Origin of the sequence: Nocardia alba NBRC 108234 (assembly GCF_001612665.1) — a bacterium.
Taxonomy (GTDB): domain Bacteria; phylum Actinomycetota; class Actinomycetes; order Mycobacteriales; family Mycobacteriaceae; genus Nocardia; species Nocardia alba.
Window position 1 is genome coordinate 1 of sequence record NZ_BDAX01000002.1, and the last position, 230,686, is coordinate 230,686.

213 protein-coding genes and 1 pseudogene (1 of these 214 cut by a window edge) are annotated in these 230,686 nt (G+C 67.3%); 118 read left to right on the forward strand and 96 right to left on the reverse strand.

All coding sequences use genetic code 11. The features are described from left to right. The first annotated feature begins 261 nt into the window (after positions 1 to 261). The 5 genes from NA12_RS01740 (at position 262) to NA12_RS01760 (ending at position 4,730) form a co-directional block, all read left to right on the forward strand. Positions 262 to 1,632 (forward strand): MFS transporter, encoded by a 1,371-nt coding sequence (locus NA12_RS01740; RefSeq protein ID WP_067445267.1) that lies wholly within the window; start codon positions 262 to 264, stop codon positions 1,630 to 1,632. A gap of 347 nt (positions 1,633 to 1,979) precedes the next feature. Continuing rightward, complete coding sequence (locus tag NA12_RS01745; RefSeq protein WP_243654868.1) at positions 1,980 to 2,396, forward strand: hypothetical protein; 417 nt, start codon at positions 1,980 to 1,982, stop codon at positions 2,394 to 2,396. Positions 2,397 to 2,737: 341 nt separating this feature from the next. Beyond that, positions 2,738 to 3,658, forward strand: coding sequence for a D-alanyl-D-alanine carboxypeptidase family protein (locus tag NA12_RS01750; protein WP_243654869.1), 921 nt, complete (start codon positions 2,738 to 2,740; stop codon positions 3,656 to 3,658). A 40-nt stretch (positions 3,659 to 3,698) separates the two neighbouring features. Further along, a complete protein-coding gene (locus NA12_RS01755) occupies positions 3,699 to 4,352 on the forward strand; it encodes a hypothetical protein (RefSeq protein ID WP_067445273.1) in 654 nt (217 codons plus the stop codon). Positions 4,353 to 4,355: 3 nt separating this feature from the next. After that, positions 4,356 to 4,730, forward strand: coding sequence for a hypothetical protein (locus NA12_RS01760; protein WP_067445275.1), 375 nt, complete (start codon positions 4,356 to 4,358; stop codon positions 4,728 to 4,730). Here the strand turns inward: NA12_RS01760 and NA12_RS01765 are convergent. Together NA12_RS01765 and NA12_RS01770 are read right to left on the reverse strand one after the other, a co-directional pair. Further along, positions 4,644 to 5,744, reverse strand: coding sequence for a hypothetical protein (locus tag NA12_RS01765; protein ID WP_067445277.1), 1,101 nt, complete (start codon positions 5,742 to 5,744; stop codon positions 4,644 to 4,646). The two genes, NA12_RS01760 and NA12_RS01765, sit on opposite strands and share 87 nt — an antisense overlap. Positions 5,745 to 5,837: 93 nt before the next feature. Next, on the reverse strand, positions 5,838 to 6,848 hold the full coding sequence (locus NA12_RS01770) for a glutathione S-transferase family protein (protein WP_067445279.1): 1,011 nt from the start codon (positions 6,846 to 6,848) through the stop codon (positions 5,838 to 5,840). A gap of 339 nt (positions 6,849 to 7,187) precedes the next feature. Between NA12_RS01770 and NA12_RS01775 the strand changes: the two genes are divergently transcribed. Beyond that, on the forward strand, positions 7,188 to 8,732 hold the full coding sequence (locus tag NA12_RS01775) for an MFS transporter (RefSeq protein ID WP_067445281.1): 1,545 nt from the start codon (positions 7,188 to 7,190) through the stop codon (positions 8,730 to 8,732). Positions 8,733 to 8,792: 60 nt separating this feature from the next. Here NA12_RS01775 and NA12_RS01780 read toward each other — a convergent pair whose 3' ends face one another. After that, on the reverse strand, positions 8,793 to 9,143 hold the full coding sequence (locus NA12_RS01780; RefSeq protein WP_067445283.1) for a BP74-related protein: 351 nt from the start codon (positions 9,141 to 9,143) through the stop codon (positions 8,793 to 8,795). Between the two features lie 173 nt (positions 9,144 to 9,316). Then, positions 9,317 to 10,348: a TlpA family protein disulfide reductase gene (locus NA12_RS01785; RefSeq protein ID WP_067445285.1), complete on the reverse strand. Its 1,032-nt coding sequence runs from the start codon at positions 10,346 to 10,348 to the stop codon at positions 9,317 to 9,319. A 260-nt stretch (positions 10,349 to 10,608) separates the two neighbouring features. On the opposite strand from NA12_RS01785, the gene NA12_RS01790 reads away from it, so the two are divergent. From NA12_RS01790 to NA12_RS01805, 4 genes are all read left to right on the forward strand, one after another. After that, positions 10,609 to 11,934: a lipase family protein gene (locus NA12_RS01790; protein WP_084472291.1), complete on the forward strand. Its 1,326-nt coding sequence runs from the start codon at positions 10,609 to 10,611 to the stop codon at positions 11,932 to 11,934. Positions 11,935 to 11,947: 13 nt separating this feature from the next. Then, complete coding sequence (locus tag NA12_RS01795; protein WP_132369831.1) at positions 11,948 to 13,543, forward strand: GMC oxidoreductase; 1,596 nt, start codon at positions 11,948 to 11,950, stop codon at positions 13,541 to 13,543. A gap of 49 nt (positions 13,544 to 13,592) precedes the next feature. Continuing rightward, positions 13,593 to 14,261, forward strand: coding sequence for a TetR/AcrR family transcriptional regulator (locus NA12_RS01800; RefSeq protein ID WP_084472426.1), 669 nt, complete (start codon positions 13,593 to 13,595; stop codon positions 14,259 to 14,261). A 114-nt stretch (positions 14,262 to 14,375) separates the two neighbouring features. Then, positions 14,376 to 15,581, forward strand: coding sequence for a glycoside hydrolase family 76 protein (locus tag NA12_RS01805; RefSeq protein WP_084472292.1), 1,206 nt, complete (start codon positions 14,376 to 14,378; stop codon positions 15,579 to 15,581). Between the two features lie 16 nt (positions 15,582 to 15,597). On the opposite strand, the gene NA12_RS01810 is transcribed toward NA12_RS01805, so the two are convergent. Then, a complete protein-coding gene (locus NA12_RS01810; RefSeq protein ID WP_067445287.1) occupies positions 15,598 to 16,071 on the reverse strand; it encodes a hypothetical protein in 474 nt (157 codons plus the stop codon). Positions 16,072 to 16,246: 175 nt separating this feature from the next. Between NA12_RS01810 and legP the strand changes: the two genes are divergently transcribed. Then, entirely contained in the window at positions 16,247 to 17,029 is a 783-nt protein-coding gene (legP, locus tag NA12_RS01815; RefSeq protein ID WP_067445289.1) for a Dot/Icm T4SS effector Zinc-dependent metalloprotease LegP, read from the forward strand. Positions 17,030 to 17,137: 108 nt separating this feature from the next. After that, a complete protein-coding gene (locus tag NA12_RS01820) occupies positions 17,138 to 19,114 on the forward strand; it encodes a S1 family peptidase (RefSeq protein ID WP_067445291.1) in 1,977 nt (658 codons plus the stop codon). Between the two features lie 165 nt (positions 19,115 to 19,279). On the opposite strand, the gene NA12_RS01825 is transcribed toward NA12_RS01820, so the two are convergent. Next, on the reverse strand, positions 19,280 to 20,137 hold the full coding sequence (locus NA12_RS01825; RefSeq protein ID WP_067445293.1) for a caspase family protein: 858 nt from the start codon (positions 20,135 to 20,137) through the stop codon (positions 19,280 to 19,282). Positions 20,138 to 20,228: 91 nt separating this feature from the next. On the opposite strand from NA12_RS01825, the gene NA12_RS01830 reads away from it, so the two are divergent. Further along, positions 20,229 to 20,762 carry a hypothetical protein gene (locus NA12_RS01830; protein WP_132369832.1) on the forward strand — a complete coding sequence of 178 codons (534 nt, stop codon included), beginning with the start codon at positions 20,229 to 20,231 and terminating at the stop codon, positions 20,760 to 20,762. Positions 20,763 to 20,915: 153 nt separating this feature from the next. Here NA12_RS01830 and NA12_RS01835 read toward each other — a convergent pair whose 3' ends face one another. Continuing rightward, positions 20,916 to 21,668 (reverse strand): hypothetical protein, encoded by a 753-nt coding sequence (locus NA12_RS01835; protein ID WP_067445297.1) that lies wholly within the window; start codon positions 21,666 to 21,668, stop codon positions 20,916 to 20,918. A 274-nt stretch (positions 21,669 to 21,942) separates the two neighbouring features. Between NA12_RS01835 and NA12_RS01840 the strand changes: the two genes are divergently transcribed. From NA12_RS01840 to NA12_RS01850, 3 genes are all read left to right on the forward strand, one after another. Continuing rightward, positions 21,943 to 23,730, forward strand: coding sequence for a peroxidase family protein (locus NA12_RS01840; RefSeq protein WP_067445299.1), 1,788 nt, complete (start codon positions 21,943 to 21,945; stop codon positions 23,728 to 23,730). Beyond that, positions 23,727 to 24,821, forward strand: coding sequence for a catalase family protein (locus NA12_RS01845; RefSeq protein WP_067447284.1), 1,095 nt, complete (start codon positions 23,727 to 23,729; stop codon positions 24,819 to 24,821). The genes NA12_RS01840 and NA12_RS01845 overlap by 4 nt, the downstream gene beginning before the upstream one ends. Before the next feature lie 119 nt (positions 24,822 to 24,940). Next, positions 24,941 to 27,523, forward strand: coding sequence for a LuxR C-terminal-related transcriptional regulator (locus tag NA12_RS01850; RefSeq protein WP_067445301.1), 2,583 nt, complete (start codon positions 24,941 to 24,943; stop codon positions 27,521 to 27,523). A 26-nt stretch (positions 27,524 to 27,549) separates the two neighbouring features. Here the strand turns inward: NA12_RS01850 and NA12_RS01855 are convergent, their stop codons facing one another. From NA12_RS01855 to NA12_RS01875, 6 genes are all read right to left on the reverse strand, one after another. Then, positions 27,550 to 27,789, reverse strand: coding sequence for a hypothetical protein (locus NA12_RS01855; protein ID WP_371855969.1), 240 nt, complete (start codon positions 27,787 to 27,789; stop codon positions 27,550 to 27,552). A 233-nt stretch (positions 27,790 to 28,022) separates the two neighbouring features. Next, on the reverse strand, positions 28,023 to 28,820 hold the full coding sequence (locus NA12_RS01860; protein WP_067445303.1) for a SigB/SigF/SigG family RNA polymerase sigma factor: 798 nt from the start codon (positions 28,818 to 28,820) through the stop codon (positions 28,023 to 28,025). 50 nt (positions 28,821 to 28,870) lie between these two features. Continuing rightward, the gene (locus NA12_RS33465; protein WP_132369833.1) at positions 28,871 to 29,071 is read right to left on the reverse strand and encodes a hypothetical protein; all 201 of its coding nucleotides are present in this window, start codon (positions 29,069 to 29,071) and stop codon (positions 28,871 to 28,873) included. Between the two features lie 85 nt (positions 29,072 to 29,156). Beyond that, entirely contained in the window at positions 29,157 to 31,649 is a 2,493-nt protein-coding gene (gene pepN, locus NA12_RS01865; protein ID WP_067445305.1) for an aminopeptidase N, read from the reverse strand. Positions 31,650 to 31,692: 43 nt separating this feature from the next. Next, on the reverse strand, positions 31,693 to 33,525 hold the full coding sequence (glmS, locus tag NA12_RS01870) for a glutamine--fructose-6-phosphate transaminase (isomerizing) (RefSeq protein WP_067445307.1): 1,833 nt from the start codon (positions 33,523 to 33,525) through the stop codon (positions 31,693 to 31,695). A gap of 15 nt (positions 33,526 to 33,540) precedes the next feature. Further along, positions 33,541 to 33,810, reverse strand: a complete 270-nt coding sequence (locus NA12_RS01875; protein ID WP_243654871.1) for a hypothetical protein — start codon at positions 33,808 to 33,810, stop codon at positions 33,541 to 33,543. 231 nt (positions 33,811 to 34,041) lie between these two features. Between NA12_RS01875 and NA12_RS01880 the strand changes: the two genes are divergently transcribed. After that, on the forward strand, positions 34,042 to 35,559 hold the full coding sequence (locus tag NA12_RS01880; RefSeq protein ID WP_132369834.1) for a hypothetical protein: 1,518 nt from the start codon (positions 34,042 to 34,044) through the stop codon (positions 35,557 to 35,559). An 11-nt stretch (positions 35,560 to 35,570) separates the two neighbouring features. On the opposite strand, the gene NA12_RS01885 is transcribed toward NA12_RS01880, so the two are convergent. Further along, positions 35,571 to 36,095 (reverse strand): TerD family protein, encoded by a 525-nt coding sequence (locus NA12_RS01885; RefSeq protein WP_067445313.1) that lies wholly within the window; start codon positions 36,093 to 36,095, stop codon positions 35,571 to 35,573. 255 nt (positions 36,096 to 36,350) lie between these two features. Between NA12_RS01885 and NA12_RS01890 the strand changes: the two genes are divergently transcribed. The 6 genes from NA12_RS01890 (at position 36,351) to NA12_RS01915 (ending at position 41,749) form a co-directional block, all read left to right on the forward strand. Continuing rightward, a complete protein-coding gene (locus tag NA12_RS01890) occupies positions 36,351 to 36,947 on the forward strand; it encodes a hypothetical protein (RefSeq protein WP_067445315.1) in 597 nt (198 codons plus the stop codon). Positions 36,948 to 37,068: 121 nt separating this feature from the next. Further along, entirely contained in the window at positions 37,069 to 38,001 is a 933-nt protein-coding gene (locus NA12_RS01895) for a TauD/TfdA dioxygenase family protein (RefSeq protein WP_067445317.1), read from the forward strand. 124 nt (positions 38,002 to 38,125) lie between these two features. Then, positions 38,126 to 38,767 (forward strand): ABC transporter permease, encoded by a 642-nt coding sequence (locus NA12_RS01900; RefSeq protein WP_067445319.1) that lies wholly within the window; start codon positions 38,126 to 38,128, stop codon positions 38,765 to 38,767. Beyond that, positions 38,767 to 40,047 (forward strand): ATP-binding cassette domain-containing protein, encoded by a 1,281-nt coding sequence (locus NA12_RS01905; protein ID WP_067445321.1) that lies wholly within the window; start codon positions 38,767 to 38,769, stop codon positions 40,045 to 40,047. The genes NA12_RS01900 and NA12_RS01905 overlap by 1 nt, the downstream gene beginning before the upstream one ends. Further along, positions 40,044 to 40,781, forward strand: coding sequence for an ABC transporter permease (locus NA12_RS01910; protein ID WP_067445323.1), 738 nt, complete (start codon positions 40,044 to 40,046; stop codon positions 40,779 to 40,781). The genes NA12_RS01905 and NA12_RS01910 overlap by 4 nt, the downstream gene beginning before the upstream one ends. Next, positions 40,778 to 41,749, forward strand: coding sequence for a glycine betaine ABC transporter substrate-binding protein (locus NA12_RS01915; protein WP_067445325.1), 972 nt, complete (start codon positions 40,778 to 40,780; stop codon positions 41,747 to 41,749). Before NA12_RS01910 ends, NA12_RS01915 begins: the two co-directional genes overlap by 4 nt. 326 nt (positions 41,750 to 42,075) lie before the next feature. On the opposite strand, the gene NA12_RS01920 is transcribed toward NA12_RS01915, so the two are convergent. Beyond that, positions 42,076 to 42,564, reverse strand: coding sequence for a class IV adenylate cyclase (locus NA12_RS01920; RefSeq protein WP_067445327.1), 489 nt, complete (start codon positions 42,562 to 42,564; stop codon positions 42,076 to 42,078). A 298-nt stretch (positions 42,565 to 42,862) separates the two neighbouring features. Between NA12_RS01920 and NA12_RS01925 the strand changes: the two genes are divergently transcribed. Together NA12_RS01925 and NA12_RS32920 are read left to right on the forward strand one after the other, a co-directional pair. After that, positions 42,863 to 43,117, forward strand: a complete 255-nt coding sequence (locus tag NA12_RS01925) for an IPT/TIG domain-containing protein (protein ID WP_084472294.1) — start codon at positions 42,863 to 42,865, stop codon at positions 43,115 to 43,117. A gap of 523 nt (positions 43,118 to 43,640) precedes the next feature. Next, positions 43,641 to 43,898 (forward strand): alkyl sulfatase C-terminal domain-containing protein, encoded by a 258-nt coding sequence (locus NA12_RS32920; protein ID WP_165914797.1) that lies wholly within the window; start codon positions 43,641 to 43,643, stop codon positions 43,896 to 43,898. Between the two features lie 140 nt (positions 43,899 to 44,038). On the opposite strand, the gene NA12_RS01930 is transcribed toward NA12_RS32920, so the two are convergent. The 6 genes from NA12_RS01930 to NA12_RS01955 form a co-directional block, all read right to left on the reverse strand. After that, positions 44,039 to 44,992, reverse strand: coding sequence for an enoyl-CoA hydratase/isomerase family protein (locus tag NA12_RS01930; protein WP_067445331.1), 954 nt, complete (start codon positions 44,990 to 44,992; stop codon positions 44,039 to 44,041). A gap of 45 nt (positions 44,993 to 45,037) precedes the next feature. Beyond that, positions 45,038 to 46,450 (reverse strand): WS/DGAT/MGAT family O-acyltransferase, encoded by a 1,413-nt coding sequence (locus NA12_RS01935; RefSeq protein WP_067445333.1) that lies wholly within the window; start codon positions 46,448 to 46,450, stop codon positions 45,038 to 45,040. Between the two features lie 61 nt (positions 46,451 to 46,511). Next, positions 46,512 to 48,224, reverse strand: coding sequence for a phytoene desaturase family protein (locus NA12_RS01940; protein ID WP_067445335.1), 1,713 nt, complete (start codon positions 48,222 to 48,224; stop codon positions 46,512 to 46,514). A 37-nt stretch (positions 48,225 to 48,261) separates the two neighbouring features. After that, on the reverse strand, positions 48,262 to 49,341 hold the full coding sequence (locus NA12_RS01945) for a PDR/VanB family oxidoreductase (RefSeq protein ID WP_084472296.1): 1,080 nt from the start codon (positions 49,339 to 49,341) through the stop codon (positions 48,262 to 48,264). A 30-nt stretch (positions 49,342 to 49,371) separates the two neighbouring features. Next, a complete protein-coding gene (locus NA12_RS01950) occupies positions 49,372 to 50,244 on the reverse strand; it encodes a metal-dependent hydrolase (protein ID WP_067445339.1) in 873 nt (290 codons plus the stop codon). Further along, the gene (locus NA12_RS01955; protein WP_243654872.1) at positions 50,241 to 51,239 is read right to left on the reverse strand and encodes an alpha/beta fold hydrolase; all 999 of its coding nucleotides are present in this window, start codon (positions 51,237 to 51,239) and stop codon (positions 50,241 to 50,243) included. Before NA12_RS01955 ends, NA12_RS01950 begins: the two co-directional genes overlap by 4 nt. Before the next feature lie 172 nt (positions 51,240 to 51,411). Here NA12_RS01955 and NA12_RS01960 point away from each other — a divergent pair, with 172 nt between their 5' ends. Further along, positions 51,412 to 51,990: a TetR/AcrR family transcriptional regulator gene (locus tag NA12_RS01960; RefSeq protein WP_067445341.1), complete on the forward strand. Its 579-nt coding sequence runs from the start codon at positions 51,412 to 51,414 to the stop codon at positions 51,988 to 51,990. Between the two features lie 86 nt (positions 51,991 to 52,076). Here the strand turns inward: NA12_RS01960 and cydB are convergent, their stop codons facing one another. The 3 genes from cydB to NA12_RS01975 form a co-directional block, all read right to left on the reverse strand. Continuing rightward, positions 52,077 to 53,099, reverse strand: coding sequence for a cytochrome d ubiquinol oxidase subunit II (gene cydB, locus NA12_RS01965; protein WP_067445343.1), 1,023 nt, complete (start codon positions 53,097 to 53,099; stop codon positions 52,077 to 52,079). A 9-nt stretch (positions 53,100 to 53,108) separates the two neighbouring features. Then, entirely contained in the window at positions 53,109 to 54,602 is a 1,494-nt protein-coding gene (locus NA12_RS01970; RefSeq protein WP_067445345.1) for a cytochrome ubiquinol oxidase subunit I, read from the reverse strand. Positions 54,603 to 54,853: 251 nt separating this feature from the next. After that, positions 54,854 to 55,597, reverse strand: a complete 744-nt coding sequence (locus NA12_RS01975) for a uracil-DNA glycosylase (RefSeq protein WP_067447290.1) — start codon at positions 55,595 to 55,597, stop codon at positions 54,854 to 54,856. Between the two features lie 87 nt (positions 55,598 to 55,684). Between NA12_RS01975 and NA12_RS01980 the strand changes: the two genes are divergently transcribed. Together NA12_RS01980 and car are read left to right on the forward strand one after the other, a co-directional pair. Beyond that, a complete protein-coding gene (locus NA12_RS01980; RefSeq protein WP_067445347.1) occupies positions 55,685 to 57,184 on the forward strand; it encodes a carboxylesterase/lipase family protein in 1,500 nt (499 codons plus the stop codon). After that, a complete protein-coding gene (car, locus tag NA12_RS01985; protein ID WP_067445349.1) occupies positions 57,181 to 60,621 on the forward strand; it encodes a carboxylic acid reductase in 3,441 nt (1,146 codons plus the stop codon). Before NA12_RS01980 ends, car begins: the two co-directional genes overlap by 4 nt. A gap of 3 nt (positions 60,622 to 60,624) precedes the next feature. Here car and NA12_RS01990 read toward each other — a convergent pair whose 3' ends face one another. Together NA12_RS01990 and NA12_RS01995 are read right to left on the reverse strand one after the other, a co-directional pair. Next, on the reverse strand, positions 60,625 to 61,233 hold the full coding sequence (locus tag NA12_RS01990) for a GDSL-type esterase/lipase family protein (RefSeq protein ID WP_067445351.1): 609 nt from the start codon (positions 61,231 to 61,233) through the stop codon (positions 60,625 to 60,627). A 298-nt stretch (positions 61,234 to 61,531) separates the two neighbouring features. Beyond that, positions 61,532 to 62,086: a TetR family transcriptional regulator gene (locus NA12_RS01995; RefSeq protein WP_067445353.1), complete on the reverse strand. Its 555-nt coding sequence runs from the start codon at positions 62,084 to 62,086 to the stop codon at positions 61,532 to 61,534. Between the two features lie 94 nt (positions 62,087 to 62,180). Between NA12_RS01995 and NA12_RS02000 the strand changes: the two genes are divergently transcribed. The 3 genes from NA12_RS02000 to NA12_RS02010 are packed head-to-tail and all read left to right on the forward strand — an operon-like array spanning position 62,181 to position 64,394. Next, a complete protein-coding gene (locus tag NA12_RS02000; protein ID WP_067445355.1) occupies positions 62,181 to 62,651 on the forward strand; it encodes a DUF4334 domain-containing protein in 471 nt (156 codons plus the stop codon). Continuing rightward, the gene (locus NA12_RS02005; protein ID WP_067445357.1) at positions 62,651 to 63,739 is read left to right on the forward strand and encodes an NAD(P)-dependent alcohol dehydrogenase; all 1,089 of its coding nucleotides are present in this window, start codon (positions 62,651 to 62,653) and stop codon (positions 63,737 to 63,739) included. Before NA12_RS02000 ends, NA12_RS02005 begins: the two co-directional genes overlap by 1 nt. 25 nt (positions 63,740 to 63,764) lie before the next feature. Next, positions 63,765 to 64,394 (forward strand): TetR/AcrR family transcriptional regulator, encoded by a 630-nt coding sequence (locus NA12_RS02010; protein WP_067445359.1) that lies wholly within the window; start codon positions 63,765 to 63,767, stop codon positions 64,392 to 64,394. Between the two features lie 33 nt (positions 64,395 to 64,427). On the opposite strand, the gene NA12_RS02015 is transcribed toward NA12_RS02010, so the two are convergent. Beyond that, positions 64,428 to 65,087, reverse strand: a complete 660-nt coding sequence (locus tag NA12_RS02015) for a TetR/AcrR family transcriptional regulator (RefSeq protein WP_067445361.1) — start codon at positions 65,085 to 65,087, stop codon at positions 64,428 to 64,430. Positions 65,088 to 65,227: 140 nt separating this feature from the next. Between NA12_RS02015 and NA12_RS02020 the strand changes: the two genes are divergently transcribed. From NA12_RS02020 to NA12_RS02050, 7 genes are all read left to right on the forward strand, one after another. After that, positions 65,228 to 66,022, forward strand: a complete 795-nt coding sequence (locus tag NA12_RS02020) for an alpha/beta fold hydrolase (protein ID WP_067445363.1) — start codon at positions 65,228 to 65,230, stop codon at positions 66,020 to 66,022. Further along, positions 66,019 to 67,467 (forward strand): flavin-containing monooxygenase, encoded by a 1,449-nt coding sequence (locus tag NA12_RS02025; protein ID WP_067445365.1) that lies wholly within the window; start codon positions 66,019 to 66,021, stop codon positions 67,465 to 67,467. The genes NA12_RS02020 and NA12_RS02025 overlap by 4 nt, the downstream gene beginning before the upstream one ends. Continuing rightward, positions 67,464 to 69,128: a GMC family oxidoreductase gene (locus NA12_RS02030; protein WP_067445367.1), complete on the forward strand. Its 1,665-nt coding sequence runs from the start codon at positions 67,464 to 67,466 to the stop codon at positions 69,126 to 69,128. The genes NA12_RS02025 and NA12_RS02030 overlap by 4 nt, the downstream gene beginning before the upstream one ends. Positions 69,129 to 69,144: 16 nt before the next feature. Further along, positions 69,145 to 69,705: a DUF4334 domain-containing protein gene (locus NA12_RS02035; protein ID WP_067445369.1), complete on the forward strand. Its 561-nt coding sequence runs from the start codon at positions 69,145 to 69,147 to the stop codon at positions 69,703 to 69,705. Between the two features lie 52 nt (positions 69,706 to 69,757). After that, positions 69,758 to 70,060: an MFS transporter gene (locus NA12_RS02040; protein WP_067445371.1), complete on the forward strand. Its 303-nt coding sequence runs from the start codon at positions 69,758 to 69,760 to the stop codon at positions 70,058 to 70,060. Between the two features lie 155 nt (positions 70,061 to 70,215). Continuing rightward, complete coding sequence (locus NA12_RS02045; RefSeq protein WP_084472428.1) at positions 70,216 to 71,538, forward strand: MFS transporter; 1,323 nt, start codon at positions 70,216 to 70,218, stop codon at positions 71,536 to 71,538. A gap of 7 nt (positions 71,539 to 71,545) precedes the next feature. Continuing rightward, a complete protein-coding gene (locus NA12_RS02050; protein ID WP_132369835.1) occupies positions 71,546 to 71,767 on the forward strand; it encodes a hypothetical protein in 222 nt (73 codons plus the stop codon). Here the strand turns inward: NA12_RS02050 and NA12_RS02055 are convergent. Then, positions 71,747 to 72,130: a hypothetical protein gene (locus tag NA12_RS02055; protein ID WP_243654873.1), complete on the reverse strand. Its 384-nt coding sequence runs from the start codon at positions 72,128 to 72,130 to the stop codon at positions 71,747 to 71,749. The two genes, NA12_RS02050 and NA12_RS02055, sit on opposite strands and share 21 nt — an antisense overlap. 210 nt (positions 72,131 to 72,340) lie before the next feature. Between NA12_RS02055 and NA12_RS02060 the strand changes: the two genes are divergently transcribed. Next, on the forward strand, positions 72,341 to 73,036 hold the full coding sequence (locus NA12_RS02060; RefSeq protein ID WP_067445375.1) for a GNAT family N-acetyltransferase: 696 nt from the start codon (positions 72,341 to 72,343) through the stop codon (positions 73,034 to 73,036). Between the two features lie 169 nt (positions 73,037 to 73,205). Here NA12_RS02060 and NA12_RS02065 read toward each other — a convergent pair whose 3' ends face one another. After that, positions 73,206 to 73,991 (reverse strand): SDR family oxidoreductase, encoded by a 786-nt coding sequence (locus tag NA12_RS02065; RefSeq protein WP_067445377.1) that lies wholly within the window; start codon positions 73,989 to 73,991, stop codon positions 73,206 to 73,208. 63 nt (positions 73,992 to 74,054) lie between these two features. Here NA12_RS02065 and NA12_RS02070 point away from each other — a divergent pair, with 63 nt between their 5' ends. Together NA12_RS02070 and NA12_RS02075 are read left to right on the forward strand one after the other, a co-directional pair. Further along, positions 74,055 to 75,077 (forward strand): helix-turn-helix transcriptional regulator, encoded by a 1,023-nt coding sequence (locus NA12_RS02070; protein ID WP_084472429.1) that lies wholly within the window; start codon positions 74,055 to 74,057, stop codon positions 75,075 to 75,077. Between the two features lie 492 nt (positions 75,078 to 75,569). Beyond that, the gene (locus NA12_RS02075) at positions 75,570 to 77,162 is read left to right on the forward strand and encodes an MFS transporter (RefSeq protein ID WP_165914798.1); all 1,593 of its coding nucleotides are present in this window, start codon (positions 75,570 to 75,572) and stop codon (positions 77,160 to 77,162) included. Positions 77,163 to 77,277: 115 nt separating this feature from the next. On the opposite strand, the gene NA12_RS02080 is transcribed toward NA12_RS02075, so the two are convergent. Genes NA12_RS02080 through NA12_RS02090 form a run of 3 tightly spaced genes read right to left on the reverse strand, consistent with a single transcriptional unit; the run spans position 77,278 to position 79,902 of the window. Further along, positions 77,278 to 78,426 (reverse strand): glycosyltransferase, encoded by a 1,149-nt coding sequence (locus tag NA12_RS02080; RefSeq protein WP_084472297.1) that lies wholly within the window; start codon positions 78,424 to 78,426, stop codon positions 77,278 to 77,280. A gap of 57 nt (positions 78,427 to 78,483) precedes the next feature. Beyond that, positions 78,484 to 79,149, reverse strand: a complete 666-nt coding sequence (locus NA12_RS02085; RefSeq protein WP_067445381.1) for a CPBP family intramembrane glutamic endopeptidase — start codon at positions 79,147 to 79,149, stop codon at positions 78,484 to 78,486. 9 nt (positions 79,150 to 79,158) lie between these two features. Further along, positions 79,159 to 79,902 (reverse strand): SIR2 family NAD-dependent protein deacylase, encoded by a 744-nt coding sequence (locus NA12_RS02090; RefSeq protein ID WP_067445383.1) that lies wholly within the window; start codon positions 79,900 to 79,902, stop codon positions 79,159 to 79,161. 108 nt (positions 79,903 to 80,010) lie between these two features. On the opposite strand from NA12_RS02090, the gene NA12_RS02095 reads away from it, so the two are divergent. Continuing rightward, positions 80,011 to 80,748, forward strand: a complete 738-nt coding sequence (locus tag NA12_RS02095) for an SCO6745 family protein (RefSeq protein ID WP_067445386.1) — start codon at positions 80,011 to 80,013, stop codon at positions 80,746 to 80,748. Between the two features lie 5 nt (positions 80,749 to 80,753). Here the strand turns inward: NA12_RS02095 and ppk2 are convergent, their stop codons facing one another. Further along, positions 80,754 to 81,689 (reverse strand): polyphosphate kinase 2, encoded by a 936-nt coding sequence (gene ppk2, locus NA12_RS02100; protein ID WP_067445388.1) that lies wholly within the window; start codon positions 81,687 to 81,689, stop codon positions 80,754 to 80,756. Between the two features lie 214 nt (positions 81,690 to 81,903). Here ppk2 and NA12_RS02105 point away from each other — a divergent pair, with 214 nt between their 5' ends. The 3 genes from NA12_RS02105 to NA12_RS34300 all read left to right on the forward strand — a co-directional run bounded on the left by NA12_RS02105 (position 81,904) and on the right by NA12_RS34300 (position 85,641). Continuing rightward, positions 81,904 to 83,382: a sugar porter family MFS transporter gene (locus tag NA12_RS02105; RefSeq protein WP_067447299.1), complete on the forward strand. Its 1,479-nt coding sequence runs from the start codon at positions 81,904 to 81,906 to the stop codon at positions 83,380 to 83,382. Between the two features lie 223 nt (positions 83,383 to 83,605). Then, positions 83,606 to 85,114, forward strand: a complete 1,509-nt coding sequence (locus NA12_RS02110) for a TY-Chap domain-containing protein (RefSeq protein ID WP_067445390.1) — start codon at positions 83,606 to 83,608, stop codon at positions 85,112 to 85,114. Positions 85,115 to 85,347: 233 nt separating this feature from the next. Next, positions 85,348 to 85,641: a hypothetical protein gene (locus NA12_RS34300; RefSeq protein ID WP_174551040.1), complete on the forward strand. Its 294-nt coding sequence runs from the start codon at positions 85,348 to 85,350 to the stop codon at positions 85,639 to 85,641. A gap of 139 nt (positions 85,642 to 85,780) precedes the next feature. Here the strand turns inward: NA12_RS34300 and NA12_RS02120 are convergent, their stop codons facing one another. Continuing rightward, the gene (locus tag NA12_RS02120; RefSeq protein WP_084472298.1) at positions 85,781 to 88,390 is read right to left on the reverse strand and encodes a (Fe-S)-binding protein; all 2,610 of its coding nucleotides are present in this window, start codon (positions 88,388 to 88,390) and stop codon (positions 85,781 to 85,783) included. Between the two features lie 116 nt (positions 88,391 to 88,506). Here NA12_RS02120 and NA12_RS33470 point away from each other — a divergent pair, with 116 nt between their 5' ends. The 4 genes from NA12_RS33470 (at position 88,507) to NA12_RS02130 (ending at position 91,771) form a co-directional block, all read left to right on the forward strand. Then, positions 88,507 to 88,674 (forward strand): hypothetical protein, encoded by a 168-nt coding sequence (locus tag NA12_RS33470; protein WP_157106371.1) that lies wholly within the window; start codon positions 88,507 to 88,509, stop codon positions 88,672 to 88,674. A gap of 204 nt (positions 88,675 to 88,878) precedes the next feature. Then, complete coding sequence (locus NA12_RS33475) at positions 88,879 to 89,055, forward strand: hypothetical protein (protein ID WP_157106372.1); 177 nt, start codon at positions 88,879 to 88,881, stop codon at positions 89,053 to 89,055. A 281-nt stretch (positions 89,056 to 89,336) separates the two neighbouring features. Then, the gene (locus NA12_RS02125; RefSeq protein WP_243654874.1) at positions 89,337 to 90,563 is read left to right on the forward strand and encodes a hypothetical protein; all 1,227 of its coding nucleotides are present in this window, start codon (positions 89,337 to 89,339) and stop codon (positions 90,561 to 90,563) included. A gap of 131 nt (positions 90,564 to 90,694) precedes the next feature. Then, the gene (locus NA12_RS02130) at positions 90,695 to 91,771 is read left to right on the forward strand and encodes a metallophosphoesterase (RefSeq protein ID WP_067447303.1); all 1,077 of its coding nucleotides are present in this window, start codon (positions 90,695 to 90,697) and stop codon (positions 91,769 to 91,771) included. Positions 91,772 to 91,802: 31 nt separating this feature from the next. Here NA12_RS02130 and NA12_RS02135 read toward each other — a convergent pair whose 3' ends face one another. After that, complete coding sequence (locus NA12_RS02135; protein ID WP_067447305.1) at positions 91,803 to 92,693, reverse strand: NmrA/HSCARG family protein; 891 nt, start codon at positions 92,691 to 92,693, stop codon at positions 91,803 to 91,805. Positions 92,694 to 92,828: 135 nt separating this feature from the next. On the opposite strand from NA12_RS02135, the gene NA12_RS02140 reads away from it, so the two are divergent. Then, a complete protein-coding gene (locus tag NA12_RS02140) occupies positions 92,829 to 93,674 on the forward strand; it encodes a helix-turn-helix transcriptional regulator (RefSeq protein ID WP_067445396.1) in 846 nt (281 codons plus the stop codon). Positions 93,675 to 93,760: 86 nt separating this feature from the next. Next, positions 93,761 to 94,135, forward strand: a complete 375-nt coding sequence (locus tag NA12_RS02145; RefSeq protein ID WP_371855976.1) for a nitroreductase/quinone reductase family protein — start codon at positions 93,761 to 93,763, stop codon at positions 94,133 to 94,135. A 52-nt stretch (positions 94,136 to 94,187) separates the two neighbouring features. On the opposite strand, the gene NA12_RS02150 is transcribed toward NA12_RS02145, so the two are convergent. Further along, the gene (locus NA12_RS02150; RefSeq protein ID WP_067445398.1) at positions 94,188 to 95,060 is read right to left on the reverse strand and encodes an aldo/keto reductase family oxidoreductase; all 873 of its coding nucleotides are present in this window, start codon (positions 95,058 to 95,060) and stop codon (positions 94,188 to 94,190) included. Between the two features lie 131 nt (positions 95,061 to 95,191). Between NA12_RS02150 and NA12_RS02155 the strand changes: the two genes are divergently transcribed. Beyond that, on the forward strand, positions 95,192 to 95,596 hold the full coding sequence (locus NA12_RS02155) for a winged helix-turn-helix transcriptional regulator (protein WP_067445399.1): 405 nt from the start codon (positions 95,192 to 95,194) through the stop codon (positions 95,594 to 95,596). 121 nt (positions 95,597 to 95,717) lie between these two features. Next, positions 95,718 to 96,080, forward strand: a complete 363-nt coding sequence (locus NA12_RS02160) for a VOC family protein (RefSeq protein WP_174551041.1) — start codon at positions 95,718 to 95,720, stop codon at positions 96,078 to 96,080. A gap of 9 nt (positions 96,081 to 96,089) precedes the next feature. On the opposite strand, the gene NA12_RS32930 is transcribed toward NA12_RS02160, so the two are convergent. Further along, positions 96,090 to 96,950: a nuclear transport factor 2 family protein gene (locus NA12_RS32930; RefSeq protein WP_084472299.1), complete on the reverse strand. Its 861-nt coding sequence runs from the start codon at positions 96,948 to 96,950 to the stop codon at positions 96,090 to 96,092. A 132-nt stretch (positions 96,951 to 97,082) separates the two neighbouring features. Here NA12_RS32930 and NA12_RS02170 point away from each other — a divergent pair, with 132 nt between their 5' ends. The 4 genes from NA12_RS02170 (at position 97,083) to NA12_RS02180 (ending at position 99,580) form a co-directional block, all read left to right on the forward strand. Continuing rightward, positions 97,083 to 97,763: a winged helix-turn-helix transcriptional regulator gene (locus NA12_RS02170; RefSeq protein WP_067445401.1), complete on the forward strand. Its 681-nt coding sequence runs from the start codon at positions 97,083 to 97,085 to the stop codon at positions 97,761 to 97,763. A gap of 26 nt (positions 97,764 to 97,789) precedes the next feature. Further along, positions 97,790 to 98,164, forward strand: a complete 375-nt coding sequence (locus tag NA12_RS32935; protein ID WP_243654875.1) for a GFA family protein — start codon at positions 97,790 to 97,792, stop codon at positions 98,162 to 98,164. Next, on the forward strand, positions 98,161 to 98,601 hold the full coding sequence (locus NA12_RS02175) for a hypothetical protein (protein ID WP_132369837.1): 441 nt from the start codon (positions 98,161 to 98,163) through the stop codon (positions 98,599 to 98,601). Before NA12_RS32935 ends, NA12_RS02175 begins: the two co-directional genes overlap by 4 nt. Positions 98,602 to 98,962: 361 nt before the next feature. Continuing rightward, entirely contained in the window at positions 98,963 to 99,580 is a 618-nt protein-coding gene (locus NA12_RS02180; RefSeq protein ID WP_067445405.1) for a class I SAM-dependent methyltransferase, read from the forward strand. Positions 99,581 to 99,589: 9 nt separating this feature from the next. Here NA12_RS02180 and NA12_RS02185 read toward each other — a convergent pair whose 3' ends face one another. The 3 genes from NA12_RS02185 to NA12_RS02195 all read right to left on the reverse strand — a co-directional run bounded on the left by NA12_RS02185 (position 99,590) and on the right by NA12_RS02195 (position 102,750). After that, on the reverse strand, positions 99,590 to 100,528 hold the full coding sequence (locus NA12_RS02185) for a sigma-70 family RNA polymerase sigma factor (RefSeq protein ID WP_067445407.1): 939 nt from the start codon (positions 100,526 to 100,528) through the stop codon (positions 99,590 to 99,592). A gap of 10 nt (positions 100,529 to 100,538) precedes the next feature. Continuing rightward, positions 100,539 to 101,714, reverse strand: a complete 1,176-nt coding sequence (locus NA12_RS02190; protein ID WP_067445409.1) for an NAD(P)/FAD-dependent oxidoreductase — start codon at positions 101,712 to 101,714, stop codon at positions 100,539 to 100,541. A 214-nt stretch (positions 101,715 to 101,928) separates the two neighbouring features. Then, positions 101,929 to 102,750 (reverse strand): alpha/beta fold hydrolase, encoded by an 822-nt coding sequence (locus NA12_RS02195; protein ID WP_067445411.1) that lies wholly within the window; start codon positions 102,748 to 102,750, stop codon positions 101,929 to 101,931. Positions 102,751 to 103,004: 254 nt separating this feature from the next. On the opposite strand from NA12_RS02195, the gene NA12_RS02200 reads away from it, so the two are divergent. Beyond that, positions 103,005 to 103,730, forward strand: a complete 726-nt coding sequence (locus NA12_RS02200; RefSeq protein ID WP_067445413.1) for a GbsR/MarR family transcriptional regulator — start codon at positions 103,005 to 103,007, stop codon at positions 103,728 to 103,730. A gap of 92 nt (positions 103,731 to 103,822) precedes the next feature. On the opposite strand, the gene NA12_RS02205 is transcribed toward NA12_RS02200, so the two are convergent. Further along, positions 103,823 to 104,779, reverse strand: a complete 957-nt coding sequence (locus NA12_RS02205; protein ID WP_067447313.1) for an endonuclease/exonuclease/phosphatase family protein — start codon at positions 104,777 to 104,779, stop codon at positions 103,823 to 103,825. Between the two features lie 179 nt (positions 104,780 to 104,958). On the opposite strand from NA12_RS02205, the gene NA12_RS02210 reads away from it, so the two are divergent. Together NA12_RS02210 and NA12_RS02215 are read left to right on the forward strand one after the other, a co-directional pair. Beyond that, entirely contained in the window at positions 104,959 to 106,320 is a 1,362-nt protein-coding gene (locus NA12_RS02210) for a M20/M25/M40 family metallo-hydrolase (RefSeq protein WP_084472300.1), read from the forward strand. 21 nt (positions 106,321 to 106,341) lie between these two features. Further along, the gene (locus NA12_RS02215) at positions 106,342 to 106,869 is read left to right on the forward strand and encodes a YbhB/YbcL family Raf kinase inhibitor-like protein (protein ID WP_067445415.1); all 528 of its coding nucleotides are present in this window, start codon (positions 106,342 to 106,344) and stop codon (positions 106,867 to 106,869) included. A 55-nt stretch (positions 106,870 to 106,924) separates the two neighbouring features. On the opposite strand, the gene NA12_RS02220 is transcribed toward NA12_RS02215, so the two are convergent. The 3 genes from NA12_RS02220 to NA12_RS02230 form a co-directional block, all read right to left on the reverse strand. Beyond that, positions 106,925 to 108,748, reverse strand: coding sequence for an AMP-dependent synthetase/ligase (locus NA12_RS02220; RefSeq protein WP_067445417.1), 1,824 nt, complete (start codon positions 108,746 to 108,748; stop codon positions 106,925 to 106,927). A 132-nt stretch (positions 108,749 to 108,880) separates the two neighbouring features. Then, the gene (ribA, locus tag NA12_RS02225) at positions 108,881 to 109,567 is read right to left on the reverse strand and encodes a GTP cyclohydrolase II RibA (RefSeq protein ID WP_067447317.1); all 687 of its coding nucleotides are present in this window, start codon (positions 109,565 to 109,567) and stop codon (positions 108,881 to 108,883) included. Positions 109,568 to 109,637: 70 nt separating this feature from the next. Then, on the reverse strand, positions 109,638 to 111,113 hold the full coding sequence (locus NA12_RS02230) for a PfkB family carbohydrate kinase (protein WP_084472432.1): 1,476 nt from the start codon (positions 111,111 to 111,113) through the stop codon (positions 109,638 to 109,640). 227 nt (positions 111,114 to 111,340) lie between these two features. Here NA12_RS02230 and NA12_RS02235 point away from each other — a divergent pair, with 227 nt between their 5' ends. Continuing rightward, positions 111,341 to 111,736 carry a hypothetical protein gene (locus NA12_RS02235; protein WP_067445420.1) on the forward strand — a complete coding sequence of 132 codons (396 nt, stop codon included), beginning with the start codon at positions 111,341 to 111,343 and terminating at the stop codon, positions 111,734 to 111,736. A gap of 4 nt (positions 111,737 to 111,740) precedes the next feature. On the opposite strand, the gene NA12_RS02240 is transcribed toward NA12_RS02235, so the two are convergent. The 3 genes from NA12_RS02240 to NA12_RS02250 are packed head-to-tail and all read right to left on the reverse strand — an operon-like array spanning position 111,741 to position 114,083. Continuing rightward, entirely contained in the window at positions 111,741 to 112,820 is a 1,080-nt protein-coding gene (locus NA12_RS02240; protein ID WP_067445422.1) for a quinone-dependent dihydroorotate dehydrogenase, read from the reverse strand. Positions 112,821 to 112,827: 7 nt separating this feature from the next. After that, the gene (locus NA12_RS02245) at positions 112,828 to 113,079 is read right to left on the reverse strand and encodes a DUF5703 family protein (protein WP_067445424.1); all 252 of its coding nucleotides are present in this window, start codon (positions 113,077 to 113,079) and stop codon (positions 112,828 to 112,830) included. Next, on the reverse strand, positions 113,079 to 114,083 hold the full coding sequence (locus NA12_RS02250) for a YncE family protein (protein WP_067445426.1): 1,005 nt from the start codon (positions 114,081 to 114,083) through the stop codon (positions 113,079 to 113,081). Before NA12_RS02250 ends, NA12_RS02245 begins: the two co-directional genes overlap by 1 nt. 158 nt (positions 114,084 to 114,241) lie before the next feature. Here NA12_RS02250 and NA12_RS02255 point away from each other — a divergent pair, with 158 nt between their 5' ends. From NA12_RS02255 to NA12_RS02265, 3 genes are read left to right on the forward strand one after another with little or no spacing between them, the layout of a single operon-like run. Continuing rightward, entirely contained in the window at positions 114,242 to 114,598 is a 357-nt protein-coding gene (locus NA12_RS02255) for a hypothetical protein (RefSeq protein WP_067445428.1), read from the forward strand. A 6-nt stretch (positions 114,599 to 114,604) separates the two neighbouring features. Then, positions 114,605 to 115,138: a WKL family lipoprotein gene (locus NA12_RS02260; RefSeq protein WP_243654876.1), complete on the forward strand. Its 534-nt coding sequence runs from the start codon at positions 114,605 to 114,607 to the stop codon at positions 115,136 to 115,138. A gap of 19 nt (positions 115,139 to 115,157) precedes the next feature. Continuing rightward, the gene (locus tag NA12_RS02265) at positions 115,158 to 117,236 is read left to right on the forward strand and encodes an MMPL family transporter (RefSeq protein ID WP_243654877.1); all 2,079 of its coding nucleotides are present in this window, start codon (positions 115,158 to 115,160) and stop codon (positions 117,234 to 117,236) included. 39 nt (positions 117,237 to 117,275) lie between these two features. On the opposite strand, the gene NA12_RS02270 is transcribed toward NA12_RS02265, so the two are convergent. The 7 genes from NA12_RS02270 to NA12_RS02300 form a co-directional block, all read right to left on the reverse strand. After that, the gene (locus NA12_RS02270) at positions 117,276 to 118,064 is read right to left on the reverse strand and encodes an oxidoreductase (RefSeq protein WP_067445434.1); all 789 of its coding nucleotides are present in this window, start codon (positions 118,062 to 118,064) and stop codon (positions 117,276 to 117,278) included. A 69-nt stretch (positions 118,065 to 118,133) separates the two neighbouring features. Further along, positions 118,134 to 118,709, reverse strand: coding sequence for a TetR/AcrR family transcriptional regulator (locus tag NA12_RS02275; RefSeq protein WP_067445436.1), 576 nt, complete (start codon positions 118,707 to 118,709; stop codon positions 118,134 to 118,136). A gap of 82 nt (positions 118,710 to 118,791) precedes the next feature. Next, the gene (locus NA12_RS02280) at positions 118,792 to 119,124 is read right to left on the reverse strand and encodes a VOC family protein (protein ID WP_067445438.1); all 333 of its coding nucleotides are present in this window, start codon (positions 119,122 to 119,124) and stop codon (positions 118,792 to 118,794) included. A gap of 189 nt (positions 119,125 to 119,313) precedes the next feature. Then, positions 119,314 to 120,183, reverse strand: coding sequence for a heme ABC transporter ATP-binding protein (locus NA12_RS02285; protein ID WP_067445440.1), 870 nt, complete (start codon positions 120,181 to 120,183; stop codon positions 119,314 to 119,316). Positions 120,184 to 120,280: 97 nt separating this feature from the next. Then, on the reverse strand, positions 120,281 to 121,402 hold the full coding sequence (locus NA12_RS02290; protein ID WP_243654878.1) for a FecCD family ABC transporter permease: 1,122 nt from the start codon (positions 121,400 to 121,402) through the stop codon (positions 120,281 to 120,283). Positions 121,403 to 121,433: 31 nt separating this feature from the next. After that, positions 121,434 to 122,447, reverse strand: a complete 1,014-nt coding sequence (locus NA12_RS02295) for a heme/hemin ABC transporter substrate-binding protein (protein WP_132369838.1) — start codon at positions 122,445 to 122,447, stop codon at positions 121,434 to 121,436. A 17-nt stretch (positions 122,448 to 122,464) separates the two neighbouring features. Beyond that, positions 122,465 to 123,442, reverse strand: a complete 978-nt coding sequence (locus tag NA12_RS02300; RefSeq protein WP_067445444.1) for an aldo/keto reductase — start codon at positions 123,440 to 123,442, stop codon at positions 122,465 to 122,467. A gap of 228 nt (positions 123,443 to 123,670) precedes the next feature. On the opposite strand from NA12_RS02300, the gene NA12_RS02305 reads away from it, so the two are divergent. The 7 genes from NA12_RS02305 (at position 123,671) to NA12_RS02335 (ending at position 129,253) form a co-directional block, all read left to right on the forward strand. Then, on the forward strand, positions 123,671 to 124,612 hold the full coding sequence (locus tag NA12_RS02305; RefSeq protein ID WP_174551042.1) for an undecaprenyl-diphosphate phosphatase: 942 nt from the start codon (positions 123,671 to 123,673) through the stop codon (positions 124,610 to 124,612). Positions 124,613 to 124,644: 32 nt separating this feature from the next. Beyond that, entirely contained in the window at positions 124,645 to 125,361 is a 717-nt protein-coding gene (locus NA12_RS02310; protein ID WP_067445446.1) for a histidine phosphatase family protein, read from the forward strand. A gap of 49 nt (positions 125,362 to 125,410) precedes the next feature. Beyond that, positions 125,411 to 125,998: a DUF3090 domain-containing protein gene (locus NA12_RS02315; protein WP_067447326.1), complete on the forward strand. Its 588-nt coding sequence runs from the start codon at positions 125,411 to 125,413 to the stop codon at positions 125,996 to 125,998. A 7-nt stretch (positions 125,999 to 126,005) separates the two neighbouring features. Next, entirely contained in the window at positions 126,006 to 126,803 is a 798-nt protein-coding gene (locus NA12_RS02320) for an SCO1664 family protein (RefSeq protein ID WP_132369839.1), read from the forward strand. Between the two features lie 235 nt (positions 126,804 to 127,038). Then, the gene (locus tag NA12_RS02325; RefSeq protein WP_084472301.1) at positions 127,039 to 128,232 is read left to right on the forward strand and encodes an alanine--tRNA ligase-related protein; all 1,194 of its coding nucleotides are present in this window, start codon (positions 127,039 to 127,041) and stop codon (positions 128,230 to 128,232) included. Between the two features lie 89 nt (positions 128,233 to 128,321). Further along, entirely contained in the window at positions 128,322 to 128,873 is a 552-nt protein-coding gene (locus NA12_RS02330; RefSeq protein WP_067445448.1) for a dihydrofolate reductase family protein, read from the forward strand. 122 nt (positions 128,874 to 128,995) lie between these two features. Then, on the forward strand, positions 128,996 to 129,253 hold the full coding sequence (locus NA12_RS02335; RefSeq protein WP_067445451.1) for a hypothetical protein: 258 nt from the start codon (positions 128,996 to 128,998) through the stop codon (positions 129,251 to 129,253). Between the two features lie 50 nt (positions 129,254 to 129,303). Here the strand turns inward: NA12_RS02335 and NA12_RS02340 are convergent, their stop codons facing one another. Then, positions 129,304 to 130,146 (reverse strand): alpha/beta fold hydrolase, encoded by an 843-nt coding sequence (locus NA12_RS02340; protein ID WP_067445454.1) that lies wholly within the window; start codon positions 130,144 to 130,146, stop codon positions 129,304 to 129,306. Beyond that, positions 130,143 to 130,565 (reverse strand): helix-turn-helix domain-containing protein, encoded by a 423-nt coding sequence (locus NA12_RS02345; RefSeq protein WP_067445456.1) that lies wholly within the window; start codon positions 130,563 to 130,565, stop codon positions 130,143 to 130,145. Before NA12_RS02345 ends, NA12_RS02340 begins: the two co-directional genes overlap by 4 nt. 295 nt (positions 130,566 to 130,860) lie before the next feature. Between NA12_RS02345 and mshC the strand changes: the two genes are divergently transcribed. The 4 genes from mshC (at position 130,861) to NA12_RS02365 (ending at position 135,523) form a co-directional block, all read left to right on the forward strand. After that, positions 130,861 to 132,099: a cysteine--1-D-myo-inosityl 2-amino-2-deoxy-alpha-D-glucopyranoside ligase gene (mshC, locus tag NA12_RS02350; RefSeq protein WP_067445459.1), complete on the forward strand. Its 1,239-nt coding sequence runs from the start codon at positions 130,861 to 130,863 to the stop codon at positions 132,097 to 132,099. A 243-nt stretch (positions 132,100 to 132,342) separates the two neighbouring features. Beyond that, a complete protein-coding gene (locus NA12_RS02355; RefSeq protein WP_067445461.1) occupies positions 132,343 to 133,128 on the forward strand; it encodes a universal stress protein in 786 nt (261 codons plus the stop codon). A gap of 145 nt (positions 133,129 to 133,273) precedes the next feature. Next, positions 133,274 to 134,692: a DUF445 domain-containing protein gene (locus NA12_RS02360; protein ID WP_067445463.1), complete on the forward strand. Its 1,419-nt coding sequence runs from the start codon at positions 133,274 to 133,276 to the stop codon at positions 134,690 to 134,692. A 3-nt stretch (positions 134,693 to 134,695) separates the two neighbouring features. Then, positions 134,696 to 135,523, forward strand: a complete 828-nt coding sequence (locus NA12_RS02365) for an Abi-alpha family protein (protein ID WP_067445465.1) — start codon at positions 134,696 to 134,698, stop codon at positions 135,521 to 135,523. On the opposite strand, the gene NA12_RS02370 is transcribed toward NA12_RS02365, so the two are convergent. Then, a complete protein-coding gene (locus NA12_RS02370) occupies positions 135,524 to 136,180 on the reverse strand; it encodes an enoyl-CoA hydratase-related protein (protein ID WP_067445467.1) in 657 nt (218 codons plus the stop codon). A gap of 12 nt (positions 136,181 to 136,192) precedes the next feature. Continuing rightward, complete coding sequence (locus NA12_RS02375) at positions 136,193 to 136,801, reverse strand: TetR family transcriptional regulator (RefSeq protein WP_067447332.1); 609 nt, start codon at positions 136,799 to 136,801, stop codon at positions 136,193 to 136,195. A 213-nt stretch (positions 136,802 to 137,014) separates the two neighbouring features. Between NA12_RS02375 and NA12_RS02380 the strand changes: the two genes are divergently transcribed. After that, a complete protein-coding gene (locus NA12_RS02380; RefSeq protein ID WP_067445469.1) occupies positions 137,015 to 137,560 on the forward strand; it encodes a TetR/AcrR family transcriptional regulator in 546 nt (181 codons plus the stop codon). A 22-nt stretch (positions 137,561 to 137,582) separates the two neighbouring features. Here the strand turns inward: NA12_RS02380 and NA12_RS02385 are convergent, their stop codons facing one another. The 3 genes from NA12_RS02385 to NA12_RS02395 all read right to left on the reverse strand — a co-directional run bounded on the left by NA12_RS02385 (position 137,583) and on the right by NA12_RS02395 (position 142,604). Then, positions 137,583 to 139,868 (reverse strand): hypothetical protein, encoded by a 2,286-nt coding sequence (locus tag NA12_RS02385; RefSeq protein WP_067445471.1) that lies wholly within the window; start codon positions 139,866 to 139,868, stop codon positions 137,583 to 137,585. Between the two features lie 75 nt (positions 139,869 to 139,943). Further along, positions 139,944 to 141,803 carry a Na+/H+ antiporter gene (locus tag NA12_RS02390; RefSeq protein ID WP_067445473.1) on the reverse strand — a complete coding sequence of 620 codons (1,860 nt, stop codon included), beginning with the start codon at positions 141,801 to 141,803 and terminating at the stop codon, positions 139,944 to 139,946. 78 nt (positions 141,804 to 141,881) lie between these two features. Then, positions 141,882 to 142,604, reverse strand: a complete 723-nt coding sequence (locus tag NA12_RS02395) for a histidine phosphatase family protein (RefSeq protein ID WP_243654879.1) — start codon at positions 142,602 to 142,604, stop codon at positions 141,882 to 141,884. A gap of 183 nt (positions 142,605 to 142,787) precedes the next feature. Between NA12_RS02395 and NA12_RS02400 the strand changes: the two genes are divergently transcribed. After that, positions 142,788 to 143,519: a DsbA family oxidoreductase gene (locus tag NA12_RS02400; RefSeq protein WP_067445475.1), complete on the forward strand. Its 732-nt coding sequence runs from the start codon at positions 142,788 to 142,790 to the stop codon at positions 143,517 to 143,519. 25 nt (positions 143,520 to 143,544) lie between these two features. Here the strand turns inward: NA12_RS02400 and NA12_RS02405 are convergent, their stop codons facing one another. Continuing rightward, positions 143,545 to 144,594 (reverse strand): glucose 1-dehydrogenase, encoded by a 1,050-nt coding sequence (locus NA12_RS02405; protein WP_067447336.1) that lies wholly within the window; start codon positions 144,592 to 144,594, stop codon positions 143,545 to 143,547. Positions 144,595 to 144,874: 280 nt separating this feature from the next. On the opposite strand from NA12_RS02405, the gene NA12_RS02410 reads away from it, so the two are divergent. From NA12_RS02410 to NA12_RS02440, 7 genes are all read left to right on the forward strand, one after another. Next, positions 144,875 to 145,642 carry a DUF1460 domain-containing protein gene (locus tag NA12_RS02410; RefSeq protein ID WP_067447338.1) on the forward strand — a complete coding sequence of 256 codons (768 nt, stop codon included), beginning with the start codon at positions 144,875 to 144,877 and terminating at the stop codon, positions 145,640 to 145,642. A 19-nt stretch (positions 145,643 to 145,661) separates the two neighbouring features. Next, positions 145,662 to 146,219, forward strand: coding sequence for an isochorismatase family protein (locus tag NA12_RS02415; protein WP_067445477.1), 558 nt, complete (start codon positions 145,662 to 145,664; stop codon positions 146,217 to 146,219). A 119-nt stretch (positions 146,220 to 146,338) separates the two neighbouring features. After that, the gene (locus NA12_RS02420) at positions 146,339 to 146,782 is read left to right on the forward strand and encodes a helix-turn-helix transcriptional regulator (protein ID WP_067445480.1); all 444 of its coding nucleotides are present in this window, start codon (positions 146,339 to 146,341) and stop codon (positions 146,780 to 146,782) included. Between the two features lie 10 nt (positions 146,783 to 146,792). After that, on the forward strand, positions 146,793 to 147,203 hold the full coding sequence (locus NA12_RS02425; RefSeq protein ID WP_067447340.1) for a VOC family protein: 411 nt from the start codon (positions 146,793 to 146,795) through the stop codon (positions 147,201 to 147,203). A gap of 55 nt (positions 147,204 to 147,258) precedes the next feature. Then, positions 147,259 to 149,640 (forward strand): ATP-binding cassette domain-containing protein, encoded by a 2,382-nt coding sequence (locus NA12_RS02430; protein WP_067445483.1) that lies wholly within the window; start codon positions 147,259 to 147,261, stop codon positions 149,638 to 149,640. Between the two features lie 247 nt (positions 149,641 to 149,887). Next, positions 149,888 to 150,691 carry a carbonic anhydrase gene (locus tag NA12_RS02435; protein ID WP_243654881.1) on the forward strand — a complete coding sequence of 268 codons (804 nt, stop codon included), beginning with the start codon at positions 149,888 to 149,890 and terminating at the stop codon, positions 150,689 to 150,691. Positions 150,692 to 150,754: 63 nt separating this feature from the next. Then, positions 150,755 to 151,531 (forward strand): amidohydrolase family protein, encoded by a 777-nt coding sequence (locus NA12_RS02440; protein ID WP_067445488.1) that lies wholly within the window; start codon positions 150,755 to 150,757, stop codon positions 151,529 to 151,531. On the opposite strand, the gene NA12_RS02445 is transcribed toward NA12_RS02440, so the two are convergent. Next, positions 151,528 to 152,283 (reverse strand): thioesterase family protein, encoded by a 756-nt coding sequence (locus tag NA12_RS02445; protein WP_243654882.1) that lies wholly within the window; start codon positions 152,281 to 152,283, stop codon positions 151,528 to 151,530. The genes NA12_RS02440 and NA12_RS02445 overlap by 4 nt on opposite strands. Here NA12_RS02445 and NA12_RS02450 point away from each other — a divergent pair. Further along, on the forward strand, positions 152,269 to 152,853 hold the full coding sequence (locus tag NA12_RS02450; protein WP_243654883.1) for a TetR/AcrR family transcriptional regulator: 585 nt from the start codon (positions 152,269 to 152,271) through the stop codon (positions 152,851 to 152,853). The genes NA12_RS02445 and NA12_RS02450 overlap by 15 nt on opposite strands. A 283-nt stretch (positions 152,854 to 153,136) precedes the next feature. Then, a complete protein-coding gene (locus NA12_RS02455) occupies positions 153,137 to 154,294 on the forward strand; it encodes a fatty acid desaturase family protein (protein WP_067445492.1) in 1,158 nt (385 codons plus the stop codon). 423 nt (positions 154,295 to 154,717) lie between these two features. Here NA12_RS02455 and NA12_RS02460 read toward each other — a convergent pair whose 3' ends face one another. Beyond that, positions 154,718 to 155,899: an epoxide hydrolase family protein gene (locus NA12_RS02460; RefSeq protein WP_067445495.1), complete on the reverse strand. Its 1,182-nt coding sequence runs from the start codon at positions 155,897 to 155,899 to the stop codon at positions 154,718 to 154,720. A gap of 82 nt (positions 155,900 to 155,981) precedes the next feature. Between NA12_RS02460 and NA12_RS02465 the strand changes: the two genes are divergently transcribed. Beyond that, entirely contained in the window at positions 155,982 to 156,551 is a 570-nt protein-coding gene (locus tag NA12_RS02465; RefSeq protein WP_067445498.1) for a CGNR zinc finger domain-containing protein, read from the forward strand. A gap of 33 nt (positions 156,552 to 156,584) precedes the next feature. Here NA12_RS02465 and NA12_RS02470 read toward each other — a convergent pair whose 3' ends face one another. The 5 genes from NA12_RS02470 to NA12_RS02490 form a co-directional block, all read right to left on the reverse strand. Beyond that, complete coding sequence (locus tag NA12_RS02470; protein WP_067445500.1) at positions 156,585 to 157,181, reverse strand: hypothetical protein; 597 nt, start codon at positions 157,179 to 157,181, stop codon at positions 156,585 to 156,587. A gap of 97 nt (positions 157,182 to 157,278) precedes the next feature. Beyond that, positions 157,279 to 158,052 (reverse strand): SDR family NAD(P)-dependent oxidoreductase, encoded by a 774-nt coding sequence (locus NA12_RS02475; RefSeq protein ID WP_132369840.1) that lies wholly within the window; start codon positions 158,050 to 158,052, stop codon positions 157,279 to 157,281. Between the two features lie 96 nt (positions 158,053 to 158,148). Next, on the reverse strand, positions 158,149 to 158,655 hold the full coding sequence (locus NA12_RS02480; RefSeq protein ID WP_084472305.1) for a nuclear transport factor 2 family protein: 507 nt from the start codon (positions 158,653 to 158,655) through the stop codon (positions 158,149 to 158,151). Positions 158,656 to 158,823: 168 nt separating this feature from the next. Then, a complete protein-coding gene (locus tag NA12_RS02485; RefSeq protein WP_067445502.1) occupies positions 158,824 to 159,210 on the reverse strand; it encodes a beta-sandwich lipoprotein in 387 nt (128 codons plus the stop codon). 170 nt (positions 159,211 to 159,380) lie between these two features. Next, positions 159,381 to 160,619, reverse strand: a complete 1,239-nt coding sequence (locus NA12_RS02490) for a PucR family transcriptional regulator (protein WP_067445504.1) — start codon at positions 160,617 to 160,619, stop codon at positions 159,381 to 159,383. Positions 160,620 to 160,870: 251 nt separating this feature from the next. Between NA12_RS02490 and NA12_RS02495 the strand changes: the two genes are divergently transcribed. The 3 genes from NA12_RS02495 (at position 160,871) to NA12_RS02505 (ending at position 179,394) form a co-directional block, all read left to right on the forward strand. Beyond that, positions 160,871 to 177,295 carry a non-ribosomal peptide synthetase gene (locus NA12_RS02495; protein WP_067445507.1) on the forward strand — a complete coding sequence of 5,475 codons (16,425 nt, stop codon included), beginning with the start codon at positions 160,871 to 160,873 and terminating at the stop codon, positions 177,293 to 177,295. A 110-nt stretch (positions 177,296 to 177,405) separates the two neighbouring features. Then, entirely contained in the window at positions 177,406 to 178,497 is a 1,092-nt protein-coding gene (locus NA12_RS02500; protein WP_067445510.1) for a serine hydrolase domain-containing protein, read from the forward strand. A gap of 111 nt (positions 178,498 to 178,608) precedes the next feature. Further along, positions 178,609 to 179,394, forward strand: coding sequence for a MerR family transcriptional regulator (locus tag NA12_RS02505; protein WP_067445513.1), 786 nt, complete (start codon positions 178,609 to 178,611; stop codon positions 179,392 to 179,394). Between the two features lie 8 nt (positions 179,395 to 179,402). Here the strand turns inward: NA12_RS02505 and NA12_RS02510 are convergent, their stop codons facing one another. The 6 genes from NA12_RS02510 to NA12_RS02535 form a co-directional block, all read right to left on the reverse strand. Further along, complete coding sequence (locus NA12_RS02510; protein ID WP_243654885.1) at positions 179,403 to 179,885, reverse strand: hypothetical protein; 483 nt, start codon at positions 179,883 to 179,885, stop codon at positions 179,403 to 179,405. 5 nt (positions 179,886 to 179,890) lie between these two features. Further along, positions 179,891 to 180,304 carry an NUDIX hydrolase gene (locus NA12_RS02515; protein ID WP_067447349.1) on the reverse strand — a complete coding sequence of 138 codons (414 nt, stop codon included), beginning with the start codon at positions 180,302 to 180,304 and terminating at the stop codon, positions 179,891 to 179,893. A 95-nt stretch (positions 180,305 to 180,399) separates the two neighbouring features. Next, positions 180,400 to 180,879 carry a carboxymuconolactone decarboxylase family protein gene (locus NA12_RS02520; protein WP_067445519.1) on the reverse strand — a complete coding sequence of 160 codons (480 nt, stop codon included), beginning with the start codon at positions 180,877 to 180,879 and terminating at the stop codon, positions 180,400 to 180,402. Next, positions 180,876 to 181,955 carry an NAD(P)H-dependent amine dehydrogenase family protein gene (locus NA12_RS02525; protein WP_067445522.1) on the reverse strand — a complete coding sequence of 360 codons (1,080 nt, stop codon included), beginning with the start codon at positions 181,953 to 181,955 and terminating at the stop codon, positions 180,876 to 180,878. The genes NA12_RS02520 and NA12_RS02525 overlap by 4 nt, the downstream gene beginning before the upstream one ends. Before the next feature lie 49 nt (positions 181,956 to 182,004). Beyond that, complete coding sequence (locus NA12_RS02530) at positions 182,005 to 183,117, reverse strand: winged helix DNA-binding domain-containing protein (RefSeq protein ID WP_067445524.1); 1,113 nt, start codon at positions 183,115 to 183,117, stop codon at positions 182,005 to 182,007. A gap of 66 nt (positions 183,118 to 183,183) precedes the next feature. After that, positions 183,184 to 183,561, reverse strand: a complete 378-nt coding sequence (locus NA12_RS02535) for a BlaI/MecI/CopY family transcriptional regulator (protein ID WP_255284061.1) — start codon at positions 183,559 to 183,561, stop codon at positions 183,184 to 183,186. Positions 183,562 to 183,776: 215 nt separating this feature from the next. Here NA12_RS02535 and rox point away from each other — a divergent pair, with 215 nt between their 5' ends. The 4 genes from rox (at position 183,777) to dinB (ending at position 188,045) form a co-directional block, all read left to right on the forward strand. Beyond that, entirely contained in the window at positions 183,777 to 185,216 is a 1,440-nt protein-coding gene (gene rox, locus NA12_RS02540; protein WP_067445527.1) for a rifampin monooxygenase, read from the forward strand. Positions 185,217 to 185,318: 102 nt separating this feature from the next. Next, on the forward strand, positions 185,319 to 186,209 hold the full coding sequence (locus NA12_RS02545; protein ID WP_067445529.1) for an RNA polymerase sigma-70 factor: 891 nt from the start codon (positions 185,319 to 185,321) through the stop codon (positions 186,207 to 186,209). Between the two features lie 93 nt (positions 186,210 to 186,302). Then, entirely contained in the window at positions 186,303 to 186,776 is a 474-nt protein-coding gene (locus NA12_RS02550) for a flavodoxin family protein (protein ID WP_067445532.1), read from the forward strand. Between the two features lie 33 nt (positions 186,777 to 186,809). Next, entirely contained in the window at positions 186,810 to 188,045 is a 1,236-nt protein-coding gene (dinB, locus tag NA12_RS02555; protein WP_067445535.1) for a DNA polymerase IV, read from the forward strand. Positions 188,046 to 188,074: 29 nt separating this feature from the next. Here the strand turns inward: dinB and NA12_RS02560 are convergent, their stop codons facing one another. Next, positions 188,075 to 189,010 carry a helix-turn-helix domain-containing protein gene (locus NA12_RS02560; RefSeq protein ID WP_067445538.1) on the reverse strand — a complete coding sequence of 312 codons (936 nt, stop codon included), beginning with the start codon at positions 189,008 to 189,010 and terminating at the stop codon, positions 188,075 to 188,077. 122 nt (positions 189,011 to 189,132) lie between these two features. On the opposite strand from NA12_RS02560, the gene NA12_RS02565 reads away from it, so the two are divergent. Next, positions 189,133 to 189,486 (forward strand): PLD nuclease N-terminal domain-containing protein, encoded by a 354-nt coding sequence (locus tag NA12_RS02565; protein ID WP_067445540.1) that lies wholly within the window; start codon positions 189,133 to 189,135, stop codon positions 189,484 to 189,486. Between the two features lie 31 nt (positions 189,487 to 189,517). Here NA12_RS02565 and NA12_RS02570 read toward each other — a convergent pair whose 3' ends face one another. Then, on the reverse strand, positions 189,518 to 190,597 hold the full coding sequence (locus NA12_RS02570) for a class 1 fructose-bisphosphatase (protein WP_067445542.1): 1,080 nt from the start codon (positions 190,595 to 190,597) through the stop codon (positions 189,518 to 189,520). Between the two features lie 120 nt (positions 190,598 to 190,717). On the opposite strand from NA12_RS02570, the gene NA12_RS02575 reads away from it, so the two are divergent. The 18 genes from NA12_RS02575 (at position 190,718) to NA12_RS02660 (ending at position 210,121) form a co-directional block, all read left to right on the forward strand. Then, positions 190,718 to 191,674: a redoxin family protein gene (locus NA12_RS02575; RefSeq protein ID WP_067445544.1), complete on the forward strand. Its 957-nt coding sequence runs from the start codon at positions 190,718 to 190,720 to the stop codon at positions 191,672 to 191,674. Then, positions 191,671 to 192,018, forward strand: coding sequence for a thioredoxin family protein (locus NA12_RS02580; protein WP_174551043.1), 348 nt, complete (start codon positions 191,671 to 191,673; stop codon positions 192,016 to 192,018). Before NA12_RS02575 ends, NA12_RS02580 begins: the two co-directional genes overlap by 4 nt. Positions 192,019 to 192,113: 95 nt before the next feature. Then, positions 192,114 to 192,515, forward strand: a complete 402-nt coding sequence (locus NA12_RS02585; protein WP_067447355.1) for an Rv3143 family two-component system response regulator — start codon at positions 192,114 to 192,116, stop codon at positions 192,513 to 192,515. Positions 192,516 to 192,887: 372 nt separating this feature from the next. Continuing rightward, on the forward strand, positions 192,888 to 193,268 hold the full coding sequence (locus NA12_RS02590; RefSeq protein WP_056819816.1) for an NADH-quinone oxidoreductase subunit A: 381 nt from the start codon (positions 192,888 to 192,890) through the stop codon (positions 193,266 to 193,268). 10 nt (positions 193,269 to 193,278) lie between these two features. After that, the gene (locus tag NA12_RS02595) at positions 193,279 to 193,833 is read left to right on the forward strand and encodes a NuoB/complex I 20 kDa subunit family protein (protein ID WP_019047013.1); all 555 of its coding nucleotides are present in this window, start codon (positions 193,279 to 193,281) and stop codon (positions 193,831 to 193,833) included. Continuing rightward, positions 193,830 to 194,579, forward strand: coding sequence for an NADH-quinone oxidoreductase subunit C (locus NA12_RS02600; protein WP_067445546.1), 750 nt, complete (start codon positions 193,830 to 193,832; stop codon positions 194,577 to 194,579). Before NA12_RS02595 ends, NA12_RS02600 begins: the two co-directional genes overlap by 4 nt. After that, positions 194,579 to 195,892 (forward strand): NADH dehydrogenase (quinone) subunit D, encoded by a 1,314-nt coding sequence (gene nuoD, locus NA12_RS02605; RefSeq protein WP_067445549.1) that lies wholly within the window; start codon positions 194,579 to 194,581, stop codon positions 195,890 to 195,892. The genes NA12_RS02600 and nuoD overlap by 1 nt, the downstream gene beginning before the upstream one ends. Positions 195,893 to 195,941: 49 nt before the next feature. Continuing rightward, the gene (nuoE, locus tag NA12_RS02610) at positions 195,942 to 196,658 is read left to right on the forward strand and encodes an NADH-quinone oxidoreductase subunit NuoE (protein WP_067445552.1); all 717 of its coding nucleotides are present in this window, start codon (positions 195,942 to 195,944) and stop codon (positions 196,656 to 196,658) included. Then, positions 196,658 to 197,977, forward strand: a complete 1,320-nt coding sequence (gene nuoF, locus NA12_RS02615; RefSeq protein WP_067447357.1) for an NADH-quinone oxidoreductase subunit NuoF — start codon at positions 196,658 to 196,660, stop codon at positions 197,975 to 197,977. The genes nuoE and nuoF overlap by 1 nt, the downstream gene beginning before the upstream one ends. Then, positions 197,974 to 200,433, forward strand: coding sequence for an NADH-quinone oxidoreductase subunit G (locus tag NA12_RS02620; RefSeq protein ID WP_084472306.1), 2,460 nt, complete (start codon positions 197,974 to 197,976; stop codon positions 200,431 to 200,433). Before nuoF ends, NA12_RS02620 begins: the two co-directional genes overlap by 4 nt. Continuing rightward, positions 200,426 to 202,213: an NADH-quinone oxidoreductase subunit NuoH gene (nuoH, locus tag NA12_RS02625; RefSeq protein WP_067445554.1), complete on the forward strand. Its 1,788-nt coding sequence runs from the start codon at positions 200,426 to 200,428 to the stop codon at positions 202,211 to 202,213. Before NA12_RS02620 ends, nuoH begins: the two co-directional genes overlap by 8 nt. Further along, positions 202,210 to 203,031 (forward strand): NADH-quinone oxidoreductase subunit J, encoded by an 822-nt coding sequence (locus tag NA12_RS02630; RefSeq protein ID WP_067445557.1) that lies wholly within the window; start codon positions 202,210 to 202,212, stop codon positions 203,029 to 203,031. Before nuoH ends, NA12_RS02630 begins: the two co-directional genes overlap by 4 nt. Continuing rightward, positions 203,028 to 203,327, forward strand: coding sequence for an NADH-quinone oxidoreductase subunit NuoK (gene nuoK / locus NA12_RS02635; protein WP_067445560.1), 300 nt, complete (start codon positions 203,028 to 203,030; stop codon positions 203,325 to 203,327). The genes NA12_RS02630 and nuoK overlap by 4 nt, the downstream gene beginning before the upstream one ends. 1 nt (position 203,328) lies before the next feature. After that, positions 203,329 to 205,215 (forward strand): NADH-quinone oxidoreductase subunit L, encoded by a 1,887-nt coding sequence (gene nuoL, locus NA12_RS02640; RefSeq protein ID WP_067445562.1) that lies wholly within the window; start codon positions 203,329 to 203,331, stop codon positions 205,213 to 205,215. After that, positions 205,212 to 206,834, forward strand: coding sequence for an NADH-quinone oxidoreductase subunit M (locus NA12_RS02645; RefSeq protein ID WP_067445564.1), 1,623 nt, complete (start codon positions 205,212 to 205,214; stop codon positions 206,832 to 206,834). The genes nuoL and NA12_RS02645 overlap by 4 nt, the downstream gene beginning before the upstream one ends. Further along, positions 206,831 to 208,453, forward strand: a complete 1,623-nt coding sequence (nuoN, locus tag NA12_RS02650) for an NADH-quinone oxidoreductase subunit NuoN (protein ID WP_067445567.1) — start codon at positions 206,831 to 206,833, stop codon at positions 208,451 to 208,453. The genes NA12_RS02645 and nuoN overlap by 4 nt, the downstream gene beginning before the upstream one ends. Continuing rightward, positions 208,453 to 209,091, forward strand: coding sequence for a class I SAM-dependent methyltransferase (locus tag NA12_RS02655; RefSeq protein ID WP_067445570.1), 639 nt, complete (start codon positions 208,453 to 208,455; stop codon positions 209,089 to 209,091). Before nuoN ends, NA12_RS02655 begins: the two co-directional genes overlap by 1 nt. A 142-nt stretch (positions 209,092 to 209,233) precedes the next feature. Further along, positions 209,234 to 210,121, forward strand: a complete 888-nt coding sequence (locus tag NA12_RS02660) for a class I SAM-dependent methyltransferase (protein WP_067445572.1) — start codon at positions 209,234 to 209,236, stop codon at positions 210,119 to 210,121. 49 nt (positions 210,122 to 210,170) lie between these two features. On the opposite strand, the gene NA12_RS02665 is transcribed toward NA12_RS02660, so the two are convergent. Then, positions 210,171 to 210,716: a GNAT family N-acetyltransferase gene (locus tag NA12_RS02665; RefSeq protein WP_243654886.1), complete on the reverse strand. Its 546-nt coding sequence runs from the start codon at positions 210,714 to 210,716 to the stop codon at positions 210,171 to 210,173. A 108-nt stretch (positions 210,717 to 210,824) separates the two neighbouring features. Next, positions 210,825 to 211,415 carry a TetR/AcrR family transcriptional regulator gene (locus tag NA12_RS02670; protein ID WP_067445575.1) on the reverse strand — a complete coding sequence of 197 codons (591 nt, stop codon included), beginning with the start codon at positions 211,413 to 211,415 and terminating at the stop codon, positions 210,825 to 210,827. Positions 211,416 to 211,494: 79 nt separating this feature from the next. Between NA12_RS02670 and NA12_RS02675 the strand changes: the two genes are divergently transcribed. Then, positions 211,495 to 212,490, forward strand: a complete 996-nt coding sequence (locus NA12_RS02675; RefSeq protein WP_067445578.1) for a saccharopine dehydrogenase family protein — start codon at positions 211,495 to 211,497, stop codon at positions 212,488 to 212,490. A 40-nt stretch (positions 212,491 to 212,530) separates the two neighbouring features. Here NA12_RS02675 and NA12_RS02680 read toward each other — a convergent pair whose 3' ends face one another. The 11 genes from NA12_RS02680 to NA12_RS02730 form a co-directional block, all read right to left on the reverse strand. After that, on the reverse strand, positions 212,531 to 213,637 hold the full coding sequence (locus NA12_RS02680) for a serine hydrolase domain-containing protein (protein ID WP_067447363.1): 1,107 nt from the start codon (positions 213,635 to 213,637) through the stop codon (positions 212,531 to 212,533). A gap of 108 nt (positions 213,638 to 213,745) precedes the next feature. Next, positions 213,746 to 214,174 (reverse strand): nitroreductase family deazaflavin-dependent oxidoreductase, encoded by a 429-nt coding sequence (locus tag NA12_RS02685; RefSeq protein WP_067445582.1) that lies wholly within the window; start codon positions 214,172 to 214,174, stop codon positions 213,746 to 213,748. A gap of 46 nt (positions 214,175 to 214,220) precedes the next feature. Then, a complete protein-coding gene (locus NA12_RS02690; protein WP_067445586.1) occupies positions 214,221 to 215,048 on the reverse strand; it encodes an alpha/beta fold hydrolase in 828 nt (275 codons plus the stop codon). 225 nt (positions 215,049 to 215,273) lie between these two features. Next, a complete protein-coding gene (locus tag NA12_RS02695) occupies positions 215,274 to 215,609 on the reverse strand; it encodes a hypothetical protein (protein WP_132369841.1) in 336 nt (111 codons plus the stop codon). 49 nt (positions 215,610 to 215,658) lie between these two features. Then, positions 215,659 to 215,859: a hypothetical protein gene (locus tag NA12_RS02700; RefSeq protein ID WP_067445591.1), complete on the reverse strand. Its 201-nt coding sequence runs from the start codon at positions 215,857 to 215,859 to the stop codon at positions 215,659 to 215,661. Positions 215,860 to 216,051: 192 nt separating this feature from the next. Next, the gene (locus NA12_RS02705; RefSeq protein WP_243654887.1) at positions 216,052 to 217,476 is read right to left on the reverse strand and encodes a three-helix bundle dimerization domain-containing protein; all 1,425 of its coding nucleotides are present in this window, start codon (positions 217,474 to 217,476) and stop codon (positions 216,052 to 216,054) included. Between the two features lie 220 nt (positions 217,477 to 217,696). After that, entirely contained in the window at positions 217,697 to 218,284 is a 588-nt protein-coding gene (locus NA12_RS02710) for a DUF308 domain-containing protein (RefSeq protein WP_067445594.1), read from the reverse strand. Continuing rightward, complete coding sequence (locus tag NA12_RS34920) at positions 218,281 to 218,724, reverse strand: P-loop NTPase family protein (RefSeq protein ID WP_067445597.1); 444 nt, start codon at positions 218,722 to 218,724, stop codon at positions 218,281 to 218,283. Before NA12_RS34920 ends, NA12_RS02710 begins: the two co-directional genes overlap by 4 nt. 61 nt (positions 218,725 to 218,785) lie before the next feature. Further along, positions 218,786 to 219,991 carry a GNAT family N-acetyltransferase gene (locus NA12_RS02720; protein ID WP_067447368.1) on the reverse strand — a complete coding sequence of 402 codons (1,206 nt, stop codon included), beginning with the start codon at positions 219,989 to 219,991 and terminating at the stop codon, positions 218,786 to 218,788. A 70-nt stretch (positions 219,992 to 220,061) separates the two neighbouring features. Beyond that, positions 220,062 to 220,679, reverse strand: coding sequence for a maltokinase N-terminal cap-like domain-containing protein (locus tag NA12_RS02725; protein WP_067445600.1), 618 nt, complete (start codon positions 220,677 to 220,679; stop codon positions 220,062 to 220,064). Positions 220,680 to 220,686: 7 nt separating this feature from the next. Beyond that, complete coding sequence (locus NA12_RS02730) at positions 220,687 to 222,135, reverse strand: S8 family serine peptidase (RefSeq protein WP_084472434.1); 1,449 nt, start codon at positions 222,133 to 222,135, stop codon at positions 220,687 to 220,689. Positions 222,136 to 222,438: 303 nt separating this feature from the next. Here NA12_RS02730 and NA12_RS34990 point away from each other — a divergent pair. Together NA12_RS34990 and NA12_RS34995 are read left to right on the forward strand one after the other, a co-directional pair. After that, positions 222,439 to 223,092: pseudogene (locus NA12_RS34990) on the forward strand (DUF1906 domain-containing protein); the annotation flags it as partial. Positions 223,093 to 223,584: 492 nt separating this feature from the next. Then, the gene (locus NA12_RS34995) at positions 223,585 to 224,151 is read left to right on the forward strand and encodes an LGFP repeat-containing protein (RefSeq protein ID WP_255284067.1); all 567 of its coding nucleotides are present in this window, start codon (positions 223,585 to 223,587) and stop codon (positions 224,149 to 224,151) included. Between the two features lie 4 nt (positions 224,152 to 224,155). Here NA12_RS34995 and NA12_RS02740 read toward each other — a convergent pair whose 3' ends face one another. Beyond that, complete coding sequence (locus NA12_RS02740) at positions 224,156 to 224,341, reverse strand: hypothetical protein (RefSeq protein WP_067445608.1); 186 nt, start codon at positions 224,339 to 224,341, stop codon at positions 224,156 to 224,158. Positions 224,342 to 224,351: 10 nt separating this feature from the next. Then, positions 224,352 to 225,323 carry a coiled-coil domain-containing protein gene (locus tag NA12_RS02745; RefSeq protein WP_084472308.1) on the reverse strand — a complete coding sequence of 324 codons (972 nt, stop codon included), beginning with the start codon at positions 225,321 to 225,323 and terminating at the stop codon, positions 224,352 to 224,354. Positions 225,324 to 225,945: 622 nt separating this feature from the next. Here NA12_RS02745 and NA12_RS02750 point away from each other — a divergent pair. Beyond that, positions 225,946 to 226,737: a ferritin-like domain-containing protein gene (locus tag NA12_RS02750; RefSeq protein WP_243654888.1), complete on the forward strand. Its 792-nt coding sequence runs from the start codon at positions 225,946 to 225,948 to the stop codon at positions 226,735 to 226,737. 135 nt (positions 226,738 to 226,872) lie between these two features. Here NA12_RS02750 and NA12_RS02755 read toward each other — a convergent pair whose 3' ends face one another. The 4 genes from NA12_RS02755 to NA12_RS02775 all read right to left on the reverse strand — a co-directional run bounded on the left by NA12_RS02755 (position 226,873) and on the right by NA12_RS02775 (position 230,283). Next, a complete protein-coding gene (locus tag NA12_RS02755) occupies positions 226,873 to 227,496 on the reverse strand; it encodes a CatB-related O-acetyltransferase (protein WP_067447372.1) in 624 nt (207 codons plus the stop codon). Between the two features lie 356 nt (positions 227,497 to 227,852). After that, positions 227,853 to 228,584, reverse strand: coding sequence for a DUF4097 family beta strand repeat-containing protein (locus tag NA12_RS02765; RefSeq protein ID WP_481354836.1), 732 nt, complete (start codon positions 228,582 to 228,584; stop codon positions 227,853 to 227,855). Positions 228,585 to 228,610: 26 nt separating this feature from the next. Further along, positions 228,611 to 229,129 carry a pyridoxamine 5'-phosphate oxidase family protein gene (locus tag NA12_RS02770; protein WP_067445621.1) on the reverse strand — a complete coding sequence of 173 codons (519 nt, stop codon included), beginning with the start codon at positions 229,127 to 229,129 and terminating at the stop codon, positions 228,611 to 228,613. Between the two features lie 71 nt (positions 229,130 to 229,200). Beyond that, complete coding sequence (locus tag NA12_RS02775) at positions 229,201 to 230,283, reverse strand: epoxide hydrolase family protein (RefSeq protein ID WP_067445623.1); 1,083 nt, start codon at positions 230,281 to 230,283, stop codon at positions 229,201 to 229,203. A 102-nt stretch (positions 230,284 to 230,385) separates the two neighbouring features. Here NA12_RS02775 and NA12_RS02780 point away from each other — a divergent pair, with 102 nt between their 5' ends. Then, positions 230,386 to 230,686, forward strand: the 5' portion of a protein-coding gene (locus NA12_RS02780; RefSeq protein ID WP_067445625.1) for a MarR family winged helix-turn-helix transcriptional regulator. Its footprint extends 179 nt past the window's final position; the window shows 301 of its 480 coding nt (coding positions 1-301); it begins with the start codon at positions 230,386 to 230,388; its stop codon lies off the right edge, out of view.

Genomic DNA, 230,686 nt, shown 5'->3' on the forward strand with positions numbered 1-230,686 from the left:
CCCACACCGCCGAACGCCTGGTGCCGCTCACGTGAGCGGCACCAGGCGTTCGGCGGTGTCTCTCGCTGTGTGAACCGCAAGCGAACTCCCCGAAATCGGCTCTCCGACAGGGCAATCCGACTCGGCCCACTCGCATCGGCATGCCCGGACCGCATCGTTCCGCACGATGGCACACAACCTTGGAAAGCGGACAAAACGGTCTTAGATTCGTGACTCGTCTCACACAGTATGCGAATTCGCGCGACCCTCGAAGGACCCCGCATGAGTACCGAACTCACACCGCCGCAACCGGATACCGGCGCCGCGACACAGAAGGACTCGCGACGAGCGCTGATCTCCAGCTTCCTCGGCTCAACTGTCGAGTACTACGACTTCCTGTTGTACGGGGCCGCGGCGGGTTTGGTGTTCCCGGCGCTGTTCTTCCCGAAATCGATGGATGCCTCGCTGGGCGCGACTCTGTCCTTCGTGATTCTGCTCGCCGGCTACCTCGCACGTCCGGTAGGTGGAATTCTGTTCGGCCACTTCGGCGACCGGGTCGGGCGCAAGAACATGCTCGTGATCACCCTGGTGATGATGGGCGCGGTGTCGGTGTGCATCGGGCTGATGCCCACTTACGAAACCATCGGTGTCGCGGCACCGATCATTCTGGTCGGCTTGCGGATCATTCAGGGATTGGCTGTCGGCGGCGAATGGGCGGGAGCGACCCTCATGGCCGCCGAGCACGTCGGACATCGCCGCCGCGGAATCGCCGCCTCGATCGCTGTCACCGGCGGCCCGACCGGCTCGGTCCTCGCCACGCTGATCCTCGCCCTGTTCGCAGGCCTTCCGGATGAACAATTCCTGAGCTGGGGCTGGCGTATCCCGTTCCTGCTGTCTGCCGCGCTGGTCGTAGTCGGCCTGTACTTGCGCTACAGCGTCACAGAATCCCCTGACTTCGCCGCTGCCCGGACAGCCGACGACGTCCACACCGGCGTGCCGATCCTGCGCGTGATCCGCCAGTACCCGCTGTCGAGCCTCTACGGCATGCTCGCGGTCGCGGGCCCGCTGTTCATGCAGGCACTGCTGGCGGTATGGGTCGTGCCCTACGTCGCCGCCGGGGGAGCGGTCGCTCGCCAGGACGCTCTCTACATGCTGACGTTCTCCAGCGTCCTGCACATCTTCGCCATCCCGTTCTTCGCCTGGCTGTCCGACCGATACGGCCGCCGCCCGGTCATGCTCACCGGGGCCGCGGTCGCCGTGGTGCTCGTCTTCCCGATGTTCGCCCTGTTCAACTCGAACAACCCATGGCTGATCGCGCTCGGATTCATTGTCGGCAACCCGATCATCCAAGCCTCGATGTACGGCCCCATCGGCGCGTTCCTCGCCGAGAAATTCGCCACCCGCGACCGCTACACCGGCGTCTCACTCACCTTCCAACTCGGTTCGGTGCTCGGTGCGGGCACGGCCCCACTGATGGCGAATTGGCTGTTCGAACTCGACAACAAAAGCAGCACAACCTATATCGCGTGCTACTTCATCGCACTGACTCTCGTTTCCGCACTCGCGGTGTACCTGTCGAAGGAAACACTGCGACGACACGCGCAAGTTGCTTCACCGGTCACAGCAACACCGGTAAGCGTGACCGCCGACTGAGCTCGAGCGGGTGTAATACGCCGACGCTCCGCCCTTCTCAACCATGACTGGCGGGCGGAGCGAGGTCGGGTTGTCGGATCCGCATACAGATCACGACCTGGCCTTCGGTGGTGGGGCCCAACCGGAATCAATCGACTTGGCCAACTCACGCAGGACAACCGGCTACTGCCGCGACTAAGTGCCGCAGGTCGATCGATCTGGGGTGTGGCCGCGTCCGCGCCGATGTTAACCGTGAGCTGCGGAGCTGCGGGACCTGCTGTACCCGCTGGTGCTGTCCCCGGCATGATGGCGACATGCGGATCAGTGTCACCGGACACATGAACATCACTCCCACGACAGTTGGACTAGTGCGGGAAGCAGTCATCGACCTGCTCGACGGAACACCTGGTCTCGTCGGGATATCGTGCATCGCACGCGGTGCCGACAGCGTCTTCGCCGAAGCTGTCCTCGACGTCGGTGGCCAACTGGAGGTTGTGCTGCCCTCGCGCGACTATCGTGAAGCGAAGGTGAAGCCCGACCACGCTGCCCAGTTCGATGCGCTGATCGCTCGTGCCGCCGAGGTGCGGGTCATGGACTTCGACAGCGCGGGCCGCGAAGCCTACGAGGCCGCGAACGTGGCGCTCGTTCAAGGGGTAGATCGGATGATCGCGGTCTGGGACAGTCAGGACGGGCAGCGGGCGGGCACCGGCACCGTGGTCGAGTTGGCGCGAAAGCACGGCATCCCGGTCGACATCGTGTGGCCAGAAGGCGCAGCCAGAGCATAGCGATGCCGACGGTCGGTACACCTCAGTGCCTTCGTGCGCCTGTCCTCACATCAACGAATCCAAGCCAGTGTTGAGTACCGGCAATCGGGTGCCTAAGGGTTCCTGCCCGTCACTCACGTATGACCTCCCGCAGCTGGTCGGAGCGCGGGGGACCCGGGCCGGTCGACTGGCCGGGAGATGCCGAAATTCACGAAAACCGATTCGAGCGGTGCTGAATTTCGCGACCAGGGCGGTGTTGTGATTCGCGATCAGGGCCGGGTTCTGTCGGGAAAGGCAAGGAGTTGTCTGACTCGAGGGGGTAAATCCCGCAGGCCGGCGTAGTTGTGAGCCAGAATGTCGCCATGCGGACATTTGCCACGATGTTGCACGCCTTCACCGTCGGGGTTCTGATCGTCATGGCTGGTCACGGCGCTGCGGGTGCCGCACCCTCCGGGAGTGCTGACGGGCTGCTGCCGTGGCCGGCCGCTGGGCCAGGCGGTGTGCAGGCCTCGGGTGCGGCGTTGGCCGAAGGGCTCACCGGGACGGTGGTGTGGTCGCGTGAGGCCAACACTCCCGTTCCGATCGCCAGCATCGCGAAGGTGATGACGGCGGTGGTCGTGATCATGAGCGGTGATCTCGAACGGCCGGTGACGGTGCCGCAGGAGGCGGGCGCCTACTGCGCCAGGGAAAACGGCAGTACCGCCGGACTCGTCGCCGGTGAGGTCCTCACCGCGCGCCAACTGCTCTACGCGCTGTTGCTGCCGTCGGGCTGCGACGCCGCCTACACCATCGCCGAGTCGTTCGGCCCCGGCCAAGGCGGATTTCTGGCCAGAATGAACGACACCGCGCGGGTAATGGGCTTGGCCGGAACACATTTCAGTGACCCGGCAGGCATGCCGTACCCCACCGACTACTCCACTTATTCCACTCCGGCGAACCTCGTGGCGCTGGGTGTGCGCGCGATGAACCTGCCGCTGTTCCGCGAGATCGTCGGTGCGAGGTACTTCCATGTTCCCGACGGACCCGCCAACCACGAGCACCACTGGGAAACGACGAACCGCATGCTCGACGAATACCCCGGAACCATCGGCATCAAGACCGGCAACACCGATGCCGCCGGACACTGCCTGATGTTCGAGACGGTGCGCGCCGGTATCCCGCTGATCGGTGTCGTGCTGCACAGCTCGGACCACAGCAGTGCTGTCGCGCGACAGGACGCCGAGCGCATGCTGAACTGGGCCTACGACCCGATTCTGCGCGTGCTGCAACCTCTCGGCGGCTGAGGAGCGGCGCGATCCTCGCGCACCGCCTAGCATTCGGGATGTGCGCGATGGCAGCTGGTTTCGGGTCCTCGTCTGCCTGGTCGTGCTGGGTACCAGCGGCTGCGTCGGCGCGGTGGACCGGGCGGATTTCGAGGATCAAGTGCGAGAGCGCGGCGGCGGATTGGTGAGTTCGTTGCCGCGCGACGCCATCGCGGCGCTGGCCCAGCGCACCGGCGCCACCGACCTCGAAGCGAACGTCATCATCCTCACTCCGCCGAACTCGACCCGGTTCCGTCTGACTCTGAACGACCAACCCGCCCAGGTAACCCGCTATCTGGCCGGCGAGGAGGTGCTGGCCGCTCGGGCACCTACCGTCCGGCTGCGCGTGCGACCACCTGATCGATCCCGGCAGCTCGACGACTACTTCTTCACCCTCGGCGATCTCAGCGCGCCACGCCCGGTGCGGGTTTCGGCCGCCGACGACCTCGACGGCGAGGATTTCACCGTCAGCGAGGTACCCGGTCTGTCGCGGATCGAAGACATCGTCGACACCGCCCTCGCCCGAAGCACGCTGCCCGACGGGCAGGTGACCGTCATCGTGGTGAGCCGTTTCGGCCGCGAGATCCGCATAGTCGCCAACGTCTTGTCGCCGCGTTCGGAAATGGTCGCCGAGTTCGACCGGACCGGCACCTTCCTTCGAGTCCAGCAGGTGTAGCGCGTGCGACGGGTCCTGATTTCCGCGGTATCGCTTGCCGGTGCCGCCGCTGTTCTCACCATCATCATCGCTGTCGCCCTGTGGCCGGGCGAAGCGAAACTCACCGCACCCCTGTTCTGCGCGCCTGTGGTGAGCGAACCCGTGGTCGTCTCCGACACCTTCCACGATTCCGAAGGCACGTCGACCAACTACACCCTGTATTGCGTCGGCGACCGCGGCATTCTCAGCGACGAGGGCTTTATCCTCCCCGTGCTGGCGCTCTTCGTCGCCCACTTCGTGATCCTGACCGCCCTATTCGTCCTCGCCGCCCTGATCGGCCGCCTCGGCCGGCGCACTGTGCACTCCGAGGGGCCGTTCGAACGACTCCAGGACAGCTGACGGCGCAAGACTGCCCTCGCCTGCCAGATCGACCTGCAAGTCCACCGAGAAGTGGTCGAGCGGTAGTGGGTTGCCCGACTCGGTCATCGTCAGATTCTCGGAACCGAGCCCCACGCGGTGCAGAAAGACCACGGTGACGGTGGCGGCCGCCCGTGGCTGGTCGGTCGGCCACATCCGGGTGGCGCTGCCGTCACCGCAGTCGACGAAGCCGAGCCGGTCCAGATGGGGCCGCGTGGTCGCGGTCGTAAAGGCGCGCAGGCGGATCTCGGTCGGCGACAGCTCGAGTTGGGCGTAGCGGTCCGGTGTCTTGTCACGGTCGAAGAAGTGCAGGACGAGCGGCTCGGGGCCTGGTCCCAGCGCGCGTATGGCGAGATGGACGCCGGCCAGCAGATCGGTCAGCAGGCCGCGCAGGTGGCCGAGGGTGTACACGCTCCAGATCTCGCTGCCGCGCCTGGTCGAACCTGCCGACCAGGTGTAGCCGACTGCGTACTCGTCGGCGCTGGTGTCCGCGATATCGTGCTCATCGGTCGGGACCCGGTCGTCCTCGTCGACGAGAGCGGGGTAACGATACTGGGTCGTCCAGTTCCGCCACCTGCGGTGGGCATCCGCGTCGAGGGACTCGATCCGCAGCGACACCCGGCCCCGGCCGGAGAGCGCGAGGGTGCGCAGGGCGTCGCCGTCGACCCAGCCGACGTCGAGATCCGACAGTCCGCACAACCACGTCGGTGCACCCCAGGTCGCCACCGTCGACTCCAGGTATCGGCGGAACTGTTCGGGTTCGATGGTCGCGATGACGATGGACAGATGCGCACACCGCTCGCCCCCGGAAATCGGATCGTCGGCGATCTGGCCACCGGATGGCGTTCCCGGGATGCTCACCCGGCCGCCGCCCTCGAGCGTCCATCCCACCGTGGCGCACGCCTGTTCGACATCGAGTCGGGTGAAGGTGCGAAAGTCGCTCGCGCGCAGCCGTGTCAGCAATTCGGCGAACCAGGCATCGGGCACGGTGTCCATACGTGCACACGCTAGCGATGGGCACCGACACGAAACCGTAGCGACGAACCGCCGAAACTGTTGTCGCGCTTGACTATCGGAACCGTCGAGGCGTCAGTCGACTGCGGGCACCTGCTCGGTGGGGGCGGGCGGCGGTGGTGGGGTGCCGTCGCCGAAGGGGCGTCCACCCAGTTCCTCGCGGTGGTGCGGAGTCAGCCAGTTCGACAGCTCGGGGCCCGCCGGGATGATGCCGGTGGGATTGATATCGCGGTGCACCGCGTAGTAGTGCTCTTTGATCTGCCCGAAGTCGATGGTGTCGCCGAAGCCGGGCGTCTGGAACAGGTCGCGCGCGTAGGCCCACAGCACCGGCATCTCGCTGAGCTTGGTGCGGTTGCACTTGAAATGGCCGTGATAGACGGGGTCGAACCGGGCGAGCGTGGTGAACAGCCGCACGTCCGCCTCGGTGATCGTGTCGCCGACCAGATACCGCTGGGTGCTCAGCCGTTCGGTGATGCGGTCGAGTGCGGCGAACAGCCGCGCGTAGGCGGCGTCGTAGGCGTCCTGATCGCCGGCGAACCCGCACCGGTAGACGCCGTTGTTGATGTCGCGGAACACGTCGCGGTTGATCGCGTCGATCTGCTCGCGCAGCGGTTCGGGATACAGCTGCGGTGCGCCCGGCCGGAGATAGGCGGTCCATTCGGTCGAGAAGTCGAGGGTCATCTGCGCGTAGTCGTTGGTGACGACCTGTCCGGTGGCGATCTCGACTACCGCGGGCACGGTGATGCCGCGCGGATAGTCCGGGAACCGGGCCAGATAGGCATCGCGCAGACGGTGGATGCCCAGCACCGGATCGACCTCACCCGGATCCAGATCGAAGGTCCAGCTGAGCTTGTCGTGGGTGGGCCCACACAGGCCGAGCGACAGTACCGGCTCGAGCCCGAGCAGTCTGCGCACGATCAGCGTGCGGTTGGCCCACGGACACGCCCTGGCCGCGACGAGCCGATATCGCCCCGGTTCCACGGGGTAGCCGTCACGCCCGTCGGCGGTGATCCGCGTGGTGATGTAGTTGGTATCGCGGCGGAACTCGCCCGCCTCGACATAGGTGCCCGCGTCGGCCTCACTCACCGACCCAGTCTCGCACACCGAGCGCTGGGCGAGCCGACCGTCGGTGCGCTCCCGAGAGCCGGCGTTCGACCGTCGGCCGGCTTTCTCGGCTTGTCGTGATCGCTGCGCGGAGCGGGAAATCGACGTGTGAATCTTCGATGAAATCGCGGTGCCCGCTTCGCCCGGCCGGATCGCGATGTCCGGAGAACAACGTGCGTCGAAGTGGGGATTTCAGGAGGTGAGGCAGGGAATTGCGGTGGCGGCCCGGTACTTCCGCCGGTGCGCGACGGTCCGATATCGTCGGCGGGTCACTGTCTGGCGTCCTGACTAACCCGCCAGTAACCTGGGTCCGTGAGACCGATGGGCAAAGCGCCGGGCGGGACGGCGCGACCGCGTGTCGCTCTGACCGCAGTCGCCGTAGTGGTATTTGTGACCTTTCTCGACACCACCGTCGTCAGCGTGGCGCTGGGGGATATCCGGAGTGATCTGAGCGCCGACGTGACGGCGCTGCAATGGGTGGTCAACGCCTACACCGTGGTGTTCGCCGGGCTGATGCTGGCCGGCGGGTCGCTCGGTGACCGCTGGGGACGCAAGCGGGTGATGATCGTCGGTCTGGTGATCTTCTGCGCGGGGTCGGTGGTGTCGGCGCTCGCGAGCAGTGTCGCGGTGCTCATCGCCGGTCGCGCGATCATGGGACTCGGCGCGGCGGCGTCGGAGCCGGGAACGCTGTCGGTGCTGCGGCACATCTTCCCGGACGACCGCGCTCGCGCCAAGGCGATCGGGGTGTGGGCGGCGGTGTCGGGCCTCGCGCTCGCCGCCGGACCGGTGCTGGGTGGTGTTCTGGTCCACGCGTACGGGTGGCGCTCGATCTTCTGGTTCAACCTGGTGATCGCCGCGGTGGCGCTGGTCGCGGCGCTGTGGTCGGTGCCGGAGAGCGCGGACCCGCGCCCCGAGCCGATCGACTGGGCCGGTGCGCTGCTGAGCGCGATCGCGTTCGGGTCGGTGATCTACGCCGCGACCGTCGGTCAGGATCTGGGCTACACCGCGCCGTCGGTGCTCGCGCTGTTCGCGGTCGGCGCTGTGGCGTTCGCCGGATTCGTCGTGGTCGAGTTGCGGGCCCGCGCGCCGATGCTCGATTTCCGCTATCTGCGCTTACCCGCTGTGCGCAGCGCGCTGGTGGTGGCCTTCGCCGTCTACTTCGGCATCTTCTCGATCTTCTTCTTCACCGCACTGTATCTGCAAGTGATGCAGTCGTATTCGGCCGCGCGCACCGCCACGGTCTTCGTGCCGATGGCTGTCGCGATCGTGATCGGGTCACTGGTCGCGGGCTGGTGGGTGGCCAGGCGAGGCGCTCGCACGCCGATGATCCTGGGTTGCGTCGTCGGTGCGAGCGGCATCCTGCTGACCCGGTACATGCTGTCGGGCGTCATTCACGATCCTGCCCTGTCGGCGGCGATGGCGGTGGCGGGCTTCGGTTTCGGGATCGCGGTGGTGCCGTTGACATCGGCGGTGATGTCGGGCGTCCCGTCCGAACATTCGGGCATGGCCGCCGCGGTCACCAATACGATGCGCCAGGTCGGCTCGGCGTTCGGCGTGGCCGTACTCGGTGCGCTCGTGAGTGGGTTCCTGTCCGCTGATCTGAAGGCGCGCATGAACGAGTTGGGTCTGCCTGCCTCGCTGCAGCCCGATGCCATTCATGCCGTGGAGCTCGGGAAGATTCCCGAGGGCGTCGATATCGGCCCGTATCTGAAATACCTGTCGAAGGTTACCGAGGTACTCAACACGGGCAAGGTGGCATTCCATCACGGACTCGATGTGGCGCTGCTCGTTTCGGCGTTGATGATTTTCGCCGCGGCGGCGTTCACCGCCGTCGACGCGGCCCGGCACCGCGCGGACGTCACCTAGTTCCACGGCTGGCGACGCGAGGGATTCCGGCCGACGCGCACCGCGTCGGCCGGATCGGCATCAGGCGTTGACCGAGGCCGTCACCTCACGTGTCAGCCGCGACGACCACGGACACCAGAAGCAGCCGGGCAGGAACGCGCCACACGCTTCATCGAGGTTTTCCTCGGTGTAGACGATGCTCGAGTCGCAGACCTCGATGGCCATGGTGAAGAACGTGATGGTGTCGGGATCGAGGTGGAAGCTCCACCCGGGGTTGTAGCTCTGCGCGGTCTTGCGGATCCTGCCCATGACATGGATGGACATCGTCTCGTCGCCGGACAGGATTCTTCGCGCCTCCGCGATCCTCTGTTCGTTGTTCAGCTGGAAAATGAATTCTTTTCCGCTGTAGTCGGTGAATGCAAAGAGCGCCATGACATTTCCCCTTGGTCGATGTGTTCGGCTAGCGGGAGTCGAGCGTGTTGCGAGGTCGAGTGTATCGGTCGATTCGTGGCGAGGTGAATACATTGCGAATGAAAGCTGTTGGGAAACAACAGCTTAGGGAATTGGTCGGTTTCGGTCTGTGAAACGGGGTGGTGACGGGGCGCCTATCGGCGCGTCCCTGTGGCGAGCTCGTCTCGACGGGGCGATTGCCGCCCCGCCGCTGCCTTCGCCGCGGTGATCAGCTCGCGCACCGCGATAGCGCCCCGGGCGACCGCACCCGCGACCCGTCCGTCCGCGCCGATCAGGACCGCTGACGGGGTTCCGCGAACCCGATAGCGAAGAGCGGCCTCATTGCCCTGTTGTACGAGGACCGGGATATCGCCCACCTCCTGCGCGCGGCCCCAGGCGAGGTGTTCGTCCAGATCGCCGTTGCCCACCAGCGCGATCGTCAGCGATTCGCGCACGCGCGACTGCCAGCGGGGCAGCTCGCGCGCCAAGGCTGCGCACAGGTCGCACCCCGGATGGACGAACACGAGCAGGACTGCCTTTCCCGGTGCGAGCAGCGACGCCAGGTCGATCCGCGCACGCTCGCCTGCCAGCAGCTCGAACTCCGGCGCCACCGCGCCGACCGGCAGTCCTTCGGCGCCGAGGGTCGACAGGGCCTGTTCGTCGACCCGGCGACGGAGTGCGTGCACCTGCCCGAGCGTCCAGATCAGCACGACCGCCATGGCCACGATCAGCGCGAGTCCGACGCCTACCTCTAGTGGCAAGCCGAGGGGAATCTGCGGGTAGCGCAGGGCGCCGAGGACGACCAGGGCGGCCAGGGCGAGCAGGAGCCCGTTACGCACCAGCGTCGCGGGCCCGATGGGCGCCGAACTCGCCGCGCCGAAGCAGGAGCAGTTCGGGTGCTCACCGCGCGCCAGCAATCGCACGATCGCCGCGGTGAATGCCGCCAGCAGCAGCGCCGCGCCCGCGCCCGCGACTCCCGCCGTCCACGGCAGCAGCAATCCCGCGGCCACCGCCCCTTCGATCGCCGGTAATCCGATCGCCACCGCGGGAACCCACCTGATGCCTATCCCGAAATCGACCAGTGCCTTTCGTGTCGCGGGCCCGTCCGACAACTTCCCCCATGTCGACAGTCCGAAAGCCCCGGCCAGTACCAATCGCGAACCCCACACTCCGTATTCGATCAGCATGCTGGCACCATCCCACAGCCCGAGTGGTCTGAAAGATGAATTACGTGAACAGCTTTCACCACGCGCGTTCCCCGGTTGACACGGCGAGTCGCTCGGTCGGTCGTACGGCGAGTCGCTGGGCCCGCCGCCAGTTCGTACTGAGCAGTAACCGTGTTACCCTCGGGTCGGCGCTGGTGTGACAGGCATCATGATCTGTCCCTCCGGCGATGTGGGTCACTGCGGCGACGAGGCTGCCGGTGACGACTACTGAGAGGTTCTCGATGAAGCGACAGGATCTTGGACGAGTGTGGCCGCGCGTCGGCCGCGTCGCCGCGATCATGGCTATGGCCGGTGTGATGGCGGCGACCGGCGTGGTGGTCCAGACGGGGACGGCCTCGGCCGATCCCGTCGGCGCGTTCTACACACCGCCGGACCGGATTCCGCAGGAGCCGGGCGCGATCGTCAAGACCGAGCCGATGAACTTGTTCATGACCCCGCCCACCCCGCAGGGCTGGCCGGGCAAGGCGCAGCGCGTGATGTACACGTCTCGACTGCAGGACGGGTCTCCGGTCGCGGTGAGCGGGACCTACCTCGAGCCGACCGGTCCGTGGCAGGGCGCCGGCCCGCGTCCGACCGTGGTCATCGGTCCCGGCACGTCGGGTCAGGCCGACCGTTGCGCGATGTCGATCGCGTTCTCGACCGGGCTGACGGTGTTCACCGAGCAGTTGGGCCTGTCGGCGAACCAGGAACTGCCGTCGTCGGTGGTGTGGAGCAGCCTGGGTGCGCGGGTGCTGGTGACCGACTACATCGGTCTCGGTACCCCCGGCATCCACACCTACGCCAACCGGATCGAGAGCGGGCACGCGATTCTCGACGGTGTCCGCGCGGCCAACAATCTGGGCGGGGTCGGACCGGAGACGCCGGTCGTGCTCTGGGGTTACTCCCAGGGCGGTGGCGCTACCGCGGCCGCCGCGGAGATGCAGTCGAATTACGCGCCGGAACTGAACATCAAGGGCACCTGGGCCGGGGGACCGGTGGCCGACCTCGCCGCGATCCTGGAGAAGATCGACGGTGCGTTGATCGGTGGTGCGATCGGGTTCGCCGTCAACGGCATGCTCGCCCGGTACCCCGAACTGCAGCGTGCGGTCGACCGGGTCACCAGCCCGGCCGGGCGCGCCATGCTGGACACGCTGAGCGACTCCTGCATCGCTGACGTGATCTTGCACCACCCCTTCCTGAAAACCGAGACGCTGACCAACGACGGCCGACCGCTGTCGGCCCATCTCGCCGAATTGCCCGAAGCGCTTCCCGTCCTGGCGGAACTGCGCATCGGCAACTCGAAGCCGACCTCGCCGGTCCTGATCACCAGTGGCCGCAACGACGACACCGTCCCTTACGGACAGGCTCGCCGACTCGCCGAGGACTGGTGCGGCCAGGGCGCCACGGTCACCTTCCGCACGAACGAGCTCCCGCCGATCCTGCCCGGAACCACCATCCCGGGTCACTTCGGTCCGGAGATCATCGACGGCTTCGGACCTGACAACGCGTTCACCTATCTACTCGATCGCCTCGCTGACAAGCCGGTCTCCGGCTGCAGTATCGACTGAACAAGGATCTTGCGTGAAAGACATTTCGCGCCGCTCGATGCTGGTTGCCGCGGCAACAGCGAGCGGACTACTTCTCGGTGCCCGCCCGACGGGCACGCCCACGCCGATCGCCTTGCGATCCAACACTGTGCCGCTGACCTACGAGGACCATCGGGTGGTGGTGATCGGGTCGGGATTCGGTGGCGGTGTCAGTGCGCTGCGATTGGCGCAGGCCGGTGTCGACGTGACCGTGCTGGAGCGGGGTCAGCGCTGGCCCAGCGGGCCGAACGCCGAGACCTTCCCGCGCGCGTCCGCCCCGGACAAGCGATTGCTGTGGTATCGGTCGAGTCCGAACCTGTTCGGACGACCGCTCGTCTTCGACCCGTACGCCGGGTTGGTCGAAGCGGTGCCCGGGGTGAACATGACCGCGCTGTGCGCCGCCGGTCTCGGCGGCGGATCGCTGGTCTACCAAGGGATGTCGCTGCAACCCGCCGAGGCGGTGTTCAACGCGCACTTCCCCGAAGAGCTGGACTGGGCGAAGATGGATCGCGTGCACTATCCGCGCGTGGCGCGGATGCTCGGTCTGGCCGAAGCCCCCGACGAACTGATCGCCGCCGACAACTACCGGGCGGCACGGGTTTTCGCGGAGCGGGTGCGTAAAGCCGGGATGCCGCTGTCGAAGATCCCGATGCCCATCGACTGGGATTTCGCGCTCGCCGAACTGCGTGGGGAGATGAAGGCCTCCTACACCAACGGTGACGGTGCGATGGGAGTCAACAACGGCGGCAAGCACTCCGTCGACGTCACCTACATCGCCGCGGCCGAAGCGACCGGCCGGTGCCAGGTGCAGACCCTGCACGAGGTGACCGATCTCGAACGCGCTCGCGACGGTCGCTGGACCGTGCACGTCCAACGCCTCGACACCACCGGAGCCGTGGTCGAGAACAAGGTGCTCACCGCGAACTCGGTGATCCTGGCCGCGGGCAGTCTCAACACCACCCGCCTGCTCGTGCGCGCCGGTGCCAAGGGCCTGATCCCCGACCTGCCCGACGGGCTCGGACAGAACTGGGGCACCAACGCCGACCGCATCTACGTGTGGACGGACCCGACCGCGGAATTCGGTGCGCCGCAGGGCGGTCCAGTGGTCTACGGGAGCAAGAACTGGGACGATCCGCGAGCCGCGCACACCGTGATCCAGGCGTCGATCCCGCCGCTGGCGGTGGATCCGGCCAGCACGATGCTCGTCGGCTACGGCGTCAGCGACAGTCGTGGATCGTTCGTCTACGACGCCGCCCGCGACGACGCGATTCTGCACTGGCCACAGGACGGCGACCAGACCATCCAGAACAACCACATCGACCCCTCGGTACGCCGCATCGTGGGATCTGGCGGGATGCTGCTCGATACCAACTCGCTGTTTCCCTCGACCTGGCATCCGCTGGGTGGGGCGAGCATGGGCGCGGTGTGCGACCTGGACGGGCGCGTCCACGACCAGCCGGGTCTCTACGTACTCGACGGTGCGCTGTTGCCGGGCAATGCCGCCGCGTGCAATCCGTCGATGACCATCGCGGCGGTCGCGGAACGGGCCTTGGACAATCTCGTCGCCGCGGACGTGGGAACCCGCATCTGAGATCGAGTCGGCTCGGTGGCGCGCCGAGCCGATGGACTAGTGTGGCGTGGTGGCTAGAAAGGGCGAAGGTGATCCCGCGCGCAAGATCACCGAAACCACCCTGTCGTTGCTCGAATCCGAAGGGTACGACGCGGTTCAGCTGCGCCGGGTGGCTCGTATCGCCCAGGTGTCGCTGACCACCGTCTACAAGCTCTACCCCACTCGCGACGAACTCGTCATCGCCGCCGTCGCGCAGTGGATGGCCACCAACACCTACACCACACTCGACCCGCCGCGAGCCGGTGAGTCGCTCGCCGAGGTGCTCACGCGGGTGACCCGCTACGTGTTCGAGCCGTGGGAGCGCCATCCTCGGATGTTGGCCGCCTACTCCCACGCCCGGTCCGGCCCGGGCGGGCAGCGGCTCGACGCACAGGGTTTCAACGCGGTGCTGCCCGCGGTGAGCACGATGTTCGCCAGTCTCGACGACCAGTACGTCACCGATCTCGCACTCGTGCTGACCAATATGGTCTATGCCCTGGTCGGACGTTTCGCGCACGGCGACCTCGCGATCACCGAGATCCTGCCCGTGCTCGAACGCACCATCGTCCGACTCACCCAGAACAACGTTCCCTTCGCCGCGGCCGCCGAGCGGACCGCCGAGACCGGGTCGACGCCGTTCGAATGGGATCGGGGCTTCAGCTCGCCCTACTCCCCGGGTACCGAGAGCGACCAGCAGTAACCGGTGGGAAACGTTTTCGCGGCGCACCGGAGTAGTTCAGGCTTTGGCAATCGCCACGCGGGACTCTGAGGACTCGGCATCAACGCCGATGTCCAGCACGAGGAGCCCCAGCGGATGGATCGCCGCAACCACGAGGTCAGCCGACGCACTGTGCTGTGCGCCGCCGGAGCGGCGATCGCGCTGACCGTGGTCGCTCAGCCGACGCAGGCGGGCACGATCACCAGGAAGTGCTCGGCCGACATCGGTCCGGGGCAGCGCGCTGACCTGGCGGAACAGGCGATCGTAGCGCGGCATGTGCATTCGCTTCTCGGTCTGTCCGACTATCAATTGGGGGTACTCGAGTGGCCGGCGGATCTGACTGAGAGGTCCCTACTCGGGCGCTGGTGCTACTGGTGGCAGGCGCACCTGCTCGACTGTGCGATCGACGCCGCGCATCGAAGCCGCACTCCCGACCGCATCGATCGGATTTTCGCCCTCGCACGCGGCATCCGGGCCCGCAATATCACCGGTTGGACCAACCGGTACTACGACGACATGGGGTGGTTGGCCATCGCGCTCGAGCGTGCCGCGCGCCTGCTCGACGTCCGGTTCGACGACGCGATGGGCGATCTTCGGGGTGCCCTGATCGAGGGGTGGAACCCGGAAGTGGGTGCGGTGCCGTGGCGTAACGGCGACGACTTCTACAACACCCCCGCGATCGGCCCGACCGGCATCGCGTTGGCCCGTCTCGGCGAGGTCTCCCGTGCCACCCAGCTGGCCGAATTCCTGCACACACGATTGCGTGACCCCGCCAGTGGCCTGATCCACGACGGTGTCCACGAGCCCGGCGGTCGGGTGGATCGCACCGTCCACACCTACTGCCAGGGTGTGACCATCGGTCTGGAGACCGAATTGGCTTCGCGCACAGGCGAACCGGCGCACCGCGACCGCGCGGCGACGCTGGTCACCGCGGTGCAGCGGCGGCTCACCACCGCGGGGGTGATCGCCGCCGCCGCAGGCAACGATTCCGGGCTCTTCATGGGAATCCTCGCGCGCTACCTCGCCGAAACCGCACTGTCGCTGGGTGATACGACCGCGGCGGCGATCGTGCACGCCTCCGCGCGGGCGGCCTGGGCGAACCGTGCCGAGGTGAACGGGCTACCACTGTTCGGTGCGGACTGGACCCGACCGGTCACGGTGCCCGAACATCCGGGAACCTTCCTCCAGCTCGCCGACACGTCCGCCGCATCGTCGGCGAACCTGAGCCGGGATCTCTCGGTGCAGCTGAGCGGATGGATGCTACTCGAAGCGGACTACCGGCTCACTGTCGCCGGCCACTGAACTGATCCGCGGCGGCTCACGGCATTTCGACGGTTTCGGCCCTGGCGATCTCGTTGATCGCGCGCCGCACGGCCTCACCCGGTGGTGTCCGGGAGAGTTCGGCCAGGTAGTCGATCAGGAGGACCGCCGAGGGTCGGGGATCGGTTCGCTCGTGCTCGGATTCGGTCGATTCATCGATCCCGAGCGCCCCGGCCAGCGCGCTGAACACCGCGGCGGCGTCGAGTCGCGGCAGCCACGTCGCCGATCGGCGCACCACCGATTCCAGCACGGCGCGCACATCATCACCGGTGAGGCCATCCGGGTGCGCGGTCTCGAGCAGTTCCCGAATGATCGCCGCCAGCACCGAGGTGACCTGGTCGGCCGGGAGTTCGGACAGATCCGCGGTGGCCGCGACGAACCCGGATTCGTCAGCCGACTGCGCCGCGCCGACGGCGGCCTCGATGGCGGTCGCGATCGCGCGCGCAGACGGGGGCCAGTCGGATGGCCACATGGAAAGTCTCCTCTGTTCACGGACTGGTGTCAGCGTAGTCAGTGCTGATCCTGATGCCGCGCGCGAGCGTCGGGTAGCGCACTACTCACGCGAGTCGGAAGTCATCGGAGCACGCTTTCCCGAAGAGGCGACGGATCCCGCCGACATCGACTCCCACACAGGAAGCGCGACCGCCATGATCATCGACGACACCGTCTCGCAGGTTATCGACACCGACGACGGCGAATTCCACTCCGGTCCGGAAGCGGGCTCAGCACTGATCGGCAGCGTGGCACACGGTGTGCGCGCACTGCGCTACGCCGCGGTCGACGATCTCGCGATCTTCGAAGGTGACATCGTGCTCGGCACCGTCGAGGAGATCGAAGCCCGCCGTCGGCAGGAAGGCGTGGTGATCTCCGGTGCGGTATTCCGGTGGCCCGATGCCGTTGTCCCCTTCGAAGTCGACCCGGCCCTGCCCGCGCCACAACGGGTTCTCGACGCGGTCGCGCACTGGAACTCCCGCACCAGGATCCGGTTCGTCCCGCGTACCGGCGCCCACGGCGACTTCGTGCGGTTCGTGCCGAGCACGGCGAGCCGTTCACCGGTAGGGCGGCGAGGCGGACGCCAGACGATCGAACTCACGGCCGCCGCACCCGTGGGCACCGTGGTCCACGAAATGGGGCACGCACTCGGGCTCTGGCACGAACAGAGCAGGGAGGACCGCAGCAACTTCATCGCGGTGCGGTTGGACCGGGTCGATCCGGCCCATCGACACAACTTCGACCAGCACATCACCGACGGTGACGACGTCGGCGGCTACGACTTCGGCTCGATCATGCATTACCCCGCCACCGCGTTCAGCACCACCGGGCAGGCGACGATCATCGCGCGCGTACCCGTGCCGCCCGGTGTGACGATGGGTCAGCGCTCCGCGCTGTCGGCCGGCGATGTGAACGCCGCCCACACGATCTATCCGTGACATCGCGCGGCGCCGCGGTGAAGTCGAGTGGTCGACTACTCGTGCTCGGCACCGCGCTCGCGCCCAGGCTGAATACCCCAGCACACAAATCTCCGGGCGAGGTGACCCATGGACAGCGAGAGTGAAGCGCGCACCGCCGCGTGGCACGAACAGATGGCCGCCGCATCGCGGCGATTCGACGACACCGAGGCACAACGCGACGAGGTGACCCGCTTGCGGGCGGTGGCCGAGTCCGATGTCGTCGACACCGAGGAACAGATTCTCGCCCGTGCCGACCGGTTGCTCGTCACCGGCGAAGTCCCGGCGCAGGCAGTGATCGCACTCGGCAGGCAGGACCCGGTCGACAGCATCCGCTCCCTCGAGCGGGTCATCGGCTTCGCCAACGAGTTGCAGGCCGCGAACTTCCTTCCCCGCGGTGCTCGCGCCGCCGCGACGGTGGCGCGAATCTCGCTGGCCGACAACGGCCGTGAGGTGCCGATGGGAACCGGTTCGATGGTGTCCCCACAGTTGCTGCTCACCAACAACCATGTGCTGCCGTCGGCCGGGGCGGCGGAGTCGGTGGTGATCGATTTCCGGGCCGAGGTCGGCATCGACAACGCCGTGAACCCCACTGTGCGCTACCGCCTCGCACCTGAGGACTTCTTCGTGACCGACAAACACCTCGACTACACCGTGGTGCGGGTGGCGCCGGGTTCCGACGGCGTGGCGCCCGGCACGACCTTCGGCTGGAACCCACTGATCGCCAAGCCGGGCAAGATCGTGATCGGCGAGGCGATGAATGTCGTGGGGCACCCTTCGGGACGGCTCAAGGAGATCTCGATCCGGCACAACCGCCTCGACCTGCAACTCGACGACTTCCTGCACTACGCCTCCGATACCGAGCCCGGCAACTCCGGCTCGCCCGTCTTCAACGACCAGTGGGAAATCGTGGCGCTGCACCACGCGGGCGTCCCGAAGAAGGACGAGCACGGACGGGTCCTGCGCAAAGACGGCACACCGTGGCAGTCAGGGGATGGGGACGACGCGATCGACTGGATCGCCAACGAGGGCGTTCGGGTGAGCGTGCTGCTGCGCGACCTCGGATCGCGGCAGTTCGATCCGGCGCAGCGCGTCCTGCTCGACGAACTGGGGCTCGCGGCGATCCCACCGCGAGAGTCGGCGATGACACGGCCGGTGCCGGCCGCGGTATCGGCCCCCGAAAGCCTGGTGGGCGGCCTGCGTGGCCGGTCGACGGCGTTCGGTGGCCGCCGCACTGTGCTGTTCCTGCACGGGCGCGGGCAGCAGGGCCGCGACCCGGTCGAGCTGCGCCGCAACTGGACAGCGGGTTTGAACAAGGGACTCACTCTCGCGGGCCTGAGCCCCATCGACCCCGCCGATGTGTACTTCCCCTTCTACGGTGACCGACTGCTGGAAAGCATGGACACCCGCGAGGCCGTCGACTCCGGTCCGGCCTCGTACGAGAGTCTGGTCGCCGAGGCGGCGCACCGGGCCGGGATGCCGGACGAGGGCGATCTGCCCGCCGACCCGGAAGCACGCGAGATCTTCGGCGGGTTCGGGGCGGTGGTGCTGGGGCGCCTGCACGACCAGCTCAGCTGGATCGCCGCGCGCAGCGGCCTGGACTCCGCGCTGATCGGCGCCATCTTCAAAGACGTCGCCGCCTATCTCGACAGCGAACGGGTCCGCAAGAGTGTGCTGGACGCCGTGCTCACCGACGTGCCTACCAGCGGCGAACTGATCCTGGTCAGCCACAGCCTCGGCACCGTGGTCGCGATGGATCTGCTCACCCAGCTGCCCCGCGAAGTGGACGTGCGACTGCTGGTGACCGCGGGCAGCCCGCTCGGGATGGATGGGGTGTACCGCAAGTTGCTGGCCGGGGGACCGAACAGGCCCGAGCGGGTCGGTGCCTGGCTCAACACCTGGTACGCCGGTGATCCGATCGCCATCGGCTGCCCGCTGAGTCAGGACTGGGGGTCGGATCTGCGCGACCTCCCGGTCGAGAACCCCAAGGAGCGGGCGCACGACATCGCCGAGTACCTGGCCCACGCGGCGATAGCGGCCACGATCGGGCACACGCTGTCCGCCTGAGCGGCCATACCGACTGCGGCGGCCACGGCAAGGAGATCTTCGACCGGGTGATCGGTGCCGACGACATCGTCTGTGGCAGAACGTATACGCGCACGACGGCGTCGCGTGGCTGTACAACCCGAGGCCGACCGTGACGGTGCGGGGTGGACCCCGCACCTTCGGCGGCTACGGGGTGAACGGGCGCTGATCGAGGAAATCGGCGTCGGCGTTGATCGTGAACAGGTTCGGCACCTGGTCGGGCGGCATGATGTTCATGATCTGCCGGTGGAACTGCGAATACCCTGCGGTGAAGCTGCCGTTGCCCCAGACCTCGAGCAACGACCCCGTGAACTGCCCGTTGACCGGTCCGTCGTAGGACAGCTGGGAATCCTGGCAGCCGGCGAGCAGGAGCACGCCCGCCGTGATGTCTGCCCGCGCCTGCGGTCCGCTCAGGCGCTGGACGAACGAATACAGCTGTCTACGCCGTTTGTTGTCCTCGTTCTGGACCTCGCGCGGCATCGCCTTGGCTCTGCCCGAGACCACCGTGAGCCCGGCCGGATCGGCGGCGCGTTCGGCCACGTCGACGATCGCCGCCCGCGCGTCGCGGGTGAACACGTCGCGGACCACCGATCCGCTGTGGCAGCTGTCGGAGCACACGACCACGCGCACGCCCGCCGCGAACTGCCGCCACATCTGATACAGCTCGTCGTCGACGATCTGGCGATCGAAGGCCACCCAGGTCTCGTCCTGGCTGTCGTCCTCTTCGCCGTCGACATCCCAGGTCTGGCCGCCGTGGCCCGAATAGGTGATGAGGACGAGATCGCCGGGTCGGGCATTGTGCGCCAGCTGACCGATTTCGCCGATGATCGCGAAAGAGGTCGCCGCATTGTCGAGTAATTTCGTCGAGGTGGCGAATCCTTGCGCGGCGGCCAGCGCCGCCATGGAATTCGCGTCGTTCACGCAGCCTGCGAGCGCGCCGTCCCAGCCACCGTACGCGGCGGGATCGACCCTGTTCAATCCGATATGCACAGAATATCCGGTCACCGTCGTTCCTCCATCCAGAGAGAAATGATTTCCTGTGCCGAGGGTTTTCGGCACCTCTTGATCCTCCTGCGGCCGTGCGGAACTCGATAGCGTGGCCGACTACTCGAATGTGGTAAAGGAACGGCGCCCACTCGCGCGTATTCGGGTAGTGGATTACGCATTCGCACCCGCATACCCACGCGCGACGATATCTGCACACAGTTTTCCACCGAGAAAGGTCACCGACATGTTGGAGATGGATGCGGAGGACGCGGTCGTGGCAGCGAGCGCGGATACCGAAGAAGAGGTTTCAGGGTCGTCGAAAACCGGCTACGGCGCCGACGACGCCGACGTTCGGGCGATCAACCAGACCAATATCACGTCGATCTTCTGGGCACGGAAGATTTTGCGCACCCACGGAACGGGTGCCTGGGTATTCGGCTTCCCCACAGCCGACGTGCGGGCCGACAGTCAGGTCTCGGTCAGCCTGACCGAGATCGACACCAATGACACCCCGTTCCTCGGGCCTGCCACCACCCAGGTCTTGAACGTGGTTCCGCATGCCGACGGCACCATGACGGTGCGATATCACGTCGGGTGGAACAGCAATATCAGGGTGATGTTCAACTTCATCATCGCCAATTGAGCCGCCGCGATGGCAGTGCCGCGGGTCCGCCGGACGCTGACCCGATCGACAGCGTGGTCGATTCGGGATCCTCCGGCATCGCGACAGTCGCACAGGCCGGCCCGCGTCGCCGACGATGTCGATCAGGGCCGGTCAGCGACCACCTGCCGAGCGCTACCCGAGTGGGCGCGTTGTCGTCAGCGCGGTGAGCACCTGCTCGGTTTTGGTGTCTCCCGCCGCGATCATCACGCGGTGCCCGCGCAGGGCGGCCTCGAGTTCGCGCTGGGCTTCGAGCGCGCGCAGGTGCAGGTCGACGGGCGAATCACCCTGTTGTGGTGCGACTTTCAGCGACAACTCGACCAGGTCGAGTCCGGCGGTGTTCCACCGTTCGACGTCGGCGCGCAGATTGCCCACCGGCACCCCCGTCCACCGTGCCGAGGACACCGGTCCTATCGCGCGCAGGTGGTCGACCGCGACGCCGGGCGGTGTGCAACTCACCAGGAACTGGCGTTGCGCCGAGTGCAGCGCGTCGGTGACATCGACGCCGCGGGTCGCGACCGCGCGCAGCGTACCGGGGGGCCGCGAGCTGATCGCCGAGGCCGACAGCATCCGCCGATCGGCCGACCAATCGCTTTCGATGCGATACCGGACTCCCGGCTCGGTGAAGGGCGCGGCCCAGCGGCCCGTCAACTGGGAGCGCACGCACGGTCGCAGTTTGACGGTGAGATCGTCGTGCTCCTCGCCGCTGCGCAACCGGATAACGATGCGACTCGACAGCAGGGTGGGTGCTCCAACCGTCCCCGGGTGCGGCGGCTCGGCGAACCAGATGTCACGGTGAGCCGCGACGGTATCCAGACATCGGAGCCTGCGCAGTGCTGCCGCGACATCTCCGTCGAGGTTCACTTTGATCTCGATCGGCGTGATCACCCCGGTCCCCCTTTCTGTCGCTGTGACGGGTACCGCCCGCGGTGCGCGGGCGCCCTGGATGCCAGATTCGTCCATCGAGCGGCCGCGGCGCGCGCGTAGTGCGCTACCCGATCGGGCAGGCATCCCACTCGCGCGACGACATCGGCGATGTCGCGCTGCCTGCCCCGGGTCCGCGCGTAGTCGACTACTCGTGACAGGGCCGGGCCTGTCGCAGGAGACTGGATTCGATCGGTCCGGTAGGTAGCGAGCCCGCGCCATTCCGTGGAGGTTCTCGATGGTCGACGAACACCGACAAACACTGGTCACCCGAGCATTGGTCACGGCCGCGGAGGCACTGGACCGGCGAGTCGGCTGGTTCCGGTTGCCGACCCCGGTGGGTTTGGCAGTGCTGGTCGGTCTGCGCAGCAGACTGCGGGCACGCAATCTGTTCGACACCGGCCCGCATCCCGCCGGACCGCTGCCCCCGGACGACACCGGCGAATACCGCGCCGCACGCACCGTCGACGGCACCTACAACAGCCCCGACGACCCGCGTGCGGGATCGATCGGCTGCCGATTCGGTCGCAATGTCCCGCTCGATCGCACCTACCCCGAGGATCCCGCGCGGATCATGGAACCCAATCCGCGCACGATCAGCAGGCAGCTGCTCACCCGCGACCGGTTCCAGCCGGCCACCACCCTGAACCTGCTGGCGGCGGCCTGGATCCAGTTCGAGGTGCACGACTGGTTCGTGCACAACCCGGCCGAACACGACCCCTTCATCGTCACCCTGGACGACGACGATCAGTGGCCGCACCCCCCGATGACGATCCCGCGCACGGTGACGGCGCCCGCCCCCGATCCGGCCGCCGCGCCGACCTTTGTCACCGGGGAGACCCACTGGTGGGATGCCTCTCAGATCTACGGCAAGACAGCGCAATCGGCCGCCGCCCTGCGCTCGGGCAAACACGGTCAGCTCGTGATCGACGAACTGGGACTGCCACCGCTGGACGCCGAGCGGCTGGTGGCACTCGACCCCTCGGCCGCCAACGCCTGGGTGGGCCTTGCCCTGCTGCACTCGCTGTTCCTGCGCGAACACAACGCGATCTGCGTTCGCCTGGCCCGCCGCTACCCCGACATGAACGACCAACAGCTCTACGACACCGCCCGACTCGTCAACGCCGCGCTGATCGCCAAGATCCACACAGTCGACTGGACACCGGCGGTGATCGCCCATCCCACCACTGTCGCCGCCATGCGCGCCAACTGGTTCGGTGTGCTGGGGGAGCGGGTATCGCGGCGCTGGGGCCACTTCATCGGCAACGAAGTGCTCTGCGGCATACCGGGTTCGGTGCGAGACGACAGCGGAGTGCCGTACTCGCTCACCGAGGAGTTCGTCTCGGTCTACCGCATGCATCCGCTGATCCCCGACGCGCTGGTCGTGCGCAGCCTCGCCGACGACACCGTGCTGGCCGAGCATCCGCTGCCCGCACTCGGCGTCGCCCACATCCGCGAACGGCTCGCCGAGACCGCGATGGACACGCTGCTCTACTCGTTCGGCCGAGCGAACCCCGGCGCGCTGACGCTGCACAACTATCCCGCCCACCTGCAACAGCTCGAGCGTCCAGGTCAGCCGCTGCTCGACCTCGCGACCGTCGACATCCTGCGGGTGCGTGAGCGAGGGGTGCCGCGCTACAACGAGTTCCGGCGTCACCTACGGCTGCCGCCCGCCGCGTCCTTCGATGAGCTCACCGACGATCCGCGGTGGGCGCGCGAACTCGAACAGATCTACGGCGAGGTGGACGATGTCGACCTGATGATCGGTCTCTACGCCGAACCCAAGCCGCCGGGTTTCGGCTTCAGCGACACCGCCTTTCGCGTGTTCGTGCTGATGGCGTCGCGGCGGCTGTCGGCGGATCGGTTCTTCACCACCGATTTCCGGTCCGAGATCTACACCGAGGCGGGCCTGGCCTGGGTGCGCGACAACACGATGCGCAGCGTGTTGCTGCGCCATTTCCCGACCCTCGCGCCGGCGCTGGACGGCGTCGCCAATCCGTTCGCGCCGTGGCGGAGCCCGCGATGAGCTACCTGAGCTACCGCGACGACCTGGAACAACCGAGGCCCGACGAAGAACAGATCATCGACAAGATCATCGCGGTGCTGCGCGACAACAACGAACGCGCGTACCGCAAATACAAGCGCGGACTGCGCGACGCCCACGCCAAGAGCCACGGCATCCTGCGCGGTGAGCTGACGGTGCCCGCCGGTCTGGCGCCGGAACTCGCGCAGGGCATGTTCGCCACGCCGGCCACCTATCCGGTGATCGCCCGGTTGTCGAGCACGTCCGGGGTAATCCGCAGCGATCAGCTGCGCGGCGTTCGCGGACTCGGGATCAAGGTGCTCGGTGTGCCCGGGACGCGCGCGTTGCCCGACGACGAGGCGAGCACGCAGGACTTCATCATGGTCACCCACCGCGAGTTCCTCTTCGCCGACGCGCACGCCTACCTCACCAAGGGCATGCCGACCGCCTGGGCGCTGGCCCGGCTGCCGGACGCCGCGCTGCGCACGGGCAGCGACCTCGTGGCCGCGCTCAACACCCACGTGCTGCGCCGGATCGGGCGCAGCGTGCCACCGAATCTCGGTGTCTTCGTCGCACCCAACACCCACATTCTCGGCGAGACCTTCTACTCCTCGGCGCCACTGCGCTACGGCGACTATGTGGCCAAGCTGCTCTACACGCCGGTGTCGCCGGAGGTCACCGCGCTGCGCGGCGAAGCGGTCGACGCCGACGCGGGTGTCAACGCGCATCAGAACCTGATCGTCGATTTCTTCGCCGAGCACAGCGCCACCTACGAACTGCGTGCGCAACTGTGCACCGATACCGCCACCATGCCGATCGAGGACGCGACCGTACCGTGGCCCGAGGACGACTCACCGCATCGCACCGTGGCGACCATCCGTTTCGATGTGCAGGATCCCTACACCCCGGCGCGCCGCGCCTACGGCGACGACGTCCTCTCGTTCAACTCCTGGCGCGGCCTGGACGCGCACCGACCGCTCGGCTCGATCAACCGGCTCAAGAAGCGGGTGTACGAGGCCTCGAGCAACTACCGCCACGACGTCAACAACGCGCCGCGGCTCGAGCCGCGTGACGCCACCGAGCTCCCACCATGATCGCCGCGGCACCCGCCCATCCGTCGCGCGCGACCGCCACACCGGTGCGTCCGCGCGGGGGCCGTGTCGCGGGGCCGCTTCGTTGTGACGAGGCCGGACGAGAACTAGACTTTTCGGGTATGGGCAGACCCTGGCAGCTGCTCGATCGCCCCGCCGAATACGACGCCGTCCGTAAGGCTTTGACGAACGGCGACACCGGTGGCGTGATCCTGGTCGGTGCCGCGGGCGTCGGCAAGACCACCCTGGCCCGGATGGTCACCGAAGTTCTTTCCGAGCCGGTGCGCTGGGTGGCCTGCACCGCGTCGTCACAGGCCATTCCGCTCGGTGCGTTCGCGCCCTGGATCGCCGCGTCGGCCTCGCGTGACCCGCTCGCGTCGCTGCACTCCGCCCGGGAGAACGTGCTCGCCCAGCCCGACACGGTGATCGGCGTCGACGACGCGCATCTGCTCGACAACCTCTCCGCCACACTGGTGCACCAGATCGCTGTCGACCACGGGGCGCACATCGTCGCCACCGCCCGCACCGGGGAATCGCTGCCCGACGCGGTCACCTCACTGTGGAAGGACAGCTACGTCGAGCGGATCGAGCTGGCGCCGTTGACCAAGACCGAGTGCGTCGCGCTCGTCGAGGCCGTACTCGGCGGGACCCTGGAGGGGCTCAGCGCCGACGTGATGTGGGAATCCTCTGGCGGCAACCCGCTGTTCCTGCGCAATCTGGTCGAGGGTGGTGTCGAGGCCGGCACGCTGACCGACGTCAACGGGGTCTGGCAGTTGCGTGGGCCCACCGCGGTGCCCTCGGGTCTGGTCGAGTTGCTCGACGAGCGGTTGAGCAGGGTGGGCGCTGCGGTGCTCGAGGTACTGGAGACGCTGGCCGTGCACGATCCGCTCGACATCGACATCCTCAGCGAACTGGTCGGCGCCGCCGCCGTGGACGCCGCCGAGGCCACCGGTCTGGTTCGGATCACGAGCCACAACGGGGTCGTCGACGTCCGGTTCAGCCATCCCCTGCTCGGTGAGGTGGTGCGCTGCCGGGTCGGCACCGCGGCCGCGCGCATCCGGCGCGGACGCCTCGTCGAGACGCTGCAGGACCGGGACGCGAGCACACCGGCGCACCGGATCCGATTGGCGCGGCTGTGCGTCGACAGTGATCGGCCGCTCGACATCGCCTTGCTGATCGATGCGGCCAAGGACGCGGTGTCGTTGGCCAACCTGCCGCTGGGCGAACTGCTCGCCCGCGCCGCGAGCGAGCGCGGCGGCGGTCTGCGCGCGGCCGAACTGCTCTCGCGCGCGCTGCTGTGGCAGGGCAGACCACAGGACGCCGACGAGATCCTGGCCCGGTTCGATCCCGACCGCCTCGATCCGCTGCAGCTGGTGCAGTGGGGCGTGGTGCGGGCCAGTCTGCGGTTCTGGTCGCTCGGCGATGTGGACCATGCCGGCGACCTGGTCGAGATGCTGCGCGCCCGAGTCGACTATCCGGCGCTGCGCCTGACGGTCGATGCCGCCGCGGCCGCGATGGCGGTGCACGAAAACCACCTCGCCGAGGGCATCGAGGCCGCCGAACGGGTGATCGCCGACCCGGACTCGCCGCGCCAGGCCGTCGATTTCGCGGCGTTCGCCCTGGGCTTGGCGCTGCCGGTGGCCGGACGCGGCGCCGATTTCGCGCCGATCGCGGCTCGGAGCCGGGTACAGCAGAAATCCACCGACGGGATCATCCGGCTGATGGTCCGGTACGGCGATGTCCTCGCCCTCACCACTATCGGCGATCTCGATCTCGCCGAACAGCGCGCCACCGAATACCGGGAGTTCTCCTCGGCCGGTCAGTTCGTCGGCTGGGCGATCGCGCGCATCGCCGACGGGGTCGTCGCCACCTATCGCGGGCGGTTCCGCGAAGCGATCACCGCTTTCGAACAGGCGCTGGCGGCGCTCAACGCCGAAAGCTCACTGCCGTGGAAGCTGCCGGCGCGGCTGCTGCTGGCCCGCGCCTACGCGGCGCTGGGCGAGGTCGAGCAGGCCGAGCGGGTCCTCGGTGACGCCGAGGAGCACAGCGGGCCCCACATGGCGCTGCACGAACCGCAGCGGATGATCGCGCGCGCCTGGCTCGCCGGTGCCGAACACAGCGCGCATTCGGCGGTGGAACTGGCCCGCAAAGCCGCCGACCTGGCACACAGCGCGGGGCAATACGCCATGGAGGCCGAGGCGCTGCACCATGCCACCCGGTTCGGCGACCGTACCCTGGCCGCCAGACTCACGACGGTCGCGGGCCGAGTCCAAGGCCCGGTAGCGGCGATCTACGCTCGCCACGCCGCGGCTGTCGCCGCTGCCGATCCCTGCGCGCTCGCCGCGGTCAGCGGTGAGTTCGAGGCCGCGGGTCTGCTGCTGTCTGCCGCCGATGCCCAGGCACAGACGGTGCCCATCTACGACCACGCCGGTCAGCGCAGACCCAGCGCCAAGGCGACCGCCCGCATGATGGCCCTCGTGGCCCGCTGCGACGGCGCGGGCACACCCGCGATCACCGCGGCCGCCCACCCGTTACCGATCACCGAGCGTGAACGTGAGATCGCCGCCCTCATCGGCCGCGGCCTGTCCAACCGCGCGATCGCCGAACGGCTCTGCGTCTCGGTCCGCACCGTCGAAGGCCACATCTACCGGGCCTGCATCAAGCTCGACGCAAGCGACCGCGAGCAGCTCGCCGAACTCATCTGAGCCACCGCGGTCGATCGCGGGTCAGCTCACCGGCTCGGCTCCGGCAGTTGGCACTCGGAGACCTTCGGGTTCATGCCGAGGTAATTGAGCGGCCCCGCGAGCACGGTGAGGCCGATCGTGCCCAGATCCCCGCAGTTGGCCGGGGTGTTCGTGAAATAGTCCCGCTGCACCGCCGCCGCCAGCCCGGCCCCGAACCAGACCAGCATCAGCACCGACAGCAAGAACTTCGCTGTCTGATGGGCCGGACTGGCCCTGATCTCTCGCACCTCGCGAATTTCTCGGTCACGTCGATTTCGTCGACCTCGCATCGTCATCGCAACCCTTCCCGCCGGCGAGCACACACTGTTACTCCATGTGAACAGCGCCGACCCGGTCGACGCCGCCACGACACGCGCGAGATTCCGCACTGTCAACTGTGCAGCCCGGTTGCCGCGGAGTCAATGGAGGGTGTCGGTCGAGGCGGGCAACCGGGTCGTCACGGCTGCGGCAGGGTCGCGGATCAGGCGGCGGGTACCGGTTGGTCGTCGGCGGTCTTGGCCCGCAGATCCCCCAGCAATCGGGTGAGCTTGCGCGACACGCTCATCTGGGAGACGCCGAGGCGCTCGGCGATCTCGCCCTGGGAGAGCGTGTCGTAGAACCGCCAGATCAGCAATTGCCGGTCCTGCGGTGACAGTTGTGCCAGCAGCGGCCCGACCGTGATCGTGTCCTCGGTGAGGCGGAAGCTCGGGTCCTCGTCGCCGAACGTATCGGCGACGGTCATGCCGGGTTCGCCGTCGTTGTCGCGGGCGGGAGTGTCGAGGCTGCGGGTCTGGAACGCGTTGGCGGCCACCAGGGTTCGGCTGATATCGGTCACCGGGACGTCGAGTTCGGCGGCGAGTTCGATGGCAGTGGGGGAGCGCTGGAGCCGACGGCTCAGCTCTTCTGTCGCCACCCGGACCTTGCCCTGGAGTTCCTTCTCGCGGCGGGGAACATGCAGCGGCCAGATGTGGTCGCGGAAGTGTCTGCGCACCTCGCCCATGATGGTGGGCACCGCGAAACCCAGGAACGGCGAACCGGTGGTCACGTCGTAGCGGTCGACCGCCATGACCATGCCGAGTCGCGCGGTCTGGAGTAGATCCTCGAACGCCTCGCCCCGGCCGGCGTACTTGCGCGCGATGTGCTCGGCGAGCGGCAGGCAGATCTCGATGATCTGCGCTCGCACGGCCTCGTGTTCGGGGCTGCGTGGATCGATCAGTGCCCAGTGCGCGAACAGGGGTTCGGCATGTTCATAGGTCCTGAGGTCGGTGGTCTGCGACATGAGGATCAGCTCCTGGCCTTCGAATGCTCTCCGCTTGCGCGGAGGTGAACCTAGAGGGCTTGCGGGCCCAACATCTTGAACGTCATCACCATTCCGGCGCCGAGACCGACGGCGCCGAGGATCGCGGCGGGCAGTGAACCGGTGAGGGTCGCCAAGCCGACTAGAAAGAACACGCAGGTGGCCAACATGATGGTGGTGCTGGTCAGATCCATGCTCGGCGTACTCGTTGTCCGATTACGTGAGTTGGTCATGGATGAAGGGTTGACCGTCGCGGCGGTTACTAAACCGTTATTGGTCGATCGGGGTTGACGGGACGGCCTTTTCGGATTTAGATGTTTAACCCGCCGTCGAATGGGCATCTTGCGGGAGACCCCGCACACGCAACCCCCGAGCGAGGTGGTCGCGCTGTTCGACGACCAAGCGGCACAAGGCGCTCGGTGCGTCCGCGTTGGAGGCGAGCCACCGGTCGACCCCGTCGAGTGAATCAGCGGCGGGGAAGAGTCCGACCACGATACGGCGGGCGATCTCGATGCTGCGCTGATCCCACACCGCGCGCAGCGCCGCGAAGTACGCCTCGTCGTATCGCGCGATCAGGTCACGATGTCGGCCGTCGCGGAAGCCCTGGATGATGGCGTCGAGGTGGTCATTGGTCAGCGTGGTGTCGCCCAGCGCGCACTCCCAGGCCGCGGCTTTGACGTCGGCCTCCGGTCGGGCCGCGAGCGCGCGCCGATGCGCGGTGCGCCCCGACGCCGTGTCGTCTCGTGTCAATTCCGCGTCCAGGTCGGCGATCGTCGCGTCGCCGGTGGCGGCCGAGGCCGTCCACAACGCCCAGCGCAGATCAGGATCCATGGCCAGACCATCCGGTACCCGATCGAGCAGGATCGCCCTGATATCGGCGGCTCGGCGACCGTCGACGCTGGCGGCGCCGGCCACCGCACGCGCCCACGCCAACTGCGCGCCCGACGCCGGCGCCGACGAATGCATGGTGGCCCAGCATGATTCGAGCCACTCCCCACTCCACCGATCCCGCGCCGACGCGGGCAGATAGTGGCCGATGGTGAACGACGCGTTCGCCAGAACGGCCGTGAGCAGAGCCATGTTCGTTTCGGCGGGCGCGAAATCACGCGCCATCGACAGGTAGCGTTCGGCCTCGAGGACGCCGTCGCGGGTGGCGTTCCACAGCGCCGACCAGATCAGTCCGCGGGCCAGTGGATCGGTCACTCGATCCAGCGAACTCTCCACGGTGGCAAGCGACTCCACGTCGAGGCGAACTTTCGCGTACGTCAGATCGCCGTCGTTGAGCAGACGCAGCGCGGCCGGTGCGAGGGACACCGGCGTGCGCTCGTCGACGATGTCGAGTTCCACGCGTTCGCGAAGCACCAACGCGCCGAGGGGATCGAAGTCGTAGAGTCCGATCGCGAGCCGGTGCGGGCGCGGATCGGATTGCACGATCGCGCCGTTGTCGAGAGTGAGCGTGGACACCCCGGTGGTGCGCAACCAGGCTCGCGCCCAGCCCGCCAGATCCCGGCCCGACTCCGCCGACAATTCGGTGAGCAGGTCGTCGAGGGTCGTGTTGGCGAAAGCGTGCGCGCGGAAGTACCGGCGTATACCCGAGAAGAACTCCGCCCGGCCGACGTAGGAGACCAGCTGTTTGAGCACACTGGCGCCCTTGGCGTAGGTGATGCCGTCGAAATTGAGCTTCGCGGCCTCGAGGTCGGTGATGTCGGCGACGATCGGGTGCGTGGTGGGCAGCTGATCCTGCAGATATGCCCAGGCCTTGCGGCGGTTCGCGAACGCCACCCAGGCGTCGGTCCATTCGGTGGCCTCGGCGCTCGCCAGCGCGCCCATGTAGTCGGCGAAGGATTCCTTGAGCCACAGGTCGTCCCACCACACCATCGTGACCAGATCGCCGAACCACATGTGCGCCATCTCGTGCAGGATCGTGCTGGCCCTGCCCTCGTACTGCGCGGCGGTGGCCGCGCCACGGAACACGTAGGCCTCGGTGAACGTGACCAGCCCCGGGTTCTCCATCGCGCCCAGGTTGTATTCGGGCACGAACACCTGGTCGTACTTGCCCCACGGGTACGGGTAGTCGAACTGTTCGGCGAAGAAGTCCAGACCCTGCTTCGTCACCTCGAAGATCGTGTCGGCGTCGAGGTAGCGAGCGAGTGAGGCACGGCAGTGGATTCCGAGCGGAACAGTGAGTTCGCCTCGCGTCCAAGATGATTCGACAGAATGGTATGGGCCTGCCGCGATCGCGGTGATATACGTCGAGATCGGCAAGGTGGGGGAGAACGCGACGTCGCGGATCACGCCGTTGTCCTGGATCGCGGCGTAGGGCCGATTCGACAGCACCTGCCACCCGGACGGTGCGGTGACCGCGAACGTGAACGGCGCCTTCATATCCGGCTGTTCGAAGCAGGCGAAGACGCGGCGGGCATCGGCGGGTTCGTACTGGGTGTAGAGATAGGTCTGGTTGTCGACCGGATCGAGGAACCGATGCAATCCCTCGCCCGAGCGGCTGTAGACACCGGTGCCCCGCACGACAACGGTGTTCGTCTCCGACAGTCCGCCGATCGACAGCCGTGCCCCGTCGTACTCGACGGCGATCTCCGCGCCGTTCAGGGTCACCGATTCCACCGACGAACCGATGAAGTCGAGCCACGTTCGCGAGGTGGTGGCGTCGAACGCGACCGTGGTCGTCGTCGCGAAACCCTCCCGGGTTCGATCCGGGGCCGCCGACAGATCGAGTTCGACGCGGTAGTCGCGGACGGTGATCGCCGCCGATCGCGCGGCGGTCTCGGAGCGGCTCAGGTTCGCGGTAGGCACGCCTCGATCCTGCCAGCCGCCCCGGCGCCGTGGGCCGCGACCGCTATTCCACGGTGACGCTTTTCGCGAGGTTGCGCGGCTTGTCGACGTCGCGGCCGAGGGCGATGGCCGTGTGATAGGCGAGCAACTGCAGGGGGATCGTCAACAGCATGGGGTCCAGTTCCGCGGCGATTCTCGGAACCCGGATCACCTCGTCGGCCGCGGTCGGCGGCAGGTCCGCGTTCGTGACGGCGATGACCGCGCCGCCGCGCGCCTTGATCTGTTCGATGGTGCTCAGGTTCTTGGCCAGCAGTTCGTCGTCGGGGACGATCACCACGCTCGGCATCTCCTGGTCGATCAGCGCGAGCGGGCCGTGTTTGAGCTCGGAGGCCTGGTAGGCCTCGGCGTGCACGTAGGAGACCTCCTTGAGCTTCTGGGCCCCTTCCCGGGCGACCGGCCACGCGCGTACCCGACCGATGAAGAACATGCTGCGGGCCTTGGCGTAGCGGTGCGCGATCTCGGCGATGGCGTCTTCGTCGGTGAGGACCTTGTCGATGGCAGCGGGCAGGGCGCGCAAGCCCTCGACGATGCGCTGACCGTCGGCGGCCGAGAGGTCGCGAACCCGGCCGAGCAGCAGGGCCAGCATCGTGAACGACACGGTCATGTTGGTCAGTGCCTTGGTCGAGGCGACGGAGATCTCGGGGCCCGCGTGCAGGAACACACCCGCCCCACACTGGCGAGCGATCGCGCTGCCCACCGCGTTGACGGCGCCGATCACCCGCCCGCCCTTGCGTTGCAGCTCCTGCACCGCGGCGAGGGTGTCGAGGGTTTCGCCGGACTGACTGATCGCGACATAGAGCGCGTCGGGGTCGACGACCGGATTGCGGTAGCGGAACTCCGAGGCGGGTTCCGCGGTGGCCGGGATGCGGGCCAGTTCCTCGATCAGCTGGGCGCCGAGCTGGCCGGCGTAGTAGGCCGAACCGCAACCGAGGAAGACCACCTTGCTGATGCTGCGCAGTTCGCGGGCGTCCATGTTCAGCCCGCCGAGGTGGGCAGTGGCGAAGCGGTCGTCGAGGCGGCCACGCAGTGCTCGGCGCACCGCTTCACCCTGTTCGGCGATCTCCTTGCGCATGAAGTCGGGGAATCCGCCGAGTGCGTAGTCCTCGGCCACCATGTCGATGGTGGTCGGGGTCTTGTCGGTCTGCTCGGACTCGACTGCCAGTGTGCTGGTGCGGAATTCGCTGTCGCGAACGGTGGCGAGCTCACCGTCGTCGAGGAACACCACGCGCTGGGTGTGGTGGACGAGGGCGGCGACATCGGAGGCCACGAACATCTCCCCGTCGCCGACGCCGAGCACGATCGGGCTGCCGTTGCGGGCCACGACCAGCTCGGTCGGACGGCGCGCGTCGAGCACCAGCAGACCGTAGGTGCCGCGGATCCGGTGCAGCGCGAGGCGCACGGCGTCCTCGAGGGACTCGGATTCCTCGAGTTCGCGCGCGATGAGGTGGGCGATCACCTCGGTGTCGGTGTCGGATACGAGAGCGATGCCGAGCGCGGTCAGCTCGGCCCGCAGCTGTTCGGCGTTCTCGACGATGCCGTTGTGCACCACGGCGATACGGCCGCTGACATCGGTATGCGGGTGGGCGTTGGCATCACTGGGCTCGCCGTGGGTCGCCCACCGGGTGTGCGCGATCCCGACTGTGCCACGCAGGGCAGTGGTGTCGACCTTGTCGCGCAGGTCCTGCACCCGGCCCCTGGTCTTGCAGACGCGCGCCTTCCCGCGATGGGACAGTGCCAATCCGGCCGAGTCGTAGCCGCGATATTCGAGCCGGTGCAGACCTTCCAGCAGGACGGGAACAGCGTGGCGGTGACCGATGTATCCGACGATTCCACACATGGCGTGATGATCCCCTTACCCGTAGACGATGCGACGAAGTTGGCGTTCGGTGAATGTCGGAGCCGCGACCGGGCGCTGGCCGAGTTCGGTCTCGAGGCGTCGCCAGATGTCGGCGTTGCGCATCTCGCGAGCCTGCAACTCGGCGTGCCTACGCCGGACGAACTGCTCGGCCGTCTCGTCGAAGTAGCCGACGATGTCGGCGACGACCCGGGCGGCCACGCGTTCGGGTAGGCCGGTGGATGCCACTACGTAGCGGACCAGCTCGGTGGGTACCCCGTCATTCACTCGCACGATCATGCCTCGCCTACCCGGCTTCGCCAACAACCCTGCCCGAATTCGGGCAGATTGTGTCGCGACAGCAGCTCAGCGTGACGCGTCGGACGCACGATGAGCCCGCCGGATACGCGCGGAGTTCATGCCGTTATCGCCTTGTGAGGTGTGAGCCGCGACTTGCGAACAATTTGCTGGAAGGCTGTGAAGGGGCACGACGTACTGCGCATCCGAGTGGAGGTTGTGGTGAGGCGAGGAATAGGCGACGCGTTCAGTGACCGGCTCTATTTCGCGGGTCCCGCGTCGGCATCGGATGAAGCGGGCGGCAGGCCCGAATATGTCGTCGACGCGACAATCGTGACGATCGCGGAAGAGATCGTGCGGACGGGTTTCGATACCGAGGATATCGTGCACCAGCGGTTGCGCAGATTCTGCGCGCACGCGAAAGCCGAAGGTGCGATGGTGAATTGCCTTCTCGGCGCGGCCACCGCCGTGGAAGACGCCGGGGTGGTGCCCTTTGTCGGCCGGGTCGTGGGCCGGCTCGGCCACGCGGAGCTGTTCTTCGATCTCGCCCTCGGTGAATCGGGTATCGATCCGTTCGACGGCAGGCCGGTGGGGAATTCGATCGGACCGGGAACGATGACGGAGCTGGATTTCGAATTCGTCATCGCTCAGGTGAGTGAACTGGTCGATAGCCTGCTGCTGCCGAATTACCTGGCATTGCTCGAATGGCGTGACCTCACCGGCGCGGCGCCGCGATCTCGTCAGCCGGAGCAGTCGGCCGCGTTGCTGTACGAACTCAACGAACGGCTCGCGCCGGTGCTCGGCGACATGCCGCTGGCCTGGCTGCTGCTGCACTACGCGGAGTTCGGTATCGCGCCGCTGGCCGACTCGATCCATCGCGCGCTGCTGCGCACCAACGCCGCCGACGCGGTGTCCGCGGCGCGCACCGCGGCGGCGGCGCTCACCGCGATGTCGTTCGTGTCCTCCTCGGCCAGGCTGGGTGATCTTCCGGTGGTGTCGCGTCGCCCACGGCATCAGCCGACGCTGGTCACCGGCAACCACGTCATGGCCGATCTGGTCTGCGCGCTCTCGCGCTGCGATACCGCGAACGGCTGGCAGGCCGACGCGACGCTGCTGCGGACCGCCGACGCGCAGACGGTGGGCTGGTTGCTGGTCGAGGATCGCCGCCAGCGACGCGAATTGCGCGGTGGCCGAGGCGATCTCATGGCGTCGGCGATCGGGCTCGAAATCCTGCTCGGCGTCGAGCACACCTCTGGTTCGTCCCCGACGACGGAGCGGGTGCCGACCACCACCGCGATCACCGCCGACCTGCTTCGCGTGCTACGCCTGCCCTGGGATCAGATCCCGGATGCGGCCCGCTACAGCCCTCATCATCTCGACGGTGTGCTGCGTTTGTGCTGTTGCGCGCTGGAGGCGATGGTCCCGGGCATCGAGGCCACGGCCGATATCCTGCGCCGCGCGGCGGACCGAGCGATCCCCGCGCTGAGCGCCCGACCCGAACCGCCGATCTACCTCCAGGGTGCGTTGTCCCTGCTCGAGGCCTGGCATCGGGGCGGCGCGCCGCGCACGCGCGCACTGCTCGAGGCGACCCAGCCCATCGCCCCCGTCGTCTTCACCACGCTCATGCTGATCGGCGCCGCCCTACTGGAAATGCTGGCAGAGGAGTTCGACGCGGACGTCACAAACGTCCTCGACGCGCTGCAGACACGCCTGCGAGCGCGTGACCGCCTGTCGGAGTGACGACGCCGCGCTCAGTGGAGGTACACGCCGAGTTGGGGCACGGCGTTCACCACGTGCTGGGCGTTGATCGGTTGCGCGATCATGGTGAAGGCCCAATCCTGGTGCGGGCGGTGCAATTTGCCGACGACCATGCCGGTGTGGGCGCCGACGCTGTCGAGATCGACGCGGATCAGCTCGATGCCGGTGACATTGTCGGTGACGCGACAGAAGCCGTTGGCGATCCGGTCGAATCGCTGGCCGGTATAGCAGGTCACCAGGAACACGATCGTCGTGACGGCGGGGTCGACCTGGGCCAGGTCGACCACGATCACTTCGTTGTCACCGTCCCCCTCGCCGGTGACGCTGTCCCCGAGGTGGCGCAGCGCGCCGTCGCGCGAGATGAGCTGCTCGTGATAGGCGACATCGACGAAGTTGTCCCCGGCGAACGACAGCGCCGCGGCGTTGAGATCGATATCCCTGCGGCGGGGATGGCGTCCGTTGGCGTGGGCAGGGTCCCAACCGAGACCCATGCTGAGGTGGGTGATTGCGTGCATCATGCGGTACTCCTGGCCGATAGAACCCCACTCGACCGAGCACGAGCGTGGTTGCCGACCAGACTGCCCGGCTCGTCGACCCGTAAACAGGGCGTGGCACCGCCACGGTCGCCGCGCGCACCCGGAGCACAGACTGCGACCAGGCATTGTGTGACTGGGAACAACAATGCGGCGAAGGGTTGCTCTCGGTGTCGATGAGGGTGATCGTCAGTGTGTGGGATTGCTTGTCCCACACACCGAGCCTCCGGCGATCGCGTCATGACGAGCAGGTTCGGGATCGAGCTTTTCGGATTCGACATCGGAGTCAGGATGAACAGCTTGCTCGAAAACCATCGCGGATGGGTAGCCGACATCTTCACGGATGGGTTGTACGGACGCGGTGACGCCCCCGGCCCCCGCGGGGGAGTCGCCGACGATGCCCGGCCGTCGGCATCCGGAGACGGCCGCTCGCGCCGATCCGAGGACGTGATCGGGTGGCGCGCGCTGTGCTCCTGCGCCGGATGGCACGGGCGAACCTGGCTGCGCGCCGACCGCCCCGGCGACCACGCCCCTTCCGCCCGGGTCCTGCACTGCTCCACCGGCCGGCTCGACGCCGGCCTCGCCGACCTGGTTCTCACCGAATGGGATCACCACCAGCTCGAGATGCAAGCCCTGCTCCCGGTGCGGCTGGCATTCGAGGACACGGTCGCGGCTCAGCAGCGGCTCGTCGAGGCTGTCCGCTTCGTGCGCGCGACCGGCGCGTCATGGGAAGCGGTCGCCCGAGTCATCAGCGCGCCATCCGCCGAGGCCGCCGAGGAGCGATTCGGGATCTGGGTGTCGCAGGGGTTCGACGCCGCGCCATCGCATATTCCCTGACACGCGAGGCCGACCGCCGACTCGGCGGTTCCGCTCATCCTGAGTTCAATGATGGTCGCCGCTCGCTCCCGGTGGTTTCGTGTGACCAGATCGTCCAGGTGTTCGAGCGAGAGGCCGCCGTATGTCCGTCCATGACGCAGCTGTACCCGAGAGCGCCGTGCGGGTGGTCCGGCTCGGTGCCCACATCGGCGCTCGGATCGACGGGGTCCGGCTCGGTGGTGACCTGGACACGCGGTCGGTGGCCACCATCCGCGCCGCGCTGAACGAGCACAAGGTGATTTTCTTCCGGGGTCAGCAGCATCTCACCGAAGACGGGCAGTACGAATTCGCGCAGCTGCTCGGCAACCCGACCACCCCGCACCCCACCGTCACCTCGACCGGTGCGAAGAGCCTGGCCATCGACTCGCACCAGACGCGGTCCAATGTCTGGCACACCGATGTCACCTTCGTCGACCGTGTCCCGCAGGCCTCCATTCTGCGAGCCGTCGCCCTGCCCAGCTACGGCGGTTCGACCACCTGGGCGTCGACCGTGGCCGCCTACAACGCGTTGCCGGAGCCGCTCAAGCGACTCGCCGAGAGCCTGCGCGCACGCCATTCCAACCGCTACGACTACGCGGACGAGATCGCGAATCGGTCCGCCGACACCGACCGTGACTACCGTCGCGAGTTCGAGTCCAGCTACTTCGAGACCGAACACCCCGTGGTGGAGGTGCACCCGGTGACCGGCGAACGCGCCCTGCTGCTCGGCTGCTTCGTCAAGCAGATCGTCGGGGTGTCGAGCAGTGAGTCGCAGGCACTGTTTCGGCTCTTCCAGGATCGGGTCACCCGGCTCGAGCACACCACCCGCTGGAATTGGTCGCTGGGCGATGTCGCGATCTGGGACAACCGGGCCACCCAGCACTACGCCATCGACGACTACGACGGCGGCGAGCACCGCAGGCTCACCCGCATCACGCTGGGCGGGCCGGTCCCCGTCGGTGTCGACGGCACCGCGAGCACGGTGATCGCCGGCGATGCCGAGCCGTACTCCGCCCCGCTCGGGCGTGCGGCATAACCGGCCGCGACCGCGCGCGCGTCCCCGGTCGAACTCCCCGCGTGGACTATCCTGCGACGGCACATTCGACCGTTGATCACCCGCGAACAGCTACCCACTGGCCCAGTCCGAGGATGGGAATGCCGTGAATTTGTGGAGCTATGTCCAGGATCGAGGCGAGGTCCTGACCTTCCTCACCTATCAGCACGCGTCGCTGGCCTTCCAGACGGTGCTGGTCGGCACGGTCGTCGCGATCCTCGTGGCCGTGTCGGTGTATCGGTTGCCGCTGGCGTCGGCACTGACGCTGACCTCGAGCCGGGTCGCCCTGACGATTCCCTCGCTGGCGCTGCTGGCGTTGCTGCTGGTTCCGTTCGGCCTCGGTGTGGTGCCGTCGTTCATCATGCTGGCGTTCTTCGCGGCCCTGCCGGTGATCGGTAACGCGATCGTCGGGCTGCGGTCGGTGCCTGCCACGGTCGTCGAATCCGCGCGCGGCATCGGACTCTCGCGGTGGCGGATCCTGCTCACCGTCGAGCTGCCGATCGCGTGGCCGGTGATTCTCACCGGGATCAGGGTGTCGACCCAGATGATCGTGGGTGTCGCCGCGATCGTGGCCTACGTCCTCGGGCCCGGCCTCGGCTCGCTGATCTTCAACGGCCTGTCCCGCCTCGGCGGCGCCAACGCGCTCGAAATGGCGCTCACCGGAACCATTCTCATCGTTGCCATCGCGTTGGTCTTCGACGCGCTCCTCGTCCTGCTCGGACGCCTCACGATTGCCAAGGGACTGTGATGACCGATGTGACCAGCCAGCCCGCACCGTCGGCGCCGCCGCGCAATGTGACCGGTGATTCCATCACCCTGGACGGGGTCGTCAAGCAGTACAAGGGGCAGGACACCCCCGCTGTCGAACGTCTGGACCTCGAGATCGAGGCCGGCGATATCGTCGCGTTCGTGGGGCCGTCGGGCTGCGGTAAGACGACAACGCTCAAGATGATCAACCGGCTGATCGAACCGACCGAGGGCCGGATCTTCATCGGCGGACGCGATGTGACCCGGGAGGATCCCGACAAGTTGCGACAGTCGATCGGCTACGTCATCCAGTCGGGTGGCCTGTTCCCGCACTGGTCGGTCGCCAAGAACATCGGTGCGATCCCTCGGGTGCTCGGCTGGGACAAGAAGCGCATCGCCGAACGCACCGAATACCTGCTGGATCTGGTCGGTCTCGACCCCGCGACGTTCGCCGATCGGCTGCCCAAGGACATGTCCGGCGGCCAGCAGCAGCGCGTCGGCGTCGCCAGGGCGCTGGCGGCCGACCCGCCGGTGCTGCTGATGGACGAGCCGTTCGGCGCGGTCGACCCCATCACCCGGGTTCGCCTGCAGGACAGTCTGATCGCGATCCAGCACGAACTCGGCAAGACGATCGTGATCGTCACCCACGATTTCGAGGAAGCGACCAAACTCGGCGACAAGGTGCTGATCCTGTCCGAGGGCGGGCACGTCGAGCAGTACGCGACGCCGGAGCGGATCCTCACCGATCCGGCGACGCCGTTCGTGGAGGAATTCGTCGGATCGGGCGCGAAACTGGCCTATCTCACGGTGTCTCGGGTCCGCGACGTGGAGGTCGACCCGGTGACCACCGCCCGCATCGGGGAATCCTCGCAGGTCGTGATCGGGCGGGCGAAAGCCGCGGGACACACCTGGGTGGTGGTCGTGGACGAGTCGGGGCGGCCGAGGTCGTGGCCCTCGCTGCCGGAAGTGGCGAGCAAACCGGAGGTCTCGGACTACCTGGATCGTCGGCTGCCCGTCGTCGCGCAGTCCTCGACGCTCAACGACGCGCTCGACGCCATGCTGGCCGCCAGTCAGGGCGCCACCCTGGTCACCGACGGTCGCGGCGCCGTCGTGGGTTCCCTGAGCATCGGTTCGGTGACCGATGTGATCCAGACCAAGCTCGCCGAAGGGCACGCCGCGGTCGAGGACCTGTCCTACGAAACCTATGTCGACGGTTCCGATCCCACCCCCACCCCGATCGTCGCCGCCGCCGACGAACCCGGATCGGCCGGACCGGCATGAACCGAGTGCGCCGGGTCCCGATCGACGTGTGGTTCGAGCCGCTCATCATCGTGGTGATCGGCATCGGGTACGTGCTCTGGTATCAGGGATCGACGTTCACCGCGACCGAACAGGCCTCGCTCGGCTGGGCCAATCTGCAGACCACGATCCTCGCGCACATCCGGCTCACGGTGGTGGCCACGCTGATCGTGGTGGTCGTCGCGATTCCCCTCGGGATCGCACTGACCAGGCCCGCGTTGCAGCGGCTCGAGCCGGTCGCCGTGAACATCGCCAATGTCGGTCAGGCCGCGCCCGCCGTCGGGCTGCTCGTGCTGTTCACCTTCTGGCTCGGCACCGGGTTCCGCACGGCGGTCGTCGGTCTGGTCGTCTACGCGATCCTGCCGATCCTGCAGAACACGATCGTCGGGTTGCGGCAGGTGGATCACCGCACCATCGAGGCCGCGCGCGGCATCGGCTTCTCGGCCGCCCGGACCCTGGTGCAGGTGGAGTTGCCGCTAGCCGTTCCTGTGATCCTCAACGGCGTTCGCACCGCGCTGGTGATCCTGGTCGGTACGGCGACCTTGAGTACCTTCATCGGTGCGACGAGCCTGGGCACCCTGATCACGACCGGTGTCACCCTGTTCCTGCCCAAGCTGCTCATCTCCGGGGCCGTGCTCGTCGGTCTGCTGGCGTTGATCATCGATTGGCTCGGCCGACTCGTCGAACTGGCCGCGACCCCACGAGGTGTCTCATGAGGCGAGTCCCGTTGCTGTCCGCGCTGGTCGCGACGATGTCGTTGCTCGTGGGGTGTGGCCTGGTGAGTTCGTCGGGCACCTTCCACGAGGCGAGCCTGCCCGGCGGCGAACGTCCGCTGGCGGGAGCCGACCTGACCGTCACCTCGAAGAGCTTCACCGAGGGAGTGCTGCTCGGCAAGATCACCGCGACCTATCTGGCCGCGGCGGGCGCCTCGGTCACCGATCTGACCGGTGCGCCGGGGTCGGCGTCGTCGCGGCAGGCCCAGCTCAACGGCGACGCCGATGTGCTGTGGGAATACACCGGCACCGGCTGGGTCAACTACCACAACGAGACCGAGACGATCGTGGACCCGCAGGAGCTCTGGCAGCGGGTGCACGATGTCGAAAAGCGTGACTACGACCTGGAATGGCTGCCCCCGGCCAATTTCAACGACACCTACGCGTTCGGTGCGTCGACACCCACCGCCCAGCGACTCGGTGTGCGGACCCTCTCGGATGTGGCCGCCCTGCCTGTCGCCGAACGGACGTTCTGTGTCGACGACGAATTCTTCAGTCGCTCGGACGGTTTCATTCCGATGCTGCAGAAGTACGGCATTCCCTACAACGATCCCAACGGCGTCCCCGTGGACAACGTCACCCGGATGGACGCCGGCGTCGTCTACACCGCGACCGCCAAAGGCGAGCCCTGCCATTTCGGCATGGTCTACACCACCGACGGCCGCGTCAAGAACCTGAACCTGGTCGTCCTGGACGACGACAAGAAGTTCTTCCTCCCCTACAGCGGCACCGCGGTCGTTCGCGGCCCCGTCCTCGCCGCGCACCCCGAACTACGCGAACTCCTCGGCACGATCTCCGAACTGCTGACCGACGACCTGATGCGAGAACTCAACGGCCGCGTGGACATCGACGGACAAGACCCCGCCGACGTCGCCTACGACTGGCTGAAAAGCGTGAACCTGATCGACTGAACGTCGTGCTCGTCGCGGAGAGGGCTGCGCTACCGAGGTGCTCAATATTGACCTTGCCCAGAGTGGCCCGTATACGAACGGTACGGTCGAGCTGACCGAAGTCCGGGCAGACGAACTGACGCCTTTCGATATCGGCCGGTACTTCAGCAACGGTGCCGAAACCGCCGAGAATTACTCTCCCACTATAAAATTCACGCGGAAGCGGCCCAGTAGGAAGTCTTGCTGGGCCGCTTCGCGTCTCGTAGGCCCCGGACGCTGTCATGAGCGACCGGGCCTTTCGTGGTTGTGCTCTTCGTAGGCTTCGGAGCGGGATGCGGGAGCCGCCCTCAGAAGCGCAGTTCTCGTATCGTGTTGAGGTCGATTCCGTGGCGTGCGTAGATCTTGATCGTGTTCTCGCCGGTGAGATCTGCTTCGGTATAGCCGAGCAGTTCGGCGACACGGACGACATCGGCCTTGGTTGCAGCCTCGATCTCGAGATACGGAGGGATACCGGGCCAGGTATCGAGTTCGAGATCTGCGCCGTCGAGGGTGTAACTGGTCCGCTTGGTTTCCTGGTACGACTTCGCAGAGAATCCCATCATCTCGAGCAGGGAGTTGGTAGCGGCGAAGTCATCGACACTCACCTCCACCTCGTGTGTGCCGTCGATGGCATCGCTGGTGATCTCTTTGACCGCGAGCGTGGTGCGACTTCCATTGTCGCGCAACCTGATCCACTTGCCGTCGACCCCGGGGGCGACGTCGTAGACGTAGCGGCGCATGAACCGCTCGCCGAGCTTGTGGCCGCCTTTGTCCAGGATCTGGCGGTCGATGGTCATCGCGGTAGTGGTCTTTGCTGACACCCGGGCGCGGTTTGCGTCGCCACGGCATTCAGCTGACCGGGCTCAGGGATCAGCTGATTGTGACGGCCTAGTAGGTGTTGGGCCCCCGGCTCGTCGCGGGTGAATCTCCGCAAATACGCCGCGAATCGCCAGTTCGAAACCGTGATGAAACCGTACTCCGGATCGCTTGACGAGGCACTGACGCGGGAGGCCTACTGAATGTGACTGATATCACTACAAGATCGATATCCGTTGCAAGACAACATCTTTCACTTCTTCGACTTGGAGTCGAACCATGGCAGCAGTTCTCACAACCCTCACACCCAATTCCGGCCCAGCGACGACATTCAGCACTGTGGTGATCACCGGATCCGGGTTCGCCGACGTCGGTCCTTTGACGGTCCGGTTCGGTGCGACGGCGACCACGTTCACCATCGACTCCGACACCCAGATCACGGCCATCTCCCCGACGGGGACAGGCACGGTGGATGTCACTGTCACAGTGGAACTGAACGGCACCAGCAACGCATTGCCCTTCACTTACGTCTGACCACGGGTGTGGCGCGATCCGTCGGTGGGGCAACCGCGTGCCGACGGATCGCGCCGTGTTGCGGTCGTAGGTTGAACGGACAGCGGGCATGGGATGTGGCCAACAGTGGTCAGCGGCAGCGTGCGCGTCGTCTAGATCAGGGTCGCGACCATGGACCAGTACACCTTTTGGCGAACTCGACGCGCATGCCCTTGGCCGTCAAAATACGCACTCTCCGGGAGGTGGAACAGCGTTGAGTCGACAATGCCGGGCCGGTCTGCCGCTGTGCCCACCACATTGAAAACCGCCCTTACGAGGTGTGGCGACTGACTGTGAACGGTTCAGTTGGCTACTGTCGATCGGCCGCCAGATGCGGTGTTTGGTGATCGAAACCGTGTCGACACGAGGGGTTACCGATGAGCTCTGTTGCGTTCGACCTGTTGTGGCAGTTGTTCACATCGTTCCTCACTGGCCAGTCCTCGGGCCATCCGCCTTTCCCGTGGCCGTTTAGCTGACTTGATCCGGTGGCGGTCCGATGCGTCGCATGGCCAGTGCATCGGACCGGCCGGAGCACCCGGCCCGTCAGGGGTGTCCTCAACGCGCGCTCCCAGCACACCCGCAATGCCCGCTTGCAGATCGCCGGTCCCAAGCCACTGCTCGCCGGATTACTCCTGCAACGACCCGCGCGGCCGAGTTGATTCAGAGCCCCGGCGTCACGGTCGAGGGTGACCGCGCGGTTTTGGACGAGCTGGTGGAAATCATCGATACCTTCGACCAGAACTTCAACCTGTCCACCCCATGACGATCCACCGGGGCGGCTGTGCCTCTGCAGGCTCGCCGATCTCCAAGCATCTCCACCATTGAAGCAACCTGGACTTCACCGAGGTCGCGGAACAGTGGACGATGCGGATCCGCCGCGGGGGCTGCGGGACGGACGCTTCGCTACTCGGTGAAGTCGACCTTCGTACCGTCGATCCAACCCGGCAGACTGTCCGCGACGAAGTCGGACATGTCGCGGCCCGCGTCGATCGTTGATTCGACGTCGGCGAGGTAGGTCGCCATCGCTCGTTTCGCCGACGGTGTGGACGCCGCGGTGAGGAACTGGGCGCGTTCGATGTGCAGGCCCTTCTCCAAGGATGTCGAACCACCTTGGTAGACAGCATGTTTGATGCCGCGGACCGCGGTGGGGGAGCGCTTGGCCAACCTTGCGGCAGTTGTCTGCGCTTCGGTCAGCAGCTCGTCGGGATCGATCAATCTGTGTACGAGTCCGATCTCGAGTGCCCGGCTCGGGGTGATCGGAGCCCCCTCGAGACACAGTTCCAGTGCTCGACCCGCACCGAGCACCCGAGTCAACATCTGTGTGCCGCCGCCGCCGGGGATGATGCCGACCAGGATTTCAGGTTGCCCGATTTCGAAGGGGCCATCGGCCATCAGACGTAGATCGCAGGCCAGCGACAGCTCGCAACCGCCGCCGAGTGCACGGCCGTTGAGCGCGGCAATGAACACGGTGCTCGACTCCCGCATCAGTCGGCACACCTCGTGATAGCGACGCAGGTTCGCGACACCGCCGGCACCGGCACGGGCCAGGCCCGCCTGCCCGCCGGGGACGTGGTCGGCCAGCGTACTCATCCGCAGCGCGGCGCCTGCTGTCCGTGAGTTCAGGGCTACCGGTGCGGCTTCGACGCCGTCCAAAATCTCCGACACCGAGTAGTGGCTGACGAAGACATCATCGACGGCGCTGGTGAGCACGACAGCGCGGACTTCGTCGTCGCGGTCGATGTCGCGAAGGAGGTCGAGCAATTCGCCCATGACGGCATCGGTGAGGAAGTTGTAGGGCGGGTTGTTCAACCAGATGGTTTGGACCGGACCGTGCCGGTCTGTGCGAAGAAACTGCATGCGAGTGCCTTTCGACTGTGAAGCTGATGGGCGCTGAGGTTGTCGCTACTGCAGATAGGCACGTTCCAGCTCGGCCAGCGCGTCTGCGCAGTACGGTGCGACCCGTTGGACGTGAGGCAGCGAGGTCGCGCAGGCGGTCACGCACAGATTGAGACGGTTCGCGTACGACAGGATCGTAATGTTGAGTGCCTGACCATCGAGCGGGATCGACACCGCGTGCCACTCTTCCAAAGCCATACCGTTGTAATGCAACTGCTCGCTCGGTCCCGGCATGTTGGAGATGATGACGTTGAACATCGGTGTGATCCGACTGCTCACACCGAGAACCAGGCTCGCCCCGAAGGGCGCCATGAGCATCGCCGTATACGCCATGACCGCGGCGCTCGACATCCGGCTCATGTGCGCCTTGGCTTCGACCGTGGACGCGACGATCGCCGAAACCCGTTCTCGCACATCGTCGATGTCGGTGGCGAGGGTGGCCAGCGCCATGGTTGTCGCGTTGCCCTCGGCATCGTCGCTGTCTTTGGGGCGAAACGACATCGGCATGCCCGCGATCAGTGAGTCCTTGGGTAGCTCGCCGATTTCGGCGAGGTAGCGGCGCAATCCGCCCGCGCAGATCGCCACGATGACGTCGTTGATCGTGCCTCCGCAGCGCTGCGCCAGGATACTGATCCGGTTCATGTCGAACGATTGCGTGGCGATCCGGCGTTCGGCGGTGATCGGGCCGTTGAGGATCGACGGCGGTGCGGTGTACGGCTTGATCAGGGCGGCATCGGTTTCGGTCAGTCCGCCGTACATGCGTGAGATCGCCTGCAAACCCGTGAGCTGATCGGTGACCCCGCGAATCGGAGTGTTCAGCAGTCGCAACAGCGACGAGATCGCGGGCAGACTCGCGCCCGGCGCTTCCGGGTCGCGACGCGTGCGGCGCTTCCCGGAATTCTGGTAGGCCCAGATCGCGGGTCTTCCGCGCTCGTCGGGATCGTTCGACATCACCTTGCGCGCGAGCCGCACGGTGGCAACGCCGTCGAGCAGGGCGTGGTGACCCTTGATATACAGCGCTAGGCGACCGTCGTCGAGACCCTCGATGACATGCAGCTGCCACAGTGGGTGCGACCGATCCATCGGTATGCCGTGCAGGCGCGAGACCAAGTCGCCGAGCTCACGCTGACCGCCGGGCGCGGGCAGCACGTGACGTCGGAGGTGGTAGTCGAGATCCGGCGTGTCGATGCTGACCCATCTCGGCAGCGCGCGAGAGATCACGGCGGAGTCGAGGCGGCGGTCGAAAGGGCTGGTCGCGCCCGTGTAGGTGCGCAGATCGTCGACCAGGTCCGAGACGAAATCCGGACCTGCCTCCGGTGGCAGCCGGAAGATGTCCAGGTGCGCGATGTTCATCAGATTGGAGTCGGATTCACCCCACAGAAATGCGACATCGATGGGGTTCAACGTACTCGTGGGCATGGGGTGGTGACCTCCGGCGAGAATTCTGGGGCGAGCGAGGTTCGTTGCGCGGATCTCGCGATCAGCGTGTGGTGCGGGCCTTCTGGCCGCGGGGAATGGTGTCGGTGGCGACGGCGAGTGGATCCCAGTCGCCGCCGTGCTCGGGGATCTGGTCGGCGGAGCCGAAGACGGTGCCCTTGCGAATCGCGGTGAACAGGTCGCGTCGCAGCACCGCGCCCGCGGCACCGACGCCGGAGAGCATGACGCCTTCTACCCCGGGACCCCAGCTCAGGCTCGCGCCGGCGAGATAGAGCCCGGAGATGTCGGTTTTCGGTCCGGGGCGCAGCGGACCGACTTGCCGCAGGTTCATCTCGATGCCGTAGGAGCCACCCGCGGTGGAGTGGGTGTAGCGCTCCTGGGTGATAGGAGTGGCCGCTTCCTGCCACACGATGTGTTCGCGCAGGTTCGGGATGACCTCACCCGCCAGATCGATCAGGGTCTCGGTGATCGCTTCTTTGACAGCGAGATAGTCGGGGTTGGCGCGGTAGTTCTCGCCGTGCACGGGACCGCCTGTGCTCAGGCCCCACAGATCGTGGTCCGGCGGCAGGTAGGTCATGATCTCGACGACGGAATGGCCGACGGGAGCCAGCGCCGTGACCGTGTCCTTGTTGGTGGCGATGTGGATCATCGCGGCGGCATTGTCACCGATGAGGCGCAGCCAGCGCTCGCGGTCCCCGCCCGCGGCTTGCCAGTTGGCTATCTTGCGCATCGGGCCGAAATCGGCGTCAGCGCTGAACTTCCAGATCTGTGCGCTGGTCATCGTCTCGGACAGGTCGATGTCGAGGCCGAGGTAGGTGTTGAACAGCGGCCACGCCATCGTGTAGCTCGACACCAGTTTCCGTTTGACCGGGGACACGACGGCCGGGTCGAGCAGCTCCAGGTAGGTGCGCTTGAGATCGGCGTTGGACACTACGACCGGCGCGGTGATGAATTCGCCGTCGGCGAGCCGGACGCCGCGCACCCGACCGCCCTCGACAACGATCTCGGCCACCCGGGCGTTGAGCCGGAAGTCGCCGCCGTTGGCGCGCACGACCTCGGCCATCGTGGCCGAGAGCACCTGGCCGCCGCCGATCGGGAAGTAGGCGCCGCCCTCGACGTAATTCTTCAGGTAACCGGCTTGCACGATCGCCGGTGCCCGGTCGGCCGGAGCGGCGTAGGCCGGTGTTTGCCCGCACAACACCGGACGCGGGGCGGGCCCGACGCCGCAAAGGTCGAGCAGCCGCGACAGAGGCACCATCGCGAACGGCGCCGCCCATCCGGCCCGCAGAAGGAAAGCTGCCTGACCACGCAAGGATGCGGGAGTTGTGGCGCGGTCGACCGCGTCGGCCAACTTGCGGATGATGCGCAGGTAGCGGCGCAGCGCCGCGGCATCGTCGGGGAAGGTCTCGAGTAGTCGGTCGCGGTAGTTGTCCCAGCCGCGTGGCACCTTGAAGGTCACCGACGGATAGGTCAGTACGTCGAATCCGTCGGGATCGATTTCGCGGAACTCGATGTGCTTGTCGGCGCCGACACCGCGCAGGATGGTGGGGATATTGCCCTCGGGGCGGCCGCAGTCGCCGAGATAGTGCACGCCTACTTCGAATTCGTAGCCCTTGCGGCGGAATACGTGCGTCGATCCGCCGAGCACGTCGCCCTGTTCCAGCACGAGCGTGCGGCGCCCGTTGGCGGTGAGGTACGCGGCCGCGGTCATGCCGCCCATGCCACTACCGACCACGATGACATCCCAGTCCTGCATGCTTTTGCTCCTTGTACTGTCTCTCGCGCCGGGCGAATTACAGGTCGATGGTCAGTTGTGCGGACTTAGCGCGATCGGTGCAGATGAGCATCGTGTCGGGTTCATCCAGGAACGGTGATCGTCCGCGGCGTTCGACATCACCGGAGACGACCCGTACTCGGCAGGTGCCGCAGAACCCCTGTTGGCACGAGTACGCCACGTCGGGCACCGCGCCCCGCACGGCAGCGAGGGCGGATACGTCCGCGGCGACGTGGATCGATGCGGTGGTGCGGGCAAGACGAATGTCGAACGGCTGACCACCGGCAACAGGTTCGGGGCCGAACCTCTCGAAATGAAGGCCGGCTGCCCCCGTTCGGTCGAATTCGGTCCGAATATCAGCGAGGAGTCCGGGCGGTCCGCAGAAGTAGACCGACGTGCGCGGCCCGGCGTGTGCCAGCAGCTCCGCGGCTGTCCGGCGTTGACCGGTGAGGGTCCGGACCCGATCGGGATCGAATTCGCCGATCTCGTCGAGGAATGGCATGGTCGCCGTGTCACGGCCGAGGTAGGTCAAATGCCAATCGACGCCCGATGCCGCGGCCGCGCGCACCATGGGCAGAATCGCCGTGATGCCGATTCCCGCGGCGAGGAACACCACTCGGGAGATGTCGGCCCGTGCCAGGTGCGGGTACGCGAAAGGAAAAGCGTTGCGCGGGCCTGCGGCGGTGACTCGAGCGCCGACGAGGAGTCGATCGTGGATCTCGATCGACCCGCCACCTCCGTCGGGTAGGCGCCGGATCGCGATCCGGTAGTTCCGCCGATCAGTGTGGTCGCCGCAGAGGGAGTACTGGCGAACCTTGCCCGAAGGCAGAGTCAGATCGATGTGTGCGCCCGGATGCCATGGCGGCAGGTCGGACCCGTCCGCGGCCGCTAGACGCAGGCTGCGCACACCGGCGGCTTCGGAACGTGTGTCAGCCACAACCAGACGCAGCACCCGGTCGACCTCGGTGGGTTCGATGATGCGCATCCGGCTGGTTGCCGCGACGTATCCACGCACCGCGAACCGTGCTGCGGTCAGGAGCCGATCCCGCCTACCCGGTCGGTGCAGTGACGGCGGGACCGGCGATCGGGTTTCGGTCATGAGGGGACTCCCCATCGCGCGATTCGCATTTCAGGCACCGGCACGGGCCGCCGGGGAGGCGGCGAGGTAGGCGACCGCTTGGCTGGTCGAGCCGTACTCGGAGGGGTGGTACCCGGGCCGGAAGTACTCGAAGAACATCTTCGTCAGGCTCCAAGGTCCCGGCATCAGGCCCTTGCGCATCACCGTGCGCACACTGCGGAGCTCGATCCGCCGGTTGCCGCCGTCGAGGGCGGGGTCCACCGACATCATGTAACGGATGCCGCGGACCCACAAGACGGTGAGGGCCGGTGCGAGGAGTATCCATGTGCGCACCCGGCGCAGATAGCGGCCGTCGAGATGGGTGAACAGATCGAACGCGACGTGTCGGTGTTCGACCTCTTCGGCCAGGTGCCAGCGGAACAGGTCGAGCACCCTGGGATCGAGCGCGTCGTCCCAGCCGTGGGCGTTGAGTCCCCAGTCACCGAGGTAGGACGTGAAGTGTTCGAGGGCGGCGACGATGGCGACGCGTTCCAGGAGCCAGGAATGGGCTTTGCGGCCGGTCAGGTCGCGGTCGCCGAGCAGAGCCGTGAACAGCCACCGGATCTGTTCGACGAACGGTTCGGTATCGAGTCCCTCGGCATCGAGGTATTCGAGCAGAGACTGATGGGCCGCGGAGTGGGTAGCTTCCTGGCCGATGAACCCGATCACGTCCTCCCGGACAGCGGCATCCTTGATCAGCGGCAACGCTTTTCGGAAGACCTCGACGAAGAACACTTCGCCCTCGGGCAGGAGCATGTTCATGCCGTTGGCCAGGTGCGTAGCGAACGGATTGCCGTCGAAGTAGTGCATCGGCAACCCGGTCCAGTCCCAGGTCATGTCGCGCGCGGCGAGCGCGACCTTATCGATGTCGGTGTGGGCGGTCATCGGATTTCTCCGTTCGTGTCGGTGGTCTTCGCGTCGTGTTCGCTGACGAAGGTTCGAACGAGGTCGGCCACCGCTGTCGGATTGAACAAGGGCGCCCAGTGCCCGCCGTCGATCGCATGGATAGCCGAATCGGCGGCCCATCGACCGATATCGGTCTGGCTGGCCGGGGTGATGAAGATGTCGCGGTGTGGTGTCAGTACCTGAACCGGTCGATCGGTGGTGCGTTGTTCGGGGCGAAGCAGGCGCGGGAGCAGGTTGGCGGTGTAGATCTTCAGCCCGGCACGGTTGTCGCGGGCACGATGCGCGGAAGCATCCGCGGGAGGAGCCCCGACTTCCAGGCGTGAGGCCAGCGCGATGGCGGCATCGACCAGACCGAGTCGGCACACCAGCGGAGCCAGCCAGGGGAGCTGGAAGAATCCCATGTAGAACGGGGACTTCCACATGCCGAGCACGTCTGTCCAGCCGCGGGGTCCGGCAGCGAGGCGGGACTTGATCCAGAACGGCACGTGATCAAGGCACGGCCCGGAGACCGAGGTCAGCGACGCGATGCGGTAGCGCTGTGCCGGATCGGTGCTGGCGTGCCAGGCTTGCACCGAGCCCCAGTCGTGCGCGAGCAGGTGCACCGGGCGCGCCGGTGAGACCGCATCGATGACCCGGCCGATGTCGTCGGCGAGCTGGTCGAGGCGGTAGTCCCTGATTTGTTTCGGCTTTCCGGATCCACCCGAACCCCGCACGTCGTAGGTCACCACGTGCAGTGTCGACTCGAGCTCACTTGCTATGCCGACCCAGACCTGGTGATCGTCGGGAAATCCGTGCACGCACAACACTGTTGGTGCGTCCGGATTTCCCTGCTCGTGCACCGCTAGGCGCACCCCGTCCGAGGCCTCGACGAAGCGTGTCGGCACGCGGCCGGTCATCAACGCCCGGGAGCCTGTCTGATGACCAGGTTCGGTCGTGGGCGCGGCGCGACGCGAAGACAGATTCACTGGTGTCATGCGAGGTCCTTCACAGAGGTGTCATCGAAACAGCCGCCGCGGATGACGATCCCGGGAGATGGCGGGGCCTCGGAACATGTATGTGCAACTATCAGTCACACCTTTCGTGCAACGATAGTAGACTGATCGTGCTACCGCAAGAGGCGGTCGCTCGACGAGAGAATGGAACGCCGTGACACCGAGTCCCCGTGAACGGCTCATCACCGGTGCGATCGCGCTCATACGTGAGCGTGGCGTCGCCGGTACCGGAATTACTGATCTGCTGGCCCGTAGCGATACTGCGCGGCGTTCGATCTATCAGAACTTCCCTGGTGGGAAGGCGGAACTGGTCGAGGAATCCACGCGGGCAGCGGGCGCGATGATGAGCTCGATCATCGGCGGGTTCACCGCGGGCGACAACCCGAACACCAGTCTCGCCGCGTTCATCCAGATGTGGAAAGACACGCTGGCATCCAGCGATTTCACCGCCGGATGCCCCATCGTCGCCGCCGCGCTCGGCGGCACCGAAGCGCCATTGGCGCCAGCCGTTGCTGCCGAGGTGTTCGACGACTGGACGAATCTGCTTGTCGAGCAACTCGTGCGCACGGGCGTGGACGAGTCCGCTGCCAGGTCGCTCGCCATGACTGCAGTGTGCGCGGTCGAGGGCGCGGCCGTCGTTGCCATCTCGTCGCGATCGGTGCGTCCGCTCGACGACATCGGCGTACACCTTGCCGAACTCGTATCCTTCCATCTGAACGGCAGTCACAGGTAGCTAAGAATTCAGTGGCACACCCGGAGTGCGGGATCGCACCCATCCTCCAGGCCGGTGCCCTGAACCCCATGTTGTTGCCGGGAAACCTATTTCGAGAGCGGCAGTCCGGTCGGTTCGGGGATCTGCTCGACGGTGAGTCGCTTGCGGAACACCCAGTAGGTCCAGCCCTGATAGATCAAAACCACTGGGGTGCACAGAATCGCCGCCCAGCTCATCACCTGCAGGGTGTAGCGGCTCGAGGAGGCGTTGTCGATGTTCAGGTCGAACGCGGGGTCGATCGTAGAGGGCATCACGTTCGGGTAGAGGGAGCCGACCAGCAGGATGGTGGCGGCGGCGATCGTGAGGGTGGTGCCGAGGAAGGCCCAGCCGTCACGGGCCGCCGCGGTGGCGCCACCGGCGACCACCAGGCCGAGCACCGCGGCGCCCAGGGCCGCCCAGGTCCAGCCGGAGCCGTAGGCGAGTTGGGTCCACAGCCCGAACCCGCCGACGATCACCACCGTGGGCACGAACAGGATCCGCACGCACGCGCGGGCATCGTCGCGGACTTCGCCACCGGTCTTGAGCGCCAGGAAGATCGCGCCGTGCAGCGCGAACAGGATGGCCGTGGTCGCCCCGCCGAGCAACGCGTAGGGGCTGAGCAGATCCCATACCGATCCGACGACCTGGTGCTTCTCGTTCAGCGGCACACCGCGCACGAGGTTGGCGAACACCCAGCCCCACGCCAGCGCCGGAATCCACGAACCGATCCCGATGCCGATGTCACACCACGCCCGCCACTTCGGTGAGTTGATCTTCGCTCGCCACTCGATCGCGCAGATCCGCAGGATCAACGCGACCAGCAACAGCAGCAGGGCCAGATAGAAACCGGAGAACAAGCTCGCGTACCACTCGGGAAACGCCGCGAACATCGCACCGCCCGCGGTGATCAGCCAGACTTCGTTGCCGTCCCAGACCGGGCCGATGGTGTTGAGCACCACGCGCCTGCGCACATCCGAACCCTTGCCCAGGATCGGCATCAGCATGCCGACGCCGAAGTCGAATCCCTCGAGGATGAAGTAACCGGTGAACAGCACGGCGACCAGCACGAACCAGAATTGCTGCAGACTCATCGTGGTCTCCTAGTATGCGAAGGACAGCGGCTCGACAGGGACGGCGCGGTGCCTGCCGCCACCGCCATCGTCATCGGGACCGAACTCGTCGTCGGATGCCGTGGGCCCTGGTTCGGGCCCGACCACGGTGTAGCGATGCATCAGGTAATACCAGACCACCGCCAGCGCACCGTAGAGCAGTGTGAAGACGACAAGGGAGAAGATCACCGTTCCCGGTGCGTGATCGGAGACCCCTTGCGCCACGGTCATGCGAATGGTCGTGTCGCCGGTCAGATTCGGCACCACCACCCACGGCTGGCGTCCCATCTCGGTGAAGACCCAGCCTGCGCTGTTGGCCAGGAACGGGGTCGGGATGGCGATCAGACACAACCAGGAGAACCAGCGCTTGTCCGGAACTCGGCCACCGCGCGTCATCCACAGACCGGCGAGCAGCAACAGCGCCGGTCCGGCCAGTAGACCGATCATGGCGCGGAAACCCCAGTAGGTGACAAACAGGTTGGGCCGGTAGTTGCCGGGCCCGTAGTCCTCGACGTAGGACTTCTGTAGATCCTCCACGCCCTGCAGGGTGACGCCGGTGAACTTGCCCTCCGCCAGGAACGGCAGCACGTACGGGACTTCCAGCAGGTGTGTGACGCTGTCGCAGTTGTTGTGGGTACCGACGGTGAGGATCGAGAAATCGGGGTCGGTCTCGGTGTGGCACAGCGATTCCGCCGATGCCATCTTCATCGGTTGCTGTTCGAACATGATCTTGCCCTGGATGTCGCCGGTCACACCCACCACGACGATCGACGCGGCCACCACCCACATACCGGCCCGCGCCGCCGGTCGCCACATGATCGCGGCTTCCTCGCGTTTGGTGGCATCACCACTGCGCGCGTTGCGCACCATGAACCAGCCCGCGATACCGACGACGAAGGTGGCTGCCGTCAAGAACGCGCCGGCGACCACGTGGGGAAACGCCGCGAGGGTGGTGTTGTTGGTGAGTAGCGCCCAGATGCTGTCCAACTCGGCGCGTCCGGTCTCGGGATTGTATTTCGCGCCGACCGGGTGCTGCATGAACGAGTTGGCGGCGATGATGAAATACGCCGACGCGTTGACACCGATCGCGACGAGCCAGATCGTGGCGAGGTGAACGAGTTTGGGTAGGCGAGTCCAGCCGAAGATCCACAATCCGAGGAATGTCGACTCCAGGAAGAACGCGACGAGCGCCTCGAATGCCAGTGGCGCACCGAAGACGTCGCCGACGAACCGGGAGTATTCACTCCAGTTCATCCCGAATTGGAACTCCTGCACGATGCCGGTGGCCACACCGATGGCGAAGTTGATCAGGAACAGTTTTCCGAAGAACTTGGTGAGTCGATACCAGTGTTCTTTTCCGGTGATCACCCACGCCGTCTGCATTCCCGCGACGAGCGGTGCCAGCCCGATGGTGAGCGGGACGAAGATGAAGTGGTAGACCGTGGTGATACCGAACTGCCATCGGGAGACATCCAGTGTGCTCATTGCCAGCGAACTCATCGTCGGATCTCCTGCCATCGCAGTGAACTGTCGCCGAACCGCGCGTTCGGTGAATGTCGTACGCGTCTAGCGCAAGCGTTCTGTCTCGAGATGAATCAGATCAATTGCCGGGCGGTGACCGCCGACCGAGATTGCGGCGCCCGGGTAGCGAATTCATTACCTGGCCCGCGCGAAATGGCCGATCATGGACACAGTCAGCACGGCTCGATCCTAGGTGACGAGGTCGCGAATTCCGTTCAGGACTCGGCGATCGTCTTCGCGCGCAGCAGGACTTCTTCCACCATCGTGGGAGTTACCCGACCGGTGGCGGTATTGCGCTGACTCACGTGATAACTGCCGAGCACAGTGACCGATCGACCGTCGGGGTGGGTGAGGACGACTCGCGCGCCGTGGGCGAAACGGGGACGTGGACGCGCCACATTCCAGCCTCCTGTCGACAGCACGGTGAACAGGGCCTGCCAGTCGAAGGCGCCGAGAACGACGATCACTCGAAGCGTCGGGCGGACCAACTCCAATTCCCGGCTGAGAAATGGCGCGCAATGCTCCCGCTCCTCGGGCGTCGGCTTGTTCTCCGGTGGGGCGCAATGCACCGGCGCGGTGAGCCGGGTATCGATCAGTTCGATGCCGTCGTCGCGGCTGACCGGATGCGCGCCGGTAGCCAGCCCGACCGCGTGCAGCGCGCCGAACAGGACCTCCCCGCTCGGGTCGCCGGTGAACATGCGACCGGTCCGGTTGCCGCCGTGGGCGGCGGGAGCGAGGCCGACCACGAGAATGCGCGCGTCGGCGGGCCCGAAGCCGGGTACCGGTCGACCCCAATACTCTTCGTGGCGAAAGGCCGCGCGTTTGACGACAGCGACTTCTTCACGCCAGGCGACGAGTCGCGGGCAGGCGCGACAGGTGCAGACCAGCCGGTCGAGTGCGGCGAGATCGGGAGTGTCTCGCGCCGCCCGCGGGGCTGCTTCCGGATCCGCGCCGGTCATCGCCACAGTCTAGTCGGCGATGTCCGCGAGGCGGTCCACCGACGAAACCATCTGCGCGGTACCATCGGTACCAGGTACATTCGGGGGATGCTGTCCACCGAGATCGTGAGCGCCGACGGAGTCGTGCGCGGTCGCGCGGGTCGTCGAATCGCCCGCTGGCGTGCCCTGCCCTACGCGGCCCCACCCATCGGAGCGTTGCGCTTGCGCGCTCCCCAGCCCGTTCGACCGTGGTCAGGTGTGCGATCCGCGACCGAGTTCGGGTTCGCCGCGGTGCAGAACCCCAACGGTGCCCGTGTGGGCCCGCGAACCTCGCAACCCACCGGGGAGAACTGCCTGACGCTGAATGTGACCGCACCGGTCACGCCCTCGTCGACACCCCGCCCGGTCATGGTCTTCTTCCACGGTGGCGGATATCTGATCGGCACGTCGAGCATGTACTCCGGCGCGCGGTTGGCCGCGCGGGGCGAGGTGATCGTGGTGTCGGTGAACTACCGCCTCGGCGCGCTCGGATATGTCGACTTCAGCGAATTCTCCACGCCGGAGCGACCTTTCGAATCCAACCTCGGACTGCGTGATCAGGTCGCGGCGCTGGAATGGGTGCGCCGCAATATCGTCGCGTTCGGCGGCGACCCGGACAACGTCACCATCTTCGGTGAATCGGCGGGCGCGCACGCGGTGGTCAGTCTGCTGGCGACACCGGCCGCCGCCGGCCTGTTCCATCGGGCGATCGCCCAGAGCGCCCCCGCGGACTGGACGCTGACTCCGGACGAGGCCCGGCGTTTCGCCCGCCGCTGCCTGGATCGGCTCGGCGCCACCCCCGTCGATGCCGCGAACGTCCTGAACACCGTGTCGCCGAATCAGTTGTGCCGCGCGGGCGACCGTGCCCTCGGCCGGGAGCTGCGCGAGGAACCGGGCAGTTTCCCCTATGCCCCGGTCGCGGACGGCGACTTCCTGCCGGAAACACCCTTGGAAGCGATCGGGGCGGGCCGCGCGCACCCGGTGCCGTTGATCATCGGCACCAACCGCGACGAGGCGACGCTGTTCCAGCGCTTCGCCAAGTCGGTGCCGCACACCCCCGCACAGCTGAAAACCATCTTCGAGCGCTACGAGCCGGGTACAGAGCAGGCGGTGACCAGCCGGTATACCGGGTATCCGGCCGCACGGACCGCGGTGCGCATCGGCGGCGACCACCTGTTCCTGCGTCCGACGCTGGCCGTCCTCGAAGGCCACAGCCAATACGCCCCCACCTACGCGTACCGGTACGACTACGCCCCGCGCGCACTGCACCTGGCGGGCTTGGGCGCCACCCACGCGCTCGATCTCGTGCCGGTCTTCGGCTGGGTCGACGGACCGGTCGGCCGCGCGATGACAGCGGCAGGCGGCAGGCGGGCGTTCCTGGCGGTCCAAGATCACATCCAGGACAACTGGCTCAGCTTCGCCCGCACGGGCCGACCTCTCGCGCCCTGGACCGCCTACACCGCCGAACGCCGGACCACCGCCATTATCGACTATCCGCCGCGCGTGCTGGTCGACCCCGAGTCCGCCCGACGCGAAGCGTGGCAGGGCATCCGGAAGTGCGAAGCATGAGGGCGGAGCTCGCCGATCGCATCATGGGGCTCTACGCCGAGGACGAGCAGATCCGTGCGGCCCGTCCCCCCGCGGATGTCCATGCCCTCGTGACAACCCCCGGCCTGACGACGGCCCGCATCGTCGAGACCGTCATGACCGCCTACGCCGACCGTCCCGCGCTCGGCACCCGCCGCACCGAACTGGTCGAGACCGGCGGGAGAACGACTCGAAAGCTGTTGCCGGAGTTCGAGTTACTGACCTACGGGCAGGCATGGGAGCGCACCCGCGCGCTCGCCGCGGCCTGGCATCGTGACGGCGTCGTCGCGGGGGACTTCATTGCGGTGCTCGGGTTCACCAGCGCCGACTACACCGTGCTCGATCTCGCCACGATCCATCTCGGCGGGGTCGCGGTGCCGCTGCAGACGGGCGCGGGCCTCGAACAGTTGCGTTCGATCCTCGACGAGACCGAGCCGACGGTGTTCGCGGTCGACACCGCGCACCTGGGCATCGCCGTCGACGCGATCCTGGCCGGTGCCACGCCACGTTCGCTGATCGTGTTCGACCATCACGCCGACGATGACGATCACCGGGATGCCGTGGACGCGGCCCGCGCCCGTCTGCGGGCCGGGGGATCGTCGCTGGTGCCGAATACCCTCGACCACACCATCGAACGGGGCCGTCTGGCCGACCCGGTGCCGCTGAGCGTGCCCGCCGACGGCGAGGACCCCCTTGCCCTGCTGATCTACACCTCGGGCAGCACCGGAACACCCAAGGGCGCGATGTACACCCAGCGCCTGGTCGCGGTCGGGTGGCAGCCCGCGCGCCCGCTCACCGCGATCGCTGTCAACTTCCTGCCGATGAGTCATATCGCGGCCCGGCTCACCCTCAACAGCGTGCTCGCCCGCGGCGGTACCGCGTACTTCACGGCGGCACCGGACCTGTCCACTTTGTTCACCGATATCACGCTCGTGCGGCCCACCGAGATCTTCCTGGTGCCGCGGGTGTGCGACATGATCATGCAGCGCTTCCGCCACGAGATCGCCGAGCGTGGCGAGGCGGCGACCGACGCGGTGAAAACCGAACTGCGCGAACAGTTCCTGGGTGGCAGGCTGATGTCGGCGCTGTGCGGCAGCGCGCCGATCGCGCCCGAGGTGCGTGCCTTCGTCGAGTCGGTGCTGCAGCTGCGTCTGCACGACGGGTACGGCTCCACCGAGACCGGCGGCGGGGTGATCTTCGATACGAAGGTGATGCGCCCGCCGGTGCTGGACTACAAACTGGTCGACGTGCCCGAACTCGGGTATTTCGGTACCGACAAGCCGTATCCGCGCGGTGAATTGCTGCTCAAGACCACCACGATGATCGCCGGGTACTACCGCCGTCCCGAGGTGACCGCCGAGGTCTTCGACGCCGACGGCTTCTGTCGCACCGGCGATGTGGTGGCCGAGCTGGCGCCGGACCGGTTGGCCTATGTGGACCGTCGCAACAACGTCCTCAAGCTGTCGCAGGGCGAGTTCGTGACAGTGTCGCGGCTGGAAGCGGTGTTCGCGGGCGCCGATCTGGTGCGCCAGATCTATGTGTACGGCAGCAGCGAACGGTCCTATCTGCTGGCGGTGGTGGTACCCACCGAGGCTGCGCTCGCCGAACCTGCCCGCGGGTTGCGCGCCGCGCTGGCTTCGTCGCTGCGCCGCGCCGCCGTGTCGGCCGAGCTGGAGCCGTACGAGATTCCGCGTGACTTCATCATCGAGACCGAGCCGTTCTCGACGGCCGACGCGACACTGTCCGGAGTCGGGAAATTGTTGCGCCCGAAGCTGAAACAGCGCTATGGGCCACGGCTGGAGAAGCTCTACGCCGACCTCGCGCGGGGACAGGACGACGAACTGCGGCGGTTGCGCCATGACGCGCCCGGCCTGCCGGTGTACGAGACGGTCGCCCGCGCCGCCTGTGCAGTGCTCGGCGGTGACCTGGCGGATCTGGGGCCGCAGGCCCGATTCGGCGATCTCGGTGGCGATTCGCTGGCGGCCCTGTCGTATTCGTCGCTGCTGCGGGAATTGCTCGCGGTGGAGGTACCGGTGAATGTGCTGCTCGGACCGGACAGCGATCTGGCCCGCATCGCCGACTACGTGCGGCGTGAACGCGAACCCGGAACGCGCAGAACCGATTCCGATGCGATACACGGCGTCGACGCGACCGAGATCCGCGCCGCGGATCTGACCCTGGAGAAGTTCTTCGATGTCAGTGCCGTGGCGCGGACGCCAGCCTCCGCTCCCGCGCGGACGGTATTGATCACCGGCGCCAACGGCTACCTCGGTCGGTTCCTCCTGCTGACCTGGTTGGAGCGGCTGGCCCCGGGTGGCGGCACGGTGATCTGCGTGGTTCGCGGCGGCGATGCGGTGGCCGCGCGCGAGCGTCTCACCGCGGCGTTCAGCAGTGACAGCGAGCTCGACGCCCACTTCCAGCGTCTCGCCGAGAACACGCTGGAGGTACTGCCCGGTGATATCGGTGAACCGAATCTCGGTCTGCCGCAGCCGACATGGGACCGGTTGGCCGCCGAGGTCGATCTGATCGTGCATTCCGCGGCGCTGGTGAACCACGTGCTTCCTTACGCGCAGCTGTTCGGGCCGAACGTCGTCGGCACCGCCGAGGTGATCCGGTTGGCGCTGACGAGCACACGCAAGCCGGTGAGCTACCTGTCGACGGTGGCCGTCGCGGCACAGGGGGAGTCCTTCGCCGAGGACGGTGACGTGCGAACCATGAGCCCGGTCCGCCGCCTCGACGGTTCCTATGCCAACGGCTACGGCAACAGCAAGTGGGCGGGGGAGGTGCTGTTGCGCGAGGCGGCCGAGCGGTTCGGCCTGCCCGTGGCGGTATTCCGCTCGGACATGATCTTGGCGCACAGCCACTTCCCTGGCCAGCTCAATGTGCCCGACGTCTTCACCCGGCTGTTGCTGAGCGTGCTCGTCACCGGTCTCGCGCCGACGTCGTTCTACCGCACCGATTCCGACGGGCGGCGACAGCGCGCCCACTACGACGGGCTCCCGGCCGACTTCGTCGCCACGGCGATCACCACCCTCGGCGTCACGGCCACGAGCGGCTACCGGACCTACGACGTCCTGAACCCGCACGACGACGGAATCTCCCTCGACGTGTTCGTCGACTGGCTGATCGAGGCGGGCGCCCACATCGACCGGATCGACAGCTACGACGAATGGTTCGCCCGCTTCGAGACGGCCTTGCGGGCCCTTCCCGAACCCCAGCGCAAACACACCCTGCTCCCGCTACTGCACGCCTATCGTCGCCCCGGTCGTCCGCTGCCGGGTTCGGCACTTCCGGCCGACGGATTCCACGCCGCCGTCCGCGCCGCGCGGATCGGTCCCGACCACGATATTCCGCACCTACCGGCAGATCTCATCGCCAAGTACGTCCGCGATCTGACCCGGCTGGGACTCCTCGATTAACCCTCACAGGGTGGGCCGGGCGATCCACGCGTGCCATCGGCTCTCGAGGATCAGCTCGGCCAAACGCTGGTAGCCGCCGCTGCCGGGGTGGGCGCCGTCGCCCGCCGCGGCTTCGCGGGTCCAGACCGGGTCGTCGGCCAATTGCCTTGTGGTGGCGACGAACGGCACCTCGCGTGCGTCGCAGAGGTCTGCCATGTCGTCGGCGAGTTCCGCGGTGCGACGCAGGTGCTCCGCGCCGGCGTCGACAACCGGCGGTGGGCCGATCACCAGGGGATGGATCGCGCGCTCCCGGCTTTCGGTCAGCAGCGTCGCGAGGTTGTCGAGGCATCGGGCCCGGCCCACCCGGACGTCGCCGTTCTCGACAACCGCGTCATTGCTGCCGAACGAGATCACCAGGCGATTGTCGGTGTCGGGCCGGAGGCGCGGCTCGACCTCCGGCCAGCAGCGGCGCAGGACATCGGCGGAGGTATTGCGCCGGATGCCCAGGTTGAACGCGGTGATGCCGGGGCCGGTCGCGGTGAGGACGCGGCCTACCCAACCCCGGTACTCCGGGTCTCCGATGCCCTGGACGAAGGAGTCACCGATGAAGCAGATGCGCAGATCCTCGTTCATTCGGGCCACTGTACGAGGTGGGGGAGCGGGGCTCGATGGGCGGACCGCTCGGTGGTGGGGGAGCACAGGCTAAGGGGCAGAGGATGTTTGAACGTTCCGTTGATCGCGGCGGTGCCGGTAACGACCTGCTGATGATCCTCGACAGGTCGTTCCAGATCGGTAATTTAAATCGCGATATTGCGATATGCGCATCTAAATATATTGCTCACCTACCTGTCGCAGCCGACCAATCAACCGAAGTACTTCAAAAACGCAAAGAGGCAAGGGGCTGCCGCGAGGTGGGGGAGCGAACCGATTGCTACGGGGTGACCATTCGTGCCACGGCCGCTACCACCGCCGCGCGCTGCGCCGCCAGGCGACCGGCGTCGGTAGACCCCGTCCTCGTGTGGGTGGCCGAGGTGCGAGCCAGATCGGTGAGCATGCGAAGCATGATCGGGGCGGGGATCTCGGTGGTCACGAGGCCTTCGTGCTGACCACGGCGCAGCTCGGCGATCTTCGCGTCGATGGTGCGGCGCAGAATCAGCGGAATATCGCCGGCCGGTTCGAGTTCGGACCAGGCTTGGAGCCGGGCGTTGTCGGGGTGGGCGACGAAGTGGTCGAACAGGCGACCCGCGTAGGCGGGTAGGTCGTCGGCGGACAGGGCGGCCTCGCTGCTGGTCTCGGTGGTCCAGCGTTCGGTGACGGCCTCGTAGAGCTCGTTCTTGCCGGGAAAGTAGGCGTAGAGCCGGTCCTTGCTGGCGTGTGCGGCGTCCGCGATGCGGTTGATCCGGGCACCGGCGATGCCGAATTCGGCGAACTCCGCCTTCGCCGCGGTGAGTATTCGCTCCCTGGTTGCCTGACCTGCCGCCCGCATGGGCCGAATACTACCTCTTGCCGAACCATCTGGTTCGGAACTATGGTCCAATGCGGAACCGATCGGTTCTGAACTCTGTGAGACGAGGGCTTTGATGAGCGCGGACAAACCACGGTGGCAGCAGCTCAAGGAGCAGCCGGACGGTGTGACGACCGCCGAGCTGGACCAGCTGTGGACCCGGCTACGTCCGGCGCGCGCGGAGGACATCCTCGGCGAATGGCGTGGTGACGCGTTCCAGACCGGCCACCCGCTGTGCCGCGCACTGCCCGCGAGCCGCTGGTACGGCAAGAACTTCCACGCGCTCGACGACGCGAAGCCACTGATCTGTCGGGCCGAGGACGGCACCCTGTTCTCGAATGTCGAACTGGGACAGGGTGAAGCGACCCTGTGGAACATCGAGTTCCGCGGTGAGGTCACCGCGACCATGGTCTACGACGGTCGCGCGGTGTTCGACCACTTCAAGTGGCTCGACGACACCACCCTGATGGGCATCATGAACGGGCGCCCCGAACTTGTTCTCTCGCGCGGCGAACACTTCTACTTCCTGCTGGAACGGGTCTCCTGATGCGCACGACGGCGGTGCTGTCGCGCGATCCGGGCGCGGAATTCTCGATCGAGTCGATCGAGGTCGACGCGCCGCGCGCGGGTGAGATCCTGGTGCGGATCGTCGCCGCCGGTATCTGTCACACCGACCTGGTGAGTCGTCGCGCCGGCGCCGCGGATCGACCGATCCTGCTCGGGCACGAGGGCGCGGGGATCGTCGAAGCGGTCGGATCCGATGTGCGGACGGTCCGGCCCGGCGATCATGTCGTGCTGACCTTCCGGCACTGCGGTTCCTGCCGCAACTGTGTGGCCGGTCGGCCCGCGTACTGCCGGCGGGCGACCGCGCTCAATCAATTCGGCCGACGCGCGCACGACACACCGCGAGCTCTTGTCGACGGTTCCCCGATTCTCGACGGTTTCTTCGGTCAGTCGAGTTTCGCCGGTTACGCGCTGACCACCGAGGACAACACGGTCGTGGTCGACCCCGCGATCGACCTCGCGGTGGCGGCGCCGTTCGGTTGCGGATTCCAGACCGGCGCGGGCGCGGTGCTCAACGCGCTGCGGCCGGAGGCGGGGTCGTGGGTGGCGGTGTACGGGGCGGGCGCGGTGGGGATGGCGGGCGTACTGGCCGCCCGGACGGTGGCCGACGTGCGCGTAGTCGTCATCGAAACATCGGCTGCGCGAAGAGAATTGGCGATCGATCTGGGCGCTGACGCAGCGCTGGATCCGGCCGACGGACCGACGGCGGCGCGCATTCGTGAACTGACCGATGGCGGCGCGACGCATGCGCTCGACACGACCGGTGTCGCCACGGTGCTCGCCGATGCGGTCGCCGCGCTCGCTGTCGGTGCCACGGTGGTGGCCGTGGGTCTGGGCCGTGGCACGCCGCCGATCGATGTCGGTGATCTCGTGTTGAACGGCAAGGCGATTCGCGGCTGCCTGGAAGGTGACAGCGTGCCACGTACTTTCATTCCCCACCTGCTCGAGCTGTACGCGGCCGGTCATTTCCCGGTGGAGCGTCTCATCGCCCGGTATCCGCACGCAGAGGTGGGCGCCGCGCTGGCCGATCAGCGTGCGGGCACTGTCGTCAAGCCGGTGCTCACATGGTGAACACCGCCGACTCCGCGGACGTGTTATGACGCTGCTCTACAACGACATCCAGCCCGAGGTGGCCGCCGAGTCGGGCGGCCGCGTCCAGCGTCGGCTCACCGTGCTCAATGCTGCGCGTGCGGTGTTCGTCGCGCACGGCTATCACGGTGCGAGCATGGACGACATCGGCATCCGGGCCGGGATGAGCAAACCGGTGCTGTACACGCATTACGCGAGCAAGCTCGATCTCTATCTCGCGGTGCTGCAGGGGTATCTGGACCGGATGGTCGATGGCATTCGCGACGCGCTGGTCGACGCGAACGGTCAAGAGGACAAGGTGCGTCGCGCGGTGCTGGCCTATTTCGACTTCGTCGACGAGGATGCCGGCGGGCATACCTTGGTCTTCGAGTCGCCGGTGCCGAGCGAGCCGTGTGTGCGGTGGCGGGTGCGCAATGCCATGGGTGAATGCGCGGTGCTGGTCAGTGCCGAGTTGCGCGCGGCGGGGATGGATGATGTGCGTGCCTACGGGTGCGCGTTCGGGGTGGTCGGTGCCAGCCACCTCGCGGCGCGGCAGTGGCTGGACACGGGGCGTCCGATTCCGAAGGGTGATGCGGTCGATACCGTGGTCGCGCTGTGTTGGAACGGTTTGTCCGGGGTCGAGACCACGGGCGAATAGGATCTGCGCGCGGTGGGGCGGTGCCGGGAAGGCTCAGTGCAACGCCGCGGGCAGCGGGCTGCCGTCGAGCAGTTCCTCGCTGGGTAGCTGTCCGATGAGTACGGCGAGTGCGCGCTTCCATCGGCGTAGCACCGCCTCGCGCTCGCCGAGTGTTCCGGTGAGCATGGCGGTCATCGAGAGCCCGGTGAGTAGGTCGATGGTGAATTCGACGAGTACTTCGGCTCGGGGATCGGAGGCGTACGGTTCGCCGAGCACCTCCAGGTAGAGCCTGCGCATTTCGGTGAACACGCGACGTTCCTCGATGACGAGTTGGTCGCGGAGCTCGGTGTCGGTGCGGGCGGCGACCCACAGGTCCAGTGCGGTGAAGAAGGCCGGACTGTTGAGGTCGCGCCAGGCGAGGTCGACGACGGATTGCAGGCGGTCGCGGCCGGGCTGGAGAAGTTCGGCTTCGCGACGGAATTTCTCCAGTCGGGTGTCGACGACCTGGGTGGTGGCGGCGATGAGCAGTTCGGCTCTGGTGGGGAAGTGGTGTTGCACGGTGCCGCGGGCGAGCCCGGCGCGTTCTTGGACCGCGCTGACGGTGGTGGCCGCGTAGCCGCGTTCGAGCAAGCATTCGGCGGTGCAGGCCAGGATCCTGGCGCGGGTGGATGCCCGACGTTCGGCCTGGGTGCGGCGTAGAGGTTGCACGGTCACCTGAGAAATCGTACGTGCTGCCGACAAGATTCGGTAGATTGACCGAAAAGTGTCGGCCGTCACTACTTGACGACGGACGATGGAGCTGGTCCAATCAAGAAACCGTACGCGCTAACTGTTTTATTTGACGAAGGGCTGCGATGACGCAGATCTCCCACCTCCGCCGGGGAAGTGGTTCGCCGATTGTGCTCGTGCACGGTCTCGGCAGCCGCTGGCAGGTTTTCGCGCCGATCCTCGATCTGCTCGCCGAGCAGCACGAGGTCATCGCGATCGACCTGCCCGGCTTCGGTGACTCACCCGCGCTGGATTCCGTGCGACCTGGTCCGCGTGGCTATGCGGCCTGGCTCGCGAAGTGGCTGACCGAGCACGACATCCAACGTCCGCACGTGGTCGGAAGTTCGATGGGCGGCGGTATCGCGCTGGAATTGGGTCGCGCCGGGGTGGCTTCCGGGGTCACGGCGTTCTCGCCGGTCGGCTTCTACGGGCCCGTCGGGCGACGGTGGACGCACGGCCTGCTCACCGGCATGCGTGGTGCGGCGCGGGTCGCCGGCCCCGCACTGGACCGGCTGGTCGAGTATCGCGCCGGGCGCGCCGTGCTGCTGTCGTCCATGTTCGGGCATCCGGTTCGCGTCGATCCCGATGCCGCTCGTGCGGATCTGGCCGGGCTGGCGGGCGCGAGGTCTTTCGCCGCCGCGCGCGACGACTTCGCCAACTATGTTCTCGCCCCCGACGAGGACCGCGGCTCGCTGGGCGAGATCGCGGTGACGATCGCGTGGGGCACCCGCGATCTCGTACTCATACACCGGACCCAGAGCGCCCGTGCCCGGGAGGTGCTGCCGTTCGCGCACCACGTCGACCTCCCCGGTTGCGGGCATCTGCCGTTCAGCGACGACCCCGCGACCTGTGCCCGCCTCGTTCTCGAAGGAATCTCATGACTCCGTCCATCGCTGTGATCGGCAGCGGGTTCGGCGGCCTGGCGGCCGTCATCGCATTGAAGAAGCGCGGCTTCGACGACATTGTCGTGTTCGAGAAGGCCGACGATGTCGGTGGTGTGTGGCGCGAGAACACCTACCCCGGTGCCGCCTGCGATGTGCCGTCCCCGTTCTACTCCTATTCCTTCGAACCGAATCCGCGGTGGCCGCACCGATTCTCGCGGCAACCGGTGATTCTCGACTACATCAGGCACGTCGCCGAGAAATACGATGTCCGCCGTCACATCCGCTTCGGCACCGAGGTGCTCGGCGCCGCGTTCGACGACGTGACCGGGAAGTGGACGGTCCGCCTCGGCGGCGGCGACACCGTGGTGGTGGACGTGCTGGTGTCGGCGGTGGGTCAGCTGTCTCGGCCGTCGGTGCCCGAGATCGCGGGGCGCGACAGTTTCGCCGGCACCAGTTTCCACTCCGCCGAGTGGGATCACGATGTGGATCTGACCGGTAAGCGTGTCGCGGTGATCGGTACCGGGGCGAGCGCGATCCAGTTCGTTCCCGAGGTCCAACAGCAGGCAGCGAAGCTGACCCTGTTCCAGCGGACTGCGCCCTACATCATCCCGCGTCCCGATCGTGAGTTCGGGACGTGGCATCACCGGGCGTTCGAGAAGTTCCCGGTGACCGAGCTCGCCGAGCGTGGCACCTGGTACGGCGTGGTGGAGGGGCTCAGCGTCGCCTGGGTGTACTCCAAACCGCTGTCGGCCGCGATCAAGGCGGTCTCGAAGTGGCATATGCGCAGGCAGACCAAGGCCAAGCCCGGTCTCTTCGAGAAGGTGTGGCCGGACTACCCGGTCGGGTGTAAGCGAATCCTGTTCTCCGACAACTATCTTCCGGCGTTGACCGAACCGAATGTGGAGGTGACCACCGAGCGGATCGCCGAGATCACCTCCTCGGGTGTGCGTACCACCGATGGGGTCGATCACGAGGTCGACGTCATCATCTGGGGGACCGGTTTCACCAGCACCGAGTTCTTGGCGCCGATGACGATCACCGGCGCCAAGGGCCTCGAACTGACGCAGGAATGGGACAAGGGCGCGCACGCCTACTACGGCATGACCGTGCCGCGGTTTCCCAACCTGTTCATCATGTACGGCCCCAACACCAATACCGGTGGCGGCTCGATCATCTATTTCCTCGAGGCGCAGGCGAAGTACCTGGGCGACTATGTCGCCCATCTCGCGGCGTCGGGCAGCGCGTTGACCGTCCGTCCCGACGTGGAACAGGCCTATGACGAGCGAATCCAGGCGCAGTTGGGCGGCAGCGTGTGGAGTCGCTGCTCGTCGTGGTATCGCCAGGCCGACGGCCGGATCACGACCAACTGGCCGCTGCTGGGAATCCAATACAAGAAACAGGCGCGGTTCGATCCCGCTGACTATGAGGTGGTGTCGCGATGAGTGACTACGACTACGACGTGATTGTTGTCGGTTCCGGTTTCGGTGGCAGCGTGACCGCGCTGCGGTTGACCGAGAAGGGTTACCGGGTGGGGGTTCTCGAATCCGGTAGGCGCTGGAACGCCGAGGATTATCCGAAGACGAACTGGAATATTCCCAAGGCCATCTGGGCGCCGCGTCTGGGCCTGACCGGAACGCAGCGGATCAGCGCGCTCGGCAAATGCTTGGTCTTCAGCGGTTCGGGTGTGGGCGGCGGTTCGCTGATCTACGGCAATACCCTCTACGAGCCGTTGCCGGAGTTCTATCGCGATCGCGCGTGGGCGCACATCACCGACTGGAAGTCCGAACTCGCGCCGTATTACGACCAGGCCGCGCGGATGCTGGGTGTGGTCGAGAATCCGCGGGTCGGGCCGAAGGACGACGTGTTGTTGCAGATCGCGCGCGATCTGAAGGTCGCCGATACCTTCCATCGCACCCATGTCGGGGTGTTCTTCAACGAGGGTTCCGAAGGCGTCGAGGTCGATGACCCGTACTTCGGTGGTGCGGGTCCGCGTCGGGCGGGCTGCATCCACTGTTCGGAATGCTTCACCGGCTGTAAGCACAATGCGAAGAACACCACCACGCTCAATTACCTGCACCTGGCCGAGAGCAACGGCGCGCAGGTGCACGAGTTGACCACGGTGACGTCGGTGGCGCCCGATGGCGACGGCGGCTATCGCGTGGAGACGGTGCAGTCCAACGGGTGGGTGCGTAGGCAGCGTCGCACGTTCACCGCGCAGCAGGTGGTGTTCGCGGCGGCGGCGCTGGGGACGCAGAAGTTGCTGCACAAGTTGCGTGGCGACGGCACGTTGCCGGAGTTGTCCTCGCGGGTCGGTGAGTTGACCCGCAGTAATTCCGAGGCGATCATCGGGGTCACCAGTAAGTCGCGGCGTGATTTCGCCCAGGGTGTGGCGATCACGTCCTCCATTCACCCGGAACCGCAGACCCATGTCGAGGTGTGTACCTACGGCAAGGGGCAGAACGCGCTGTTCTTGCAGACGGTGCCGATGATCGACGGTGGGGCGTTCCGGTTCCTGCGGTTGTTGCTGACGATGCTGTTGCATCCGGTGCAGTTCCTGCGTTCGCAGAACGCGCACGGTGCGTCGGAGCGGTCGGTGATCCTGCTGGTCATGCAGTCGCTGGACAATTCGCTGACCTCGTATCTGAAGGGCAAGCGGTTGGTGACCAAACAGGGCAGCGGCGAGCCGAACCCGGAGTGGATTCCGATGGCACACGACATCGCCCGCCGGTACGCGGCCGCGTCCGACGGCATCAGCGGCAATATCGCCACCGATATCTTCAATATCCCCGCGACCGCGCACTATATCGGTGGCTGCACTATCGGTGACTCGCGCGAGACCGGGGTGATCGATCCGTATCAGCGGGTGTACGGCCATCCGGGACTGCATGTCGCCGACGGCAGTGCGATCACCGCCAACCTCGGTGTCAACCCGTCGCTGACCATCACCGCGCAGGCCGAGCGTGCGATGGCGTTCTGGCCGAACAAGGGTGAGCCGGATCCGCGTCCGGATCTGGGCGCCGCGTACGAGCGGATCAGTCCGGTCGCGCCGGACCAGCCCGCTGTCCCCGCTTCCGCGCCCGGTGCGCTGCGGCTGCCCGCCTGAGGCGAGAGGAATCCTCATGACGATCGACAAACTCTCCGCGCTCGAACCCGCCTGCTCGCGCCAAGACGCGCTGGCCCTGTTCGACAGTCTCGCGCCCGTGCCCGCGACCCAGCTCAGCGGCCGATGGAGTGGTCGCGAGCTGGCCACCGGGCACCAGTTGGACGGGCTGCTCGTCGCGTCGGGGTGGTACGGCAAGCAGTTCGACGGTGTCGACAGTGTGCATCCGCTGCTGTTTCGCGGTCCCTCGGGCGATATTTTCCCCGTCGATCCGAAACGTGTGCCGTTGGGCCTGGTCGGGAAGGTGCCGAGCAAGGTCGTCGACCGGGGTCGTGGGTTGCTCGGGGTGCTGAAACCGGTGTTGCGTGCCCACGGGTATCGGGCGCGGCTGCGGGCGGTCGAGCATCGGGGGGTGGTCACCACGGCGATGTCGTATGACCATCTGCCGATCATCGATGTGTTCCGTCGGATCGACGACGACACCGTGTTGGGTCTGATGGACTACCGCAATTTCCCCGACCCGTACTTTTTCGTTCTCGTTCGGGAGAAAACGAGTGATTCTGCCGGTTTGCCCGATTGAATCGGGGGTACGCGCCGAAGACGGATAGCTCTCGTCGGAAGGAGGCCGTGCCATGACCGACTACATCGATCCCCATCAACACAAGTTTCCCGATACCGAACGCACGACGCGCTCGCACGCTGGTGAGTTGGTTCAGGACTCGCTCAATTGGCCGGGGTTGTTCCTGGTCGGAGTCGGCATCGTGATGCTCGCGGCCACCTTGACGGCCGCGGGTTCCGGGTTCGTCGGATGGGCGGTGATCGCCGGCATCCTCAGTGGGGTGTGCTTGCTGTTCGGGCTGGGGATCGTGCTCGCCGAACATCGCCGGATCAAGGTCAGCGAGGGCCTGCACCTCACCGATCCGTGTGGTCACTGAGTCGCAGACCGATATCGGATCCGAGGTGAAGTCGGGGCCGTTGTCGCGCTAGCGGCGCGGACTCGCTTCACTCGACGAGGCCGGTTCGTCCTCGCTGGACCTTTCTGTGCCCAACGGCTGGACCGGTGTCGATCGTTGCGGCGATGATGACGCTCATGAGCGAGCATCCCGCGCAACGGCGCACGCTGGCCGTGTTGGTCGTGGCGCAGATATTCAGTGGCGCCGGGCTTGCCGCGGGCATCACTGTCGGCGCGTTGCTGGCGCAGGACATGCTGGGGTCGACCGGATTGGCGGGGTTGCCCGCGGCGATGTTCACGATCGGGTCGGCCGCGGCTGCGGTCGGGGTGGGGCGGATCTCGCAGCGGACGGGTCGCCGGGCGGGCCTCACCCTGGGCTATCTGATCGGTGGGCTGGGAAGTTTCGGGGTGGTGGCGGCCGCGGTGGCCGGGAGTCCGGCGCTGCTGTTCGTGTCGTTCGTCGTGTACGGAGCCGGCACCGCGACGAGCCTGCAGGCCCGATACGTCGGCGCCGATCTGGCGCAGCCCCCGCATCGGGCGCGCGCGATCAGCACGGTGCTGGTGGCGACGACGGTCGGTGCGGTGGTCGGGCCGAACCTGACGATGCAGATGTCGAATGTGGCGGTGAGTTGGGGTATTCCGGCGCTGTCGGGCCCGTTCGTGCTGTCCGGGATGGCGTATGTGGTGGCGGCGTCGGTGCTGTGGGTGATGCTGCGGCCGGATCCGCTCGTTCTCGCCCGCGAGATCGCGGAACCGCCCTCGGAGGTTGTCGGGACACACGCTCCGACACGGTGGTCGGCGCCGATCGTGGCGGGCACGATGGTGATGGTCGTGACCCAGTTGGTGATGGCCGCGGTCATGACGATGACGCCGATCCACATGCAGCAGCACGGGCACGGGGTCGGCGCGGCGGGGTTCGTGATCGCGGTGCACGTCGCGGGGATGTATCTGCCGTCGTTGCTGTCGGGGATGCTCGTGGATCGATTCGGGCCGGGTCTGATCGCGGTGGCCGCGGCGGGCACGCTGGTCGCGGCCGGTGTGGGCGCGGCGCTCGCTCCGCCGAGTTCGATGCCGGCGCTGGCGGTGGCGCTCGGGCTGCTCGGGGTCGGCTGGAATCTGGGCCTGGTGGCGGGGACGACGATGATCGCGAATGCGACGCCGGTCGCCACCCGTGCCCGGACGCAGGGCACCGTCGATGTGGGGATCGCTATCGCGGGCGCGGGGGGCGGGTTGGGGTCCGGGGTCATCGTTGCCTTCGCCGACTACCCGGGGCTGGCGTTGCTGGGATCGGGGATCGCACTGCTGATCGTGCCTGCGCTGGCGTGGGCTACTCGTCGTCCCCGCGTTCGCGATCACAGTTCGTTCGTGCGGTCGAGCGTCGAGGTGGTTTCGGACCCGGTGTCGACGACGTTGCCAGTCGATCACGGCTCGTCGCGGCAGGCCGACCCGACCGTGGGATGATCTGGCGTTGAGAGGTCAGACGAGTACCGCCCGGCTGTTGACCCTGTTCGGTGGTGTCGCCCTCGTGATGCTGATGGTCAACTGGAGTCCGATGCGCGCGGTCGCGTTCGCGGTGATCTGGACGGTCGCGGCGGGCGTGCTGGTCTTGCGTGACCGGCGTCGTGGAGCCGAGGAAACCGCGCCGTTCGCGGCCTCCGACATGAGCGCCTCAGACTCCGGCGAGCGCTGAGGCCAGATCCGGCACATTCAGTGCCTGCACCGCCTGCTGGCGCACATCAGCGCAGTGCTGTTGTGTGACGGTATCGATCACCTCGCGATTGCGAGCCACCGCGACGTTGATGCCGCCGCTGCGCGCCGCCCAGTTCTGCACGGTGGCGTTGAACGACACGCGCGCCACCGTCACCCCCTGGGCACGCCAATTGTCGAGATCGGGGGCCATCATCTCGCACAGGTGCCCGGCAGCCTCATCGGAGATTTCCGGCGCGCCCGCGGTCGACGGCGGCAAACCCGGGTTGGGTGCCTCGGTGCTGGTAGCGCATCCCGCGACAACCAGCAGCCCGACCATCGCGAACCCTCGCAAATTTGTGAACACGGGCTGTCCCTCCGAGAAAGTTTTGTCCTTGCTCAGTGCGAATGCCCGCCTCGCACCGGGTCAAACGGTGCTCGGCGGACGGAATTCGCTGGGGGAGGCAGGGATTGGATCGCCACGGCGGGTCGGAATCGTGGTGAGTGCAACCGGTGACCGGTGGTTGTGTGGGCGGCTAACGTTTCGATGTTCGGGTTTCCTGGTGAGGAGAGTGTGATGACCGTCGACGTCGATATCGCGGTGCATCCGCTCGATGATCCGGTGCGGGCTTCGTTGCGGGGCGAGCACAGTCGGTTCGCGCGGTGGACCGGGCGGATCGGGCGTTATGAGCCGGAGGTGGCGCGGTTCGTCGGGCATCCGGCGGTCCTGGACGCCCAGGATTGGGCTGATCTGGGGACTGTGCTGGGGTCGGGCAACAGTGCTGGGATTCGGGGGCGAGGGCATGTGGTGCCGTCGGGGTGGAGCGTGCTGGCCGAGTTGGACACTGTGCAGATGGACGGCGCCGGATTGCGGGTCGCTTTCGATCCTGAGCTCGAAAGACTCACTGCCGCTGATGTTCCCGAGATCTTGGCGTTGATCGCGCGGACCGAACCGGGTCCGTACGCGCCGCGCACCATCGAAATGGGCACGTATCTGGGCTTGCGGGTGAACGGTCGGTTGGTGGCGATGGCGGGCGAGCGGATGCATCCGCCGGGGTGGACCGAGATCAGCGCGGTGTGCACCGATGCCGAATTCCGGGGTCGGGGGATCGCGTCACGGTTGGTCCGGGCGGTCGGGGCCGGAATCCGGGCGCGGGGTGAGACGCCGTTCCTGCACGCGGCCGCGCACAACACGACGGCGATCAGTCTGTACGAGACGCTGGGGTTCACCCTGCGGATGAGGTCGAAGTTCACGCTGGTGCAAGCGCCGTAGATCACGGCACCAGAGCAGCATCCGGCGGAAATCCGGCGCTGAGCGTCGTGACGGTCGTTCCGTGAGTGCCGGCGATCGGTGCTGGCGGCTACGGCCGGTTCGATTCTCACGACCGAGGACCAGAACAGCGCATCGACGACCGAATTCAGCGGCACACCCGGCTATTCGGTCAGGTCAATCCGCCGTCGGCGCGGATGTTCTGGCCGGTGACCCAGCGGCTGTCCGGGTGAACGAGGAGCGCCACGAGGTCGGCGATATCGGTAGGTCGGCCGATGCGACCGAGGGCGGTCATCGCGGCGGCCCCCTCCACGGCCTCTGGTTGCGCGCCGGCACGCAGCAGATCGGTATCAGTCGGGCCGAGCGAGATGGTGTTGGCCGTGATGCCCCTGTGCCCGAGCTCGCGGGACGCGACGCGGGTGAGCTGCTCGACGGCAGCTTTGCCGGCCGCGTAGATCGCTTCCCCAGCGCTCGGCCAATGGGTGCCGACAGTGGAGACGGTGACGACCCGGCCGTTGTCACCCAGTCGCGGCGTTGCCTGAGCAAGGGTCAGGAATGTGCCTCGGGCGTTGACGGCCATCACCCGATCCCACTCTTCGACAGTCGCCTCAGCCAGTGGTGCGCTGGTGAAAACACCGGCATTGGCCACCAGAATGTCGAGCCCGACGCCCGCAGTCCGAAACACCTCGTCCGCCACAGCGAACCCGGCAGCGACCTGGTCGGGGTCGGCGAGATCGACCTGCACGGCCGATACGTGCCCGTTCGATTCGATGTTCTCGGCGACCAGCGTGTCGGCGGCATCGGAGCGCGTGGCGTAGGTGAACACCACGGTGGCGCCGTCTGCGGCCAACCGGCTGGTGATCGCGCGGCCGATGCCGCGCGATCCTCCGGTGACCAGGGCGCCTAACCCCGCCAGCGGTCGGAACGGTCTGGCAGATGTCCGTGTCGAAGTAGTCATGCCGGTAACGGTGGCATCGATCGCGGCACGAATCGCTCCGCAATCGGTGAGACGCTGGTGACCATGCTCGATACCAGTGTCCGGCTGCTGCGGCTTCTCGGGCTCCTACAAACCCAGCGGCTGTGGACCGGGGCCCAGCTGGCGTTGCGTCTGGGCGTGAATACCCGCACGATCCGTGCCGACATCGCACGCCTGCGGCGGCTCGACTATCAGGTCGACGCTGTTTCCGGTGTGGCCGGCGGGTATCGACTCCGTGCCGGCGCGAGACTGCCGCCTCTGCAACTCGACGACGACGAGGCCATCGCGGTAGCCATAGCTCTGCGCACCGCCGTCGGTGCCGGTGTGGTCGGTATCGGCGAAGACGCGGCCCGCGCGGCCACCAAACTCCAGCAGCTACTCCCGCCCCGGCTGCGTCACCGGCTGGACACGATCAGCGCGGTTGCCGAGGCCATACCGAACTCTCGAGATCCGGTGGAACCCAGTACTTTTCGGGATGTCGCCACGACTGTCGAGCGCAGCGAAGTGCTCCGCTTCGACTACACCGATCGGCACGACAGAGCCAGCGAGCGTCGCGTCGAACCGTACCGGTTGGTGCACTCCGGCGGCCGGTGGTATCTCGTCGGCTACGACCTCGATCGCCAGGACTGGCGCAGCTACCGCCTCGACCGAATCACACCGAAAACACCGACCGGGCCCCGATTCACCGCCAGAGACCTCCCCGCTCGCGATCTCGCGACATTCGTGACCCGTGGACGGATGGCCGCACTGTGGAACTACACCGCCCGAGTGATCGTCGACGCGCCTGCCGAAACCGTCGCAGCGCGCATACCCACCAACATCTGGACGGTCGAACCGATCGATCCGCACACCAGCGCGCTCGAAGCCGGCGCACAGAGCCCGCAACTGCTCGCGGCATACCTCGCCGCGATGGACCTCGATTTTCGTCTAGAGGCAGGCCACGCGCCCGAGCTCGCGGCCGCCATCGCGGCGCTCGCGGCACGCTACACGGCAGCTATATGCCCTACGGAATCACCAGAACTTCATAGAGGCAGCTGTTCGCTGAAAGGGTCCACTATCCCCTCCTAGTTGACGCGCCCGCAGCTCACCGCTCGCGGCGCCGTGGCGCTGGATCGGTCGATGCCTGCCACCGGCCCAGCGCCTCGGCCGAAACTCAGGTGTACTCGGCCAGGCTTCGCACCAAGGTGTGCCCCGACAACACGGTCTGCCGAAAATTGAACGTCTTGGGCGACGGAGCAGACCTCCGATCGGCTCGCGCATATGCTCACGCCCGTGCGGTGCGTCGATTGACCTCTCCCAGTGCCCCGAGCGCCTGTCATCGAAATACGATGGTGCGATAGGGCATGAAAACCGCTCATATGCAATTAGTTCAAGGGCATGAGATCCGTTGAGATGCAATCCGTTATAGGTCATAAAATCTGGTGGGATGCAAATATGTCGCAGGGCATGGAATTCGTCCGTATGCAATTGATTGGATATATATCTCAGTAATTGCTTGGGGTGTGGTGATTGTTTACGGTCCAGTCATCAGGTTCTCTCCGATCGAATCCAAGGGTGTTCATGACCGCGTCCCCAACGTTGTCGAAGTTCAGGCAGCACTTGATCCTTGCTGTTCTCATGTTCTCCCAGCTGGTGATCTGGCTGGACAACACCATCCTCGGTGTCGCCTTGGAAACTCTCGCGGACCCGGTCAGGGGACTGGGTGCCAGCCCGGCCGAGCTTCAATGGGCCACAGGCGCATACACTCTGGTGTTCGCCACCTTGATGTTCACCACAGGCGCACTGGGCGATAGCTTCGGCCACCGGACTGTGCTCGCAACTGGAATGGTGATCTTCGCAGGGGCCTCGATATGGGCGGCGTACGCAAATGACCCAAGTCAACTAATTACCGCCCGGGCCGTGATGGGAATAGGCGCCGCGCTGATCATGCCTGCCAATTTTGCCATCCTTCTATGGACCTTCACCGGGCCCGCGCGGGCAACCGCGATCACCATTTCCTCGACAGCCGCCGGTGTCGGAATGGCTGCGGGCCCGGTGTTGGCGGGGCTCCTTCTCGGCCATTTTTGGTGGGGTTCGGTCTTTCTCGTCAACCTCCCGGTTGTGGTGCTGGCGTTGGCCGGGATCGCCATGCTGGTTCCTGATTTCCGCAGTCCCACCGTGCGGCCGCTGGACCCGGCTGGGATGTTGTTGTCGATCAGCGGACTCGCGGCGTTGGCCTACGGGCTGATCCGTGCGGGGCAGGTGGTCAACTGGATCCGTCCGGATGTCTGGGCGCCGATCGGCGTCGGCCTGGCCCTGTTGGTAGCTTTCGTACTCGTCGAACTGCGACTCGAGGCGCCCAGTTTCGATCCCCGACTGCTCGCGCAACGGGTATTCGGTGGCGGCAACGCGGCCATGGCGTTGCTCTTCTTTTCAGTGGCTGCCATCACTTTCTATAACGCATTTTATCTGCAAGGTGCACTTGGCTTCTCGCCGATGAAGGCAGGCTTGGCCAATGTCGCGACCGCGGTCGGCGCGGTCGTGGGTGCGCCCCTTGGCGCGCGTCTGGTCCACCGCTGGTCACTACGCCCCGTCGCCGTACCGGCGATGACCGTGGCGGCGCTGTCCATGGGCGCGTTCGGGTTGCTCGGACTGCAGACCCCCCTCGTCTGGATCGAGATCATGTTGTTGGTCCAGGGTCTTTCGGTCGGCATGATGATGCCAGTGACGGGAGCGCTGATCAGCATCCTGCCGTTGGAACGGGCCGGTGCCGGGTCAGCCGTCACCCACACTGCGCGACAGACCGGCAGCGTGATCGGGATCGCGGTAGGCGGCACGATCATGTCGGTCGCTTATCGGCGCGCGATCGAACCCTCGCTGAGCGATGTACCCGAGCAGGTACAGAACCAGGCGCGTGTTTCCGCCGAACAGGCCAGGCATGTCGCCACCGCGATTCACCGGCCCACTCTTGCCCAGGCTGCCGACAATGCGTTTATCCATGCCATGCACGTTGGCGCGGGCTGGATCATGCTCATCACACTCGTCGGAGCAGCTGTGCTGGTATTCGCCTTGCGTCCTGTCGGGAAGCCGACGGGTCTGGCACAGGAGCCGGCCGACGGTCGGGCAGGAAGCGGCCGCTCCGCGACTGAGGCCACCCCATTCCGGGTCCGATAACCAGCCCGCTTATGAGAGCACTGACGTGGGCAGCCGCTAACAGTTCGGAATGGCGTCGACAGACAGCATGGCCGACGACCTCGGTCGATGAGGACCAGCAGCGGTCGACACCCCATCACCACGTGGAAGCTGATCGGGTTATCTCGTCGGCGATGTCGGTGACGCTGGGCATCGCGGCGATCTCGGCGGCGACCGCCCGCGCGGCGGCTGCCAGGTCGGGATCAGCGAGCAAGGTGTTGAGGTGGGCGGCGGTGATCGAACGGGCGGGCACCGCCAGACCGGCGCCGCGTCGTTGCACCGACAGCGCGTTCCATGCGCGATCGCCTGGCGCCGGCGTGGCGATCTGGGGGATGCCCGCGTGCAGGGCGGCGTAGACGGAGCCGGCTCCGGCATGGTTGACCATCCCCGTGCAGTGGGGCAGGGCCTCGTGGAGGGCGATCCACCCGGTGGTGTGCACGTTCGCGGGAAGTCCGTTGGTGTGCAGGGTCTTTCGATCGGGTCGCACGATGACGATGTCCGCGTCGACCTGTGGTGCGGCGCGCACTATCGCACGCAGCATCGGGTTGGGACCGTCGCCGAGCATGGTCGATCGGGTGACGAGAACGCGTCGGCGTGTGGACGGTTCGCGCAGGAACGCGGGTGTGGCCGCACCCGGGGTCGAATACGGGGTGTAGCGCACGGCTTGCCCCTCGACGCCGGCGAGGCTGGGTGGGGCGATGGACAGGGTGCTCGCCGGTGCGGGCAGTGCGGTATCGGTGAGCAGTGGCAGGAGTTCGCGGCGGATGAGCGTGCCGTTGTCGAAGGCGATGTTGTGCAGGATCGTGGGCACCCCGAGCCGGTCGGCCACGATCGCCGCCGCTGACGCGAACGGCTCATGCACGATCACCTGCGGCCGGAACTCGATCGCGGCACGCGACAGCGGCTCGATCATCGGTCGATTGGTGACCGCGAAGACGTGGGCGCCGCCGCGCGGGTCGGCCATTCCCCTGCCCGATTGCCACGCAAGCACTGGATGCGCGCCCAGCCCACGCACCGCGGCACGCCGATAGTCGATGGGCGGGGCGACTTCGGCGACCGGTAATCGTGCGCGCACTACCGCGGCCGCGTCCCCACCGGTGGCGACCATGACCTCGTGCCCGCGCTCGCGCAGAGTTTCGACGAGCGCCATCATCGGGAACAGGTGCCCGATCAGCGGCATCGCCACGAACAGCACGCGCATGCGGTCTCCGTCATCGCCTTCGGCGGCCGCGTTCTCGACCCCCACCCGTTGATCAATACGATCCGACGCCGCCGAGGGTTCACTCGTGGCGTCGGGAAAGCGTCATGGGGCCGCAGCCCCGTGATAGAAGAAATCACCGAGGCCGACGGTGAAAACGAGGATGCCATAGAGGGCGTGCTCGACCGAGGTGGTGAGCAGTGAGCGGGTTCGCCGGTACCTGGCGGCGAAGAGCGCACCGGCCGCCGTGCTCAGCAGCACCGAGATCCAGTTGCCGACGATGAAATGGGCGAAACCGAACGCGAGGGCGCTGGCGGCGATCATGCGCGGACCGTCGCCGAAGATCGGGGCGTAGCGGTGGAACAGGAACGCGCGGAAGAGCAGTTCCTGCGGATAGACGCTGACGAGCGGATAGAACATCAGGACCAGGACCCAGATCAGGGGGCGTTCGCGCGGCAGATCGAACAGGGAGTCGGGCCGCAACACCGTGACCGCGGCGGTGAGGACAAGCGCTGAGATCGCCCAGAGCGCGAGGATGCCGGGCAGGGCGGGCCGCAGTTGCTCAGGTCGCCAGAAATCGCGGCGGTCGAAACCGGTGCGGCGCAGATAGATCACGATGCCGACGGTGGTGACCAGCAGGAAAGGTAGCGGGCTGATGCCACGCAGCGCGAGCGCGAACAGCCCGATCAGGACGAAGAACAGGGTGACGAATTCGGCTGTGAGCCACGTTTTCCGGGTCTTCCGGCCGGTGCGGCCGGTGTCGACGGTCATCTGCCGAGACTAGCCGCTGTGCTCGGCCGTCGTCGCGGTCAATGTGGCCAGCAGGGTGGGCAGGGCGGTGCCGATGGGTTCGCGGATGACCTCGTCGGCGAGGTCGTCGTAGGGGGTGGGTTCGGCGTTGATGATGATCAGGCGCGCGCCGTGGTCGGCGGCGACGCCCACCAGCGAGGCGGCGGGCTGGACCTGCAGGCTGGTGCCGACGGCGATGAACACGGTGCAGGCCTGCGCGATCGCCCTGGCGTGTCCGAGTACCTCGGAGTCCAGTGCCTGGCCGAACATGACCGTCGCGGTTTTGAGGATGCCGCCGCAGCGCAGGCAGGCGGGGTCGGGCTCGCCCGCGGCGATGCGGTCGAGGGCTTGTTCGGTGGTGGTGCGGTCATCGCAGGACGTGCACAGCACCGTCCGGGCGTTGCCGTGTAGTTCGAGTACTTTGCGGTCGGGCAGGCCGGCGAGTTGGTGCAGCCCGTCGACGTTCTGGGTGATCACGCGCACCGCGGTCCCGGTCGCGGCGAGCGCGGTGACGGCGGTGTGGGCGGGGTTGGGCCGGGCGCGCCAGGCGGGGTGTTCGCCGCGCATGAGCCAGGATCGGCGGCGGATGTCGGGATCGGCCATGTAGTAGTCGTAGGTGACGAGTTTCTGGGCGTCGGGGTCGCGCTGCCACAGGCCCGCCGGGCCACGGTAGTCCGGGATTCCGCTGTCGGTGGAGACGCCGGCGCCGGACAGGATCGCCACGAGCTGCTTCATGGATCCAGCCTAGGGCCGATTGCGCCGTCGGATCGAGGGGGTATCGCATCTGACTATGGAACGCTAAAGTCTGCTTGGGAGTTGACAACAGTGGAAGGTGGCAGACGAATGACGTCGGCAGCGGTCAAACGACAGGTGCTCGAACTCGGTGGGGCGTTCATGATCTCGCGCGAGGCCAGGGCTTTCGGGGAGACGACGGGGGTGGCCGGTTTCCACGGCGCCTACACGCGGGGACGTGGCGGGGTGCTCGGTGACGTCGACGCCGACGTGGTGACCGCGGCATTCGGCTTCTTCGAACCCGTGAGCGTGCGCGCCGCCTGGGAATCGGTGCCGATGCCCGCCGCGGACGCCGCGGCGGAATACATGAACGCCTGCCGAGATTTCGGCCGACGCAAGCTCGCCGCGTTCGACGGGGCCGACCGGCTCGCGCACCTGCTGCGCCGCGTGGTCGATGCCGCACCCTCGACCGGGGTACCGCTGTTCGCCGGATGGCGGGCGATGCCGGTGCCCGAGGACGGCCCGGGCGCGGTGCTGCAGCTGACCCATGTGCTGCGCGAACTTCGCGGCGGGCTGCACCTGGTGGCGGTGCTGGCCAACGGTCTCACCCCGCTGCAGGCGATCCTGGTCTCGGGCTCACCGATCCTCGACGGACCCGGCCACGCGAAATTTCTCGGTTGGGCCGAACCGTTCGAGACCGTCACCGACGATGTTCAAGTGCGCTGGGACGCGGCGGAGAAGCTGACCGATGAACTGATCGCACCGTGCTTCGATGCCCTCGACGAGGCGGAGCGCGACGAGCTCACCACGCTGACGCTCGACGCGCACCGAGTCGCCTTGAGCCGCTAGCGCATTCAGGAACCGATGACGTCGCGCCCGCGGCCCACGATCAGTGGGTCGGCGGTGTCGACGATCTCGAAATCCTTGTTGTCGTAATCGAACCCGCTCAACACGTGGCGCATCGCGTTGAGTCTGGCGCGCTTCTTGTCGTTGCTCTTGACCACGATCCACGGCGCGTGATCGGTGTCGGTGTGCTCGAAGTTCTCCTCCTTGGCCGCGGTGTAGTCGTCCCACTTGTCGAGCGAGGCCAGGTCCATCGGGGAGAGCTTCCAGTGCCGGACCGGGTCGACCTGGCGGATGGCGAAGCGGGTGCGCTGCTCCAGCGGCGAGACCGAGAACCAGAACTTGACCAGGTCGATACCGTCGTCGACGAGCATCCGTTCGAACAGCGGCACCTGCGACAGGAACCGTCGATGCTGTTCGGGGGTGCAGAAACCCATCACCCGTTCCACCCCGGCGCGGTTGTACCAGGAACGGTCGAACAGCACGATCTCGCCCGCGGCGGGCAGATGCTCGACATAGCGCTGGAAATACCACTGGGTGGATTCGCGCGCCGAGGGCTTCTCCAGGGCCACGACCCGGGCCCCGCGCGGATTCAGGTGCTCCATGAAGCGTTTGATGGTGCCGCCCTTGCCCGCGGCGTCGCGGCCCTCGAACACGATGACGACGCGGCGGCCGGTCGCTTTGACCCAGTTCTGTAGTTTCAGCAGTTCGATCTGTAGTAGTCGTTTGTCCAGGTCGTATTGCAGACGCGAGACCCGTTCGTCGTAGGGGTAGCCCTCCCGCCAGGTGTCCACGACCAGGCCGCCCGGTTCGGTGAGCAGGATCGGATCGTCGTCGTCGCTGTCGTCGACGGTGAATCCGGTCGTGTCGGCGAGATTCACGGCGGTCGCGAGATCGGCGATCTCGCTGATATCACGGGGGATCGGACGATCGTCGACATCAGTCATCCCGCCGACGCTAGATGGCGTGCGTGTCGCGAAGATGAACGCGCGGTGCCCGGCCGGGCCGTACCGACCCGTCCGGGACCCGTCGACCCAACACGGCGATTTGGGCTCGATCTCGTGAGTTCCTGCAGATGACACCCCGCTCGGGGCAGACTGTGAACTGATTCATGCCGCTACTCGCGAGGCGTTGCCGCCCGCCGTGGAGAGGATGACGCCGATGCACGACGGAGGCTCCTTCACCGACCAGCCTGCCCTCCCCGACGACGAGCCGACATCGGGCAGCCGCGTGATCCGCATCGCGTCCGTCGCGGCGCTGGGTGGATTGTTGTTCGGCTTCGACAGCGCCGTGATCAACGGCGCGGTCTCGGCGATTCAGGACAGATTCGATGTCGCCGACGCCGTTCTCGGCTTCGCGGTGGCCTCGGCGCTGCTCGGCGCCGCCGCGGGCGCGATGACCGCGGGCCGGATCGCCGATCGCATCGGCCGGCTCAAGGTGATGCGGATCGCCGCGATCCTGTTCTTCGTCAGCGCCGTACTCACCGCCTTCGCGCCCGATGTCTGGATCCTGGTCGTGGGCCGGGTGATCGGTGGTCTCGGTGTCGGCGTGGCCTCGGTGATCGCCCCGGCCTACATCGCCGAAACCTCACCCGCGCGGATTCGCGGGCGGCTCGGGTCGCTGCAGCAGCTGGCCATCGTGCTCGGTATCTTCCTGGCACTGCTGGTGGACTACGTGCTCGCCGAGATCGCGGGCGGCGCGAGCGAGACTCTGTGGTTCGGGCTGCAAGCCTGGCGCTGGATGTTCCTGTCGATGATGGTGCCCGCCGTGGTCTACGGCGTGCTGGCCTCCACGATTCCGGAGTCGCCGCGCTATCTGGTCGCCACGCACAAGATTCCCGAGGCGCGGCGCGTGCTGTCGATGTTGTTCGGGGAGAAGAATCTCGAGGTCACGATCGGCCGGATCGAGGAGAGTCTGCGCAGCGACACCAAGCCGTCGTGGCGGGACCTGCGCCGTCCGGTGGGCGGGCTCTACCCCGTGGTGTGGGTGGGGCTGATGCTGTCGGTGTTCCAGCAGGCCGTGGGCATCAACGTGATCTTCTACTACTCGAATGTGCTGTGGGAGGCCGTCGGGTTCGAGGAGTCCCAGTCGTTCCAGATCAGCGTGTTCACCTCGATGGTCAACATCGCCACCACGATCGTCGCGATCATGCTGATCGACAAGGTGGGCCGCAAACCGCTGCTGTTGACCGGTTCGATCGGCATGACCGTCACGCTGGCCACCATGGCGATCTGCTTCGGCGGCGCCGAACAGGTGCCCGACGCCGAGGGTGTGATGGAGCCGCACCTGTCCGGTGCGCTCGGTCCGATCGCGCTGGTCGCGGCCAACCTGTTCGTCGTCTTCTTCGGGATGAGCTGGGGCCCGGTCGTGTGGGTGCTGCTCGGTGAGATGTTCCCCAACCGGATCCGTGGCGCGGCCCTGTCGCTCGCCGCGGCGGGCCAGTGGGCGGCGAACTGGGCGATCACCGTGTCGTTCCCGAGCCTGAAAACGTTCTCGCTCGGCTTCGCCTACGGGATGTACGCGGTGTTCGCGCTGCTGTCGCTGGGTTTCGTCGCCAAGTTCGTACCCGAGACCAAGGGGATGTCGCTCGAAGACATGGACGAGGCCGCCGGCTACGAACACCCCACCGGCGGCTCCTGATCCCGGGTCTCGGCCTGTGCGTCCGCCTCACTACCGACACGTCCCAGGAAGCCTTGCGCGCCCGAAAGGACTTGCAGGGCAGGGAAGTCGGTAGACAGACCGCGCCATAGATCCGGCGATATCGGGTCGTTGTCGGCCCAGCAACTCCATGCCGCGTCGTTGCGGGAAACCCGAGTTGATCATGTATGTTCGAGGGTTCGCATCAGCTGATTTGGAGTGTGGCATGGGGATTGGTGGCGGGTGGATGGGCCAGCGGGGCACAGCACAGGACGCACAGCAGATGTGGCCGAGCGTGGCCGCGGAGTCGTGGCAGTGGTTCGGCGAGGAACTGACATGGCTGCTCTTCACGATGCCGTCCTCCGCCTGGATCGCCCTGGACGGCGCCGGCATCCGGTATGCCCGCTTCGGCTGGGATCGCGACGGGTTCCGAGGTGAACTGGTCAGCGGCCCACGTCAATTCTCCCCCCAGGGCTGCGACTTCCTCCGAGCGAACGGCTGGACGGCCCCAGCCGCCGATCACCCCGAGACCTGGGTCCAGCTCTTGTCCTGGCCGATCCGATACGACGTATACAACAGCCTGGTGAACGCAGTGGCAGCCGTGCTCCGCAGCGAATTCGGGTTGGGTCTCGCCGTCGAAACCGCCGCCGTCGGCTGGGACGACGATGCCGGCGAAGAGCTCGACACCGGCGGACTGGCGGGCTTGCTCGGTCGCGACGATCTGAACCAGCAAGGACCGCGACCAGTCAGCGAATTCCTCCAGGCGCGCCGTGCCGATATCGCCGCGAAGATCACGTTCGCGAGGCAGGCGCACGAAGCACGGATGGACGCGGCCCTGCGCTACTGCACCCACCAGGGGTGCACGGTTCTGTCCGGCGGTGACAAAACCTGGCCGGTCCGGGACCGAACCGCCGACATCGTCGCTCTCGCCGAACCCGAGGTGCTGGTGGTGATCGATGTCTATCTCGACATCGAGTCGATGGCGGACTATTCGTCGTTGCAGGTAGATGCCGACGAAATGGGACACGACCAACTGTTCGCCATGGTCGAGGCCGATCCCGATCTTGCCGCACGACGGCCCGACGTGCGCGAAGGCGTGGCAGCGGGACGAATTCAGGTTCAGTACGTGCGCATGATCATCGACGAAGACTGGGACTGCCAGGTCGCGACGTATCCGCCCGCCTCCGTCGACGGCGGGTCGCAGACGCCGGAAGGGCCGTGGTATCCGCTGCTGAAGCCCGCCGATTGGGAACAACGCCACCTGATCACCCACTGGGCCACCACAGCGGGCACCGTCCCCATCATCGTGCTCGCCGTCGACACCGACTCCGGATACCAAGTAGAGGGTTTCGGCGACGACGTCGACAGCAACGCTCTGCTGGCGGAAGCCATGGCGAACCTCGCTGCGCTGGAATACGACTGGGAGGTGTCCGAGTTCCACGGCCTCCCACTCGCCACGTCCTCCGGCAACGACTTCTCGGCGGAAAAGGTGCTCGACCCCAAGCACATGCTCGGTGCCCATCACGCTTTGCGGACGGACAAACTCCTGGTCGCCGTCCCGCGACGAACCTGCCTCATGGCAGTCCCTTTCGACCTCGAACCGCAACAGATCATGCTTTTCGAGCATCTCGTCCGAGTCACCTACGAGGACGATTCCTACGGCAACGCCTCCATCACGAGTGGCGTCTACATCGTCGAAAACGGTCGTGCACAGAGTTTCTTGGCAGACTTGTAAAGACCTTCTCTGGGGCAGGTGACCATGTCGTGTGACGTCGTGTCGCCGACACTCCGGCTGCGTTTGCAGCGGTTCTCTGGGGTGTGTAGCTCTGTGACTCCGTGTAGTGAACTCGGACAACGGAGGATGGATGCGGGCGTTTCTGGTTCGGATGCCTTCGGGCACTAGGTATTGGACCGTGGTCGGCGAGGACTACGAGGTCGCCGACGGTCCCCGATCTGTTTCTGGGGGAGTTGAAGCTGGGACAGGATCGGGCGGAGTCGACGACAAAGGCCTGCGCCCAGAGCGTGGCGTTGTATCTTCGCTGGAATTCACTCACCGGCCGCGACTGGGATTGTGTGGCAAGGGACTGGCGAGAATCCGGTCTCGGCGCACCCGCCGACATCGACCAACTCCAACGCGAAGTCAGCACCCTCCAACAGCAGGTCGTCGACCTCAGCGGACAACTCACCGACCGTGAACAAGAACTCGAAGCTGCACGCGCAGCGAACCGAGAACTGTTCGCCATCTTGAACAAACGCCCATGATGGGAAACCGCACAAGGCCGCTACTGACCAGGTGTGTCGCCGACGAGCCGTGGCTTGCTACAGCGGGCGCACGCTCATCGGCATGAGCGCCACCTAGCGACCCACGTCCTGGTTCCCGCACAACACCTGTCGCGGTTTGCTATTCCCGACTCTTGACTGAGGTCGCACCAACGGCCTTGACGCCCGGAGCCTTCGCCTTGCCTTTCATGCCGAGGCCCTTGACCGGCGGAAGCGGAGTCTCCGCCGCGGGAGCAGCCGCAGTCTCAGCGGGTGCGGACTCGGTTCCTGCCGAATCATCCTTGGCACCGGGTGCTTGCGCTGCGCGCTTCGTCGCCAAGCCCTTGCCAGGAGCCTTGGCCGGGCCCTTCATAGCAAGACCCTTGACCGGAGCTGCGGGCTTGTCCTCGGCAGCCGGTTCGTCGGCCTTCGCGCCGGGAGCCTTCGCCGTCCCCTTCATCGCCAGACCACCACAGGCTGGCTTGGCCGCAGGCAGGGCCGGGGTTTCCACCTCGGCGACAACCGGTTCGGGCTCGGCCTCGACCTGCTTGGGCTTCTGAATGACCACCAGGTTCTCACTCAGCAGCTTGGCATCGACCCGGGTGATCGCATCCAACATCAACTGCGACACATCCACGACCTCGATCCGGTCGGCCGCGTCCATATCGTCCTGGCGCGCGGTCACACCATCGGACAGCATCACCCGGCAGAACGGGCAACCCGTCGCGATCTTCGTCCCCGCGCCCGGCGAGGAATCGATCGTGGCCAGCGCCTCGTCGACCCGGTCGACGTTGATCCGCTTACCGAGTTGCTCCTCCATCCACATCCGCGCACCACCGGCGCCACAGCACATGGAACGTTCCCCGTGGCGCGGCATCTCGATCAGGGTCGAGCCCGATGCTTCCATCAGCTCACGCGGAGCGTTGTAGACCTTGTTGTGCCGGCCCAGGTAGCAGGGATCGTGATAGGTGACGTTCTGGGTCACTGAGGCCACCGGCACCAGCTTCTTCTGCCGCACCAGACGATTGAGCAACTGGGTGTGGTGCACCACCTCGTAGGTGCCCCCGACCTGGGGGTACTCGTTGCTCAACGCGTTGAAGCAGTGCGCACACGTGACCACGATCTTCTTCTTGGTCTGCTCGACACCGTCGAAGACCTCGTTGATGGTCTCGATGTTCTGCTGGGCCAACTGCTGGAACAAGAACTCGTTGCCCGCACGCCGCGCGGAGTCACCGGTACAGGTCTCGCCCTGGCCGAGCACCATGAACTTGGTCCCCGCGGTAGCCAGCAGCTCGGCGACCGCCTTGGTGGTCTTCTTCGCGCGATCCTCGTAGGCGCCGGCGCAGCCGACCCAGAACAGGTACTCGTACCCGTCGAAGGAGTCGGCGTCCTTGCCGTAGACCGGGACCTGGAAGTCCATCTCGTTGATCCAGTTGAGCCGGTCCTTGGAGTTCTGGCCCCACGGGTTGCCCTTGTTCTCCAGGTTCTTGAACAGACCCGCGAGCTCGGAGGGGAACTCCGACTCGATCAGCACCTGGTAGCGGCGCATGTCGATGATGTGATCGACGTGCTCGATATCGACCGGGCACTGCTCGACGCACGCACCACAGGTCGTGCACGACCAGAGCACTTCGGGGTCGATGATGCCGTGGACGTCCTCGCCACCGACCAGCGGACGATCGGCCTCGAGACGGGATTCATCCGAAAGCCGCTGCAGCGCTTGCTCATCACCGCCGGCCAATAGGTAGGGAGCTTTGGCGTAGGTGTGGTCACGCAGCGACGTGATCAACAGCTTCGGGGAGAGCGGCTTGCCGGTGTTCCAGGCGGGACATTGGGACTGGCAGCGGCCGCACTCGGTGCAGGTGGTGAAGTCAAGCAACCCCTTCCAGGTGAAGTCCTCGACCTTGCCGACACCGAAGGTGTCCGCATCGGGATCGGCGGTCTCCATATCGAGAACCTTGCCGCCCGACATCATCGGCTTGAGCGCGCCGAGGGCGACACTGCCATCGTTCTCGCGCTTGAAGTAGATGTTGAAGAACGCCGAAATCCGGTGCCAGGCAACACCCCAGGTGAGCTTGCGTCCGATGATGTAGAGGAACGCGGCGCCGGCCAGCATTTTCACGAACGCGAAGACCGAGACCATCAAGGGACTGGCAGGTAGCAATCGAGCCACCTGCATCGTGAAGAGGTCCGACGACAAGTGTCCGCCACCGTAGGTGGCGATCCGCCCGGCTTTGACCAGGACATCGCCGAAGCCGTGGACGAGCACGATCGTCTCGATGAGATAGGCCGCAAGGAAATTCGAGCCATTGAAACGGGACAGGCGTTCGGGCCGCCGCGGATGGTTCAACTGCCGGATGGTGATCAGCGCGACGATGCCGATGATCGTGGCGAGGCTGAGGACTTCCTCCAAGAGGTGATAGCCGAAGGTGTCACCGATGATCGGCCAGCTGAATGCTGGCTTGAAGGTCTGACCGTAGGACTCGAAGTAGAAGACCATACCGAGCAGGAACCCGGCCATGACCAGCCAATGCGCCCACCCGACGGTCCGGAACTTGTTCATCCGGGTGTGGGCGGCGACCTCGACCACGACCGTCCGGATCCGAGGCAGCACCGGGCGCAGCCGCGATGAGTCAGGTGCACCGGCGCGGAAGACGCGAATCATCCGCAGCACCCCGATCGCCAGTGTCGCCCAGCAGAACAAGGTGATGGTGGCACCGATGATCCCTAGTGCGATCGTCGCAGCGCTCATATGCAAATCCCCCGCTTCGAGAAGTCCCCTACGTCATCAACCATCATGTTACTGGCTGGTAACTTGTGTGCCTGAGGTCAAAGTAGCATTTAGATCAGAGCTTGCGAAACCCCGATGTGAAGATCCTCGCCGCGGCGGATCTTCCCGAGATCCATTGCGATACCGCCTATTTGATCGTTGACCTCATCGCGAGGCCTCGCGTCGGTCTCGAGTGCCTGGCGGTAGATGATGCCGATGCCAGTGGATCACCGCACTGCCGCTCGGTGTCGGAGTTCACCGATTGACGACGTCACGCCCCCGGTTCCTGCATAACACCTGTCGCGATTTGCTACCTTCGGCGCCGAAGCCACTGAGCTGCGCAAACCTCACCCGATCCCTGCTTGCCCCTCCTAGACCACCGGAGAAGCAGCAACCCGTAGGGGCTGCGTGAAAGCTGCATGTGCGGAAGCGGATTCATAGTGAGGCGAATACGTTCGTCACCGATCGGTATGGCTGCTAGTAATCAGCATGCTCGTGAGCTGGGGGCCGGCACCGTTGCGGGCGGGGCAGTCGTGCTCGGGGTGGCCGTCGTGGTGGTGTTCGTGCGAGCGCTGCGCGCAGAACAGCGCAAAGCCGAAGCACTGGACGTGGCGCGCCGTGGTCACGACACGCAGCCCTCGAACTGAAGAAACCGGGGTCGCGGGTTGAATCGTCCGAAGCCCGGCCGGGTCTTGGGTGAGACCGGATAGCAGCCACGGCTTCGGCTGCATTCGACAGGATGTCGGCCACCACGTGGCCTGACGCCGAGACACACCGGCGGCTCAGAGGAGATATTCCGAATCTCCCACTTGAAATGAACTGAACGAATGTCCAAGTTGGTCAAGTGTTCATGTAGGCGGGGCTGTTCGGAAACCGGGCGCCAATAGGTTCGGACCGAACCACTACCCCCCGGTTGGAGATCCCGCGCATGCGAATGCCCCTGCCCCGCCTCGCCGCCCCCTGCGTCGGTTCCCTCACCGCACTGGCCCTCGTCACCGGCATGATGCTCGCGCCCGGCGCCGCGCAGGCCGATATCGCCGAAACCCTGGCCACCACGCCGATCAGCGACGCCACCGCTGTCTGCACCAGCGGCGCACCGACTTTCGACGACGTGGTGACCGCCGCCGCCTCGGTGCTGCGCAGTACCGTCGCGCCCGCGCAAGTGCTCGCCTACGATCGGCAGGTCGCCGACTTCCGGGCCGCGATCGCCGCACTTCGGGTGCATCGCGACGGGCTGCCGCTGCGCCCCGAACAGGTCGGCGTACGGCCCGCCGAACTCGACGATCCGATCGTCACCTACCTCGTCAACGGTCTGGACGCGGTACGCACGGGGCGCATCGACGAGACGATGTCGGTCTCGCAACTGACCGTCAACGACGCCATCGAGGTGTTCATCCTGGCCACCGGCATCGTCAAGATCCCGGCCAAACTGGTCGCGGGCATGGTGCCCACTGTCGGAATATTCCTCAAACCTGTTGTCAGCGCGATGTTCACCGGCACCAAGTCGCTGGCCCGCGCGGTGCAGAACTCCATCGATGCAGGCTGCGTGGCGCCGAACGTGTACCCGCCGCTCGAACTCGGCGACGCCGCTATCGAGCCTGTACTGGTTCCGCAACCCATCGAGGATCTGGCCGCGCTGGTCATGAACGCCGACGGCACCTGCACGCCCGTCGCGGAATTGACGCTGGCCACCGTCGTGGAGCGCGCCCGCGCCTTCCTCGACAGCGGGGCCGTGGCAGTGGACCGGATCGCGATGCACCAGGCCGCCGACGTCCTCCAGGAGTTCCTGGCGAGCAACCGGGTCGCCAAGGTGATGCTGATGCGCCGCGCCGACGACCTGGGCCCGCTGGTCGAGGCCCTCGACCTGGGCCCGCTGACCTTCCTGGCCAATCTCGGCGCAGACCTCGTCGAAGGCAAGGCCCTCGACACGGTGCCGTTGGCGCAGGTCCAGGTCGAGAACGCCTTCGATCTCGCGACGCTGACCCTCGATATCACCAGTCTGCTGTTCTCGGCGGGCACCACCGTCGCCGGGTTCGCCGGAGTCGCCGAGACGGTCACCACGCCGCTGTCGATCGCGGCGAAACTGGTGTTCGCGCCGACCGACTACGGCGCGCCGATCGTGCGCGGCGTCATCCAATCGATGTGCGCGGTGTAGGCGAAGTCGCGACTCACGGGGCTGACAAACGTTTCGCGAGCACGCCCGTTAGGCTGCGGCGGCGTCGCGATCATGTCACTGTGCTTCGATCAGGTCAGTTGTCCAGCAGAGCCACTACCCAGAAGGTGACCATGCACGATCAGTTCTCGTCCGGAATCGGCCGTCGTGAAGTTCTGGCAGGCGCAGCGGGCGCCTTCGCGGGCCTGTCGCTGGTGGGGCTCACCCCCGCCGCCGCGGTGCCCGCCGAGGTGGCCAAGTTCGCCCCGGGCGCCGGGCGCACCGTGCGGGTGCTGGTCACCGGCGACGCGGGCACCGGCACCCGCACCCAGTGGGCGGTCGCCGACGCGGCCCGCGAGTTCCACGCACGCCGGCCGTTCTCGCTCGCGGTGGGCCTGGGCGACAACATCTACGACACCGGACCCAGCGGGCCCGACGACGCGCAGTTCGCCACGAAATTCGAGAACCCCAATGCGGGACTGGACTTTCCGTGGGCCATGGTGCTCGGCAACCACGACACCAGCTCGGTGTTCCCCGGCGACGGCGGCTGGCTGGCGCGCGGCAACTTCGAGGTGGAATACCACGCGAAGTCGCCGCGCTGGTGGATGCCGAGCCGCTACTACTCGGTGCGCGTGCCCGAACAGAACCCGGTCGTCGAGTTCTTCGTGCTCGACATCAACCCCCTCGCGGCCTACATCCCGCCCTTCCTCGACCCGTACTGGGCCGTCGACGGGCCGTACATGAACGAACAGCGCGCCTGGCTCGACACCGCGCTGGCCGAGTCCACCGCGCCGTGGAAGATCGCCTGCACCCACCAGGGCTACATCAGCAACGGCCCGCACGGCGACGCGGGCAACTACGAGGGTCTGCCGGTCGAGCCGATCAACGGTGTCCACGCCAAACGCTTCTTCGAAGACCATGTGCTGGGCAAGGTGTCGTTTCTGCTGTCGGGCCACGATCACACCCTGCAGGTGCTCGACCCGACGCCCGCGACCAAGGGCACCCGCCAGATCGTGTCGGGCGCGGCGGCGAAGACCTCGAGCGGTCAGCCCAGTCTCACCCACGGTGCCCACAGCGCGCTGTACGAGACCCAGCACGAACTGGGGTTCATGGTCTTGGACCTCACCGCGGACTCGGTGAACTTGACCGTGCTCACCGTCGACCCGGCCTCGGGCGCGAGCACTCAGGTCTTCGACCGGCGACTCGGCTGAGCGCGGCCGGCGGCGTTCGATCGGCGAATTGTCAGGACTTCCACCCGCTGCGCGCGAGCCACCCCGCGAAGTCCAGCAGGCCCGGATGGAGACGGCGCAGCTCACCGATGTCGATACCGAGATCCGGCACGGCGTCGAACGCCTCGAACATCTCGGCGACGTGTTCGTCGAACGCTCGCACCACCTCGATCGGCAGCCGGTTGCTCCGGGCCGGTCGCCCGCTCACCGCGCCGAAGGCCGAGGCGATCTGCGGCGGGGTGAGCCGGTCGCCCGCCAGCGACACCGTGGCGCCGAGGTAGTCCACCGGCCGGGCGAAGGCGATCGCCGCGAACGCCGCGATGTCCTCCACCGCGATCAGGGACAACGGAATGTCCTCGCGCACAGCCAGATTGACGATCAGGGTGCCGTCATCGCCGACGACAGGCCGGTTCAAGGTGTCGAAGTTGTCCATGAAGAAGGCCGGGCGCAACACAGTGGCGGGCACCCCGCTATCCGCGAGGTAGGCCTCGAGATGTTCCTTCACCTTGTAATAGGTGACCTTCGTGGCGAGCCCGGCGCCGCGCAGTGAGCTGTAGACCAGATGCTCGACACCGGCCGCACGCGCCAGATCGACCACGAGCTCGCCGCGTCGCCTCTCGGCGGCCAGCCCGGCCTCGGTGATGTGGACCCCTTCCATCATGGTCAGCATGAGGAAGACCCCGTAGACGCCGTCCAGCGCGGACTTCACCGCGGCCGGATCGTCGAGATCCCCGACGACCAGCTCCGCGCCTGCCGCCGCCAACCGCTGTGCCGCCGCAGCCGCGGGATCGCGGACGAACGCACGAACCGGATGTCCCTGCGCCAGCAACTGGCGCACCGTCGCGCTTCCCTGACGACCGGTGGCGCCGATGACCAGAATCGGCCGAAATTCGTTGCTGCTCATGGTAACTGCTTCCTCGTCGTCGGTGATGTCGTCGATCACCTGCTGATATCGACGCTAGATCGCCCGGTGACGCTGGTCCTGGTACGAATACTGCTACCCAGAACAGCAATGTTCACTGATCGAGGGAACCCTCTGATGACCGACAAGCATCGCGCCGAACTCGCCGATTTCCTCAAGGCGCACCGCTCCCGCTTGCAGCCCGCCGATGTAGGACTCCCCGGGGATCTGATCCCCGGGCGCAGGCGCACCCCGGGGCTGCGTCGCGAAGAGGTCGCCGAGTTGGCCGGGGTAAGCCTCACCTGGTACACGTGGCTCGAGCAAGGCCGCAAGATCGCGGCCAGCCCGCAGGTCGTGGACGCGCTGGCGCGGGCGCTGCGGCTGGAGCCCGTCCAGCACAGGCAGTTACGCAGGCTCGCCGGGCTCGCCGATCCGGTGGTGAAATATCAGGCAGGCGATGAGATCGCGCGTTTGCAACGGTTGGTCGACGCGATGTATCCGACCCCGGCGGTGGTGCACGATGCCCGGTTGGACTTCGTCGTATGGAACAGTGCGTTCCGCCGGATCCGCACCGACCCGGCCGCGCTGGCGCCCGAGCGCCGGAATCTGCTGTGGTGGATGTACACCGACGACCGCAACCGCGCGATGATGCGCCGCTGGGAAGCCGCCGCCCGCGCGATCATCAGCCAATTCCGGGTACTGCTCGGCAACAGTCCGGGCGATCCACGCCTGACTCAGGTGGTGACCGAATTGAGCGCCGCCAGCCCGGAATTCCGCGCCTGGTGGTCGGAGTATCCGATCCAGGACTTCCAACCGACCATCATCGGCATCGACCATCCCGAAGCCGGGCCGATCGACCTGGAACTATTCCAACTGCGGCTGGTCGAGAACCAGGAACTGCTCCTCGTCGTCCAACTTCCGGCGACCGACGACGATCGCGAACGCGTCCGCACCTACCTCAACACGTGCAGTTCGACGACGTGACCCTGGATCGCCGATCGCCCGAAACCCGTTGGCTGCTGGTCGAACCGACTCTTCGATAGGCTGCGGTGGTGACCAAACTGCGAGACCTGCAACACCGGGTGGTAACGACAGGGCAACGGTACATCGGTAACCCGATCATAAGTCGGCTGCCGATTCAGACCTTGCTCGAAACAACAGGCCGCAAGAGCGGTCAGCCGCGGATCACGCCGATCGGCGGCCGCCGAAGCGGCGACTCCTACTGGCTGGTTTCCGAGTTCGGCGAAAAATCCCAATACATCCGAAATATCCAGGCGAACAACCACGTCCGGCTGCGTATTCGTGGTCGATGGCACTCCGGCATCGCTCACCTGCTGCCCGACGACGACGCGCGAACACGATTGCGCGAGCTGCCGCGGGCCAACAGTGCCGTCGTCCGAGCAGTCGGAACCGACCTGCTGACCGTTCGCATCGACCTGAGCTGATCGAACACTCGCTCATACCGCTGATCGTGCGGGCCGCTCCGGCCTCGAAGAGTCAGCGGCCGATCTTGTCCAGTTCGACGAGCTCCTCCTCGGAGAGTGACACATTCGCGCCGCCGATATTCTCGCGCAGATGCGCGACCGAGGAGGTGCCCGGGATCAGCAGAATATTCGGCGACCGCTGCAGCAGCCAGGCCAGCGCGACCGACATCGGCGGCGCGTCCAACCTGGCGGCTACACCCGAAAGTGCCGAGGACTGCAGGGGACTGAATCCGCCGAGCGGGAAGAACGGAACGTAGGCGACGCCTTCGTCGGCGAGCCGATCGATCAGCTCGTCATCGTGGCGGTAGGCCAGGTTGTACATGTTCTGCACACACACGATCGGGGCGATCGACTGTGCCTGGGCGACCTGCTCGGTGGTCGCGTTGCTGACCCCGAGATGCCGGATCAACCCCTGTCGCTGCAGTTCGACGAGCGTCTCGAACGCCGCCGCGAGCGAGCCGGATCGGGGCCCCGTGGCATCGCCGAGCCGGAGGTTGACCAGGTCGAGTACCTCGACGCCGAGGGTTTCGAGGTTGTCGTCGACGGCGCGGCGCAGATCGTCGGGCTCTCGGGCCGGGGGCCAGCCGCCCTGCCGGTCACGGACCGCGCCGACTTTGGTCGCGATGTGCAGTGATTCGGGGTAGGGGTGCAGCGCCTGCCGGATCAGCTGGTTGGTGATGTGCGGTCCGTAGGCATCGGCGGTGTCGAGGTGGGTGATGCCGAGGTCGACCGCCTCGCGAAGGACCGCGAGTGCGCTGTCATGGTCAGCTGGTGGCCCGAAGACCCCGGGACCGGCCAATTGCATTGCGCCGTAGCCGAATCTGCTGACGGTCAGATCTCCCAGGGACCAGGTACCGCCGGGAAGCGCGGTGGATTGCATGCCCATGACCGCTCCTTTCGTTTCGAGCTGGTTGGTGGTGCACAACTGAACGTTGCTTCACAATGGAGGTGTAACTCTCGGATGGGAAGTACGCACTTCGAAGTGCGTAACGCACCCGCTGATCACAGGAGCGGTCGATGCCAACACAGACAGCGGCGCAGAAACGGGCGCAGACCAAGGCGCAATACGACGCTTTCCTGTCGGTATGTCCGAGCCGCCAACTGCTCGACCGGATCTCCGACAAATGGGTCACGCTGATCCTGTGCGCGCTCGGTGACGGTGTTTCGATGCGCTATTCGGAGCTGTCGCGCCAACTGGCGGGCGTCAGCCAGAAGATGCTCACCCAGACACTGCGCTCCTTGGAACGAGACGGTCTGATCACCCGCACCGTGACCCCGACAGTGCCCGTCACGGTCCGCTACGAGCTGACCGAACTCGGCCTGTCCCTGCACCAGATGGTGCGCGGGGTGAAGAGCTGGGCCGAGACACACATGGACGAGGTACTCGACAACCGAACCGGCTACGACACCGGCGCCGCCTGACGAGGACTCGGAGCTGTCCGCCATCCGAAAAGAAGTGGAGCCGACCCACGCCACACGGTTGGATGACTTTCTGCGGCGGCTGCCGCGTGCCCACGACCATGGATGACCGAGGAGTGCAACGATGCCGATCGCCACACTGCGAGGCGTGACTCTGGACTGCGCCGATCCGCGAGCTCTGGCCCGGTTCTACCGAGAGCTGACAGGCATGCGGCTCGGCTATGACGCTGACGACTTCGTCGCCCTGACCGATGGTTCGGGTTTCGACCTGGGCTTCCAACGGGTCGACCGATACCGGGCACCGTTGTGGCCCGGTCAGGATGTGCCACAACAGTTGCACCTGGATCTCAGGGTCGAGGACCTCGACGCGGCGGAGAAGTTGGCGCTGGAGTTCGGCGCGGTCAGGCCGGACCACCAGCCGGGCGGCGACCGGTGGCGGGTGCTGCTGGATCCGGCCGGTCACCCGTTCTGCCTGGTCGTCGGCTGATCCTTGCCTTTATCGCTGTTCCGCCGCGATCTCGGCGGCGCCGATCGCCGCATAGGATCCGGTGAGCGCGATCATTGTCAGCGCCGACCCTGTGGGAACGTCGCGTCGAACGAGGTGTGTCAGACCCGTGACCGTGTCGGAGATATCTACTGCCAGACCGAATTTCCTCCACCGGGCTCGTTCACGAGGGCCTGCGGTGAGATAGCCCAATCCCATCACCATCGCCCGGGCACCATAGATCCGCGTCATGTAGGTCAGTTCCGCTGACGGTCGAACCCCGACAATGCTGCCGAATCTGCGCGGGGCAGCGAGCGAGGCGACCGCGAGGGCCAGCCGACCGGCCGCCATCAGATTCAAGGCGTTGCTTCGACGTGCGGTACCCGGCTCGCCTGCTGCGAGTTCGTCGCGGGACCGGTGAAAACGCTGGAGCAATCGCAGTGCGAGGAGGGGGTGGGCCAGCAGTCGTGGAAGTAGCGGCAGGGGATCGAAGTAGGTGTCGTTGCTGACGAAATTGCCGTCGCGCAACACGATTCGGTCCACGATGTCCACGGCGATCGGCTGCCTGCCGAGAGTGCCGAGGAGGGTGAACTCGATGAGCACGCCGTCATCGGTGGGGCCCCACCGACGCACGACGCCGTGCAGGTCGGGGACCGCGTCGAACACGCCGTCGAAGAGACGGCGGAATCCGGCAGGTCCCGCTCCGCGGACAGACAGTGGCTGGCGCTGTCGGGTCTCCGGAGTGATTCTCGGCAGGAAATGCTCGATGAACGCGTCGCGGTTTCCCTGTGCCAGCCCCTCCCGGAAGAACGCGACGAACTCGGCCTTGTCGTCGGAGGAGGTGGTGGCGGGAAGTGAATCGTGCTGTGTCATGACTCTTCCTTGCTTCGGTGGCGTGTTGGGCCCACGAATCAGCCCACCCCGACGCTAACATAACTTTTTGAAGTGCACTCATAATTTAGAAGTGAGCTTTCAATTCTCCTCTCTGCCTGCTAGCGTGTCGGGATGGCACGACGTTCGTATGACCAGTTCTGCGGGTTGGCGCATGCGCTGGACGTAGTCGGCGAGCGCTGGACGTTGCTGATCGTGCGCGAGCTGATGGTGAGCCCGAAGCGATACTCGGATCTGGCCGCGGCACTGGACGGCATCGGAACCAGCCTGCTGGCGGCCCGGGTCAAGCAACTCGAGTCCGAGGGTGTGGTCCGGCGTCGACTGCTCGATCCACCCGTCGCGTCCGTGGTGTACGAACTCACCACTCGCGGCCATGAGCTCGCCCGCGCGATGGTCCCGCTCGCACTCTGGGGCGCCCGGCATTTCATGGATGCGGCGCGCGCTCCCGAAGAGAGCTTTCACGCCGAATGGCCCTTGGTCTTCCTCGCCGACCGCCTGAACGGCACCACTGCGGCGAACCTGAACGCCGAGTACGAGTTCCATATCGACGACAGCGTCGCCCGCCTGCGCGTCAGGGACGGAGAAGTCGATGTCGTTATGGAAAAGAGTGCCACCCCTGCCGATGCTGTTCTGCGCTGCGCCTCCGCCACTGCCGCCGCACTCGCCGGCGGCCGGATGACAGTCGCCGACGCGCTCACCGCAGGCCTCATCCAAGCCGAGGGACAGCCCGAATCGCTCGCAGAACTGCTGGAACTGCTGAATTCTCAGCTGCTATCGCTGTCCTCCCAGGTCTGACAGCGTGGCTGGTTAGGATTCGCGTCGTGTCCCAGACCCTGAACGGCGGTTGTCTCTGCGGCAGTATCCGGTTTTCGGCCACCGGTGACCCGGACTTCCCGCACCTGTGCTCGTGTGCGCACTGCCAGCGGCTTTCAGGCGCGCCGGTGATGTCCTGGGTGTCCTTTCCTATGGACGGATTCCAATGGACCGGTCCAGGCGGGGAGCCGACCTGGTTCGAGACGTTCCCGCAGATATGCCGGGGATTCTGCCCGCTGTGCGGATCGACCGTGGCATCCAAAGGAGACGAAGCCGGACTGGTTGGGGTCACGATGATGGCGTTGGATGATCACAATGGTCTGGTGCCGGTCCGGCAGAGCTTTGTTCACAACGCAGTCCCGTGGCTTATCCCGTTGGGGTGATTGAAGTGGTCCCGAGTCATGAAGATCGCTCCATGCATGTTTTCGCGAGTTCGCGCACCTTCGAGGTCTGGCGATGGGGCCCGGGGCACACTGGGCTATTGCTGCGCAGCTGGGTGGACAACGAAGAGCCTCGCATCGAAGTTCTGTTCAAACCAGCCGACTTCGTATGCCTGCCGAGCAGGTTGACCGGCGTCGACATCGCCATGGTGACCGACGGTGACGTGTGGACAACCGCCCAGAGGGTGGTCGGACGCGATCTGAAGCAGTGCGAGAACCTGTTCGTTGTGACATCCGAAGAAATGTCGGGTTGGGTAGTCGGCGGCTCAGCGAATGGCCGCACTGGCCCTGAATCCGGCTCCCGCGAGCCGATGTTCGATGGATGGGAGGCCAGAGACCCGATCAGGGACATCTTCACCACCAACACCACCCCACACTGACGGTCGGCCAGAACGCGCTGATCCGCCGCCTATCGCGCGACCGATCAGGCTCTCCACACTTGCGTTGCCGCCTGCGTGCGGCCTTGACCGGCTGACCAGGTCGGGGCCGGACCTGAACAAGGAACTCTGTGGTGCTCGTATGCGCTGCTCGGGCGACGTGAAGTGCGTAGGGTGCATCTCTGGATGGGGTGAGCGTCGGCTATCACGTGCGCCTCGAGCGGGGGCAGCCTGGCCGAATCCGATGTGCCGTGCAGGCCCGGACATTCCCGGCATCGACGTGGCCGGAGCCGTTGGTGACGGGGTCACCGCGCTCGGGCTGGCGACAGTGTCGCCGGCGCGGCGGAGGGAGGATGATCGGGGGATGGGCTTCTATACCGACCGGATCCTGCCGCACATCACCGACAAAGTCTGTGGGGTCGCCCAGAACGGGCCGTTGCGTGAGCGAGCCTGTGCCGGGTTGCACGGTGCGGTGCTCGAGGTCGGGTTCGGGTCGGGTAACAACGTCGGGTTCTATCCCGTCGCGGTTGAACGGGTCAGTGGGGTCGAGCCCGCGGATACCGCGTGGAAGATCGCCGCGAAGCGGGTTGCGGCGAGCTCGACTCCGATCGAGCGGGCTGGTCTGGACGGTCAGTCGCTGCCGTTTCCCGACGCCACTTTCGATACCGCGCTGTCCACTTTCACGCTGTGTACCATTCCCGACGTCGCGGCGGCGCTCGCCGAGATCCGTCGGGTACTGCGGCCCGGCGGCACCTTGCATTTCGTGGAGCACGGGCTCGCGCCGGAGGAATCGGTGCAGACCTGGCAGTACCGGCTCGATCCGATCCAGCAGCGGATCGCGGGCGGTTGTCACCTGTCTCGCGATATCGCGGGACTGATCACCGATGCCGGTTTCGAGATCACCGAACTCGACCGGTTCTACCATCCGGGCGCTCCGAAAGCCTTGGCGGCGTTGTCGCTCGGTGTCGCGGGGCGTTCCTGATGTGGGCGATCACCACGATTCGATCAACGGGGCGTCGTGTTCGCGCTGCTGCCATGCGGCAGTGATGCGTTCGAGCCGGTGTGGTGCCGCGATGCTGCGCAGGCCGGCGATCTTGTCCTGACGCATCTCCAGGATCGCGACGCCGACCACTCGATCGCCGAGCGTGACGAGCAGCGCGGGGCAGCCGTTGGCGATGACGGCATACATCGATGGTGCGCCACCGATGAGGCGTCGTTTTGCGGGGCTCGGAGTGAAACCGGCTCGTGCCGCGGTGGCCAGCCGCTGTGGGGTGGTGTACCGGATGAGTGTGGTGGCGAGCCCGCCGGCGCCGTCGGAGATCCCGCTCGCGTCCTCGGTCAGCAGCGCGATCAGCTGGTCGGTGTGACCCGAGGTGGCGGCGTCGAGGAATGCCGCGACGACCCGGCGTGCGGCGGCGTGTTCGATGTCGACGGCGGTGCGCGCGACGGTGATCCTCGCACGGGCCCGGTGCAGGTGTTGCTGGCTCGCGGAGACGGTGAGGTCGAGGATCTCGGCGATCTCGGCGTGCCGGTACGCGAATGCCTCGTGCAGTACGTACACGGCGCGTTCGGTCGGCGACAGCCGTTCCATCAGAGTCAGCACCGCCAGGGTCACCGATTCGCGTTGCTCGACGGTGTCGGCGGGGCCGAGCATGGGGTCGCCGTCGAGCAGCGGTTCGGGCATCCAGGCGCCGACCGCACGCTCATGGCGGTGCTTCGCCGAACGGAGCCGGTCCAGTGCCAGGTTGGTGACGATCTTGGTCAGCCACGCTTCCGGCACCTCGACGTAGTCGCGGTCGGCGGCCTGCCACCGCAGGAACGCGTCCTGCACCGTGTCCTCGGCGTCGGCGGCCGAGCCGAGCAGGCGGTAGGCGATCGAGGCCAGCCGGTCGCGGCTGGCCTCGAAGCGCGCCACGGTGGCAGTGTCCATGAGCACGACTTTAGGTCGCGACCACCGTGTGGGGTCGATCGGTGGCCGCTCGGTGCCGGCGGCTGGGCAGTCCGAAGGTGGGGTGGCGCAGGCTCCAGGGGTTGACGCCGAGGATCGCCGCCTTGACCCGTGCGGCGGTTCGCCCACGCAGGGCCCATGATTTGGATCTTGCGTCGCCGTCGACCAGCTGGAAGATCGCGTCCGTGCGGCCGAGGCTGATGTGGTTGCCCACATACGGCAGCGAGGTGCGCGAGATCTCGCGCCCGGTGAGATCCCCGACGATCGTGGCGCTCGCCTGCATGCTGGTGAATCCCGCCGACGCGCACGACATCGGCAGCGGCGAACCGTTGTCGCCGATCACGAAGGCACTGTCACCGGCGACGTAGACGTCGGGGTGCGAGACCGACCGCATCTGCCGGTCGACGGTGATCTGACCGTTGGGCTCCACCGCGAGAGCGCTGGTCGCGGCGATCGGGGGCACGGCGAACCCGGCGGCCCACACCGTCGCGTCCGCGGCGAAAGCGGTGCCGTCGTCGGCGACGGCGCCCGCTGCCTCGACGCGGGCGATGGCGGTGTTCTCGTGGACGGTGATGGCGAGCCGGTCGACGGCGTCGAACAGATGGCGGCGAGCTTTGGCGCCCAGCCACCCGCCGAGCACGCCACGGGTGGCGAGCTCGACCTGAAGGTCTGGGCGGGATTCGGCGATCTCGGTGGCGGTTTCGATCGCGGTCAGGTTGCCGCCGATCACCAGGACCTTCCCGTTCGCGCCCAGGTCGGCCAGGCGGGTGCGCAGGCGTAGCGCGGCGGGGCGCGATGCCACGTGGAAGGCGTGCTGGGCGGCCCCGGCGACGCTGTGGACATCGGCGGTACTGCCCAGCGTGTAGAGCAAGGTGTCGTACTCGATCCGGTCGCCGTCGGCGACGGTGACCGTCCGGTGTTCGACATCGACACTGCTCACCCGCGCTATCCGGAGCTGGATGCCGGTGCCCGCGAACATCTCTGTGAGCGGTCGCCGACGCAGATCCTGCCCGGCGGCGAGTTGATGATTGCGCAGTCGCTCGGCGAAATCTGGTTCGGCGTTGACCACGGTGATCTCGAAGTCGTCGCGGTGGAGTCGGCGGGCCAGTGCTCCGGCGGAGAAGGCTCCGGCATATCCGGCCCCGAGGACGACGATGCGATGCTTCATGATTCGCTCCTGTCTGGTTCACGTGCTTGCTGAACGAGACGGGAGCCGAAAACCTGACAGCATCGATCAGTGATGTGGGTCACTATCGGGCTCGGGCGCAGGATCGGCGACCACCCGACGCCGAAGTCGCGTCACGGGCCCTGTGACACGACTGTGGTTGGGCGGGGAGATATCTCATCACGCGACGGTGATCGCGACCATCGTCGGTGTCGGGTCAGCGGGTCGTCGAGGCGAGGGTCTCGACCTCGCGCACGGCGTCGGCGATGGCACGAAAATCCTTGCGCAGGATCGCGCCGTGGTTGCTGGCGACCTTGGCACTGACGCGAATGTTGGGGTTGCGCTCGAGTGCGGCGTCGAGGCCGGCGCGGATCTTCTCCTGCTCGTCGCCACGGCTGCCGAACGATGTTCCCGACGCGACCACATACCGCACCGGGACGGTGATGGCGTCCAGGACCGGGCCGAGGGCGGCGACGCTGGAGAGTTTGCCGAGTTCGATATTGCTGTCGGCCTGTTGCTGCGCGGTCAACCGGGGGGCGAGGCCGGTCGGTCGAGCCAGCGGCAGCACCCAGCTCAAACGCCGGAACAGTGTGCGGATACGCAGCTCCATCGCCTCATCGAGCCAGTCATAGGGGAACGCGCCGTCGACGAGGACCGCGCCGAGTGCACCGGCGGGATGGCGGCTGGTCCAGTGCGCCCCGAGATAGGCGCCGTAGGACCAGCCGACCAGGATCGGCTTCTCGGCGACTCCTCTGGCCGCGAGGATCGCGTCGATATCGCGCACGCAGGTATCGAAGGAATAGTCGGCCGATTTCTTCGATTTGCCGCGCGCCCGCTCGTCGAAGGTGATGTGGCGGTAGCTGGGGCCGAGGTCGGCGATGACCCGACGCCAGTAGCCCTGGGTGGCGAACTGGCCGTTGAGGTAGATCACCGGGGTTCCCGTGCCGCCGGTATCGGTGACGGCCAGTTCGGTGTCGTCGATGGCCACCCGGCCGGTCCAGGGGGCGATGGTCGGGCTGGTGGGGTTCGAGGAAGTCATCGTCGTGTCCTTGCGTTGCAGTGTTCAGCCTTTACTGATGACTAAAAGATAAATTGCGTTTAGTAGTTTGTCAACGGTCGAGACGGGATCAAATACCTTGTAAACACCGATAATTGACGAATCGTTGCAATGATTCTGAGCATGAATGCAACGAGCATCCACGTTGTCTTTGCAATGAAGTGGGAGTGAATGCATACTGAGCGTGGTGCGGGCCATCCGCTGCGCACCGGTCGACAGAGAGGTGACCAGCAGCGATGCCCGGAGGCAGACTCACCGACACGGATCGTCAGCGCATCGCCGCCGGCCTCGCGTCCGGACTCGGCTACGCCGAGCTCGGGCGCGAACTCGGCCGGCCCGCCTCGACGATCATGCGCGAAGTCACCCGCAACGGCGGCCCCGGCGACTACCGCGCCGAACGCGCACAGGCCGCCACCCGACAGCGCGCACGCCGCCACAAGCAGGCCGAGCCCGCCGCGCCGCCGATTCCCGACAGCGGTTACGGGCGCGACCCTCAGGCGGTCGCCGACTTCACCGAATCGTTCACCGCTCTGCTCATCGAACAGGGTCTGCCCCGAATGGAAGCCAGAGTGCTCGCCTGCCTGCAGATCACCGACTCCGGGGCGCTCACCGCCGCCGAGTTGGTCGCGCGCCTGCGGGTGAGCCCGGCCTCGATCTCGAACGCCGTCGCGTTCCTCGAACAGCAGGGCATGCTGCGTCGCGAGCTGATCCCCGGCGAACGGCGCGAACGCTACCTCGTCGACGACGACATCTGGCTGCGCAACCTCATCGCCTCAGTGCAGATGCAGAACTCGTTGTCCGCCATGACCCGGCGCGCGGTCGAGATCCTCGGCCCCGACACCCCGGCCGGGGCCCGTTTCGAACAATCCGGCGAGTTCGTCGCCATCGTCGGCGCGGCACTGCGCCGAGCCATGGAGCAATGGCGAGAGCGACTGGCCCAACGCGGCGCCGAACGCGAATAAGGCGTTACCCCGCGCGTCGACGATCGCTCACGGCGGCGTGCAGGTGGTCTGCGCTACGCCGAAACTGGTTGTTCAACAGCTGAATACGGATCTCAATGGTCGGCAACGAGCAGTATTCGGGCGACCAGCGCGCGGTGATCGGCGCCGGGGACTGCGACGGTGTCGACGCTGGTGGCGCGGGCGTTCGCGAGCAGGAAGTGGTCGATGCCGATCAGCGGCGGGTAAGCCTTGTCGGTCGGGTACGTGCGCAGGTGACCCGCGCCGGCTTGGACCGCGGCGTCGGCGAAACGACCCGCCGCCAGGGCCCGGTAGCGTGCGTGGTCGTAGGTGGCGTTGAAGTCCCCGCCGACGATCACCGGACGATCGGTGGGGGAGCGGCGCAGGATCTCGTGCAAGCGAGCGAGTTCGTCGGCCCAGACACCGGTGTCGTAGACGGGCGGGACCGGGTGGAAGGCGTAGACCGCGACCGGGCCGACATCGGGCACGGTCGCGGTCGCCGAGATCTGGTTGAGGACGTAGCCGTCGTATTCGACGGTGTCCGACAACGGGAATCGGCTCCAGATACCGGTACCGCTGGCCGTCTGTCCCGGGGCGAGATACCGGTGAGGCAGCAGTCGGTCCAAGCCCGCGCCGGACAAGGTCTCGACGGCCGCGCGGGTGAGCTCGTTGACGGTGAGAATCGCGATGTCGCGGGCCCGTACCTGATCGACGAGCGCGCTCGGATCGGCACCGTCGAAGAGCAGATTGGCCTGCATCGCCATGATCGGATGCCCGTCACCACCGGTCTGCGCGACATACAGCGGCGCCTGCGTCGCGATCCCCGCGCCCGCGACGACCACCGACACACCGGTCGCGATCCACTGCCTGGTCGCCGCGAAACCGGCGACGCCGAGTACCGCACCGGCCATCAGGTAAGGCGCCCCCGACGCCGCCAAAACGAATGGTTCGGCCGGCCACCGGGTGAAATGCAATGCCAACCCCGCGGCCCCGGCCAGCGTCGCCGCCGCTGCCGCCCAGCGAACACCGTCCCGAACACTGTGCGCTCTCACCGCGCCAGCCAAGCACGTGACGGGGGCGCAGGCGAATTCGTCCGCCACGAGACGGCGGCCACGAACGCGGATCCGACGGAGTTCCGCTCACCGCGAGTCTGTGCGGCGAGCAGCGGCGCAGGCGTTGCGAGCAGGGCAGGTGGCGCGAGGGGCGCGCGAATAGTGGTAGGAAAGGGGGCGTGTCGGCATCTGGCGAGAATTCTGGTTCGAACGGGCGGTCCCGCGCGGAGGACGAGGTGGTGGAGCTGGTCAGCAAGCTGATCCAGTTCGACACCTCCAACACCGGCGAGCTGGCCACCACCAAAGGTGAGAAGGAGTGCGCCGAATGGGTGGCGCGACAACTGCACGAGGTCGGCTACGAGACCGAGTACGTCGAGTCGGGTGCGCCCGGTCGCGCGAACGTGTTCGCGCGGTTGAAGGGCGCCGATTCCAGTCGCGGGGCGCTGATGATCCACGGGCACCTCGATGTGGTGCCCGCCGAGGCCGCCGACTGGAGCGTGCACCCGTTCTCGGGCGCCGTGCGTGACGGTTACGTGTGGGGGCGGGGTGCGATCGACATGAAGGACATGGTCGGGATGACGCTCGCGCTGGCCCGCCAGTTCAAAGCCGAAGGCATTGTGCCGCCGCGGGATCTGGTGTTCGCGTTCCTGGCCGACGAGGAGAACGGCGGCAAATGGGGCTCGCAGTGGCTGGTGGAGCACCGGCCCGACCTGTTCGAGGGTGTCACCGAAGCCGTCGGTGAGGTGGGCGGGTTCTCCCTGACCGTGCCGCGCCCCGACGGCACCGAACGCAGGCTCTATCTGGTGGAGACCGCGGAGAAGGGTCTGGGCTGGATGCGGTTGCGCGCCAAGGCCCGCGCCGGACACGGGTCGTTCCTGCACGAGGACAACGCCGTCACCATCCTCGCCGAAGCGGTCGCACGTCTGGGCCGGCACACGTTTCCGGTGGTGCTGTCGGACTCGGTGGCCGAATTCCTTGCCGCGGTCAGTGAGGAGAGCGGGCTGGCGTTCGATCCGCACGGACCCGATATCGAAGGGCAGCTGGCCAAGCTGGGCACCATCTCGCGCATCATCGGCGCCACTCTGCGTGATACCGCGAATCCGACGATGCTGCAGGCCGGATACAAAGCTAACGTCATCCCGCAGACCGCGGAGGCCGTGGTCGACTGCCGGGTGGTGCCGGGACGGCAGGCAGCGTTCGAACGCGAGGTCGACGAGCTGATCGGTCCCGATGTGGAGCGGGAATGGATCACCAAGCTCGACTCCTACGAGACCACCTTCGACGGCCACCTCGTCGACGCCATGAACGACGCGGTCCTGGCCCACGACGCCGACGGTCGCACCGTGCCCTACATGCTCTCGGGCGGCACCGACGCGAAAGCGTTCGCCCGCTTGGGGATTCGTTGCTTCGGTTTCGCACCACTGCAGCTGCCGCCGGAGCTGGACTTCACCGCCCTGTTCCACGGCGTGGACGAACGGGTGCCGGTGGCATCACTGGAATTCGGCACCCGGGTGCTGGAACATTTCCTTCTGCACAGCTGACCGCTACCCGAAAGGTCCTCGATGACGCACAACCCCTATGACGCCCTGCCGCAGGTGCCGTCGTTCACCGTCACCTCCGCCGATATCACCGACGGTGCGCCGTTGGCCAACGATCAGGTATCGGGGGTGTTCGGCTCGGGCGGCAAGGACATCTCACCGCAGCTGAGCTGGTCCGGATTCCCCGCAAAGACCCAGAGTTTCGTGGTGACGGTGTTCGATCCGGACGCGCCGACCGCTTCGGGGTTCTGGCACTGGGCGGTGGCGAACATTCCCGCCTCGGTGACCTCGCTCGACGCGGGTGCGGGCAGCGAGGGTGGGAGTCTGCCCGCCGGTGCGGTGACGCTGCGCAACGACGGTGGATTTCCCGGCTTCGTCGGCGCGGCCCCGCCGAAAGATCATGGCCCGCACCGGTATTTCGTGGTCGTGCACGCGGTCGACGTCGCCGAGCTGGCAGTCGGACCCGATGCCTCGCCCGCCTACCTCGGTTTCAACCTGTTCTCCCACACGCTGGCCAGGGCCACCCTGATCGGCACCTACGAGCAGAACTGAGCACAGACAACAACGGTGGCCCTGAGACTTCCAGGGCCACCGCTGTTCTCGCAACCTACTTCACGTTGATGACATGGTCGGGCGGGGTCGCGGCGTAGAGCTCGGAGATGGTCTCGGCGTACTTGGTCGAGATCGGTGTCCGCTTGAGCGACATCTTCGGGGTGAGCTCGTCACCGCCGGGCTCCCACAGGTTCTCCACGATCACGAAACGCTTGATCTGCTCCACCCGCGAGAGCTTGGTGTTGCCCGCGAGCACCGCTTCTTTGACTTCGTCGACGATCTCCTTGCGCCGGGCCAGTTCCGCGTGGGTGGCGTCGGTGGCGCCGAAGTCCTTGGCGCGCAACGCCGCGACATCGGGGTCGAGCATGATCAGCGCGGTGATGTAGGGGCGGGCCTCACCGATGGCGACGGCTTGGCCGATCATCGACGAGGCGGCCTTCATCGCGTTCTCGATATTGGAGGGGGCGATGTTCTTGCCCGCTTCGCTGATGATCAGTTCCTTCTTGCGATCCACGATGCGCAGGTAGCCGTCGGCGTCGAGGGTGCCGACGTCGCCGGTGTGCAGCCAGCCCGCGTCATCGATCGCCTCGGCGGTCTTGTCGGGCATGTTGCGGTAGCCGGGGGTGATGATCGGGCCACGGATGAGGACCTCGCCGTCGGCATCGAGGCGCAACTCCACCCCGTCCATGGGGCGTCCGACCGAGCCGGGGCGCGGCTTGTCGATCTCGGTGTAGGTGCCGACGCCGGTGGTTTCCGACATGCCCCACACCTCGCTGACCGCGAAGCCGAGACCGAGGAAGTACTCGAGGGTCTCCGGGGGCACCGGCGCGGCGCCGGACGCGGCGACCTTCAGCTCGTCGAACCCGAGTGCCCCACGCAGTTTCGACAGCACGAGGGCGTCCGCGATCTTGTGCTGCACGCCGAGAACCAGCGAGCTCTGCCCGGCCAGGTTCGCCTTCGCCTGCGCGATGCCGACACCGATCGCCCAGTTGGCCAGTGCCTTCTTGACCGGGCTCGGCTCGACGGCGAGCTTGTTCTCGATGCCGGCCTTGATCTTCTGCCACACCCGGGGAACCCCGAAGAACACGGTGGGGCGGGCATCGGGCAGGGCGGCGGCGATCTCACGCGGGTCGGTGACGGTGGTGATCTGGATGCCGGTGAGCAGGCTCATCGCGTGCGCGGAGATGCGGTCGGCGACGTGCGCGGCGGGCAGATACGACACGGCGCGGTCGTCGAAACCGACCGGCAGCGGGCCCGAGATCAGACCGGCGACCTGCGCGATCACATTGCTCTGGGTGAGCTCGACGCCCTTGGACGGGCCGGTGGTGCCCGAGGTGTAGATCAGGGTGGCCAGGTCGCCGGATTCGACCGCCTGCCAGGCCGCGTCGAAATCGAAGTCCGGTGCGGGATCGGATTCGAGCTCGGCCATGGTGATGGCACCCTCGGCGGTGCCGTCGACGACGACCGTGTGCTCGACCTCGGCGCCCGAGGCACGCAGGGTGTCGAGGAACGCCTGCTCGGTGATGACCACCTTGTTGCCCGCGTTGGCGAATACGTGCGCGATCTGTTCGGTGGAGCTGGTGTTGTACACCGAGAACGGGACCGCGCCCAGGTGCAGGGCGGCGGTGTCGATCAGGTTGAACTCGGGTCGGTTGGTGAGCATGAGGGCGACCGTGTCACCGTGACGCACCCCCAGTTTCGCCAACCCCGCGGCCAGTGCGCGCACCCTCGTCGCATACTCGGCCCAGGTGATCTCTTGGGTGCCGCCGACCGTGCGCAAGGCGATCTGGTCGGGCCGCAACGCGGCGGTCTGCTGGAAGGCGGCGGGCACGGTGTGCACCGTGACCCCGGATGCGTGCGCGAAACCGATGTCTGTCATATCCCTGTTCTCACTAGGCCGAGCTGGATACCGAACCAATGCGAGTGAAACTGCCTCGTTGTCTCGAGACAGAGGCAGCAGCAGTGGCGTGGCTCACTTATCGTAACCGGACATACGGGATTATGAGGGGCGTTACCTGCGACCCAGTGGCCGCCACCACGACCGCGCCCGGTCCGATCGCGGCTCGTCGGCAAGCGGATCGGCGGGGATGGTGTGCTGGCGGTGGCGCCGTTTGGCCTGCAGATATTGCCTGCCGCGCGAGGAGTGCAAGGTGATGGTGAGGGCCACGGGTTCGACGGTGATCCCGGCCTCGGTCAGCGCACGGCACTTGTCGGGGTTGTTGGTGAGCAGCCGGACCCGGGTGAGCGCGAGGTCGCGCACGGCGTGCGCGGCGGGGTCGTAGCGGCGTGTGTCGGCGTCGAGGCCCAGGCGCCGGTAGCTGTCGAAGGTATCGGTGCCGGACCGTTCGCTCTCCCGGTAGCCCCGAGCCTTCCAGATCAGGCCTGCCCCGCGACCTTCCTGTTCGAGATAGACGAGTACGCCCGCGCCCTCGGCCTGGATGCGATCCATCGACTCGGTGAGCTCTCCGCCGCAGTCACAGTCGTCGGAACCGAGGCCCTCGCCGTAGAGGCATCGCGAGTGCACCCGCACGAGACAGCCGTCGCGAGGCTCGCCGAACACGAGCAGGTGTCCGCCGTCGCGCGGGTCGGGGATCTCGATCACCCGAATCGGGAGTTGCTTGCCATGGCGACCCAGCCGGTGTGCGGTATCGGCACCGGTACTCCCGGTTCTGGCACCGCCGAACGACAGAATGGTCAACGATCCTCCGTGCGTGGACAGGTCGATACCGGACAGGGGCAAGCTTCGACTGCGCGACTTTACCTCTGGATCAGGCGGAGGGCGCGTACAGCCGCACGATGCGGTCGATCTCGGCCACGCCGGGCATCGACACCGCCACCGCCCCGAGATTCTGGGTCGGAATCATCGCCGCGGTCGCCCACACGAAATCGGTTGCGGTGAGCGGGGTCCCGGAGTGTACGAGTCGATAGGCCAGCGCGCCGGTGAAGGCTGCGGCGGCGCCGACCGAGGCCTTGAGGACCTGCGGAAAATGATCGATCACGGCCTCGACCGTGTCGGAGGCGACGACACACCGGAAGTCCTCGACCGTGCACACCGTGCCCACCCCGAGACCGCGCAGTAACCGGGCGATGTCGTCGGCGGATTCGGCGGCGACGTCGGGCAGTAGCGCGTGGAGATCGGCGGCGGCGCCCACGAGGAAATCGACCGCGCCCAGGTACTGATACAGGCTCTGTGGCACCGGCATCGACGGTGTCGGGCACACGATCACCGGTGGTTTGGGCCGCATCTGCGACACCACGGACAGCACCTGTTCGATCACCGACGGCGGTGGCTCGAAGCTCAGGATCACCGCGTCGGAGGCTTCCAGCGCAGCGCGCAGTTCGGGGCGGTGCAGGTCTTCGTCCTGAAGTTGGACGCGGCTGTCACGGCAGCCGATGATGCGGGTCTCCCCGTTGGGGGTGATCACCACCGCGGTGACCAGTGAGGTCGCGAACGGGACGACCTTGACCAGATCGAGGTGGACACCTTCGGTGTCGATGAATTCGAGGATGCGGCGGCCGTATTCGTCGCCACCGACCGCGCAGACCAGGTGCACGCCGATGCCGAGGCGGGCCGCGGCGACGGCCCGGTTGAGCCCTTTGCCGCCCGGGTGACCGGTGAAGGTGCCGCTGGCCGCGTTGTCGGCGGCGGGGAAGGTGTCGACCCGGTAGAGGTGGTCGATGACGGCGTCACCGAAGACCGTGACGAGACCGTGCCGGGGCACGGTGGTGGGCGCGGCGGCGGAGGGTCCGGCCATCGGATAGCCGGAATCGGTGGCGAGCAGCCCGGCGAGCGCGGTGAAGGCGGTGTGTTCGGACACGGTGCGCAACCGTTTGACAGTCGGTGTCTCGGGAACGGGGTCGACATCGAGCAGGGTGTGCAGCGCGACCCACTGTTCGGTCAATGCCTCTCGACGTTCCCCGAGGTTGTCTGCATAAAGGCGTTCGACATCGACACCCACGCCGGAGCGGTCCCGAAACAGCCCGAGCGAGAGCGCCGCGTCCACGATCAGCCGGTCCGTCGGCGGCAGCCACTGCGCGACCTCACGCACCACGGGCAGGATCGAGGACTCGACGCTGGCTCCGGTGCGCCGCGCGTGCCTGCGTACCGACAGCAGCTCTAGCAGCGGCGCAGCGTCGATCTCGGTGTGGCGCAAGCGTTCCGCGTTCAAGCCCGCGTATTTGCCCAGCCTGGCCAGGATACTGCGGATCGCGGCGACGCGGGCGTCCTGGGGAACCATCGGCATGCTGCCTCCCGTCCACTTGTCGAGGTCGACACGCACCCGAACGGGGCGGACGCCGCACTGCGATCGCCACATTGCCGGGTTTGCCACGCCCGAAATCTGGCAATTACCTCCTAACAATGGCAATTGACCAAGGCAATTGGCAAATGCCACACTGGATTACGGGGAGTGGATGCCCCGCCAGACGCTCGGGGAGGGCGCAGCGCCCCGCCGGGGAAGGCAGGTCCGCGATGGTTATTCATGGCACCGACGACACGTTACGCAGCGACCGCACGCCGGAATTCGCCCGCCGAACCGACACCGGCGGCTGGCGATTGAGCTGGTTGCCCGACTACACCCTGACCCGCGAGCAGGCCTGGGCGGGGATGGAGCTCGACGAACTCGTCAGCGACCTCGCCGCCGTGCACGACCGGCTCGCGCACGCCGAGATCAGCGCCCGCGCCGACCTGCTCGGCATCATCTGGCAGCAGGCCCTGATCAAACTCGCCAAGCGCATCGATGCTCGCGGGCACGGCGACGACCCGGCGGCGGGGGAGTCGTTTCACGACCCGCCCACGCAACTGTCCCGGCTACGCCCGGCGCGATCGATGCACGACGGCCGGGCGCCCCAGGCCTACTACGGCTGAGAGCTCAGACCGAGTGGGCGCGATGCTCGGCGCCGATGGCGTCGGCCAGGCAGGCGTAGCCGCCCGCGCGCAGATTGGCGGCGATGCCGCGGTGGATCCGGGTGGTCCAGAAGGGGCCACCGTAGATGAATCCGGTGTAGCCCTGTAGCAGGGTGGCGCCGGCGAGGATGCGGGCCCAGGCCTGCTCGGGGGTTTCGATGCCGCCCACCGAGATCAGGACCACCTGATCGCCGACACGGGTGTAGAGGCGGCGCAGGACCTCCAGCGAGCGTTCGGCCACGGGGGCGCCGGACAGACCACCCGCTCCCATGGCGTCGACCTCGGCGGCGGGGGTGGCCAGACCGTCGCGGCGGATGGTGGTGTTGGTGGCGACGATGCCCGCCAGACCCAATTCGACGGCGAGGTCGGCGACGGCGTCGATGTCGTGGTCGGACAGGTCGGGGGCGATCTTCACCAGGACCGGCACCGAGACGCTGTCGAGCACGGCCTGCAGGATCGGGCGCAGCGACTCGACGGCCTGCAGGTCACGCAGGCCAGGGGTGTTGGGCGAGGACACGTTGACAACGACGAAGTCCGCGAGCGGGCCGAGTAATCGGGCGCTGGTCGCGTAATCGCCGGCCGCGGCTTCGGGTTCGGTGAGCTTGGTCTTGCCGATGTTCGCGCCGATCGGGACGGTGGGGTGCGCGCCGTGCAGGCGGGCGGCCGCGGCGGCGGCGCCGTGATTGTTGAAACCCATCCGGTTGATCAGGGCATGGTCGGCGGGCAGCCGGAACAGGCGCGGCGCGGGATTGCCCGGCTGGGCGTGCGCGGTGACGGTCCCGATCTCGGCGAAACCGAAACCCAGTGTGCCCCAGACATTCGCGCCGTCGGCGTTCTTGTCGAAACCGGCGGCGAGACCCAGCGGCGCGGGGAAGTCGACACCGAACGCGGTGGTCGCCAGGATCGGGTCCGCCACCACGGTGAGCTTGCGGGCCAGCCAGCGCGTCGGCGGGAACCAGCTCGCGCCACGCAAGGCAGCGAACACCAGGTGATGCACCCGCTCCGGCGGGATCAGGAATAGCAGGCGTAGCAGGAGGGCGTACATGGTCGGCTCACAATCCGGGTTCGGGCACAGGCAGGACGGCGTTCTTGCGGCGGCGCAACAGCACACGGCGACTGCCGTCGGTGTAAGCGCGGACCCGGGACAACTCCCAGCCACCGAATTCGGCCTGGATGGCCAGTCGCATCGAGGCGGTGACGCGATTGACCTCCGGTGGTAGCCGCAACGGCACGTATTCGTAGTCGTCGTTGCTGGTTTCCCAGCTCGGCGGTATCGCCGAGCGCGCACTGCGAGGTGTGGCCATCACTGCCCTCTCTTCTGCTCTGCCACGCCGATCCGCTGCAGGCCATCGCCCGCGGCCGAGGCGACGAACAGGTCGCCGGTGCGATCGTCGACGGTGATCGCGTCGGGCTGGCGCACTGTCGCGAGCCTGGCCACCTCGACACCGATACCGGTCGACAGGTCATAGCCGACGACCTCGTTGCTCAGCGTGGCGCTCACCCACACCAACTCCGACCGCGAGTCGTAGGCGAGCGCGTAAGGCGATGATGATACCGGGAAACGCTGGCGCAACACGAGCGGACCGGCCGTGTAGACCAGCAGTTCGTCGCCCGCGGTGTCGGCCACGATGATGCGCCCGTGCGGGTCGGTGATGGCGTTGGTGGCGCCGTCCCCGGCGCGCAACATCAGGCCGAGCGCTTTCTCGCGCACCGCGACGACGGCGGTTTGCTTGCGATCGAGCACAGTGATGTTCTCGCCGGTCACCGCGATCGCGTCGGCCGAGACGAGGCCGGTGATCGTGCGGGTGAGGGTGCCGTCGGCGTTCAGTTCGCGCAGGGCGCCGTCGGCGGTGCCGACGACGAGGGTGCCGTCGGTGCGAGTGTGCACGCTGTGCACGTCGCCCTCGACCGCGGTCTCGGTGAGCGCGCCCGTGCGGGCATCGACCCGCACAACCCGGTTGGGGGCGGCGACGAGCACCTCTCCCGGCTTGCCCTGGGCCAGCGACGCGCCGACGGCGGGGAGGGTGACCGCGCGCGTGGTGGTCGGCGCGGCGGGGTCGATCAGCGACAGGGTGGTGCCTGCGGTGTCGAGGGAGGCGAGCAGACCCGTGGACTGTTCGGCGAGCAGCGCCTTGGCCGCGGGCGCGGGGAAAACCCGCCCGGCGGGATCGGCGGCGGCGGGCGAGACCGCCGCGGTCGCGGGCACTCTGGTCGCGACATCGGCACCGTCTTCACCGCCGCACCCGGTCAGTAGCACCACAACCGCCGCGCCGACCAACGCAGAGGCGACCGAGCCACGAGGGCGCATGCACCGAACTCCTTCAATCCGCACGAGGTGACTCCCGTGATCACCATCTGACCATGATGACTCACCAGTAGCTCCGACCGGGTATCTGGCGTCGGAGCTGTCGGTGACGCGCGTTACTGTTGACGCGTCGAGCACAGAGAGCCCCAGGAGTCCCCGCGATGACCGACCGGACAACAGCGGGTTTCGGCATCGATGACATCACCGTCGGACCGTTCGCCCACGGCTTCGGCACCACCGACGACGGTCACCCCTTCACCTTCGGTACCCACCGCGCCACCCTCACGGTGCAGATCTATCGCGCCGACCTGGGTGACGCGGTCCCCGGATCCGACGACGTGGTGGCCAGGGCCCGAGCTCAGGTGACCGATATCGATCTCGGTGACGAACGCAGCGTCCGCGCCTTCGTGCGCGACCTGCTCCCCGCCGCCATCCCTGTCCAGGCGCCCGCAACCAGTGACATCTCCACAGTTCGGGCCCTCCTGGGACGAATCAGCGCGGTCATTGATGGTATGTAGATGGTGATGTCTTCCACACTTTTCGCCAGGGCCGCTGCGGCCACCGCCTGCCTCACGGCCCTCGTCGCCCTCGCCGCGTGCGGGGGACCCACCGACGAGGCCTCGGTCGACGCCGCACGGTCTTCGGCCAACGCCTCCCTCGCCTCCTCCGTCGCGGTCTCGGTCAGCAAGGCCAAGGTGCCACTGCCGACCGCCCCGGAGCTCGACGCGCAGATCAAACGCGCGCTCGACCCGGCCCTACCCGATGTCGAACGCACCGAACTGATCGAGGACGGTGCCGCGTTCTCCGACGCCATCCCCGACATGTACAAGGCGCTGCGCGACAACCCGCACGCGGTGTACGGCGTGGTCGACCCGGTGTTCGACAACCGTGACGGCACGCTCACCGCCACCATGCGCCTGGACAAGGACGGTTCGGGCAAGAACGTGCGCACCACCATCGTGCATTTCGTCCTGCTCGACGGTAAGTGGAAGATCTCCCGCACCGACCTGTGCGGCATCCTGCGCTCAGCCGACTACCGCACCGCCGCCTGCGGCTGAGATGGGCGAATCTCGATCCATGCGGTGGGGCAGGTTCGTCTACCGCCACCGGTTCCTGGTGCTCGGCTTCTTCGTGCTGAGCGTGCTGATCTCGGGGTGGTTCGGTCGTGACCTCGCCGACCGCTATACCCAGGAGGGCTGGTTCGACGAGTCGAGCCAGTCGGTGGCGGCGTCCAAACTCGCCGATGACACCTTCGGCCGCGATACCGACGGCGATCTGATCGTCATCTACACCGCTCCACCCGGCACCACCGTCGACGATCCCGCCGTCCGCGGACCGGTGACGGCGGCACTGGCCGATCTGCGCGCACAGCACGGCGAGCAGATCCACAAGATCGACAGCTACTGGGACAGCCCGTTCTCGGCGAACGCCTCCGACCCGACCAAACAGCACGCGTTCGCCAGCATCGGGCTGGCGGGCGGCGGCGGAACCGCGACGGTGAACAACTACCTCGCGTTGAAACCGCACCTGCACGCCGATGTGCCCGGCGCCGGGCCCGGCGGGACAACGGTGCAGCTGGCGGGGCTGCAGCCGGTGGTCGAGGGCATCAATATCGGGATGCAGCACGACATCAAGCGCGCCGAGATCATCGCCTTGCCGATCGTGGCGATCCTGCTGTACTTCGTGTTCGGCGGGGTGATCGGCGCCCTGCTGCCGGTATTGATCGGTGGACTCACCATCCTCGGCACCTCCGGGATCTTGCGGGTGCTCACCGCCCAGATCGAGGTCAATGTGTTCGCCAGCGCGGTGATGACCTTGGTCGCGCTGGGGTTGGCGATCGACTACGGACTGTTCACAGTGACCCGATTCCGGGAGGAACTGGCCGCCGGGCGTTCGGTCGAGGACGCGACCGCGCGGACCGTCGCCACGGCGGGGCGCACGGTGCTGTTCTCCGCGGCGATCATCGCCTTGAGTCTCGGGGCGCTGTTCATCTTCCCGAACGGGGTGCTGCGCTCGGTGCCCTACGGCGGCATTTCGGCGGTGATGCTGGCGGCGCTGCTGTCGGTCACCGCGCTGCCCGCCGCGTTGAGCATCGCCGGACACCGGATCGACTGGCTGGGCTGGAAACGCTTCTCGCGCAGCAAGACCGAAGCCCAGATTGACGCCGGGTTCTTCTCCCGGCTGGCGCAGTGGGCGATGCGACGGCCGTGGTCGGTGGTCATCCCGATCGTGCTCGGTCTGCTGGCGCTGAGTATTCCGTTGCGCCACATCGAGTTCGGTGGGATCAGCGAGAAGTATCTGGCCGCCGACAATCCCGCGCGGGTAGCCCAGGAAGACTTCGACCACCTGTTTCCCGGGTTCCGTACCGAACCGTTGAAGCTGATCGTGGTCGGCGCCTCACCACAGCAGTTGAGCGATATCCGATTCGAGGCCAACCAGGTGCCCGGGCTCACCGGGCGGTTCGAACCCGCGGCGGCGACCAAGGACGACGTCAACGTGCTCTCCGCCGGGCTCGGTGACAAACGCGACGCCGACCGCGTGATCGACGCGCTGCGTTCGCTGCCCGCCCCGCCGGGCGTGCAGGTGATGGTCGCCGGTATCCCCGCACTCGAACGCGACAGCATCAACGGGTTGATCAACGGGCTTCCGTTGCTGTTGGCGATTTTGATCGCGGCGGCGCTGGCGTTGATGATCGTGGCATTCCGATCGGTCGTCCTGGCGGTGAAAGCCGTAGCGATGAGCGCGCTCAGTCTGGTCTCGACCCTGGGCGTGCTGACCTGGATCTTCGTGGAAGGGCACGGATCGGGGGCGTTCCAATTCACCCCGGGACCGCTGATGTTCGCGGTGGTGGCGTTGATCGTGACGGTGATCTTCGGACTGTCCACCGACTACGAGGTATTCCTGCTGTCCCGGATCGCCGAGAAACGGGCCGCGGGCGCCGATGCCGCCGAGTCCATTCGCTACGGCGTGGCCCACACCGGCGGGGTGATCACCTCGGCGGCCGCGATCCTGATCGTGGTGACCGGCGCGTTCGGGTTCTCGGATCTGGTGCTGATGAAATACATCGCCTACGGGATGATCGTGGCGCTGATCATCGACGCCACGATCATCCGAATGGTGCTCACGCCGGCTTTGCTGAAGATCATCTGGAAGTAGCCGGCTCCGAACTGCTGATCGCCTCCGCGCCGTAGCGATTCACACCGTCTTGATGACGCCGCCGTCGATCACGACGTCAGCGCCCAGGATGTTGGCGGCCTTGGACGAGGCGAGGAACGTGATCAGCGCCGCGACCTCGTCGGGTTCGGAGATCCGTCGCGAGGCGATGCCGAACTGTTCGGGTAGCGCTTCTAGCAGTTGCTCGTGGGAGATTCCTTGGGCGGCGGCCAGTTGTGCGCCGATGCGGTGCTCGTCGCGCCAGATCCGGGTGCCGACGGGGCCGGGAGAAACGGTGTTGACCCGTACACCCTGCGGGCCGAACTCCTCGCTGAGGCGTTTGCCGAGGGAGGTGAGGGCGGCTTTCGCCTCGCTGTAGCCGGTGGGGCCCACCGCGGGCAGGTGCGCGTTGATGGACGAGACGTTGATGATGATGCCGCGGCGGTCGAGCAGGCTCGGCAGCGCGGCGCGGGTGGCCCGGATGGCGCTGAACAGGTTGACATCGAGGAAGTGGTGCCACTGGTCGTCGGTGGTGTCGAGGAATCCGGCCAAGGTCAGTTGATCCGGGTCGCCGCCGCCGACATTGTTGACCAGGATGTCGATGCCGCCGAGTTCTTCCAACGCGGTGTCGATGACCGTGGTGACGCCCTGCGCGGTCCCCAGATCGGCGGCGACGGTCGCGGCCGCGACTTTGTCGAGTTCGGGAGTGATGGTGCGTGCGGCGCCGACGACGCGCACACCCTCGGCGGCGAGTGCTTCGGCGACGGCGAGACCGATGCCGCGGGAGGCCCCGGTGACTACGGCGGTCTTTCCGGTGAGTTCGAGATCCATGCTCATACCTTTCTTGAACTGCAGGTCAATAACTAGGACATGCGGAAAATGTTTGCGGGAGAAGGGGTTTCACAGTGTGGTCAGCACCACGTCGATGAGGCGGTAGAGCTGGGCGGCGTCATTGGTCTTCGCCATCAGGCGCAGGCCCGCGCTGGTGGTGAACAACAGGGCCGCAATCGAATTCGGGTCCACATCGCGGTCGACGTCACCGTCGCGGCGGCCCTGGTCGATACGGGCGGCCAGCACGGCGACGATGCGTTGTTCGATGCCGCGCAACGTTGCCGTGGCCGCCGCGTCGTGGCCGCCGAGTTCTGCCGCGGTGTTGACGGCGAGGCACCCGCGTCGGGTCGGGGAGGCCAAGTCGAGATCGACTGCCGCGCGCAGGTATTCGCGCAGACACTCACGCGTGGTTCCGGGTCGGGACATGTAGTCCTCGGCCAGGCCTGTGCCGAGTCGGCCGTATCGATCGAGGACGATGTCGAACAGGGCACGCTTGCTGCCGAAGGTGTTGTACAGGCTGCCCTTTCCGATACCGGTCGCCTCGGCGAGCTGTGCGGGGGAGGTGTTGGCGTAGCCGTGGGTCCAGAACTGGTCCATCGCACGGTCCAGGACCGTGTCGGTGTCGAAGTTCTGCGGTCTGGCCATGTCTCGACGGTAGACGTTCTGAACCTGTAGGTCAATAACTCGGGCGCAAGACCGCGGCAGGACATGCCGCGATCCCGATGCGCTACTTACCGATGATGCCGAAAGCGTTGCCGTCGGTGTCTTCCAGGACGCAGATGCGCGAGCCGGGGCTGACTTCGCGCGGGGCGGTTCGTTCGGTCGCGCCCGCGGCGATCGCCGCGGCCCTGGCCTTGTCGACATCGTCGACTCCGGCGTAGGCGACCGGGCCACCCGCCACGTCACCACTGGGGTCCAAACCGATCTGGACATCGCCCACCGCCCAGCCGACGTAGTACGGCTCGTCGGTGTGGGGTTCGCCGTAGAGGGTGGTGTAGACGGCTTTCGTCGCGGCCAGATCGGTGACGGGGATGACGACGCTGGCGATGGTGGGGCTCATCGGATCTCCTCTTGCGATTAGGAGCGAGCCACGGTCGCGGGCGACGAAGGGACCGATCGTCGTCTGGGCGATGGTGACCGCGGTGGACGAATGACCTCGGCGCCCAGCCTACTCAGCCCGGCTCGCCTGCCCGCGGGCGCCGAAGTCCGCGTGTCGCCTCGGCGTGGCCGCGTTTCGATCAGGACGTCGTCAGTGGTGATCGCGTTCGGGCAGGACGAGTTGGGCGCCGGTCATAGGATGATCGAAGACATCGACCGGGTGCTGGTAGACGGCGGTGAGCAGGTCGCTGGTGAGGATCTCGCGCGGCGGGCCGTCGGCGGCGACGCGGCCCGCGTCCAGGACGGTGACGCGGTCGGCGTAGGCGGCGGCCACCCCGAGGTCGTGGACCACGACGACTACCGCGGCGCCGTCGGCGGCACGAGCGGCGGCCAAACTCAGGACGGCCTCCTGGTGGCCGAGGTCCAGGGCCGCGGTCGGTTCGTCCAGCAGCAGGGTGGCGGTGTCCTGGGCCAGCACGCGTGCCAGCGCCACCCGGGCGCGCTCGCCGCCCGACAGCGACGGGAACACGCGGGTGGCGAGGTGGGTGACGTCGGTGGCGGCCAGCGCCGCGGCGATGAGCGCGTCGTCGTGGTCGGCGGCGGCAGTGCGCAGCCACGGGGCACGGCCCATGGCGACGACTTCGTGGGCGGTGAAAGGGAAGCCCACGGCGTGGGATTGGGGCAGGACCGCGCGGCGGCGCGCCATATCGGCGGGGGTCCAGTGTGAGAGCGCGTGGCCTTCGAGTTTCACCGTCCCCGCGCTGGGCTCGAGTTCACCGGCGAGCGCGGCGAGCAGGCTGGACTTGCCCGCACCGTTGGGGCCGACGAGCGCGACGATCTCGCCCGCCGCGACCTGGAAGTCGACCGACTCCAGGACGGTCCGGGTCCCTCGCCGCACGGTGAGACCGGCCGCGCGCAGGGTGACGGTGCCGGGCTCGGGGCGCGCGGGCACGTCGGGGGTTCGGCTGAACACCGCGCGCCAGGAGTTTCGGCGTTGGACCGTGGGGCGGGTGTCGGTCATCGTGAGCCTCCGGCCCGGGCATTGCGGCGCGGTGTCTTCTCGACGGCGTGTGCGCGCGTCCTCTCCGACCTGCCCGAACCCGCGTACAGCGACGGGCTCATCCCCAACCTCCCGCGCGAGCTCGGGTGCGGCGCAGCAACCAGAAGAAGAACGGGCCGCCGATCAGGGACGTGAGCATGCCGAGTGGCAGGTCCGCATTGGGAACCAGTGTGCGGGCGATGACGTCGGCGCCGAGCAGCACCACCGCGCCCACGATCGCGCTGAGCGGGACGAGCACCCGGTGGCCGGGGCCGACCATCATGCGGACCAGATGCGGCACGACCAGCCCGACGAACAAGATGATGCCGCTGAACGCCACACCCGCCGCGGTGAGCACGGCGACCACCACGATCACCTGCCTGCGCAGCCGTTCCACGTCGATACCGAGATGGCGGGCCGCGGAATCGCCGAGCGCGAGCAGATCCAGGCGTGCCGAGATGAGGATCGCGGCCAGGATGCCGGCCGACGCGAGCACCGCCACGATCGCCACCGACTGCCAGTTGGCGCCGTTGAGGCTGCCCAGTTGCCAGAACACGATCTGATCCCGCGCGGCGGGGCTGGCGACGAACAACAGCAGCGCGATCAGCCCGCCGGCGAATGCGTTGATCGCGACACCGGTGAGGATCAGCGTCACCACTTCGGTGCGTCCGCCCGACCTCGACAGCACATAGACCAGCGCGGTGGTGATCAGACCGGCGACGAAGGCGGCCGCCGCCACCGACCACGCGGCGACGAACGCGCCACCGACCACGATCACCGTGCCGGCCCCGACCGCCGCACCGGCCGACACCCCGATCACACCGGGCTCGGCCAGCGGATTGGCGAACACCCCTTGCAGTAACGCGCCCGCGGTCGCGAGCGAGGCACCGACCAGGATGGCCAGCGCCACCCGCGGGAACCGCACCTGCCACAGCGCCACCTCGCCGGCCGGATGCGCGGGCATGGGCCCGATGTCGAGGCCGATCCGGTGCGCCACGCTGCCGAGTACCTCGGCGGCGGTCGTGGGGACCTGCCCGAGCACCGCCGACACCAGGGCCAGCACCAGTAGGGCGAGCAGCGCGCCGGCGAACACGATGGTCACGCGCGTGCCCCGGTGCCCGGTGGGCGGGAGGGGATCGGGGGTGGCGTCGGTGATCCGCGGCGGGTGCGCGGCGGTGGGCGGGTCGGGCGCTCGGCTCATGCGGTGCCCACCCGGCACAGGTACCGACCGCTCATGCCGGGGTGCCGTAGACCGCGTCCGACAGCGCGGAGACGACGCGACCGGTGTTGGGGCCGAAGCTGAGGATCACCGCGTCGGACATGTCGACCACGCGCCGATTGCGGCCCGCGGGAGTCTGGGCGATGCCGGGCACCTTCTCCAAGCCCTCGACGCCGCCCACCGATTTCAGTCCGCCCGACATCACCAGCAACACATCGGGGGCGGCGGCGATCATGGCCTCACTGGTGATGGACACGAACGGCTCGTTCACCCCGGCCGCGGTGCCCGCGTCCACTCCGCCGATCGCGGCGATCAGGGAATCGGCGCCGGAGCCGCGCCCGGCCATCATGGTGATCGCGGTGCTGCGCAGGTACAGGAAGGCGATCTTGGGTTGGGGGTCCTGTTTCGGCACGCGGGCGGTCGCGGCGGCGATCTCGTCGCGGGTGCGGGCGCCGAGCCGGGTGCCCGCCTCGGGAACGCCCAGCGCGGTGGCCACTGCCTCGATCTGCGGGACGACACCGTCCATGCTGCGGTCGGGGTCGAAGTAGACGACGGTCACCCCCGCGGCGCGCAGCTGCTCACGTACGGCGGGGGCGGCGCTGGTGGTGTCGGTGAGGAACACCGACGGGCGCAGGTTCAGGACCGCTTCCACGCTCAGGCTGCCGTTGCCACCGGCCACGTTGGGCACGGCCGCGACGGCGGGGAACCCGGCCGAGGTGCTGCGGCCGACGAGGTTGGCGCCCAGTCCGAGGGCCCACACGGTTTGGGCGAGGGTGCCGTACCGGTCGACGGCGATGATCCGCGAGGTGTCGGCGACCGTCACCTCGGTGCCGTCGTAGGACTTCACCGTCACCGGCAACCGCGGACTCGGCGCGGGGCCGATCGGCACGGGGTCCAGGTCGGCGAGTTGGGCTGTCACCGGCCCACCGGAATTGGCAGTCGATGCAGTATTGCTTCCGGTGCAGGCAACGGCGCCGGTCAGCACCGTCGCCGCGAGCATCGCCGTCAGCACACCACGCAGTCTCATGCAGGTAAGGCTAGCCATCATTCGGAACGGGCGCTCACATCGTCGAGTGCCGCCGCGATCGCCCGCGGCAACTCGAGGGTCTCGGCGGCCAGCACACCGGTGAGCTGACCGATATCGCGAGCACCCACGATCATGCTCGTGACGCCGGGCCGATCCCGGATCCACGCCAGCGCCACCGCCAACGGTGACGTACCGAGCCCGTCGGCGGCGGTGACCAGCGCATCGACCACCCTGGTCGCGCGATCGTCATCGAGCCTGCGCCGGATCTCGGCCGCCGTCGCCTCGTCGGCGCCTCGCGAATCCGCGGGGACCCCGTCGCGATACTTGCCGGTGAGGATCCCACCCGCCAACGGCGCCGACGCGATGACGCCGACCCCGTGATGGCGAGCGGCGGGAATCACATCGTTCTCGGCGCCACGCGCGAGCAGCGAGTACGGGCTCTGCGCGGCGCTGATCGGCGCGATCGCGGCCAGACTCGCCAGTTGCCACGCCGCGAAACCACGCACTCCCGCGTACCGGGTGCGCCCGGAACGCATCGCGGTCTCCAGGGTCGCCGCGATCTCTTCGAGCGGGGTGTAGGGATCCCAGGCGGCGATGTTCCAGATGTCGAGATGGTCGGTGCCCAGTTCGAGCAGGGTCCGATCGAGTTGTTTGAGCAGTGTCCGTCGTGACGCGTCGACGACCGGTCCCACTGCCGCGGGGGCGGGCACCGAGTCGCCGACCCCGGCGCCGGGCGCGTGCATCACCACACCGGCATGGCCGCTGAGAACCAATTCGTCACGCGAGACCAGGTCGCCGAGCAGGTCCGCCAGGATCCGCTGCGCCGCTCCCTCGCCGTAGACGGGCGAGAGGTCGACGAGCGTGCCACCGGCCTCGGTGAACGCCGCCAACTGCACCGATGCCTCGTCGGCATCGGTATGTGTGCCCCAGGTATGGGTCGCCAACCCGATTCGCGACACCCGAAGCCCGCTGCGTCCCACCGTTCGCTGTTCCATCACCGCGCCCGCGCATTCGTCACGGCGACAGCCTAATGCGCGCACCACCGCCGCCTCGCTCGGTGACCCGTACCACGGCGCGGCAGAACTCGTCGCGGGCCATGGGCGGGCGGCGACCGACGGCGACGACGGGTAGGGTCGCTGCGAGATCGTGGCCGTCACAGCGGCAGAGCAAGCAAAAGCCCAGGAGGACGCCGTCTTTCGGGCGCGAGTCAGCAGGAGGACGTGTTGGGCGAGTCGATGACCTGGTTCCAGGCATTGGTACTCGGATTGGTGCAGGGACTCACCGAGTTCCTGCCGATCTCGTCCTCAGCGCATCTGCGCATCGTGTCGGGCGTGTTCTTCGGTGACGACGCGGGCGCGTCGTTCACCGCGGTCACCCAGCTCGGCACCGAGGCAGCGGTGCTGGTGTACTTCGCCAAGGACATCTGGCGCATCCTCGTCGCCTGGTTCACCACGCTCGGAATGCGCTGGCGCGAACGGTCCCAGCGCGAGGTCGCGGTCGGGGACCGGGTCACCACGAAACTGCCGGTGATGGACCGCAGTGCCCGTGACGCCCACGAACGCGACACCCAGCGTGAACTCGACTACCGCATCGGCTGGTACGTGATCATCGCCACCATCCCGATCGGGGTGCTGGGATTCCTGTTCAAAGACCAGATCCGCACCGGGGCCCGTGATCTGTGGCTGGTGTCGTTCATGTTGATCGCGTTCGCGCTGGTGATCGCCGCGGGCGAGCATTTCGGCAGCAAGACCCGCTCGTTCGACCAGCTCACCACCAAAGACGGCATCGTGATGGGGCTGGCGCAGTGTCTGGCGCTGATTCCCGGTGTCTCGCGATCCGGTGCCACGTCCACGGCAGGCCTGTTCCTCGGACTGGAACGAGAAGCCGCCTACCGGTTCTCCTTCCTGCTCGCGATCCCCGCGGTCACCGCATCGGGGCTGTTCAGCCTGCCCGACGCCTTCGCCCCGGCCGGGGAGGGACTCAATGCCAGCGGTGCGCAGCTGCTGGTCGCGACAATCCTGGCATTCGTCGTGGGGTACGCCTCGGTGGCCTGGCTGTTGAAGTTCGTCGGCAAGCATTCGCTGTACTGGTTCGTCGGCTACCGGATCATCCTCGGCGTCACGATGCTGGGCCTGCTGGCCACCGGCGTCGTCTCCGCCACCTGATCCCGGTACCGACCCATGGTTAGGCTGGTCCCATGACGGTGATCCTGCTCCGACACGGAGTGTCCACCTCCAACACCGCGCGTACCCTCGCGGGGCGCTCACCCGGCGTCGAACTCACCGAGCGCGGCACCGAACAGGCCGTCGCGGTGGCCGAGCGGCTCGCGATGCTGCCGATCGAACACATCGCGAGTTCACCGTTGCTGCGCTGTCAGCGCACCGTGGCGCCCCTGGCGGAAAAACTCGGTCTCGAACCCGACCACGACGAACGCCTCATCGAGGTCGACTACGGCGACTGGACCGGCCGCCCGATCGCCGAACTGGTCACCGAACCGCTGTGGCGGGTCGTGCAGGGTCACGCCTCGGGCGCGGTGTTCCCCGGCGGGGAAGGGCTGGCCCAGGTCCAGCAGCGCGCGGTCGCCGCGATCCGCGAGATCGAACGCACCCTGGCCGAGAAAGCCGGCCGGGATGTGCTGTGGGTGGCGTGCGCGCACGGCGACGTCATCAAATCCATCCTGGCCGACGCACTCGGTCTGCACCTGGACAGTTTTCAGCGGATCGCGGTGGAACCGGCCTCGATCAGCGTCGTCCGCTACAGCGCGCACGGGCCGTCGGTGTGGAAGTTCAACGACACCGGCGCCGATCTTTCCGCGCTGGCCGCGACCGCACCGGCGACATCGACACCCGGTGGAGAGGTGCCGACGGCCGCGAACGCGGATAATGGGAATGCGGGGCACCGCGATTCTCCTTAGAGGAGTGTGTTCGTGAGTGTCGATCAGGGTCACGTATCAGGAGGTGCATGTGTCACGCGCAATCCATGTATTTCGCACCCCCGACCGCTTCGTCGCCGGGACCGTCGGTGAACCGGGCGATCGTTCGTTCTACCTGCAGGCCGTGCAGGAGCCGCTGGTGGTGAGTGTGCTGCTGGAGAAGCAGCAGGTGAAGGTGCTCGCCGACCGGATGGGTCTGCTGCTCGACGAGGTAGCGCGCCGTTTCGGCGCCGAGGTGCCGCCCGAAGGGGAGGACGTGCGTGATGTAGCGCCGTTGGTTACCCCCATCGACACCGAATTCCGGGTCGGCACCATGGGTCTGGGCTGGGATTCCGACGCGGGCGCCGTGGTGGTCGAATTGCTCGCGATCACCGAGACCGAGGTCGACGAATCGGTGGTGCTCGACGACACCGAGGAAGGCCCCGACGCGGTGCGGGTGTTCCTGACCCCCATCCAGGCGCGCGAATTCGCGTTGCGGTCGGCGCGGGTGATCGCGGCGGGACGCCCACCGTGCCCGCTGTGCGGGGAACCGCTGTCCTCGCGTGGGCACATGTGTGTGCGCACCAACGGGTACAAGCGCGGCGAGATCTTCGGCGCTGCCGAGCTCGAAGAGGAGTGATCTCGACGTGCCGGTGCTCACCGAAGGTGACCTCGAGATCGTCGGTCGGATCGGCGTAGCCAGCAATCTCACGCTGGTGTGTGAGATCGCCGCCCCCGAACCCGACGGCGCCCCACTGCGAGTGGTGTACAAGCCGGTCCGCGGCGAACGGCCGCTGTGGGATTTCCCCGACGGCACGCTCGCGGGCCGCGAAGTCGCGTCGTACCTGATCTCCGAGCACCTCGGCTGGGGTGTGATCCCCGAGACGGTGCTGCGCGAAGGGCCGTTGGGTCCGGGCATGGTGCAGCGCTGGGTCACCTCGGTCGACAACCGCACCGATGCCCGTCAGCGCCCCGATCTGGTCGACCTGTGCACGCCGGGGACCGTGCCCGAGGGCTTCTGCGAAGTGCTGCGCGCGCTCGACGAGCAGGGCAACGAGGTTTCACTCATCCACGCCGACGATCCGCGCCTGCAACGGATGGCGGTGCTGGATCTGTTGCTCAACAACGCCGACCGCAAAGGCGGGCACGCGCTCGAAGGTGTCGACGGGCAGGTCTACGGTGTCGACCACGGCATCTGCTTGCACGCCGAACCGAAACTGCGGACCGTGCTGTGGGGGTGGGCGGGGCGACCGGTACACGACTCACTGATCCCCGACATCACCGCCTTCGCCGCGAATCTGCCCGGCACCGTTGCCGATTCGCTGGCCACCCACATCACCGACTCCGAGATCACCGCCCTCACCGAACGAGCGAAGGCGCTGCTGGATCACCCGGTGATGCCGGTTCCCAACTCCGCGCGTCCGATCCCCTGGCCCGCTTTCTGATCGCGGAGCCGATAATCGGTGGTGGCGCGCCCGGCCCGATTGCTACCGTTGCCGCCATGAAGGTCGATCCACGAATCGCTGCCGCGACCGCACGAGCTCTCCGCTCGCCGGTCCCCGCCGCCTGACCTTCTTCCCATGCCGGCGACCGGAAACGGTCCGCTGGCGGGTGTCGGGGTTGTCACCGTTCGCCGTGGTGGTCGCTTCCGGTCGATGTCACATCGATGGAGCAATCACCATGATCACCACCGATCAGACCGTCCAGACCTTCCTCGACTACTTCCGCGAGCGCGGGCACGAACTCATACCGGGCGGATCTCTCATTCCGCCGCCGGGAGATCCGGTGCTGTTCACCAGCTCCGGGATGCATCCGTTGACCCCGTATCTGATGGGCCGACCCCACCCGCTGGGTCGGCGGCTCACCGGCTCGCAGCGCTGTTTGCGCACCACCGATCTCGACGAGGTCGGTGACGACACTCATCTCACCGTGTTCGAGATGCTCGGGTCGTGGTCACTGCGCGACTACGACGGCCCGCAGAGCCTGCGCTGGGGCTTCGAACTGCTGCGCGACGGCTTCGGCATCGACCCGAGCCGCATGCATGTCACGGTGTTCGGCGGTGACGACCGCGTCGAGCCCGACCACGAGTCGTGGCGCGCCTGGGAGGAACTCGGTTTACCGGTCGAGCCGACCGTCGACGAGAACTGGTGGTCCAACGGCCCGACGGGACTGTGTGGACCCGACTCCGAGATCTTCGTCTGGACCGGACGCGACCTGCCGCAGGCCACGCCGACCACCGATGACCGGTGGGTGGAGGTGTGGAATCACGTGATGATGCGCTACCTGCGCCATGGTGACGGCAGCCTCGAACCGATGCGACGACCCTGTGTCGACACCGGTCTGGGGTTGGAACGGCTGGTGCGAATCCTGCGGAACACGCAGTCCGTCTTCGAGATCGACCTCTTCGACCCATGGCGGACCACCCTGCCCGGTCTCTGGGGTCCGCTCGATGGTCGGTCGCTGCGCGTGCTGTCGGACCATCTGCGATCGAGCATCGTGATTCTCGGCGACGGGGTGACGCCCTCGCCATCGGGTCGTGGTCACATCCTGCGGCGGTTGATCCGGCGCAGCCTCACCACGTTGTGGCGCGACGATCCGACCCGCACCCTGTCGGACCTGCCGATCGAGCTGGTCGACCACACGCTCGAGCATTTCCGGCAACCCGTGCCGGGCCAATACGTGCACGCCCTGTTGCTCGAGGAGGAACACAAATTCGATCTGCTGCTCCAGCGCGGGCGAAAGATCCTGTCCCACCGCCGCTTCAGCGGAACTCTGGCCGAAGACGACTACCGCTACCTCCACGACACCCACGGCCTTCCCCGCGATCTGGTGGTGTATCTGACCACCGAGGCCGGGGTCGATCGAGGCTTGTAGGCAGGTTGTCGGGCGTGCGCCGATCGGGGCGGTAGTTTCCGAAGTGTTCAGATCCGATGAGTTTCGAGCGCGAGGGAGGTCTACACGTCATGAGGAAACTGATCTACGGATTCGGCGTATCGCTGGACGGTTACGTCAACGACCGCGACGGCAGAATCGACTGGACCGACCCCGACGACGAGCTGCACCAGTACCACAACGACCGGTTCCGGAGCCTGGAGGTCGCGGTGAACGGTCGTCGGCTCTATGAGCTGATGGCCGAGTACTGGCCGCACGTGCCCGCGGACGCACCGCCCATTCAGCGTGAGTTCGGCGAGCTCTGGACCGGCAAGCCGAAAGTCGTGTTCTCCCGCACGCTCACCGAGGTGCACTGGAACAGCACCCTGCTCCGCGAGAACGCGGTGGAGGAGGTCCGCAAGCTCAAAGCCGGTGGTGACGGTGTCATGGAGGTCGGTGGCGCGAGCCTGGCTTCCGCGCTGATGCCGCACGGGCTCATCGACGAGTACCAGCTGTTCGTCTCGCCCATGGTGCTCGGCGGCGGCACCCCGATGTTTCCCGCGCTGGACCAGCGGATCGGGCTGCGATTGGTCGAGACGCGCCGCTTCGACACCGCGGTGCTGCTGCGCTACGTCGTCGACTGAGGTCCGCGCACCGCGCCGCGGCCACCCATTTCTCGGGGCGGTGACGGCCCTGTTCCCTGGTCAGTGCCGGTGCTAGTGTGCTCCAAGCACTTTCGTTGTCCCCGTGAGATCTGAGGAAACCTATGTCGACCCGTTCCATTGTCACCGCCTCCGCTGCCGCGTTGCTGCTCACCGGTGCCGCCGCTGCTGTTGCCGCGCCCGCGCAGGCTTTTCCCGCCGGTTGGTGGGCTGAGAAGACCTACGTGTGTTCCTCCACCAACCAGGCCGGCGCTCCGCTGCCCGACGTGACGGTGAAGGCCGGCAACGAGGTCGGTGCGGCGTACTACGCGACCCAGCAGCTCGGCCCGGACGCGGCGCAGATGCAGTGCCGCCAGCTGTGATGTGATCTTGTTCGGTGTCGCCGCACGTCGGGGAGCGGTGGCACCGAAGTTCAGCTGGGGTGTGCCTGTACGAATTCCCGCACCGCGGCAGTCTGATTCAGCAGTGCGTGCCCGACTCCGGGCAGTAGTCGCACCTCGCCTCGCGTGAAGGTACCGCGGGCACGTTCGGCGGTCCGTGCGGAGTCGAACAGGGCGTCGCGTTCACCGACGATTATCAGGACCGGGATGTCCACTTCGCGAAGTTGTGCGTCGCGGAAAATGGGTAGCTTTCCGGGGCGGGGCGAAAAATGAGTGAACGTCAGCTCGATGTCGTCGATGATCGAATCCGCCTGCGCCCCCTCCAGACCGAGGCCCGTGCGCGCCATGTCCCGCACGCTGTGCCTGCCGATCATTCGCAGACCGATGGCCTTCACGAGCCAGCCGTAGCGGTGTCTGCCCAGTCCGCCGGGGCACAGCAGGACCAACGTCGTGACCCGACCCGGCCTTCGCACCACGTAATCGAGTGCGGTCCACCCGCCGAGTGACATGCCGACCAGCGCCACGGTGTCGAGGCCGAGTCCCTCGATCACCTCGTCGAGCCAGCTCGCGGTCGCGTCGCTGTCCAATGCCAGCCGGGTGGGGGCGCTGAATCCCGGTTCGCCGGGGAGGTCCACCGCGCACACGCGAAAACTTCGCGACCAGTCCGCGATGTCGGCGCGCCATGTGCTCGCATTGGCTCCTGAACCGTGCAGCACCACCAGCGGCGGTGCGTCGGCCGGTCCCGAGACCACAACGAAGGTCTCGCCGATGCCGGTGTCGATCCGCACTTCGTCGTGGGGGACCGGCCACGCGTCGAGGTGTTCGCGGTAGCGCTGGTGAACGAGCTGTCGGCCTTCGTCGGACTTGTAGATCATGAGCTCAGGATTCCGTCCAGGTAGTCGAGCAGGCGGGAACTGTCGGCGAGGCTGCCGAGCAGGATCACTTTGAGGCGTTGGCGGGCCGGGTCGTAGCTGGTTTCCACACGCATGCGCTGACCGCCGCCGCCTCGGGTCCCGGCGGTGGCGGTGAGCAGCGTGGTGATCCGGTCGACGGTGGCGCGGTCGATGTCGTCGATCTCGACGATGCACGAGGCCTCCGTGTGCCGGTGCGGCCCTGTCTGGGGGGTGGTGATCGGCAGCCCGGTGAACGTCTCGAGGTCTTCGTGGGTGATGCGGTACTGCTTGCCGATGCGCGCGGCGGGGAGTTTGCCGTCGCGCACATAACTGCGCACCGTGCGGACATGGAGTCCGAGCAGTTCGGCGACCTGCTCCACCGAATAGAGACGATCAGTCATAAAACTAACGTAAACGAAGGTACATATAGGGGTCAATAGGGAAGTTTGATGACATGTGGACTGTGACAATGATCGCGATAGCAACCGTTTGTCCAGCTCTGACCGCACACTGGGCACAAGCAGCCCGATTCGTCCCGCTACCTCCGTGACCAGCGGATCTGCTCGAGCGCAAACCTTGACCCGAGTGCCAGGACACGTTTGTGTGCAGGTAGCGGGCCGTGCCGCGACGCCGCGAGCAACCCCATGGGCCGGGCCGCGAGCCGAGCACCTCGGCAGGGGCTCTACCCTCGAAGGCATGCAGTCCTGGTCCGATATCGCCCTGCCGACCGTCCCCGGAACAGGGCCGCCGTTGCGTTTGTACGACACCGCCGATCGTCAGATCCGCCCGGTCACCCCCGGCGCGACCGCGAAGATGTACGTCTGCGGCATCACGCCCTACGACGCCACCCATCTCGGTCACGCCGCCACCTACCTGACATTCGACCTGGTCAACCGGATCTGGCGCGATGCGGGCCACGATGTGCACTACGTGCAGAACGTCACCGACGTCGACGATCCGCTGTTCGAACGCGCCGACCGCGACGGCATCGACTGGCGTGATCTCGGCAGCCGCGAGATCGACCTGTTCCGTGAGGACATGACCGCCCTGCAGGTGTTGCCGCCACGGCACTACATCGGCGCCATCGAAACGGTGGAAGAGGTGGTCGAGCTCGTGCAGAAGCTGCTCACCGCCGGTGCCGCCTACATCGTCGACGACGCCGAGTACCCCGATATCTACTTCCACACCGACGCCACCGAGCAGTTCGGTTACGAATCCGGCTACGACCGCGCCACCATGGAGGCCCTGTTCGCCGAACGCGGCGGCGACCCGGACCGGGCGGGCAAGCGCGACACCATCGACGCCCTGCTGTGGCGCGCCGCACGCCCCGGTGAACCGTCCTGGGAGGCACCCTTCGGCGCCGGACGGCCCGGCTGGCATATCGAGTGTGCGGCGATCGCGCTCAACCGCATCGGCGCCGAGTTCGACATCCAGGGTGGCGGCTCGGACCTCATCTACCCGCATCACGAATACTCCGCCGCGCACGCCGAGGCGATCACCGGCGCCCGCCGCTTCGCCCGCCACTACGTGCACGCCGGTCTGATCGGCCTGGACGGCGAGAAGATGTCGAAGTCGCGCGGCAACCTCGTCCTCGTGTCGAAACTGCGCCGCGCCGGTGTCGACCCCGCCGCGATTCGCCTCGGCCTGCTCGCCGGTCACTACCGCGCCGACCGGATGTGGACCGACGAGGTGCTCACCGCCGCGCAGCACCGCCTCGACCGCTGGCGCGAAGCCGTGTCGGCGACTGCGGGCCCCTCGGCCGTCGACACGGTCGCCCGGTTGCGTCAGCACCTGGCCGACGACCTCGACACCCCGAAGGCCCTCGACGCGGTCGACAACTGGGCCGAACAGGCCATCACCTACGGCGGCACCGACACCGAGGCGCCCGCCCTGGTTCGCGCCGCCGTCGACGCGCTGTTGGGCGTCAGCCTCTGACACGAGCGGTCGGCGTCGCTGTGCGCGGTCACCGTGGTGGCGACCTGTCCGGACGCCCCGGATCGGCGACAGCGATCACGGTCCGGCGCCGAACACAGCGTTCTGTCGCCGCCCCGCGCACCAGTGATTTCAGCGGGTTCGCGATGACGCGGACAGGTCCGGCCATCCCGGTTGCCCGCAGTATGCTGCGCTTATACTGTGGGCCACAGCGCAGCTGACCTGCCGTCGATCGGAGAGCGTCACATGGGGTGCTATCAGCGCATCATCGTGGGAACCAACGGCTCGCAGGCCGCGCGGACGGCGGTAGCGGTGGCGGGAGAGTTCGCGACTCGCCTCGGTGTCCCGGTCACCGCGGTGAGTGTGTGGAAGGACGCGGGGCGCAAGGCGAACACCGACGCCGCATGGGCCGAAGACAACATCGGGGCGGCCGTCGAAGCCCTGCTCGAAGTCGGCGTGGCCGAGGTCGCCGGTACCGAACTCGACGGCACCCCGGGCGCGTTACTGCTCGAGATCGCCGAACGCGAACCCGGCACCTTGCTCGTGATCGGTGGCGGCAGCCTGGGCAGTTCCAAGGCGCGCCTGCTCGGCTCGACAGCCAATCATGTTTCGCACCACAGTCAGACCGATGTCGTGTTCACCGCCAAGGTCCCCAAACGCTGGACCACCATGGGGCTCACCACCGACGGATCGGCGAGTTCGCTGACCGCGGTCCGTCGCGGCTACGAGCTGGCCACGGCCATGGGCGCGCGCCCGTTCCTGGTGACCTCCGCCAAGACCGACGACGACGGTGCCGACATCCTGATCGATATCGAAGGTCGGATCGCGGTCGATGACCTGGAACTGTTCGGTCGCGACGTCCTCACCGGGGTCCCCGCGGCCGAGGCCATCTGCAACGCGGCCTGGAAATACGACCTCGTCGTGATCGGCAACCGTGGCATGAGCGGGCCCGCACGCCTTTTGGGCTCGGTGGCCAACAAGGTGACCCACGATATCGACACCAACCTGCTGCTGGTCAACACCACGCACTGAGTTCTGCCCGGCCGCCGCGCCCGCACCCCGATCCGGTGTTTGCTCCGACTTTGCGGGCAACCGCGGAACTTGCCGGGAACGCGAACTCCGGTCGCCTATGATTGCCGTACGTGCGATGTTCGCCACACAACGGAGTGGACGCCGGATGAATGCTGGAATCGAGGCGGCGGGGTTCTTCGGCCTGCTCGACTGGGAGAAGACGACCGGTCTGAGCAAGTTCTGGGTCGACATGATCACCATCCCGATCTTCAGCGCCATGGCGGGCCTGATCACCAACTGGACCGGGGTGATCATGCTGTTCGCGCCGGTGCGGTTCACCGGGTTCTACGTCCCCGGTCTGAAAGCGCTCTTCCCGCTGCTGCCGCGCAAGGTACAGATCCTGCCCACCTTCGCTCCCGGCGGCATCCTCGGCTTCCAAGGCTTCATTCCGGCCCGCTCGGAGAAGATGGCGAGCCTGATGGTCGACAACGCGGTCGCCAAGATCGGCACCGCCAAGGACTTCTTCGATCAGATGGATCCGCGCAAGATCTCCGCCCAGGTCGCGCTGGTGGCGTTGCCGAACGTGCGCTCGATGGTCGACTCCACCATGGTCGCCGAGCACCCGCGTCTGTGGGCCGACATGCCGCCGCGCGCACGCGAAGCCATCTACACGCGGGTCGAGGCCGAGCTGCCCGCGATCACCGACCGCGCGTTCGATTTCATCGGCGCCAACATCGACCAGCTCCTCGATGTGAAGCTGATGGTGGTCGGCTATCTGCGTCGTCGGCCCGAACTGCTCAAGGATGTGATCTACGGGCTGGGCGCCCCGGAATTGCGGTTCATGATCCGCAGCGGGGTGCTCGGGTTCCCGTTCGGGGTGATCGTGGCACTGTGGTTGTCGCTGCTGCACTACAGCACACCCCACGGCGACACCCCCGCGGTGATCTCGCTGCCCGGTTGGCTCTACGAGGTCCTGCACTTCCTGCCCGCCTGGGCATGGGTGCTCGCCGGGGGCGCGCTGGTGGGTGTGCTGGTCAACGTCATCGCGATCAAGGTGGTGTTCGAACCCGCTGTGCCGCAGCCGCGCTACCGGTATCCGTGGCGGGTGGCGAAATTCGCGAAGCGGCAGTACCAGGCCGCGGCGGATCTGGGGCATGCGATCGGCTATCAGATCGTCACCCTCGACGTCGTCACCGAGCAACTGCTCGACGGGCCCAGCGGTGACAAGACCCGCGCCGTCATCGCCCATTTCCTCGAGGCCGAGATCGACCGGATCCTGGGTCCGCTGCGCTCGGTGACCCGGCTCGCGATCGGGCCACGTCACTTCGACGCCATCCAGGCCACCGCGGGCGCGAGCCTGGCCACCGAGATGAAGCCGTGGCTGGTCGAGGACATCGAGTTCTCCCAGACCACCGCGGCCAGCGTCGACCGCCTGGCCACCGAGAAGCTGCGTGAGCTACCGCCGGAGGAGTTCGTCGAAATGCTCTACACCGCCATCGAACAGGACGCCTGGCTGTTGTACCTGCACGGTGGCGTGCTCGGCGCCTTCATCGGCGCGCTGCACCTGCTGATCTTCGGAGTATGAGCGATGGAGCCGACACCTGATCGCGAACCCGGGATCCCCACCGATCTGCTCGGCCTGGCGCGGCTCGCGGGAATGTCGTTGCGCCACCTCGTCGGCACGGTCACCAGGAGCGCTGTGCACACCGCCACCGACATCGTCGACGATGTCCGCTCGGGCGAACCGATGTCGCAGATTCTCGATGAACGCGTGGCGCTGTTTCGCCGGGCCGCGTTGAGCGCGCTCGGCCTCACCAGCACCGCCACCGGCGTCTACGGTCCGGTCGACACCGAACTCGACGTCGAGGACCTCAAGGCGATGGGTGACGCGATGATCACCGAGGGGTGGGACACCGCGCAGCAGCCACGCGACCTGCACCCCTCGTTCGTGCCTATTCTGCACGACCTGACCCCCGACGAGGCCCGGATTCTGCGCTTCCTCGCCGTCGCCGGACCGCAGCCCGCGATCGACATCCGCACCAAGGCGCCGTTCGGGATCGGCTCGCAACGATTGGCCGACGGCATCAACATGATCGCCGCCATGGCCGGCTGCGCGCTGCCCGACCGTGACCACCACTACCTGGGGAACCTGAGTCGTCTCGGGCTGGTGCGCTTCTCCACCGAGCCGGTCGCCGACTTCCGTCGCTACGCGTTCCTCGAAGCGCAACCACCGGCGCAGGCGGCCTACAAATCGGTGAAGATGCGAGCGATCAGCTCCTACCGCAGCATCTACCTGACGGTCTTCGGAAAGCAGTTCTGCGAAGCGTGTTTCGTGCTGGGTGACTACACCGGGGGCGGTTGGGCCAGCGATGACCGTGGCGACATCTACCTGGGCAAGGGCCCCCGGTTTCCCTGATCAGTCCCGGTTGCGCAGCGCGTCGAGGACGCCGGCGAACATCACCGATTTGATCGCGGTCATCGTGGTCTGGTCCTTGCCGCCGAGGGGCGCGACCACAGCCAGTGCGGTGTCGAGGACTTCGTCCTCGGCGGCGGTGGCGTCGACGAGATCCAGCGCCAGGGCGTCGGGGCCACCGAAGCGGCGGGCCGTGGTCATGGCGGCGACGGCGGTCTTGGGGGTCGTCTTGGCTTGGATGAGCGCGGCCATGCCGTTGGTGAACGGGATGCGGATGTCGGCCTCGGGGAAGCAGAAGTAGCCGCGGTCGGCGCGCATCACCCGGTAGTCGTGTGCCATCGCCACCATCGCGCCCGCACCGAAGGCGTGTCCGCCGATCGCGGCGACCGTCGGCATGGGCAGGGTGAGGACCCGGGCGAACAGGGTGTGTACCGCCGCGACGTATTCGGCGGCCCGGTCACCGTTGGCGGTGAGCCAGTCCAGGTCGAGGCCGTTGGAGTAGATCTTGCCGGTGGCGGTGGTCACCAGCGCGGACGCGCCCTGGGCGATGATCGCGTCGAGGTGGGTGTTCATCTCGTCGAGGAAATCGGGGGAGAAGCGGTTCTCGCCGTCACCGAGGTCGAGCACGGCGATCGAATCATGGTGGCGCAGTGTGGGCACGGGGTTTCCTTTTCAGTGGGGACCGAGGTCGAGGACGGCACGCACGGCAACACGCAGTTGCGCACGGGCCAGTGGGTCGGTGAGCCGGTCGCGGCGCAGCAGCAGCGCGGTGGGCAGGTCTACCAGGCAGGTGGTGACGGTGGCGAGGCCGCGGCGGTCGGCGCGACCCCACAGGGCACGCGCGAGCCGGTTGAGCGCGGCGACGAGCGCCTTCTCGGTGTCGGCGATCTCTTGCGCCAGCGCGGGCGCGAGGTCGCCGGCGAGCAGTTCGGCCCGGTCGACGAGTAGCAGCAGGCGCGCGGAGTCGGGGTGGGCCACGGCCAGTCGCGCGGGGGCCTCGGCAGCGTCGAGGACCGCGGCGGTGCGGGTTTCGGGGTCGGACGCGGCGACGGCACGGTCGATGTCGGCTGACTGCAGGGCGAGGAATCGGTGCGCCGCGCGCAGCCAGGTGCGTGCCAGGACAACCTGTCGAGACTGAAATGTGTGATAGAGCGCGCCATTGGATACTCCGGTAGCGGCGGCGACCGCGCGCACCGTGACAGCGGTGGGTCCGGCGTCGGCCGCGAGCTTCTCGGCGGCGTCGAGCACGATCTGCGGGTCGTGGGTGCGCGGTCGCGGCATGAACAAAAGTTTACAGAGCGTCTGCTCTGCTATTCCATTCGGATGTGCTTTTGGGCCGCTGTACACGTATTTCATTCCCCCACTTGGTATTTCGTCGTGTCATCGAGCCGTGGGAACGCAGCATAGATAACGTTATGTACACGCGAGGGCTCGATACGATGGGGTACTGTTCGGATTCTTCGGCCCTGCCCGCACGAACAGAACGGCATCGCGATGTCCCGAGTTGTCACCAAGGAGCAGTACTTCGACACCGCGGTGGTGGTGCTCGCCGAGTTCGGTTTCAAAGGTCTCAATATCGGGGTGCTGTGCCGTCGCCTCGGCGTCACCAGTGGCTCGTTCTATCACCACTTCGGTTCCTGGCAAGGCTTCGTCGACACGCTGCTCGAACACTGGGAGAACCGCCAGATGGTCGAGCTACGCGCGCTCGACGTCGGCCACGGCGACGCCGACGCCGACGTCCGTGCCATGTCGGTACTCGCCAGCGGCCTCGAACACGGCGCCGAAGCGGCGCTGCGGGCCTGGGCGGCCAACGACGAATCGGTACACGTCACCGTCAAACGGGTCGACGAGTCGCGTCGGCGCACCGTGCACCGCGTCGTCGACGGCGTCGTCGACGACGCTGAGACCGCCACCGTCGTCACCGAATTCGGCATGGCGATGATCATCGGCTACCAACAGCTCGCCGCCGCAGGCGAATCCACCGAACTCGACCACCTACTCGCCGAGTACGCCCGCCTGATCTACTCCCACCGCGGGTAGCCGGGTGGTCCGGCGCCGATGGTCACACTCGTGCGATATCGAACCGTTCCCAGGGGCCGACCGCGACACGGTCGCACTGTAGCCACGAGTCGCCGCCCTGCGCAGACCAGTAGTGCCCGCCCAACGCCATGAGAGCGCTCGTGCCGTCGGACGTGCTCAGCACGAACTTCTCCCACGGCCCCAGGGCGGTGGCTCCCACACGCAACCATTCGCCGCCACCATCGAGCGCCGTCACGTACCGACCATCGTGCGCCCGAATCGACACCACCGTCTTGGCGCCCCACGAGGTGTAATAGGCGAGTTCGTCGATGGTGAAAACGGTGGCGGGAGTGGGCAGATACTCGTCGGCGATCAACAGATCAGCGGTCAACGGGTCGTCGCTGACCCGGACGAACCGACCGCCCGAGGCCACGATCCGCGCCTGGTACTGCTTGCGCACCTGCGCGTCGGTGTGGACGACATCGGGGTCGAACGACCTGGTGATGCGGTGGATCTTGCCGTCGGCCACCGCGAACACATCCAGGACCGTCGCCGAGCGGAATACCGCTGCCACGGTGCGGTTGTTCGTTGCCGGTGGCTGGCCGGGAACCCGGATCGGGCCGCCGGTCCACGCGCCGTAGGCGTAGGAGCGCGCGGTCAGTGGGTTCGCCGCGGCGACGAGTTCGCTCACGCCCGGAGCCGAGCGTGCGGCGGCGATCCCGCCGTCCTCGGACAACCCCACGTCGGGGTGGGGTTCCCACGGTGTCGGCCACAGGTTCGGCTGTCCGACGATGGTCCAGATCCGTCCGTCGCCGGGTCCTTCGGTCACCGCACTGACCTGGATCGTGTCCCCGGACAGGGTGACAGCGGCGAGACTGCCCGCCCGCAGCAGCGCGGGCAGTAGGTTCCACGTCGAGGCGTCCTCGGTCACGGTGGTGTGGGCGACGGCGCCGTCGGCATCGCCGGCGAACAGTTCGACGCGACCGGGCGCGGTCGCGGCGGCGGCCAGCGACGAACGCTCACTCAACCGGCCGCCGGTCAGGACCTGCCAGTCCGGTGCCCACCGGCCACCGGTCGACCGGCGGCGGCGCACGAGATGATCGCCCCGGCCGACAACGAACACATCGATCGTGTTCGGCGTCGAGGTGGCGGCGGCGATGCTGGCACGAGGGTCGAACGCACCGGACTCGGTGAGCCGTTGCCACGGTAGCCACACACCACCGGTGAAACGTGCCTGCAGCACAGCGCCGTCGAGCCCGATGACGAACACATCGATCTCGCCCTCGCGCGCGACCGCCGCGATGCGAGCCGCCCGATGCAGCGGCGGGGATTCCAGCACCGACCACAACCGCCACGGATCGGGCACGACATCGATCTCGGCCACCGTGTCGCCCCCGCCGAGCACGTCGATCCGCAGCGGCGCTCGGCCCAGCCGTGCCGAGGACCCCGGCCGGACGGGGAGTTGGGCCAGTAGGAATGTCGCACCGCTGCGCGCCAGCTCCTGCGCGACGATCTGGCGTTGCATCCCCTGGCCGGTCAGCGTGCGAAAACCGCGGTCCCACAGGCGGGGTGTGCGCAGCGAGATGTAGACGTCGGCGCCGCCGGGAGATACCGAGTGCGCGACAGCGACCACCGGCAGGCCCGTATGGCCTGCGGCGGGCGTCCCGGCCCAGCGCGCCAGTTGGATACCGGCCGAGGGTTGTCGCGGCACCGCGACGGTGGCCGTGGGGTGGTCCCGGTCGAGCCAGCCGATCGGCACCGCCGCCGCCGGGCACAGGGCAGGCCCGGTCAGATCGTGGCCCGCTCGCGCGTGCGCCAGGCGTGGCTCTTGCGCGGCCAACGTCCCGACGGAGCCCATGATGCAGGTGGGATCGGCGTAGTCGAGGGCGACGTGCCCGTTGAACGTACTGGCATGGCCGCCGGGCTGATGGTTGCGCCGCTGGTAGAAGTGACCGAGCTCGTGGCACAACAGCGAAGGGCTGAGATGGGCGGCGGCGAACTGGCCGTCGAAGCCGAACTGGCCGCCCGCGGCCGCGGCCCAATCCTGGATCACCACCAGGACATCGCCGTGCGTGAAGGGTGCGCCGCCGGCCGCGGCCTTCGCGCGTACCGCGGCGGCGAGTGCGTCGGCGTCGGCGTAGGGCTGATCGATCTCGACGGGCGGGTGGATCGACCAGGTGAGGTCTTCACGAAACCCGGACATCTCCTGCCAATAACGGCGGACGTCCTCGCCGCAGGCCAGCAGCCACGCATCGGTGAACGTGTGTGCTGACCGCGTGGCATCGCCGATCAGGGTGGCAATCACAAAGACGAAGCGGGTGGGCGCCATCGCACTGCTTCCGTTGTCGTAGCGAGGATCTCCCTCTGCTATCGCGCGTCGGCCCGCAGCTATTAATGGCGGTGGCTAGCCGAGCAACTGGTCGACGTAGCACCAGCGCCACACCTCGCCGGGTTCCACGCTGCGCATCACCGGATGCGCGGAGCTCCGAAAGTGCGCGTCGGCGTGGTTACCGATCGAGGACTCGCAACAGGCGATATTCCCGCAGGCGGTGCACATGCGCAGATGCACCCAGCGTAAACCCTCGTCCAGACACCGACGGCAGACCAGCTCATCAGCTGCCGGCTCGGCGGGCAGCGGCGCGGCGTCGAGATGCGCGCAGCCCTGCCTTCCCGCCGCCGTCGCCAACGGTTCGAGGCGCCGCACGTCATCGTTCTCGTCGAAGCGATCGATCATCGACTCCTCGAGGTCGAGCCGGGCCAGCACGTGTTGGAGCACTTCGTAATCCACCGCTCCCGCGTCGCGAACCTTCAGTACCGCGTCGCGTTCGGCACCGAGCATCGCCAGCCGTAGCCGGCGGTACTCCGCGGTCGGTGTGACCAGTTCGGCCTCCGGGCGGCCCAGCCGCTCCCAGGCGGCGTTCGAACGCCAGATCAGCCGCTGGCGCAGCGATTCGATCACCGGTTCGGGGGTGTCCGGCCCGATCTCGCGTTCGAGCTCGAGTAAACCGGCGTTCGAAGCCTGTTGCAGCAGATCGGCTTTCGCGAGCGCGTCTTCCTCGCGACTGGGCCCACGTAACCGCAGCAGCCGCACCAGCCACGGCAACGAAGTGCCCTGCACGAGCAGCGTGCCGCCGACCACCACCAGGGCGAGCAGTTCCAGCACCGGCAACTGCGGCGTCGAGTCGGGCAGCAACAACACCGCCGCCAACGTGACCACCCCGCGCATCCCCGCCCACGACACCACCGCCGCGTGACTCAACGGCTCGCTCGCGCGCCCGAACAGCCTGGCCACCAGCACCGGCGTGAACACCCACACCGGACGCGCCAGCATCACCGCGGCCAGCACACCCACCGCCGCGACGACGAGCGTGCCGCGATCCAACCCGCTGTGCCAGGCGGCCTCGACGATCCAGCGCACCTGCAACCCGATGATCAAGAACACCGCACTTTCCAGAATGAACTGGATGGTGCGCCAATTGGTGCGCTCGGCGACCCGCGAGGCCGCGCCCTGCCACCGTTGCGCGCCGTGGCCCAGGATCATCCCGCAGGTCACGACCGCGATCACGCCCGAGGCGTGGAAGTGTTCGGCGGGCAGATACGCCACGAACGGGGCGAGCAGCGACACCGAGGTATCGAGCACCGGATCGGTGATCCGCCTGCGCAGCATCGCCAAAGCCGTCGCCACCACGGCCCCGATCACCGCGCCGCCGACGGCCGCGAGCAGGAAATCGCCGCCGATCTGCCACGCGGTCACCGCACCGGCCATCGCCGCGATCGCCGAACGCAACGCCACCAGCGCGGTCGCGTCGTTGAACAGCGACTCGTCCTCGAGCACGGTCACGATGCTGCGCGGCATCCCGGTGCGCCGGGCCACCGCGGTCGCCGCCACGGCGTCCGGGGGAGCGACCACCGCACCCAACGCCACCGCCGCCGCGAAAGGCACCGGCAGCAGCCACCACACCACCAACGCCACCGCGAACGTGCTGAACAGCACCAACCCCACCGACAGTGACGCGATGGTGCGCAGATTGTCCTTGAAGTCGACCAGCGAGGTGCGCAGCGCGGCGGTGTAGAGCAGCGGCGGCAGCAACCCCAGCAGCACCACTTCCGGCTCGAGATGCACCTGCGGCACCATCGGCACATACGACGCGGCCACCCCCGCCAGGGTCAGCACCAGCGGTTCCGACACCCCGAATCGTCGCGCCAGCGCCGCCAGCGCGGTCGCCGAGCCGATGAGGACAACCAACCCGATCGCGACATCCACTCGGGCATTCTCCCACCCACAGACCCGTCGGTCTGTCGCTGCCTCCGACAGCCACGCCGATGTCGGCCGCCCGCGTCGCTATCCCGTATCCGCGTCCGCGGCGAGGTGGTCGACCGCGCCCCACACGCGCAACGCCAGGCGCGGGCCCTCACGTCGCCACTGCGACACCGACGCGTTGGGTACCGGTTCGAGCGAATCCGGTACCGGCGCCCCGAGTCCGTCGAGGATGTAGCGCAAGGAAATCACCACCGCGTCGTGCGTCACCACCAGCACCTGCTCACCCGCGGCCACCACATCGAGTTCGTCGAGGAAACTGCGCACCCGCACCGCCACATCGGCCAGCGATTCCCCGCCCGGCGGCCGATACACCCAGTTGCCGACTAGTTCACGACGCCGCCCCTCCTCGGGCGCGCGTCGCCGGATCGCCCGATACGGATGTAGTTCGAACACCCCCATCTCCCGGTCGCGCAACCGTTCGTCGACCAGGGTGCGGATCGGGCGCAGGCTCCGATTGCGGGCTGCGGCGGCCTCGGCCATCACCGCCCAGGTGACTCTGGTGCGCAGGTACGGGGAGCACACCACCAGCGTCGGTCGCTGCACGCCGGACAACTCGGCCAGCCAGTCGCCCAGGCACCGCGCCTGCCACTGCCCGTGGGCGGTCAGGTCCACCCCGGCATCGGTGCCCGGCATCGGCCGCTGCGCGGTCGCCGGGTCCGAGTACCACGCGTTGGCCTCACTCTGCGCGTGACGCACCGCCCACAACCCACCCAGCGCGCGCGGCACCACCAATCCCTCGGTCACCTGCACCCACCCCCTCCGCCGTTCGAACTCCATCGATGTCCTTCGTGCTCGCCCTGTCGTGCCCGGACGCGCCGGAGGAATAGCGGCGTGCCTGCCCGCGTTACATCCCCCGAATTCGAACGCCTGTCCAGAACTGTCCGGCGGACCGCCGCCGCACCCCTCGATGCGCCGCAGGAGGCCCGCTTGTCCACCAGAGTAGAGATCTGGACCGACATCAACTGCCCGTTCTGCTACCTGGGCAAAGCCCGATTCGACGAAGCGCTGGCCGATTTCGCCCACCGTGACGACGTCGAAGTGGTGCACCGGTCCTTCGAGCTCGACCCGACGCAGCCTGTCGGCACCTCACGCCCGGTCATCCCCGCGATCGCCGAGAAATTCGGCATCACCGTCGACCAGGCCGCCGCCAACGAACGCGGCATCGGCGCCCAGGCCGCGGCGATGGGCCTGCCCTACCGCACCTCCGATCGCGACTGCGGCAACAGCTTCGATATGCACCGGATCCTGCAGTACGCCCTCGCCCAGGGCACCCAGGAAGCCATGATCGACGCCCTCTACGCGGGGAATTTCGCCGAGCCCGAGCCGGTCTTCGGCGACACCGAACGACTCGTGGCCCTGGCCGTCCGCGCGGGTCTGGACGAGCAGTCGGTGCGCGCGGTGCTGGCCGACCCCGATGCCTACGCCGACGCGGTCCGCCGTGACGAAGCCGAAGCCACCGCGCTCGGCGCCACCGGCGTCCCGTTCTTCGTCTTCGACGGCAAATACGCGGTCTCCGGCGCCCAACCTCCCGCAACGTTCACCCGGGCGCTGAACACCGCCTGGAACGATCGACCCGCCCCTCAGCTCATCGCCGACGGCGACGCCTGCGGCCCCGACGGCTGCGCGGTCCCCACGACCGCGTCCGCGGTGGCCGACTGAGCACCGCGGACCGGACCCCGACGACTCAAGCCAGGTCGATGACGACCTTGATGTCGGACCCGCCCGCCTCGAATGCCTCGAGCGCACGCTCGAGCGGCAACCGCCGGGTGATCAGGCGCGCCAGCCACGACTCGTCCGCGGTGGCCAGCGCCTGCGCGCCCTGCTCGTAGTGATCGCGGTTCGCGTTCACCGAACCGAACACCAGCGCGTTGTCGAGCACGATATTGCGGTTCAACTCGCCCACATCGACATCGGTATCGACCCCGGGTGTCGACACCCCGGTCAGACAGACGATCACGCCGGGGTTGTCGATCTCCATCGCCTGCAACGCCACCGCGGGCGACCCGGTCGCCTCGATCACGATGTCGGGGCGGATCTCGTCCGCGACGGCGGCCGCCGTCCGCGTGTGGAAAGTGGCGCCCAACGCCTCGACCAACTCCTGTTTCGTTCCGCCGCTGACACGGTCGAGGACGTGCACGTCGAGGCCGCGCTGCTGCCCGAGCAGAGCGGCCAGCAACCCGATCGGTCCGGCGCCGGTCACCAGGACCGTGCGCGGGTCGAACCAGGCGCGGCCGTTGATCTTCTCGATCTGATCCCAGGCCTTGGCGACCACGGTCGTCGGCTCCAGCAACACCCCGACCTGTTCCAGCGCCGGATCCAGCCGCACCGCGAAGTCCTCGCGCACCACCCAGGACGTCGACCCGTACCCGTCGATCTCCTTGATCCCGCGCTCCACGTACCTCCCGTTGCGGCACATATCCCATTGGCCGCGCGCGCATGCCCCACACGGCACCGGATCCGGCCTGCGCACGATCCCGACGACGAGATCACCGGGGGCGAACGCACTGCCCTCGGGCACGGTCTTCACCCGGCCCAGCGATTCGTGCCCGAGAACCATCCGCGATTTTCCCGGCGGCAGCCAACCGTAGTCACCCCGCGCGATATCGCGGTCGGTGCCGCAGATCCCCAAGGCGATTCCGTCCACCAACAGTTCGCCGGGACCGGCGATCGGATCGGGCACATCCTCCACCCGCAACGATTGCTTCTGCAGGGGAACCACTGTCAACGCACGCATTTCGACACCCTTCCGCCCGGGCGGGCCAACGGTCGACGTCTGCACGAACCACATCCACGACACCCGGGGGAGCAACCCCATCGCGAACTCGCCGCGAACACGGACTACCTGCGACAAAGGTACGCGAACAACCCATCGATCGGTCGATACGAGACCGATCGCGAACAATCGACACCGCCGAGCCCACCAACCGTGTCGGGTCCCTCGGCTACGGTGGACAGCGCTCGCACCGATCGACCCGTGGCCAGCTGGAGGCGTCTTGCGCATCACCGTCCGGATCATGCTCGTGCTCGCCGCGCTCGTCTGCGCGCTCGCACCGGCCTCGGCGGCCCCGACCGTCGACGACGCCTCCGCGCGCAAGATCGACGAACTCCTCACCGTGCGTGCCGAATCGGGCGGTCTCGGTCGCGGCGAACTCATCGAACGGCTCTCCGCCCGGCTGCTCGGCACGCCTTACGGCGCGAACATGCTCATCGGTTCGGCCACCGAGCCCGAACAGCTCGTCGCGGACCTGCGCCGGGTCGACTGCTTCACCTACCTCGACTACATCGAAGCCGTCTCCCGCTCGAGCACCCGCGACGAGTTCTTCACCAACCTGGTCACCACCCGCTATATCGACGGTCGCGTCGAATTCGCCCAGCGCAAGCACTTCTTCACCGATTGGGCCGCCCGGCAACGGCCCGCGGCCACCGACATCACCGCCGGCCTGAGCCCCGCGGCTGTCGCCACGACCAAACACCTCAACGCCAAAGCCGACGGCGGCACCTACCTGCCCGGTATCCCCGTGGTCGACCGCACCGTCACCTACATCCCCTCGGCCGCTGTCGACGGGGCGGTAACGAACGCTCTTCGCACCGGCGACTTCGTCGGCGCCTACACCCCCGACGCCGGCCTCGACGTCACCCACGTCGGCATCCTCGTACACACCCCGAACGGTCCCGTCTTCCGCAACGCGTCCTCCCTCGCCGCGAACAACCAGGTCGTCGACACTGCCTTGGCCGACTACCTGCGCACCGTTCCCGGCATCGTCGTCCTGCGCCCGCTCTGACCGACTCCGAGGAATCACCATGACCACCCTGCCCGACCGCCCGAATACCGCGCTGCTCGTCGTCGACGTGCAGAACGGGGTCGTCGACGAAGCACCCCGCCGCGACGAGGTCGTCGCGAACATCGCCGCCCTGGTCGACCGTGCCCGCGGCGCCGACATCCCGATCATCTGGATCCAGCACACCTCGCAGGAGCTGGTCGAACACAGCGATCCCTGGCGCTACGTCCCCGAACTCCTGCGCACCGACACCGAACCGCTGGTCCACAAGCACTACGGAGATTCCTTCGAGGACACCGAGCTCGAGGGCCTGCTCGCCGCCGTCGGCGCCGGACACCTGGTCGTGACGGGCGCGGAATCCGACGCCTGCGTCCGCTCGACCATCCACGGCGCTTTCGTGCGCGGCTACGACGTCACCCTCGTCGCCGACGCCCACACCACCGGTGACAAAACCCGGTGGGGCGCACCGAAACCCGAAGACGTCATCGCCCACACGAACCTGTACTGGCAATACCAGCAGGCGCCCGGCCGCACCGCCGCCGTCCGCTCGACCGACGAGTTCGACTTCGCATCGACCTGAACCACCAGCGCTCTCCTGACCACGTCCCGATACGAACAGAGCCCGCCTCCACCCACCGGCCCGTCCAGAAACCGACCCGCCGGTGTCTCGAACACTGCCCGACGTGCGACGATCGGCAGGTGAGCGCCACACCCGCGAAACCACCGCACCTGCGCGACCTCGCGCTGCTGCGACGCGTGCGCGACCGCATCGACCGTGAATACGCCCAGCCACTGGACGTCGAAGCGCTCGCCCGCGGCGTCCACCTCTCGGCCGGGCACCTCAGCAGACAATTCCGCCTCGCCTACGGGGAATCGCCGTACTCCTACCTGATGACCCGCCGCATCGAACGAGCCATGGCGCTGCTGCGCCGCGGCGACCTGAGCGTCACCGAGGTGTGTTTCGAAGTCGGCTCGTCCTCGCTGGGCACCTTCAGCACCCGCTTCACCGAACTCGTCGGCGTACCGCCCAGCGTGTACAAGCAGCGACACGACCAACCGACCGCGGGCATGCCGTCCTGCGTGGTCAAGAAGGTGACCAGACCGATCAGGAATCGAGAAGCTTCCGCTCCGACCGACAATTAGCGTGGTCGCCATGAACCTCACCATTCACCAGAGCTATCTGCCCCAGGACGACCCCGACGCCGCACTCGCCTTCTACCGCGACGCGCTCGGCTTCGAGGTCCGCAACGACGTGGGCTACAACGGGATGCGCTGGATCACCGTCGGGCCCACCGGCCAGCCCGATACCTCGATCGTGCTGCACCCGCCCGCCGCCGACCCCGGACTCACCGACGACGAACGTCGCGTGATCAGCGAGATGATGGCCAAAGGCACCTACGCCGGTATCAACCTCGCCACCGACGACCTCGACGGCCTGTTCGAAAAGCTCCAGGCCGGAGAGATCGAGGTCGTCCAGGAACCCACCGATCAGCCCTACGGCGTCCGCGACTGCGCCTTCCGCGACCCCGCCGGAAATATGGTCCGCATCCAGCAGACCAAGTAGCCCACCGCGCCGGTAGATTCGAGGTCCGGCGATGTCGACTGATCGAGGGAGACCCATGAGCACGGCCAACAAGACCGGCACCACCATCGAGCCGGCCGACAGCCACGATGTGATCCGGGTGCACGGCGCCCGCGTGAACAACCTGCGCGATGTGAGCATCGAGATCCCCAAGCGCAGGCTGACCGTCTTCACCGGCGTCTCCGGATCCGGCAAGAGCTCGCTGGTCTTCGGCACCATCGCCGCCGAATCGCAGCGCCTGATCAACGAGACCTACAGCGCGTTCGTGCAGGGTTTCATGCCCAGCCAGGCCCGCCCCGACGTCGACGTCCTCGAAGGGCTCACCACCGCCATCCTCGTCGACCAGTCCCGGCTGGGCGCCGACCCGCGCTCCACGGTCGGCACCGTCACCGACGCCAACGCCATGCTGCGGATCCTGTTCAGCCGCCTCGGCGACCCCCACATCGGGTCCTCGCAGGCGTTCTCGTTCAACGTCGCCTCGATCAGCGGCGCCGGTGCGGTCGAGGTCGAGAAGAACGGTGTCACCGTCAAGGAGCGCCGCAGCTTCGCCATCACTGGCGGCATGTGTCCCACCTGCGAGGGCAAAGGTCAGATCAACGACATCGACCTCACCGAGCTCTACGACGAGAACCTCTCCCTCGACGAGGGCCCGTTCAAGATCCCCGGCTACAGCATGGACGGCTGGATGGGCCGAATCTTCAAGGGCTCCGGCTTCTTCGACCCGGCGAAGCCGATCAAGAAATACACCAAGAAGCAGCTCGCCGACCTGCTGTACAAGGAACCGACCAAGATCAAGGTCGAGGGCATCAACCTCACCTACGAAGGCCTCATTCCCAAACTGCGCAAGTCCATGCTGTCCAAGGACATCGACGCGCTGCAACCGCATGTGCGCGCCTTCGTCGAGCGCGCCGTCACCTTCGGTACCTGCCCCGACTGCGCGGGTACCCGGCTCTCCGCCGCGGCCCGATCCTCGAAGATCAACGGCCGCAGTATCGCCGACGCCTGCGCCATGCAGATCACCGACCTCGCCGAATGGGTCAAGCAGATCGACGACCCGTCGGTGGCGCCGCTGCTGGAATCGCTGCGCCAGACCCTGGACTCGTTCGTCGAGATCGGCCTCGGGTACCTGTCGCTGTCGCGACCTTCGGGCACCCTGTCCGGCGGTGAAGCCCAGCGCGTCAAGATGATTCGCCACCTCGGATCCTCGCTCACCGACGTCACCTACGTCTTCGACGAGCCCACCGCGGGCCTGCACCCCCACGACATCCAACGCATGAACGACCTGCTGCTGCGCCTGCGCGACAAGGGCAACACCGTGCTCGTCGTCGAGCACAAGCCCGAGACGATCGTCATCGCCGACCACATCGTCGACCTCGGGCCCGCCGCGGGGTCCCAGGGCGGCACCATCTGCTTCGAAGGCACCGTCGACGGGCTGCGCGCCAGCGACACCGTCACCGGCCGCCACTTCGACGACCGCGCCTCGGTCAAGGACACGGTGCGACAGTCGACCAGCGCCTTGCAGATTCGCGGCGCCACCGCCAACAACCTCGACAAAGTCGACGTCGATATCCCGCTCGGCATCCTCGTGGCGATCACCGGCGTCGCCGGCTCGGGCAAGAGCTCGCTGGTACACGGCTCGATCCCGCTCGACGAAGGCGTCATCTCCATCGACCAAACCCCGATCAAGGGCTCGCGCCGCAGCAACCCCGCCACCTACACCGGCCTGCTCGACCACATCCGCAAAGCGTTCGCCAAGGCCACCGGAGCCAAACCCGCCCTGTTCAGCGCCAATTCCGAAGGCGCCTGCCCGAACTGCAACGGCGCGGGCGTGGTCTACACCGACCTGGCGATGATGGCCGGCGTCTCGACCGTGTGCGAGGTGTGTGAGGGCAAACGCTTCATGGCCGAAGTCCTCGACTACACCTTCGCGGGCAAGAACATCAGCGACGTGCTCTCGATGCCCGTCGACGAAGCCCGCGAGTTCTTCGGCGACGGCGAAGCACGCACCCCCGCCGCCCACAAGATCCTCACCCACCTCACCGAAGTCGGCCTCGGCTACCTCACCATCGGCCAGCCACTGACCACCCTGTCCGGCGGTGAACGCCAGCGCCTCAAGCTGGCCACCCACATGTCCGACAAAGGCGGGGTCTACATCCTCGACGAACCCACCACCGGCCTGCACCTGGCCGACGTGGAACAGCTCCTCGGCCTACTCGATCGCCTCGTCGACTCCGGCAAGTCCGTCATCGTCGTCGAACACCACCAGGCCGTGATGGCCCACGCCGACTGGATCATCGACCTCGGCCCCGGCGCGGGCCACGACGGCGGCCACATCGTCTTCGAAGGCACCCCCGCCGCCCTCGTCGCGGCCCGCACCACCCTCACCGGCGAACACCTGGCCACCTACGTCGGCGCCTGAACGCACCCTCTCGGCCACGGCCGATGTGATGTATCTCGCCACCTTCCGGTCTGGATCGCACGGTCATAGCCGACCTAGCCTGAGAGTCGCGCGTAGTCGAAAGCGTTTGCACCAGAACATCATTCGGTGCGGAGCGAACGCTGTCGTGCCATCGACAGCTCGCTGATTTCGGCATGCGCGCTCTGCCGTCCCGGGAGGGTCGTTCCTCGCCCGGGCCGACGGCAGAATCCTGGCAAGGAGCTGCATCGTGCCGGTTCGGCGTAAAGACCTCAGTCCCATGATGACTCGCCGTGGGGCCCTCGCCGCGCTGGCATTGCTCAGCGTCGCCGGATGCGGGGGTTCCGTCGCGGCGACCACCAGCCCACCGCACTGGGACTACGACAGCGCCGACGGCCCCGAACACTGGGCCGATCTGGATCGTGGTTTCGCCACCTGCCGAATCGGCCACGCTCAATCACCGATCGACCTCGACAGCGCAATCGAACTGCACCCATCCGAGCACATCGAGATCGACTATCACCCGACTTCCTCGGTGAGTCTGCTGAACAACGGGCACACGATCCAAGCGGTCCTACCGGCGGACTCCGGCAACCGCATCGTCGTCGACCGAACGCCGTTCACCCTGACCCAGTTCCACTTCCATCTGCCCAGCGAGCACACCGTCGACAGCACCGAAACCGCCATGGAACTGCATTTCGTCCACACCGCCGCGTCAGGTCGCCTGGCGGTTCTCGCCGTCCTGCTACACGCGGACCCCGAACCCAACTCGCTGAGCCGAATACTCACCGCCACTCCGAACCGCTCAGGTCTCACCCGGACCGTCGCCACCGTCGACCCCCGCGAGTACCTCCCCAGCGACCTCGACCAATTCCGCTACCAGGGCTCGCTGACCACACCACCGTGCACCGAGGGTGTGGAATGGATCGTGCTGCGCCACCCGGCGCCGGTGGCGATCGCCGACCTCGACAACTATCGCACCCTGTTCCCGCACAGCAACCGCCCCACGCAACCACGCAACGGCCGCCCGGTCGTCCTCGCCGGACCCAACTGAGCACGCGCAGGTCCCGTATTCTGCACCAGCACCCCTGATGACAACGAGAACATGGAGGAGTGAATGCGGCCGTCTGCGCAGCCCGTCTTCGACGCCCACCTCCACATCATCGACCCACGATTCCCCCTGATCCCCAACGACGGCTACCTGCCCGACCCGTTCACCGTCGGTCAGTACCGCGAACGAGTCGGCGGTCTCGGAATCGTCGGCGGAGCGGTGGTTTCGGGCTCCTTCCAGGGATTCGACCAGACCTACCTACGCGACGCCCTGCTCCAACTCGGCCCGACCTATGTCGGGGTCACGCAGGTACCCGCCACCATCACCGACCAGGAGATCATCGACCTCGACGCCGCGGGAGTACGGGCAGTCCGCTTCAACGTCCGACGAGGCGGGTCGGCATCGCCGGCCGAACTGGACCGCCTCGCCCACCGCGTCCACGACATCGCAGGCTGGCACAGCGAGCTCTACATCGACGCCAGAACCCTTCCCGACCTGACACCCACCCTGATGGCACTACCCGCGGTCAGCATCGATCATCTCGGCCTGCACCGCGACGGCGTCGCGCACCTGCTGAAGCTGGTCGAACACGGCACGAAGGTCAAAGCCACCGGATTCGGCCGCATCGACCTCGACCCGGCCGACGTCATGAAAGCCATCCTCGACACCGACCCCACGGCCCTCATGGTCGGCACGGACCTGCCCTCCACTCGCGCCCGGCGCCCCTTCGCCGACCAGGACTTCACCATCATCGCCGAGACCATCGGTCCCGAACACCTCCACGACATCCTCTGGGGAAACGCCGCCACCTTCTACCGGCTGCCGGCCGCGCAGGAGAACTAACCGAACGACACCTGCGGTTGCGGACGAAGGGTGAGGACCTGCTGGGCGACCCCCACCGGGCCACGGATGTCGTGCAGGACAGTGCTTGTCAGCCCCTGTCCGGTGTGGCCGAAGGTGACGGAGGTATCGAGACCGGTCCATTCGCCTTCGGGCTGTCGATACAGATGCAGCGTCAGGTCCAGGTTCGGGAACATCCACTTGGTGGGCTCTTGGCGCACCGCGATGCCGTTCGCGGTGTCGACCAACGCGATATAGGAAGCCAGGGGATCGACCGATTCCGCGGACACCAGACCCATCGGGGAACGCACCCACGCGGTGGTCCGCCCGGGTTGCGCGAGACCCACCGGACGCGTGTCGAGGGACGCTATATAGCCGCCCGGCCACACCGAGGTCAGCGGCCAGGAAGGCAACGACTCAGGAGCGGGTAACCGCTCGGGCTCCCCGCCTGCGACACCGGCGGTGTCCTGGGCACTCAGAAACCACGCACGGGCCGAGACGACGCTGCGTCCGCCGATGATGACGGTCGCCTCGACCAGTTCGATGGTGCGACCCGGACGGATGGTCCCGATCTCGATATCGAACTCCTCGAACGCGATCCGGCCCAGGATGTCGAAGCTGATCCGGCTCATGACCAACGCGGGGCGTTGCTCGTCGGCGCGTGTTCGCCCCATCTCGTGGACGATCAGCCCACCGAGCGGGCTGAAGTGCTGTTCGGCGGTGTCCCAGGCGCCACCCGCATGGGTGGTCGGCACGAAGCGGTGAGCACCGACCCGATGGAAGTAGGACGCGTGTTCGATGCCGCTTTCGGCTATCAGGGATTGCGATTCGAAGACGTCGCGGAACGCTCCGACATCGCGAAAGCTACGCTCTACCACTACTTCCCGAGCAAAGACGCGCTGGTATCCGCCGCCCTGGAGAAGCTGACCGCCGATGTGCTGGCCCATCTGGGCAACGCGCTCGACGCCACCGCCGACCGACCCGCGCCCGAGCAGCTGCGCTCCCTGATCTCCGAGCAGCTGCGCGTCCTGACGGTGCTCTACCCGGAAGTGGGCACCCTCTTCTCCTTCCCCGCGCCATGGCCGGACGAGCACGGTGAATCCGTCAAGACCATGCGCCGACGCCACGATCGAATCTTCCGCGAGGTCGTCGACCGCGGCATCGCGTCCGGCGAACTGGACTGCCCGGACCCCTCCGTAGCGCTGCACTGCCTGCACGGGATCTTGAATCATGCCTCGATTTGGCTGCGCCCCGCCGCGGACCCCGAGGGGCGAACCCGCGAGGCCGTCGTCGACGAATCCATGCGACTGTTCATCCGAGCCTGACCGCTGCCCGGCGATCTCCGCACCTCAGCGGCGGGGGAGTAGGCCGAGAGTGAGATGGCGGAACACATCGTCCCGTCTGCACCCAGCTCACCGGCCGTAACGAAACAGTACGCCACCGAGTTCTACCAAACCCGTTGCTGGTCACCGACACTCGATCCCGGACTTCTGACTGTTAAGTCCCACCAAATACCGGGTACCGTATCGGACCGACCCCTCGAGTCCGTATCCTCACCTGGACCGCGCCCCGGCGCGCGGCCCCGGAAACAGAGGTTGAACACAGCGAATGGCTATATCTGACGTCGAGGCGTACACACATCTCACGCCGACCGACATCGAAGAGTTCGGGCAACGCCTGGACACGTTGCGTAAACAGATCGAATCCAGTCTGGGCGAACGCGACGCGAAATACATCAAGACAGTCATCCGCGTTCAGCGAGCGTGCGAGTTGGCCGCCCGGCTGGTGCTGCTCGACTCGGGTCGAAAAAGCAGTTGGTGGTGGGGGACAGGCCTGCTCACGCTGTCGAAAGTGCTCGAGAACATGGAAATCGGGCACAACGTCATGCACGGTCAGTGGGATTGGATGAACGATCCGGAAATCCACTCCACGACCTGGGAATGGGACCATTCCATGCCCGCCGCCCATTGGAAGGAAGCGCACAACTACCGCCACCACGTTTTCACCAATGTGCTCGGAATGGACCCCGACGAAGGATACGGGCTGCTCCGCATCACCCGTGACCGCCGCTGGCGCCCGTACCACCTGGGCAACTTCGTCTACCTCGTCCCGGTGTCGCTGCTGTACGAGCTGGGCATGTGCGTGTACCACCTGGAGATCCCGCGCGTACTGGCAGGAAAGAAGGACAAGAAGCAGTTCCGGCAGGCGCGCGACGAAATCGTCCAGAAGGCAGGTAAGCAGCTGCTCAAGGACTACGTGATCTTCCCGGCGGTGACCGGACGGAACTGGAAATCGACGATCCGCGCGAACGCCACCGCCAATATCACCAAGAACGTGTGGGAGCAGATCATCACCTTCTGCGGGCATTTCCCCGACGGTGCGGAGAAATTCACCAAGCGTGATATCGAGGGCGAGACCCGCGGCGAATGGTATTTGCGCCAGTACCTGGGCAGCGCCAACATCGAAGTAGGTCCCCTGATGCGCATCCTCACCGGGACGCTCAGTCATCAGATCGAACATCACCTGTTCCCGGATCTGCCGAGCAACCGGCTTCCCGAAATCCAACGTGAAGTTCGCAAACTCGCGGCCGAATATCGCCTCCCGTACACCACCGGGAGCCTCGTGCGCCAATACGCTCTGACCCTGCGTACGATTGCCAAACTGTCACTGCCGGATCAGTACCTCACCGCCGACGCCGACAATGCCCCGGAAACCAGCTCCGAAAAGGCAGACGAATCCCGTCGACTCACCCCAGTATTGGTCTGATCCTCGTCGCATGCCGCATCACCGATTCAGGTGATGCGGCAAGCGAGCCCCCGAACCCTACTTCGTTTTGTCACAGTGACGAATTGCCAGTGGGGAAGTGGGAGGGGGAGTGTCAGGCCACAGGGGGTCGGATGGTTTTACCGGGAATACGGGACCGGACCCGCCGAAATGCAATCCAGTGCGAAGCGTCATCAAACGGCCAACTCGAGGCAATTACCTGGATTTCGTCGATTTCTTCCCAGCGTCTCGAGATGTGGCGAATTGACCACGCGCACAACACACCGAAGGGCGACGCACGGCGACAACGCTGCGGAGCGGCAGAGACTGCCGGCCAGCATGCGATGCGCTGCGGCATGCACCGCAAAATCTGAGCAAAAACCCCTTCCGGCAGGTCGCCTTCAAACGCCGATAATGCACATTATGTCAAGTAACCGGTGTTTCGGCGGCCAGCACGGCTGCGAGACCTTCTTGCAGGTCCCGGACGAAGTGCTCGGGAACCTCCAGCGAGGCGAAATGTCCCCCGCGCTCGGGTGATCGCCAGCGGACGATCTGTCGGTAGCGTTGCTCGGCCCAGGGCCGCGGGCACTTCGCGATGTCGCGTGGGTATGTGGTGATCGCCGACGGGACATCGACGCGAAGTTCGGGGTCGAGCGAGTTGTGGCTCTCGTAGTAGATGCGAGCCGCCGACGCGCCGGTCCGTGTCAGCCAGTACAGGGTGACATTGTCGAGGATGCGGTCGATGGACATTGTCTCGAACGGGCTGTCCTCGGTGTCTGTCCACTCGGCGAACTTGTCGAGTATCCAGGCGAGAAGTCCCACCGGTGAGTCGACGAGCGAGTAGCCGATGGTCTGCGGTCGGGTTGCCTGCTGTTTCGCGTAGGCCGCGCGGTGGCGCCAGAAGTGATGGGTTTCCTCGGTCCATGCGCGCTCGGTCGTGGTCAGTCCGTCGGTCGCCAGCCCGGGCGGCGCTTCGGCGAATGTCGAGTGGATTCCGAGAACGTGCGCCGCAAATCTGCCGCCGAGAATCGTGGTGATATTGCCGCCCCAGTCTCCGCCGTGGGCAACGAACTTCGGGTAACCGAGCCTTCCCATGAGTTCCACCCAGGCGGCCGCGATCTTCTCGGTTCCCCACCCGGTGGTCGCCGGTCGGTCGCTGTAGCCGAAGCCCGGGAGCGACGGGACGACGACGTGGAATGCCGGAGCCTGCGGGTCTTTCGGATCTGCCAGGTCGTCGACGATATCGATGAACTCGGCGATGCTGCCCGGCCATCCGTGCGTCAGGATCAGCGCGGTGGCATCGGCGCGCGGGGATCGGCGGTGCAGGAAGTGGATTCCCAGATCGTCGATGGTCGTGCGGAACTGGCCGATTCGGTTGAGGCGCTCCTCGAACGCCCGCCAGTTGTACTCGGTGCGCCAATAGTTCACGACGTCGACGAGGTCGGCGAGTGGAACGCCCTGGTCCCATCGGCGCGGGTCGGGCGCGGCGCGGTAGACCGTCTCGGCTTCTGGTAGTCGCGCCGCGGTCAGTCGCGCGCGCAGGTCGGCGAGGTCGGCGTCGGGCGCGTGGGCTTCGAATGCTTGGACGTCGCTGTTGGTGGTGGGCATGAGACCTCCTGAAAATCGCGGAACCGTCTTAGCTGGTTCTAACACGACCGTAGGTCGGTCGGCAACCAGCTATGGTGGTTCCATGCATGCCGGATTCCCCGACTTCCGCCTCGGCAACGTGCTGACCACCAGCTTCACGGCGACGCTGACCGAGCGCGCCGGCGACCCGGTGGAACGCATGCCCACGCCGCAGCGACTCGTCGACTGGCTGGCGGTGAACGGGTTGGTCGTGAACTCCTGCACCACCGCCCAGTTCGAACTCGCTCGAGAATTGCGCGAAGCTCTCCATGCCGCCGCGACGGCGACCGCGATGCGCGACACTCCCCCAGCGTCCGCTGTCCACCTCATCAACGCACGCAGCGTTCAGGGTCGGGCGTCGGCGATCCTGACGCCCGAGGGCAATCGGTACTGGCGACTCGACCCCGATTCCGCGGTCGAGGATGCCCTCGGCGTCATCGCCGCCGACGCGATCGGCATCCTCGCCGGCGAACGAGACGGACGATGGGCTCTGTGCGCATCACCGACCTGCCGAGCCGCCTTCTTCGACACCAGCCGAAGCCGCACTCGCAGATGGTGTGACATGAACACGTGCGGCAATCGCGAGAAGAAGGCGCGCTTCAATGCCAATCAGCACAAGAACGTGGGCACGTGATCGGAACTGGTACGGCAATCCCCTAGCGCTGCCTTACGTCTCGCGGGCCGCGAGACGCGCGAGCAGCCGATCTCCCCCGGCGCCGAAACGGTCGTCGAAATCGCGCGCGAGTTCGACGACCTGCAAGGCTGCGAAGCTGCGCTCGTCGAGCTCGGGATCAGCGTCGTCGGCGGAGTGCAACCAGATCCACACGTCATTTCCGGCGGCGTCGCGAAACTCGCCGCCCGCCCGCATCTGCTGGATCGCACGCACGATCCGGTTCTCGTAGTGCCGCCGCAGGATGGCGGTGCAGGCATCCGCGTCCTGCTCTTGTCCCGCCCCGTCGATGGTCGGGTGTGTATCGGAGAGCGCCCAGATCGCGCTCGTGACTCGCCCTGGTGCGGCATCGTCGGAGTCTTTGGCGAACAGCGGCCACTCCGACGGACTCCAGGCCCACTCCGCCTTCTCCGCGTTCGACCCCGTACGCCCAGCGACCCACGTCGCGCCGACTCCGGCAACGAAGAATCCGGTGAGGTCTTCGACCATGCCGCAGGCCATCATCGCGAGCGAGTCGTCTGCGTCGCGCAGCTCCGCGAGGCAGACTCGGAGCGTGTGGAGGATCGCCGCGTCGAGACGGGCAAAGTCGAACACGGGCTCACCCTAACACCGGCGGACAGGGCGGCTCCCCGCCGTCGGCTCCCGCGATGAGCCCATGCCGTGCGCCCGGGCCGGTCGGTCGGGGTCGTGTTCAGATGCCGAAACCGCCGGACACCGACAGTTGCTGGCCGGTGATGTATCCGGCCTGTTCGGAGGCCAGGAACACGCAGGCGGCGCTGATGTCGGCGGCCGTGCCCCACCTCTTCATCGGCACGAGGCGGCGGGCTTCGGCCTCCCAGGCCTCGTCGACCACGCCCGTGGCCTTCAGTTCGAGGAACATGCCCGCCTCGACAACGCCTACCAGTACTGAATTGGCCCGGATGTTGTGTCTGCCTTCCTCTTTCGCGATGCCGCGGACCAGTGCCTCGTTGGCGGCTTTGGGCAGCACGGAGAGACCGTCGAGCCGGGGCCACCATCGGTCGCCGGCGGAACCGAGGTGGATCACCGAGCCGCCGCCGTGTTCGCGCAGATGCGGGAGCACGGCGTGCACGGCCGTGAACATGCCGAGGGTCTCCACCTCGATCGACTGGCGGTAGCGGTCGGGATCGGTGTCGGCGAGGGTGATCTGGTCGACAACCGGGCCGACGCCCCAGACGAGTGTGCGGATGCGCCCGTACTCGCCGATCACCTCGGCGATCACCCGGTCGACGGCGGCCGCGTCGCAGACATCGACCTGGTGGGCGCTTGCCCGCACGCCGAGCGCGCGCAGTTCGGCCACGGTGGTGTCGGCGACGGACTGGTTGTTTCGGTAGCAGATCGCTACGTCACCGCCGGCGCGCGCGAAGTCGGCGGCGACGGCTCGGCCGAGGCCGCCACTGCCACCGAATACCAGCGTCACACCATCGAGAAGGGTTAGTTGCATCATGGGGGAAAGCTAGCGCTGCCTCGTCGTTCATCACATCCGTGGGTCCCGCACAGCGGGAGCCACGGTCAGCAGAGCGATCTTCGGCACGCCCAGCTCTTACTGCGTGATCCGGGTGGCGTCATCGAGTGGTCGGGTGATCGCCCACAGCTGGCGGAATGTGCACGTCGCGATTTTCCAGTGCCCGTCCTGCACCTGGTATTCGTCGGCGTACTCGCCGGTGGCGACGGTTTCGGTGCGCTCGATCAGGTTGACCTGACGGAAACGCAGCGTCCATCGGCCGCTCGCGGTGCCGTCTTCGCCCACGGTGATGTCGGGGTGCACGCCGTGGTGCATGTCGAGGATCACGTTCTTGCCGTCCACCTGCTGGAGCGCGATCGACGCGAAGACCGCGGCCATGCCGTCGGCGTCGGTGACACCGAGTTCGCCGTAGTCCAGCACCGAGCCGACCGCGACGAAACAGTCGCGGAAGCCGACCGGATCTTTGGCGTCGCAGGCACGGAAGTAGCGGTGCTTGAGCGCGGTGATCGACTCGATCGCCGTGGACCGTGCGAGGTGCCGTGCGAGGTGCCGTGCGAGGTCGGCGGCGTGCGGAGTAGCGGTCATGGAGCTCCTTGGTCGAATCGACGGATCAGAGGTGCGGGAGCTCGACATGGCCGGTGGGCGTCCGCTTCCGCTCCTATGTCCCGCGGCCGCCACGGTACGGCCGGTACGAGGTCAGCACGTGCCGGTCGTCCCGCTCATCGGGAACGCGTTCGGATCTGTGTACCGATCTCAGGGATGGTTGATGTCGGGAATGATGACCTCGGGCTTGAAGGTGACTTTGTAGTGGTAACGGCTCGCTTCGGCCGCCTCCAACTGTTCGACGAAGTAGCTCACGTTGCCCGAGAGCCCGAGAAAGTGTTTCTTGTATTCGTCATCTCCGGTCTTGCAGGTCACTTCGAGCTGGTGATTCTCGTCCTTGATCGAGCACTTGCCCTCGATGGACAGCAGGTACTTGTCGCTGATCCCGTTGAAGAACACCACGCGACGGTGGATCTTGAACTGGTCCGCATCCTTGGACAGATTCTTCGACGCCACGTCGGCGTCGCTCGAGCATCCGGTTACCACGATGGCACCCGTTAACACGGCCGCGACAGCGGCGGTCAGCTTCTTGGTCATTCCCCCACCTCATTCGGTCTTTCTTCGAACCATCATGAGCCTCAGCGATCGAGACCGCCACTGTCGCCAGGGATTCCCGCCCAGGTCAGGTCGCGCCACGGCGCAGTAGAAGCTCACCCACCGGGCGATCGTGCTCGATCGGCTGTGCGGGACGCACAAACTATCTGGACTCAGATTGTCCGAGTCAGGACGTGGGGGTACCAGCGGCAGATGCCGAGGGCGAAGCGCAGGTCGAAGGTGTCGGTGTCGACGGCGATGCCGTAGCGACCGGTGACCTGTTGGATGCGGTACTGGACGGTGTTGCGGTGGACGTCGAGGACGCGGGCGGTGCGGGAGTAGCTGGCGCCTTCGGCGAGGAATACGGCGAGGGTGTTGCGCAGGAGTTTCGCCTTGGCGCCGTCGCGGGCCAGCGGGCCGAGGACGCGGTGGACGAGGTCGGTCAGCTCGTCCGGGTCGTCGGACAGCAGTGCGAAGGGGGCGATCGTGTCGTAGTGGACGACGGCGGGTGCGGTCTCCCCGGCCGAGACGACCAGTGTCTTGGCTCGGGCGGCGCTGCGGGCCGAGCGCCGGAATCCGGGCAGCCCGTCGCCGACCGGACCGAGCGCGACCCGCACGGGCAACCCGGCGGCTTCGAGCTGTGCGGTGAGTTCCTGCACCGGGCCGGGTTCCCCGGCCGGAAACCAGAGACACAGGGCACGGTCCCCCGATGCCGCGACCAGTTCGCGTCCGCCGGCCCGCATCGCCGACGACAGCAGCTGTCGGGCCTGCTCGAGCGCGCGCACAGCGTCCGCGCCGGTGACCGTCGACCACACTTCGACCGCGTGGTGCCGCTGGTCGAGTCGGTAGCCCAGCACCTCTTCGGCGGCCGAGACGTCGACGTCGTCGTTGTCGAGCAGGCGCGTGATCCACTGCTGGCGTGCGGCCTGTCGACTGCTGAGCCAGCGATCTCGTTCCGCCTCGTAGATCCGGCCCATCGATGAGTTGAGCCGATCCAGGTAGGTTCCCGCGAACTCGAGAAGCTCCGCGATCCGGGCGGGCTGATCGGGGCCGGGAACGGCGAGGACGAGTCCGATCGCCGCGTCGAGGACCCGATACTGGCCCAGCCCGTAGGCGCGCAGCAGGATTGTCAGCGGCACACCGCGCCGGGCCAGCCGTTGGGCGTAGGCGGCGGCGCCGGGGGGCGGGCCGACGGTGGCCGGGTCGATGTTGTTGGCCAGCACGTACTGCACGGCGGCGATGTTCTCGGCGATGCTGGCGGCTCGCATCTCGGCCAGATCGGCGGCGACGTCGTTGAGCGGGATCATCTGCTCGGTCACCTGGATGAGTTCGTCGGTGATGGCGTCGACGCGTGGGCCGAGTGCCTGTCCGACCCACACCAGGGATCCGTATGCCGTCACTCGCACGTCCATCTGTTGAACAAAAACTGTCGATCACATTGTGCCATCCGCACAAATTCCGGGCGGATTCGGTCTCGGCGCCGACAAACAAACTGGTCAGGTGGTCGTGACAGCGTGACATGTGATGTCATGGTCGCCGAACGCCCCGATATCGACTCCTTCTTGCTTGTTCGACACAGGTCCGCCCAGGTAGGCCGAATCCGACAGGGTTCGTGGGTCATCGCAGAGCTGTGGGCCGGTTAGCTGAAGGATGTTGTACTCGAATGCGTGAAGCGCGCACCTCTCCACGTGAAGTTCGTCGTGCGCCGCGCGGTCGAGGCAACCGGAAGTCGAGTACTCCCCTCTTCACCCAGCTGCTGACCGCGGCGGTCGATATCGCGGGTGACGTCGTCGCCGTGTCCGCTACCTCCGTCGACGGGGAACGCCGCGAACTCACCTATACCCAGCTCGACGAGTACTCGTCGCAACTGGCCAGAGACCTGATCGGGCGCGGGATCGGCCCCGGCGATCTCGTCGCGCTCGGGTTCACCCGCTCGATCGAATCGGTGGCGGCGGTGTGGGCGGTGGCCAAGACCGGCGCCGCCTACGTCCCGGTCGATCCGGCGCTGCCCGCCGAGCGGATCGCCTTTCTGCTCGCGGACTCCGGCGCGATCCTCGGACTCACCGGGACGGCGCATCGGGAGAAGCTGGGTGATTCGGTCGAGTGGTTCGAACTCGACGCACCTGCCCAGCACGAGCGCGTCACCGCGCACCCCGCTTACCCGATCTCCTATCTCGACCGCGTACGTCCGCTGACCGATCAGCACCCGGCCTATGTCATCTACACCTCCGGTTCTACCGGCCGTCCCAAGGGTGTCGTCGTGACCCACACCGGTCTGGGTGGGTTGGTCGCGGCGGCGAGGGAACGCTATTCGGTCGACGAAGGTGACCGTGTCCTGCACGTGTGCTCACCGAATTTCGACGTCTCGGTGCTCGAGCTGCTGGTGACATTCAACGCCGGTGCCACGCTGGTGGTCGCACCGTCGACGGTGTTCGGCGGCCCCGAACTCGCCGAGTTGCTCCGGCGCGAAGGGGTGACCCATCTGTTGATCACCCCGGCCGCGTTGGAATCTGTCGACGCGCACGGCCTGGAGTCGCTGAGTGTCGTGGTCGTCGCGGGTGACGCGTTCGGTCCGACCCTGGTCGAGCGCTGGGCCGTGGACCGCGCCTTCTTCAACGGCTACGGCCCGACCGAGGCGACCATCCTCGCCACCGGTACCACCGACCTTCGACCCGGGCAGCCCATCACGATCGGTACGGCTTTCGCCGGAGTCGGTGCGACAGTGCTGGATTCGCGTTTGCGTCCGGTTCCGGCGGGCGTGGTGGGTGAGCTCTATCTGTTCGGGCCCGCGCTGGCTCAGAGTTACCGGGGCAGGCCCGCGCTCACCGCCGAACGTTTCGTCGCCTCACCGTTCACCGATTCGCGCATGTATCGGACCGGCGATCTGGTGCGGCGCACCGTCGACGGCGATTTCGAGTACCTCGGCCGTTCTGATTTCCAGGTCAAGATCCGGGGTTTTCGCGTCGAACTCGGTGAGATCGACGCCGCGCTCACCGCCCATCCCGACATCGACTACGCGGTTACGCTGGGCACGAAAGCCGATTCGGGTGCGACCGTGCTGGTGTCGTATGTGCTTGCCCGGCAAGGTGTGTCGATCGACACCGACGCGGTGGTTCGCTTCGTCAGCACCTCTTTGCCTGGCCATATGGTGCCGACCGTCGTGATGATCCTCGACGAGATCCCGCTGACCTCCAACGGCAAACTCGACCGCAACGCCCTGCCCGCACCGGTTTTCGGGGCTGTCGGTTCGCGGGCGCCCGAAGGTCCGGTCGAGGTCGCCCTTGCCGAGCTGTTCACGCAGATCCTGGGTGTGGAGCGGATCGGTGCCGAGGATTCGTTCTTCGCCGCCGGTGGCGACAGCATCCTGTCCATCCAGCTCGTGTCGCGAGCGCGCAACGCCGGGATCTCGTTCACCCCGCAGGCGGTGTTCGAGCACCGGACGGTCGCCGGGTTGGCGCGGGTGGCGGTGTTGGGTGCCGAGTCCGCGCCCACACTGGCCGAACTGCCGGGTGGTGGGGTGGGCGAGGTGCCGTTGACGCCGGTGCTGGCCGCTTCGCTGGCCGGTGGGCGGGTGTTCGGCCGGTTCACCCAGCAGATGGTCCTGGCTTTGCCCGACGGTATCGATCGACATGGCCTGGTGGACGCGCTCACCGCGGTGATCGATCACCACGACATGCTGCGGTCCGGGCTGCGTCAGGTCGACGGGCGGTGGGAGTTGCACACCCTGGCGCCGGGCGCGGTGGATGTGGGTGAGCTGCTCGTGCGCGTGGATGTCGCGGCGGGCACCGCCGGGCTCGGTGAGGTCGCCGATGCCGCGATGGACGCTGTGCTCGCGTCGCTGGATCCGCTGGCGTATCGGATGATCGGGTTCGCGTGGCTGGCCAGGGCCGACGGCCCCGACGGGTTGGTGGTCGCGGCCAACCACGCGGTGATCGACGGTGTGTCGTGGCGAATCCTGTTGTCGGACTTGGTCGCCGCGTGGGCCCAGGCCGGTCGGCGAGTGGTCCTGCCGCCGGTCGGTACGTCGTTTCGTCGGTGGGCGCACGGGCTGACCGACGCCGCGACGGGCAGGCGCGCGGAACTCGACTACTGGCGGCGAACCCTGGCGGTGCCCGACCCGCTGCTCGGTGCACGTCGGCTCGACTCCCGCGATACCGCGTCGACGGTGCGGACCATCAGCGTCGAGGTGTCCGTCGACATCACCCAGGCGATCCTGACAGACCTGCCCGCCCGGTATCGCGGTGGCGCCGAGGACGGCTTGCTCGCAGCCTTGGCCATGGCCACGCGTATGTGGCGGGACCGACGTGGTGTCGACGCGCCCGCCACACGCGTCCGGCTAGAAGGCCACGGCCGGGAACAATCCGCGGTCGACGGCGCTGACCTGACCCGCACGGTCGGCTGGTTCACCAGCATGTATCCGGTCGCTCTCGATCTGAGCGAGGTCGAGGGCGACGCCGCCTGGCACGGTGGCCACGCCGCGGCCGCGGTCGTGAAGGCCGTCAAGGAACAGCTGCGCGCGGTGCCGGACCGGGGCATCGGGTTCGGCATGCTGCGCCATCTCGACCCGGAATCGGCACCGCGGCTCGACGGCACCCTGGGCCAGATCGGCTTCAACTATCTGGGACGTATCACCGCGGGCGATGCCGACCACAGTTGGTTGCCGACCGCCGGCTGGGGTGAGCCGGTCGCCGAACAAGACCCCGATCTGCCCGCTGCCGCCGTCGTCGACATCAATGCTCTGGCCGTCAGCGGCGAGGCCGGCCTGACACTGCGCGCGTCGTTCTCCTACGCCGCCGGCATCATCGACGAGGCGTCGGTACGGGAACTGGCCGAGTGCTGGACCGCGGCCTTGGCGATCCTCGCCGAGCATCTGCGCGATCCGGCAGCGGGTGGCCTCTCCCCTTCCGATGTGCCGCTGGTGCAGGTCACCCAGGCAGAACTGGATTCCTGGCATCGCGAACGCCCGCAGTTGACCGATGTGGTGCCGTTGGCGCCCCTGCAACTCGGTCTGCTGTTCCTGGCTCAGGTGTCGGCGGCCGACCCGTATCTGGTCCAGCTCGCTGTCGAACTCACCGGCGCGGTCGACAGCGACCGTCTGCGACGAGCGGCGCAAGCGGTGCTGGACCGTCACGCGATTCTGCGCACGGCTTTCGGATCGTCGGCGGCGGGCACACCGGTCGGTTTCGTAGCCGAGGGGGTGACGGTGCCGTGGCAGATCGTCGACACCGAGTGCGCCGATGCCGACGAGTTCCTCACCGCGCAGGCAAAGGTGGGTTTCGAGCTGTCCGTGGCGCCGCTGTTGCGCTTCACGCTGTACCGCCGCGCCGAGGGCATGCACCTGGTGTTGACCGCGCATCACCTGCTGGTCGACGGCTGGTCGATGCCGTTGCTGATGCGGGAACTGTTGCTGTGCTACGCCACCGACGGCGCACCGGTGGCACTGCCACAGGCACGCCCCTACCGTGACTATCTCGCCTGGCTCGCGCGCCAGGACCGTTCCGCCGCGTTGCGCGGTTGGCGCGCGGCCATGGCCGGGCACACGCCGACCCTGTTGACCGCCGCGCTCGCGCCGCCGACCGCGCAGGTCGAGGGCCACGGGATGTGCACCGTCGAGCTGTCACCGGGCGAGGCCGCGGAGTTGGCGGCCTGCGCCGCGGCCAACGACGTCACGGTCAACACCCTGTTCCAGGCGGCCTGGGGTGTGGTGCTGGCAGGGGCGTTCGGCCACGACGACGTCGTGTTCGGTGCGGTCGTCTCGGGTCGTCCGCCGCAGCTGGACGGCGTCGACGAGATGGTCGGGCTCTTCGCGAACACCGTTCCCGTTCGTGTCCGTTTCCACGGGTCCGCGCCGCTGCGAAACATGTTGTCGCAGTTGCAGGCCGAGCAGATCGCTGTGCTCGACGGCCATCACCTCGGCTTGGCCGAGATCCAGCGGGCCGCGGGCACCGGCGAGCTGTTCGACACGCTCATGGCCTACGAGTCCTACCCTGTCGATACCGAGGGGATGCGGCACGCGCAGAGTTCTCTCGACGGTCTCGAGATCGTCGGCGTTCGCGCCGCCAATGCCACGCACTATCCGGTGGCTGTCGGCGTCGAGGTGGGCGAGGGTATCCGCGTCGGCGTGCAGTACCGCCGCGATCTGGTCGACGCGGGCATCGCGCAGGCGCTCACGGACCGCCTCCGGGCCACCCTCGACGCGTTCCTGCGTGCCCCCGATCAGACCGCCGCGCAGCTGCTGGACCGGCTCGATCGCAGCGATGACGTGATCGCGCAGGCGAGCTACTGGCGTTCGGTTCTGGCGGACCTGCCCGCGCAGCTGCACCTCCCGGCAGACCGCGCGCGCCCAGCGAGCCCCGTGTCGGCCGATGCCCGCGTCCGCTTCGAGATCCCCGCCGAACTGCATTGCCGCATGCGCGATTTCGCCGATTCCCGGGACACGACCGTGTTCAGCCTGGTGCACGCGGTTTTCGCGGTGCTGCTGGCTCGGCTGGCCGACACCGAAGATGTCGCGATCGACACCCCGTGCCCGCTGTCCCCCGCTGCCCGCCTGGTGTTGCGGCTTCCGGTGCGCCGTGCCACCTCGGTCGAGGCGCTGCTGGCCGAGGCGAGCACGGTCGCCCGGCGTGCTTTCGCACGAACCGGGCTGCCGGAGGAGATCTCGAGCACCCGAGCTGTCGGCGAGACATCTCGGCCGCTGCGGGTTGCGCTGATGTCGGAGGAATGCTCGACGGTGGCTGCCGTGGAGCGCGATCTCGTGCTTTCGCTGCGCGCCCGCGTCGACGGTGACGATCGACGATCGGGCGCCGCGGCTGACCACCAGCTGTCTTTCGTGGCAGCGGGACGTACCGTCAACGACGACCCGGCCGGTGCCATCGCCGCCGAATTCGTCTACGCGAGTGCGCTTTTCGACCGAGCTACGGTCGACGTGTTCGCGCAACGCCTGCTTCGCCTGCTGACAGCGGCGCTCGAACACCCCGAGTCCGCGGTCGGCGACCTCACGATCCTCAGCACCGAGGAACACGCGACCCTCACCGCGCGGACCGCGGACACCGACACCGCACTGCTGCCCGATCTGATCGCCCGCGGCAACGCGCTGGGCCCCGACCGGATCGCCGTCCGGCACGAGGGCCGTTCGATCACCTATGGCGAACTGACCGAGCGGACCGCCCGATGGGCGCGCGTACTGATCGCGCACGGGGTCGGCCCCGAAGTCGCTGTCGCCGTTGCCCTTCCCCGGTCCTACGACATGGTCGCGGCCGCGCTCGCCATCGCGGCGGCGGGTGGAACGTATGTGCCGATGGACCCGCGTAACCCCGCGCATCGCCTCCGGCACCTGGTCTGCGACTCGGGCGCGATACTCGGCATCACCGCCGCCGCGCACCTCGAAGACCTCCCCGACGAGCTGACCTGGCTGACAGTCGACGACCTCGACCGGGCCGGCACCACCCACCCCTCGACGCCGATCACCGATGCCGACCGTGTCTCGCCGCTGCGCATCGAGCACCCCGCCTATCTCATTTACACCTCCGGTTCCACGGGTCTACCCAAGGGCGTCACCGTGACCCACACCGGTCTGGCGCCGTTGGTCGAGGAGGCGGTCCGCCGCTACCGGCTCGAGTCCGAGCACCGTTTCCTGCATATCTGCGCGCCCTGGTTCGATCCTTCTGTCCTCGAATGGCTGTGCGCGTTCAGCACCGGCGCGACGTTGGTGGTCGTCGCGGCCGAGATCGCGGGCGGGATCGACCTCGCGGACCTGCTGGCCGCCGAGTCCGTCACCCACGCCATCATCACCCCCGCGGTCCTGGGCACGCTCGACCCGGCCGGTCTGCGCGCGCTGGCATCGGTGTCCGTCGGTGGTGACGTGACCACCGCGGAGCTGCTCGCGACGTGGCAGCCCGGCCGCCGCTACCTCAACGGGTACGGCCCCACCGAGACCACGATCATCTCCTCCTATGCCGAACTCACTGTCGGACAACCGATCACGATCGGCACGCCGGTGCCCGGCACGCACGCGATGATTCTCGATGCGCGCCTGCACCCGGTCGCGCCGGGTGTCACCGGCGAGCTCTATCTGACCGGCCGCGCGTTGGCACGCGGCTACCGCGATCAGCCGACGACGACCTCGGCGAGATTCGTCGCGGACCCGTGGGGTGCGCCCGGTGCCCGGATGTACCGCACCGGCGACCTGGTGCGCCTGCGCGCCACCGGCGACCTCGACTACCGTGGGCGCGTCGACAGCCAGTTGAAGGTGCGCGGTTTCCGGATCGAGCCGGGTGAGGTCGATGCGGTGCTCGTCGCTCACCCCGATGTCGAGTTCGCGGTGACGGTGGGACGTCCGGGCCCCACCGGTTCGACCACGCTGGTGTCCTATGTCCTCGCGGCACAGGGTCATGCGGCCGACCCCCACGCTCTGACCGTCTATGCCGGTGAACGCTTGGCCGCGCACGCGGTGCCGTCGGCGATCGTGGTTCTGGACGCCCTGCCCCTGACTTCCAACGGCAAACTCGACCGCAACGCCCTGCCCGAACCGGTCCTCACGATCGCCCCCGCCGCGGCACCGACGGGTGCGCGGCAGACCCTGCTGGCCGAGCTGTTCGCCCGGGTTCTGGGCGTAGCGCAGGTCGGCGCGCACGATTCGTTCTTCGCGATCGGTGGCGACAGCATCCTGTCGATCCAGTTGGTGTCGCTGGCCCGCGCGGCGGGCCTGGTGTTCACCACCCGCGACGTGTTCGAGCACCGCACTGTGGCGAAGCTGTCCGATATCGCCGCGCTCGACAGCCCGGGGTCGCCGGTCCTGGCGGAACTGCCGGGCGGCGGTCTCGGCGATGTGGCGTTGACGCCGGTGCTGGCGGATTTCCTGACCACCGGTTCGAGTGACCGTTTCGCGCAGACCATGGTGTTGGCGCTGCCCGACGACATCGACCGCGCCGGTCTTCTCGCCACCCTCGCCGCGGTCCTGCGCCACCACGACATGCTGCGCGCGCGCCTGCACCGAGACAGTGACGATTGGCAGCTCGAAGTCTTGGCGCCCCACACCGTCGACGTGGATTGCCTGCTCACCGAGATCGACTCCGCCGCGGCGATCACCTCGGACGAACTGACCCGAATCGGCACCGCCGCGATGGATTCGGCACTCGCGGCACTGGACCCTGCCGCGGCCCGGATGATCGCGTTCACCTGGATCCGCAGGCACGGTGCTCGCGATGTGCTCGCGGTCGCCGCGCACCACTACGTCATCGACGGTGTCTCCTGGCGAATCCTGCTGCCCGACCTGGTCGTGGCCTGGTCCCAGCACGTCGCGGGTCGTCCGATCGCCCTGCCGCCGGTGGGGACGTCGTTTCGCCGGTGGGCGCACGGACTCGCCGCCGCTGATCGCAGCGCCGAACTCGACCATTGGCGAGCGGCCCTGGCCACCCCGGACCCGTTGCTGGGCGCCCGCGCGATCGACAGCCGTCTCGACACCGAAGCGTCGATGCGGTCGATCACCGTGCAGATCCCGGCCGAGGTCACCGAACCCCTGCTCACGACGTTGCCCGCGCAATACCGGGCAGGCACCGACCATGCGCTGCTCGCCGCGCTGGCCTTGGCCGTGCGAGTCTGGCGGGCCCGCCGCGGTGTCGATGCCACGACCCTGCGACTACGGCTCGAAGGTCACGGCCGTCAGGAGGACGCCGTTCCCGGCGCGGACCTGACCCGCACTGTCGGTTGGTTCACCACCGTCTATCCCGTCGTTGTCGACCTGGGCGCGATCACGCCCGCGGTCTTCGACGACCAGGCGCTGGCCGCGACGATGCGCACCGTCAAAGAACAGCTCAGGGCCGTGCCCGACCACGGCATCGGGTTCGGTGTGCTGCGTCGGAACCCGGACACACGAAACCTGTTGTCCGGCAGCATCGGTCAAATCGGCTTCAACTACCTGGGGCGCGCGACCACCGCCGCCGAGCCCACCGGCGACACCGCGTGGCTGCCCACCGCCGACCTCGGCGACATCGAGGTCGAGTACGACCCCGACCTGCCCGCGCACACCGTCCTCGACATCAATGTGATCGCGGTGAGCACGGACACCGGCCTGCGACTGCGAGCGGACTTCCGCTATGCCACCGGCATCCTGTCCGAGTCCGAGGTCGAGGAGCTGGCCGACGACTGGACAGGCTGGCTGACCGCGCTGGCCGAGCACACCCACCATCCGTGCGCGGGCGGACTGACTCCGTCCGACGTCGCGCTGGTTCGGGTGTCGCAAAACGACCTGAACACCTGGCGCACCACCCATCCCGGCCTGTCGGATGTGCTTCCGCTGTCCCCGTTGCAGCACTCACTACTCGCCCTGGGCGACATGCTCGACGAGTCGGTACACGCCTATGTCATCCAGCTCATGGCCGAACTGACCGGCGAGCTCGACACCGACCGGCTGCGCCGGGCCGCCGCGACCGTGCTGCACCGCCACGCCAACCTGCGCGCGGCCTTCGTCACCACCCCCGACGGCACCCCGGTCCAGCTGGTCTGCGACATCGTCGAAGCACCGTTTCACCTCGTCGAGACCACCGACGCCGAACTGCCTGCCTTGCTCGCCGCCGATCAGCGGGCCGGTTTCGATCCCGCGATCGCACCGCTGCTGCGATTCACGGTGTATACCACCGGTTCCGGGCACAGCCACCTCGTGCTGACCGGCCATCACATCCTCGTCGACGGCTGGTCCATGCCGCTGCTGATGAAGGAACTACTCGTCCTCTACGCCACCCACGGCGACGCCTCCGCGCTCGCACCGGTGCGCCCCTACCGCGACTACCTCGAGTGGCTCACCCGCCAGGACCGCACTGTCGCCGAGCGCGCGTGGTCGCGGATGCTCGACGGGGTAACGCCGACGATGCTCGCCCCCGAGCTGACCTGGCCGCCCGCGACCGACCACGGCTACGGTCTGTGCGAGTTCGAACTCGACACCGCGCGGACTCACACACTGACCGCCTTCGCCGCGGCCGCCGAGGTGACCGCGAACACCGTGTTCCAAACAGCCTGGGGCCTGGTCGTCGCCGCGAGCACCGCGCGCGACGATGTCGTGTTCGGTGCGACCGTGTCCGGGCGCCCGCCGCAGCTCGACGGCGTCGGCGACATGATCGGGCTGTTCGTCGACGCGGTCCCGGTGCGGGTGCGTCTCGACCCGGCGGCCACCGTCGGCGCGCTGATCCGCGCCGTCCAAACCGAGCAGGCTTCGCTGCTCGATCACCACCATCTCGGCCTCGGCGCGATCCAGCGCGTCGCGGGGCTCGGCGAACTCTTCGACACCATGCTCGCTTTCGAGTCCTACCCTGTCGATGTCGAGGGTCTGCAACAGGCCGGTGGTGCGCTCGACAACCTGAGCATCGACGACCTACGCGGCGCCGACCACACCCACTACCCGGTCACGGTTCTGGTTTTCCTCGGCGCCCGCACCCAGGTGCAGATCAAGTACCGCCGCGACCTCGTCTCCGAGTCGGTGGCCCGCGCTCTCACCGACCGCCTCCGCAGCGCCATCGACAGCCTCATCGCGACCCCGAGTACGCCCGTGGCCAGCATCGTCGACCAGCTCGCCGGCGATCCGGCCGACCCGATCACCCGATCCCGCTTCTGGCGTCGGACCTTGGCCGACCTGCCGGCCCGCCTGGCCCTGCCGACCGACCACTTCGTCCCACAATCCGACGACCTTGTCGGTGCCTGCCCCGACCGCGCACGGAGTGGACACGCGGACAGCGGCATCGAGGCGAAGCGCGGTCGTGTCCGATCGACCATCCCGGCGACGGTGGCCCGAGACCTCCACGAACTCGCCGACACCGTGAACGTGAGCCGGCAGTCGTTGATCCGCACGGCCGTGGCGGTCCTGCTCGCTCGACTCACGGCCTCCGACGACATCGTTGTCACGACCTACGCTCCGGATCTGTTGCTGCGCAGCGAGATCGATCTGGCGGTGCCCGTGCTCGAGCTGCTCACGCGGGCACACCAGGCCCAGACCCTGGCGCTGGCTCATGCCGGAATCCCGCTCGCGGACTTCGCCGTGCTGCTCGGCGTGGAGCCCCGTGCGCTGGGACAGGTGTCGGTGCAACTGCGGTCCGATGTCGGCCTTTCGCAGGATCCCGTTCCCGCGACGGCGAAGACCGAGGCCGTTTCGCGGCCCGATGAGGACGCCGAACTCTCGGTGACGGTGGTCGAGACCACCTCGCGCACCGCGATCGAGATATCTTTCGCCCGAACCGTTTTCGACGACAACGCCGCCGACACCTTCGTTCGGCGTCTGGTCCGGTTGCTCACCGCGATCGCCGCCGATCCGCGGACTCCGGCGGGCGACCTGCCGCTGTCCGATCACGCCGAGTACACCTTCTTGACCCACCTCGGCGACGGCACGACCCCGCCGACCACCACCACACTGCCCGAGTTGCTCATGCGCGGCACCGGCTACGGCCAGCATCGAATCGCCGTGCGCGACAAGACGAACACCTACACCTACGGCACCCTCGACGCCGATTCCGCACGCCTGGCCCGGGTCCTGATCGCTGAGGGAATCGGCCCGGAGACGGTCGTCGCCTCGGCGATCCCGCGCTCCTATGCGTCGATTCTCGCGTTCTGGGCCATCGCCAAAGCGGGTGGGGTGTACCTGCCGGTCGACCCGAACTACCCCGAAGACCGGGTCCGCCACATGCTCACCGACTCCGGCGCGACGATCGGGCTCACCGTCGGGGCCCAGGCGAACGTCCTGCCCGGATCGCTGCGCTGGCTGTCCCTCGACGACCCGGCCGTCCGGGCTCGTATCGCGGCCGGTTCGTCGACTCCGGTCCGCGATCGCGACCGCCGCGCCCCCCTGCGTGGCGACAATATCGCCTACGTGATCTACACCTCGGGCTCCACCGGCACACCCAAGGGCGTCTCGGTCACCCATGCGGGACTCGGCGCCCTGATCACCCACTCGGCGGCCCTGATGCGCCTGCGTCACGACCACCGCATGCTCCACGTCTGCTCGCCCAGCTTCGACCAGTCGATCGAGGAACTCGCCACCGCGTTCCATCGCGGCGCCACCCTGGTCATCGCGCCACCGGACACCCTGGGCGGCGCCGACCTCGACGACCTGTTGCGCACCGAACAGGTGACGCACACGATCATCACCCCCGCCCTGCTGGGCACGCTGGACCCGACAGCGCTGCCCGACCTGCGCTGCGTTTCGGCGGGCGGCGAAGCCACCACCGCCGAACTGCTCGCCGCCTGGCAACCCGGCCGCAGCTTCCTCAACGGCTACGGCCCCACCGAGACCACCATCGGCGCGACCTATTCGACGCTGCGGGCCGGCGACCGGGTCACGATCGGTCGCCCCGTCCCCGGCTTGCGCGCCGTGGTCCTCGACGCCCGTCTGCACCCGGTGCCGGTGGGTGCCACCGGTGAGCTCTACCTGGCCGGTCCCGCACTCGCACGCGGGTACCGTGGCCGCGCCGCCGCCACCGCGGATCGTTTCGTCGCCTGCCCGTGGGCGGACCTCGGCACACGCATGTACCGCACCGGCGACCTCGTCCGCTGGGTGCACGGCGACACCTATGAGCTGGAATACCTGGGCCGCACCGACTTCCAGATCAAGATCCGCGGTTTCCGCATCGAGCCCGGCGAGATCGACGCTGTGCTGTCGCGCCATCCGCAGGTGAGTTTCGCGCTGACTCTCGGCGCGCGCAATCCCGCCGGTGACACCGTGCTCGTCTCGTATGTGATGGGCCGTCAGCTCGACCCCGCCGCCATCACGCGGTGGTCCGCGTCGGTGTTGCCCGCGCACATGGTCCCGTCCGCTGTCGTCGTGGTGGACCACGTTCCGCTCTCGGCGGCCGGGAAGATCGACCGAAATGCCCTTCCCGCACCGGAATTCGCGACGCGCACCTACCGTGAGCCCGCGGCCGGGCTGGAACGAACAGTCGCCGCGGTGTTCGCCGAGGTGCTCGGCGCCGAACGGGTCGGCGCCGACGACAACTTCTTCGATCTGGGCGGGAACTCGCTGCTCGCCACCCGGCTGACCGCGCGAATCGGTGCCGCGGTCGATATCCGGGTGCCGGTGCGCGTGCTGTTCGCCGCACCCACCGTCGCCGAATGCGCCCGCGAGATCGCCGGTTTGGCTCGTGCGGCCCGTCGCCCCGCTTTGCGAGCGAGCCCGCGCCCGGCTCGCATTCCCCTCTCGCCCGCCCAGCAGCGCATGTGGTTCCTCAACCGCTTCGACGCCGCCACCGCCGCGTACACGATCCCGGTCGTGCTCCGTCTCACCGGCGCGCTCGACACCGAGGCGATGGTGCGGGCGTTCACCGATCTCGTCGCACGCCACGAGATCCTGCGCACGATCTACCCGACCGTGGATCAGACGCCGGCCCAGATCGTGCTGCCGGTGGAGCATCCGGAACTGCCGCGCCTGAACGTCACCGCGGTCGCCCGCGAGCACCTGACAACCGTTGTGACAGAGCTGGTTTCGACCGTCTTCGATGTCACCCGCGAAGTGCCCCTGCGCGCGACCCTGTTCGAGGTCGGACCCGACGAGCACGTGCTGGCGATGGCGGTGCACCACATCGCCGGTGACGGCTTCTCCGGCGGTCCGCTCACCCGCGATCTCGTCGTCGCCTACACCGCACGCGCACAACAGCAACCCCCCGCCTGGGCGCCGCTGCCCGTGCAATACGCCGACTACGCGATCTGGCAGCACACCCTGCTCGGTGACGACACCGACCCCACCTCGATGGCGGCCGCCCAGCTCACCTACTGGCAGCACGCGCTGGCCGAACTGCCCGACCAGCTCGAACTACCCCGCGACCGGCCGCGACCGGCGATCCAGTCCGCTGCGGGTGGGCGAGTTCCGTTCACCCTCGACACCGCTACCCACGCGGCCATGGCCGAACTGGCCCGAACCCACGGCGCCACCCTGTTCATGGCCGTGCACACCGCCCTCGCGGTGGTACTGGCCGAGCTGTCGGGCACCACCGATATCGCCATCGGGACGCCGGTCGCGGGCCGGGGCGACGCCGCGCTCGACGACCTGATCGGGATGTTCGTCAACACCCTGGTCTTGCGCACCCGTGTCGACGCGGGCGCGAGCTTCGCCGAACAGCTGATCCGCCAACGCGATACCGACCTGGCCGCGTTCGCCAACGCCGACATCCCGTTCGAACGGCTGGTGGAAGTCCTCAACCCGGCCCGCTCCACCGCCCGCCACCCCCTGTTCCAGGTCGGACTGTCGTTCCAGAACCTGGCGCAGGCGCCCATGGACCTGCCCGGTATGAGCGTGGCGTCGGTGGAGCTCGACCGTGAACTGTCCCAGTTCGACCTGCACCTGATCCTGGCCGACCGTTACACCGCGCAGGGTTCGCCCGCGGGCATCACCGGCTACTGCACCTTCGCCACCGACCTGTTCGACGCGGCCACCGTCGAAGGTTTCCTCGCCCGACTCACCCGCCTGATCACCACGGTGATCACCGACCCCGGCGCACCGCTGCACACCGTCGACCTGCTCGCCCCCGCCGAACGTGCCCAGATCCTCGACACCTGGAACCACACAGCGCGACAAACGGATCCCGGCGCCACCCTGGCATCGCTGTTCGATGCCACCGTCTCCCGGACCCCGGATGCCCTCGCTCTCGTCGCCGACGACATCGGGCTGACCTACGCCGCGCTCGATGAGCGCGTCAACCGGTTGGCCCGCTATCTCATCGCCGCGGGCGTCGGCCCGGAAACCCGGGTGGCACTGGCGATGGCGCGATCGATCGACCTGGTCGTGGCGATGTACGCGGTGAGTGTCGCGGGCGGCGCCTACGTCCCGATCGATCCCGATCACCCTCGATCGCGCACCGACCACATCCTGGACACGGCCGCCCCGCTGCTGGTACTTACCGACGCCGACGCCTGGCTCGGCGCGGACCGCGCGACACCCGATGTTCGACACATCGAGCAGATCGACCTCGACGGCTACAGCCCGGCCCCGATCACCGACCGTGACCGCCGCGCACCCTTGCGTCCCGCGGACACCGCCTATGTGATCTTCACGTCGGGATCGACGGGCCGTCCGAAGGGCGTCGCCGTCTCGCACACCGCGATCGTCAACCAATTGCGTTGGAAGAAAACCGAATTCGGTCTTACAGCCCAGGATGTGGTGCTTCTCAAGACCGCGGCGACGTTCGACCTGTCGGTCTGGGAGTTCTGGTCCGCGGCGATCTGCGGCGGCAGGTTGGTCCTGGCCGCACGCGACGGCCACCGGGATCCGGCCTATCTCGCCGAGCTGATGCGTCGCGAGGAGGTGACGACCCTGCATGTGGTGCCGTCGATGCTCGACCTCCTGGTCACCGAGGGACTCCCGTCGTCACTGCGCCGCGTCCTGGCCATCGGCGAGACCCTGCCGGTCGCGCTGGCCCGCCGGTTCACCACCGCGGCCCCGCACACCGCGCTGTTCAACGTCTACGGCCCTACCGAGGCCGCGGTCTCGATCACCGGCCACCGTGTACGCGACACCGACGCGAGCACGGTCGCGATCGGCTCCCCGGTCTGGAACAGTCAGGTCTACGTCCTGGACGCGCGACTGCGCCCGGTCCCCGTCGGCGTCCCGGGTGAGCTGTACCTCGCGGGGGTCCAGCTGGCCACCGGTTACCTGGCTCGCCCCGACCTCACCGCCGAACGTTTCGTGGCCAACCCGTTCCACGCGGGCACCCGCCTGTACCGCACCGGCGACCTCGCCGCCTGGCGCGCGGACGGCGAACTCGAATACCGCGGCCGCACCGACTTCCAGCTCAAGATCCGTGGCTTCCGCATCGAACTCGAAGAGATCGACGCCGTGCTGGGCGCCCACCCCGATGTCGGTTTCGCTGTTACCGTCGGCCGTGAGAACCAGGCCGGGGAAACCGTCCTGGTGTCCTACGTGGTGGCCGCGCACGGTCACGACGTCGACGTGGACAGCCTCACGCAGTGGGCAACCCGGGCGCTGCCCGCGCACATGGTCGCGACCACGATGATGGTCCTCGACGAAGTCCCGCTGACCCACACCGGCAAACTCGATCGGGCCGCCCTGCCCGCTCCCGAACTCCTCACCCGCGCCTACCGGGCCCCGGACACCGCCATCGAGCACACCGTCGCCGGGATTTTCGCCGACGTCCTGCGCCTGGATTCAGTCGGCATGGACGATCACTTCTTCGAGCTCGGCGGAACCTCGCTGAGCGCCACCCGCCTGTCGGCTCAGCTCAGCACCGCGACGGCGGCGACCGTTCCCGTCACCTGGATCTTCACCACGCCCACCCCGGCGGGCATCGTCGCGGCGTTGCGCGCCGAGGGCACCGACAGCGCGGGCACCGACGCCGCGTACGACATCCTGCTGCCTCTGCGTACCGAAGGCACGGGCGCACCACTGTTCTGCGTCCACCCCATCAGCGGTATCGCCTGGTCGTTCAGCGGTCTCGCGGCCCACCTCGACCGCCCGCTCTACGGCCTGCAGTCACCGGCGCTGAGTTCGACCGAACCCCTACCGGATTCGATCGAGCAATGGGCGCTGCGCTACCTGAAGGAGATTCGCGCGGTGCAGGCCGAAGGCCCGTACCACCTGCTCGGTTGGTCCCTGGGCGGTGTCATCGCGCATGCCATGGCAGTGCAATTGCAGGAAGACGGCGAGGAGGTCGCGATGCTGGCCATGCTCGACAGCACCCTGTCCTCGGCCGCGACCGCTGTCGCGACCACCGTGTCCGCCGCCGACCTGCTCGGCGGGTTCGTGGGCACCGACGAGGTGGATCTCGCGCAGCCGATCGACGTCCACCGACTCGCCCGGACACTGGTCGAACTCTCCGCCCCGGGAACATCGGTCGACCCCGCCCGCGTCGACCGCATCGTCGACGCGGCGATCACCTCGGTCGCCCTCGACGCCGCCTACTCTCCCCGCCGTTTCGACGGCACGATCACCTATTTCACGGCGTCCCAGGATGATCCGACCGGAACCACCACAGCGTCGTCCTGGTCCGCGGTGGTGACCGGCGCGGTCGACAATCACCAGGTCGACGCGACCCACTGGCGCATGACCGAAGACCACGCCCTCGCCGTCATCGCCGCCACGTTGAGAAAAGAGCTGGGCTAGGCGAAACCCGCCGCCGAACAGGCGGTATCGACGTGCCCGGCAGCCGAAGCACATCGAGTGACCCAGATCACTCTTGTGGTTGACCTCGGGTCAGGGTGGACGCTCATCGCATGACTTCGAACACCACCGCACCGCAGTACCCGACCTTGCAGCAGACCATCGAGGAGATCGTCGCCACCGGTTTCGTCGGCGTGCACCTGCGAGTCGACGACGAGCAGGGCACCTGGGTGGGCAGCGCCGGGCGCAGCATGCTCGGCGAGAGCGCACCACCACCGATCAACGGGCGCGTGCGGATCGGCAGCAACACCAAGACCTTCGTCGCGACCGTGGTCCTGGCACTGGTGGCCGAGGGCAAGATCACCCTGGACGCCCCCGCTGTCGACTACCTGCCCCGGTTCGAGCTCGATCCGCGCGTCACCGTCCGCATGCTGCTGCAGCACACCAGTGGCATCTTCAACTTCACCGGCGAGGTCTACGAGGACGCGACGATCGCGCCGGGCGTCGTCGCCTGGGGCGGTAAAGACTGGGTCGACAACCGTTTCCGGACCCACCAGGCCGACGAGCTGGTGCGGCTGGCGTTGGCGAAACCCGCCCGGTTCGAACCCGGCGCGGACTGGAGCTACGCCAACACCAACTACGTGCTCGCCAAACTGCTGATCGAGGCGGTCACCGGTCGCAGCCTGGCCGAGGAGATGGCGCGACTGGTCCTCGGCCCGCTCGGGCTCCGCGACACCGTGGTGCCGGAAACCTCGACCGAGATCGGGGGACCGCACGCGCACGCCTACTACCGCTACGACGACGCCGGCGTGGAGAAGACCGTCGATGTCACCGCACAGAACCCCTCCTGGATCTCCAGCGGTGGCGACATGATCTCGACCAGCAAGGACCTGCACACCTTCTTCTCCGCGCTCCTGCGTGGCACGTTGCTGCCCGCTCCGCTGCTGGCCGAGATGCTCACCCCCGAAGCGAAAGTCGGCTACGGACTCGGGGTGTTCGTCCAGCAGACCGGGACCGGCACCGTCATCACCCACAACGGCGGCCACGGTGGCCATGCCGCGCTGATGTACAGCACACCCGACGGCACCAAGACCATGACCGCCGCACTCAACTACATCGACGACGCCGACCTGTCGATGTCGTCGACTTTCCAGGCCGCGACGCAGCGTTTGCTCGACGAAGTCTTCGGCGCCGCGACGGCCTGACCGCGCCTCGGGGCCGCGCCGAGCCGGGCGCGGTCTCGGATGCTTGACCTCGACCGACCATCAAGGTCAACTTTGCGAGTAGGACTACCTCGAACAAGGCGGAATGAGCAGATGATGAACGGCGTCACGATCGGCCAGGCCGCGGTTTTCGCCGGTGTCACGATCAAGACCGTGCGCCACTACGAGAAGAACGGGCTGCTCGACGAACCGGCCCGCGACAGCTCCGGCTACCGGCGTTACGGTTCCGCCGAATTGCTGCGACTGGTACAGGTCAGGACCCTCGCCGCCGCCGGTGTTCCGCTGGCCGAGATCGGGCCGTTGCTCGCTGCCGACGCCGATACCTTCGTCACCGAACTCGCCGACGTCGAGCGTCGTCTCACCGAGCGGATCGAGGAGTTGATCGTGCGCCGTGACACCCTGCACCGCCTCGCCGACGGCGACCGAACGCTGCTGCCCGACCGGGCGGTGGCGCTGCTCGCGCGCCTACCCGAACTCGGTATCGGCCCGGCCGACATCGCCGCCGCTCGGGAGGGCTGGGTGCTGGCCAGAGCACTCGTCCCGGAGGGTTTCGACGACTACCTCGCCAATGTCGAGAACGCCATCGGAGACCCGGAGTTCCTCGCCGTGTACCGGCGCGCCGCCGAGGCGATGAGCTGGGAGCCCGACGACCCCCGGATCGACGAGGTGGCCGCCTCGGTGGCCGAGCACTACCTCGCCAACCCCGCGCACCTGGAGATCGTGACCGGTCTGCAAGCCCGCACCGAGGCCACGACACGCTACGAACTGATCCGCCATCACGGTGAGGAGCCCGAATCCACCGCGGCCCGCATGTCGGCGGCGGTCGAAGCGAAACTCCGTGCCGCAGGTGTCCGGATTCCCGGGCGCAACCCCCGGTGAGGCGGCCCTCAGATCTGCTGCACCCACGCCACGAAGAACAACCCGCCCGCCGCCGCGAGGACCACCGCGACCGCGATCGCCCACCACGATCGGTCGCCACCGAGCACGGTTCGGGTGACGCGCAGTTGCAATCGGCCCAGCAGGGCGATCACGGCGAGGAACAACGGTGCGATCACCACGCCGAGCACCGCGTGCACCAGCCACGCGCCCGCCAGGGTCGGCCCGCCCCACGAATTCTCGTAGCCGTCGGCGCCGACCAGCGGATAGGCGAGTCCTCGGACCAGAACCAGCACGGTGAGCGTCGCGAGGAACCAACCGAGCAGTCCGACAGCGCCGGACAGCACCGATTGGATCAGGCAGCGGTACGGCGAAGCATTATGGGCGCCCACGGGTTCGCGCAGGAGCAGTCGCGGCACCCGCAGCCGGGTCCGCACGCGGGTGAAGGCCAGTGGCAGTGCCAGCAGTTCGTAGACCGCCGACCGTGCCACCACACCGATCACCGTAGTGACCCGGCCGCCGCGAGGTCGTCGAACAACAGCTGGTCCACCGGCGGAACGAGATCGCGGTCACCGAATCCGAACCAGGCCAGCGCCTCGATCTCGCTGCTGGCCGTGAGCACGCCACGGTAGTCGGCGGTGTAGCACGCCATTCGCACGACGGTGTCGTGTCCGTCGGCGATCGCGGCCTCATAGGTGCCGACGTGGGCGGCGCTCTCGGGCGTGAGCTCGACGGCCAGTTCCTCGGCGACCTCACGGACCAGGGTCTGCAGATCGGTCTCGGCGCCTTCGCGTTTGCCGCCCGGAATGAAGAACACGTCCTTGCCGCGCGGACGGGCACACAGGATGCGACCGTTCTCGATCAGTACCCAGGCCACCGTGTCGATGAACTGCTCTCGCGCAGGTTCGCTCACGGCCCGCAGCTTAACCCGCGCAGGCGCCGCGGTGGTGCCCGGTCCCTCGCGCCGGCCCTCGCCACGGTGGTGCGCCGAGCGGCGCACCCGGGGAATCAGTGGCCCGGCAGTACGCACACGGTGTCCAGCCCGAGGACACGGTTGAGGCGACCGAACGCCAGCCAGGAACCGATGCTCATACTCAGTTCCACCACCTCGGACTGTGAGTACTGGCCGAACATCCGCGCCCAGAATTCGTCGTCGAGGCTGTGATGGTCGGTGGCATAACGCTCGGCGTATTCGGCGGCGAGCCGGGTGCGTTCGTCGAACCGGTCGGTGTCTCGCCAGTGGGTGACGGCATCGGCGAATTCCGCTTCCACTTTCTGCCCGTCGCGTTCGGTGCGCCAGTCCTGACAGAACAGGCAGCCGTTGATCTGGGCGATCCGCAGCCGGGCCGCTTCGAATTCACGCAGGCCCAGGGTGGAGTGCTCGTAGACCGACAGCGAGAACGCCGCCGCGGCGACGCCGATGCCGGGCACCATCTCGCCCCACACGTAGCCGATGGGATCTTTGCCTTCGGGAATGTCGATGATCATCGTGGTGTCCTTCCGAGTTTGCCGACCGCGGCCCGCAGCGGCACATCGAGTGCGTCGTAGAGACCCGGGGGCGCCTCGACCAGCCAGTCGATCGCATTGACCAAACGTCCCACCGCCGTGGCGTTTCCGCCCGCCGCGCGATTGCCGCCTTCGTCGGTCGCCTCGACGCTGACCTCGATGCGCGGCGAACCCTCGATGATCACCCGGTGGGCGCCGTCACCGTCGGGCGGTGTCGGCCAATCCGGTGCGCAGCTGGGATGAATGCGGGTGACGTGCTCGATCACCAGGCGCGCCTGCCCGTCGACGATGCCCTGCACCTCGAACCGCACCGCCCCCTGCGTGCCCGCGTCGAACGCCCCCATCCGAGTGGTCTGCACGGTCGCGTCGAGGGTTCGACGGTCGACGGTTTCGCGGATCTCGTCGAGCTCGACACCCAATGCCCTTGCCATCAGCCGAATCTGGCCGCCCCACACCATCGTCGGCACGCCCGCCATGAGCATCGGCGGCTGGTAGTCCAGCGGCTGGCCCATCCCGACGAGGTAACGCACCGAGTCGGGCTGGTCGTAGGTGGAGTAGTCGAAGATCTCCTGGCAGCGCACCACGTCGACGGTGGTGGCGAGCCCGCTGATCAACAGCGGCAGCACATCGTTGCCCCAGCCGGGATCCACACCGGAGACGAACAGCGAACCACTGCCCGCGGCAATGGCTTCCAGCACCGGCTCGCGCATCTGCGGCGGTGCGTTGCGCGGGTCGTAGAGGGGGTAGAGCGCGGGCGTCACGACGACGGCACCGACACCGATGGCCCGCACGATGTCGGCGAGCGCGTCGTCGGGCCGGATATCTCCGGACGCCGCGTACACCACGGCTCGGGGTCGGGTGGCCAGTAACGCGTCGATGTCGTCACTGGCTGCCACCCCCAACTCGATGTCGAGGCCCGCGAGCGTGCCCGCGTCCGTACCGACTTTGGCGGGGTTGTGGACGAGCACCCCGGTGAGAACCAGCGCCGGATGGGCAGCCACGGCGCGGATGGCCGCGCGGCCGACGTTTCCGGTGCCCCAGACGATGGTGGGGATCATCGAGCCACCGTAGCAAGCGCTTGGTTTGCCGTCTGGCATATCCGAGATCTCAGCTCACGCGGACACCGAGCCGCGCGGCACCGGTCGCGCCGGCCACCCTGTTCGCCGCCGCGGCCAGGTCGCGCTTCAGGATCTTGCGCGCGGAGAACATCGACACCACGACCTCGCCCTCGACCTGTTCCCAGGTACCCGCGATGCGACCGTCGACCAGCACCAGCGGCGAGATCCAGCCCGCCGTCCTGCTCACCTTCGACCGATGCTCGGCGGGCAGCAACGCGGTGTCGGCGGTGCCGGGACCCAACACGTACTGGTCGAACGGACCGAGCAGCTCGATACCACCATCGAGTGTCGCGGCGGCGAGATCATCGGCGAATTCACTCAGCATCCAGCCCACCCGCCCCTCGACGTCGACTTCGGTCAGCGCGTCACCCATCGTCGCGAACCACCCGCGCAACACGGACGTGCGCACACTGTTGCGGCTGAGCCAGGCATCGAAGGCCGCCGGGCTCGCGGGACCGTACGCGCCGAGATAGGCGCGGATCAGAGCCGGTGCGGCAGTGTCGGGTTCGGGGATGCCCTTCCATCCGGGAGCCAGATCGGCCGGTGTGGTGAAGGTGACCTTGCTCCCGCGCGCGGGACCGTGACACAGCGCGCCCTGCCAGGCCAGTGGTTTCAGTACCGCACCCCACCCGGACCGCAGCTGCTCACCGAGATGAGCGAAGCCGGGTTCGGCCAGCACCGCTTCGACCAGTTCGTCGCGGGTCAGGACCTGACCGGTCAGCACACCGGACACCACCCCCACCAGGTCCCGCACCTGGTCCGGGGTCGCGCCGAACGTCTTCTGCCACGACGGCTTCTCCCAGGTCCGCGCCGAGCCGATCAGTGACAGCGCGGCCGCGGCCTGCTCGGGCACCATCGCGTGCAGGGTGCCACGCATCGCCCAGGTCTTGATCAGCGTGCCCGCGGCCAACGCCTCGCCGACACCGAGCACGCGGGAATCGCAACTGCGTAGCGCCACAGCCAGCTCCGCCGCCGATGCCACCTGCGCGTGCACCCCGGCCAACCGGGCCGCCACCTGCTCGGCCGAGCCCGTGGTCGGCGCCGTGACGAACTGACGGCTCAACCGCCAGGCGAACACCTGATCCCAGCCGACACCGAGCATGCTTCCCCATCCCGTGACCGATTCCGTGGCAGCCCCATCAGATCAGACCACTCCGACAGCGACGGGCTAACTCGCCTCGGTTCGCCGGGTGGCGACCCGGCGCAATGCCGCGCGCAATCCCGCGAATTCGTCGTCACTGATCCGGTCGACGAAATAGTTGAGGACGAGGTCGGAGCGCCCGCCTACCCCGAGTGCCTCGTGCATGAGCCGGGCGCTGTGTTCCTCACGGGTCACCGTCGGCCAGTACCGGTACGCGCGCCCTGCGCGCTCGCGGGCCAGCCAGCCTTTGCGGTGCAGATTGTCCATCGTCGACATCACGGTGGTGTAGGCGATATCGCGTTCGGTCGCGAGTTCGTCGAACAGTTCGCGCACCGTGGTCGTGTCCACATCGCGGTCCCACAGCCGATCCATCAGCACTGCCTCGAGATCCCCGAAACCACGCACCGCCGACCGACTCCTTCACCTTGCCCGAACCGCTTCACAGTACCGGCACCGCCTCGGTGAGAGCCGCGAGCATGGCAATGGCAAGGAGGGAATACCTCTCCTTGCCACCTCTAATCTATAGCGCACCCCGGGGCTTGCGGCAAGACCCCCGTCGTGCGGCACACTCTCTCGGCAAGCCCGCAACCTGCGAAAATCCGTCCGAAGGGGAGTATTCGATGATCGACGTGATCGTGGTCGGCGGTGGGCCGACCGGCATGATGCTGGCCGCCGAACTGAGGCTGCACGACGTAGGTGTGGTCGTGTTGGAAAAGGATCTGGAGCCCACCGCGATCGTCCGCTCGCTGGGTCTGCATGCGCGCAGTATCGAGATCATGGACCAGCGCGGTCTGCTCGACCGGTTCCTCGCGCTCGGCCGCAAGTATCCGGTCAGCGGCTTCTTCGCCGGCATCCCCGCACCGGCGCCCGAGAAACTCGACACCGCACACCCCTACGTTCTCGCCATCGCGCAACCCCGAACCGACCAGCTGCTGAGCGAGCACGCCACCGAGCTCGGTGCCGAGATCCGGCGTGGTGCCGAAGTGGTCGGTGTGGACCGGCACGACGACGCGGTCACCGTCGAGCTGGCCGACGGCACCCGGTTGCGTTCGCGCTATCTCGTCGGCTGTGACGGTGGGCGCAGCACCGTGCGCAGGCTGCTCGGCGTCGCGTTCCCGGGTGAGCCGAGCCGGGTCGAGACCCTGCTCGGCGAAATGGAACTGACCGCGGCACCGGAGACGATCACCGAGGTGATGACCGAGGTGCGCAAGACCCAGCTGCGATTCGGTGCGATGCCGCTGGCCGACGGTGTGTACCGCGTCCTGGCCCCCGCGGCCGGAGTCGCTGAGGACCGGGCCGTCGCGCCCACGCTCGACGAGATGAAACAGCAGCTCATCGCCACCGCGGGCACCGACTTCGGCGCGCACTCGCCCCGCTGGCTCTCACGTTTCGGCGACGGCACCCGCCAAGCCGAGCACTACCGCGTCGGCCGGGTGCTGCTGGCGGGCGATGCCGCCCACATCCACCCGCCCACCGGCGGACAGGGCCTGAATCTGGGCGTGCAGGACGCTTTCAACCTCGGCTGGAAACTCGCCGCCGAAATCAACGGCTGGGCGCCACCGGGCCTGCTCGACACCTACGAAACCGAACGCCACCCCGTAGCCGCCGACGTGCTCGACAACACCCGCGCCCAGATGGAGCTGATGTCGCTCGATCCGGGACCACGGGCAGTGCGCGGACTACTGTCCCAGCTGATGGAATTCGACGGGGTGAGCCGCTATCTCACCGAGAAGATCATCGCCATCGCGATCCGCTACGACTTCGGCGAGGGCGACCCACTGCTCGGCCGGCGACTGCGCGACATGACCTTGACACGCGGCCGCCTCTACGCGCACATGCACGCGGGCCGCGGACTCCTGCTCGATCAGACCGGGCAACTCGACGTCACGGGATGGGCGGACCGCGTCGACCACCTCGTCGACACCAGCGACGACCTGGACGCCCCCGCGGTGCTGCTGCGCCCCGACGGGCACGTGGCATGGGTCGGTACAGACCAGCAGGACCTGCTCGACCACCTGCCCGTCTGGTTCGGCCGACGCCACGACGACACAACCGGTTGAAATGCCCGCAGCACTGCCGGGAATCGCCTGCGCGACAGCGTGGTTGCGCGGGCTCGGTCCGTGCCGCGATCATCGGCCTATGAGGCGCGCAGGGATGGCCCGATGACCGAACTCGACACATTCGCCACATTCCGGCCACTGCTGTTCACGATCGCCTACGAAATCCTGGGCTGCGCCGCCGATGCCGAGGATGTGGTGCAGGACAGCTATCTGCGCTGGCGCGAGGCGACGGACGTAACCCATCCGCGCGCGTACCTCGTGCAGATCGTCACCCGTCAATCGATCAATCACCTGCGCACGGTTCGGCGCCGCCGCGAGGACTACGTCGGCACCTGGCTGCCCGAACCGATCCGTACCGCCCCCGATGCCGGCCAGGACGTGTTGCTGGCCGAGTCGGTGTCGATCGCCATGCTGCTGGTGCTCGAAACGCTGGGTCCCACCGAGCGCGCGGTGTTCGTGCTGTCGGAGGTGTTCGGGCACAGCCACCGCGAGATCGCGGACATGATCGGCAAAACCGACACCGCCGTCCGCCAGATCGCCCACCGGGCCCGAGCGCACGTCACGGCCCGGCGCCGACGCTTCCAGCCGGACTCCGACACCAGCCGCGCGGTGATCGGCCGGTTTCTGCGGGCCGCCGGCACCGGCGACGTCAGCGCCCTCATGGCGGTGCTCGCGCCCGACGTCCTCCAGATCTCCGACGGTGGCGGCCGCGTGAGCGCCGCGCGCCGCCCCCTCCTCGGCGCCGAGCCTGTCGCCCGGTTCCTGATCGGGCTGACGCGGAACGCGCTGGCGGGCGCGACGGTCGAATTCGGCAGCTTCAACGCCCAGCCCACCGTGCTGGTCCGATCGAAGAACGGCGACCTGGACACGGTGCTGGTGGTCGAGGTGACCGACGATCTCATCACCGGGCTCTACGCGGTCCGCAACCCCGACAAATTGCAGGCCGTCGATGTCACGCGCACCCTCGAGATCGCCGCCGAACGCACGCCGTGACCGAGGACACGTACCGGCCGTGTCACGCTCGGGCCCCGAGCGGTGTCTCCGAGGGAGAGTCCAGCAACACAGCGCAACGAAAGGACCATCCCCATGAAGGTCATCCTCGTGTGTAAGTCGGTGTCGCACGGCAACACCCAGCGCGTGGCCGAGGCCATCGGCCAGGTGCTCGGCGGCCGAGTGGTCGCCCCCGCCGACATCGATCCGGCCGAACTCGCCGACTACGACCTCGTCGGCTTCGGCTCGGGCATCTACAACATGGCGTTCCACCCCGAACTACGCCGATTCATCGCCGCACTGCCGACCGGTCGCCGGCGCACCGCGTTCGTGTTCCGGACCAGCGGCTTCCCGCAACCGCCGTTTCGCCGCTATGTCACCACCCTGACCCGCGACATCGAACGCAAAGGCTTCGACGTGGTCGACACCTTCGACTGCCGCGGCTTCGACACCTGGCTACCCCTGCGCCTGGTCGGCGGCATCCGCAAAGGCCACCCCGACGCCGCCGACCTCACCGCGGCGCGCGCGTTCGCCGAAAACCTGCAGGCCAGGACAACCTCCGCACCCTGACGGACTGAACTCGTCGGACCCCGATGCGAACATATGTTCGTGTCCGATTCCGTCGCCCCGCGCCGCCCGCGTATCCAGTCCCGCGCCGAGGCCTCGATCCTGCACGCCGACCTCGACTCGTTCTATGCCTCGGTCGAACAGCGTGACCAGCCGTGGTTGCGCGGCAAACCGGTCATCGTGGGCGGCGGGGTGGTGCTGGCCGCCAGCTATGAGGCCAAGGCGTTCGGCATCCGCACGCCGATGAACGCGGGTCAGGCGCTGCGCCTGTGCCCGCACGCGATCGTGGTGCCGCCACGGATGTCGGCCTACGCCGAGGCGAGCAAGGCGGTATTCGCGGTTTTCCACGACACCACCCCGGTGGTGGAGGGGATCTCGATCGACGAGGCGTTCCTCGACGTCAGCGGGTTGCGCCGGATCAGCGGCGAGCCGATCGACATCGGCCACCGGCTGCGCGCACAGGTCGCCGATCAGGTGGGCCTGCCCATCTCCGTGGGCATCGCACGCAACAAATTCCTCGCCAAGGTCGCCTCCGCCGTCGCCAAACCCGACGGATTACGCCTCGTCGAACCCGGCGGAGAACTCGACTTCCTGCACCCACTGCCGGTGCAACGATTATGGGGCGTCGGCAAAGTCACCTCGGCGACGCTGCACGCCAACGGCATCACCCGCATCGGCCAACTCGCCGAACTCGGCGAACCCCACCTGCGCGCCATCCTCGGCCCCGCCGCGGCCCGTCACCTGTTCGCGCTGTCCTGGGCGCGCGACCCACGCCGCGTGGAAACCGGCACCCGGCGGCGCTCGATCGGCGCCCAACGCGCCCTCGGCCGCCGCCCCCGCGACCCCGAGGAGATCGCCGCCTACCTCGACGGACTCACCGACCGCCTCGGCCGCCGCCTGCGCGCCGCCGACCGCGTCTGCCGAACAGTGGTGCTGCGCCTACGTTTCGACGACTTCACCCGAGCCACCCGCTCGCACACCCTCGTCGAGGCCACCGACGCCTCCACCGCGATCCGTCACGCCGCGCGCCAACTCCTGCACACCGCCCAACCGTTGATCGCCGAACGCGGCATCACCCTGATCGGCCTCGCACTGACCAACCTCGACGACGCCGACACCATGCAACTCACCCTGCCGCTGCAAGCGCGCGCGGACAACACCCTCGACGCCACCCTCGACGACCTGCGCCGCCGCTTCGGTTCTTCGGCCGTCACCCGCGCCGCGCTCCTACGCAGCGGCGAAGGCATCTCGGTCCCGCTCCTGCCCGACTAGCCACGTCGGCGAACCGCGGTGTGCGCGTCTCATCGAGATCGGGCTTCGGTAGCGGATTGTCGGTGTGCGCGCAGGGCGGTGGCGAGCCAGGCGAAAGCAGGCACGCTCGCCGGAGCCGGTGAGCGATTGTTGATCAGGCTCAGCAGTTCCCAGTAGCGTTCCACGCGGGGTTGCGCCACCAGTGCCAGCCATTCGAGCAGGGCCTGTGACTCGATGTCGCCGAGATCGGTGGGCACGATGCGGTCGAGGATCGCGCGCCCGGCATCGGATTCCGGTGCGATTTTCTTCCCGACGGCAGGGGCGGCGTGCTCGAGGACCAGAGGCCGGATGTTCAGTCCGAATTCGATGCGGTTGTCGGATTCGCCGCGCAGCACCATCTGGCGCATGGTGTGCCCGAAGTCGTTGTCGCGGACGAGTTCGGCCAGCTCTATCCATGCGTCCACCTGCGCGGAAGTCGGGTCGTCGGGCAGCTGTGGCGGCATCTCCCGCATGAAGTCGGCGATGGCCAGCGCGTCCGCGTCGTCGACGCCCGCGAAGATCGTGTCGACGAAGCCGTCGATGAGTTGTTGCCGTTGCTGGGCCGACAATCGGGCGAGTTCGTACATCAGGGTCAGTCCTTCGGTCTCGTGCTCTCGGCAGGTGGCGTTGCGCAGGACCGCGCGGTTGAGCTGCAAGATCCGGATCTGGGTATCGAGGGCATCGACGTGGATCGCGGCGACCTCGGCCAGCGTGGATTGCCGGTCCAGGACCTCGCGCACCGCGTCCAAACCGAGGCCGAGTTCCCGAAGTGTCCGGATCAATCGCAGACGGCCGACCGCATCGGCACCGTAGAGGCGGTAGCCGCCCGCGGACCGTGCCAGTGGTGGGATCACCGCGCTGTCGGACCAGAACCGGATCGTGCGCGCGGACAACCCGGTGCGGCGAGCGAGCTCTCCGATCGTGTAGCGGTCGATTTCTTCGTCCATGCCATCAACCTGCACCTTCCACCCACTGGAAGGTCAAGTCGAATTCGATACCTCGGTCCGGCATCGCGGTTCGGAGGTCGCCTACGGATCCACGGTGCGCGCCGACGTGGAATAATCACCGAATGCCTTACGCCGTCATCGGCTTTCTGACTCTCGCCCTGTGGGTGTACTGCCTGGTCGACATCATCACCAGCCCCGACGCCGGCATCCGGCACCTACCGAAAATGGGCTGGATCATCGTCGTCGTGCTGATCCCGACGATCGGCGCTCTGCTGTGGTTGTTCGCGGGTCGGCCGATCGGCGAGCCGCGGCCGGCCTCCAATACCCGGTTCGGTGAATACGATCGCCCCGGTCGCCAGGTCGCGTCGAATCCCGACGACGACGAGGCCTTCCTGCGCGGTCTGCGCGAGCGTGCCGAACAACAGCGTCGCGAGGCGCGCAGACAACAGCAGGAACGCGACCAGGACCCGGTCTGATCATCCGGCGCGCACTACACCGCTCGCGCGCCTAGGTGCGCTGATCGTGAATGGCGGTACGGAACAGTGACCGCGTGCCGAACAGCGAACTGTCGAACCGCTTGCCCGCGTCCGGTTCCCGGTGATATCGCTCGATGCGCAGCACCTCGTTGCGGGAACCGAAGATGAACGGCACCCGCTGATGTACCTGAGCCGGGGGAACTTCCATCACCCGCTCGTGCCCGGTGGTGGCCGCACCACCTGCCTGCTCGACGATGAACGCGATCGGATTCGCTCCGTACAACAGCGAGACACGGCCCGGCAGTGCGCGATTGCGGGTATCGCGCGGGTACAGATACAGCCCGCCCCTGGTCAGGATATGAAATGTGTCGGCCACCAGTGACGCCACCCACCGCATGTTGAAATCGCGCCCCCTCGGCCCCTCCACCCCCTCCAAGCATTCGAGCACGTACCGGCGCACCGGCCGCTCCCAGAACCGCTCATTGGCGGCATTGATCGCGAAACCTGACGTGTCCTCGGGGATTCGCATCCGCGGATGGGTGAGCACGAACGCGCCGATCTCCCGATCGAGGGTGAACCCGTCGACCCCGCTGCCCGTGGTGAGAACCAACATCGTCGCAGGCCCGTACAGCGTGAATCCCGCACACACCTGCTCGACACCCGGCCGGAGGAAGTCGCTGTCGGCCGGTTCGGCTTTCCCGTCGACAACCTCCTGCGGTGCTCGCAGAATACTGAAAATCGAACCGACCGGCAGATTCACGTCGATATTGCTCGACCCGTCCAACGCGTCATAGGCGAGCAGGTATTTCCCTCGTCGCTGTGTCGCGGGCAGTACTGTCGCATGCTGTTCGGACAGCAACCCCGACAAATGCCCCGACCACTGCGTCTGTCCGACCATGATCTCGTCGGTCAACACATCGAGGCGCCCGCTCACCGACGACTCGTCCTCGGCCCCCGCCCCGATGATCGCGCCCCGCGTCACCTGATTAGCAATGATCTTCGCCGCTGTCGCCACCACATTGACCAGCGCGGAGAACTCCCCCGACGAACCGGGATGCCGATGTTCTTCTTCGATCGTGTAGCGCGTGAGCGTTTTCGGTCCGTTCGGCATCCGGCCCCCTGCGCAATTCGTTGCGTCCCTTGCCCTTTCCAGCATGGCTCACGCCCCGCGCGCAGGCAATGTGAATTCTCACTTGACCTTGCCCCCGGGGACAGCGTTTACATTCGCTCCATGAGGATCGGAGAGCTCGCGCGACTGGCTCAGCTCAGCCCCAAGGCCATCAGACGGTACGAGGCTCTGGGACTGGTGGCACCACAACGCCACCCCAACGGCTTCCGCGAATACGACGACCACACCGTCCGGCTGGTACGCGAAATCCGATCCCTGAATCGTCTCGGCATCCCGGTAGAGGAGACACGCCCTTTCCTGGACTGTTTGGCGACCGGCAGCGAACACATCGACGACTGCCCGGCATCACTGGCCGAATACCAGCGAACCATCGACGCCCTGACCACCGAAATCGACGCCCTCACCGCCCGCAGAGACGCCCTAGCCGATCGCCTCCGCGACGCCGCACACCGCCACAGCACCACCCGAGAACTCCCGTGGCCGCGCTCGACGACCGTGGTGCAACCGCTGCTCGAGCCGACCGATGACGGAGCTGCGACGCATCTTCCCGGGCTGCGCCTGCCTTCGGTGAGTTTTGCCTGCACCGACGGAGTGCCAACCGATTTGGCGACGTCGACCGGCCGCATCGTTGTCTACATCTATCCGCTGACAGGCCGACCCGACGCCGACCTGCCGACGGGATGGGCGACGATCCCCGGCGCCCGCGGTTGCACGGCGCAGGCCTGCGATTTCCGCGACCACCATGACGACCTGCTCGCCCTCGGGGTGCGCCGGGTGTTCGGTCTGTCCAGCCAGGACTCCGACTATCAGCGCGAGGTTGTCGACCGGCTCGGCCTGCCGTTCACCATGATCTCCGATCCGGAACTGCGCCTGGCCGATGAACTGTCGCTCCCCACCTTCACCGCCGGAGACGACGAGCTGTTCCGGCGCATCACCCTGATCATCCGTGACGGGGTGATCGAGCACGTCTTCTACCCCGTCTTCCCACCCGGCCGGCATGCCGAGCAAGTACTCGAATGGCTGGGCGCCAACCCCATCGAATCGAAGGAATCCCGATGACCCTGAGTTCTGCGATCGTCGGCACCGTCGCGGTGACCGATGAGACGTTCGACCGTGATGTGCTGGCCCTCCCCGGACTCGTCCTCGTGGACGTATGGGCCACCTGGTGCCCGTCGTGCAAGATGATCGCCCCCGTGCTGGCCGAGGTCGCTCGCGAGCGCGCGGACACTCTCACTGTTCGCACTCTCAACGCCGACGAGAATCCACTCACCACCCGTGACTACCAGGTCATGTCAGCTCCGACGCTGCTGCTTTTCCGGGACGGCCAACTCCTTCGCACCCTCGTCGGCGCGCGTGCCAAGACCCGGCTGCTCGCCGAGTTGGACGATGCGGTGAGTCGCTGAACTCGGTGGCACCGCCGTTCGGGTATCCCACTGCGCGACTGGTCGATCCGGCGAACCTGCCACGGTGGCGCCACCCTCGGACGTACGATCCGAGCGTGGCCGAATCCCAAGGTTCCACCCCTCTGCGTGTGCTGGTCTACAGCAACGATGCCGATACCCGCCAACAGGTGATCCTGGCGCTGGGCCGTAGGCCGCGCGCCGATCTACCGGAGCTCGACTTCTTCGAGGTCGCTACCGCACCGGTGGTCATCGAGCAGATGGATGCCGGCGGGATCGATCTGGCGATCCTCGACGGTGAATCCGCGCCGACCGGTGGGCTCGGTATCGCCAAGCAGCTCAAGGACGAGATCGACCAGTGCCCGCCGGTGGTGGTTCTCACCGGCCGACCCGATGACGCGTGGCTGGCCAACTGGTCGCGCGCCGAGGCCGCCGTCTCGCACCCGATCGATGCCGTGCAGCTCACCAACGCGGTCGCGGGCGTCCTGCTCGCTCGCTGAACAGGACCATCCGGGCATCGTCCCGTCCTGTCGGATAGTCCGCTTCGCACCTTTCCATCTATCACCACTGGTAACGCCAGTGGTTCGCTGCGGCATGCCCGCAGCCGATTACCCCCGTATCGCTCATGAATCGCGATACCGATATCGATCAAACCCCACCCCTGAAACGTGCGGCGGGCCCGTGAAACGGCGGTATTCTGTGCTCTAGCTCACACGAGCACGGGCTCTTGTATAACGCTCCGCCATCGCTGCACAGCCTTGCGCGAGCCCCGGTTCGGCGGACAACGTTGTCGGCCCCGTCTCGCCGAAAGCTGCCGTCCGCGGCCGGGCCACACGGCTCGGCCTGCTCCAGCGAGGAGGGGAAGTGCAGTCGTGAATATCGAGGTGCCCGCACTCGTACTCGGCGCCATCGCCGCGGCGTTCGCGGTGTTCTCCGTCATCATGGCGTCGCTGATCGGTCCCAAACGCTACAACCGGGCCAAACTCGAACCGTATGAATGCGGCATCGAGCCGACCCCGCACGCCATCGCCGGCGGCCCGGGAAACGCGGCGGGACAGCGCTTTCCGGTGAAGTACTACCTCACGGCGATGCTGTTCATCATCTTCGACATCGAGATCGTGTTCCTGTACCCGTGGGCCGTGCATTTCGACACGCTCGGGCTGTTCGGTCTCGCCGCGATGGCGCTGTTCATCGTCAACGTGTCTGTCGCCTACGCCTACGAGTGGCGTCGCGGCGGCCTCAGCTGGGAATGAGTGGGAAATAATGGGTCTCGAAGAGAAACTGCCCAGCGGGTTCCTGCTGAGCACGGTCGAGGATTTCGCCGGCTACCTGCGGAAGGGCTCCGTCTGGCCCGCCACGTTCGGGTTGGCGTGCTGCGCGATCGAGATGATGGCCACCGGCGCCGGACGATTCGACATCGCCCGCTTCGGTATGGAGGCGTTCCGCGCTTCCCCACGCCAAGCCGACCTGATGATCGTGGCGGGCCGGGTGAGCCAGAAGATGGCGCCGGTGCTGCGCCAGGTCTACGACCAGATGACCGAACCGAAATGGGTGCTGGCCATGGGGGTCTGCGCGTCCTCGGGCGGCATGTTCAACAACTACGCCATCGTGCAGGGCGTCGACCACATCGTCCCGGTCGACATCTACCTGCCCGGCTGCCCGCCCCGCCCGGAGATGCTGCTCAACGCGATCCTGGCGCTGCACGCGAAAATCGCCGAGATGCCGATGGGCGTCAACCGCGAGGAAGCGATCCGCGCCGCCGAACAGGCCGCGTTGGCCAGCACGCCGACCATCCGGATGGAGGGCCTGCTGCGATGACGTTCGACTCCCCCGACAACACCGACGGCTCTGCGGGACACGAGGTTCCGGAGGAGTCGCCCGCACCGGCGCCACCGAAACCCCGCGACGAAGTGATCGGCACCCGGCGCGGCATGTTCGGTGTCAGCGGCACCGGTGACACCTCCGGCTACGGCGGACTGGTCACCCCGGTCGCCCTGCCCGCGGGCACCCCGCCCCCGTACGGCAGCTGGTTCGACGCCTTCGTCGGCACCTTGCGCGCCACGCTGAAGGGCCGGGTCATCGCCTTCGACACCGTGATCGAGAGGATCGTGGTGTTCCGCGACGAACTCACCCTGCACGTGCGACGCGAACACCTCGTCGCGGTCGCGAGCACGTTGCGCGATGACAGCGCGCTGCGCTTCGAACTGTGTCTCGGCGTCAACGGCGTGCACTACCCCGACGACACCGGCCGCGAACTGCACGCCGTCTATCACCTGAAGTCGATCACGCACGGACGGCGTGTGCGGCTGGAAGTGTCCACGCCCGACGCCGATCCGCACATTCCGTCGCTGTTCTCGGTCTATCCGACCACCGACTGGCACGAACGCGAAACCTACGACTTCTTCGGCATCATCTTCGACGGACATCCCTCCCTGACCCGCATCACCATGCCCGACGACTGGCGCGGGCATCCGCAGCGCAAGGACTACCCGCTCGGCGGGATCCCGGTGGAGTACAAGGGCGCGCGCATACCGCCGCCCGACGAGCGGAGGACCTACAGCTGATGACCGACACCGACATCCGCCGCGACGAACCACCGGTAGTGACCGTCGCAGGCCAGGACTGGGACCAGGTCAGCGACGTGATCGACGGCGGCGCCGAAGAACGCATCGTGGTGAACATGGGTCCGCAGCATCCGTCCACGCACGGGGTGTTGCGCCTGATCCTCGAGATCGAAGGCGAAACCGTCACCGAGGCCCGTTGCGGCATCGGCTACCTCCACACCGGCATCGAGAAGAACCTGGAATTCCGTAACTGGACCCAGGGCGTCACCTTTGTGACCCGGATGGACTACCTGTCCCCGTTCTTCAACGAAACCGCCTACTGCCTCGGCGTGGAGAAGCTCCTCGACATCACCGATCAGATACCCGAACGCGCCACCGTGGTGCGAGTGCTGCTGATGGAACTCAACCGCATCTCCTCGCACCTGGTCGCCCTCGCGACCGGCGGGATGGAACTGGGCGCGCTCACCCCGATGCTGTTCGGCTTCCGTGAACGCGAACTCATCCTCGACGTCTTCGAGAACATCACCGGCCTGCGGATGAACCACGCCTACATCCGTCCCGGCGGCTTGGCCCAGGACATCCCCGCCGACGGTGTCACCAAGGTCAGGGAACTGCTCGATCTGTTGCCCGGTCGGCTGCGCGACATGGAGCACCTGCTCAGCGCGAACCCGATCTGGAAGAAGCGCACCCAGGACATCGGCTACCTCGACCTCACCGGCTGCATGGCACTCGGCATCACCGGACCCGTCCTCCGGGCCACCGGGCTGCCCCATGATCTGCGCAAATCCGATCCCTACTGCGGGTACGAGAACTACGAATTCGACATCCCGACAACCACCGGCTGTGACTGCTACGGCCGCTACATCATTCGGGTCGCCGAAATGACCGAGTCGATCAAGATCGTCGAACAGTGCCTCGACAAGCTGCGTCCGGGGCCGGTGATGATCGACGACAAGAAGATCGCCTGGCCCGCCGACCTGGAACTGGGTCCCGACGGTCTCGGCAACTCGCCCCGCCACATCGGCAAGATCATGGGCACCTCCATGGAATCGCTGATCCACCACTTCAAGCTCGTCACCGAGGGCATCAGAGTGCCTGCGGGACAGGTGTATTCGGCGGTGGAATCCCCCCGCGGGGAACTGGGCGTGCACATGGTCAGCGACGGCAGCACCCAGCCCTACCGGGTGCACTACCGCGACCCCTCGTTCACCAATCTGCAAGCGGTGGCCGCGATGTGCGAAGGCGGCCTGGTCGCCGACGTGATCGCCTCGGTCGCCAGCATCGACCCGGTCATGGGCGGAGTGGACAGATGACAAACCGACACCGTCCGGGTACTGACCTCTCACCCTGCGGAGTGGACAGATGACAATCGACAACTCGGCCAGCGCACCGATTCTCCTGAGCCTCAGCACCCGTCCCGAGCCGTATTCGCCACATGTGCGCGAACGCCTCGAACTCGATGCCAAGCAGATCATCAGCCGCTACCCACACCCCCGCTCCGCCCTGCTCCCCTTGCTGCACCTGGTGCAAGCCGAGGAGGGTTACATCACCGGCACCGGCATCGACTTCTGCGCCGACCACCTGAACCTCACCGGCGCCGAGGTGACCGCGGTCGCCACGTTCTATTCGATGTACCGGCGCACCCCCACCGGTGACTACCACGTCGGAGTGTGCACCAACACGCTCTGCGCGGTCCTCGGCGGCGACGCCATCTACGAGGCACTACAACGACATCTCGAGGTCGGGCACGGCGAAACCACACCCGACGGCACCATCACACTCGAACACATCGAATGCAACGCCGCTTGCGACTACGCCCCGGTCATGATGGTGAACTGGGAGTTCTTCGACAATCAGACGCCCGAATCGGCGGTCGCGATCGCCGACGCCCTGCGGGCGGGCCACCAGGTCCGCCCGACCCGTGGCGCACCGCTGTGCACGTTCCGCGAGACCGCCCGCATCCTCGCCGGATTCCCCGACGAGCGGCCCGGCGCCCTCGAAGGTTCACCGGGCGCTCCCACGTTGGCAGGACTCGAAATCGCTGCCGCGCAAGAGGACTCGGCAGGGGGCCCGCGATGATGTCGCTCACCCCGGTCCTCAGCGAACACTGGGCCGCCCCGAGATCCTGGACCCTGGAAAGCTACCGCGCGACCGGTGGCTACGACGGACTACGTGCGGCCTTGCGCAAGACACCCGACGAGGTGATCCACACCGTCAAGGACGCGGGCCTGCGTGGTCGTGGCGGCGCCGGCTTTCCCACCGGGATGAAGTGGTCGTTCATCCCGCAGGGGCCCGGCCCCGACGGCACTACGAAACCGCACTATCTCGTCGTCAACGCCGACGAATCCGAACCCGGTACCTGCAAAGACATCCCGTTGATGCTGGCCACCCCGCATACCCTCATCGAAGGCATCGTGATCGCCGCCTACGCGATCCGGGCGGCGACCGCGTTCATCTACGTGCGCGGCGAGGTGGTGCCGGTACTGCGCCGACTGCAAGCCGCCGTCGCCGAGGCCTACGCGGCGGGCTTGCTCGGGCACAACATCCTCGGCTCGGGTTTCGACCTGGACCTGATCGTGCACGCCGGTGCGGGCGCCTATATCTGCGGTGAGGAAACCGCACTGCTCGACTCCCTCGAAGGCAGGCGCGGGCAACCCCGCCTTCGTCCGCCGTTCCCTGCCGTCGCGGGCCTGTACGCGTGCCCGACGGTCGTGAACAACGTGGAATCCATTGCCAGCGTGCCCGCGATCCTGCGCAACGGCACCGAATGGTTCCGTGCGATGGGCAGCGAGAAGTCACCCGGCTTCACCCTGTACTCCCTATCGGGCCATGTCGCCCGTCCCGGTCAGTACGAGGCCCCGCTCGGCATCACGCTGCGCGAGTTGCTCGATTACGCGGGCGGCGTCCGTGCCGGGCACACCCTCAAGTTCTGGACCCCGGGCGGTTCCTCCACCCCGATGTTCACCGACGAACACCTCGACGTCGCCCTCGACTACGAGGGCGTCGCCGCCGCCGGCTCCATGTTGGGCACCAAGGCCTTACAGATCTTCGACGACACCACCTGCGTGGTGCGGGCGGTTCTGCGCTGGACCGAGTTCTACGCCCACGAATCGTGCGGTAAATGCACACCGTGCCGTGAAGGCACCTACTGGCTCGTGCAGTTGCTGCGCCGACTCGAGGCGGGTCATGGGACCGAAGCCGACCTGGACAAGCTCGCCGATATCGCCGACAACATCAACGGCAAATCGTTCTGCGCGCTCGGTGACGGCGCGGCCAGCCCGATCTTCTCCTCGCTGAGGTACTTCCGCGAGGAGTACCTCGCACATCAGCGACTCGGTGGCTGCCCGTTCGACCCGGCCGCCTCGACCGTGTGGGCACCAGCGAAAGAGGACCGATGACAGCCATCGCGCCAGGTAGCAACAGTGACGTGGTGCCCGCCGACATGGTGAGTGTCACCATCGACGACACCACGATCGAAGTTCCCGTGGGCACCTTGCTGATCCGTGCCGCCGAACTGATCGGCGTGCAGATCCCCCGCTTCTGCGATCATCCCCTGCTCGACCCGGTCGGCGCCTGCCGTCAGTGCCTCGTCGAGGTCGAAGGGCAGCGAAAGCCGGTGGCCTCCTGCACGATCCCGGTCGCCGACGGCATGATCGTGCGCACCCAGATCAGCTCTCCGGTCGCCGAGAAGGCCCAGCGCGGGGTGATGGAGTTGCTGCTCATCAACCACCCGCTGGATTGCCCGGTCTGCGACAAGGGCGGCGAGTGCCCGTTGCAGAACCAGGCGATGTCCACCGGCAGCGCCGAATCCCGCTTCGACGGCGAGAAACGGACCTACCCGAAGCCGATCCCGCTGTCCACGGCGGTGCTGCTGGATCGGGAGCGGTGCGTGCTGTGCGCGCGGTGCACCCGATTCTCCCAGCAGGTCGCCGGTGACCCGTTCATCGAACTGATGGATCGTGGCGCGCTGCAACAGGTCGGCATCGCCCAGGCCGAACCCCTCGACTCCTATTTCTCCGGCAACACCGTCCAGATCTGTCCCGTCGGCGCGCTCACGGGTAGCTCCTATCGTTTCCGGGCCCGCCCGTTCGACCTGGTCTCCACCCCGAGCGTGTGCGAGCACTGCGCCTCGGGGTGCGCGCAACGCACCGATCACCGTCGCGGAAAAGTGTTGCGCCGCTTGGCCGGTGACGACCCCCAGGTCAACGAGGAATGGAACTGTGACAAGGGCCGCTGGGCTTTCGCCTACGCCACCGAACGCGACCGCCTCACCACGCCGATGGTGCGTGGCTGGGACGGCGTGCTCACCCCGGTCTCCTGGCCCGAGGCTCTCACCGCCGCCGCCGCGGGCCTGAGCGCCGCGATCGGCAATGCCGGAGTGCTCGTCGGCGGCCGCGTCACCGAGGAAGAGGCGTACGCGTACAGCAAGTTCGCGCGTATGGTCCTGGCCACCAACGACATCGATTTCCGCGCCCGGGTGCATTCGGAGGAGGAAGAACGCTTCCTCGCCGCCCGCGTCGCCGGCCGCGGCGTCGGGGTCGACTTCGCCGCGCTCGACCGAGCCCACGTCGTGCTGCTGGTCGGTTTCGAACCGGAAGAGGAATCGCCCATCGTCTACCTGCGGCTGCGCAAGGCCGTCCGGACCCGCGGCCAACGGGTGGTGTCAATGGCGCCGTTCGCTTCCCGTGGCCTCGAACGCATGTCAGGCGCGCTCATCCGAACCCCGCCCTGCGGTGAAGCCGACGTGATCACCTCGATCATGGCCGAGACATCCGCCGACGCGGCCGACCTCATGGCGATGCTGAACACGCCCGGCGCGGTGATCATGGCGGGTGAACGGCTCGCGGGCAGCCCCGGCGCGTTGTCGGCGGTGACCCGCCTGGCCGATGCCACCGGCGCCGCACTGGCCTGGGTGCCCCGTCGTGCGGGCGAACGTGGCGCGCTGGAGGCGGGTGCGCTGCCCAGTTTGCTGCCCGGCGGCAGACCGGTCGTGGATCCTGCCGCACGCCAACAGGTTCGACACCGGTGGCAGGCCGCTGAACTGCCCGTCACCGTCGGGCGCGACACCACCGCGATCCTGGCAGGCGCCGCCCATCTGGGTGCGCTGGTGATCGGCGGCGTCGACCCGGCCGACCTGCCCGACCCGGCCGCCGCACTGGCCGCCATCGACGCCGCCCGGTTCGTCGTCAGCCTCGAAATGCGGCACAGCGCCGTCACCGAACGCGCCGACGTCGTCTTCCCGGTGGCGACGGCGATGGAGAAGTCGGGCACCTTCCGCACCTGGGAGGGTCGTGCGCGCCCGTTCACCGCGGCCGCACTCGACACCACCCGCCGCGTCGCCGCGCCCCTGTCGGACCTGCGGGTGCTGCACTCACTGGCCGGGCAGATGGGCGTCCCGATCGACCTGCCCGACCCGGCCGCCGCCCGCGTCGAACTCGACGGGCTCGGCGTCTGGAACGGTGCGCCCATCCCCGCCCCGGAGCTGACCAGCCAAACTCGCCCCGTGCCAGGGCCCGGGATGGCCGTGCTCGCCGGATGGCGGATGCTGCTCGACGCGGGCCGCATGCAAGACGGTGAACCGAATCTCGCCGGCGTCGCCCGTCCGCCGGTCGCACGGCTCTCGGCCGCGACCGCCGCCGAGATCGAAGCCGACGAAGCCGATCACGTCATCGTCTACACCGACCGCGGCGAGATCTCGGTGCCGCTGATGATCACGGACCTGCCCGACCGGGTGGTGTGGCTGCCGCTGCACTCGCCCGGTTCGACGGTCGCCGCCGAACTCGGCGTGACACCCGGCGCCGTCGTGCGCCTGCGTCGCGCCGACGACAGGATGAAGGAACACCGCCATGAGTGATCGAGTGCTTCTCGCGGCCGACGCCGGACCGGTCTTCGGCACCGACCCACTGTGGCTGGTGGTGGTCAAGGCGCTCGGCGTGTTCATCTATCTGATGTTGGTGCCGTTGATCGCGGTGTACGCCGAACGCAAAGTCGTGGCGTGGATGCAGATGCGAGTCGGGCCCAACCGGATCGGCCCCGGCGGCATGCTCCAGTCGGTCGCCGACGGCGTGAAGATGGCGCTCAAAGAAGACATCATCCCGGCGATCGTCGACAAGCCGATTTTCGTGCTCGCCCCGATCATCTCGGTGATCCCGGCGTTCATGGCCTTCGCGGTGATCCCGATGGGCCCGGAGGTCTCGATCTTCGGGACGCACACCGCGTTGCAGCTCACCGACATGCCGGTCGCCGTGCTCTACATCCTCGCCATCACCTCCATCGGCGTGTACGGCATCGTGCTCGCCGGCTGGTCGTCGGGTTCGACCTATCCGCTGCTCGGCGGCCTGCGCTCGACCGCGCAGGTCATCTCCTACGAGATCGCGATGGCGCTGACCTTCGCCACCGTGTTCCTGCTGTCGGGCACCATGGCGACCTCGCAGATCGTGAGCGCACAGGAAGGCACCTGGTATGTGTTCCTGCTGCTGCCCTCGTTCCTGATCTACTGCGTGTCGATGGTCGGCGAGACCAACCGGGCGCCCTTCGACCTGCCCGAAGCCGAAGGTGAACTGGTCGGTGGTTTCCACACCGAGTACTCGTCGCTGAAGTTCGCGATGTTCATGCTCGCCGAATACGTGAACATGGCCACGGTGTCCGCGCTGGCGACGACGCTGTTTCTCGGCGGCTGGCGGGCCCCGTTCCCGATCAGCCTGTGGGAGGGCGCGAACTCCGGTTGGTGGCCGCTGCTGTGGTTCACCCTCAAGGTGTGGACGTTCCTGTTCGTGTTCGTCTGGCTGCGCGGCACCCTGCCCCGACTGCGCTACGACCAGTTCATGAACCTCGGCTGGAAACTGCTCATCCCCACCTCGCTGGTGTGGGTGATGGTCGTGGCCACCGCACGGGTACTCGACCTCGAAGGCATCCCCGGCCAGAACTTCATCCTGGTCGGTGTGGGGCTGGTGATCACCGCCGCCATGATCGCGATGTTCCTGCGCGCGGGCCGCAGCAAGGGACTACCGCCGTTGCCGCCGCAGGAACCGTCGACCTCGTCGGTGTTCCTCGGTTTCCCGGTGCCACCGATGCCGGCCCGCCCCGCGAACGACCAGCCCGAGTTCGGGTTGTTCGACCCGCTCGCCGGTTTCGCGGTCACCGCGGCCACCATGTTCAAGAAGCCCAATACCGAGTCCTACCCCGAGCAGAAGGTGCCGACCGCGCCGCGCTATCACGGCCGCCACCAGCTCAACCGCTACGACGACGGACTCGAGAAATGCATCGGCTGCGAACTGTGCGCGTGGGCGTGCCCGGCCGACGCCATCTTCGTCGAAGGCGCCGACAACACCGAGGAGCAACGCTTCTCCCCTGGTGAAAGGTACGGCCGCGTCTACCAGATCAACTACCTGCGCTGCATCGGCTGCGGCCTGTGCATCGAAGCCTGCCCCACACGCGCGCTGACGATGACCAACGAATACGAACTGACCGACGACAACCGCGCCGACCTCATCTACGAGAAGGACCAGTTGCTTGCCCCGATGCAGCCGGGCATGACTCCCGCGCCGCACCCGATGGCGCCGGGTACCGACGCGGCCGACTACTACCTGGGCCGGGTCGGCCCGGCACCGTCGGATCAGGAGGTACTGCGATGAGCACCGCACACGTGCTGGCCGCCGAAGTCACCAACACCTCCACGGGCGAAGGCGTGTTGTTCTGGGTGCTCGCCCCGATCGCGGTGCTCGGCGCACTCGGGATGGTGACCGCGGCCAAGGCCGTGCATTCGGCGATGTGCCTGGCCGCCACCATGATCGCGCTCGCCGTGTTCTACATCGCGCAGGGTGCGCTGTTCCTCGGCGTCGTGCAGATCGTGGTGTACACGGGTGCGGTGATGATGCTGTTCCTGTTCGTCCTGATGCTCGTCGGCGTCGACTCCGCCGAATCGCTGCGCGAAACCTTGCGCGGCCAGCGCGTCGCCGCCGCGATCGTCGGGCTCGGCTTCGGATTGCTGTTCATCGGCGGCATCAGCGCAGCCCTGCGCGACAACGCAACCAGCTTCCCCGGCCGCGGATTCGGCGACCGTGACGTGATCGGCGAACTCGCCGAGTTGATCTTCCTGCGCTACGTGTGGGCGTTCGAACTCACCGGCGCACTGCTGATCACCGCCACGATCGGTGCGATGGTGCTGGCCCACCGCGAACAGTTCACCCCGAAGCGGGGCCAGCGGGAAATGTCGCGTGATCGTTTCCGCACGGCCGGCGAACGGGCCACGCCCCTTCCCACCCCAGGCGTTTACGCGCGGCACAACGCCGTCGACAGTCCCGCCCAGCTTCCCGACGGTTCCTTCGCCGAACTCTCGGTAAGCACGATCCTGCGTCACCGCCGCAACCGCGCCCACACCGAAGCCGCAGTGCTCTCGGTCGACACGGTCCGCGACGACAACCCGACGGCCGACGAGGAAGGCAAGCGGTGAACCCCCAGAACTACCTGTTCCTGTCTGCGCTGCTGTTCACCATCGGCGCCGCGGGAGTGTTGTTGCGCCGCAACGCGATCATCGTGTTCATGTGCGTGGAGTTGATGCTCAACGCGGTGAATCTGGCGTTCGTGACCTTCGCCCGGCTGCACGGCAACCTCGACGGTCAGGTGATCGCGTTCTTCACCATGGTGGTCGCCGCGGCCGAGGTCGTCGTCGGTCTCGCCATCATCATGACCATCTTCCGTGCCCGCCGCTCGACCTCGGTCGACGACGCCAGTCTGCTGAAGTTCTGACATGGGAACCGCAACGCTGTGGCTGCTGCCCGCCCTCCCGCTCGCGGGCGCGATCGTGCTGCTCCTGTTCGGCCACCTCACCGACCGCTGGGGCCCGTACCTGGCCACGACGGCGGCGCTGTCGTCATTCGTCGTCGCCGCTGTCGCGTTCTTCGGAATGCTCGGCCGCGCCGACGCCGACCGCGCCGTGCACAAGGAACTGTTCAACTGGGTGCCCGTCGGCGACCTACAGGTCGGATTCAGCCTGCAACTGGACCAGCTGTCGATCTGCTTCGCGCTGCTGATCACCGGTGTCGGATCGCTGATCCACCTCTACTCGATCGGCTACATGAGCCACGATCCGGACAAGCGCCGGTTCTTCGGCTATCTGAACCTGTTCCTGGCCGCGATGCTCGTGCTGGTGCTGGCCGACAACTTCCTCGTGCTGTACCTGGGCTGGGAAGGCGTGGGCCTGGCGTCCTACCTGCTGATCGGCTTCTGGTACCAGAAGCCCTCGGCCGCGACAGCGGCCAAGAAGGCGTTCGTGGTGAACCGGGTCGGCGATATGGGCTTGGCCATCGCGATGATGGTCATGTTCACGGCATTCGGTTCCTTCGATTTCCGCACCGTGTTCGCGGCGACCCCGGGCGCGAGCGAAACCACCCTTACCGCGATCGGCCTGCTGCTGTTGCTGGCCGCCTGCGGCAAATCCGCGCAGGTGCCGCTGCAGTCGTGGCTCGGCGACGCGATGGAGGGCCCCACCCCGGTCTCGGCGCTCATCCACGCCGCCACCATGGTCACCGCTGGTGTGTACCTGATCGCCCGCGCCAACCCGATCTACGACCTCGCGCCGAACGCGCGCACGGCGGTGCTCGCCGTCGGCGCGGTGACATTGCTGTTCGGCGCCATCATCGGCTGTGCCAAGGACGACATCAAGAAGGCCCTCGCGGCCTCGACGATGAGCCAGATCGGCTACATGATCCTGGCCGTCGGCCTCGGCCCGGCCGGCTACGCGTTCGCGATCATGCACCTGCTCACCCACGGCTTCTTCAAGGCCGGACTGTTCCTCGGCGCCGGCTCGGTGATGCACGCGATGAACGACGAAACGGATATGCGCCGCTACGGCGGCCTGCGCACACTCATGCCGATCACGTTCATCACCTTCGGCCTCGGTTATCTCGCCATCATCGGAGTACCACCGCTGTCCGGGTTCTTCTCCAAGGACAAGATCATCGAGGCGGCCTTCGATCACGGTGGATCCACCGGAATCCTGCTCGGGGCGGTCACCCTCGTCGGTGCCGCGCTCACCGCGTTCTACATGACTCGCGTCATGCTGATGACCTTCTTCGGCGAGCGCCGCTGGCAGCCCGACACCCACCCGCACGAGTCACCCGCGGTGATGACCGGGCCGATGATCCTGCTCGCGTTCGGATCGGTCTTCGCCGGTGGCCTGTTCGTGTGGGGCTCGTCGCTGGTGAACTGGCTCGAACCCGTCGTCGGATCTCATCACGCGGAGCCCGTGATTCCCGCGGCGGTGGTCACCGGTTTGGCGTTGACCGCGGTCGCCATCGGTGTCGCCGTGGCCTACCGCAAGTACGCCGAGAGCCCGATCCCCGAGGTCGCGCCGACGCCCGTCAGCGGGCTGACCGGAGCCGCACGTGCCGATCTCTACGGCGACAAGATCAACGAAACCGTGTTCGAACGCCCCGGTCGCCACCTCACACGGGCGCTGGTGTTCCTCGACGCGAAGGGTGTCGACGGGATCGTCAACGGCACGGCCGCCGGGATCGGTGGGCTGTCGGCGCGAATCCGCAAGGTGCAGACCGGTTTCGTGCGCTCCTACGCCCTGTCCATGTTCACCGGCGCGGCCCTGGTGGCCGCCGCCCTGCTGGCGGTGAGGTTCTGGTGAACTCGTTTCCCTGGCTGACGACACTCTGGCTCGCCCCCACGATCGGTGCGGGTGTGGTGCTCGCGGTGCCCGCCGCGCGCCGCACGGTGGCGCGGGTCATCGCGTTCGCGGTCTCCATCGGCGTGCTCGCCCTGGCCGTTGTCCTCGCGGTGCGGTTCCAGCCCGGCGGGGCCCAGTACCAGTTCGTCGAATCCCACGAGTGGATTCCGGCGTTCGGCGTCGGGTACACCCTCGGCCTGGACGGCATCGCCACCGCGCTGGTGCTGCTGACCGCGGTGCTGGTGCCCTTGCTGATCCTGGCGGGCTGGCACGACGACACCGCCACCGGCGACGGCCGCAAGAGCGCCCACATCTACATGGCGCTCATGCTGCTGGTCGAGTCGATGGTCCTCATCTCGTTCCTGGCCCTCGACATCCTGCTGTTCTACGTATTCTTCGAAGCGATGCTGATCCCGATGTACTTCCTCATCGGCGGATTCGGCACCCGCACCACCGACGCCGCGGTCCGCGCCCAACGTTCCCGCGCGGCCGTGAAGTTCTTGCTCTACAACCTCTTCGGTGGGCTGATCATGCTCGTCGCGGTGATCGGGCTGTACGTGCTCACCGCGCAGGCGGGCCTCGGCGAAGGATCGGCGGGCACCTTCGACCTGCGTGTCGTGGTCGCCGCGGCCAACAGCGGTGAGCTCGGGGGCAGCACCGCGGTTCTCAACGCGCTGTTCCTCGGATTCATGTTCGCCTTCGCCGTGAAAGCGCCGCTGTGGCCACTGCACACGTGGCTGCCCGACGCCGCGGTCTCGGCCACCCCGTCCAGCGCGGTGCTCATGATGGCGGTGGTCGACAAGGTCGGCACCTTCGGCATGCTGCGCTACTGTCTGCTGCTGTTCCCGCTGGCATCGGACACCTTCGCGCCCTTGGTGATCACCCTGGCCGTGATCGGCATTCTCTACGGCGCGTTGCTCGCGATCGGCCAAACCGATGTGATGCGCCTGATCGCCTACACCTCGATCTCGCATTTCGGGTTCATCATCCTCGGCATCTTCGCCATGACCAGCCAGTCCCAATCCGGGGCCACGCTGTATATGGTCAACCACGGATTGTCCACGGCCGCACTGTTTCTCATCGCCGGATTCCTCGTGTCGCGGCGCGGCACCAGGATGATCGCCGAGTACGGCGGCGTGCAGAAGGTCGCGCCGGTGCTGGCGGGCACCTTCTTCATCGCGGGCCTGGCCACCCTCTCACTGCCCGGTCTCGCCCCGTTCGTCAGCGAATTCCTCGTCCTCATCGGTACTTTCCCGAAGTACCAGGTGGCCGCGGTGATCGCGACCGGCGCCCTGGTCTTGGCGGCGATCTATGTGCTGTGGCTGTATCAGCGGTTGATGACCGGACCGCTGACGAAAGGCAATGAGCACCTGCGCGACCTGGTGCCGCGTGAGCTGGCCGTGGTGGTGCCCCTGCTGATCGCGCTACTGGTGCTCGGGTTCTATCCCAAACCGATCCTGGATCTGGTGGATCCCGCGGTGGGGCACACCCTCTCGACGATCGGTAAGCACGATCCCGCTCCGACGGTCCCCGCTCCCGAAGCTGGTGCGGCCACCCCGCCCGCGGGCGGCCACAAATGAGGACGGACTCCGTGACCATCACCGAGCTCGCGGCCATCGCGCCCGCGCCGAGCATCGAATACCACCTGCTCGCCCCGATGCTGATCGTGTTCGCGGTCGGTGTGGTGGGTGTGCTCGTCGAAGCGTTCGTGCCACGGCTCTACCGGTATCCGACACAGGTGGCGCTCAGTGTGGCCGGTGTGGCCGGCGCGCTGGTGGCTGTGGTGCTGCTCGCCGGATCCAAGGGCACCGCGGTGATGGGAGCGGTCGCCGTCGACGGGGTCACACTGTTCCTGCAGGGCACGATCCTGCTGGTCTCGCTGCTGGGTCTGTTGCTGATCGCCGAGCGCGGTGCGGTGCCACGGGCCCGCAGCGGGCCGGGAACGTGGAGTCGGGCGGCGGCCGCCCTGGATCGGGGGGTCGACGCGTTCACGCCGCAAGCCTCCGCGGTACCCGGCAGCGCGCACGAACTCGCGGCAGTGCGCTCGGGTGTCTCGACCACCGAGGTGTTCCCCCTGACGATGATCGCGGTCGGCGGGCTGTTGCTGTTTCCCGCGTCCAACGATCTGCTGACAATGTTCATCGCGCTCGAAGTGCTGTCGCTGCCGCTGTATCTGCTGTGTGGGCTGGCTCGCCGCAGGCGGTTGCTCTCGCAAGAGGCGGCGATGAAGTACTTCCTGCTCGGTGCGTTCTCCTCGGCGTTCTTCCTCTACGGTGTCGCGCTGCTCTACGGGCAGACCGGCACGGTGTCGTTGCCGGGAATCGGTGCGGCACTGGACAAACAGCCGGAGAACGCCACCCTTGCCCTGCTCGGCATCGGGATGCTCGCGGTCGGGTTGCTGTTCAAGATCGGCGCGGTGCCGTTCCAGGCATGGGTGCCCGACGTGTATCAGGGCGCGCCGACACCGATCACCGCGTTCATGGCGGCCGCCACCAAGATCGCCGCCGTCGGAGCGACGATGCGGGTGTTGATGGTGGGAGTGGGTGCGCTGGGCCCGGATTGGCGCCCGGTACTCGCCGCGGTCGCGGCGGCGACGATGATCGTCGGCGCGATCATGGCGATCACCCAAACCGACGTCAAGCGCATGCTGGCCTACTCCTCGATCGCGCACGCCGGTTTCCTGCTCGTCGGTGTCGTCGCCGCCGACAGCGCCGGGGTGGCCGCCGTACTGTTCTATCTGCTGGCCTACGGACTCGGCACCGTGGGCGCGTTCGCGGTGGTCGCTCTGGTGCGTGACGCCTCCGGTGACGAAGCGACAGCACTGTCCCAGTGGGCGGGTCTGGGCCGCCGATCACCGTGGCTCGCTTCGGCTTTCGCCTTCCTGCTGCTGTCGTTCGCCGGCCTGCCGCTCACCAGCGGATTCGTCAGCAAGTTCGCGGTCTTCGCGGCCGCCTCCGGTGCGGGCTACACCCCCTTGGTCATCATCGGTGTCCTCTGCAGCGCCATCGCCGCCTTCTTCTACGTCCGGGTCATCGTCTTGATGTTCTTCACCGACCCCCCGACCGAAGCGCCCACGGTGACCGCACCCTTCGCCACCACCTTGGTCGTGGCGTTCAGCACGGGCGCCACCGTGCTGCTCGGCCTGTTCCCCCAGCCGGTTCTCGACCTCGCTGACCGCTCCAACCTGTTCATCCGCTGATGCCACCGATTCCGCGCCCCGACTCCCGCCCACCGACCAGTCACGAACGCCAGGCCGGTCAACCGTGGAACGCGTCCTACCTCGACGGTCCCGCGCCCTGGGACATCGGCACCCCGCAGCCCGCCGTGGTGCGGCTGGCCGAAGCGGGCGGGTTCTGCGGGCCGGTTCTCGATGTCGGCTGCGGTACCGGCGACAATGCCCTGTTCATCGCTGCCCGCGGGCTGCCCGTGCTGGGGGTCGACGTGGCTGAGGCGGCGCTGGCCACCGCCCGGCAAACAGCCGACGATCACGGGATCGAGGTGGCCTTCACGATCGCGGACGCCCTGCATCTGCAGCGCCTGTATCGCCGCTTCGAAACAGTCCTCGACTGCGGCCTGTTCCACACCTTCGACGCGTCCGAACGCACCGAGTACGTGGCGAGCCTGGCCTCGGTCACCGACTCCGGCGGCACCCTGTTCGTGTTGTGCTTCAGCGATCGCGGACCCGACACCGGACCGCACCCGGTCACCAGGCAAGCCCTCACCGAGCCTTTCGCCGGTCACCCCGCCTGGCGTATCGCCTCCGTTGCCCCCGAGCTCCTGCGAACACGATTCGCCGACAGCACCCCGGCCTGGCTGGCCACAATAGACCGCCGATAGCGGGTGTCGTCGACAGCATGGCGATGGCGGGGCCGTTGATGAAGGGGCGTTGTGGTGTCTCGAACTGTTGCCCGTTGTCCGAGGTGTCGGGTGTGGCTGAGTTCACGGCGCCCACGTCGCGTGCACGAGTAGGTTCGTGACCATGGAGAACGCGGGACCCAGTCGGACAGCGCTCGCCACCGCTTACGCGCGTGCCTATCATCAGGTTGGCGACCGGCCACGAATTCTCACCGATCCGCTGGCGGCACGTCTGCTCGGTGTCACCACCGCTGAACTGCTCGAATCCGGTGACCCTACCCAGGATCTTCCCGGCAGTGGCGCCCACGATCGGCCGCGCGGATTGTTCTTGGATCGGCCGCGCCGACTGTTCTTCGCAGCCCGCGCCCGCTTCGCCGAGGACCGGGTAGCGGCGGCCGTCGCCACCGGTGTGCGCCAGGTCGTGATCCTCGGCGCGGGCCTCGACACTTTCGCCTACCGCAACCCGCATCCGGGCCTGCGAGTGTTCGAGGTCGACCATCCCGCTACCCAAGCGTGGAAACACGAACGCCTCGCCGCCGCGGGCATAGACCAACCCGCGAGTCTGACCTTCGTGCCCGTCGACTTCGAAACCGACACACTGGCAGCGGGATTGGCGTCCGCCGGATTCACCAGGACCGACCCGGCGGTGTTCGTGTGGCTCGGTGTCGTCTTCTACCTGACTCCGGATACCGCGCGCACCACTCTCGACTACGTTACCGGTCAAGCCGGGCCGGTCGAGGTGATTCTCGACTATCTACAGCCGGGTGACACCGACGAGGATCGTGCGCAACTGCATGAACGCGCACATCGGGTGGCGACGATCGGCGAGCCCTGGTTCAGCTACTTCACACCCGAGGACATCGCCGCGCAGTTGCGCGCGCTCGGCTTCGCCGACGTCGAGGACTACTCGGCCGCAGATCTCATCGCCGGCTACCTCGACGGTGCTACCGGACTCGAGGACGAACCGCCACAGGCACTGCGCGCCAGCCGCATACTCCGGGCCAGCCGCTGAGACCTTCCGATAAGTTTTCGGGCGGGTGAGAACAGCGTGTCACGCAGGATCAGGCGCGTGACTCAGCAACCGTGATCCAATACCGGCGCGCCGGACCGAGTTCGGTGTCCTGGATACTCTCGAGAACCCCACCGCAACGCTCGATCGTCTTCACCGACCCGAGATTCCCGGCCGCGCAGACCACCAGGACCCGATCCATCCCGGCCACGCGTGCCTGCGCGATGATCGCCGCCAATGCCCAGGTGGCCACACCGTGTCGGCGTGCGGACGGACGGATCCCGTACCCGATATGCCCGACCTTGCGCACAAGCTCACCGTCTCCGTGCCGCAAGGCGATCCCGCCGAGCACGCGACCGTCCTCGACTATCCAGCGATACGAGCAACGCCCGTCCCGACCCTGCGCCGATGTCGCGTTCAACCGCGCAACCCAGAGTCCGAATCCCGCCACCGAACTGACGTCGTCACCGGGCATCAAGCCGAAACCGTCCTCGTGCACACCGGGACCCCACTCCGCATGCGCGTCGAGCCAGGCTTCGTACAGCTCGACAGCGGGCGCGATCAACCTGCGCCCCGAGTCGACAACCAATTTCGGCACGGGTGTCGACGCTACCGGCCCGACGGCACCGGTGAGCGCACAAATAATCCAGTTCTGTTCTGTGCCAACTGTTTCGCGACCATGCAGGACCGCGTCTCTCGATGGTCGTCAGCGCCGCATTCGCACACCGACGCTGCCGACGATCACATCGGTCAGCGCCGAGATCGCCTCGTCGGTCGTCGTCGTGCCTAGATTCAGTTCCATGGCCAGTGTTTCGGCCGCGCCGAGCACACCGACGCAGCGCAGACGCAAAGCTGGTGGGGTGTGCGAGGAGAACGGTTGCAGGGTGGCCGCCATCCAGTCGCGGTAGCTGTCGAGCATGTCGTGCTGGATCGCCTTGACGTCCGGGTTGCCTTTCAGGGCGGCGGAGATCGCCTCGAATTCGGGCATGTCGGTGGCGCAGGCGAAGTAGGCCGAACTCAGGACGCGGGCGATCTGGTCGATGGTCGGGGTGGCGTCGCGGGCGGCTTGCTCGGCGGCCAGTCGGTGGCGTTCGTCGAGTTGGCGGTAGAGCGCGAGGAGTAGTTCGGGGCGGGTGCCGAAGTGGTCGTAGACGATCGGCCTGCTCACGCCGGCGGCTTCGGCAAGGGTGGCCAAGGTCAGGCCATCGGTGCCGTGCTCGCGCACCAGCGTCAAGGCGGTGTCGAGGAGTTGCTCGCGCCTGGCCGGCTTCGCCAATCTGCCCGATCGTGGGGTCATCGTCCTCCCTTGCGCCATGCCCTCAGTTTAGCTACAACGAGTAACCTACAACTTGTAACTTAGCGGAGAGGTGCCCACCATGGAACAGCCGGTATTGATATTGGGCGGGTCGGGACAGGCAGGGTCGGATACTGCCGCGCTGTTGCGGCGATGGCATCCGACCCTGCCGTTGACCATCGCGGGCCGCGATCTCGCCCGGGCGCAACGGACCGCGGACGCACTCGGCACCGCCACCGCGGTGACGATCGATCTGTCACGCCGCGACCTCGGTCTCGCAGAAACCGACTACTCGGCGGTCGTCGCGACACTGTGGGACGACCGCCTCAACGGTCTGCACTACGCACAGGACCGTGGACTGCCCTACCTCAGCGTCTCCAGCGGCCTCCTCGACATCGGCCCTGAGGTCGTCGCGGGCGCGCAAAGGTCCAGCGCGGCACCGGTTCTCGTCGCCAGCCACCTTATGGCGGGAATCATCGTCCTCGCCGTGCTGGATTCCACGCGTGAGTTCGACCGACTCGACACGGTCCGGGTCGGCGTCGCGCTCGACGACACCGATACCGGCGGACCCGCGGGCATCGCCGATCTGGAACGCTGGTCGGCCGTCACGACGGCGGGTCTCGTGCGTCGCGACGGCGTCTTCACCTGGCTTGCCGAGGCTGACGCGCAAGCAGACGTCCGCACCGTCGACGGCACCGTCCTGCCCGGCCAGAGTATCCCGGTGCTCGATGTGGCGAGCCTGGCCCTTGCCACCGGCGCACCGAACGTCCGGGTCGACTTCGCGGTCGGCGCGACCCCGAGCAGGCGTCGCGGTGAAACCGCCTCCGTCGAGGTCCGGATCGATCTCGCCGGAACCGACCGAAGCGGCGAACCGCGCTCCAGCACACAGCATCTCGTCCACGCACAGGGGCAGCGCCCGCTGACCGCCCTCGGGATCGCGCTCGGCGTCGAACGGCTGCTCGGTCTGCGCGGCGACCGTCCCGCACCGGGAATCCACACCCCGGAAGCCCTGCTCGACCCTGCCTACGCGGTCGCGCGGTTGAGTGAAATCGGTGCCGTGTGGCATCGAGAAGGATAGCTCCGATAGCCGACGGCCCAGCGAGCGATGCGACCCGGTTTCAGTCGCACAGCGCGTGGGCGAGCATCCCGCCGAGATCGACAGACGACACTGTGCCGGTGTACGAGATGGTGACCGCGAGGCCGGACCGGGTGGCGCCCGCTACCGTGGAGAAACCGGCGACGCCACCGATGTGGCCGACATACCGCGCACCGCACGGCAATCGGGTGTATCCGAGGCCGAGTCCGTAGGACATGCCGTCACCATTGCCCATGTCGATGCCGTCGAGCATCTGCGTGAGCTGGGGACCGGGCACGACCTGACCGGCCAGCAGCGCGAGAAAGAACCGATTCACATCGGCACCGGTGCTCACCAGCGCGCCCGATGCCCACGGCACCGACGGCTCCATGCGCGTCGTGTCGGTGAGTGTCGCGTCGACGGTGGTGTAGCCGGTCGGATGCGGTGGGCGGAGCCCGGTTTCGCCGGTGGCGGGCAGGTAGGTATCCGACAGACCGAGCGGGGTCAGGATGCGTTCGCGTAGTTCGTCGGTGTAGCGATGCCCGGTCACCGCCTCGATCAGCAGGCCCGCGACGATGTAGTTGGTATTGGTGTACTCGAATCGGCTGCCGGGCGCGAACTTCGCCGGCTGTGCCAGGGCCAGGGTGATCTCCTGGGCAGGGGTGAAGGTGCGGCCGTTCTTTGCTGCTTCGTGTTCGTCGAGTTCCGGGGATCGGGCGGGCTCGGGCAGACCGCTGCGGTGGCCCAGGATCTGGCGGACCGTGATCGCGCGACCGTCCACGTCTATTCCACTGAGGAGTCCGGGCAGGTAGGTGTCGATGGAGCGGTCGAGGTCGACGCGGTGCTCGGCCACCAGTTGCAGCACGATCGCGGCGGTGAAGGACTTGGTGACGCTGCCGACCCGAACATGGTGGGCGACATCGGTACGGATCGGGGTCCGCGCGGTCGCGTCGGCGAGGCCGGAGGCGAGAACAGTGCTGGTCTGGCGCTCGGTGAGTGTGGCGAGGGCCCCGACAGCGCCCGCGGCGACCATCGCGTCGAGGTCGCCGCGCACACTGTCGACCCGGGCCGGGGAGACGGGCTCGCTCGCGCAGGCGGACAGGATCAGCGCGGCGGCGACGATCGGCACGGTACGGGTTCTGAAACGCATGACCGAACGGTAGAAAGCCAGGGCACGCACACGCACGGGACCGGGGTACTACCTTCATCTCGGTCCGGGGTAGCGGGGCAGAGCGATTCGACCGCCCTGCCCCGGCGATCAGTTTCGACGCAACGCCAGCACCGGGATCGTGCGGATACCTTTTGTCTTCTCCTCGTATTCGGCGAAACCGGGATAGCGTCGCGCCTGCTCGGCGTAGAGGCGGTCACGTTCGGCGCCGGTCACCTCGGTGACCGTAACCGGAAAGGTCTCGGTGCCGACCTCGGCATCGCCCACGCCCGCCGCGGTGAGGTTGTAGTACCAGTCCGGATTGGTGGGGGCGCCGGCTTTGGACGCGAAGACGTAGATGAGCTTCGGGTCGCTCTCGTCGGCCAAGTACATCATCGGCGATACCAGTTGCCGGTCGGTGCGCCGTCCTCGGTGATGCACCAGCACCATCGGCGCACCGTCGAAGGGGCCACCGACTCGTCCATCGTTGTCGCGGAACTCGGCGATGATCTTGCTGTTCCAGTCCTGTGCTTCGCTCATACCCCGCATTTTCTCCCTCGACCGGTGTGCGCGCGAGTAACCACGCTCACGGCTGGTCGAGTACTTCCTGCAGCCGGGCGGCGAAGGTGACGGCATCGTTGACGAAACCGGTGTGATCGCCGGGAAACAGGACCGGGTCGACGCCGAGCGCCGACGCCAGTTCCCGCGAGGTGCGATCGCAGAACTGACCGGCGGACTCGGCGCCGATCCCGATGATCACCCGGGTCGGGACCGAACGCAGCAACGGCGGGTCGGGTACCCAGGACGTGGTCGGGCGCAGTTCATGGGCGAACCAGAAACGTTCGCTGGCGACCTGCCGAGGATCGCGGTCACCGCCGAAGATCTGTTCGAGAATCGGTTCCGGAACGGGAATCATGTTTTGGGCGAAGAACTTTCGCCAGGCGCCGAGCACATCGCCGGCGGCGTAGGTGGCGATGATGTCCTCGGAGAGTGGGCGCTGGGCTTCGGCGTCGGGGAGCAGTTCGCGTAGTGGCGGTTCATGGGCGACGGCGGTGGTGACCAGGTCGGGGTTGGTCTGGGCCAGGGCCAGCGCGGTGACCGCGCCACCGCTGGATCCGAACACCACCGCCGGGCCCGCGTCGAGGTGGGTGATGAGGTGGGCGAGGTCTGCGGCGCGAGCGAGCACCGTCGAGTCCTGGCTCGGGTCGTCCATGATGCTGGCGAAATGCCCGCGCGGATCGGTGGTCAGGACTGTGTTGGTGGTGGCGAGTTGTCGCGCGGCCGCGGCGAACGAGGCGGCGTTCATCGGCGCGCCGACGAGGACGAGCAGCGGTCCCGCACCACGGACCTCGTAGTACAGGCGGGCGTCCGGCACCTCGAGGGTGCCGGTGGTGACGGCGGAACTGGCGGTCATGAGGCTCTCCCGGATCTCGGCTACAGGTAGCACTCATTCAGACGGTGTGCGCCGACAGAACTCATCGCTCGCCACGAAAATTCTTTTCCAACAGTAATTTTCGCAGGCCGGCTGCTCAGCGCAGGGGGTCGGACGGCGCCGACATATTTTTAGTGTACATTCGTGCACTTGAATGGTTGAGCCCTGGCGAGGTCGATCCTGATCCACGGCCAGGCGCGCCCCGCGTCAGGGCCGCTCGGTGGGCAACTCCCCGTACAGCTGACGCGCACGCACGGTCAGCAGCGGCAGCGCGACAGTGCGCCACGTCGGCAGGTCGACAGCTTCGGGCCGCCCATCGACCAGCACGCGGGACTCCGCCGTCGCGTCGACATCGTCGATGTCGACGCCGATCACCACGCCGACCTCCTGCCGCAGCAGGGCCACGAACTCCGCGGCGGTCTCCGGTGGCACCCGACCGCACATCCTGTCGCGCACCGCATCCCACGCCACCGGGTCCGCGGGCGACCCCCAGTGACGCGGACGCCGGTCGAAGAGCCTGGCTACCTCGGAAGAATCTGGCACCCGCGAATTTTACCGACACCCGCCGCCACGGCGCGGCCGCCGGTGCGCGCTAGCGACGACGGCGGAGTTCGTCGGCGCTCGCCCGCAGCGTTCCGGCGACGAGTTCGCGCCCTTCGTGCGCCAGATCGACGACCTCGCGCGCGCTCTTGCGTCCCGCGTCACCCAGGATTCCGGCGAGTGCGGCACCGGTTCGGCGTGCCGCGACGGACAGCTCGTGGATCAGTTCTCGGCCGGGTTCGAATTTGTCCATCTCGGTGGAACTCCATTCGCAGTGCGGGCCAGCTCGGATACCTGGCAACACATCAGTGTACAGTCGTGCGCCGAACCCGTGTCAACCCTGAATCCGACTCGCCGGTTCGAGACCATCTGCCCGCGACGCCTGCCGCTCGAACACCAATGCCGCACAGCGATGAGCTGCGCGGCACCCAGGTGGGACGGCAGGTCAGTTGTAGGAGTTGGCGACCCCGTCGAGCAGGTGCTCGAGAGTCTCGTAGGCGGGCACGTCGACCACATCGATCAGATCGGCGGTCACGGGCACCGAACGTTGCGCGGCAACCGAGGCGAACTGGGCGGTGTCACCGGTGCGGAAGCCGTGTTCGGAGGCCAAACGGCGCAGTTCGGGGTTGTCGGTGAGCAGTTTGCCGATCTTGTCGCCGGCGGCGGTCAACGGGACGAGGGTGTGGCTCGACAGCACCGTCGGGGTGGGATAGGTCAGTACCATGTCCGGCTTGATCCGGCCCTTTCCCGCGGCTTCGACGAACTGCGCCTCGTAGATGCAGACCAGCGGGGTCTGGCCCATGCCGTTGGTGAGGTACTGGTTGAACGGTCCGTCGCTGCTGTTGTCGGTGTAGCCCTGGGCGAGGAACAGTTTCGACAACACCGGCAGCACGTGCTGTTCGGCGGTGGCGCCGCGCACGATGGTGTGGTCGTTGGCGACATAGCTGGCGATCGAGAGATACATCGCCGCGGAATTGGAGCTGCGCGGGTCGGTGGTCGAGACCAGGATGTTCTTGGCGACCGGGTAGGTGGTGTTGTCCGGTAGGTCGTCCCACTGCACGCCGGTCCCGGCTAGTTCCAGGTACCTGTTCATGTCGAAGGTCGCGACCGGGCCGGGCTTGATCACCCCGGCCGCCGTGAGCAGATCCGCGATCGGCCGGTAGGTGGCGATGGCGATCGGTGACGAGAACGGTGTGTACTTGGTGGTGATATTGCGCTGGCGCTGGATGCGTTCGGCAGCCGGAATGCTCGACGGGAACGCGAAATCGACGGCGCCGAGGTCGACGGTGGTCGCGATCTGGCGCGAACCGGCAGGTTCGGCCTGGACCCGGATGCCGTTGTCGGCGAGCACCTTCGCCACCCGCTCGTCGGCGAAGAACGCCATCTTCTCCGACCCCACCACCCCGCGCACCAGCACCGTTGCCGCGGCGGGAGCGGCAGCCGGCGCCTCGGCACCATCGGGCAGGAGCACGGCCCCGGCGACGATACCGGCGACGACCACCGCCGCACCGATCGACAACGGAACCACCGCACGCCTGCTCACCGCCCGCTTCGGTGACGGTTGCGCCGGCGTGTTCGACTCACGCGCGATCAGTTCCGCGGCGCGCACGCTGGCCGTGGGGGCCGGAACCCGCACGGTCGGGTCGGGATCGGCGAGTTCGCGACGCACGATCCGTTCGACCAGAATCGGCACGAACTCCCGGATCGGTTTGTCGGTGAAACGATGGTGCGCGGCGCCGACCGCCGACGTCACCTGGTCGACGGGGACGTTCTCGGACAGGTCTTCGACCAAACTCTCGGTCATCCGCCGCATCGCCAGCTCTTCACGCTGGACGGTATCGGCGGCTACGCCGGGGACTACGCGCGACACCACATTCTCCTGGGCTCACAATCGGGCTGCGGACGCGGCGCCGAACAGGACCCTCCCCGTGCGCACGCCGCGGGCCACGCTACCGGCGCGCAGCACAGTTACCCCAGCTGTGAGCGAGGGTGCACGCAGAGTTCAACGCTCGCTCGACTGCCCGCCACATCGTGTTGTCCGCGAGTTCTCGCAAACCTCGAATAGCCAACTGGCAGTGTGTGATTCGCAACTACCGTTCGGTCGCTGCCCGAACGGTCGGCGCGTGCTGCTGTGTCGCGGTCCCGCGTGCCGCCGCCAGCGCCGCCCGCCCGAGCCCACCGGCGAGCAGTTCCATCACCCCGATCACCACCAGTCCGGAACCGGCCATCGTGGCCAGCCCGGTCACCGTCTGGAAGGTGATCGCGATGATCGCGATGCCGATCGCCATGGTGGCGAGCCCGCACAGTTCGTGCGCCCAGCCGTCGTCGACGCTGTCGTCGGACACCGCGACCAGCGCGTGCACGATGCCGCGCACCGACCAGCCGATACCGATCCACAGGGCCAGCAGTTCGATATTGCCACCCTGGAAGACCAGACCGGCCAAGATCCCCGTAAGGCCGGCGCTGACCAGCACCAGCACCCGCAACACGAACGCGATCCGCGCCATGAACGTCAGATACAGCTGCACCGCGGTGCTCAGGAGCAGCGAGATCCCGAACAGCACCGCCAACGTGGATTCATCGCGCCCCGGCCACAGCAGCAACGCCACACCGAGCACGAACGAACACCCGCCCGCGACGAGCGTCGCGATGTCGGTCCGATCCGCGCCGGTGGTCATAGCGACCGTTCCGCCGAGCACGGCGATGTTCGACTCACCGGATTATCCGCTGCCATTTTCGGTGCCCCCTGCGCCACGATCCGGCCTCCCTGCCCGCCACCGCCCGGCCCCCTGTCGTGTTCGACCACGACCACCCCGGAACCGTTGTCGACGAGCGAATTCAGTTGTGCCATCAGGATATCGGTGTCCGCCGGAAATAGCCCGGTGTCGCAGGCCCGCACCCGACGCAGCAATCCGGGGGCATACGCCATCACCGGCTCTCGGCGGCGGCGTCGTGATTGCGCACGCGACGGCCCACACACCGACGACGAGCTGCCACAACCCGCCGTTCCGGCGCGGGCGACCAGCGCGTTCGGTGACATATCCACGTCGCCACCACGCAGGTTGTCGGCCCGGGTGCCGCGCACCCGAACCGACGGATCGACCTCGTGCGAATCCACAGCTACCTACGGTACTCCCGGCAGAGCGAGCTACCAGGCGAACGCGCCCATGGTCGCAGGATCAGAAGGCCCAACCCAATTGCGGCGCACGGTCGGTGGTGAACGCCGCGTCGAACGCGCGCAGCGCCGCCGGATCCTCGACCGTGATCCGGTGCGCGGCAGCGAAGGTGCTCGCCCGATGGGCACCGAAGTAGAGGCCGCCGAGAACATTGATATCGAAGGCGAGAATCGGCGACCGCGTCGTCGGCTCGCACTCGGCGATGCCGTCACGGATCCGCAGCGCGAAGTTCCCGCCCGCCTCGCGGAACGGATCGTGCACCGCCACGACGGTATCGAGGTCGGCGCGGTAGGTGCGGGCGGTCAAGGCCGCGGGGACATCCATGACCCGCGCCCACAGGGTGTCGCCGCGATGAGTCAATCGCACGGTGCGCGGATCGGTGAGCAGGTAGCCGAGCGGATCGTCCTCGGCGATCTCGGCTTCCACGGTGTCGACGAGGTCCAGGCCGAGCAGTACCCGCCACAGCGCGGCATGCGCGTCGCAGGTGAGCGCACGCAATTCCCGCACCGAGGCGATATCGCGGTTCTCGCGCCGCGAACGTCGATACAGGGCATAGCCGTCGGCGTGCAGCAGTACGAACAGCGTTGTCGCGCCCTGTCGGTGACGTTCCACATCGGCGAACAACAGGTCCCACTCGGCATCCGGACGAACCTGCGCCCCCGCCGTCACCGTCTGCCAGCGCTGATAGATCTCGCGGATACGCGCAACGGAGTCCGCCAACGTCTCCAACGTGACGCCGCCGGGATCGGGTGTGGTGGAACGGAATTCGACACGTCGCGTGTCGATGGCGATCGAGGTGGCGAGAACGGCCACCTCGTAGCCGAACCGCCCGTAGATCGTGCCCTCGCTGGCGGTGAAGACCGTCAACGGCAACCCGTCGGCCTCGGTCCGCGCGTGCTGGGCCCGGTAGAGCTCACGCAGAATCCCCCGCCGTCGATGCGTCGGCGCCACCGCAACCCCCGATACGCCACACGCTCGCACCGTTCGATCCCCCGGGACCGTGATCGTCATCGTCCGATCCACCGTGTGCCCGACGATCCGGTCGCCCTCCACCGCGACCAGCGACCGCTCGACCGGAAAGGTCCCGCCCCGGAATTCGCTCTCGTCACTGCCGTACCGCATCCCGAACCCGGCCTCCTGCAACCCGGTGATCGCAGCCGAGTCCGCGGGAGTACCCGCCCGAACGCACACGCTCTTCGTCGATGCCATCCTCGTACCCTGCCACGCCACCGGGTCGCGACACATCCGGTTTTCGACCGGGCAGGCCCCGTGCGCGGGGCTACGCCCAGTCGGTCAGCACGCTGATCAACTCGACAACCGAGCCAAGGGCCGAGGGCGCGGCAACCGAACCGGCCCCGCCGACCCGTAACGACACCGGCACACGATGGAATCGCACCGCAGCCGACCCCCACGCCACATCGGTGTGCGCGACGCCGTCCACGGCCTCACCCAGGTCGGCCTCGACCGACCACCGTTCGGCCGGTGTCACGACGACCGTCGGGTCTGTCGAGTCGCTGAGCCCCTGAGCCTGAGCGGTCGTGCGGCCGGTCAGCAACTCGATGACCGCGCCGATCGCGACCGGATCGCGGGTCCCGTCATAGATCCAGCGACGCCCGAGCACACCGTGCTCCGCGGTGCCGATCAGCGCTGCCTCGGCTCCCGGCAGCGGTGCCCCACGATAGGTCATCGGCACCTGATACAGCACCTGGTCAGGACCGCAATCGTCAGCGAACAGGACGAATTCGATCCCGACCTCGCCGGCCGGATCATCGAGGCGGAAGCCACCCGCTTTGGCCAAGCGTGGGGTCGGGCCCAGATACCAGTGCCGACTGGGCAACCAGGCCGCGACGAGATCGAGCTTGGACGGTATGACGGTGGTCTGGTGGATGACAGCCATCGGTGTGTCAGCCTTTCGTGATCATGGCGCGCAGGTCGGGCAGGGCACCGATCCGCTGGGTGCTCGGACGACCAGGGGCTTCGGTTTGCGGCGAGCCGGTGGTGCGCAACAGGGTTCGGATCTCGTCGGGGGTCGCGCGGGCGGACCCGGTGGCGCGCACTCCCTGGTAGGCGGCGATCGCGCCGACGACGATCGGGGACGCACTGGAGGTGCCGCTGAATTCGTCGGTGTACCAGAGGTCTTCGTCGGGACCGCCCTGCAGGTCGCCGTAGCCGGTCGTCGTGACTTCGCGGCCCCAGCCCTGGGCGTCGAGGCGGGTGCCGTGATTGGAGAAGTCCAGCCGTGAGCGGGCGGGTCCGTGGTCGCGGCCGTGCAAACCCGGCGGTGGGGCACCCGCGCCGACGAGGATCGCGCCGGAGTCGGCGGGGCCCGCGCGGAACGGGTTGTGCCAGCTCGCGGGGAAGTCACCGGGGCGCGAGTCGTAGACGGCGTCGTCGAGGTTCTCGCCGCCGTTGCCGCCCGCCTCGACCACGATGACGCCCCGGCCCACGGCGTATCGAATGGCGGCGAAGTCGTCGGGCCACCATTCGACGGCGATGTAGCCGCGCTGATCGGGGGTGGCCCGGTAGTCGAATCGCGGCCCGGGACGGTGCAGTTCGATGAGGAGGATGTCGCCGGGGTCCACCGCGTCGGCCGCCGCGCGGATCGCCGCGGCCGACCCGATCCCGAAGATGGAGATGGCCCTGATGTGGGCCTCGGGCGCGATCCCGGTGATACCGAACGCATTGAGGTCGCCGCTGATCTCGCCGGCGACAGCGGTGCCGTGATTGCGCCAACCCAGGTCGGCGGAGGTGGTGCCGCCGATCACTCCGCCCTGGTTCTGCCGCAGATCCTCGTGGGTGAACCGCCACGCGCCCTCCACGTCGACCACCCGCACGCCGGTGCCGAGCCCGCCGGGCCTGGCATGGGCCCACACGGCGTCGACCCCGTGCGGCGCGGCATCCAGATAGGCCTGTCTGACCCGGAAATCGGGCGTCACAGCGGGCGCTCGTGGTGCGACGACGTTCGCCGCGTGGGGCGCCAGCGGCGGTTCGGCTGCGGGTTTCACGTAGGCGGCGGCGACGGTGTCGTCTTCACGCAGCCGATGCGCGAGCTCCGCGAGATCGCCCAGTTCGCCGTGCACCGAGTAGTAGCTGAGGTACTCCCCCGCGACCGGCGCCTGCGGTGTGTCGGCCACGCGGGCCGCGAGCCGGTTGTCCGGACCGAAGATCGGCACCAGACGCGCGCCGGCGGGCAACAGTTCATCGACCCTGGTCCGCGCGGATCGGTTCGCACGCAGCGCGAGCGGCGTGATCTGCGGGCCGGTCGGGGTGGTGACGACGATCAGTTCGCCCGGCGCGGCAGACGACGCGGGCACCCCTGGCCGACGCTGTCTGCTGGATCGAGTGGAGGCCATGGCTACCAGTGAACCGTGACCCGCGCCCGCCCGCTGTGGTTCCGCCACACCGGCTTCCGCGACACGCCGTTGCGAACACGTCGACGAAAAGGTCAGCGGTCTCGTGGGAGTGAGACTGGTCCCGAATTCGGGTACTACCCTGTTCGTCGGTGAACGACGATGCGGGAGTAAGCGTTTCGTCTAGAATGATGCAGGGCGAGTTTCTCGCCCCGGTACCGCTCCTCGGGTACCAGCGTAAATCATCGCGATAGTTCCACCATCTCGGGAATTCCATCGGGTACGCAGTCACACAGGGGGTCAATCATGTCTACAGCTGTGGATTTCGCCGCCAGGCTCATCGAACCGCGCGCGATCGTCGCGGCCGGCCATTCGGCGGTACTCGCCTACATCTCGCCGAGTAGGCCGGGCGCGAACTTCGGCGCCAAACCGATCACCGCCGACTACGCTCGCGCGCTCACCGCCGCCGGGCTCGACATCGTCTCCATCTGGCAATACGGCAAGCCCGGCGACGCGACCCCCTCGGACTGGACGACCGGCTACGACGGCGGACGCCGGATGGCCGAACAGGCGTTGGCCACCCACCTGAGCGTGGGCGCGCCTCGACACGCACCGATCTTCTTCGCCGTCGACGAGGATATCTCGCTGTCGCAGTGGAACAGCACGGCCGTGGAGTTCTTCCGTGGCGTGAACTCGGTGCTGGGCAGCGCCTGGACCGGGATCTACGGGCACGCGCGGGTATGCGCGTGGGCGATCGAGGACGCAGTGGTCGGCGCGCGAGGACAATTCAGCTGGGCGTGGCAGACCCGGGCCTGGTCGGGAACCGAACGCGAACCACGCGCGGTGCTCTACCAACGCGTGATCGACACCCCGAGCAACCCCGGACCGATCATCGACAGCACCCGCGTCGACGTCAACGACATCCTCGCTCCCGACTTCGGTCAGTGGGCGCTCGATCGGTCGGTATCGGTGCCGCCGTTCACCGAGATCGACCGGCTCGGACCCTCGCATTCCTCGCGCGAAGGCGCCCGCATCACCAATTTCCTGTTGCACACCCAGGAAGGTAACGGGACCGCCGAATCCCTTGCCGCCTACCTGAACAACCCCGCCAACGGTGTGTCCTACCACTACACGCTGCGCGACGCGGTGGTGGTGCGGGTGGTACCGGAGGAACTCGCGTCCTGGTCGGTGCTCTCGGCGAATCCTTTCACGGTGAATCTGTGCTTCGCGGGCAGCCGCATCGCCTGGTCGCGCGCGCAGTGGCTGGCCATCGACGGTGATCTGCGGATCGCGGCGTATCTGGCTGTGCGCAGCGCGCAGCGGCACGGGTACTCGACCGAGGTGATCGAGCCGGATTACCACGTCGGCGACGGGATCTCCGACCATCGTTACGTCACGAGAGCACTCGGCATCGGCTCGCATACCGATGTGGGCCCGAACTTCCCGTGGGATGTGTTCGCCGCCCACGTCGCCTCGTTCGTCGGCGCGACCGAACCGACCGCGATCGATCTGCGCGCCGCCGCATCCCCCTGGCTGGGCGCACGCCGCACCACCGGCGAACTCAGCACACCGGACGGGGTGGGACGGTTCGCCGAGTTCGAGCACGGCCATGTGTATTGGCATCCGAGTACCGATGCCCACGCCGTCCCGACCGCGATCATGGACAAGTACGCGGAGTTGGAATGGGAGACAGGCCCCCTGGGATATCCGACCGCCGAGCACACCGAACTGCCCGATCCGCAAGGTTCGGGTCCCGGGCTGGCGCAAACGTTTCAGGGTGGCGCCGTCTACCGGCGCGCCGCGCAACCCGCGTACTGGGTGCACGGCGCGATCGGCGCGCGATGGGCGGCGGCCGGTCACGAGAACGGCGAGCTCGGCTGGCCCGCTTCCGATGAGACCGCCCACGATGACGGGGTCTATCAGTCGTTCGAGTTCGGCCGGATCTACTGGGTGCCCGAACAGATCGTCGCACTGCGTAATTCCGGCGAGCCCGACACCCCGCTGTCCCGGCCCGCCTGAGCGGTCAGGCCAGCAGGATCGCGAGGGTGGTGGCGCCGGCGCTCAGTAGCAGCGCCACCACCACGCAGATCGCGATCAGTCGCGTCCGTGAGGTGGGTCCGGTGTAGGTTTCGTCGGCGTTCAGCATGGCGTCGATGTCGATGGCGGCGAACTCACGCGTGGATTCGAGAGGGCCGGGCTGCTCGGTCATGTGCGTGACGCTAGTCCAGGTCGCCGCGCACCGTCGCCGATACCCCACTCGTGGTCGCGGCAGCCGGGGTGCGGGCGGTGGCGAGGAGTTCGTCGAGCTGCGCCTCCGCGCGTTGGGCACGGGCCAGCGTTTGCTTGCGGGCGTCGTCGAGTGCGGCCCACCGCTGCTCGGCTTCGGTGCGCAATTGTGCGAGTGCGGCCGCCGCTTCGTCGCGACGCTGCTGGGTTTCGGTGGCGGTGGTGCGGCGCAGCTCGGTGAGTTCGGTGCGGGTGCGATCGAGTTCGCCGCGCGCGGTGTCCAGGTCGGTGCGGGCCCGTCGCCACTCCTCGCGGGCTTCGGCGGCGGCCTCCACTCGTTCGGCGGTGGCTTGCTCGGCGCGTTCGGTGGCACGGTCGGCGTCGGCGGCGCGCTGGATCGCGAGGTCGCGTTCGGCGGTCGCGGCCGCGATCCTGGCCTCGGCATCGCGGCGGTGATGGGTGATCTCGGAGTCGGCGCGCTGCTGGGCACGGGCCACAATGTCGTCGGCTTCTTGTTTCGCCGAGTCGATCTCGTCGGCCGCGTGTTGTCGGGCGGCCCGCACCTGTGCCTCGGCATCGCTGCGGGCCGCGAACACATCGTCGGAAGCCTGGCGGGTGAGCGCGTCGACCGAGGCCACGACTTCGTCCCTGGCCGCGAGCGCTTCCCCGACTGCCTGCTCAGCCTGTTCCGCGGCCGCCACCGCCTCTTCGGCCACCGATTCCGCCAGCGCGCGAGCCTCTTCGGCCTCGCGCCGCGATTGTTCGGCTGCCACTGTCGCCATCTCCGCCTCGGCGATCCGTCGGGCAGCGTCGGCTTGGACCGCCTGGACCTGCGCTTCGGCCACCGACGGATCGCCGATAGTCTGCAGCTCGGCGACCGCCGCGTTCAACGTGGTCCCCAATTGCTCGGCCAGCCCACGGAACTGCCCGAGCAGCTCGTCGGCCCGCAACCGCGCCACTGTCACCGGCCCTTGAGTCGTCACAGTGACGGCCGCAGTGGCACCGTCGGACTCCTGTTGCTGCCGTTGCCTTTCCCGCCACGCCCGCCATCGCGTGTGATCGGGATGATCGCAGTATTCGGAGGGGCGACCCGGCCCACCGGCGCGGGTGATCGGACGGGCACAGCCCGGATAGTTGCATACGCTCGACACCGGAGAATCGTAGCGTTTGTTTCGTCACAATCACACGTAATGCACGAAACGAAATGCGTGTCGCCCCTTCGGGAGCCGAATTCGTCCGGCCGTGGTCTGACCCCCGATAAGTGAACATTATCGGAGGTCAGGCCAGAAGATAGTTTCGAGTGAACGCGGATGATTTACGTTTCCGTTTGGTCGCACTCTACGAAACGAAATAGCTACGAAACTGGGTGAAAACTGTGCACCCCTGCACGGACGTACCGTTTCCGGGCAGTCGCTGCACCACCGTCGGCACCACGCTCGAATTCGCCTGATCTTGCGCAGTTCGGCTGCCCGGACTACATCACCGGCCAACTCGCCCTTCGCGCGACTCGGCTCGGTTTCGTCGCCGATTCCTCTGGCGGCCGACCTCCGCTTCGGGTACGACTGGAGCGGAACAGAGGGGGAAACTGTGCGGGAATCCACGAGCGCGACACCGGCGATCGGGCAACGGGCGGGTGAGCGGCGCGTGCGGTCCACCGAGGAATGGCTGGCCTATTTCCGGCTGAACGCGCGGCGACAGCGCAAGATTCCGTGGCAATCGAGCGGGGTCGCGGCATCACCGGCCGAGCTGGCACCCCTGCGCCGGTCACTGCAGGCGTGGCAGCTCGGCGAAACATCGGATGGCCGACACCTGGCGGCGTCGGCCGACCGATTCGCCGCGGCCACCGGCGATCCCGCGTATCGCGAAGTCATCGACCTGTTCATCCGTGAGGAGCAACGCCATGGCGCGCTGCTGGGTCGCATCCTGGATGACGCGGGAATCCCACGGCGACAGGCTGATTGGGGCGATACGCTCTTTCGCAGGCTTCGGTACAGCATCACCGACATCGAGGTCTGGACCACCCCGGTCGTCATGGTCGAAGTCCTGGCGATGATCTATTACAACGCGATCCGTCGGGCTACCGGATCACCGGTCCTGCGCGCGGTCTGCGCCCAGATCCTCGCCGACGAGGTGCCGCATGTGCAGTTGCAATGCGAGCGGCTCGCGGTCCTTTTCCGGCACCGATCCCGTACCCGCTACCGCGCCACCATGCTCGCCCACCGTGTTCTGTTCCTCGCGGTCATGCTCCTGGTGTGGGTCGGCCACCATCGCGCGCTGCGCTCCGGCGGCTACAGCTGGACGCACTACCGCCGGGCCGCCTACGCCAAAATGAACCGCGCGTGGCAACGCATGGATCCACAACGCTACGTCTGGACCTGATTCCGCCCGCCGTGTTCTCGACGGGATCGGCCGCGCGCATCGGCCCGCTTTCGGAGGGTGTCGGCGCGCGGCCGAACACCGCACCGAGTCACCCTCCGCGGCTGTGACCAGTTAGTTCAGGGCCTGCCGGAAGTTCTAGGCGGTGTCGAACGGCTTCGAGGATTCGGCGGCGGCTTCGAGGTCGTCGATGGTGCCGGACATGATCGCCGGGATGTGCGCGGTGATGCGCTCGGCGGGCCAGTCCCACCACGCGACGGCCAGCAGGCGGGCGATGTCGCGGTCGTCGAAGCGGGTTCGGATGAGGCGGGCCGGATTCCCGCCGACGATGCCGTAGTCGGCGACATCGCCGGTGACGACGGAACCGGTGCTGATGATGGCGCCGTGTCCGATCCGCACGCCGGGCATCACTGTCACGCCGTTGCCGAACCAGACGTCGTTGCCCACGACGGTGTCGCCCCGGCCGGGCAAGCCGACGAGCAGGTCGAAGTGGTCCGACCAGGAGCCGCCCATGGTGGGGAACGGGAAGGTCGAGGGTCCGTCCATCCGGTGGTTGGCCCCGTTCATGATGAACCGCGTACCGGTGCCCAGCGCACAGAACTTCCCGATGATCAGTTTCTCGGGACCGTAGTGGTAGAGGACATTGCGGGTTTCGAAGGCGGTCGCGGCGTCGGGATCGTCGTAGTAGGAGTAGTCACCGACCTCGATGAGCGGCGAGGTGACCAGCGGTGCCAACAGCACCACGCGCGGTTGGCCGGGCATCGGATGCAACACCGTGGGGTCGGCGGGAACAGGCGAGCGATCGTGCGACACAGCGGAACTCCTTCTTCGCAGGGGCGTACGCGGGCATCGCGGCCGATGTCGGATCGGGTGGCGGCGGACGTCGGGATCATCGTCGAGCGCGGCGAACTGCTCGCCCGCGTCGCCGCACGCGCCCCGTTGATCGTTGCCGCCCCGGTCTATCACTATCCGGTCCCGCTTCGCACGCACACCGCGCGGCTGCCGACGCTACCCTTGCCGCAGCCGCACGCGTGTTCACCCGCCAGGCGATCCTTGTCGCGGTGGACGAGGTGGTGCGCGCATGGCCTCGGGCGCACCACCTCGCTGTTCGCCGGGCGCTAAACGAGGGTTGCGTGGCCGATGGTGACGTTGCCGTACAGGTTCCGTGCGACAACCTGGACGGTCGCGCCGCCCTCGGGCGACCCCTCGATCGGTTCCAGCCGGTTCAGCACACTGCCGCGCAGCGCGTTGGCTTCCAGCCGTGCCGCGCTGCCCGGCCGGATCCCCACCTCGAGATCGCCCATCGAGGTGTCCAGTCGCAGCACCCCGCGCACCGCGTCGTCGACACGGATGTCGCCCTTGGCGGTCTTCGCGGTCACCGAGCCACCCGGGCGCTCGATGACGATGTCACCGGCGCTGACCTCCAGGTCGCACCCGCTGAATTCGCCCGCGATCCTCAGCCGTCCCATCGCGAGGGTCGCGTCGAGAGCGGAACCGATCGGCACCTCGACGGTCACCGAGACCGACGGGTTGCCACCGAACGGGGTGAAGGACTTCCACTTCTTCGGAGCCTCGACCGTCAGCTTGCCATCGGTGAACTCGGCGCGAATCTGTTCGGCGGCACGAACGTCGGCCTTGCTGGAGGTATCGGCCGGTAGGACCACAACTACGGTGTCGGTTCGGTCGGAGGCGACCACGGCCACTTCGCCGCTGGGCACGTTGACGGCGACGGTGATCGGCTGCGGTGTCTGGAAAGTAGGCATCTGCGCTCCTTGGTTGCGGGTCGTGTACGTAGATGTATACGTACATCGTGTGCCATCACTATAAGTACATGTATACGTATAGCGCAACCGTGGGTTTTCCCCGACGCGACAGATCAGGGCGCGAGCCTGGCGATATCGGGCGCGTAGACGGTCATCCAGTGCGGACGCAGGCGGTAGTAGACGACGTCGTTGTCCCAGTCGAAGGCGCCGCCGCCGTAGAAGTCCTGGAAGTACGCGAGTAGCTCCGGCCAATCGGCGGCGGGCTCGCCGTCCAACGGGTTGAGAATCTCGACTGTGCCGTGCGTGAACACGCCCAGGTCCTCGCCGCGCAGGTGCGCGACGCTGGCGGCAGGCCTGACCGCGAGGTGGCGGGCCTTCGCGGCAGCGCGCGCCGTGCCGAAGTGCCATCGGCCGCGCAGGAAATGCCCGTCCGCCCCGCTGATCCGCGGTTCGCCATTCGCCGTCACCGTCGACAGCGCCAGGGTGCACATCCCGGTGAGGGTCTGGGTCAGCTGCTCTGCCGTCAGCGTGTTCTCGGCGTCGATGATCGAGCGCAGGTGCGCTGTCGAACCGGTGAGCGAGGCGTCGAGGAGTGCCTGAAGCTCTGCGAGGTCTTCCGGAGTTTCCCGCAAGGAAGTGCCCTGTCTGTCGTGGGGTGTCGATCAGTGGTTCCCATCCTCGTCCGAAACCTTGACACCTTGTGTCAGCTTTTCTCTAGGCTGTTCAGGAAGAACTCCCGAATGTCGGCGGCGAGCAGGTCGGGCACCTCCATCGCGGCGAAGTGACCGCCGCGGTCGAACTCCGACCAGTGCCTGATGTCGTAGAGCTGTTCGGCCAGCGGGCGCACCGACTGGGTGATGTCGTGGGCGAAGACTGCGACGCCGAGGGGTACCGGGCACGGCTCGGCGCCCCTGGCGGACTCGCGATGCAGACGGGCCGAGGACGCCGCGGTGGCGGTGAGCCAGTACAGGGAGACGTCGGTGAGCATCCGGTCGTCGCTGATCGGCGAGCGTGGGTCGGTCCAGTGCGCGAACCGTTCGGCGATCCAGGCCAGTTGGCCGACGGGCGAATCGGTGAGCGCGTAGCCGATGGTCTGTGGGGTGGTGGCCTGCAGTGCCTGGTAGGGCGGCCGATTCGCCATCAGCTGCTTGACCTTGCCGAGGCGCGCCTCATCGGCTTCGGAGAGTTCGATATCCGGGTTCGGCCGCGTCGGCAGGTAGTTGACGTGAACGCCGACAACGTTGTCCGGTGCCACCGCCCCGAGCGCCTGGGAGATGCCCGAGCCGAAGTCGCCACCTTGGGCGCCGTAGCGCTCATAGCCCAGGCGCCGCATCAATTCGGCCCAGGCGCGCGCTACCCGCGTGATATCCCAGCCGCGCTCGCTGGTCGGTCCGGAGAAGCCGTAGCCCGGGATCGACGGGATCACCAGATGGAAGTCGCGCGACAGCGGTTCGATCACGTCGAGGAATTCGAGGAAGGAGCCGGGCCAGCCGTGGGTGAGGATCAGGGCGAGCGCGTCAGGCTTCGGCGAGCGGACATGGACGAAATGGATTCTCTGGCTGTCGATTTCGGTGGTGAAGTGCGCGAGCTCGTTGAGGTTCGCCTCGTGCGCTCGCCAGTCGTAACCGGTGCGCCAGTATTCGGCGAGTTCTTTGAGCCGCGCCAGCGGGAAACCGTAGTCCCAGCCGGCGTCGGCGAGCTCGTTGGGCCAGCGGGTCCGGGCGAGGCGGTCGTTGAGGTCGTCGATATCGGCCTGGGGGATGTCGACGCGGAACGGCTCGATCATGGTCTCAACTCCTTTGTCGGCCCAATGTTCGGGCAACTAATGTTTGTGCCACCAACGATATCGCAATCGTTGGTGGCGCAAACGATTTGTTAGAGTTGTCACATGGAGCGCCCACACCGACCGACCAGCTGGGAAACCCTGCCCACCTGGCTGCTCACCCACACCGCGAACCACGCCCACCGCCTGGTCAGCGAGGGTTTCGCCGCCGTCGACGCCCGTGGCTATCATTACCGGCTCCTGGCCGCCCTCGACGAGTTCGGCCCCGCCAGCCAAGCCACCCTCGGCCGGCGCAGCGGAATCCACGTCAGCGACATGGTCGCCACCATCAACGAACTCGCCGACCATGACCTCGTCGAGCGCACCCCCGACCCCACCGACCGCCGTCGCAACGTCATCACCCTCA

Coding starts and splice junctions, on each gene's coding strand:
- mshC (WP_067445459.1), top strand. CDS start 130,861: ATGCAGTCCTGGTCCGATATCGCCCTGCCGACCGTCCCCGGAACAGGG.
- NA12_RS01785 (WP_067445285.1), bottom strand. CDS start 10,348: ATGCTGATCGAATACGGAGTGTGGGGTTCGCGATTGGTACTGGCCGGG.
- NA12_RS01845 (WP_067447284.1), top strand. CDS start 23,727: ATGAGCTACCTGAGCTACCGCGACGACCTGGAACAACCGAGGCCCGAC.
- NA12_RS02105 (WP_067447299.1), top strand. CDS start 81,904: ATGCACGACGGAGGCTCCTTCACCGACCAGCCTGCCCTCCCCGACGAC.
- NA12_RS02520 (WP_067445519.1), bottom strand. CDS start 180,879: ATGATCATCGACATTCCCGAAGGCAAAGATCCCATCGGCTACGTGTGG.
- NA12_RS02160 (WP_174551041.1), top strand. CDS start 95,718: ATGCCGATCGCCACACTGCGAGGCGTGACTCTGGACTGCGCCGATCCG.
- NA12_RS01910 (WP_067445323.1), top strand. CDS start 40,044: ATGAACCGAGTGCGCCGGGTCCCGATCGACGTGTGGTTCGAGCCGCTC.
- NA12_RS02725 (WP_067445600.1), bottom strand. CDS start 220,679: ATGGCTGTCATCCACCAGACCACCGTCATACCGTCCAAGCTCGATCTC.
- NA12_RS02425 (WP_067447340.1), top strand. CDS start 146,793: ATGAACCTCACCATTCACCAGAGCTATCTGCCCCAGGACGACCCCGAC.
- NA12_RS02235 (WP_067445420.1), top strand. CDS start 111,341: ATGGTTATTCATGGCACCGACGACACGTTACGCAGCGACCGCACGCCG.
- NA12_RS01840 (WP_067445299.1), top strand. CDS start 21,943: ATGGTCGACGAACACCGACAAACACTGGTCACCCGAGCATTGGTCACG.
- NA12_RS01970 (WP_067445345.1), bottom strand. CDS start 54,602: ATGAGCACACTGGATGTCTCCCGATGGCAGTTCGGTATCACCACGGTC.
- NA12_RS01765 (WP_067445277.1), bottom strand. CDS start 5,744: ATGGACACCGTGCCCGATGCCTGGTTCGCCGAATTGCTGACACGGCTG.
- NA12_RS02030 (WP_067445367.1), top strand. CDS start 67,464: ATGAGTGACTACGACTACGACGTGATTGTTGTCGGTTCCGGTTTCGGT.
- NA12_RS02150 (WP_067445398.1), bottom strand. CDS start 95,060: ATGGGCATGCAATCCACCGCGCTTCCCGGCGGTACCTGGTCCCTGGGA.
- NA12_RS02220 (WP_067445417.1), bottom strand. CDS start 108,748: ATGACAGACATCGGTTTCGCGCACGCATCCGGGGTCACGGTGCACACC.
- NA12_RS01930 (WP_067445331.1), bottom strand. CDS start 44,992: ATGCAGTTTCTTCGCACAGACCGGCACGGTCCGGTCCAAACCATCTGG.
- NA12_RS02410 (WP_067447338.1), top strand. CDS start 144,875: ATGCTCGTGCTCGCCGCGCTCGTCTGCGCGCTCGCACCGGCCTCGGCG.
- NA12_RS02630 (WP_067445557.1), top strand. CDS start 202,210: ATGAGCACCGCACACGTGCTGGCCGCCGAAGTCACCAACACCTCCACG.
- NA12_RS02455 (WP_067445492.1), top strand. CDS start 153,137: ATGGCTATATCTGACGTCGAGGCGTACACACATCTCACGCCGACCGAC.
- NA12_RS02000 (WP_067445355.1), top strand. CDS start 62,181: ATGAGCGCGGACAAACCACGGTGGCAGCAGCTCAAGGAGCAGCCGGAC.
- NA12_RS02195 (WP_067445411.1), bottom strand. CDS start 102,750: ATGACTTCCTCGAACCCCACCAGCCCGACCATCGCCCCCTGGACCGGC.
- NA12_RS02260 (WP_243654876.1), top strand. CDS start 114,605: ATGTCTTCCACACTTTTCGCCAGGGCCGCTGCGGCCACCGCCTGCCTC.
- nuoF (WP_067447357.1), top strand. CDS start 196,658: ATGTCGCTCACCCCGGTCCTCAGCGAACACTGGGCCGCCCCGAGATCC.
- NA12_RS01915 (WP_067445325.1), top strand. CDS start 40,778: ATGAGGCGAGTCCCGTTGCTGTCCGCGCTGGTCGCGACGATGTCGTTG.
- NA12_RS02775 (WP_067445623.1), bottom strand. CDS start 230,283: ATGATCGAGCCGTTCCGCGTCGACATCCCCCAGGCCGATATCGACGAC.
- cydB (WP_067445343.1), bottom strand. CDS start 53,099: ATGAGTCTGCAGCAATTCTGGTTCGTGCTGGTCGCCGTGCTGTTCACC.
- NA12_RS02290 (WP_243654878.1), bottom strand. CDS start 121,402: ATGAGCCGAGCGCCCGACCCGCCCACCGCCGCGCACCCGCCGCGGATC.
- NA12_RS02245 (WP_067445424.1), bottom strand. CDS start 113,079: ATGGCCACACCTCGCAGTGCGCGCTCGGCGATACCGCCGAGCTGGGAA.
- NA12_RS01780 (WP_067445283.1), bottom strand. CDS start 9,143: ATGGCGCTCTTTGCATTCACCGACTACAGCGGAAAAGAATTCATTTTC.
- NA12_RS02190 (WP_067445409.1), bottom strand. CDS start 101,714: ATGAAGCATCGCATCGTCGTCCTCGGGGCCGGATATGCCGGAGCCTTC.
- NA12_RS02740 (WP_067445608.1), bottom strand. CDS start 224,341: ATGACCGAGCAGCCCGGCCCTCTCGAATCCACGCGTGAGTTCGCCGCC.
- NA12_RS01935 (WP_067445333.1), bottom strand. CDS start 46,450: ATGCCCACGAGTACGTTGAACCCCATCGATGTCGCATTTCTGTGGGGT.
- NA12_RS02215 (WP_067445415.1), top strand. CDS start 106,342: ATGACGCACAACCCCTATGACGCCCTGCCGCAGGTGCCGTCGTTCACC.
- NA12_RS01990 (WP_067445351.1), bottom strand. CDS start 61,233: ATGAACGAGGATCTGCGCATCTGCTTCATCGGTGACTCCTTCGTCCAG.
- NA12_RS02500 (WP_067445510.1), top strand. CDS start 177,406: ATGACTTCGAACACCACCGCACCGCAGTACCCGACCTTGCAGCAGACC.
- NA12_RS02405 (WP_067447336.1), bottom strand. CDS start 144,594: ATGCGTGCGTTGACAGTGGTTCCCCTGCAGAAGCAATCGTTGCGGGTG.
- legP (WP_067445289.1), top strand. CDS start 16,247: ATGATCATCGACGACACCGTCTCGCAGGTTATCGACACCGACGACGGC.
- NA12_RS01885 (WP_067445313.1), bottom strand. CDS start 36,095: ATGATGCACGCAATCACCCACCTCAGCATGGGTCTCGGTTGGGACCCT.
- NA12_RS02255 (WP_067445428.1), top strand. CDS start 114,242: ATGACCGACCGGACAACAGCGGGTTTCGGCATCGATGACATCACCGTC.
- NA12_RS02170 (WP_067445401.1), top strand. CDS start 97,083: ATGGCACGACGTTCGTATGACCAGTTCTGCGGGTTGGCGCATGCGCTG.
- NA12_RS01995 (WP_067445353.1), bottom strand. CDS start 62,086: ATGCGGGCGGCAGGTCAGGCAACCAGGGAGCGAATACTCACCGCGGCG.
- NA12_RS01890 (WP_067445315.1), top strand. CDS start 36,351: ATGACGAGCAGGTTCGGGATCGAGCTTTTCGGATTCGACATCGGAGTC.
- NA12_RS02045 (WP_084472428.1), top strand. CDS start 70,216: ATGAGCGAGCATCCCGCGCAACGGCGCACGCTGGCCGTGTTGGTCGTG.
- NA12_RS01775 (WP_067445281.1), top strand. CDS start 7,188: ATGGGCAAAGCGCCGGGCGGGACGGCGCGACCGCGTGTCGCTCTGACC.
- glmS (WP_067445307.1), bottom strand. CDS start 33,525: ATGTGTGGAATCGTCGGATACATCGGTCACCGCCACGCTGTTCCCGTC.
- NA12_RS02355 (WP_067445461.1), top strand. CDS start 132,343: ATGGGGTGCTATCAGCGCATCATCGTGGGAACCAACGGCTCGCAGGCC.
- NA12_RS01895 (WP_067445317.1), top strand. CDS start 37,069: ATGTCCGTCCATGACGCAGCTGTACCCGAGAGCGCCGTGCGGGTGGTC.
- NA12_RS02655 (WP_067445570.1), top strand. CDS start 208,453: ATGCCACCGATTCCGCGCCCCGACTCCCGCCCACCGACCAGTCACGAA.
- NA12_RS32920 (WP_165914797.1), top strand. CDS start 43,641: ATGGCCAGTGCATCGGACCGGCCGGAGCACCCGGCCCGTCAGGGGTGT.
- dinB (WP_067445535.1), top strand. CDS start 186,810: ATGTTCGTGTCCGATTCCGTCGCCCCGCGCCGCCCGCGTATCCAGTCC.
- NA12_RS02200 (WP_067445413.1), top strand. CDS start 103,005: ATGCCCGGAGGCAGACTCACCGACACGGATCGTCAGCGCATCGCCGCC.
- NA12_RS02580 (WP_174551043.1), top strand. CDS start 191,671: ATGACCCTGAGTTCTGCGATCGTCGGCACCGTCGCGGTGACCGATGAG.
- NA12_RS02380 (WP_067445469.1), top strand. CDS start 137,015: ATGTCCCGAGTTGTCACCAAGGAGCAGTACTTCGACACCGCGGTGGTG.
- NA12_RS02720 (WP_067447368.1), bottom strand. CDS start 219,991: ATGGCATCGACGAAGAGCGTGTGCGTTCGGGCGGGTACTCCCGCGGAC.
- NA12_RS02360 (WP_067445463.1), top strand. CDS start 133,274: ATGAATGCTGGAATCGAGGCGGCGGGGTTCTTCGGCCTGCTCGACTGG.
- NA12_RS02565 (WP_067445540.1), top strand. CDS start 189,133: ATGCCTTACGCCGTCATCGGCTTTCTGACTCTCGCCCTGTGGGTGTAC.
- NA12_RS02310 (WP_067445446.1), top strand. CDS start 124,645: ATGACGGTGATCCTGCTCCGACACGGAGTGTCCACCTCCAACACCGCG.
- NA12_RS01950 (WP_067445339.1), bottom strand. CDS start 50,244: ATGACCGCCCACACCGACATCGATAAGGTCGCGCTCGCCGCGCGCGAC.
- NA12_RS02365 (WP_067445465.1), top strand. CDS start 134,696: ATGGAGCCGACACCTGATCGCGAACCCGGGATCCCCACCGATCTGCTC.
- NA12_RS02570 (WP_067445542.1), bottom strand. CDS start 190,597: ATGCCGAACGGACCGAAAACGCTCACGCGCTACACGATCGAAGAAGAA.
- NA12_RS02095 (WP_067445386.1), top strand. CDS start 80,011: ATGACGTCGGCAGCGGTCAAACGACAGGTGCTCGAACTCGGTGGGGCG.
- NA12_RS02475 (WP_132369840.1), bottom strand. CDS start 158,052: ATGATGCAACTAACCCTTCTCGATGGTGTGACGCTGGTATTCGGTGGC.
- NA12_RS02465 (WP_067445498.1), top strand. CDS start 155,982: ATGCATGCCGGATTCCCCGACTTCCGCCTCGGCAACGTGCTGACCACC.
- NA12_RS02430 (WP_067445483.1), top strand. CDS start 147,259: ATGAGCACGGCCAACAAGACCGGCACCACCATCGAGCCGGCCGACAGC.
- NA12_RS02025 (WP_067445365.1), top strand. CDS start 66,019: ATGACTCCGTCCATCGCTGTGATCGGCAGCGGGTTCGGCGGCCTGGCG.
- nuoD (WP_067445549.1), top strand. CDS start 194,579: ATGACCGACACCGACATCCGCCGCGACGAACCACCGGTAGTGACCGTC.
- NA12_RS01920 (WP_067445327.1), bottom strand. CDS start 42,564: ATGACCATCGACCGCCAGATCCTGGACAAAGGCGGCCACAAGCTCGGC.
- NA12_RS01975 (WP_067447290.1), bottom strand. CDS start 55,597: ATGACCGGCGCGGATCCGGAAGCAGCCCCGCGGGCGGCGCGAGACACT.
- NA12_RS02680 (WP_067447363.1), bottom strand. CDS start 213,637: ATGCGTTTCAGAACCCGTACCGTGCCGATCGTCGCCGCCGCGCTGATC.
- NA12_RS33465 (WP_132369833.1), bottom strand. CDS start 29,071: ATGACCAACTCACGTAATCGGACAACGAGTACGCCGAGCATGGATCTG.
- nuoN (WP_067445567.1), top strand. CDS start 206,831: ATGAGGACGGACTCCGTGACCATCACCGAGCTCGCGGCCATCGCGCCC.
- NA12_RS02325 (WP_084472301.1), top strand. CDS start 127,039: ATGATCACCACCGATCAGACCGTCCAGACCTTCCTCGACTACTTCCGC.
- nuoE (WP_067445552.1), top strand. CDS start 195,942: ATGACAATCGACAACTCGGCCAGCGCACCGATTCTCCTGAGCCTCAGC.
- NA12_RS02700 (WP_067445591.1), bottom strand. CDS start 215,859: ATGGACAAATTCGAACCCGGCCGAGAACTGATCCACGAGCTGTCCGTC.
- NA12_RS02685 (WP_067445582.1), bottom strand. CDS start 214,174: ATGAGCGAAGCACAGGACTGGAACAGCAAGATCATCGCCGAGTTCCGC.
- NA12_RS01905 (WP_067445321.1), top strand. CDS start 38,767: ATGACCGATGTGACCAGCCAGCCCGCACCGTCGGCGCCGCCGCGCAAT.
- NA12_RS02415 (WP_067445477.1), top strand. CDS start 145,662: ATGACCACCCTGCCCGACCGCCCGAATACCGCGCTGCTCGTCGTCGAC.
- NA12_RS02070 (WP_084472429.1), top strand. CDS start 74,055: ATGCTCGATACCAGTGTCCGGCTGCTGCGGCTTCTCGGGCTCCTACAA.
- NA12_RS01945 (WP_084472296.1), bottom strand. CDS start 49,341: ATGACCGAAACCCGATCGCCGGTCCCGCCGTCACTGCACCGACCGGGT.
- NA12_RS02440 (WP_067445488.1), top strand. CDS start 150,755: ATGCGGCCGTCTGCGCAGCCCGTCTTCGACGCCCACCTCCACATCATC.
- NA12_RS02620 (WP_084472306.1), top strand. CDS start 197,974: ATGACAGCCATCGCGCCAGGTAGCAACAGTGACGTGGTGCCCGCCGAC.
- NA12_RS02450 (WP_243654883.1), top strand. CDS start 152,269: ATGGGTGGTCGGCACGAAGCGGTGAGCACCGACCCGATGGAAGTAGGA.
- NA12_RS02270 (WP_067445434.1), bottom strand. CDS start 118,064: ATGGATCTCGAACTCACCGGAAAGACCGCCGTAGTCACCGGGGCCTCC.
- NA12_RS02125 (WP_243654874.1), top strand. CDS start 89,337: ATGCGAATGCCCCTGCCCCGCCTCGCCGCCCCCTGCGTCGGTTCCCTC.
- NA12_RS02660 (WP_067445572.1), top strand. CDS start 209,234: ATGGAGAACGCGGGACCCAGTCGGACAGCGCTCGCCACCGCTTACGCG.
- NA12_RS01810 (WP_067445287.1), bottom strand. CDS start 16,071: ATGTGGCCATCCGACTGGCCCCCGTCTGCGCGCGCGATCGCGACCGCC.
- NA12_RS01980 (WP_067445347.1), top strand. CDS start 55,685: ATGCTGTCCACCGAGATCGTGAGCGCCGACGGAGTCGTGCGCGGTCGC.
- NA12_RS02250 (WP_067445426.1), bottom strand. CDS start 114,083: ATGCGCCCTCGTGGCTCGGTCGCCTCTGCGTTGGTCGGCGCGGCGGTT.
- NA12_RS02485 (WP_067445502.1), bottom strand. CDS start 159,210: ATGACCAAGAAGCTGACCGCCGCTGTCGCGGCCGTGTTAACGGGTGCC.
- NA12_RS02670 (WP_067445575.1), bottom strand. CDS start 211,415: ATGACCCCACGATCGGGCAGATTGGCGAAGCCGGCCAGGCGCGAGCAA.
- nuoH (WP_067445554.1), top strand. CDS start 200,426: ATGAGTGATCGAGTGCTTCTCGCGGCCGACGCCGGACCGGTCTTCGGC.
- NA12_RS02545 (WP_067445529.1), top strand. CDS start 185,319: ATGACCGAACTCGACACATTCGCCACATTCCGGCCACTGCTGTTCACG.
- NA12_RS01850 (WP_067445301.1), top strand. CDS start 24,941: ATGGGCAGACCCTGGCAGCTGCTCGATCGCCCCGCCGAATACGACGCC.
- NA12_RS02275 (WP_067445436.1), bottom strand. CDS start 118,709: ATGGCCAGACCGCAGAACTTCGACACCGACACGGTCCTGGACCGTGCG.
- NA12_RS02490 (WP_067445504.1), bottom strand. CDS start 160,619: ATGGACGTGCGAGTGACGGCATACGGATCCCTGGTGTGGGTCGGACAG.
- NA12_RS02525 (WP_067445522.1), bottom strand. CDS start 181,955: ATGATCCCCACCATCGTCTGGGGCACCGGAAACGTCGGCCGCGCGGCC.
- NA12_RS02155 (WP_067445399.1), top strand. CDS start 95,192: ATGCCAACACAGACAGCGGCGCAGAAACGGGCGCAGACCAAGGCGCAA.
- NA12_RS02020 (WP_067445363.1), top strand. CDS start 65,228: ATGACGCAGATCTCCCACCTCCGCCGGGGAAGTGGTTCGCCGATTGTG.
- NA12_RS02135 (WP_067447305.1), bottom strand. CDS start 92,693: ATGAGCAGCAACGAATTTCGGCCGATTCTGGTCATCGGCGCCACCGGT.
- NA12_RS02495 (WP_067445507.1), top strand. CDS start 160,871: ATGCGTGAAGCGCGCACCTCTCCACGTGAAGTTCGTCGTGCGCCGCGC.
- NA12_RS02550 (WP_067445532.1), top strand. CDS start 186,303: ATGAAGGTCATCCTCGTGTGTAAGTCGGTGTCGCACGGCAACACCCAG.
- NA12_RS02690 (WP_067445586.1), bottom strand. CDS start 215,048: ATGACCGCCAGTTCCGCCGTCACCACCGGCACCCTCGAGGTGCCGGAC.
- NA12_RS02240 (WP_067445422.1), bottom strand. CDS start 112,820: ATGTACGCCCTCCTGCTACGCCTGCTATTCCTGATCCCGCCGGAGCGG.
- NA12_RS02035 (WP_067445369.1), top strand. CDS start 69,145: ATGACGATCGACAAACTCTCCGCGCTCGAACCCGCCTGCTCGCGCCAA.
- NA12_RS02140 (WP_067445396.1), top strand. CDS start 92,829: ATGACCGACAAGCATCGCGCCGAACTCGCCGATTTCCTCAAGGCGCAC.
- nuoL (WP_067445562.1), top strand. CDS start 203,329: ATGGGAACCGCAACGCTGTGGCTGCTGCCCGCCCTCCCGCTCGCGGGC.
- NA12_RS02330 (WP_067445448.1), top strand. CDS start 128,322: ATGAGGAAACTGATCTACGGATTCGGCGTATCGCTGGACGGTTACGTC.
- NA12_RS02230 (WP_084472432.1), bottom strand. CDS start 111,113: ATGCCGATGGTTCCCCAGGACGCCCGCGTCGCCGCGATCCGCAGTATC.
- NA12_RS02280 (WP_067445438.1), bottom strand. CDS start 119,124: ATGAGCCCCACCATCGCCAGCGTCGTCATCCCCGTCACCGATCTGGCC.
- ppk2 (WP_067445388.1), bottom strand. CDS start 81,689: ATGACTGATGTCGACGATCGTCCGATCCCCCGTGATATCAGCGAGATC.
- NA12_RS02285 (WP_067445440.1), bottom strand. CDS start 120,183: ATGACCGACACCCGCCCCACGGTCCAACGCCGAAACTCCTGGCGCGCG.
- NA12_RS02375 (WP_067447332.1), bottom strand. CDS start 136,801: ATGCCGCGACCGCGCACCCACGACCCGCAGATCGTGCTCGACGCCGCC.
- NA12_RS33475 (WP_157106372.1), top strand. CDS start 88,879: ATGGCTGCTAGTAATCAGCATGCTCGTGAGCTGGGGGCCGGCACCGTT.
- NA12_RS01805 (WP_084472292.1), top strand. CDS start 14,376: ATGGATCGCCGCAACCACGAGGTCAGCCGACGCACTGTGCTGTGCGCC.
- NA12_RS02090 (WP_067445383.1), bottom strand. CDS start 79,902: ATGAAGCAGCTCGTGGCGATCCTGTCCGGCGCCGGCGTCTCCACCGAC.
- NA12_RS01860 (WP_067445303.1), bottom strand. CDS start 28,820: ATGTCGCAGACCACCGACCTCAGGACCTATGAACATGCCGAACCCCTG.
- rox (WP_067445527.1), top strand. CDS start 183,777: ATGATCGACGTGATCGTGGTCGGCGGTGGGCCGACCGGCATGATGCTG.
- NA12_RS02560 (WP_067445538.1), bottom strand. CDS start 189,010: ATGGACGAAGAAATCGACCGCTACACGATCGGAGAGCTCGCTCGCCGC.
- NA12_RS02130 (WP_067447303.1), top strand. CDS start 90,695: ATGCACGATCAGTTCTCGTCCGGAATCGGCCGTCGTGAAGTTCTGGCA.
- NA12_RS02335 (WP_067445451.1), top strand. CDS start 128,996: ATGTCGACCCGTTCCATTGTCACCGCCTCCGCTGCCGCGTTGCTGCTC.
- NA12_RS02505 (WP_067445513.1), top strand. CDS start 178,609: ATGATGAACGGCGTCACGATCGGCCAGGCCGCGGTTTTCGCCGGTGTC.
- NA12_RS02180 (WP_067445405.1), top strand. CDS start 98,963: ATGGGCTTCTATACCGACCGGATCCTGCCGCACATCACCGACAAAGTC.
- NA12_RS02345 (WP_067445456.1), bottom strand. CDS start 130,565: ATGACTGATCGTCTCTATTCGGTGGAGCAGGTCGCCGAACTGCTCGGA.
- NA12_RS01955 (WP_243654872.1), bottom strand. CDS start 51,239: ATGACACCAGTGAATCTGTCTTCGCGTCGCGCCGCGCCCACGACCGAA.
- NA12_RS02265 (WP_243654877.1), top strand. CDS start 115,158: ATGCGGTGGGGCAGGTTCGTCTACCGCCACCGGTTCCTGGTGCTCGGC.
- NA12_RS02595 (WP_019047013.1), top strand. CDS start 193,279: ATGGGTCTCGAAGAGAAACTGCCCAGCGGGTTCCTGCTGAGCACGGTC.
- NA12_RS02110 (WP_067445390.1), top strand. CDS start 83,606: ATGGGGATTGGTGGCGGGTGGATGGGCCAGCGGGGCACAGCACAGGAC.
- NA12_RS02120 (WP_084472298.1), bottom strand. CDS start 88,390: ATGAGCGCTGCGACGATCGCACTAGGGATCATCGGTGCCACCATCACC.
- NA12_RS02185 (WP_067445407.1), bottom strand. CDS start 100,528: ATGGACACTGCCACCGTGGCGCGCTTCGAGGCCAGCCGCGACCGGCTG.
- NA12_RS02675 (WP_067445578.1), top strand. CDS start 211,495: ATGGAACAGCCGGTATTGATATTGGGCGGGTCGGGACAGGCAGGGTCG.
- NA12_RS02005 (WP_067445357.1), top strand. CDS start 62,651: ATGCGCACGACGGCGGTGCTGTCGCGCGATCCGGGCGCGGAATTCTCG.
- NA12_RS02065 (WP_067445377.1), bottom strand. CDS start 73,991: ATGACTACTTCGACACGGACATCTGCCAGACCGTTCCGACCGCTGGCG.
- NA12_RS02710 (WP_067445594.1), bottom strand. CDS start 218,284: ATGACCACCGGCGCGGATCGGACCGACATCGCGACGCTCGTCGCGGGC.
- NA12_RS02295 (WP_132369838.1), bottom strand. CDS start 122,447: ATGAGACTGCGTGGTGTGCTGACGGCGATGCTCGCGGCGACGGTGCTG.
- NA12_RS02300 (WP_067445444.1), bottom strand. CDS start 123,442: ATGGAACAGCGAACGGTGGGACGCAGCGGGCTTCGGGTGTCGCGAATC.
- NA12_RS02340 (WP_067445454.1), bottom strand. CDS start 130,146: ATGATCTACAAGTCCGACGAAGGCCGACAGCTCGTTCACCAGCGCTAC.
- NA12_RS02730 (WP_084472434.1), bottom strand. CDS start 222,135: ATGGCCTCCACTCGATCCAGCAGACAGCGTCGGCCAGGGGTGCCCGCG.
- NA12_RS02060 (WP_067445375.1), top strand. CDS start 72,341: ATGACCGTCGACGTCGATATCGCGGTGCATCCGCTCGATGATCCGGTG.
- NA12_RS02575 (WP_067445544.1), top strand. CDS start 190,718: ATGAGGATCGGAGAGCTCGCGCGACTGGCTCAGCTCAGCCCCAAGGCC.
- NA12_RS02085 (WP_067445381.1), bottom strand. CDS start 79,149: ATGACCGTCGACACCGGCCGCACCGGCCGGAAGACCCGGAAAACGTGG.
- NA12_RS02755 (WP_067447372.1), bottom strand. CDS start 227,496: ATGCCCGGCCAACCGCGCGTGGTGCTGTTGGCACCGCTGGTCACCTCG.
- NA12_RS02385 (WP_067445471.1), bottom strand. CDS start 139,868: ATGGCGCCCACCCGCTTCGTCTTTGTGATTGCCACCCTGATCGGCGAT.
- NA12_RS02010 (WP_067445359.1), top strand. CDS start 63,765: ATGACGCTGCTCTACAACGACATCCAGCCCGAGGTGGCCGCCGAGTCG.
- NA12_RS01790 (WP_084472291.1), top strand. CDS start 10,609: ATGAAGCGACAGGATCTTGGACGAGTGTGGCCGCGCGTCGGCCGCGTC.
- NA12_RS02600 (WP_067445546.1), top strand. CDS start 193,830: ATGACGTTCGACTCCCCCGACAACACCGACGGCTCTGCGGGACACGAG.
- NA12_RS01940 (WP_067445335.1), bottom strand. CDS start 48,224: ATGCAGGACTGGGATGTCATCGTGGTCGGTAGTGGCATGGGCGGCATG.
- NA12_RS02530 (WP_067445524.1), bottom strand. CDS start 183,117: ATGCTCGGTGTCGGCTGGGATCAGGTGTTCGCCTGGCGGTTGAGCCGT.
- NA12_RS02460 (WP_067445495.1), bottom strand. CDS start 155,899: ATGCCCACCACCAACAGCGACGTCCAAGCATTCGAAGCCCACGCGCCC.
- NA12_RS02480 (WP_084472305.1), bottom strand. CDS start 158,655: ATGACCGCTACTCCGCACGCCGCCGACCTCGCACGGCACCTCGCACGG.
- NA12_RS01750 (WP_243654869.1), top strand. CDS start 2,738: ATGCGGACATTTGCCACGATGTTGCACGCCTTCACCGTCGGGGTTCTG.
- NA12_RS01925 (WP_084472294.1), top strand. CDS start 42,863: ATGGCAGCAGTTCTCACAACCCTCACACCCAATTCCGGCCCAGCGACG.
- NA12_RS01740 (WP_067445267.1), top strand. CDS start 262: ATGAGTACCGAACTCACACCGCCGCAACCGGATACCGGCGCCGCGACA.
- car (WP_067445349.1), top strand. CDS start 57,181: ATGAGGGCGGAGCTCGCCGATCGCATCATGGGGCTCTACGCCGAGGAC.
- NA12_RS32930 (WP_084472299.1), bottom strand. CDS start 96,950: ATGACACAGCACGATTCACTTCCCGCCACCACCTCCTCCGACGACAAG.
- NA12_RS02075 (WP_165914798.1), top strand. CDS start 75,570: ATGACCGCGTCCCCAACGTTGTCGAAGTTCAGGCAGCACTTGATCCTT.
- NA12_RS01820 (WP_067445291.1), top strand. CDS start 17,138: ATGGACAGCGAGAGTGAAGCGCGCACCGCCGCGTGGCACGAACAGATG.
- NA12_RS02040 (WP_067445371.1), top strand. CDS start 69,758: ATGACCGACTACATCGATCCCCATCAACACAAGTTTCCCGATACCGAA.